The sequence below is a fragment of the Streptacidiphilus sp. BW17 genome (genome assembly GCF_041262485.1).
In the GTDB taxonomy this organism is placed as follows: Bacteria; Actinomycetota; Actinomycetes; order Streptomycetales; family Streptomycetaceae; genus Streptacidiphilus.
Genome location: NZ_JBGCCR010000005.1, coordinates 113,531 through 337,135 on the forward strand (window position 1 = coordinate 113,531; position 223,605 = coordinate 337,135).

The 223,605-nt window shown below is 71.2% G+C and carries 227 protein-coding genes, 3 pseudogenes and 4 riboswitches (2 of these 234 only partly in view); of the genes and pseudogenes, 105 read left to right on the plus strand and 125 right to left on the minus strand.

Features of this window, described 5'->3' with window-relative positions; all coding sequences use genetic code 11:
• From ABH940_RS08110 to ABH940_RS08120, 3 genes are all read right to left on the minus strand, one after another.
• Positions 1–825, minus strand: partial view of an ATP-binding protein gene (locus tag ABH940_RS08110; protein WP_370064066.1) — the beginning only. It extends 1,278 nt beyond the left edge of the window; only the first 825 of its 2,103 coding nucleotides appear in the window; its start codon is at positions 823–825; its stop codon lies off the left edge, out of view.
• On the minus strand, positions 822–1,553 hold the full coding sequence (locus tag ABH940_RS08115; protein ID WP_370064068.1) for a DUF4255 domain-containing protein: 732 nt from the start codon (positions 1,551–1,553) through the stop codon (positions 822–824). The genes ABH940_RS08110 and ABH940_RS08115 overlap by 4 nt, the downstream gene beginning before the upstream one ends.
• A 208-nt stretch (positions 1,554–1,761) precedes the next feature.
• Positions 1,762–2,409 (minus strand): DNA-binding response regulator, encoded by a 648-nt coding sequence (locus tag ABH940_RS08120; RefSeq protein WP_370064069.1) that lies wholly within the window; start codon positions 2,407–2,409, stop codon positions 1,762–1,764.
• A 267-nt stretch (positions 2,410–2,676) separates the two neighbouring features.
• On the opposite strand from ABH940_RS08120, the gene ABH940_RS08125 reads away from it, so the two are divergent.
• Both ABH940_RS08125 and ABH940_RS08130 read left to right on the plus strand, forming a co-directional pair.
• Positions 2,677–5,679 carry an AAA family ATPase gene (locus tag ABH940_RS08125; RefSeq protein ID WP_370064423.1) on the plus strand — a complete coding sequence of 1,001 codons (3,003 nt, stop codon included), beginning with the start codon at positions 2,677–2,679 and terminating at the stop codon, positions 5,677–5,679.
• Positions 5,680–5,763: 84 nt separating this feature from the next.
• Positions 5,764–6,294, plus strand: a complete 531-nt coding sequence (locus ABH940_RS08130) for a hypothetical protein (RefSeq protein WP_370064071.1) — start codon at positions 5,764–5,766, stop codon at positions 6,292–6,294.
• 20 nt (positions 6,295–6,314) lie between these two features.
• Here ABH940_RS08130 and ABH940_RS08135 read toward each other — a convergent pair whose 3' ends face one another.
• The 4 genes from ABH940_RS08135 to ABH940_RS08150 all read right to left on the minus strand — a co-directional run bounded on the left by ABH940_RS08135 (position 6,315) and on the right by ABH940_RS08150 (position 8,435).
• Entirely contained in the window at positions 6,315–6,569 is a 255-nt protein-coding gene (locus ABH940_RS08135; RefSeq protein WP_370064073.1) for a hypothetical protein, read from the minus strand.
• Positions 6,566–6,754 carry a hypothetical protein gene (locus ABH940_RS08140; protein ID WP_370064075.1) on the minus strand — a complete coding sequence of 63 codons (189 nt, stop codon included), beginning with the start codon at positions 6,752–6,754 and terminating at the stop codon, positions 6,566–6,568. The genes ABH940_RS08135 and ABH940_RS08140 overlap by 4 nt, the downstream gene beginning before the upstream one ends.
• A 299-nt stretch (positions 6,755–7,053) precedes the next feature.
• Positions 7,054–7,899: a helix-turn-helix domain-containing protein gene (locus ABH940_RS08145; protein WP_370064425.1), complete on the minus strand. Its 846-nt coding sequence runs from the start codon at positions 7,897–7,899 to the stop codon at positions 7,054–7,056.
• Between the two features lie 2 nt (positions 7,900–7,901).
• The gene (locus ABH940_RS08150) at positions 7,902–8,435 is read right to left on the minus strand and encodes a DUF6879 family protein (RefSeq protein WP_370064077.1); all 534 of its coding nucleotides are present in this window, start codon (positions 8,433–8,435) and stop codon (positions 7,902–7,904) included.
• A 403-nt stretch (positions 8,436–8,838) separates the two neighbouring features.
• Between ABH940_RS08150 and ABH940_RS08155 the strand changes: the two genes are divergently transcribed.
• Entirely contained in the window at positions 8,839–9,627 is a 789-nt protein-coding gene (locus tag ABH940_RS08155) for a class I SAM-dependent methyltransferase (RefSeq protein ID WP_370064079.1), read from the plus strand.
• Positions 9,628–9,636: 9 nt separating this feature from the next.
• Here the strand turns inward: ABH940_RS08155 and hrpB are convergent, their stop codons facing one another.
• The 3 genes from hrpB to ABH940_RS08170 form a co-directional block, all read right to left on the minus strand.
• Positions 9,637–12,300: an ATP-dependent helicase HrpB gene (gene hrpB / locus ABH940_RS08160; RefSeq protein WP_370104933.1), complete on the minus strand. Its 2,664-nt coding sequence runs from the start codon at positions 12,298–12,300 to the stop codon at positions 9,637–9,639.
• A 108-nt stretch (positions 12,301–12,408) separates the two neighbouring features.
• Positions 12,409–13,584 carry a hypothetical protein gene (locus ABH940_RS08165; protein ID WP_370064083.1) on the minus strand — a complete coding sequence of 392 codons (1,176 nt, stop codon included), beginning with the start codon at positions 13,582–13,584 and terminating at the stop codon, positions 12,409–12,411.
• A 17-nt stretch (positions 13,585–13,601) separates the two neighbouring features.
• A complete protein-coding gene (locus ABH940_RS08170; RefSeq protein WP_370064085.1) occupies positions 13,602–13,778 on the minus strand; it encodes a hypothetical protein in 177 nt (58 codons plus the stop codon).
• Between the two features lie 126 nt (positions 13,779–13,904).
• Between ABH940_RS08170 and ABH940_RS08175 the strand changes: the two genes are divergently transcribed.
• Both ABH940_RS08175 and ABH940_RS08180 read left to right on the plus strand, forming a co-directional pair.
• Positions 13,905–14,477 carry a TetR/AcrR family transcriptional regulator gene (locus tag ABH940_RS08175; RefSeq protein ID WP_370064087.1) on the plus strand — a complete coding sequence of 191 codons (573 nt, stop codon included), beginning with the start codon at positions 13,905–13,907 and terminating at the stop codon, positions 14,475–14,477.
• Positions 14,474–15,085 carry a dihydrofolate reductase family protein gene (locus tag ABH940_RS08180; protein WP_370064089.1) on the plus strand — a complete coding sequence of 204 codons (612 nt, stop codon included), beginning with the start codon at positions 14,474–14,476 and terminating at the stop codon, positions 15,083–15,085. The genes ABH940_RS08175 and ABH940_RS08180 overlap by 4 nt, the downstream gene beginning before the upstream one ends.
• A gap of 52 nt (positions 15,086–15,137) precedes the next feature.
• Here ABH940_RS08180 and ABH940_RS08185 read toward each other — a convergent pair whose 3' ends face one another.
• On the minus strand, positions 15,138–17,372 hold the full coding sequence (locus ABH940_RS08185) for an MMPL family transporter (RefSeq protein WP_370064091.1): 2,235 nt from the start codon (positions 17,370–17,372) through the stop codon (positions 15,138–15,140).
• A 352-nt stretch (positions 17,373–17,724) separates the two neighbouring features.
• Here ABH940_RS08185 and icmF point away from each other — a divergent pair, with 352 nt between their 5' ends.
• Both icmF and ABH940_RS08195 read left to right on the plus strand, forming a co-directional pair.
• Positions 17,725–20,955, plus strand: a complete 3,231-nt coding sequence (gene icmF / locus ABH940_RS08190; protein WP_370064093.1) for a fused isobutyryl-CoA mutase/GTPase IcmF — start codon at positions 17,725–17,727, stop codon at positions 20,953–20,955.
• Between the two features lie 176 nt (positions 20,956–21,131).
• Entirely contained in the window at positions 21,132–21,287 is a 156-nt protein-coding gene (locus ABH940_RS08195; RefSeq protein ID WP_370064095.1) for a hypothetical protein, read from the plus strand.
• Positions 21,288–21,393: 106 nt separating this feature from the next.
• Here the strand turns inward: ABH940_RS08195 and ABH940_RS08200 are convergent, their stop codons facing one another.
• Positions 21,394–23,037: an MFS transporter gene (locus tag ABH940_RS08200; RefSeq protein ID WP_370104934.1), complete on the minus strand. Its 1,644-nt coding sequence runs from the start codon at positions 23,035–23,037 to the stop codon at positions 21,394–21,396.
• Positions 23,038–23,171: 134 nt separating this feature from the next.
• Positions 23,172–23,320: riboswitch (cobalamin riboswitch) on the plus strand.
• A 106-nt stretch (positions 23,321–23,426) separates the two neighbouring features.
• Entirely contained in the window at positions 23,427–23,615 is a 189-nt protein-coding gene (locus ABH940_RS08205; protein WP_370064099.1) for a hypothetical protein, read from the minus strand.
• 1 nt (position 23,616) lies between these two features.
• On the opposite strand from ABH940_RS08205, the gene ABH940_RS08210 reads away from it, so the two are divergent.
• From ABH940_RS08210 to ABH940_RS08235, 6 genes are all read left to right on the plus strand, one after another.
• Positions 23,617–24,438, plus strand: a complete 822-nt coding sequence (locus tag ABH940_RS08210) for an ABC transporter substrate-binding protein (protein WP_370064101.1) — start codon at positions 23,617–23,619, stop codon at positions 24,436–24,438.
• 27 nt (positions 24,439–24,465) lie between these two features.
• A complete protein-coding gene (locus ABH940_RS08215; protein WP_370064103.1) occupies positions 24,466–25,497 on the plus strand; it encodes a FecCD family ABC transporter permease in 1,032 nt (343 codons plus the stop codon).
• Positions 25,494–26,315 carry an ABC transporter ATP-binding protein gene (locus ABH940_RS08220; protein ID WP_370104935.1) on the plus strand — a complete coding sequence of 274 codons (822 nt, stop codon included), beginning with the start codon at positions 25,494–25,496 and terminating at the stop codon, positions 26,313–26,315. Before ABH940_RS08215 ends, ABH940_RS08220 begins: the two co-directional genes overlap by 4 nt.
• A gap of 163 nt (positions 26,316–26,478) precedes the next feature.
• The gene (modA, locus tag ABH940_RS08225) at positions 26,479–27,318 is read left to right on the plus strand and encodes a molybdate ABC transporter substrate-binding protein (RefSeq protein WP_370104936.1); all 840 of its coding nucleotides are present in this window, start codon (positions 26,479–26,481) and stop codon (positions 27,316–27,318) included.
• A gap of 195 nt (positions 27,319–27,513) precedes the next feature.
• On the plus strand, positions 27,514–28,338 hold the full coding sequence (locus tag ABH940_RS08230; RefSeq protein ID WP_370104937.1) for a xanthine dehydrogenase family protein subunit M: 825 nt from the start codon (positions 27,514–27,516) through the stop codon (positions 28,336–28,338).
• Positions 28,335–31,154 carry a molybdopterin-dependent oxidoreductase gene (locus tag ABH940_RS08235; protein WP_370104938.1) on the plus strand — a complete coding sequence of 940 codons (2,820 nt, stop codon included), beginning with the start codon at positions 28,335–28,337 and terminating at the stop codon, positions 31,152–31,154. Before ABH940_RS08230 ends, ABH940_RS08235 begins: the two co-directional genes overlap by 4 nt.
• Before the next feature lie 5 nt (positions 31,155–31,159).
• Here ABH940_RS08235 and ABH940_RS08240 read toward each other — a convergent pair whose 3' ends face one another.
• Both ABH940_RS08240 and ABH940_RS08245 read right to left on the minus strand, forming a co-directional pair.
• Positions 31,160–31,402, minus strand: coding sequence for a hypothetical protein (locus tag ABH940_RS08240; RefSeq protein ID WP_370104939.1), 243 nt, complete (start codon positions 31,400–31,402; stop codon positions 31,160–31,162).
• Between the two features lie 64 nt (positions 31,403–31,466).
• A complete protein-coding gene (locus tag ABH940_RS08245) occupies positions 31,467–31,856 on the minus strand; it encodes a winged helix-turn-helix transcriptional regulator (protein WP_370104941.1) in 390 nt (129 codons plus the stop codon).
• Positions 31,857–31,952: 96 nt separating this feature from the next.
• On the opposite strand from ABH940_RS08245, the gene ABH940_RS08250 reads away from it, so the two are divergent.
• Complete coding sequence (locus ABH940_RS08250; RefSeq protein ID WP_370064114.1) at positions 31,953–32,825, plus strand: SDR family oxidoreductase; 873 nt, start codon at positions 31,953–31,955, stop codon at positions 32,823–32,825.
• 117 nt (positions 32,826–32,942) lie between these two features.
• On the opposite strand, the gene ABH940_RS08255 is transcribed toward ABH940_RS08250, so the two are convergent.
• The gene (locus ABH940_RS08255; protein WP_370064116.1) at positions 32,943–33,932 is read right to left on the minus strand and encodes a helix-turn-helix domain-containing protein; all 990 of its coding nucleotides are present in this window, start codon (positions 33,930–33,932) and stop codon (positions 32,943–32,945) included.
• A gap of 546 nt (positions 33,933–34,478) precedes the next feature.
• Between ABH940_RS08255 and ABH940_RS08260 the strand changes: the two genes are divergently transcribed.
• From ABH940_RS08260 to ABH940_RS08280, 5 genes are all read left to right on the plus strand, one after another.
• Entirely contained in the window at positions 34,479–34,937 is a 459-nt protein-coding gene (locus ABH940_RS08260; RefSeq protein WP_370064118.1) for a cupin domain-containing protein, read from the plus strand.
• 82 nt (positions 34,938–35,019) lie between these two features.
• A complete protein-coding gene (locus ABH940_RS08265; RefSeq protein ID WP_370064120.1) occupies positions 35,020–35,826 on the plus strand; it encodes an alpha/beta fold hydrolase in 807 nt (268 codons plus the stop codon).
• Between the two features lie 42 nt (positions 35,827–35,868).
• Entirely contained in the window at positions 35,869–36,615 is a 747-nt protein-coding gene (locus tag ABH940_RS08270; protein ID WP_370104942.1) for an MBL fold metallo-hydrolase, read from the plus strand.
• A gap of 111 nt (positions 36,616–36,726) precedes the next feature.
• Entirely contained in the window at positions 36,727–37,548 is an 822-nt protein-coding gene (locus ABH940_RS08275; RefSeq protein WP_370104943.1) for an alpha/beta fold hydrolase, read from the plus strand.
• A 145-nt stretch (positions 37,549–37,693) separates the two neighbouring features.
• The gene (locus ABH940_RS08280; RefSeq protein WP_370104945.1) at positions 37,694–39,181 is read left to right on the plus strand and encodes an MFS transporter; all 1,488 of its coding nucleotides are present in this window, start codon (positions 37,694–37,696) and stop codon (positions 39,179–39,181) included.
• A 7-nt stretch (positions 39,182–39,188) separates the two neighbouring features.
• Here the strand turns inward: ABH940_RS08280 and ABH940_RS08285 are convergent, their stop codons facing one another.
• The gene (locus ABH940_RS08285; protein WP_370064128.1) at positions 39,189–39,842 is read right to left on the minus strand and encodes a TetR/AcrR family transcriptional regulator; all 654 of its coding nucleotides are present in this window, start codon (positions 39,840–39,842) and stop codon (positions 39,189–39,191) included.
• Positions 39,843–40,070: 228 nt separating this feature from the next.
• On the opposite strand from ABH940_RS08285, the gene ABH940_RS08290 reads away from it, so the two are divergent.
• The gene (locus tag ABH940_RS08290) at positions 40,071–40,712 is read left to right on the plus strand and encodes an NADPH-dependent F420 reductase (RefSeq protein ID WP_370104946.1); all 642 of its coding nucleotides are present in this window, start codon (positions 40,071–40,073) and stop codon (positions 40,710–40,712) included.
• Between the two features lie 42 nt (positions 40,713–40,754).
• Here the strand turns inward: ABH940_RS08290 and ABH940_RS08295 are convergent, their stop codons facing one another.
• Both ABH940_RS08295 and ABH940_RS08300 read right to left on the minus strand, forming a co-directional pair.
• A complete protein-coding gene (locus ABH940_RS08295; protein ID WP_370064132.1) occupies positions 40,755–41,378 on the minus strand; it encodes an HAD-IA family hydrolase in 624 nt (207 codons plus the stop codon).
• Positions 41,379–41,464: 86 nt separating this feature from the next.
• Entirely contained in the window at positions 41,465–42,745 is a 1,281-nt protein-coding gene (locus ABH940_RS08300) for an MFS transporter (RefSeq protein ID WP_370104947.1), read from the minus strand.
• A gap of 30 nt (positions 42,746–42,775) precedes the next feature.
• On the opposite strand from ABH940_RS08300, the gene ABH940_RS08305 reads away from it, so the two are divergent.
• A complete protein-coding gene (locus tag ABH940_RS08305; RefSeq protein ID WP_370064136.1) occupies positions 42,776–43,537 on the plus strand; it encodes a DeoR/GlpR family DNA-binding transcription regulator in 762 nt (253 codons plus the stop codon).
• A gap of 47 nt (positions 43,538–43,584) precedes the next feature.
• Here ABH940_RS08305 and ABH940_RS08310 read toward each other — a convergent pair whose 3' ends face one another.
• Positions 43,585–43,743: a hypothetical protein gene (locus ABH940_RS08310; protein ID WP_370104948.1), complete on the minus strand. Its 159-nt coding sequence runs from the start codon at positions 43,741–43,743 to the stop codon at positions 43,585–43,587.
• Between ABH940_RS08310 and ABH940_RS08315 the strand changes: the two genes are divergently transcribed.
• Positions 43,744–43,896 (plus strand): hypothetical protein, encoded by a 153-nt coding sequence (locus ABH940_RS08315; RefSeq protein ID WP_370104949.1) that lies wholly within the window; start codon positions 43,744–43,746, stop codon positions 43,894–43,896.
• Positions 43,897–44,027: 131 nt separating this feature from the next.
• On the opposite strand, the gene ABH940_RS08320 is transcribed toward ABH940_RS08315, so the two are convergent.
• Entirely contained in the window at positions 44,028–44,624 is a 597-nt protein-coding gene (locus tag ABH940_RS08320) for a TetR/AcrR family transcriptional regulator (RefSeq protein WP_370104950.1), read from the minus strand.
• A gap of 191 nt (positions 44,625–44,815) precedes the next feature.
• Here ABH940_RS08320 and ABH940_RS08325 point away from each other — a divergent pair, with 191 nt between their 5' ends.
• Complete coding sequence (locus ABH940_RS08325) at positions 44,816–45,781, plus strand: SDR family NAD(P)-dependent oxidoreductase (protein WP_370104951.1); 966 nt, start codon at positions 44,816–44,818, stop codon at positions 45,779–45,781.
• A gap of 161 nt (positions 45,782–45,942) precedes the next feature.
• A complete protein-coding gene (locus ABH940_RS08330) occupies positions 45,943–47,508 on the plus strand; it encodes an oleate hydratase (protein WP_370104952.1) in 1,566 nt (521 codons plus the stop codon).
• A 245-nt stretch (positions 47,509–47,753) separates the two neighbouring features.
• Here ABH940_RS08330 and ABH940_RS08335 read toward each other — a convergent pair whose 3' ends face one another.
• The 3 genes from ABH940_RS08335 to ABH940_RS08345 form a co-directional block, all read right to left on the minus strand.
• Positions 47,754–47,963 (minus strand): hypothetical protein, encoded by a 210-nt coding sequence (locus ABH940_RS08335; protein ID WP_370104953.1) that lies wholly within the window; start codon positions 47,961–47,963, stop codon positions 47,754–47,756.
• Between the two features lie 124 nt (positions 47,964–48,087).
• Positions 48,088–48,864, minus strand: coding sequence for an SDR family NAD(P)-dependent oxidoreductase (locus ABH940_RS08340; RefSeq protein ID WP_370104954.1), 777 nt, complete (start codon positions 48,862–48,864; stop codon positions 48,088–48,090).
• 109 nt (positions 48,865–48,973) lie between these two features.
• Positions 48,974–49,390 carry an ester cyclase gene (locus ABH940_RS08345; protein ID WP_370104955.1) on the minus strand — a complete coding sequence of 139 codons (417 nt, stop codon included), beginning with the start codon at positions 49,388–49,390 and terminating at the stop codon, positions 48,974–48,976.
• 398 nt (positions 49,391–49,788) lie between these two features.
• Here ABH940_RS08345 and ABH940_RS08350 point away from each other — a divergent pair, with 398 nt between their 5' ends.
• The 4 genes from ABH940_RS08350 to ABH940_RS08365 are packed head-to-tail and all read left to right on the plus strand — an operon-like array spanning position 49,789 to position 53,142.
• Entirely contained in the window at positions 49,789–50,637 is an 849-nt protein-coding gene (locus tag ABH940_RS08350; protein WP_370104956.1) for a hypothetical protein, read from the plus strand.
• On the plus strand, positions 50,634–51,386 hold the full coding sequence (locus ABH940_RS08355; protein WP_370064154.1) for an HpcH/HpaI aldolase/citrate lyase family protein: 753 nt from the start codon (positions 50,634–50,636) through the stop codon (positions 51,384–51,386). The genes ABH940_RS08350 and ABH940_RS08355 overlap by 4 nt, the downstream gene beginning before the upstream one ends.
• Positions 51,383–51,868, plus strand: a complete 486-nt coding sequence (locus ABH940_RS08360; protein ID WP_370104957.1) for a nuclear transport factor 2 family protein — start codon at positions 51,383–51,385, stop codon at positions 51,866–51,868. Before ABH940_RS08355 ends, ABH940_RS08360 begins: the two co-directional genes overlap by 4 nt.
• Before the next feature lie 8 nt (positions 51,869–51,876).
• Positions 51,877–53,142 (plus strand): DUF3500 domain-containing protein, encoded by a 1,266-nt coding sequence (locus ABH940_RS08365; protein WP_370104958.1) that lies wholly within the window; start codon positions 51,877–51,879, stop codon positions 53,140–53,142.
• 124 nt (positions 53,143–53,266) lie between these two features.
• On the opposite strand, the gene ABH940_RS08370 is transcribed toward ABH940_RS08365, so the two are convergent.
• Positions 53,267–53,740, minus strand: a complete 474-nt coding sequence (locus ABH940_RS08370; protein WP_370064160.1) for a MarR family winged helix-turn-helix transcriptional regulator — start codon at positions 53,738–53,740, stop codon at positions 53,267–53,269.
• Positions 53,741–53,956: 216 nt separating this feature from the next.
• On the opposite strand from ABH940_RS08370, the gene ABH940_RS08375 reads away from it, so the two are divergent.
• Together ABH940_RS08375 and ABH940_RS08380 are read left to right on the plus strand one after the other, a co-directional pair.
• Positions 53,957–54,706, plus strand: coding sequence for a dioxygenase (locus tag ABH940_RS08375; protein ID WP_370105030.1), 750 nt, complete (start codon positions 53,957–53,959; stop codon positions 54,704–54,706).
• A gap of 80 nt (positions 54,707–54,786) precedes the next feature.
• The gene (locus ABH940_RS08380; RefSeq protein ID WP_370064164.1) at positions 54,787–55,722 is read left to right on the plus strand and encodes an NADP-dependent oxidoreductase; all 936 of its coding nucleotides are present in this window, start codon (positions 54,787–54,789) and stop codon (positions 55,720–55,722) included.
• A 100-nt stretch (positions 55,723–55,822) separates the two neighbouring features.
• Here the strand turns inward: ABH940_RS08380 and ABH940_RS08385 are convergent.
• From ABH940_RS08385 to ABH940_RS08400, 4 genes and pseudogenes are all read right to left on the minus strand, one after another.
• A pseudogene (locus ABH940_RS08385) lies at positions 55,823–56,413 on the minus strand (VOC family protein); the annotation flags it as partial.
• A complete protein-coding gene (locus ABH940_RS08390; RefSeq protein WP_370104959.1) occupies positions 56,410–57,492 on the minus strand; it encodes an acyl-CoA dehydrogenase family protein in 1,083 nt (360 codons plus the stop codon). The gene ABH940_RS08390 and the pseudogene ABH940_RS08385, both read right to left, overlap by 4 nt.
• A gap of 194 nt (positions 57,493–57,686) precedes the next feature.
• On the minus strand, positions 57,687–58,181 hold the full coding sequence (locus tag ABH940_RS08395; RefSeq protein WP_370064168.1) for a flavin reductase family protein: 495 nt from the start codon (positions 58,179–58,181) through the stop codon (positions 57,687–57,689).
• A 240-nt stretch (positions 58,182–58,421) separates the two neighbouring features.
• Entirely contained in the window at positions 58,422–59,765 is a 1,344-nt protein-coding gene (locus tag ABH940_RS08400; protein ID WP_370064170.1) for a PucR family transcriptional regulator, read from the minus strand.
• 151 nt (positions 59,766–59,916) lie between these two features.
• Here ABH940_RS08400 and ABH940_RS08405 point away from each other — a divergent pair, with 151 nt between their 5' ends.
• Positions 59,917–60,846, plus strand: a complete 930-nt coding sequence (locus tag ABH940_RS08405) for a LysR family transcriptional regulator (RefSeq protein ID WP_370064172.1) — start codon at positions 59,917–59,919, stop codon at positions 60,844–60,846.
• 60 nt (positions 60,847–60,906) lie between these two features.
• On the opposite strand, the gene ABH940_RS08410 is transcribed toward ABH940_RS08405, so the two are convergent.
• Entirely contained in the window at positions 60,907–61,770 is an 864-nt protein-coding gene (locus tag ABH940_RS08410; protein ID WP_370104960.1) for a helix-turn-helix transcriptional regulator, read from the minus strand.
• Between the two features lie 379 nt (positions 61,771–62,149).
• Here ABH940_RS08410 and ABH940_RS08415 point away from each other — a divergent pair, with 379 nt between their 5' ends.
• Complete coding sequence (locus ABH940_RS08415; RefSeq protein WP_370104961.1) at positions 62,150–63,058, plus strand: oxidoreductase; 909 nt, start codon at positions 62,150–62,152, stop codon at positions 63,056–63,058.
• A gap of 390 nt (positions 63,059–63,448) precedes the next feature.
• Here ABH940_RS08415 and ABH940_RS08420 read toward each other — a convergent pair whose 3' ends face one another.
• Positions 63,449–64,594, minus strand: a complete 1,146-nt coding sequence (locus tag ABH940_RS08420) for an FAD-dependent oxidoreductase (protein WP_370104962.1) — start codon at positions 64,592–64,594, stop codon at positions 63,449–63,451.
• A 145-nt stretch (positions 64,595–64,739) separates the two neighbouring features.
• On the opposite strand from ABH940_RS08420, the gene ABH940_RS08425 reads away from it, so the two are divergent.
• From ABH940_RS08425 to ABH940_RS08435, 3 genes are all read left to right on the plus strand, one after another.
• Positions 64,740–65,393 carry a TetR/AcrR family transcriptional regulator gene (locus tag ABH940_RS08425; protein ID WP_370064180.1) on the plus strand — a complete coding sequence of 218 codons (654 nt, stop codon included), beginning with the start codon at positions 64,740–64,742 and terminating at the stop codon, positions 65,391–65,393.
• Between the two features lie 86 nt (positions 65,394–65,479).
• Positions 65,480–66,397, plus strand: a complete 918-nt coding sequence (locus ABH940_RS08430; RefSeq protein WP_370104964.1) for a helix-turn-helix transcriptional regulator — start codon at positions 65,480–65,482, stop codon at positions 66,395–66,397.
• A gap of 25 nt (positions 66,398–66,422) precedes the next feature.
• Positions 66,423–66,845, plus strand: a complete 423-nt coding sequence (locus tag ABH940_RS08435; RefSeq protein ID WP_370064184.1) for an organic hydroperoxide resistance protein — start codon at positions 66,423–66,425, stop codon at positions 66,843–66,845.
• 164 nt (positions 66,846–67,009) lie between these two features.
• Here the strand turns inward: ABH940_RS08435 and ABH940_RS08440 are convergent, their stop codons facing one another.
• Positions 67,010–67,477 (minus strand): MarR family winged helix-turn-helix transcriptional regulator, encoded by a 468-nt coding sequence (locus ABH940_RS08440; protein ID WP_370104965.1) that lies wholly within the window; start codon positions 67,475–67,477, stop codon positions 67,010–67,012.
• A gap of 56 nt (positions 67,478–67,533) precedes the next feature.
• Here ABH940_RS08440 and ABH940_RS08445 point away from each other — a divergent pair, with 56 nt between their 5' ends.
• The gene (locus ABH940_RS08445) at positions 67,534–68,559 is read left to right on the plus strand and encodes an NAD-dependent epimerase/dehydratase family protein (RefSeq protein WP_370064188.1); all 1,026 of its coding nucleotides are present in this window, start codon (positions 67,534–67,536) and stop codon (positions 68,557–68,559) included.
• A 128-nt stretch (positions 68,560–68,687) separates the two neighbouring features.
• Here ABH940_RS08445 and ABH940_RS08450 read toward each other — a convergent pair whose 3' ends face one another.
• From ABH940_RS08450 to ABH940_RS08475, 6 genes are all read right to left on the minus strand, one after another.
• A complete protein-coding gene (locus ABH940_RS08450; protein WP_370104966.1) occupies positions 68,688–69,149 on the minus strand; it encodes a cupin domain-containing protein in 462 nt (153 codons plus the stop codon).
• 264 nt (positions 69,150–69,413) lie between these two features.
• Positions 69,414–70,346: an alpha/beta fold hydrolase gene (locus ABH940_RS08455; RefSeq protein ID WP_370104967.1), complete on the minus strand. Its 933-nt coding sequence runs from the start codon at positions 70,344–70,346 to the stop codon at positions 69,414–69,416.
• A gap of 224 nt (positions 70,347–70,570) precedes the next feature.
• The gene (locus ABH940_RS08460; RefSeq protein WP_370104968.1) at positions 70,571–71,509 is read right to left on the minus strand and encodes an NADP-dependent oxidoreductase; all 939 of its coding nucleotides are present in this window, start codon (positions 71,507–71,509) and stop codon (positions 70,571–70,573) included.
• Positions 71,510–71,587: 78 nt separating this feature from the next.
• Complete coding sequence (locus ABH940_RS08465) at positions 71,588–72,043, minus strand: MarR family winged helix-turn-helix transcriptional regulator (RefSeq protein ID WP_370104969.1); 456 nt, start codon at positions 72,041–72,043, stop codon at positions 71,588–71,590.
• Between the two features lie 583 nt (positions 72,044–72,626).
• Positions 72,627–72,854: a hypothetical protein gene (locus ABH940_RS08470; protein WP_370064198.1), complete on the minus strand. Its 228-nt coding sequence runs from the start codon at positions 72,852–72,854 to the stop codon at positions 72,627–72,629.
• A complete protein-coding gene (locus ABH940_RS08475; RefSeq protein ID WP_370104970.1) occupies positions 72,851–73,063 on the minus strand; it encodes a hypothetical protein in 213 nt (70 codons plus the stop codon). Before ABH940_RS08475 ends, ABH940_RS08470 begins: the two co-directional genes overlap by 4 nt.
• 111 nt (positions 73,064–73,174) lie before the next feature.
• On the opposite strand from ABH940_RS08475, the gene ABH940_RS08480 reads away from it, so the two are divergent.
• Positions 73,175–74,425: a helix-turn-helix domain-containing protein gene (locus ABH940_RS08480; protein WP_370104971.1), complete on the plus strand. Its 1,251-nt coding sequence runs from the start codon at positions 73,175–73,177 to the stop codon at positions 74,423–74,425.
• Between the two features lie 14 nt (positions 74,426–74,439).
• On the plus strand, positions 74,440–75,006 hold the full coding sequence (locus ABH940_RS08485) for an NUDIX hydrolase (RefSeq protein ID WP_370104972.1): 567 nt from the start codon (positions 74,440–74,442) through the stop codon (positions 75,004–75,006).
• A gap of 248 nt (positions 75,007–75,254) precedes the next feature.
• On the opposite strand, the gene ABH940_RS08490 is transcribed toward ABH940_RS08485, so the two are convergent.
• Positions 75,255–75,875, minus strand: a complete 621-nt coding sequence (locus ABH940_RS08490; protein WP_370104973.1) for a MerR family transcriptional regulator — start codon at positions 75,873–75,875, stop codon at positions 75,255–75,257.
• A 232-nt stretch (positions 75,876–76,107) separates the two neighbouring features.
• On the opposite strand from ABH940_RS08490, the gene ABH940_RS08495 reads away from it, so the two are divergent.
• Together ABH940_RS08495 and ABH940_RS08500 are read left to right on the plus strand one after the other, a co-directional pair.
• The gene (locus ABH940_RS08495) at positions 76,108–76,530 is read left to right on the plus strand and encodes a DUF3291 domain-containing protein (RefSeq protein WP_370064206.1); all 423 of its coding nucleotides are present in this window, start codon (positions 76,108–76,110) and stop codon (positions 76,528–76,530) included.
• A gap of 117 nt (positions 76,531–76,647) precedes the next feature.
• Complete coding sequence (locus ABH940_RS08500; RefSeq protein ID WP_370104974.1) at positions 76,648–76,923, plus strand: hypothetical protein; 276 nt, start codon at positions 76,648–76,650, stop codon at positions 76,921–76,923.
• On the opposite strand, the gene ABH940_RS08505 is transcribed toward ABH940_RS08500, so the two are convergent.
• Positions 76,904–77,344, minus strand: coding sequence for a nitroreductase family deazaflavin-dependent oxidoreductase (locus tag ABH940_RS08505; RefSeq protein WP_370064210.1), 441 nt, complete (start codon positions 77,342–77,344; stop codon positions 76,904–76,906). The genes ABH940_RS08500 and ABH940_RS08505 overlap by 20 nt on opposite strands.
• A gap of 136 nt (positions 77,345–77,480) precedes the next feature.
• Entirely contained in the window at positions 77,481–78,095 is a 615-nt protein-coding gene (locus tag ABH940_RS08510; protein ID WP_370064212.1) for a TetR/AcrR family transcriptional regulator, read from the minus strand.
• Between the two features lie 142 nt (positions 78,096–78,237).
• Here ABH940_RS08510 and ABH940_RS08515 point away from each other — a divergent pair, with 142 nt between their 5' ends.
• Entirely contained in the window at positions 78,238–78,801 is a 564-nt protein-coding gene (locus ABH940_RS08515; protein WP_370064214.1) for an NADPH-dependent FMN reductase, read from the plus strand.
• A gap of 87 nt (positions 78,802–78,888) precedes the next feature.
• Here the strand turns inward: ABH940_RS08515 and ABH940_RS08520 are convergent, their stop codons facing one another.
• Both ABH940_RS08520 and ABH940_RS08525 read right to left on the minus strand, forming a co-directional pair.
• Complete coding sequence (locus ABH940_RS08520) at positions 78,889–79,992, minus strand: winged helix DNA-binding domain-containing protein (protein WP_370064216.1); 1,104 nt, start codon at positions 79,990–79,992, stop codon at positions 78,889–78,891.
• Positions 79,993–80,200: 208 nt separating this feature from the next.
• The gene (locus ABH940_RS08525; protein WP_370104975.1) at positions 80,201–80,626 is read right to left on the minus strand and encodes a VOC family protein; all 426 of its coding nucleotides are present in this window, start codon (positions 80,624–80,626) and stop codon (positions 80,201–80,203) included.
• Between the two features lie 117 nt (positions 80,627–80,743).
• Here ABH940_RS08525 and ABH940_RS08530 point away from each other — a divergent pair, with 117 nt between their 5' ends.
• Entirely contained in the window at positions 80,744–81,772 is a 1,029-nt protein-coding gene (locus ABH940_RS08530; protein WP_370104976.1) for a helix-turn-helix transcriptional regulator, read from the plus strand.
• 113 nt (positions 81,773–81,885) lie between these two features.
• On the opposite strand, the gene ABH940_RS08535 is transcribed toward ABH940_RS08530, so the two are convergent.
• A complete protein-coding gene (locus ABH940_RS08535) occupies positions 81,886–82,794 on the minus strand; it encodes a helix-turn-helix transcriptional regulator (RefSeq protein WP_370104977.1) in 909 nt (302 codons plus the stop codon).
• 204 nt (positions 82,795–82,998) lie between these two features.
• Here ABH940_RS08535 and ABH940_RS08540 point away from each other — a divergent pair, with 204 nt between their 5' ends.
• On the plus strand, positions 82,999–83,733 hold the full coding sequence (locus ABH940_RS08540; RefSeq protein ID WP_370064224.1) for an SDR family oxidoreductase: 735 nt from the start codon (positions 82,999–83,001) through the stop codon (positions 83,731–83,733).
• A 63-nt stretch (positions 83,734–83,796) separates the two neighbouring features.
• Positions 83,797–84,771 (plus strand): aldo/keto reductase, encoded by a 975-nt coding sequence (locus tag ABH940_RS08545; protein WP_370104978.1) that lies wholly within the window; start codon positions 83,797–83,799, stop codon positions 84,769–84,771.
• Positions 84,772–84,925: 154 nt separating this feature from the next.
• On the opposite strand, the gene ABH940_RS08550 is transcribed toward ABH940_RS08545, so the two are convergent.
• Both ABH940_RS08550 and ABH940_RS08555 read right to left on the minus strand, forming a co-directional pair.
• A complete protein-coding gene (locus tag ABH940_RS08550; protein WP_370064228.1) occupies positions 84,926–85,141 on the minus strand; it encodes a hypothetical protein in 216 nt (71 codons plus the stop codon).
• Positions 85,142–85,626: 485 nt separating this feature from the next.
• Complete coding sequence (locus ABH940_RS08555; RefSeq protein ID WP_370072261.1) at positions 85,627–86,778, minus strand: acyl-CoA dehydrogenase family protein; 1,152 nt, start codon at positions 86,776–86,778, stop codon at positions 85,627–85,629.
• A 101-nt stretch (positions 86,779–86,879) separates the two neighbouring features.
• Between ABH940_RS08555 and ABH940_RS08560 the strand changes: the two genes are divergently transcribed.
• From ABH940_RS08560 to ABH940_RS08570, 3 genes are all read left to right on the plus strand, one after another.
• Complete coding sequence (locus ABH940_RS08560) at positions 86,880–87,623, plus strand: TetR family transcriptional regulator (protein WP_370104979.1); 744 nt, start codon at positions 86,880–86,882, stop codon at positions 87,621–87,623.
• Positions 87,624–87,802: 179 nt separating this feature from the next.
• Complete coding sequence (locus ABH940_RS08565; protein ID WP_370072259.1) at positions 87,803–88,195, plus strand: Zn-ribbon domain-containing OB-fold protein; 393 nt, start codon at positions 87,803–87,805, stop codon at positions 88,193–88,195.
• Positions 88,196–88,296: 101 nt separating this feature from the next.
• Entirely contained in the window at positions 88,297–89,487 is a 1,191-nt protein-coding gene (locus ABH940_RS08570; protein ID WP_370104980.1) for a cation:proton antiporter, read from the plus strand.
• A gap of 34 nt (positions 89,488–89,521) precedes the next feature.
• Here ABH940_RS08570 and ABH940_RS08575 read toward each other — a convergent pair whose 3' ends face one another.
• Positions 89,522–90,931, minus strand: coding sequence for a PLP-dependent aminotransferase family protein (locus ABH940_RS08575; protein ID WP_370072257.1), 1,410 nt, complete (start codon positions 90,929–90,931; stop codon positions 89,522–89,524).
• Between the two features lie 116 nt (positions 90,932–91,047).
• Here ABH940_RS08575 and ABH940_RS08580 point away from each other — a divergent pair, with 116 nt between their 5' ends.
• The 6 genes from ABH940_RS08580 to ABH940_RS08605 all read left to right on the plus strand — a co-directional run bounded on the left by ABH940_RS08580 (position 91,048) and on the right by ABH940_RS08605 (position 95,242).
• Complete coding sequence (locus ABH940_RS08580; RefSeq protein WP_370104981.1) at positions 91,048–91,701, plus strand: LysE family translocator; 654 nt, start codon at positions 91,048–91,050, stop codon at positions 91,699–91,701.
• A gap of 108 nt (positions 91,702–91,809) precedes the next feature.
• Positions 91,810–92,262, plus strand: coding sequence for a MarR family winged helix-turn-helix transcriptional regulator (locus tag ABH940_RS08585; protein WP_370072255.1), 453 nt, complete (start codon positions 91,810–91,812; stop codon positions 92,260–92,262).
• Complete coding sequence (locus tag ABH940_RS08590; RefSeq protein ID WP_370104982.1) at positions 92,259–93,164, plus strand: ABC transporter ATP-binding protein; 906 nt, start codon at positions 92,259–92,261, stop codon at positions 93,162–93,164. The genes ABH940_RS08585 and ABH940_RS08590 overlap by 4 nt, the downstream gene beginning before the upstream one ends.
• Positions 93,124–93,966 carry an ABC transporter permease gene (locus ABH940_RS08595; protein WP_370072253.1) on the plus strand — a complete coding sequence of 281 codons (843 nt, stop codon included), beginning with the start codon at positions 93,124–93,126 and terminating at the stop codon, positions 93,964–93,966. The genes ABH940_RS08590 and ABH940_RS08595 overlap by 41 nt, the downstream gene beginning before the upstream one ends.
• Before the next feature lie 17 nt (positions 93,967–93,983).
• A complete protein-coding gene (locus ABH940_RS08600) occupies positions 93,984–94,736 on the plus strand; it encodes an alpha/beta hydrolase (RefSeq protein WP_370104983.1) in 753 nt (250 codons plus the stop codon).
• Complete coding sequence (locus tag ABH940_RS08605) at positions 94,733–95,242, plus strand: DUF5990 family protein (RefSeq protein ID WP_370104984.1); 510 nt, start codon at positions 94,733–94,735, stop codon at positions 95,240–95,242. The genes ABH940_RS08600 and ABH940_RS08605 overlap by 4 nt, the downstream gene beginning before the upstream one ends.
• Here ABH940_RS08605 and ABH940_RS08610 read toward each other — a convergent pair.
• From ABH940_RS08610 to ABH940_RS08625, 4 genes are all read right to left on the minus strand, one after another.
• The gene (locus tag ABH940_RS08610; protein ID WP_370104985.1) at positions 95,228–95,779 is read right to left on the minus strand and encodes a Uma2 family endonuclease; all 552 of its coding nucleotides are present in this window, start codon (positions 95,777–95,779) and stop codon (positions 95,228–95,230) included. The genes ABH940_RS08605 and ABH940_RS08610 overlap by 15 nt on opposite strands.
• A 49-nt stretch (positions 95,780–95,828) precedes the next feature.
• On the minus strand, positions 95,829–97,361 hold the full coding sequence (locus tag ABH940_RS08615; protein ID WP_370072249.1) for a helix-turn-helix domain-containing protein: 1,533 nt from the start codon (positions 97,359–97,361) through the stop codon (positions 95,829–95,831).
• A gap of 190 nt (positions 97,362–97,551) precedes the next feature.
• Complete coding sequence (locus tag ABH940_RS08620; protein ID WP_370072248.1) at positions 97,552–98,097, minus strand: GNAT family N-acetyltransferase; 546 nt, start codon at positions 98,095–98,097, stop codon at positions 97,552–97,554.
• Positions 98,098–98,219: 122 nt separating this feature from the next.
• Positions 98,220–99,557, minus strand: a complete 1,338-nt coding sequence (locus ABH940_RS08625; protein ID WP_370104986.1) for a nucleobase:cation symporter-2 family protein — start codon at positions 99,555–99,557, stop codon at positions 98,220–98,222.
• 469 nt (positions 99,558–100,026) lie between these two features.
• On the opposite strand from ABH940_RS08625, the gene ABH940_RS08630 reads away from it, so the two are divergent.
• Complete coding sequence (locus ABH940_RS08630; protein ID WP_370072247.1) at positions 100,027–100,887, plus strand: class I SAM-dependent methyltransferase; 861 nt, start codon at positions 100,027–100,029, stop codon at positions 100,885–100,887.
• A gap of 201 nt (positions 100,888–101,088) precedes the next feature.
• Here the strand turns inward: ABH940_RS08630 and ABH940_RS08635 are convergent, their stop codons facing one another.
• Both ABH940_RS08635 and ABH940_RS08640 read right to left on the minus strand, forming a co-directional pair.
• A complete protein-coding gene (locus tag ABH940_RS08635) occupies positions 101,089–101,508 on the minus strand; it encodes a VOC family protein (RefSeq protein WP_370072245.1) in 420 nt (139 codons plus the stop codon).
• A 197-nt stretch (positions 101,509–101,705) separates the two neighbouring features.
• Complete coding sequence (locus tag ABH940_RS08640) at positions 101,706–102,149, minus strand: hypothetical protein (protein ID WP_370072244.1); 444 nt, start codon at positions 102,147–102,149, stop codon at positions 101,706–101,708.
• Positions 102,150–102,266: 117 nt separating this feature from the next.
• On the opposite strand from ABH940_RS08640, the gene ABH940_RS08645 reads away from it, so the two are divergent.
• Positions 102,267–103,058: a hypothetical protein gene (locus ABH940_RS08645; protein WP_370104987.1), complete on the plus strand. Its 792-nt coding sequence runs from the start codon at positions 102,267–102,269 to the stop codon at positions 103,056–103,058.
• A gap of 16 nt (positions 103,059–103,074) precedes the next feature.
• Here the strand turns inward: ABH940_RS08645 and ABH940_RS08650 are convergent, their stop codons facing one another.
• From ABH940_RS08650 to ABH940_RS08665, 4 genes are all read right to left on the minus strand, one after another.
• Positions 103,075–103,557 carry an N-acetyltransferase family protein gene (locus tag ABH940_RS08650; protein ID WP_370104988.1) on the minus strand — a complete coding sequence of 161 codons (483 nt, stop codon included), beginning with the start codon at positions 103,555–103,557 and terminating at the stop codon, positions 103,075–103,077.
• The gene (locus ABH940_RS08655; RefSeq protein WP_370104989.1) at positions 103,557–104,165 is read right to left on the minus strand and encodes a maleylpyruvate isomerase N-terminal domain-containing protein; all 609 of its coding nucleotides are present in this window, start codon (positions 104,163–104,165) and stop codon (positions 103,557–103,559) included. Before ABH940_RS08655 ends, ABH940_RS08650 begins: the two co-directional genes overlap by 1 nt.
• Before the next feature lie 31 nt (positions 104,166–104,196).
• The gene (locus ABH940_RS08660; protein WP_370072241.1) at positions 104,197–104,634 is read right to left on the minus strand and encodes a hypothetical protein; all 438 of its coding nucleotides are present in this window, start codon (positions 104,632–104,634) and stop codon (positions 104,197–104,199) included.
• Between the two features lie 95 nt (positions 104,635–104,729).
• Complete coding sequence (locus ABH940_RS08665; RefSeq protein ID WP_370072290.1) at positions 104,730–105,434, minus strand: helix-turn-helix domain-containing protein; 705 nt, start codon at positions 105,432–105,434, stop codon at positions 104,730–104,732.
• A gap of 163 nt (positions 105,435–105,597) precedes the next feature.
• On the opposite strand from ABH940_RS08665, the gene ABH940_RS08670 reads away from it, so the two are divergent.
• Both ABH940_RS08670 and ABH940_RS08675 read left to right on the plus strand, forming a co-directional pair.
• The gene (locus tag ABH940_RS08670) at positions 105,598–107,898 is read left to right on the plus strand and encodes an MMPL family transporter (RefSeq protein ID WP_370072240.1); all 2,301 of its coding nucleotides are present in this window, start codon (positions 105,598–105,600) and stop codon (positions 107,896–107,898) included.
• A gap of 267 nt (positions 107,899–108,165) precedes the next feature.
• On the plus strand, positions 108,166–109,506 hold the full coding sequence (locus ABH940_RS08675; RefSeq protein WP_370072239.1) for a streptophobe family protein: 1,341 nt from the start codon (positions 108,166–108,168) through the stop codon (positions 109,504–109,506).
• A gap of 57 nt (positions 109,507–109,563) precedes the next feature.
• Here the strand turns inward: ABH940_RS08675 and ABH940_RS08680 are convergent, their stop codons facing one another.
• From ABH940_RS08680 to ABH940_RS08700, 5 genes are all read right to left on the minus strand, one after another.
• Positions 109,564–111,018, minus strand: a complete 1,455-nt coding sequence (locus ABH940_RS08680; protein ID WP_370072238.1) for a hypothetical protein — start codon at positions 111,016–111,018, stop codon at positions 109,564–109,566.
• Positions 111,019–111,317: 299 nt separating this feature from the next.
• Positions 111,318–111,770 carry a DUF4442 domain-containing protein gene (locus ABH940_RS08685; protein ID WP_370072237.1) on the minus strand — a complete coding sequence of 151 codons (453 nt, stop codon included), beginning with the start codon at positions 111,768–111,770 and terminating at the stop codon, positions 111,318–111,320.
• A 95-nt stretch (positions 111,771–111,865) separates the two neighbouring features.
• Positions 111,866–112,468, minus strand: coding sequence for a DoxX family membrane protein (locus tag ABH940_RS08690; protein WP_370072236.1), 603 nt, complete (start codon positions 112,466–112,468; stop codon positions 111,866–111,868).
• Positions 112,469–112,600: 132 nt separating this feature from the next.
• Entirely contained in the window at positions 112,601–113,080 is a 480-nt protein-coding gene (locus tag ABH940_RS08695; RefSeq protein WP_370072235.1) for a GNAT family N-acetyltransferase, read from the minus strand.
• Between the two features lie 172 nt (positions 113,081–113,252).
• On the minus strand, positions 113,253–113,660 hold the full coding sequence (locus ABH940_RS08700; RefSeq protein WP_370072234.1) for an ankyrin repeat domain-containing protein: 408 nt from the start codon (positions 113,658–113,660) through the stop codon (positions 113,253–113,255).
• A 416-nt stretch (positions 113,661–114,076) separates the two neighbouring features.
• Here ABH940_RS08700 and ABH940_RS08705 point away from each other — a divergent pair, with 416 nt between their 5' ends.
• From ABH940_RS08705 to ABH940_RS08735, 7 genes are all read left to right on the plus strand, one after another.
• Entirely contained in the window at positions 114,077–114,271 is a 195-nt protein-coding gene (locus ABH940_RS08705) for a hypothetical protein (RefSeq protein WP_037606139.1), read from the plus strand.
• 29 nt (positions 114,272–114,300) lie between these two features.
• Positions 114,301–115,953, plus strand: coding sequence for a hypothetical protein (locus ABH940_RS08710; protein WP_370072233.1), 1,653 nt, complete (start codon positions 114,301–114,303; stop codon positions 115,951–115,953).
• A gap of 192 nt (positions 115,954–116,145) precedes the next feature.
• Entirely contained in the window at positions 116,146–117,699 is a 1,554-nt protein-coding gene (locus tag ABH940_RS08715; protein ID WP_370104990.1) for an amino acid permease, read from the plus strand.
• 121 nt (positions 117,700–117,820) lie between these two features.
• Positions 117,821–118,021 carry a DNA-binding protein gene (locus tag ABH940_RS08720; RefSeq protein ID WP_370072231.1) on the plus strand — a complete coding sequence of 67 codons (201 nt, stop codon included), beginning with the start codon at positions 117,821–117,823 and terminating at the stop codon, positions 118,019–118,021.
• Between the two features lie 272 nt (positions 118,022–118,293).
• Complete coding sequence (locus ABH940_RS08725) at positions 118,294–119,097, plus strand: glycerophosphodiester phosphodiesterase (RefSeq protein WP_370072230.1); 804 nt, start codon at positions 118,294–118,296, stop codon at positions 119,095–119,097.
• Between the two features lie 77 nt (positions 119,098–119,174).
• On the plus strand, positions 119,175–120,464 hold the full coding sequence (locus tag ABH940_RS08730) for an MFS transporter (RefSeq protein ID WP_370072289.1): 1,290 nt from the start codon (positions 119,175–119,177) through the stop codon (positions 120,462–120,464).
• A 285-nt stretch (positions 120,465–120,749) separates the two neighbouring features.
• Positions 120,750–121,124 carry an RNA polymerase-binding protein RbpA gene (locus tag ABH940_RS08735; RefSeq protein WP_196194063.1) on the plus strand — a complete coding sequence of 125 codons (375 nt, stop codon included), beginning with the start codon at positions 120,750–120,752 and terminating at the stop codon, positions 121,122–121,124.
• A gap of 99 nt (positions 121,125–121,223) precedes the next feature.
• Here the strand turns inward: ABH940_RS08735 and ABH940_RS08740 are convergent, their stop codons facing one another.
• From ABH940_RS08740 to ABH940_RS08755, 4 genes are all read right to left on the minus strand, one after another.
• Positions 121,224–121,742, minus strand: a complete 519-nt coding sequence (locus ABH940_RS08740; RefSeq protein WP_370104991.1) for an FxsA family protein — start codon at positions 121,740–121,742, stop codon at positions 121,224–121,226.
• Positions 121,743–121,913: 171 nt separating this feature from the next.
• Positions 121,914–123,497, minus strand: a complete 1,584-nt coding sequence (gene lnt / locus ABH940_RS08745) for an apolipoprotein N-acyltransferase (protein ID WP_370104992.1) — start codon at positions 123,495–123,497, stop codon at positions 121,914–121,916.
• A 584-nt stretch (positions 123,498–124,081) separates the two neighbouring features.
• On the minus strand, positions 124,082–125,737 hold the full coding sequence (locus ABH940_RS08750) for an amidohydrolase (protein WP_370072227.1): 1,656 nt from the start codon (positions 125,735–125,737) through the stop codon (positions 124,082–124,084).
• A gap of 77 nt (positions 125,738–125,814) precedes the next feature.
• On the minus strand, positions 125,815–126,258 hold the full coding sequence (locus tag ABH940_RS08755) for an Lrp/AsnC family transcriptional regulator (RefSeq protein WP_370072226.1): 444 nt from the start codon (positions 126,256–126,258) through the stop codon (positions 125,815–125,817).
• Between the two features lie 152 nt (positions 126,259–126,410).
• On the opposite strand from ABH940_RS08755, the gene ABH940_RS08760 reads away from it, so the two are divergent.
• Positions 126,411–126,824, plus strand: a complete 414-nt coding sequence (locus tag ABH940_RS08760) for a hypothetical protein (RefSeq protein ID WP_370072225.1) — start codon at positions 126,411–126,413, stop codon at positions 126,822–126,824.
• On the opposite strand, the gene ABH940_RS08765 is transcribed toward ABH940_RS08760, so the two are convergent.
• Both ABH940_RS08765 and ABH940_RS08770 read right to left on the minus strand, forming a co-directional pair.
• A complete protein-coding gene (locus tag ABH940_RS08765; RefSeq protein ID WP_370104993.1) occupies positions 126,812–127,939 on the minus strand; it encodes a phosphotransferase family protein in 1,128 nt (375 codons plus the stop codon). The genes ABH940_RS08760 and ABH940_RS08765 overlap by 13 nt on opposite strands.
• Before the next feature lie 31 nt (positions 127,940–127,970).
• Complete coding sequence (locus tag ABH940_RS08770) at positions 127,971–129,110, minus strand: hypothetical protein (RefSeq protein WP_370104994.1); 1,140 nt, start codon at positions 129,108–129,110, stop codon at positions 127,971–127,973.
• Between the two features lie 182 nt (positions 129,111–129,292).
• Between ABH940_RS08770 and ABH940_RS08775 the strand changes: the two genes are divergently transcribed.
• Complete coding sequence (locus ABH940_RS08775; protein ID WP_370072288.1) at positions 129,293–129,694, plus strand: nuclear transport factor 2 family protein; 402 nt, start codon at positions 129,293–129,295, stop codon at positions 129,692–129,694.
• Here the strand turns inward: ABH940_RS08775 and ABH940_RS08780 are convergent.
• Positions 129,660–130,262, minus strand: coding sequence for a PadR family transcriptional regulator (locus ABH940_RS08780; RefSeq protein WP_370072222.1), 603 nt, complete (start codon positions 130,260–130,262; stop codon positions 129,660–129,662). The two genes, ABH940_RS08775 and ABH940_RS08780, sit on opposite strands and share 35 nt — an antisense overlap.
• Before the next feature lie 38 nt (positions 130,263–130,300).
• Here ABH940_RS08780 and ABH940_RS08785 point away from each other — a divergent pair, with 38 nt between their 5' ends.
• On the plus strand, positions 130,301–130,525 hold the full coding sequence (locus tag ABH940_RS08785; RefSeq protein ID WP_370072221.1) for a hypothetical protein: 225 nt from the start codon (positions 130,301–130,303) through the stop codon (positions 130,523–130,525).
• Positions 130,526–130,663: 138 nt separating this feature from the next.
• On the opposite strand, the gene ABH940_RS08790 is transcribed toward ABH940_RS08785, so the two are convergent.
• On the minus strand, positions 130,664–131,824 hold the full coding sequence (locus ABH940_RS08790; protein WP_370072220.1) for an acyl-CoA dehydrogenase family protein: 1,161 nt from the start codon (positions 131,822–131,824) through the stop codon (positions 130,664–130,666).
• Between the two features lie 276 nt (positions 131,825–132,100).
• Here ABH940_RS08790 and ABH940_RS08795 point away from each other — a divergent pair, with 276 nt between their 5' ends.
• Positions 132,101–132,682 (plus strand): uridine kinase, encoded by a 582-nt coding sequence (locus tag ABH940_RS08795; RefSeq protein WP_370072219.1) that lies wholly within the window; start codon positions 132,101–132,103, stop codon positions 132,680–132,682.
• A 557-nt stretch (positions 132,683–133,239) separates the two neighbouring features.
• Entirely contained in the window at positions 133,240–135,261 is a 2,022-nt protein-coding gene (locus ABH940_RS08800; protein WP_370105031.1) for an AAA family ATPase, read from the plus strand.
• A 90-nt stretch (positions 135,262–135,351) separates the two neighbouring features.
• On the opposite strand, the gene ABH940_RS08805 is transcribed toward ABH940_RS08800, so the two are convergent.
• The 13 genes from ABH940_RS08805 to ABH940_RS08865 form a co-directional block, all read right to left on the minus strand.
• Complete coding sequence (locus tag ABH940_RS08805; protein WP_370072361.1) at positions 135,352–136,557, minus strand: ABC transporter permease; 1,206 nt, start codon at positions 136,555–136,557, stop codon at positions 135,352–135,354.
• A complete protein-coding gene (locus ABH940_RS08810) occupies positions 136,554–137,561 on the minus strand; it encodes an ABC transporter ATP-binding protein (RefSeq protein ID WP_370072360.1) in 1,008 nt (335 codons plus the stop codon). Before ABH940_RS08810 ends, ABH940_RS08805 begins: the two co-directional genes overlap by 4 nt.
• A 68-nt stretch (positions 137,562–137,629) precedes the next feature.
• Complete coding sequence (locus ABH940_RS08815) at positions 137,630–138,673, minus strand: hemolysin family protein (RefSeq protein WP_370072359.1); 1,044 nt, start codon at positions 138,671–138,673, stop codon at positions 137,630–137,632.
• Positions 138,670–140,154: a hemolysin family protein gene (locus ABH940_RS08820; protein ID WP_370105032.1), complete on the minus strand. Its 1,485-nt coding sequence runs from the start codon at positions 140,152–140,154 to the stop codon at positions 138,670–138,672. The genes ABH940_RS08815 and ABH940_RS08820 overlap by 4 nt, the downstream gene beginning before the upstream one ends.
• A 105-nt stretch (positions 140,155–140,259) precedes the next feature.
• Positions 140,260–140,724, minus strand: a complete 465-nt coding sequence (locus ABH940_RS08825) for a PH domain-containing protein (protein WP_370072358.1) — start codon at positions 140,722–140,724, stop codon at positions 140,260–140,262.
• Between the two features lie 95 nt (positions 140,725–140,819).
• Positions 140,820–141,665, minus strand: coding sequence for an ATP phosphoribosyltransferase (hisG, locus tag ABH940_RS08830; RefSeq protein WP_370072357.1), 846 nt, complete (start codon positions 141,663–141,665; stop codon positions 140,820–140,822).
• A gap of 193 nt (positions 141,666–141,858) precedes the next feature.
• Complete coding sequence (locus ABH940_RS08835) at positions 141,859–142,128, minus strand: phosphoribosyl-ATP diphosphatase (RefSeq protein ID WP_370072356.1); 270 nt, start codon at positions 142,126–142,128, stop codon at positions 141,859–141,861.
• A 139-nt stretch (positions 142,129–142,267) separates the two neighbouring features.
• Positions 142,268–142,744 (minus strand): 6,7-dimethyl-8-ribityllumazine synthase, encoded by a 477-nt coding sequence (ribH, locus tag ABH940_RS08840; RefSeq protein ID WP_370072355.1) that lies wholly within the window; start codon positions 142,742–142,744, stop codon positions 142,268–142,270.
• A gap of 64 nt (positions 142,745–142,808) precedes the next feature.
• A complete protein-coding gene (locus ABH940_RS08845) occupies positions 142,809–144,110 on the minus strand; it encodes a bifunctional 3,4-dihydroxy-2-butanone-4-phosphate synthase/GTP cyclohydrolase II (protein WP_370104995.1) in 1,302 nt (433 codons plus the stop codon).
• Positions 144,107–144,784 (minus strand): nicotinamide riboside transporter PnuC, encoded by a 678-nt coding sequence (locus tag ABH940_RS08850; protein WP_370104997.1) that lies wholly within the window; start codon positions 144,782–144,784, stop codon positions 144,107–144,109. Before ABH940_RS08850 ends, ABH940_RS08845 begins: the two co-directional genes overlap by 4 nt.
• Before the next feature lie 6 nt (positions 144,785–144,790).
• Complete coding sequence (locus ABH940_RS08855) at positions 144,791–145,456, minus strand: riboflavin synthase (protein ID WP_370072352.1); 666 nt, start codon at positions 145,454–145,456, stop codon at positions 144,791–144,793.
• A 181-nt stretch (positions 145,457–145,637) separates the two neighbouring features.
• Positions 145,638–145,768: riboswitch (FMN riboswitch) on the minus strand.
• A 206-nt stretch (positions 145,769–145,974) separates the two neighbouring features.
• Positions 145,975–146,664, minus strand: coding sequence for a response regulator (locus tag ABH940_RS08860; protein ID WP_370072351.1), 690 nt, complete (start codon positions 146,662–146,664; stop codon positions 145,975–145,977).
• Positions 146,661–148,019 carry a sensor histidine kinase gene (locus tag ABH940_RS08865; protein ID WP_370072350.1) on the minus strand — a complete coding sequence of 453 codons (1,359 nt, stop codon included), beginning with the start codon at positions 148,017–148,019 and terminating at the stop codon, positions 146,661–146,663. Before ABH940_RS08865 ends, ABH940_RS08860 begins: the two co-directional genes overlap by 4 nt.
• Positions 148,020–148,321: 302 nt before the next feature.
• On the opposite strand from ABH940_RS08865, the pseudogene ABH940_RS08870 reads away from it, so the two are divergent.
• Positions 148,322–149,760: pseudogene (locus ABH940_RS08870) on the plus strand (uracil-xanthine permease family protein).
• A gap of 145 nt (positions 149,761–149,905) precedes the next feature.
• Here the strand turns inward: ABH940_RS08870 and ABH940_RS08875 are convergent.
• Positions 149,906–150,631 (minus strand): MgtC/SapB family protein, encoded by a 726-nt coding sequence (locus tag ABH940_RS08875; RefSeq protein WP_370104998.1) that lies wholly within the window; start codon positions 150,629–150,631, stop codon positions 149,906–149,908.
• A gap of 381 nt (positions 150,632–151,012) precedes the next feature.
• A riboswitch (M-box (ykoK) riboswitch) is annotated at positions 151,013–151,192 on the minus strand.
• Between the two features lie 213 nt (positions 151,193–151,405).
• A riboswitch (M-box (ykoK) riboswitch) is annotated at positions 151,406–151,584 on the plus strand.
• A 402-nt stretch (positions 151,585–151,986) separates the two neighbouring features.
• On the opposite strand from ABH940_RS08875, the gene ABH940_RS08880 reads away from it, so the two are divergent.
• The 3 genes from ABH940_RS08880 to ABH940_RS08890 all read left to right on the plus strand — a co-directional run bounded on the left by ABH940_RS08880 (position 151,987) and on the right by ABH940_RS08890 (position 153,629).
• Positions 151,987–152,322, plus strand: coding sequence for a hypothetical protein (locus ABH940_RS08880; protein ID WP_370072347.1), 336 nt, complete (start codon positions 151,987–151,989; stop codon positions 152,320–152,322).
• 28 nt (positions 152,323–152,350) lie between these two features.
• The gene (locus ABH940_RS08885; protein ID WP_370104999.1) at positions 152,351–152,746 is read left to right on the plus strand and encodes a helix-turn-helix domain-containing protein; all 396 of its coding nucleotides are present in this window, start codon (positions 152,351–152,353) and stop codon (positions 152,744–152,746) included.
• A 97-nt stretch (positions 152,747–152,843) separates the two neighbouring features.
• On the plus strand, positions 152,844–153,629 hold the full coding sequence (locus ABH940_RS08890) for a hypothetical protein (protein ID WP_370105000.1): 786 nt from the start codon (positions 152,844–152,846) through the stop codon (positions 153,627–153,629).
• Between the two features lie 12 nt (positions 153,630–153,641).
• Here ABH940_RS08890 and ABH940_RS08895 read toward each other — a convergent pair whose 3' ends face one another.
• From ABH940_RS08895 to ABH940_RS08910, 4 genes are read right to left on the minus strand one after another with little or no spacing between them, the layout of a single operon-like run.
• A complete protein-coding gene (locus tag ABH940_RS08895; RefSeq protein ID WP_370105001.1) occupies positions 153,642–154,514 on the minus strand; it encodes a metal ABC transporter permease in 873 nt (290 codons plus the stop codon).
• Entirely contained in the window at positions 154,511–155,416 is a 906-nt protein-coding gene (locus ABH940_RS08900; RefSeq protein WP_370072343.1) for a metal ABC transporter permease, read from the minus strand. The genes ABH940_RS08895 and ABH940_RS08900 overlap by 4 nt, the downstream gene beginning before the upstream one ends.
• Position 155,417: 1 nt before the next feature.
• Positions 155,418–156,347 (minus strand): metal ABC transporter ATP-binding protein, encoded by a 930-nt coding sequence (locus ABH940_RS08905; RefSeq protein WP_370072342.1) that lies wholly within the window; start codon positions 156,345–156,347, stop codon positions 155,418–155,420.
• 19 nt (positions 156,348–156,366) lie between these two features.
• Positions 156,367–157,329 carry a metal ABC transporter solute-binding protein, Zn/Mn family gene (locus ABH940_RS08910; protein WP_370072341.1) on the minus strand — a complete coding sequence of 321 codons (963 nt, stop codon included), beginning with the start codon at positions 157,327–157,329 and terminating at the stop codon, positions 156,367–156,369.
• A 251-nt stretch (positions 157,330–157,580) separates the two neighbouring features.
• Here ABH940_RS08910 and ABH940_RS08915 point away from each other — a divergent pair, with 251 nt between their 5' ends.
• Positions 157,581–157,838, plus strand: a complete 258-nt coding sequence (locus ABH940_RS08915) for a hypothetical protein (protein WP_370072340.1) — start codon at positions 157,581–157,583, stop codon at positions 157,836–157,838.
• Between the two features lie 12 nt (positions 157,839–157,850).
• Here ABH940_RS08915 and ABH940_RS08920 read toward each other — a convergent pair whose 3' ends face one another.
• Complete coding sequence (locus tag ABH940_RS08920) at positions 157,851–158,981, minus strand: site-2 protease family protein (RefSeq protein ID WP_370105002.1); 1,131 nt, start codon at positions 158,979–158,981, stop codon at positions 157,851–157,853.
• Positions 158,982–159,199: 218 nt separating this feature from the next.
• Here ABH940_RS08920 and ABH940_RS08925 point away from each other — a divergent pair, with 218 nt between their 5' ends.
• Positions 159,200–159,985 carry an SDR family oxidoreductase gene (locus tag ABH940_RS08925; protein ID WP_370072338.1) on the plus strand — a complete coding sequence of 262 codons (786 nt, stop codon included), beginning with the start codon at positions 159,200–159,202 and terminating at the stop codon, positions 159,983–159,985.
• Between the two features lie 96 nt (positions 159,986–160,081).
• The gene (locus tag ABH940_RS08930) at positions 160,082–161,209 is read left to right on the plus strand and encodes a DUF2637 domain-containing protein (protein WP_370105003.1); all 1,128 of its coding nucleotides are present in this window, start codon (positions 160,082–160,084) and stop codon (positions 161,207–161,209) included.
• On the opposite strand, the gene ABH940_RS08935 is transcribed toward ABH940_RS08930, so the two are convergent.
• The 6 genes from ABH940_RS08935 to ABH940_RS08960 all read right to left on the minus strand — a co-directional run bounded on the left by ABH940_RS08935 (position 161,169) and on the right by ABH940_RS08960 (position 166,900).
• Complete coding sequence (locus ABH940_RS08935; RefSeq protein ID WP_370072336.1) at positions 161,169–161,774, minus strand: hemerythrin domain-containing protein; 606 nt, start codon at positions 161,772–161,774, stop codon at positions 161,169–161,171. The two genes, ABH940_RS08930 and ABH940_RS08935, sit on opposite strands and share 41 nt — an antisense overlap.
• A gap of 73 nt (positions 161,775–161,847) precedes the next feature.
• A complete protein-coding gene (locus ABH940_RS08940) occupies positions 161,848–162,870 on the minus strand; it encodes a magnesium transporter CorA family protein (RefSeq protein ID WP_370072335.1) in 1,023 nt (340 codons plus the stop codon).
• Positions 162,871–162,955: 85 nt separating this feature from the next.
• On the minus strand, positions 162,956–163,465 hold the full coding sequence (gene msrA / locus ABH940_RS08945; RefSeq protein ID WP_370072334.1) for a peptide-methionine (S)-S-oxide reductase MsrA: 510 nt from the start codon (positions 163,463–163,465) through the stop codon (positions 162,956–162,958).
• 115 nt (positions 163,466–163,580) lie between these two features.
• Positions 163,581–165,683, minus strand: a complete 2,103-nt coding sequence (locus tag ABH940_RS08950) for a transglycosylase domain-containing protein (protein ID WP_370105004.1) — start codon at positions 165,681–165,683, stop codon at positions 163,581–163,583.
• Between the two features lie 168 nt (positions 165,684–165,851).
• Positions 165,852–166,484, minus strand: a complete 633-nt coding sequence (locus tag ABH940_RS08955; protein ID WP_370072332.1) for a phosphoribosyltransferase — start codon at positions 166,482–166,484, stop codon at positions 165,852–165,854.
• A 14-nt stretch (positions 166,485–166,498) separates the two neighbouring features.
• Positions 166,499–166,900, minus strand: coding sequence for a hypothetical protein (locus ABH940_RS08960; protein ID WP_370072331.1), 402 nt, complete (start codon positions 166,898–166,900; stop codon positions 166,499–166,501).
• 208 nt (positions 166,901–167,108) lie between these two features.
• Between ABH940_RS08960 and ABH940_RS08965 the strand changes: the two genes are divergently transcribed.
• Complete coding sequence (locus tag ABH940_RS08965) at positions 167,109–168,812, plus strand: MDR family MFS transporter (RefSeq protein WP_370105005.1); 1,704 nt, start codon at positions 167,109–167,111, stop codon at positions 168,810–168,812.
• Here the strand turns inward: ABH940_RS08965 and ABH940_RS08970 are convergent.
• From ABH940_RS08970 to ABH940_RS08980, 3 genes are all read right to left on the minus strand, one after another.
• The gene (locus tag ABH940_RS08970; RefSeq protein WP_370105006.1) at positions 168,713–170,074 is read right to left on the minus strand and encodes an RNA polymerase sigma factor; all 1,362 of its coding nucleotides are present in this window, start codon (positions 170,072–170,074) and stop codon (positions 168,713–168,715) included. The two genes, ABH940_RS08965 and ABH940_RS08970, sit on opposite strands and share 100 nt — an antisense overlap.
• Positions 170,074–170,436 carry a YciI family protein gene (locus tag ABH940_RS08975; RefSeq protein ID WP_370072328.1) on the minus strand — a complete coding sequence of 121 codons (363 nt, stop codon included), beginning with the start codon at positions 170,434–170,436 and terminating at the stop codon, positions 170,074–170,076. Before ABH940_RS08975 ends, ABH940_RS08970 begins: the two co-directional genes overlap by 1 nt.
• Positions 170,437–170,539: 103 nt before the next feature.
• Positions 170,540–170,755, minus strand: coding sequence for a hypothetical protein (locus tag ABH940_RS08980; RefSeq protein ID WP_370072327.1), 216 nt, complete (start codon positions 170,753–170,755; stop codon positions 170,540–170,542).
• Between the two features lie 196 nt (positions 170,756–170,951).
• Here ABH940_RS08980 and ABH940_RS08985 point away from each other — a divergent pair, with 196 nt between their 5' ends.
• The 3 genes from ABH940_RS08985 to ABH940_RS08995 all read left to right on the plus strand — a co-directional run bounded on the left by ABH940_RS08985 (position 170,952) and on the right by ABH940_RS08995 (position 172,402).
• Positions 170,952–171,251, plus strand: coding sequence for a hypothetical protein (locus ABH940_RS08985; RefSeq protein ID WP_370105007.1), 300 nt, complete (start codon positions 170,952–170,954; stop codon positions 171,249–171,251).
• On the plus strand, positions 171,248–171,763 hold the full coding sequence (locus ABH940_RS08990) for a histidine kinase (RefSeq protein WP_370072325.1): 516 nt from the start codon (positions 171,248–171,250) through the stop codon (positions 171,761–171,763). Before ABH940_RS08985 ends, ABH940_RS08990 begins: the two co-directional genes overlap by 4 nt.
• A 72-nt stretch (positions 171,764–171,835) precedes the next feature.
• Positions 171,836–172,402, plus strand: coding sequence for a DUF421 domain-containing protein (locus ABH940_RS08995; protein ID WP_370072324.1), 567 nt, complete (start codon positions 171,836–171,838; stop codon positions 172,400–172,402).
• A gap of 87 nt (positions 172,403–172,489) precedes the next feature.
• Here ABH940_RS08995 and ABH940_RS09000 read toward each other — a convergent pair whose 3' ends face one another.
• Both ABH940_RS09000 and ABH940_RS09005 read right to left on the minus strand, forming a co-directional pair.
• Complete coding sequence (locus ABH940_RS09000) at positions 172,490–173,977, minus strand: hypothetical protein (protein WP_370105008.1); 1,488 nt, start codon at positions 173,975–173,977, stop codon at positions 172,490–172,492.
• 208 nt (positions 173,978–174,185) lie between these two features.
• Positions 174,186–176,096 (minus strand): alkaline phosphatase family protein, encoded by a 1,911-nt coding sequence (locus ABH940_RS09005; RefSeq protein WP_370105009.1) that lies wholly within the window; start codon positions 176,094–176,096, stop codon positions 174,186–174,188.
• A gap of 384 nt (positions 176,097–176,480) precedes the next feature.
• Between ABH940_RS09005 and ABH940_RS09010 the strand changes: the two genes are divergently transcribed.
• Both ABH940_RS09010 and ABH940_RS09015 read left to right on the plus strand, forming a co-directional pair.
• Positions 176,481–177,527, plus strand: a complete 1,047-nt coding sequence (locus tag ABH940_RS09010; RefSeq protein WP_370072321.1) for a sphingomyelin phosphodiesterase — start codon at positions 176,481–176,483, stop codon at positions 177,525–177,527.
• Positions 177,528–177,625: 98 nt separating this feature from the next.
• Positions 177,626–178,726 carry a TIGR03617 family F420-dependent LLM class oxidoreductase gene (locus ABH940_RS09015; protein ID WP_370105010.1) on the plus strand — a complete coding sequence of 367 codons (1,101 nt, stop codon included), beginning with the start codon at positions 177,626–177,628 and terminating at the stop codon, positions 178,724–178,726.
• Positions 178,727–178,737: 11 nt separating this feature from the next.
• On the opposite strand, the gene ABH940_RS09020 is transcribed toward ABH940_RS09015, so the two are convergent.
• The 3 genes from ABH940_RS09020 to ABH940_RS09030 form a co-directional block, all read right to left on the minus strand.
• Positions 178,738–179,559 carry an N-acetylmuramoyl-L-alanine amidase gene (locus ABH940_RS09020; RefSeq protein ID WP_370072319.1) on the minus strand — a complete coding sequence of 274 codons (822 nt, stop codon included), beginning with the start codon at positions 179,557–179,559 and terminating at the stop codon, positions 178,738–178,740.
• A 148-nt stretch (positions 179,560–179,707) separates the two neighbouring features.
• Entirely contained in the window at positions 179,708–180,499 is a 792-nt protein-coding gene (locus tag ABH940_RS09025; RefSeq protein ID WP_370072318.1) for a ferritin-like domain-containing protein, read from the minus strand.
• 154 nt (positions 180,500–180,653) lie between these two features.
• Complete coding sequence (locus tag ABH940_RS09030) at positions 180,654–181,571, minus strand: S1C family serine protease (RefSeq protein WP_370105011.1); 918 nt, start codon at positions 181,569–181,571, stop codon at positions 180,654–180,656.
• Between the two features lie 617 nt (positions 181,572–182,188).
• On the opposite strand from ABH940_RS09030, the gene ABH940_RS09035 reads away from it, so the two are divergent.
• A complete protein-coding gene (locus ABH940_RS09035) occupies positions 182,189–182,710 on the plus strand; it encodes a hypothetical protein (protein ID WP_370072316.1) in 522 nt (173 codons plus the stop codon).
• Between the two features lie 46 nt (positions 182,711–182,756).
• Here ABH940_RS09035 and hypB read toward each other — a convergent pair whose 3' ends face one another.
• Complete coding sequence (hypB, locus tag ABH940_RS09040; RefSeq protein ID WP_370072315.1) at positions 182,757–183,578, minus strand: hydrogenase nickel incorporation protein HypB; 822 nt, start codon at positions 183,576–183,578, stop codon at positions 182,757–182,759.
• 4 nt (positions 183,579–183,582) lie between these two features.
• The gene (locus tag ABH940_RS09045) at positions 183,583–183,780 is read right to left on the minus strand and encodes a hypothetical protein (protein WP_370105012.1); all 198 of its coding nucleotides are present in this window, start codon (positions 183,778–183,780) and stop codon (positions 183,583–183,585) included.
• A gap of 267 nt (positions 183,781–184,047) precedes the next feature.
• On the opposite strand from ABH940_RS09045, the gene ABH940_RS09050 reads away from it, so the two are divergent.
• From ABH940_RS09050 to ABH940_RS09060, 3 genes and pseudogenes are all read left to right on the plus strand, one after another.
• The gene (locus tag ABH940_RS09050) at positions 184,048–184,512 is read left to right on the plus strand and encodes an SHOCT domain-containing protein (RefSeq protein ID WP_370072312.1); all 465 of its coding nucleotides are present in this window, start codon (positions 184,048–184,050) and stop codon (positions 184,510–184,512) included.
• An 83-nt stretch (positions 184,513–184,595) separates the two neighbouring features.
• Positions 184,596–185,114: pseudogene (locus ABH940_RS09055) on the plus strand (glycoside hydrolase family 15 protein); the annotation flags it as partial.
• A gap of 17 nt (positions 185,115–185,131) precedes the next feature.
• A complete protein-coding gene (locus ABH940_RS09060) occupies positions 185,132–185,854 on the plus strand; it encodes a rhomboid-like protein (protein ID WP_370105013.1) in 723 nt (240 codons plus the stop codon).
• Between the two features lie 24 nt (positions 185,855–185,878).
• On the opposite strand, the gene ABH940_RS09065 is transcribed toward ABH940_RS09060, so the two are convergent.
• The 4 genes from ABH940_RS09065 to ABH940_RS09080 all read right to left on the minus strand — a co-directional run bounded on the left by ABH940_RS09065 (position 185,879) and on the right by ABH940_RS09080 (position 188,516).
• Positions 185,879–186,166, minus strand: a complete 288-nt coding sequence (locus ABH940_RS09065) for an SHOCT domain-containing protein (protein ID WP_370072310.1) — start codon at positions 186,164–186,166, stop codon at positions 185,879–185,881.
• A 95-nt stretch (positions 186,167–186,261) separates the two neighbouring features.
• A complete protein-coding gene (locus tag ABH940_RS09070) occupies positions 186,262–186,708 on the minus strand; it encodes a DUF6325 family protein (RefSeq protein ID WP_370105014.1) in 447 nt (148 codons plus the stop codon).
• 128 nt (positions 186,709–186,836) lie between these two features.
• On the minus strand, positions 186,837–187,814 hold the full coding sequence (locus ABH940_RS09075; RefSeq protein ID WP_370072308.1) for a hypothetical protein: 978 nt from the start codon (positions 187,812–187,814) through the stop codon (positions 186,837–186,839).
• Between the two features lie 168 nt (positions 187,815–187,982).
• The gene (locus ABH940_RS09080) at positions 187,983–188,516 is read right to left on the minus strand and encodes a hypothetical protein (RefSeq protein ID WP_370072307.1); all 534 of its coding nucleotides are present in this window, start codon (positions 188,514–188,516) and stop codon (positions 187,983–187,985) included.
• A gap of 410 nt (positions 188,517–188,926) precedes the next feature.
• On the opposite strand from ABH940_RS09080, the gene ABH940_RS09085 reads away from it, so the two are divergent.
• The 3 genes from ABH940_RS09085 (at position 188,927) to ABH940_RS09095 (ending at position 192,271) form a co-directional block, all read left to right on the plus strand.
• Positions 188,927–189,115 carry a hypothetical protein gene (locus ABH940_RS09085; protein ID WP_370072306.1) on the plus strand — a complete coding sequence of 63 codons (189 nt, stop codon included), beginning with the start codon at positions 188,927–188,929 and terminating at the stop codon, positions 189,113–189,115.
• A complete protein-coding gene (locus ABH940_RS09090; RefSeq protein ID WP_370072305.1) occupies positions 189,112–190,524 on the plus strand; it encodes an MFS transporter in 1,413 nt (470 codons plus the stop codon). Before ABH940_RS09085 ends, ABH940_RS09090 begins: the two co-directional genes overlap by 4 nt.
• A gap of 349 nt (positions 190,525–190,873) precedes the next feature.
• Positions 190,874–192,271 carry a hypothetical protein gene (locus ABH940_RS09095; protein WP_370072304.1) on the plus strand — a complete coding sequence of 466 codons (1,398 nt, stop codon included), beginning with the start codon at positions 190,874–190,876 and terminating at the stop codon, positions 192,269–192,271.
• A gap of 175 nt (positions 192,272–192,446) precedes the next feature.
• Here the strand turns inward: ABH940_RS09095 and ABH940_RS09100 are convergent, their stop codons facing one another.
• The 4 genes from ABH940_RS09100 to ABH940_RS09115 all read right to left on the minus strand — a co-directional run bounded on the left by ABH940_RS09100 (position 192,447) and on the right by ABH940_RS09115 (position 194,796).
• On the minus strand, positions 192,447–192,722 hold the full coding sequence (locus ABH940_RS09100) for an amphi-Trp domain-containing protein (protein ID WP_370072303.1): 276 nt from the start codon (positions 192,720–192,722) through the stop codon (positions 192,447–192,449).
• 119 nt (positions 192,723–192,841) lie between these two features.
• Positions 192,842–193,264: an SHOCT domain-containing protein gene (locus ABH940_RS09105; protein WP_370072302.1), complete on the minus strand. Its 423-nt coding sequence runs from the start codon at positions 193,262–193,264 to the stop codon at positions 192,842–192,844.
• Positions 193,265–193,394: 130 nt separating this feature from the next.
• Positions 193,395–194,084, minus strand: coding sequence for a hypothetical protein (locus tag ABH940_RS09110; RefSeq protein ID WP_370072301.1), 690 nt, complete (start codon positions 194,082–194,084; stop codon positions 193,395–193,397).
• A 163-nt stretch (positions 194,085–194,247) separates the two neighbouring features.
• On the minus strand, positions 194,248–194,796 hold the full coding sequence (locus ABH940_RS09115; protein ID WP_370072300.1) for a gluconokinase: 549 nt from the start codon (positions 194,794–194,796) through the stop codon (positions 194,248–194,250).
• A 341-nt stretch (positions 194,797–195,137) separates the two neighbouring features.
• Between ABH940_RS09115 and ABH940_RS09120 the strand changes: the two genes are divergently transcribed.
• The 6 genes from ABH940_RS09120 to ABH940_RS09145 all read left to right on the plus strand — a co-directional run bounded on the left by ABH940_RS09120 (position 195,138) and on the right by ABH940_RS09145 (position 201,382).
• Entirely contained in the window at positions 195,138–196,142 is a 1,005-nt protein-coding gene (locus ABH940_RS09120) for an AraC family transcriptional regulator (protein WP_370105015.1), read from the plus strand.
• Between the two features lie 118 nt (positions 196,143–196,260).
• On the plus strand, positions 196,261–197,340 hold the full coding sequence (locus ABH940_RS09125; RefSeq protein WP_370072298.1) for a 3-keto-5-aminohexanoate cleavage protein: 1,080 nt from the start codon (positions 196,261–196,263) through the stop codon (positions 197,338–197,340).
• A gap of 132 nt (positions 197,341–197,472) precedes the next feature.
• A complete protein-coding gene (locus ABH940_RS09130) occupies positions 197,473–198,444 on the plus strand; it encodes a quinone oxidoreductase (protein WP_370072296.1) in 972 nt (323 codons plus the stop codon).
• Positions 198,445–198,468: 24 nt separating this feature from the next.
• The gene (locus tag ABH940_RS09135) at positions 198,469–199,368 is read left to right on the plus strand and encodes a TauD/TfdA dioxygenase family protein (RefSeq protein WP_370072295.1); all 900 of its coding nucleotides are present in this window, start codon (positions 198,469–198,471) and stop codon (positions 199,366–199,368) included.
• A gap of 101 nt (positions 199,369–199,469) precedes the next feature.
• A complete protein-coding gene (locus ABH940_RS09140) occupies positions 199,470–200,738 on the plus strand; it encodes an MFS transporter (RefSeq protein ID WP_370072294.1) in 1,269 nt (422 codons plus the stop codon).
• Complete coding sequence (locus tag ABH940_RS09145; RefSeq protein WP_370072293.1) at positions 200,735–201,382, plus strand: RBBP9/YdeN family alpha/beta hydrolase; 648 nt, start codon at positions 200,735–200,737, stop codon at positions 201,380–201,382. The genes ABH940_RS09140 and ABH940_RS09145 overlap by 4 nt, the downstream gene beginning before the upstream one ends.
• Here ABH940_RS09145 and ABH940_RS09150 read toward each other — a convergent pair.
• Positions 201,369–202,748: a DUF2252 domain-containing protein gene (locus tag ABH940_RS09150; protein WP_370105016.1), complete on the minus strand. Its 1,380-nt coding sequence runs from the start codon at positions 202,746–202,748 to the stop codon at positions 201,369–201,371. The two genes, ABH940_RS09145 and ABH940_RS09150, sit on opposite strands and share 14 nt — an antisense overlap.
• 381 nt (positions 202,749–203,129) lie before the next feature.
• Between ABH940_RS09150 and ABH940_RS09155 the strand changes: the two genes are divergently transcribed.
• Entirely contained in the window at positions 203,130–203,558 is a 429-nt protein-coding gene (locus tag ABH940_RS09155) for a hypothetical protein (protein WP_370072845.1), read from the plus strand.
• A 108-nt stretch (positions 203,559–203,666) separates the two neighbouring features.
• Here ABH940_RS09155 and ABH940_RS09160 read toward each other — a convergent pair whose 3' ends face one another.
• The 3 genes from ABH940_RS09160 to ABH940_RS09170 are packed head-to-tail and all read right to left on the minus strand — an operon-like array spanning position 203,667 to position 207,049.
• Complete coding sequence (locus tag ABH940_RS09160) at positions 203,667–204,254, minus strand: phosphatase PAP2 family protein (RefSeq protein WP_370072844.1); 588 nt, start codon at positions 204,252–204,254, stop codon at positions 203,667–203,669.
• Positions 204,247–205,674, minus strand: coding sequence for a diacylglycerol kinase family protein (locus tag ABH940_RS09165; RefSeq protein ID WP_370072843.1), 1,428 nt, complete (start codon positions 205,672–205,674; stop codon positions 204,247–204,249). Before ABH940_RS09165 ends, ABH940_RS09160 begins: the two co-directional genes overlap by 8 nt.
• Positions 205,667–207,049, minus strand: coding sequence for a DUF2252 domain-containing protein (locus tag ABH940_RS09170; RefSeq protein ID WP_370072842.1), 1,383 nt, complete (start codon positions 207,047–207,049; stop codon positions 205,667–205,669). The genes ABH940_RS09165 and ABH940_RS09170 overlap by 8 nt, the downstream gene beginning before the upstream one ends.
• Positions 207,050–207,207: 158 nt before the next feature.
• Here ABH940_RS09170 and ABH940_RS09175 point away from each other — a divergent pair, with 158 nt between their 5' ends.
• From ABH940_RS09175 to ABH940_RS09185, 3 genes are all read left to right on the plus strand, one after another.
• Positions 207,208–207,348: a hypothetical protein gene (locus ABH940_RS09175; RefSeq protein WP_370072841.1), complete on the plus strand. Its 141-nt coding sequence runs from the start codon at positions 207,208–207,210 to the stop codon at positions 207,346–207,348.
• Positions 207,349–207,505: 157 nt separating this feature from the next.
• Complete coding sequence (locus ABH940_RS09180; protein ID WP_370072840.1) at positions 207,506–207,700, plus strand: hypothetical protein; 195 nt, start codon at positions 207,506–207,508, stop codon at positions 207,698–207,700.
• A gap of 57 nt (positions 207,701–207,757) precedes the next feature.
• Entirely contained in the window at positions 207,758–208,666 is a 909-nt protein-coding gene (locus ABH940_RS09185) for an oxidoreductase (protein WP_370105017.1), read from the plus strand.
• 12 nt (positions 208,667–208,678) lie between these two features.
• Here the strand turns inward: ABH940_RS09185 and ABH940_RS09190 are convergent, their stop codons facing one another.
• Both ABH940_RS09190 and ABH940_RS09195 read right to left on the minus strand, forming a co-directional pair.
• A complete protein-coding gene (locus ABH940_RS09190) occupies positions 208,679–210,235 on the minus strand; it encodes a glycerol-3-phosphate dehydrogenase/oxidase (RefSeq protein WP_370072838.1) in 1,557 nt (518 codons plus the stop codon).
• A gap of 50 nt (positions 210,236–210,285) precedes the next feature.
• Complete coding sequence (locus ABH940_RS09195; RefSeq protein WP_370105018.1) at positions 210,286–210,957, minus strand: TetR/AcrR family transcriptional regulator; 672 nt, start codon at positions 210,955–210,957, stop codon at positions 210,286–210,288.
• Between the two features lie 54 nt (positions 210,958–211,011).
• Here ABH940_RS09195 and ABH940_RS09200 point away from each other — a divergent pair, with 54 nt between their 5' ends.
• Both ABH940_RS09200 and ABH940_RS09205 read left to right on the plus strand, forming a co-directional pair.
• Positions 211,012–212,634 carry an FAD-binding oxidoreductase gene (locus ABH940_RS09200; RefSeq protein WP_370105019.1) on the plus strand — a complete coding sequence of 541 codons (1,623 nt, stop codon included), beginning with the start codon at positions 211,012–211,014 and terminating at the stop codon, positions 212,632–212,634.
• 2 nt (positions 212,635–212,636) lie between these two features.
• Positions 212,637–213,506, plus strand: a complete 870-nt coding sequence (locus tag ABH940_RS09205; protein WP_370072835.1) for a diacylglycerol kinase family protein — start codon at positions 212,637–212,639, stop codon at positions 213,504–213,506.
• Positions 213,507–213,557: 51 nt separating this feature from the next.
• Here the strand turns inward: ABH940_RS09205 and ABH940_RS09210 are convergent, their stop codons facing one another.
• A complete protein-coding gene (locus tag ABH940_RS09210; RefSeq protein WP_370072834.1) occupies positions 213,558–214,517 on the minus strand; it encodes a YhjD/YihY/BrkB family envelope integrity protein in 960 nt (319 codons plus the stop codon).
• A 115-nt stretch (positions 214,518–214,632) separates the two neighbouring features.
• Positions 214,633–215,550 carry a zinc metalloprotease HtpX gene (gene htpX / locus ABH940_RS09215; RefSeq protein WP_370072833.1) on the minus strand — a complete coding sequence of 306 codons (918 nt, stop codon included), beginning with the start codon at positions 215,548–215,550 and terminating at the stop codon, positions 214,633–214,635.
• Positions 215,551–215,822: 272 nt separating this feature from the next.
• Here htpX and ABH940_RS09220 point away from each other — a divergent pair, with 272 nt between their 5' ends.
• Complete coding sequence (locus ABH940_RS09220) at positions 215,823–217,046, plus strand: hypothetical protein (RefSeq protein ID WP_370105020.1); 1,224 nt, start codon at positions 215,823–215,825, stop codon at positions 217,044–217,046.
• A 57-nt stretch (positions 217,047–217,103) separates the two neighbouring features.
• Here the strand turns inward: ABH940_RS09220 and ABH940_RS09225 are convergent, their stop codons facing one another.
• On the minus strand, positions 217,104–218,333 hold the full coding sequence (locus ABH940_RS09225) for a cytochrome P450 (RefSeq protein WP_370105021.1): 1,230 nt from the start codon (positions 218,331–218,333) through the stop codon (positions 217,104–217,106).
• On the minus strand, positions 218,330–219,085 hold the full coding sequence (locus ABH940_RS09230) for a tRNA-dependent cyclodipeptide synthase (RefSeq protein ID WP_370105022.1): 756 nt from the start codon (positions 219,083–219,085) through the stop codon (positions 218,330–218,332). The genes ABH940_RS09225 and ABH940_RS09230 overlap by 4 nt, the downstream gene beginning before the upstream one ends.
• A 339-nt stretch (positions 219,086–219,424) precedes the next feature.
• Between ABH940_RS09230 and ABH940_RS09235 the strand changes: the two genes are divergently transcribed.
• From ABH940_RS09235 to ABH940_RS09245, 3 genes are all read left to right on the plus strand, one after another.
• The gene (locus ABH940_RS09235; RefSeq protein ID WP_370105023.1) at positions 219,425–219,844 is read left to right on the plus strand and encodes a winged helix-turn-helix domain-containing protein; all 420 of its coding nucleotides are present in this window, start codon (positions 219,425–219,427) and stop codon (positions 219,842–219,844) included.
• 244 nt (positions 219,845–220,088) lie between these two features.
• Positions 220,089–220,571, plus strand: a complete 483-nt coding sequence (locus tag ABH940_RS09240) for a universal stress protein (RefSeq protein WP_370072828.1) — start codon at positions 220,089–220,091, stop codon at positions 220,569–220,571.
• 124 nt (positions 220,572–220,695) lie between these two features.
• The gene (locus ABH940_RS09245) at positions 220,696–221,388 is read left to right on the plus strand and encodes a hypothetical protein (RefSeq protein WP_370105024.1); all 693 of its coding nucleotides are present in this window, start codon (positions 220,696–220,698) and stop codon (positions 221,386–221,388) included.
• A gap of 54 nt (positions 221,389–221,442) precedes the next feature.
• On the opposite strand, the gene ABH940_RS09250 is transcribed toward ABH940_RS09245, so the two are convergent.
• Together ABH940_RS09250 and ABH940_RS09255 are read right to left on the minus strand one after the other, a co-directional pair.
• Positions 221,443–222,798, minus strand: coding sequence for a DUF2254 domain-containing protein (locus tag ABH940_RS09250; protein WP_370072826.1), 1,356 nt, complete (start codon positions 222,796–222,798; stop codon positions 221,443–221,445).
• A 171-nt stretch (positions 222,799–222,969) separates the two neighbouring features.
• Positions 222,970–223,605, minus strand: partial view of an APC family permease gene (locus ABH940_RS09255; RefSeq protein WP_370105025.1) — the final stretch only. It continues 1,236 nt past the right edge of the window; 636 of the gene's 1,872 nt are visible here — the last part of the coding sequence; the start codon falls outside the window, past its right edge — the gene reads right to left on this strand; it ends in the stop codon at positions 222,970–222,972.

Below are 223,605 nucleotides of genomic sequence, written 5' to 3' on the forward strand. Positions count from 1 at the left end.
GACCGGAGCGGAGACGCGGGGGACGTAGTGCAGCGCCTCCACGCCGGCGGCAGCCAACGCGGCGGCGGCGCAGGCGAGCCCGTCCCCCTCGCGCCGCTCGCGCAGGTGGACCGTCAGCGGTCCGGCGGCCAGGCGCTTGCCGAGACGCTGGGTCAGCGCATCGTGCTGCAACCGGACGAGCGGCGCGGTCAGCCGCCGGACCCGGCCGTCGAGTGCGGGGTCCTGGGTGTCGTCCCCGAGCAGATGTGCGACGACCCGGTCCGGGACGCACAACGAGCGGCTGAGGAAAGGCCGTTCGGGCTCCTCCACGCGCAGCAGGCCAAGGGCGGACAGCGGCGCCGCGGGGTGGAAGCGGGCGCGCCCCTCGGCGGAGTGCGCGGGCAGACCACAGAGTTCCAGCGCGAGGCCGACGCTGGCGCGGCGGCGGCTGACGTCGTCGTTGAGGTAGCCGTAGAGCGGCTCGAAGGTGCGCTGCAGGTCGGGCGCGAGTGCGACCAGCAGCAGCTGGACATCGAGCACGGTCAGGCCGAGCCGGACGGCCAGGAGGTGCAACCGGTCGTCACCGTCCGCCGGTGGCGCGACCTGCTCGGGCTCGGCGGGCTCGTCGTGCCCCTCGGGTTGCTCGGACGGATCCGGGAGCGCCACGGGCCCGGCTGACGCCGCGTCGGCGCGCAGCAGCAAGTGGCGGACCGCGTCCGGGGAGAGGTAGAGCCCGCGCAGCGGGTCGTCGGCGGTGGGGTCGTCGGCGCTGCGGAGCGCGACCAGCCGCGCCACCCGCTCCCACAGCCAGTCCAGCCGGGCGAGCAGCGGAGCGGAAGGGTTCACTCCGACACCGCGCCCGACGGCCTGCCCGAGCCGGGCTTCCGGGTACGCGGCCCCGGCACCGCCGCCGGGCCGCTGCCGCCCTGGTCGCCGCCCTCGTGGCCGGCCCCCGCCAGATGACGCGCCGGGAAGTGGCGGTCGGGCGAGTCCTCCAGGTCGCCCTCGATGCCACGCACCCGCACGCCCAGCTCGGTGACCGGCGGCCCGGCGTCGTACTCCGGGTAGGAGAGCATCGGGACGGTGACCACGACGTCGATGGAGGGCTTGAGTTCGCCGCCGAGCGCGGACCAGATCTCGGCGGTGGAACGGGCCTCCATGTGCAGCGCGGCGACCGAGAGCGGCACGGTCAGCCCGAGCGCCGCGAGCGAACCGGCCAGCCTCTCGGGCGGCAGCAGTTCGTGCGGCAGCAGGGTGGCCAGCACCGCGGAGAGCATCCGGTGCTCGTCCTGCGGTTGCTTGGTCCAGGCGGTGACCAGGTAGGACAGCCGGAACCAGCGCGGCGGCTGCCGCCGACGGACGGTGACGCCCTGTTCGTTCCTGACCGAGACGTGGCCACGCTCGCGCCGGTGGGTGTCCTCGCGGATGTCGTAGAGGTAACAGTCGACCGTGGGGGCGTTGCGCCGGGCCGCCCAGTCGCGGGTCGGCGCCTCGAAGGCGATCTCGACGCCGCTGCCCGCCAGGGCACCTCCGGTCAGCAGTCGCTTGAGGACCTCGTCCACCTCGTGGATCACTGCCGCGCCCTCACTTGCCGTTCGTCGCCTGGTTGGTCCCGCGCACCGGTCTGACGTGCCGGTCTCGCCCGTCCCGGTCGCCACGCCCTGACGCGGGCGCACCCGACGGCCATCCTGCCGTTCCCGGGGCGTGCCCTGATAGGCGTTTCCGGAACTTTGTGGGGGCATTGTGTGATGCCCTGGAGGCCATCGGCGCGTGCCCGAACCGTCAGATGTAGCCTTCCCTCAGGGCATAGGCCACGGCATGAGCACGGTTGCGGAGTTGGAGCCGGGTCGTGAGTCCGTGCATCACGTTCTTGACGGTTCGTTCGGAGTACGAGAGCTTGCTGGCGATTTCCGCGGTGTCCAATCCCTCGGCGACCAACCGGACGACATCGACCTCGCGCGGTGCCAGACCGTGCACGGGTGTGTCGGAGGATCCGGAGGTCCCGCGCTGCATGGTGCCCACCTTGGCGATCAGGCGCCCCAGCAGATCCGCCGGAAGGTCCCCCTCACCCCGGGACGCGGCCGTCACCGCCTGGTGGAGCCGGTGCCCGGTGGCCTCCCGCCGCCACACTATGGCGCCGACCCCGCACTCGATCACCTGGAGCAGCTCGGCCTCGCGGACCGTGGTGGCCACCAGGACGGCACGGGTGCCGTCGGCACGCGTCAGCCGCCGCAGCGAGGAGAGCGTCGGTTCATCCGGCGTCTCCGCGACCAGCACCGCCACCGCGCCCGCCCGGCCGGCGACCGTCTCGACCATCTCGACGCCCGGCTGTTGGCGCAGCTGGCTGCGCACGCCCGCGAGCGAGACCGGATCATCCGCATACACCGCAACCGGGATCGTGCCGACGACGTCAGTCGATCCGGAACCCATTCGCACCACCATGACCCACCATCCTCACGATCCGGGCCTGCTGACCGAAATGACGAAGTTGCCCCAGATGACTGCAAGCGTCCGGTGAACCGGCCCACCTGCGCAATCGTGGGCGACCACGAGATGAACCACGAACACGCCGGGGACGACCACCCCGGGACGTACCACGGCAGAGGCCACGACGCGGGCCACGAGAGGCACCACGAGCAACCCCACGAGAGGCACCACCACGTCCAGGACGGCTCCCCGGCGCTCCAGGAGGATCCGATGACCCCGACCGGCAGGCAGCACCCCGGTGACGGACCCCTGAGCGAACGGGGCGACGCCCTGCGGCTGACGGCCGCGGAGGCACGGCGTGCCCGCTCCGGGTCCGGTCGGCTGGTGCTGCTGCGCGGCGCCACCGGCACCGGCCGCAGCGCGCTGCTGGAGGCGGTCGCGGCGGAAGGTGCCGCGGAGGGGATGCGGGTGCTGCGCGCCCGCTGCTCCGCCGAGCGCTCCGGCACCGAGTTCGGTGCACTACGTCACCTCCTGGCCCCGGAGTCCCACCCTGACGCAACGTTGAACTCATTCAATGACACAGCAGTTGGCGATCGCCTCTGGCAACTGCTGCGCAGCCGGGCGGCCGAGGCGCCGCTACTGCTGGCCGTCGACGACGTCCACCTCGCCGACGCCGCCTCACGGCGGTTCCTCGCCGAGGCAGCCCGGCAGTTGGACACGCTGCCGGTGCTGATCGTGGTCACCGAGCGCGGCCAGTACGACATCGCCGCGCCCGTGCCGGGGCTGGCCCACGCCCTCTCGCCGACGCTGGTCCGCGGCCACGTCCTCGGCCCGCTCGGCCGCACGGCCGCCGAGGCGATGGTCCGCACCCGTCTCGGCGGGCGCGCCACCGACGCCTGGGTGGACGACTGCCTGCGCGCGAGCGCGGGCAACCCGCTGCTGCTGCGCGCACTTCTGGACGACCTCGGCGTCGCGTTCGCGCCGGTCGCCGCCGCCTTGGACCACTCGGCTCCGGCGGGCTTCCCGCAGAGCTGCGCCGACCTCTATCCGGGGGCCTTCGCGGCAGCGGTCACCTGGTGGCTGGAGAGCGCGGGCCCGGAGACCGCCTCCGTCGCCCGTGCGCTGGCCGACGTCGTCGTCCCGGCGGCGGAAGCCGCCGGTCCGGGAGGTCCCGGCCCGCAGACTCCCGGCCCGGACCGCGCGTCGGACGACGTCGAGCTGGTCGCCGCCGTCGCCGGGGCCGACCCGTCCCGGGTGGCGGGCTGGATGACGGCCATGCTCCGGCTCGGCCTGCTGCGCGAGGAGCGGGGCCAGGTCCGGTTCGCCCATCCGCTGCTGCGCGACGCCGTGCTGGACGGCTGGCGACGCGCCGACCGGCAGGCCTCCCACCGCGACGCCGCCGCCCACCGGCAGCGCCGGGGCGACCCCGCCGAGGCCGTGGCCGCGCATCTGCTGCGCACCCCGGCCACGGGCGACGGCTGGGCCGTCGACGTCCTGCGGGACGCTGCGGCCACAGCCGCCCGCGCGGGCCGGACCACCGACGCGGTGGCGCTGCTGCGCCGGGCACTGGAGGAGCCGGTCCCCCGCGCGCGCCGCGCAGAAGTGTTGACCGAGCTGGGCTCGCTGGAGCTCGCCTCGTTGCGCGGCACCGGCATACCCCGGCTCACCGAGGCGCTGCGGCTGCGCGAGGAACCCCGGGAGCGGGTCCAGGCCACGGTCGCGCTGGGCCTCGCGATGGCCCGGCGCGGCGAGGCCCAGGCCGCCGTCGCGCTGCTCCACGAGCTGGACGCGGGCGGCTCGCTGACCGACCAGCCGGCGCTGGCCCGCACCGTCCGGCTGGCCTCGGCGCTCCTGTCGGACCACGACCGGGAGGTCCGCCGCGAGTTCTACGACGAGCTGCAGCAGTCCGCCGACCGGGACCCGGCGCTGTTCGGCCCGGCCGAGCGCGCGTTGCTGGTCCGCCACGAGACGACCGCTGGGCTGCTCTCGGCCGACGAGGCGATGCGGCGCGTCCGCGCCCTGCTCTCCACCGACGAGGACCCGCTGCTGATGCCGTATCTGCTGGGCACGGCCGCGGCCGTGGCGCAGTGGGCCGACGCGCTCGACGACGCCGACCGGCTGGTCCGGAACGGCCTGTCGGCGCACCGGCTGCCCCAGCTCCACCCGATGCACCACGCGCTGCTCAACACCCGCTGGGACACCATGGCCGCGCGCGGCGACCATGCCCGGATACTGGCCGAGTTCGAGCGCCGCTTCGAGCACCGTGAGGGCGCGTCGGCTCGGCCGAGCAACCTGCTGGCCCATGCCCTGGTCGCGCTCGTCGAGACCGGCCGGGTGACCGAGGCCGCCCGGCTGGCCGCCCGCATCGACGTCGAGAGCTCCCACGTCGCGGACGACACCTGGGAGTTCAACCGCTTCCTCTACGCCAGGGGCGTCGTGCACGCGGCGTCGGGCGAGTTGCAGGAGGCGGTGGACGACTTCCTGGAGTGCGGCCGACGGCAGACCTCCCGGGACGTGCTCAGCCCGGTGGTGACGCCGTGGCGCTCGGCAGCGGCCGAGTGCCTGCTGGCGCTCGGCTCGCCGCAGTCCGCGCTGCCGCTCGCCGAGGAGGAGTACCAACTGGCGGTGGTCTGGGGCACCCCGCGCGTCCTCGGGCGCGCCCTGCGTGTGCTGGGCGCGGTCAGCAACGGCCGCCGCGGCCTGGAGTTGACCGCCCGCGCGGTGGAGACGCTGCGCGGCGGCGACGCGGACGCCGAACTGGCGGCGGCGCTGGTCACCCAGGGCCGCCGGCTCACCGCCGCAGGCCAGCGGCTCCAGGCCCGCGAACTGCTCCGCGAGGCCGCCACCGTGGCCGAACGCCTGGGCTCCGCACGGCTCCTGGGCCAGGCCGAACAGGCGCTGCGCACCGGCAGTCCCCGCCTCCGGGTCACCCAGCACACCGGCGTGGACGCGCTCACCGAGAGCGAACTGCGCATCGCCCGCCTCGCCGCCGACGGCCGCACCAACGCGGAGATCTCCGCACTGCTCCACCTGGCCCGCCGCACCGTGGAGACCCACCTCACCAGCACCTACCGGAAACTGGCAATCCGCGGCCGCAACGAACTCCCGTCCGCCCTCGACTCCGCCCCACCCTCCCGCCTGGCACTCCGCGCGGTCCACCCCTCGGGCCCGGGGACGGGCGAGGAACAGGGCTCAAGACCAGCCGCCGGCGCCCAGATCCCCTACCAACGCCGCCGCGAGGCCCCGCAGGAGGTCCGGGGCGAGGCGCAGTGAAGCGCTCCGACGGCGCGAACGGCAATCCGATTCCTGCAGTTGACGCGCCGACGTACGATGCCGGTACTGCCATGAGGGGGAGCTATGGGGTGTGTGCTGGCCGCCGCCCGGGCGGCGATTGTGGTCGTCGCCACCTGGCTGGCGCTGACCGTGCTGCTGGTGCTGCTGGAATCGCTGCTGCCGGGCCCCAGCCCCCACGGCACCCCCTCGTCCACGGCCGTCATGCTGTGGCTGCTCGCGCTGCTCCTCGTGCCGCCGGTTACCTGCGTCGCGCTGCGCCGCTGGATCTCCGCCGGCCGTGCCGGGAGTGCGGATCAACCGCTCCCTCCTGCGCCGTACGCGGGAGCCGAGCAGGACGCGCCGCAGTCCGGCGGCCCCGCCTGGCACGCGACCGCGTCGCCCGCTCCGCCGTCCGACGCGCAGCGGACCATCCAGCCCCCGCGTGCCCCCGAGGACCCGGACGTCTGGGCCCTGCGACAGGCCCGTGCGGAAGCCGAACGGGCGCGTGCAGAAGCCGAGTCGAAGCGTGCGGAAGCCGAGAAGGCGCGTAAGGAGGAAGCCCGACGACGATCGGCGCGCAACCGCCGTTTCCGCCAAACGGGTCGGCGGTACTGACAAGCCGCACACGACCTCGTCTACACCCGGCACTCATCGTGACAGCGGCAGTCGCAGCCGTAGGTCCGGCCGTTGACCCACCGCACGCCGACCCGGCAGATGTGCTGGTCCTCGGGCATTCCCCCGGCCGTGCACTCGTCGAAGTAGCTCCGCTCCGGTGCCTGCCACGTCCTGACGCCCTCGGTGGGCCAGGTGAACGGCTGTCGGGTCTCCGGGTACGCCGGACGCGGCACGACGGCAGTCGGCTCGGCGGGGACCCGTCGGCTCGGGCTCATCGGATGGCTCCGAGCTTCCTGGGAGGGATCGAGAACAGCGTGGCCCGGCGTTCCAACATGTCCTCGGCCTCACTGCGGACTTCGAACGCCAACTGGTTCCCGTCCCCGTCAGCGAAGACCCGCCCGCCCTCATCCCGGGCCCGGAAGACGTCGCACCGCTCGTCGTAGAAGACCGAGGCTTTCACCGCGCACCGTCCTCGGCCCGCCGATGGCACTCGCACCCGCAGGGCACGCTGACCCAGCCAAGGGTGGAGTTCCGGTACCCCGGTGCGCGGCACTGCCGATGCAGCTCGGGCCAGCGGTCCGCGCCGACTCTGCAGGGTGGCGTCACGTAGCCGCGCGGAAGAGGGCCTGGTGGCGGAGCGCTGGTCTCCAGGGCAGGGGTGTGAGTCATCGGAAGGTCCTCGCTCTGTCTCGCGACTGCCGACGCCAAACAGAGTGCTCCCGACGGGCTCTGACAGCCCAAGAGATTTCTCAGAATTTCTCAGTGCTCGGTCTGCCAGGCGTTGATACCCCTCTCGATCAGCCTGCGGGCGTCCTCGTCGTACCGGGCCACCGGGGCCAGCAGGTCGAAGACGCGGCGGTACAGGGCTATCTCCTCGGGCAGGGCCAGGCGCAGCTCAGCGTCGAAGGTTTCGACGAGGACAAGCTGGTTGTCGCGGAGCCAGAAGCCGTGGGACGGCGTGAGCGGAAGACGGGTGTTCTGAGGGATGATCCCGATCCGCGCCGAAGGCAGGTGCAGGAGGTTGATCAGTCGTTGAAGCTGGTCGACCATCACGCTGGCAGTTGCCGCGCCGACGTGGAGCACCGGCTCCCACAGCAGGAAGTGGAACCGCTTGCCGGGCTCGTAGAGCACCTGCTGACGTTGCATCCGCAAGGCCACCGCCTCGTCGGCCGTGTCAGGGATCCCGCGCAACAGCACGGCTTCACGGAACGTGGCCGCCGCGTACTCGGGCGTCTGGAGCAGGCCCGGGACCACGCAGGTCTCCAGGATGCGCCAGACCCGCGTCTCGCGGTCGAGGTCGATCAGAGGGCGTTGCCGCAGGTGTACACCGCGGCCGAGTTGGCGTCGCCACTCGCTGTAGCGGCTGTCCATCTCCTGGCGCAGGACCAACAGCGCATCGGCGGCGTCGTCGCGCGAGCAGGCCGCGCACCAGGCGAGGATGTCCCCGACGGTCGCGGCCTGTTGGCCGAGCTCCAGCTTGCTGATCTTGCTGTGTGGCCAGCCCAGCGAGGCCGCCAGGTCCTTGCCGGTGAGACCGGCGCCCACGCGGAGCTCGCGCAGGCGGCGGCCGAGCTCCTCGCGGGCCTCACGGACGGCGCGTGGCACATTCAACTGCCCGAGTGCCCCTTCACCAGCTCGCGATAGGGCATGGCGTGCTCCCTCGCGAGAGCGACCCACTCGCGGGCCTGCGCTACGGCCGCCGAGTCGGCGTCGACGAGCTCCTTGTCGAGCGGCCGACCGCTCTTGTCGAAGTCCATCCGGAGGAGCACCTGTTCGTCGAAGAGCCAGAAGTCACCCAGGGGCAGGCCCAGTTCCTCGGCTCGGCGATAGGTGAGGTAGCGGATGTCCTCACCGTCCTCGTCGTTGAACCGGTTACAGGCGATGAGGAAGCGCTGGTAGTCGCCTGGCGGCTCACTGATGAGTCGAACCCGGGCAACCAGGCGACCCGTGTCGCGAGCCGTGCGCATCTGTCGGCGCCAGCGGCGGTCCGGCCCCTCGTCCTCGACGCGGCCAGTGGCCAGGAACTGGGCGGACTCCTCCCGCCCGGCGTCGACGAGGTACGACGGTTGGGTTTCCAACCGCATCGCCGTCCCTTCGAAGGTGTCGAAGAGGTCGAGCCAAGAGGCGTCCGTGATGCGCACCGGCGGCTACTCCTTCGGAATGTGCTTCCACAGCTCACGGGGGATCTCGACCAGCGTCTCATCAGGGTCGAGGAACCGGACGTCATACCAAGCCCGATCACCGTCCACGACCTTCTTGCCCTGGAAGGCCTCGGTCCCCCGGTCCGTCTCGTAGACGCTGGGGCAGTTGCCGTCCTTGCTGTCACTCCCGACGAACTTAGCCCCGCAACAGCCTCCAGCAGTTGGGGATTTCTCGAAGTTTCCTGCTTGGCGGGTCCCATGAGGCAGGCGGAAACCAGCCAAACCAGCAGCGCTCTGGTGAGCTCAGCGGATCTGCAGCCGTAGGGACCCAAGGAAGGCAGGGCGAGCAGGGCGCGCGTGGCGAGACAGGAACCGATCGGGTACGACACACGTCTCCCGCACCATGACTTCTGACGCGCTGCAGGGCCGTTCGGCCCCCACCGGGCCCACCTCGCCGTCCGCCGTGACCGTGCATCCGCCGAAGGTCAACGACTACGACACCTTCGCCGAGGCGTACACGGCCGAGAACGAGACCAACCTCGTCAACGCCCACTACGAGCGACCCGCGATGCTGGACCTCGCTGGAGACGTCGGCGGGCGGCGGATCCTCGACGCAGGCTGCGGATCCGGGCCGCTGTTCGCGGCGCTGCGTGATCGTGGCGCCGTCGTGAGCGGCTTCGACGCGAGTAGCGGGATGGTGGAGCTGGCCCGGCGTCGGCTCGGCGACGGTGCGGACCTGCTGGTGGCCGACCTGGGCAGCCCTCTGCCGTACCCCGACGACACGTTCGACGATGTCGTCGCGTCCCTGGTGCTGCACTACCTGAAGGACTGGGGGCCCGCGCTGGCCGAGCTGCGGCGCGTGCTCAAGCCCGGTGGTCGGCTGATCGTGTCCGTCGAGCATCCCTTCGCGATCCATCTCATGCACCGCGAGGCCGGCCGCGCGGCCGAGTACACGTACTTCGACACCACCTACTGGACCGACGAGTGGACCATGGACGGAAGGACGGCCCCGATGAGCCGCTGGCACCGACCGCTGCACGCGATGGCCGACGCCTTCACCTCAGCAGGCTTCCGGATCACGGCCATCAGCGAACCGGAGCCCGACGCAGCAGCCCGGGAGCTGTTCCCCGAGGTCATCGCGGCCAAGCCGCGCTTCCTGTGCTTCCTGTTCTTCGTGCTCCAGGCCGACTGACCGACCGAACTACCGACGCGGGTTCGCCCGACGCGTCGGCTCGGCCGTGGTGGGGTCCTCCGGCCAAGGGTGGCGAGGGTAGCGGCCGCGAAGGTCGGCGCGGACGGCGCGGTAGCCGTCGCGCCAGAAGGAGGCCAGGTCGGCCGTGACGGCGGCCGGGCGGCCCGCCGGGGAGAGCAGATGGATCGTCAGCGGGACGCGCCCGTCGGCGAGACGGGGGGCATCCTGCCAGCCGAACAGCTCCTGCAGCTTGACCGCGAGCACGGGCTGGTCGGCGGAGTAGTCGACGCGGATCCGGGAGCCGGTGGGGACGGTGATCCGCTCGGGAGCCAGCTCGTCGAGGCGGCCGGCTTCGCCGGAGGCCCACGGCAGCAGCCGTGTCAACGCCGTTGCCGTGGGGATGCGTTCCAGGTCGGCGCGGCGGCGGGCCCGGGAGAGTTCGGGCTCCAGCCAGTCCTCGGCCCGTTCCAGCAGGGCGCGGCCGTCGACCTCCGGCCAGGGGTCGCCGATCACGCGGCGCAGGAAGGCGATGCGCTGCCGCAGGCCGACGCCCTCCGCCGACCAGGTCAGCAGTTCGTCGACACCCTCGACGGCGAGTCCCTCCAGCAGGGCGGCCCGCAACAGCGCCCGGTCCGGTGCGGCCAGCGGCTCGGTGGCGAGCTCGACCGCGCCGAGGGCCTCGACGCGGCGGGCGGCGACGTCTCCGCGCCTCGATCCCGGCGGCACCGCCCAGCGGACTTCCTCACGGTCCGTCAGCAGCGGTGCCGCGCAACGTCGGGCCGTGGCCTCGTCCGTGACGGCCGCCAACTGCACCCGGGCCGACGGCGACCCGGCCGGACGATCGGCGACGGCCACCGCGATCCACTCCGCACCGGACAGTGCGGAGCCGGCGCCCGTCGAGGCGGCAGTGCCCGAGGCCATCAGATAGGTTGCCGCGGACCCCGGTTCGGGCTTCTGCCGGGACCCCAGGGCGCGCGCCCGGGCGATGCGCTCGGGGAAGGCCAGCCCGGCGATCAACCCGGCCGCCTCGGCGTCGCCGACCCGCGGCGCCGCATCCCTGCGGTCCGCAGCGTCGGCGTCCGGGTGCCGGCGCAGCCGTCGGACCTCCTCACGCCAGCGCGCCGCGTAGGGGTCCTTCGCCGTGCGCACCGTGCGGCGGACCGCGGCGAGGTCGTCGCCCAGCGCCCGCGGCGGCTCCTCGGAGAGCAGCGCCACCAACTCGGCCGCCTGGCGCTCACCGACCAGCGGCGCGCCGTCCAGCAACGCCCGGCCGAGCCGGGGGTGGAGCCCGGTGCGGGCGATGCGGACACCTCGCCCGGTGGCGCGGCCGTCGGCGTCGACCGCGCCCAGCGCGGTGAGCGTGGCACGCGCGGCCGCCATCGCACCGGCGGGCGGCGCGTCGGGCAGGGCGAGGCCGCGGGCGCCGGGCGCTCCCCAGCAACTGGCCTGCAAGGCAAAGGAGGTGAGGTCGGCCTGCATGATCTCGGGCGTGGGCAGCGCCCTGGCCAGCGCGTCCTCCGCCTCCGCCCAGCAGCGGTAGACGGCGCCGGGCGCTTCCCGGCCCGCGCGACCGGCGCGCTGCCGTCCGGTCGCCAGCGAGGACCGCACGGTCACCAGTCCGGCCAGCCCCCGGGCGTGATCGGTACGCGGCTCGCGGGCCAGCCCGCAGTCCACGACGCTGCGCACCCCCGGCACGGTCAACGAGGACTCGGCGACGGACGTGGAGAGCACGACCCTGCGGCGGGAGCCCGGGGCGAGAGCGGCGTCCTGCACGGCGCGGTCGGCCCGACCGTGCAGTTGCAGGACGTCCACAGTGTCACGCAGACCGCCGCTCAGCAGGCCGCTCAGGAGACCGGCCACCCTGGCGATCTCGCCCGCGCCAGGCAGGAAGCAGAGCACGTCGCCGTCCCGCTCACGCAGCGCGCGCAGCACGGTCGCCGCGACGTGCTCCAGCAGGGCGGGGTCCGTGCGCAAGCCCTGCGGCGGCCGGACCGGACGGGGCGGCGGCGCCCAGACCACGTCCACCGGATGCGGGGTCCCGTGCGCCTCGACGACGGGCGCGGGCCCGTCCGCGTCACTGTCCCCGTCGCCTTCACTGCCCCCGCCGCCTTCACTACCCCCGTCGCCGAGCAGCCGGGCCCACGCGGCGGTGTCGGAGGTCGCCGAGGCGCAGACCACCTGCAGTTCGGGACGCAGCGCGGCCCGCACGTCCAGCAGGAAGGCCAAGGCGGTGTCCGCGTCGAGGTGCCGCTCATGGCACTCGTCCAGCATGACGAGGTCCACTCCGGCGAGTTCCTGGTCGCGCTGGAGTCGTTGCAGCAGCACCCCGGTGGTGACCACCTCGACCACGGTGTCGGGGCCGACCCGCCGCTCGCCGCGTACCGTGAAGCCGACCCGCTCCCCGACGGGTTCACCCAGCATCCACGCCATCCGGCGTGCGGCGGCCCGCACCGCCAGTCGCCGCGGCTCGGCGACCAGCACGCGCCGCGGCGGCGCGTCGTCCCGCGCTTCGTCCCGCGCCTCGTCCAGCAGCCCGGCCAGCGCCAGCGGCACGAGCGTCGTCTTCCCCGTTCCGGGCGGCGCCTCGAGGACCGCTGCCCCGCGCGACTCCAGGGCGCGCCGGAGCGCGGGGACGGCACTGCGTACGGGGAGGTCAAGGTCGGCGAGGTTCACCCCCGCAGTCTCCCCGATCCGGGGGCGCGCAGGAGCACGCCGTCCCCCAGAAGCAGCGCCCTCGAAGCGGCGTCCCTCAGAAGCGGCGTCCCTCAGAAGCGGCATCCCTCAGAAGCGCAGGACCGCCGCGACACCGTCCGTGTCGGCCAGCGTGCCGTCGGGCACGAACAGGACGTCGCCGTCGGCGCGGATCGTGTTCTCGACCAGCTGCTCGACGATGTCGGTAGCCACGCCCAGCGAGTGCGGGGCCGGTCCGATGTCCCGTTTCGGGTTCGGCAGGGTGACCGGTTCCGGCACGGGCTCGAGCTCCAGCTCGCGACGGTCGTTCGAGATGCGCCCGGCGATCACTCGGCCCTCGTCCACGACGAGCAGCCTCACCCGCTTGTCCGCGACGGCCGTCCACACCTCCACCGGGCCGCCCGCAAACCTGCCCTGTGAGCGTGCCGTGTCCAGGGCTGCCAGCGCCCCGGTGACCTGCTGGGCGTCGAACTCGTCGAGGACCGGTGTCAACCGCTTCACCAGTTCCCGCGCCGGAACGGTCTCCATACCGGTCAGCGGGAGAGTCCCGGCGATGAGGTCTGCCAGGTCCGTCTCCTGCCGGAACATCGTGAGCATCTTGGGGCTGCCGACCAGGAAGAGCGGCGGCCTGCCCTCCTCCTTCACGGCGTCTCCCAGACGGGAGTTGACGGCCCGGAGGTACTGCTTGAGGTACGCCTCGTGATCCTCGTACGGCGCCGAGTGCGGGATCGGGCCGGGGATCGCGTCCTCGGGCGAGGGGATCTGCGGGCTGTCCGGGAAGCCGTGCTCGGTGACCTCCGTCAGTTCCCGCCACGCCCCGCGGAACAGCCGGCACAGCTTCTGGTCGAGGACCAGCACCAGGTACGGGCGCGCGCCCTGCTCCGCCGCCACGAGATACCGGGTGAGGAACGTCGTGCCGAACTCCACGCGCGGAACCACCGCCCACGGTGAGGTGAAGTGCCACACCTGAACGGGTTCGCCCGCGGCGACATAGGCCACCATGGCGTCGCCGGACCGGTCGGAGTCACGCGCGACCTCGATCACGTCGGGATCCAGCTTGTGACGGGTCAGCTCCAGCCGGTCGTCACGATCCACGTCCGGGTCGTCGGCAAGCCTGCGCTTCGCCTCGGTGAGCACGTCGCGCAGCAGAATCCGGGTGTGGTCGTCCGACGGGGCCTTCGGGTCGCTGGGCAGGACCAGCGTGATCGCCGGGTAGGGCCGCGGGCTGCGCAATGCGGCCAGCGCTTCGGGAGTCACCTCGGGCATGTGCACCACATCGCTCGTCAAGGGGCCCAGTGGCCGTCGGACTGGCGGAACTCGTGCGGTCGCTGCCGCTTCCGGTCGAGCTGTTCCTTGGACTGGCGGATCGCGTGGGCCAACTGCGTGTGGAAATACAGCAGCTTGCCCTGCCCGCGCGCGCCGAGGCCGTGGTGTCCCTTCACCGCCGTGTTCTTGCTCATGACTCTCCTCCCCTCCAGGGATACCGAATCATGCTGAGTCGATCCCTTTACGCTACGACGCCCTCCCCGCCGCTGCGACCGGGCAGGACGCTTGGCAGCGTTAGGCAACTGCGATTTACTAATGCCATGGCGCGCCCCCGTGAGCACTCGGACGACGACCTGCTGGACCGCATCGGCGCGAGCCTGGCCGACGCCTCCGGCTCCTGGACGATGGCCGAGGCCGCCCGCGCGGCCGGGGTGCACCCGGCCACCCTGGTCAAGCGGTTCGGCTCCTGGCACGGCGTGCTGGTCGCGCTCAGCAGGAGGTGGAGCGCAGCCGTCCCGGAGGCGCCGCACACCCCCCAGGACCGCCTCGGCGAGCTCCGATCCTGGGTCGACGAGGTGGCCCGGCCGCCGCAGGACCGGTCGCACCGCGTCGCCGGCGTGGCGATGCTGCTCGAAGACCTCAAGGACGACGAGCTCAGCCAACTGCTCAGCGAGGGTTGGGACCGTCAGATCGCTTATCTGACCGCGCTGGTGAGCGGCGCGCACGACGACGGCCACCTCACCCGGTCCCCTGACCCCCGAACGGCCGCCGCACTCCTGCTGGACCTGGTCAACGGCTTCTACCTCCGCGCCGCCGCCTCGGCACGCTCGTCCGCGACGCCGGACGCAGCCCCGCAGAAACTGCTCAACTCACTTCTGGAGAGCTGGACATGAGCCTGGACGCCACCGTGGACACGAGCCCGGACACGAGGCAGGACATGAGCGTGGGACGCAACTGGCGAGGACACGTGTTCATCGCCGCCAGTCTCGACGGCTTCATCGCACGCGCCGACGGCGACATCGCCTGGCTCACCGACCCTCCACAGAACCCCGACCACGCACCCGGCCACGACGGACCGAACCCGCCCCCGGACTACGAACAGCTCATGGCCACTGTCGACCACCTCGTGATGGGCCGCGGCACCTACGAGAAGATCCTGACCTTCGACAGCTGGCCCTACGCGAAACCGGTCATCGTCCTCAGCACCACCCTCCCAGCCGGGGCGGACGAGCGAATCACCGTGACGCGCGACATCGACGCGACGCTGCGACTGCTCGCCGAGCGCGACTCGCGCGGCGTCTACATCGACGGCGGCAAGGTCATCCAGAGCTTCCTCGAACGCGACCTCGTCGACGAGATCACCCTCGCCCACGCCCCCGTCCTGCTGGGCGGCGGCCTCCCGCTCTTCGGCGCCCTCACCCACGACATCCGGCTCACCCACACCGGGACCCTCACCACGGACTCCGGCATGACCAGCAGCCACTACACCGTCCGGCGCTGACGCCCCGACAGTCGTGGCGGCGCGCGAGACGGCGCCAGGAGCGGCGCGGGAGTCAGCCGTTGGGGGCGACGGCCGCCGTCTCGGGCACGTGGGCGGGCTGCTCCTCCGCGGGCGGCTCGATGATCAGGTGTGGCAGGCGGCGGTCCAGCCGGCGGGGCAGCCACCAGTTGGCCTTGCCGCACAGGTACATCACCGCCGGTACGAGCACCGTCCGCAGGACGAAGGCGTCCAGCGCCACGGCGGCGGCCAGTCCGATGCCGAACTCGGCGATGTCGCGCTGGCCCAGGAACACGAACGCGGTGAACACGGCGATCATGATCGCTGCAGCTGCGGTGATCACCCGTGCGGTGTCGGTCAGGCCGGTGAGCACCGACCGGGTGTTGTCGCGGGTGCGCGACCACTCCTCGGCCATTCTGCTGACCAGGAACACCTGGTAGTCCATGGACAACCCGAAGAGGACCGCCAGCACCAGCTCGGGCAGATAGCCCTCGATCGGGCTGGGCGCACCGAGGCCGAACGCGCTGGTTCCCCAGCCCCACTGGAAGAACGCGGTGAGCACGCCGAACGCCGCCGCCGCAGCCAGCAGGTTCAGCACCGCCGTGATCGCGGGGATGAGCAGGCTGCGGAAGGCGAACACGAGCAGCAGGAAGCTGAAGCCCACGATGGTGGCGAGAAGCCAGGGCAGCTTGGCGCTCGTCGTCGCCGCGAAGTCGTCCATGGTGGTCGTCAGGCCGCCCACGTGCACCTGCAGCGTGGTGCCCTCGGTATAGCGCGGCACCACAGTGTCGCGCAGTCGGCTGATCAGGCCGGCGGTCGCCGGGCTTTCGGGCGACGTGGCGGGGAGGACCTGGGTCACCACGATCGTCGGCGCGGCACCCGACAGGGCCTGCGCGGGCGCGGTCTCCGTCGCGGCCACCCCGGGCACCGCGGTGAGCGCCCGGTCGAGCCGGTCGAGTGCGGCGCGGTCGGCTGCGGACTGCGTCTGGGCGACCAGCAGCAACGGGCCGTTGAAGCCCGGCCCGAACCCCTCGGCGAGCATCTCGTAGGACTGGTACGTGTGGCTGGACGTCGGGTCGTTGGACGCATCGGCGAAGCCCAGCCGAAGGTGCAGCACGGGTACGGACACCACGACCATGACCGCGAGCCCCAACGCGGCGAGCACGGCCGCGAATCGCGGCACGGTGCGTGACCACCGTGCCCACATGCCACCGTCACCGCCGCTGCCACCGTCACCGCCGCTGCCGCTGCCACTGCCACCGCCTGCCTCCAGTCGGCGGCGTTGCCTGCGGCTCAGCACGCGGGGGCCGAGCACCCCGAACAGCGCGGGCAGCAGCGTGACGGCCGCAACCACCGTGCACACCACGGTGATCGCCGCGGGGACGGCCAGCCCGTCGATGAACGGCAGCCCGATGGCGAGGAGTCCGAGCAGGGCGATGCACACCGTGCCGCCGGCGAAAAGGACCGCGCGGCCCGAGGAGTTGAGCGCCTGCACGGCCGACCGCTGCGGGTCCAGGCCGGACTGCAGACCGCGGCGGTGCCTGGTCACGATGAACAGGGCGTAGTCGACCCCGACACCGAGACCGATCAGCGCGCCGAGGATCGGCGCGACGCCGTTCACGGACATCAGATGGCTGAGCGGGGCCAGGAGCAACAGGCCGCTGCCCACTCCGGCCACCGCGGTCACCAGGGGCAGCGCCATCGCCAGCAGCGATCCGAACGCGAGGAGCAGGATGACGGCAGCCGCGACGAGGCCGATCAGCGACGCGTTCGACGCCGGGGGCTGCTCGGCGCTGGAGATCGCCTTGCCGCCGAGCTCGACCGCCATGCCCGGCTCGCGGGCGGACGTCGCCGTCGCGATCACCTGGTTGACGTCGGCGGTGTCCAGGTTGTCCGCCACCTTGGTGAAGTTCACGACGGCGTACGCGGTGCGCCCGTCCGAGCTCACCTGGACTCTGCTGCCCGGCAGGTAGGGGCTGGTGACCGAGGCCACCTCGGGCAGGTGCGACACCTGTGTCAGCATCGCCGACATCCGCTGCTCGACGGCCGGCTCGGTGACGCTGCCGTGGGTCACCTGCCAGACGATCTGGTCGGAGTCGCCCGCCTGGGCCGGCGCCGACCGCAGCAGCAGCGCCTGGGCGCCGGCCGAGTCGGTTCCCGGCAGCGTGAGCGAGTTGTCGTACGTCGTCTTCACCGCCTGCGACATCACCGCCAGGCCGATGAGCAGCCCCACCCAGGCAGTGATCACGACGAAGCGGTGCTGATAGCACCAGCGTGCGAGAGCTGACATGAGTCTCCTCCCCCTTCGGTTCGATTCCTCGTGCTCCGGGGCACGACCGCCCAGGTCTCCGGCCGGTCGAAGCGCCTGCCAACCCCGTGCCTACCGGACGTCGCAGGAACACGCCCACAAGGTCACAGGTGCGGCCGCCCGGCGTCTTGGAGAAATGTTCCGGGCCCCGGGTGCGACACCAGCACGGCAAGCCCGTCCGCATGCGCGCAGCGGATCAAGGGCTTCCCCCAGCCCTGCAAGGGTTCCTGACCTGCACGAACGCGGAGGTCGGCACCCGCACGTCCCACCATTTACTAGGACGTCCTAGTATCTGTATCGTCGGCGCTGCTTCGACCTGTCCTGGAAGGCCACCATGAGTGATCTGCACGTACCCCAGAGCCCCGTCCGCCTGGTCACCGCTTCGGCGCTGTTCGACGGCCACGACGCGTCGATCAACGTCATGCGACGGATCTTCCAGTCGCAGGGCGCCGAGGTGATCCACCTCGGGCACAACCGGTCGGTGCAGGAGGTCGTGAACGCGGCGATCGAGGAGGACGTCCAGGGCGTGGCGGTCTCGTCGTACCAGGGCGGGCACGTCGAGTACTTCGAGTACCTGGTCCAGTCGCTGCGCGAGCGCGGCGGGGAGCACATCCGCGTGGTGGGCGGTGGGGGCGGCGTGATCGTCCCCGAGGAGATCACCCGACTGCGCAGCAGCGGTGTGACCATCTTCTCCCCCGAGGACGGCCAGCGAATGGGCCTCGTCGGGATGATCAACTCGGTGATCAAGGACTGCGACTTCGACCTCTGGGAGAACCGGAGCGCCGAGGTGGCCGCCGTGCTGACCGGCGACCGGTCCGCGGTCGCACGCGCCATCACCGGAGCGGAACTCGGCAGGCTGTCACCGGAGTTCCTGGAGCAGGTGCGAGCCGCCGCCGCGGCGCGAGCGGTGCCCGTCCTGGGCATCACCGGCACCGGTGGCTCCGGCAAGTCCTCGCTCACCGACGAACTGGTGCGCAGGTTCCGGGTGGACCAGCAGGACAAGCTGCGCATTGCGGTGATCGCGGTCGACCCGACCCGTCGGCGCGGCGGCGGAGCCCTGCTCGGCGACCGCATCCGGATGAACTCCCTCGACGGCAACCGGGTGTTCTTCCGAAGCCTGGCCACCCGCGGCAGCCACGAGGTGCCCGAGCACCTCACCGACGTGATCGACGTGGTCAAGGCCGCCGGGTTCGACCTGGTGATCGTGGAGACGCCGGGCATCGGCCAGGGCGACGCGGCCATCGTGCCGTTCGTCGACGCCTCCCTGTACGTGATGACGCCGGAGTTCGGCGCCGCCTCGCAGCTGGAGAAGATCGACATGCTCGACTTCGCCGACGTGGTGACGATCAACAAGTTCGAGCGACGCGGGGCCAAGGACGCGCTGCGCGACGTGAGCCGCCAACTGGTGCGCAACCGCCAGGCGTTCGACAAGAGGCCGGACGACATGCCGGTGTTCGGCACCTCGGCGGCGACGTTCAACGACGACGGGGTCACCGCGCTGCACCAGCACCTTTCGGCCCTGCTGACCGACAAGGGCCTCCAGCTCTCCGAGGGCACGCTGCCGTCGGTCGACGTACGCCACTCCTCCGGCATCCGGCAGGTCGTGCCCGCCGACCGGGTGCGCTACCTCGCCGAGATCGTCGAGACGGTCCGCGGCTACCACGCCGAGACCGAGCAACTCGCCACCGCCGCACGGCGGGTGCAGTACCTGGACGCCGTCAGGGCCGAGCTGGTCGCGGCGGGGCTCGACGCCGCGAGCGTGACCGAGCTGCTCACCGAGGCCTGCCGGCAGCTCCCCTACGACCTGGCCGAGCAGATCAAGGGCTGGCCCGCGGTGGTGGAGTCTTATTCCGGCACCGAGCAGGTCGTGAAGGTCCGCGACAAGGAGATCCGCACCGCGCTGACCCGCGAGTCCCTGTCGGGCAACCGGATCCCCCGCGTGGCGCTGCCCCGGTTCACCGACCACCAGGAGCTGGTGCGGTTCTGGCGCCGGGAGAACCTGCCGGGCTACTTCCCGTTCACCGCAGGGGTCTTCCCCTTCAAGCGGGACGGCGAGGACCCCGCCCGCATGTTCGCGGGCGAGGGCGACCCGCAGCGCACCAACCGACGGTTCAAGCTGCTCTCGGAGGGCCAGCCGGCCACCCGGCTCTCCACCGCGTTCGACTCCGTGACGCTGTACGGCCGCGACCCCGACGAGCGCCCCGACGTCTACGGCAAGGTCGGCACCTCCGGCGTCTCGGTCGCCACCCTCGACGACATGAAGGTGCTCTACGACGGCCTCGACCTGATCGCGCCCACGACCTCGGTCTCGATGACGATCAACGGCCCCGCGCCCACCGTGCTGGCGTTCTTCCTCAACACCGCCATCGACCAGCAGATCGAGCGGTTCCGCGCCGACGAGGGTCGCGATCCCTCCCCCGCGGAGACGGACGAGCTGCGCGCCCACGCGCTGGCCAACGTCCGCGGCACCGTGCAGGCCGACATCCTCAAGGAGGACCAGGGGCAGAACACCTGCCTGTTCTCCACCGAGTTCTCGCTGCGGATGATGGCCGACATCCAGGAGTGGTTCATCGCCCAGAAGGTGCGGAACTTCTACTCGGTCTCCATCTCCGGCTACCACATCGCCGAAGCGGGCGCGAACCCGATCAGCCAGCTCGCCTTCACCCTCGCCAACGGCTTCACCTACGTCGAGGCGTACCTGGCGCGCGGCATGCAGATCGACGACTTCGCCCCCAACCTGTCGTTCTTCTTCTCCAACGGCATGGACCCCGAGTACTCGGTGCTCGGCAGGGTCGCCCGCCGCGTCTGGGCCGTCACGATGAAGAAGAAGTACGGCGCCAACGAGCGCTCCCAGAAGCTGAAGTACCACGTGCAGACCTCCGGGCGCTCGCTGCACGCGCAGGAGATGGACTTCAACGACATCCGCACCACGCTGCAGGCGCTGATCGCCATCTACGACAACTGCAACAGCCTGCACACCAACGCCTACGACGAGGCGGTCACCACCCCCACCGAGGAGTCCGTGCGCCGGGCCCTCGCCATCCAGCTGATCATCAACCGGGAGTGGGGCCTGGCGATGAACGAGAACCCGCTCCAGGGCTCGTTCGTCATCGACGAACTCACCGACCTGGTCGAGGAGGCGGTGCTCCAGGAGTTCGAGCGGATCAGCGAGCGCGGCGGTGTCCTCGGCGCCATGGAGACGGGCTACCAGCGCGGCCGCATCCAGGACGAGTCGATGCTGTACGAGCAGCGCAAGCACGACGGCACCCTGCCGATCATCGGCGTCAACACCTTCCGCAACCCGCACGCCGACACGGCGACGCCCGGCCCGATCGAGCTGGCCCGGGCCACCGAGGACGAGAAGCGCTCGCAACTCCAGCGCGTGCGCGACTTCCAGGCCGGCCACCACGACGAGGCCCACGCCGCCCTGGCCGCCCTGCGGGACGCGGCGGTGAACGGCGACAACGTCTTCGCCGTGCTGATGGACGCCGCCCGCGTCTGCTCCCTGCAGCAGATCACCGAGGCGTTCTTCGAGGTCGGCGGCCAGTACCGCCGCAACGTCTGACGGGATGACGGGTCGGACGAGCCGAGAGTCTTCGATCGACAGGGAGATGCTTCCTACAGGCATTCAAAATAAAGGCATGGTCCCCGATTTGGTGCTACAATCGTAGCCATACGGGGCCGTCGGGCTGGCATCAACCGGATGCCGGCGGATCGCCCCTCCGCAAGGGGGAGAACACCATGACCTTCCAGCTCGAAGCCGCGACACGGGCGACCATCGACGAGCGTCTGCGTACGGCGAAGGCCTACCGCCTGACCCGCGCCGCCCGGCTCAACAACCGTGCCGAGCGCGCCGCCCGGCGTGCACATCAGGCCCTGACCAGCCTGCAGGCATGACCGTCCGTCCGAAAATGGGCCGCCACCGCTCCACGGTGACGGCCCATTTCCGTACCCCGTCCGGCTACGCGCGCTGACGGTCACCCACCTCTCACTGATCAGCGCCTCACTGATCAGTGCCGCCTTCACTCTCGACCGCGCCCTCGGTTGCGGGACGGCTGGCGGAGGGCAGCAGGTGACGGACCGTCGGCGGGCCCTGGGCGAGGGAGCGCACGTCCTGCAGGAGACGCTCGTCGTATCCGGTGGTCCGGCCGTCGTGCTGCAGCAGGTGCTCGGACCAGGAGGCGACCTGGAAGGCCTCGGTGAAGCGCTCGGGTGCTGCGCTGTCGCGGTACAGGTCCCAACTCACCGCGCCGGTACGCCTGCGGGACTGCTCCACCGGGCGCATCCCGGCGACGAAGGCGTCGGCGTCCTCGGGGGCGACGGTGTAGTCCAGCAGAACGAGCACCGGCGTGTCCTCCGGCACGGCGTCGAGAAGCAGTGCCGGCTCCGGCCAGGTGGACACGACCGAGCGGTCGAGCGGGACCGCGGTGTGGATGACCGGCCACCACAGCAGCGTGACGGTGGTCGCCACCAGCAACCCGGCGGCGGCGAGCAGCGCCTGGGTGAGTCCGGCGGCGCCGGCCACCGCGCCCCAGACCAGCGAGCCGATGCCCTGTCCTCCCATGAAGACGATGAGGTAGACGGCGAGCCCGCGGGCCCGGACCCATCCGGGCAGCCGGAGCTGCAGTTCGGTGTTGAAGGTCGACAGGTTGACCAGCCAGGCCGCACCCGTGGGCAGCAGAACGAGGGCCAGGGCGGGCAGGCTGTGCAGGGTGGCGGCGGCGACGGTGCCACCGGCGAACACGACGCCGCCCAGCGCGAGCAGGACGTTGTCCGACACGGCCGCCCGCAGCCGCTTGATCGTCAGGGCGCCGACGATCGCCCCGACACCCAGCGCCCCGAGCAGCAGCCCGTACCCTCCTGACCCCAGGTGCAGGCTCCGACCCGCCGTCACCGGCAGCAGCGCCCACAGCGCCGAGGCGGGAAGCACGAACAACGCGGAACGCACCAGGATCCGCCGCACGCCCGGCGCGTGCCGCACATAGCGAACGCCCGCGTGGAGAGCGGGAACCGGCGCCTCACTGCCGCGCAGACCCTGTGCCGGACGGTGCCAGGCATAGACCGCCAGCGCGACGACGACAAAACTGACGGCGTTCACCGTGAACACCACGGCCGGGCCGGAGACCGCGACGAGCAGGCCCGCCAGCGCCGGGCCGACGGCTCGGGCGACGTTGACGTTGAGGCTGTTGAGGGACGCGGCCTGCGGGATCAAGTCGCGCGGGACCAGCTCCGGCTGGATCGCCTGCCAGGCGGGGTTCGTCATCGCCTGACCGCAGCCCATGAGGAACGTGAGCAGCAACAGGACCGTGGGCGTGGCCAGCCCCGCCCCGGTCAGCCCGGCGAGCACCCCGGCGAGCACCGCCATGGCCGTCGACAGCCCCAGCAGAATGTGCCGGCGGTCCAGCAGGTCCGCGAGCACGCCCGCCGGCAAGGAGACGAACAGCACGGGCAGCAGGCTGGCCGCCTGCACCGCCGAGGTGAGCAGCGCCGCGTTGTGCTGGTGCACCAGCATCCACTGGGCCCCCACGGTCTGCATCCAGGTGCCGATGTTCGACACCATCTGGGCCAGCCACAGCAGGCGGAACGCCGGCACCGCCATCGGCGCCCAGGACGACTGCCCGTAGCCCTGCTCCGCCTGCTTCCCCATGGGTTCCCTCTCGGACTGGTCCGGCACCGGTCCGGCACCGGTCGATTCTCCCGCCGATCGGGGTCCGGCGCCGCCCCGCCACGGGGGTGCCCGGCCGGGGATCGCGGCGCAGTGCTAACCTGCCTGAGCCAAAAAATCTGCGCAGCCATGCAGGTTTCCGGCAGCGTGCCAGGCAGCGAAGCCGGTGAAGCCCGCACTGCGGGTCATTCCGGCGCTGTCCCGCAACTGTGAGGGCCCTCTCCACGCGGCCCGAAGCCAGGTCGCCTCCTGCCGCGCTACGACATCGGCCCTCGTGGGAAGGGGCGGTCCGTTTCTGTCGGCGCGCGTCCTGCGCCGCTCGTCGACGGATTGGCTTCTTCCCGTCCCTCGGGAGGAAGCACCACCATGGCTCACTCGTCTGTCCGGCCCCGACCTGCTCGGCGCACCCGGATCGTCCGCGCTGTCTCGACGGCGACCGCCGCGCTCGCAGCCGTGGCCGTCGTCGCCGGCTGCAGCTCCACGAGCTCCGGCAGCGCCGACTCCTCCGCCTCCTCGTCCTCGACGAGCGCGTCGTCGGCCGCCGCGACGTACCCGGTCACGGTGAGCGGCTCCAACGGCAAGGTCACCCTCAAGACCCAGCCGAAGCACATCGTGTCGCTGTCGCCGACCGCGACCGAGGACCTGTACGCGGTGGGCGCCGGCAAGCAGGTCGTCGCGGTGGACTCGGACTCCAACTACCCGTCCGGCGTGCCGACCACGAGCCTGAGCGGGCTGACCCCGAACATCGAGGCCATCGCCAAGTACAACCCGGACCTGGTCATCGCCTCCCAGGACTCCGGTGGCCTGGTCGCCGGGCTGACCAAGCTCGGCGTGCCGGTCCTGATCGAGCCCGCCGCGGCGACGATCAACGACGTCTACACGCAGATCGACGCGATCGGGCAGGCCACCGGTCACACCGCCCAGGCCACGCAGACCGTCACCGGCATGAAGGCGTCGATCACCGCCTCCGTCAAGCAGGCCGGCGCCGATCACGGGAACCTCAGCTACTACTGGGAGGTCAGCGCCAACCCGTACTACTCGGCGACCTCCACCACCTTCGCCGGGCAGATCGCCTCGCTGTTCGGCCTGAAGAACATCGCCGACAAGGCCGACAAGGCCTCCGACGGCGGCTACCCGCAGCTGTCCGCCGAGTACATCGTCTCGGCCCAGCCGCAGCTGATCTTCCTCACCGACAACCAGTCCGCCGACGGCGGGCAGAGCCCGGCGGTCGTCGCGGCCCGACCCGGCTGGTCCGGTATCCCGGCCGTGAAGAAGGATCAGATCGTCGGCCTCAACGACGACATCGCCTCGCGCTGGGGCCCGCGCCTGCCGCAGCTGGTCGCCCAGATCGCGCAGGCGATCGAGAAGGCCCCCACCAAGTGACGCACGGCGGACGGTAACGAGGTAACGGTGACAAGAGGCGGAGTCCGCCCGCGCACCCTGCGCGCCTACGGCATCGCGGTGGTGTTCCTGGCCGCCGCGGTGCTGGTGGGCGCCATGGCCGGAGCGGCGGACCTCAACCCGCTGGCGACGGCCGACGCGCTGCTGGACCGGCTGCCGCTGGTGCACCTGCCGCAGCAGCTCAGCCAGTTGGACCGCGCGGTGCTGTTCCAGATCCGGCTGCCGCGCGTGGTGCTGGGCGCCCTGGTCGGCGGGGCGCTCGCCCTCGCCGGTGCGGGCTACCAGGGCGTGTTCCGCAACCCCCTGGTCGACTCGTCCCTGCTGGGCGCGTCGGCCGGGGCGGGCCTCGGCGCGACCGTCGCCATCGTCTCGCTGGGCGGCGCGAACGCGGCCACCGTGCCCGTGGCCGCGTTCGTCGGCTCACTGGCCGGGGTCGCCCTCGCCTACCTGGCGGGCGTCACGGCCAGACCGGGGACCGCCACCCTGCTGCTCGCGGGCCTGGCGGTCTCCATGTTCCTGACGGCCGTGCAGACCTACCTGCTGCAGCGCTCCAGCCAGGACATCCAGCAGGTCTACTCGTGGCTGCTCGGCTCCCTGTCCGCCGCCACCTGGGGTCAGGTGACGCAGATCCTGCCCTACCTGGCGGTCTCCACCGCCGCCGTGCTGCTGCACGGCCGCCACCTCGACGTGCTGTCCGTCGGCGACGAGGAGGCCCGCTCGCTCGGCCTGCGCCCCGGGCGGATCCGGCTGGTCGTCGTGGCCGGCTGCGCGCTCGCCGCGGCGAGCGCGGTCGCGGTCAGCGGGCTGATCGGCTTCGTCGGGATCGTCGTGCCGCACGCGGTGCGCCGGCTCGCGGGCACCTCGTACCGGCTGGTCCTGCCGCTGTCGATGCTCTTCGGGGCCGGATTCCTGGTCCTCGCCGACACCGTGGCCCGCACCGTCGTCTCACCGGCCGAACTGCCCATCGGCGTCGTCACGGCGCTGATCGGCTCACCCGCGTTCGTCTGGATCCTGCGCTCCACCCGGTCGGTGCGCACATGACCGGCCGTGCCCCCGCGCCCGACCACGCCACCGCCCCGCACGGGCTGGAGGTGAGCGGCGTCGACGTGGACCTGGACCGGACCCCGATCGTGCGCGAGGTGTCCTGTGCTGTCGCGCAGGGCGGCTGGCTCGCCCTGATCGGGCCCAACGGCGCGGGCAAGTCGACCCTGCTGCGCGCCGTCGCCGGGCTGCTCCCCCATCGCGGCACCGTCGCCGTCGACGGCTCCCCCGTCGGGCACCTGCGCGCCCGGGAGCGGGCGCGGTTGATCGGCTACGTGGCGCAGAACCCGCTGCTGCCGCCGGACATGACGGTCCAGGAGTACGTGCTGCTCGGCCGCACCCCGCACCTCGGCTACCTCGCGAGCCCCGGCGAGCGCGACCGCGAGTCCGTGCAGCGCACGCTGGAGGGACTCGACCTGAGCCACTACGCCGAACGCCGCCTCGCCCAGCTCTCCGGAGGCGAGCGCCAACGCGCGGCGCTGGCCAGGGCGCTGGCCCAGGAACCTCGACTGCTCCTGCTCGACGAACCGACCTCCGCACTCGACCTCGGCCACCAGCAGCACGTCCTCGACCTCGTGGACGACCTGCGCCGCACCCAGGACCTGACCGTGGTCACCACCCTGCACGACCTGACCACGGCGGCCCAGTACGCGGACCGGCTGGTCCTGCTCCACCAGGGCCGCGTCGAGGCATCCGGCCCACCCGCCGAGGTCGTCACCCAGGACGCCATCGCGCGGGTGTACGCCGCGCGTGTCTCGGTGACGACGGACTCCGACGGCCGCCCGGTGGTCACCCCACTGCGCGGTGCCCGGAACTGACGTTCGATGCGGGTCTGCGGTCGCCGCGGCCCCCGTGTCCGGTTCTCGCAGATGCGAGGCGATGTCGTGGTTCAGCTGGGCTAATACGAGCGATACCTCCCGGATGTCCTGGCATGTCAGGTTCTATGCTCGGCGGCGACCGTCCCACACGACAGGGAGACCCATGGTGCGCCGCTCCGCCGCAGCTGCCGTTGCCGCCGTTCTTCTGGCCCTCAGCGCCTGCTCCTCCCGTGGTTCGACCACTGCTTCGTCAAGTCAGTCCGCGTCCGCCTCGCCGTCCGTCACCGGAACCGTGACCGTCTTCGCCGCCGCCTCACTGCAGAACACCTTCACCGAGCTCGGCAAGATGTTCGAGGCGGTCCATCCCGGTACCCACGTGGTCTTCAACTTCGGCGGCAGCGACACGCTTGCGGCCGGCATCGTCAACGGAGCACCAGCCGACGTCTTCGCCGCAGCCAGCCCGGCGACCATGAAGACGGTGACCGACAAGGGCGACGCGGCCGGAACCCCCGTCACCTTCGTCAGCAACGAGCTGGAGAGCGCCGTCGAGCCCGGCAACCCGCAGCACGTGGCCTCACTGCAGAACCTCTCCAACCACGCGCTCAAGGTCGTGCTCTGCGCCAAGACCGTGCCGTGCGGCGCTGCCGCCCAGACCGCCCAGACCGCCCTGGCCGACGGCCACGTCACGGTCACGCCCGTCAGCTACGAACAGGACGTCACCTCGGTCCTCACGAAGGTGGAACTGAAGGAGGCCGACGCCGGGCTCGTCTACCAGACGGACGTCAAGAGCGCGGGCAGCAAGGTCACCGGCGTCAACTTCCCCGAGGCCGCCTCCGCTATCAACAACTACCCGATCGCGACGCTCGCCCACGCCCCGAACGCCACCGGGGCCCAGCAGTTCGTCGCCCTGGTCGAGTCGCCCGAGGGGCAGAAGGTCCTCACCGACGCGGGCTTCAAGAAGCCCACGACGTCCTCCACCTCACCGTCCCCCTCCGCCTCGTAGCGTCTTCGGGCCGGGTGCGCCGGAGCCCGGCTCGCCCGGGCGCTCGACCAGGCAGACCAGGGCAGACCGGGCATGTACATGCGCTGGTTGATCACCCAGTTCGGGCAGGCCTGGTTGGTAGACCCGCCCACTCGTTCTGCCTGGTCAGAGGTTGCTTCAATCGCCGTGTCGAACAGTCGAGGACGGTGATGAGGCGTGGACCTGAACACGGTGGTGGAGATGCGCGACGCACGGAGTCGTGACATCTGGCGCCCGGGTGACGCCTGGCTCGGGGGCGGCACGTACCTGTTCTCCGAGCCGCAGCCGCACATCCGCCGACTCGTGGATCTGAGCCGCATGGGCTGGGAGCCGATCCGGCTGACGTCGGCCGGAGACCTGGAGATCGCTGCGACGTGCACGATCGCCGAGCTGTCCCGCTTCGCCCAGGGCGCCGACTGGGCGGCGGCGCCGCTGGTCGAGCAGTGCTGCCGGGCGTTTCTGGCCTCCTGGAAGATCTGGAACATGGCCACCGTGGGCGGGAACCTGTGCAACGGGCTGCCCGCCGGGCCGATGATCTCCCTGACCGCCGCCCTCGACGGTGTCTGCGAGCTGCAGTCCCAGTCCGGCTCCAAGCGCGAGGTGCCGGTCGCGGACTTCGTCGTCGGCGCCGGGGTCAAGGTCCTGGAGCCCGGTGAGCTGCTGCGCTCGATCACCGTGCCGGCGCGCGCGCTGGCCCGCCGGACCGCGTTCCGGCAGGCGTCGCTGTACGGGCTCGGCCGCTCCGGCGCGCTGCTCGTCGGCACCCGTGATCCGATCGACGGCGAACTGGCCCTGACGGTCACCGCCTCGACGATCCGACCGATCCAGCTCCGCTTCGCGCTGCCCCCCAACGCCGCCGCGGTACACGAAGCCCTCGACTACGGCATCCGGCCGGACGAGTACTACGACGACATCCACGGCCTGCCCGAGTGGCGGCGGCACATGACCTTCCGTTTCGCGGAGGAGATCCGCCGCGAACTGCTTCAGGAGGACGGGAGATGAGCTTCTCCATCCGCGTCAACGGCGAGGACTTCGACGCCGAGCCCAGGGCGGGCCAGTGCCTGCGCACCTATCTGCGCGACCGCGGCTGGTTCGGGGTGAAGAAGGGCTGCGACGGAGGCGACTGCGGGGCGTGCACCGTCCAGGTGGACGGGGATCCGGTGCACAGCTGCCTCTACCCGGCGCTGCGCGCCGAGGGGCGGTCGGTGGCCACGGTCGAGGGGCTCGCCAAGGACGGCGAACTCCACCCGATGCAGCAGCAGTTCCTCGACGCCCAGGGCTTCCAGTGCGGGTTCTGCACGGCCGGCTTCCTGATGACCACCTCCGCGAAGGGCTTCGACGAGGACAAGCGCGCGGACCTGCCGCGGGCGCTCAAGGGCAACCTGTGCCGCTGCACCGGGTACCGCGCCATCCAGGACGCGATCTGCGGCGTCAAGCACACCGAACGGCCGGACGCGGGCCAGGCCGTGGGCCGCAGCCTCGGTGCGCCCGCCGGGCCGCAGGTGGTGACCGGGACCGCGCGCTACACCTTCGACATGGAGATCGAAGGGCTGCTGCACATGAAGCTGCTGCGCTCCCCGCACCCCCACGCCCGGATCGTGTCCATCGACACCTCCGCCGCACTGCTCGTCCCCGGCGTCCACGCGGTCCTCACCCACCACGACGCGCCCGACAAGCTGTACTCCTCGGCCCGGCACGAGCACCCCACCGAGGACCCCGACGACACCCGCGTGCTGGACGACGTGGTCCGCTTCGTCGGACAGCGGGTGGCCGCCGTGGTCGCCGACAGCGAGGGAGCCGCCGAGGAGGGCTGTCGGCGGATCGTCGTGGAGTACGAGCAACTCCCGTACGTCATCGACCCGGAGCTCGCCATGCTGCCGGGCGCGCCGGTGATCCACCCGAAGGGACCGGAGTCGCGCATCTTCCGCGCCCAGGACAACGTCTGCGGTGAGGTGCACGGCGAGATGGGCGACGTCGAGCAGGGCTTCGCCGAGGCCGCCGTCGTCTACGAGGAGACCTTCCAGACCCAGCGGGTCCAGCACGCCAGCCTGGAGACGCACGGCTGCGTCGCCTACTTCGAAGAGGTCGACGACGCCGGCGAGGACGGTGGCAGGGACGGTGGCCGGGAGCGCCTCGTGGTGCGCTCCAGCACACAGGTGCCGTTCCTGACCCGGCGCGCGCTGTGCGACCTCTACGACCTGCCGATGGAGAAGGTGCGGGTGGTCGCCGGGCGGGTCGGCGGCGGCTTCGGCGGCAAGCAGGAGATGCTCACCGAGGACATCGCCGTCCTGGCCGCGCTGAAGCTGCACCGGCCGGTCAAGCTGGAGTTCACCCGTCCCGAGCAGTTCTACGGCGCCACCACCAGGCACCCGTTCAAGGTCACGGTGAAGGTCGGCGCCAAGAGCGACGGGACCCTGACGGCGCTTCAGTTCCGGGTGGTCGCCAACACCGGCGCGTACGGCAACCACGGCCCCGCCGTGATGTTCCACAGCGTCGGCGAGTCGATGGGCGTCTACAAGGCCCCGAACAAGAAGGTGAACGCCTACTCGGTCTACACCAACGGCGTTCCCGCCGGGGCGTTCCGCGGCTACGGCCTGGGCCAGGTCACCTTCGCGCTGGAGTCGGCGATGGACGAACTGGCCCGGCGCCTGGACATCGATCCGCTCGTGCTGCGCGAGAGGAACGTGATCGGCCCCGGCGAGCACATGGAGGGACCCTGCGGCGAGGAGGAGGACCTGCACATCGCCTCCTACGGCCTCGACCAGTGCCTCGGGGTGGTGCGCAACGCCCTTGCCGACGACCGCAGCGCCGAGCTGGCCCCCGAAGGCTGGCTGGTCGGGCAGGGCTTCGCGATGTCCGCCATCGCCACCGGCCCGCCCGGCGGCCACTTCGCCGACGCCACCGTGAAGCTGCTGGAGGACGGCACCTACGACATCGCCGTGGGCACCGCCGAGTTCGGCAACGGCACCACCACCGTCCACAAGCAGATCACCGCCGGCGCACTCGGGACCACCGTGGACCGCATCGCCATCCGCCAGTCCGACACCGACGTGGTCAAGCACGACACCGGCGCCTTCGGCTCAGCAGGCACGGTCGTCGCGGGCAAGGCCGTGATGAAGGCCGCCAACGCGCTCGCCGAGCAGATCCTCTCCTTTACGGCCGAGTACGCCCGTACTCCCCGCAGCCTGCTGCGGCTGACCGCCGACGCGGTGGAGTGCGACGGCAGGATCGTGACGCTCAAGGAGCTCTTCGAGGCTGCGCGCGGCAAGGACGTCGAGCTCAAGGCCGACGGGCACTGGGGCGGTTCCCCCCGCTCGGTGGCCTTCAACTCGCAGTGGTTCCGCGTCGCCGTCGACCCGGACACCGGCGAGATCAAGATCCTGCGCAGTGTCCACGGCGCCGACGCCGGCAAGGTCATGAACCCGCTTCAGTGCCGTGGCCAGGTCGAGGGCGGCGTCGCCCAGGCCCTCGGCGCGACGCTCTTCGAGCGCGTCCTGCTGGACGAGCGCGGCGAGGTCACCACCGCGGCCTTCCGCCGCTACCGCCTCCCCGCCTACGCGGACGTGCCGCGCACCGAGGTCCACTTCACCGAGACCTCCGACGCCATCGGCCCGCTCGGCGCCAAGTCCATGAGCGAGAGCCCGTTCAACCCCGTCCCGCCCGCCTTCGCCAACGCCCTGCGCGACGCCACCGGAATCCGCTTCACCGAGGCCCCGTTCCTGCGCGACCACGTCTGGAAGGCGCTCGACGCACACCGCCGGGCTGCCCGGTCGGCCGGCACGCTCGCGCCGTTCGGGAACGGGCCGGAGGGGCGGTAGTCGACTCAGCGCTCGTGCGGCCACTTGCCGGGGTGATCGACCCAGTAGATCTGGGAGGGGTCGTCGAGGTCGGTGCCAGGCCGCTCATGCTCGACGAACCGGTGCATGTCGCGTTGGGCACGGCAGGGTTGGGGCTCCGTGAGGCTGTCGTCGAGGCGGCAGACGACGACGCTGCGGTGGCTGCTGTTCGTGTCGTAGGCGCTGACGAAGACGGGCGTGTCCTGGTTCGGCGGCTGCAGGTTACTCATGGGTCCAGCCTCAGCCCGGTCGGTCGCTCCCGCATCCGGGCAGTGCGGGGGCCCGCCCGTGCCGTCAGCCGGCAACCTCGGGGGGTTCGGCGTCCGCCGCCGCGGTGGCGGTGGCCCACTCCACGAGCGGGAGCAGCAGCGCGACGAGCTCCCGCCCGCGCTCGGTGAGGCTGTAGTCCACCCGCGGCGGTACGACCGGGTGGACCTCGCGCAGCACGAGGCCGTCCGCCTCCAACGTGCGCAGGGTGCTGGCCAGCATCTTCTCGGTGATGCCCTTCACCCACCGGCGCAGCTCGCCCCAGCGCCTCGTCCCGTTCGAGAGGGCCACCAGGACCAGCACCCCCCAGCGGCTCGTGATGTGGTCCAGGAGTACCCGGCTGGGGCAGTTCGGCTCGAAGACATTCCCGGACAGGTTCCCCGCTGCCGCGCCGCTGACCTCGATACTTTCCTTCATGCCAGTACCGTACACAAACGTGCGTACCGTCGCTTGGGAAGGGTTCGGACGGAGTGCGGAGTTGATCGAGGAGACCGATCGACAAGGAGCACCCACATGACACTGGTCGTCACCGGCGCCACCGGCCACCTCGGCCGCCTGGTCGTCGAGAACCTCCTCGACCGAGGCGTACCCGCCGCCGACATCGTCGCCACCGGCCGCGACCTGGACCGCCTGAAGGCCCTGGCCGACCGGGGTGTCCAGCTGCGGGCCGCCGACTACGCCGACCCCGCGTCCCTGCGCGCCGCGTTCACCGGCGCACGCCGTGTCCTGCTGGTATCCGGCAGCGAGCCCGGTGTCCGGGTCCAGCAGCACCGCAACGCCGTCGAGGCGGCACGCGAGGCAGGAGTCGAGCTTCTGGCCTACACCAGCATCGTCAACGCCGACACCAGCACCCTGCGGATGGCCGAGGACCACCAGGCCACCGAGGCCCTGCTGCGGGCCGGCGGGGTTCCGTTCACGCTGCTGCGCAACAGCTGGTACCTGGAGAACTACACGGACCACCTCGGGACGGCGCTCCAGCACGGCGCGCTGTTCGGCAGTGCGGGTGAAGGCCGGGTCAGCGCCGCCCCTCGGGCGGACTACGCCGCCGCGGCGGCGGCGGTGCTGACCACGGACGGGCACGCCGGAAAGGCGTACGAGCTCGGCGGGGACGAGGCCTTCACGCTCGCCGAGCTCGCCGCCGAGATCAGCACGGGCTCCGGCGCGCCGGTCCGCTACACCGACCTGCCGGAAGCCGACTACGTCCAGGCCCTGGCCGGCAACGGCGTGCCACAGGCCTTCGCCGAGATCCTCGCGGACGCCGACCAGGGTCTGCGGCGCGGCGAACTGGCGACCACAAGCGGCGACTTGGCCCGCCTGCTGGGTCGGCCCACGCTGCCGCTCAAGGAAGCGGTCAACGCGGCCCTGAACGCCGAACGCCCCGCGTAGTCATCCCATCCGACGGGCGCGGCCGCCCCAGCGACCGGCCGCGCCCGCACCCGAACAGGACCACTCCGGCCCGGTTGAGCCCCGGGCCGGTGGCGACCCCGGCTCGAAGCAGGCAGTTCAGCCATCCGCCGCCCTGGACGCGCGGGCGTACTCGGTGGGCGTCCGCCCGTAGTGCTTCTTGAAGGTCCGGATGAAGTGGCTGCTGTCCGCGAACTGCCAGTGGGCGGCGAGTTCGGAGACGCTCAGCCGCCCGGAGGGTGCGGCGAGCGCCAGCCGGGCCTCCTCCAGCCGCCGTTGTCGGATGTACGCGGTCACCGACACTCCGGACGCGGCGAACGCCCGCTGCAGGTTGCGGAGCGAGACGTTGAGTTCGCGGGCGAGCATCGCTCCGCAGAGCTCGGGGTCGGCGAGGTGACGGTCCACCAGGTCCTTCGCGGCCTGGGTGAGCACGGGGGCCAACTCGGGTTCCACGTCGTCGACGCGGCCCCTGGCCACGGCCTTCGCGAGCTCGATGAGCGTGTTGTGAGCGGCCTGCACTCCAGCCCGTCCGAGGTCGGCGACCGTCGCGTAGATCATGTCCGCGTGGGCCACCAGCAGGCGCACCTCGGCGGAGTCGGCGCGACCGCTGACGCTCTGACGTTCTCCCAGCAGCGGTGTGAGCATGGCCGCGGGCAGGACCAGGACCTTCGCCGTCGTGTCGGGAGCCGTCTCGAAGTGCAGCGGCCGTCCGATGTGGCGGATGAGGACTTGCCCGGCGGGCACGCTCTGTTCCTCGCGGGACAGCGGCGCGCCAAGGCTCCAGGAGCCGCGTTTGACGACGTAGAGACGTACCTGGTCCTCGACGCCGTCCAGGGGGCCTTCGGTCCGGATGGCTGACGCGCCGTGGAGATCGGTGATGGCCACGTCGCCGACCTTGGTGGCCCGGCTTCTGACTCGGAAGTCGCGCATCGTCGCCGGGCTGAAGCTCGGCAGCGGGAAGCCTTCGCCGATCTCCTTCTCCCAGCCGCTGCGGAAGGCTTCGAATCCCCGCGACACGCCGCCTGCGCCGACGGACGCACCGGGACGGGTCCTGCCCGACCCGTCGGTATGCGCTTCAGCCTTGTTCATCGACGATTCCCCCGCCTTCGCCTCCGGTGCCACCAGGCGCCGACTGGCGCGGATGTTCTGCCGGGATGGCGCTGTGGTTCAAGCCCCCGCCGGGCTGATTTTCCTAGGGTTCAAAGCCAGGGACAAGCCCCTCCCCCAGGCCCGCTCACCCGGCGACAGGAGACTCATCTGATGAACCATCATCCTTCCACCCCCGTGCGGGTCATCACGGGGGCGCCGGTACCGGCATCGGAGATGGCGCTGCGGGATCACCGAGACGGGTTTCCATGGCGGTCAGTTTTGCAGTCTCCGCATCTTCGTGGACCGCGGTTCGCACCGCGCCGGACCATCGCCAGGAGCCGGACAGCGGCCCACCTGAGCGGCCTTGCGCCCGGCTCCGGCCGTCCGGCAGGCAGGCAGGCGGACACGCCGTTGCTGCACGGCGGCCCGACAAGACAGTTCAATTCCATCATGAGAGTTCACTTGCATAAAGCGAGCAGGGCGGCGCATACTCTCATGAGAGCGCACTATCACAACAAAGGCAGTCTCTCTTCCTTGGAGGTTCAGATGGCAGACGTCTCGGTGGTCGGTCCGGACGCCGGTGAGTCGATCCAGCTCGGCCCGACCCGGATGCGGATCCTGGAGGACGGCACCACGACCGGGCACCGCCTGGGCATCGGGGAGATCACGCTCGCCCCCCACACCGACGGACCGCCGCAGCACCGCCACGCCCGCCACGACGAGGGCTTCTACGTCGTCTCCGGCGCGGCCCGGTTCACCGTCGGCGAGACCGTGTACGACGCGCCCGCAGGAACGCTGGTCATGATCCCGCCCGGCGCTCCCCACACCTTCGCCAACCCGACCGACGGCACCACGGTGCTGCTCAACACCTTCACCCCGGACCTGTACGTCAACTACTTCCGGGATCTGCGCGACATGATCGCCGGCGGCCAACCGCTCACACCCGAGGCGACGATCGAGGCGATGAGCCACTACGACACCGAACCGGCCACCGACTTCGCCTGAGCACCCGCACCGTCGACTCGCCGCACCCCATCCCCAACTGCCGTCCGGTCTCCGGGCCCAGCAATCGATCAAGGAGAAAGCCGTGGGCACGACCACGCAGCACACCATCGCCCTCGACGGCATCGGCCCGGTCCAGGTGTCCGTCACCGATCACGGGTCCGGGCAACCGTTCCTGCTCCTGCACGGCGGGGCCGGTCTCCAGTCGGTGACCGGGTTCGCCGAGAAGTTCGCCGCCGCTCACGACGTGCGGGTGCTCACTCCGACCCACCCGGGCTTCGGCGGCACCGACCGGCCCGAGGCGTTGACCACGGTGTCCGACCTGGCCGCGCTCTACGGCGCGCTGCTGGACCAGCTGGACCTGGCCGACGTGACCGTCATCGGCAACTCGATGGGCGGGTGGATCACCGCCGAGATCGCACTGTTGAAGTCGCCACGGGTCAGCGGCATCGTCCTGATCGACGCCGTCGGCATCGAGGTCCCCGGCCACCCCGTCGCCGACTTCTTCTCCCTGACCATGGATCAGGTCTTCGAGCTCACCTTCCACGACCCCGCCCCCTTCCGCTTCGACCCCACCACCCTGCCCCCGGCGGCACAGGCCGTCGCTGCCGGAAACCGCGCCGCGCTCGCCGTCTACGCCGGCACCGCGATGAGCGACCCGACCCTGGCCGCGCGCCTGGGGACGCTGGAGATCCCGACCCTGGTGCTCTGGGGCGAGAGCGACCGGATCGCCGACACCGACTACGGACGCGCCTACGCCGCCGCGATCCCCATGGCCCGGTTCCAGGTACTGCCCGACACCGGCCACTCCCCGCAGTTGGAGACCCCCGACCAGGTCTCGCACGCGATCTGGGACAGCGCGGACACCGACTTCGCGCCCTTCTCGCGCTGAGCCGCGACCACCTGCCGCCCGCGCCACCAAGGAGTCCAGCCCATGCCCAAGACCGCGGTCACCCGCGTCACCCACAGCTGCCACCTGATCGAGATCGGCGGCCGCACCTTCCTGACCGACCCCTGGTTCAGCACCAGACCCGGCTACTACCAGGGCGAGCCGATCGCCCTGGGGATCCCCGACCTGCCCCGGCTCGACGGCGTGCTGATCAGCCACGAGCACTACGACCACTGCGACCTGGACGCCTTCGCTGCGTACCGGGACCGGTCGGTCCCGCTCTTCGTCGCCGAGACCGTCGTCGAGACGGCGCGCCGGCACGGCTTCACCAACGTCACCGCCCTCAGGCCGTGGGAGGAGGCCGAGGTCGGCGGCGTCACCATCACCGCGACGCCAGCCAAGCACGGCGTCTACGAGGTCACCTTCGTCCTGCGCGCCGGCTCCGACGCGGTGTACTTCGCCGGGGACACCATGCTCATCCCCGAACTCGCCGAGATCCCCAAGCGGTTGGGACACATCTCGCTCGCCCTGCTGCCCACCAACGGCCTGCACATCCGGCCCGCGAACAACATGCAGGTCGTCATGAACGCCGACGAGGCAGCCGAGTTGACCGCGATCCTCAGACCCGAGCTGGCCGTCCCCCACCACTACGCCTTCACCAAGGGCTTCCTGGGCGACCGGCTGATCACCCGCAGCGACAAGAACCCGCTGCGCTACCAGGACGCATCGCGCGACCTGGCCCCCGACACCAGCGTCCGCATCGTCGAACCCGGCACCCGAGTGGAGCTGTAACCCGGGGCCGAGCGGCGAGGCCTTCCGCGCCGCAACCCCGATGACCGACGCGAGATCCAGAGTCACGCCACTTTCCGTCTCCATAGCCGCGTACCGAAGGAATCCATCACCATGTCTGTCTCCGCTTCCACCAGCACGACCCGCACCATCGACCTTCCGGGCGGACTTGCCGTCACGGTCCAGGAGTTCGGCGAGAACACCGAGGGCACCGGCGTGCTTGTGCTGCACGGCGGCGCGGGACCGCGCTCGATGGCCGGCTTCGCCGCAGGCCTGTCGCAGCACGCCTACGTGGTCGTGCCGACCCACCCCGGGTTCGACGGCACGCCGCGCCCGGCGTCCACCGACACCGTCGCCGACCTGGCCGGCGCCTACCTCGACCTGCTCGACGCGCTCGACCTGCGCGGCGTCATGGTGGCGGGCAGCTCGGTCGGCGGGTGGATCGCCGCCGAGATGGCGCTGCGCGACAACGCCACCCGGATCAGCTGCCTGACCCTGCTCGCCTCCACCGGCATCGCCCCCGAGCCCCCGGTGCAGATCGCCGACCCCGCCGAGCTCGGCCCGGTCAAGACCGGCGAACTCGCCTTCCACAACCCGCAGTTGCGCCCGGACCCGACCACGCTCGCCCCGGAGCAGCTGGCCGCGATGGCCGCCAACCAGCAGACCCTGGCCGTGTACGCGGGCGACCCGTTCTGCTACGACCCGAAGCTCCAGGGCCGCCTGCACCGGGTCGCCGTCCCGGTGCTCGTGCTCGCCGGCGAGCAGGACGGCATCGCGCCGCTGGAGTACGAGCGGGCCCTGGCCGCGTCCTTCCCCCGTGCCTCCTACCGGCCCATCGCCGAGGCGGGCCACTTCCCGCACATCGAGCAGCCCGCAGCCGTCTTCGAGGCGATCGGCGACTTCGTCGACACCCAGGTCGAGCCCCACCGCGCGTAGGGCCTGTCCGGCGGATCGTTCCGAGCCCGGGCCGCCACGCATCCGCGCCCGCCGTGCCGCGCCGTTCGCGGAGCGGCGGGCGCCGTGCCTTCGAGGACCGCACCACCGACCGCACCACCAACGAGAGAAAAGGAGGAGGACGGACATGACGACGCATACGCTCCCGGCCGACAGCAGCCGTCGGCGGGCAGGGCTGGTTCTGGCGGTCTGCTGCCTGAGCCTGCTGATCACCGCCCTGGACACCACCGCCGTGAACGTGGCCCTGCCCGCCGTCGGCCGTGACCTGCACGCGCAGGTGAGCGGCCTGCAGTGGACCGTGGACGGCTACACCCTGGCGGTCGCCGCCTTCATGATGCTCGCCGGATCCACCGCCGACCGGATCGGCCGGCGCCGGGTGTTCCAGGCCGGACTGGCGCTGTTCACCGCCGGCTCGTTGGCCTGCTCGCTCGCCTCGTCGCTGGGGTGGCTGATCACGTTCCGCGTCGTCCAGGGCCTGGGCGCCAGCATGCTCAACCCGGTCGCCCTGTCGATCATCACGCACGCCTTCCCCGATCCGCGCGAGCGGGCCCGCGCGATCGGGCTCTGGGGCACCACGGTCGGACTGTCCCTGGCGGCGGGCCCGGTGGTCGGCGGTTTCCTGGTCGCCTCGGCCGGCTGGCGTTCGATCTTCTGGATCAACATCCCCGTCGGTGTGGCCGCCCTGGTGTTCACGGCGGTGTTCGTGCCCGAGTCCCGGGCCGCCACGCCCCGGCGCCCGGACCCGGTCGGGCAGGTGCTCGTCGTCACGACCCTCACCGCTCTGATCTGCGCGATCATCGAGGGCTCACGCCGGGGCTACACGAGCGCCCCCATCATCGGCCTCTTCGTCCTGTCCGCGGCGGCTGCCGCCGTACTGCCCCGCTACGAGCGACGCCGCGAGCAGCCGGTGGTCGATCCGGCGTTCTTCCGGTCGGTCCCGTTCACCGGCTCCTTCGTCGCCGCCGTCGCCGCCTTCGTGGTCCTGTCCGGGTTCCTGTTCCTCAACACCCTGTACCTGCAGGACGTGCGCGGCTACAGCGCACTGCACGCCGGTCTGCTGACCGCGCCCATGGCCGTCGGCATCGCGCTCGCCTCACCGCTCTCCGGACGGCTGACCGCCACCCACGGCCCGCGCCCACCCCTGGTCGCCGCCGGCCTGCTGATCACCACTGCCACGCTGGCCCTGACCACGCTCACCCCGACCACGCCGTGGGCGCTTCTGCTCACCGCCTATGTGCTGCTGGGCATCGGGTTCGGCCTCGTCAACGCGCCGATCACCAGCACCGCGGTGGCAGGCATGCCGCGCGCCCAGGCCGGGGTGTCCTCCGCGATCACCACCACCGCCCGGCAGGTCGGCAACAACCTCGGCGTCGCCGTCCTCGGCGCGATCGTCGCCGCGCGCACCCGGGCACCGGTCCACGCAGGGTTCGCCGCCGCCAGCCACGCGGGGTGGTGGACCCTGGCCGTATGCGGCCTGGTCATCGCGGTGACGGGCCTGGCCGCCACCACACGCCGCGCCACCGCGACCGCCGCGCGGGTCGCCGCGCGGTTCCCGGCCGAGTCCGTCCCGAGCGTGAGCAGCACGCCCAGGGTGCGCCGAGGCGCGCAGGCTTGACGCGTCGTCAGCGCCGCGCGGCGGGACGGCCGCCCACGGCTGCGGCGGCGTCCAGCGCGGCCCGGGTGAGCGTGGTCGCGGTGTGGACGACGCTGGCGACGGCATCCTCGGGGTCCAGTCGCGACAGGTCGGTCAGGGCGAACAAGGCCTCGGCACTGACGACGACCGCCAGGTCCCGCTTCAACTGCGCCACGGCTGCCGGGTCCGTGGCCCCGACGGTCTCGTCCAGCGGGGCGAGCGCGTGGTCGATCAGGCCGAAGCGCATGGCCGGCCGAGCGCCCGCGGCCTCGGGACGGGTGATCGTGGCCGCGATCATCGCGCGGGTCGCACCCTGGTACGTCAGCACCGTGCGCAGCAGATGCTCGGTCGCGGCGGCGATGCGCTCCACCGGGTCGCGGGAGTCCGCGACCGAGGCGAGCGCCTCGGCCGGGGTGGGCATCTGGCCGGCCATGGCCTCCTGAAGCAGGCTGGCCAGGTCGGGGAAGTACCGGTACGCCGTGGCCTCGGACACCAGAGCGGACTTGGCGACCTCAAGCATCGTCACATCGCGACCGGTGCGCATCAGCTCGACGGCGGCCTCCACGATCGCCCGGCGCGTGCGCAGCTTCTGGTTCACACGGCCCGTTGCGGCCCTCGGTGTCGTCGGTTCGCCACTGTCCATGAGCCAAGCATAGCAAGTTGACTCTAATGATGAGACTTGACTCGCATGATCACCCTTACCCCCTCGGCCTGCGCCTGGGCGGACGGCGCCGACGGCTGCCGAGCGGGTGACAGGCAGGGCGTGGCTGAGGACAGTCGGCGCCCCTGGGTCCCTAACGTGGCCGGGGTCCGCCACGACTGCTTCATCTTCGTTCCTCAGCGATCGCTGGGCACAACTCAGGAGGTCATCATGGCTGTCGCCGTCATCGGCACCGGGAACATCGGCGCTCGGGTCGCCCACCGGCTCGCGCAGGGAGGCGTCGACGTCACGGTCGCAGCGAGCAACCTCGGCAGCGCCCAGGCGGCGGCCGAGAAGATCGGCAACGGCGTGACCGCCTCCGGTGTCCAGGACGCCATCGCAGGCGCGGACACCGTGGTTCTGGCGACCTGGTTCGACACCGCCAAGCAGCTGCTCGCCGACAACGCCCAAGCCCTCAAAGGCAAGATCGTCGTTGACCCGTCCAACAACATCGCTCCTGACGGCGACGGCTTCAAGAGCCTGAACCCGGAGGGCGTCTCAGCGGGTCAACAACTGGCCAAGCTGATGCCCGCCGGGGCGCGCTTCGTGAAGGCCTTCGGCACGCTCGGCGCCGACGGACTCGACGCCACGCAGACCGCCGAGGGCGACAAGGTCGCGCTGTACTACGCGACGGACGACGACGCAGCCGGTGCGGCCGTCGCGGATCTGATCACCAAGGGCGGCTGGGCACCCGTCCGGGCCGGCGGTGTCGACGACACGGCCCGGATCGAAGTCTTCGGCGACCTCCACCAGTTCGGCGGGCTGAACGGCCGCCTCCTCAGCGAGAGCGAGGCTCGGGCGAGCCTCGCGTAGCGCGGAGCGTGGCTGCCTTGCGCGCGGCGGAAGGGGCGTCGATCACGCCGCGCGGGTGGACAGCCAGGAGTCGACGGCCGCTGCCAGGTCGTCAAGTCGGGTGAAGACGTGGCCGTTCATGCCGAGCGTCTCGGCTGCGCGCACGTTCTCCTCGCGGTCGTCGACGAACAGGAAGTCGGCCGGGGCTGCCCGCATGGCAGCCACGCAGGAGTGGAACGCCGCCGGGTCCGGCTTCGCCGCCTTGATCTTCCCGGAGAGGGCGACGTGGTCCAGGCTCCGCAGCCAGGGCTGCGCGCCGAGGAAGACGTCCGCGTGGTCGGCGGGGATGTTGGACAGCAGGGCGACCTCGGCGCGGTTCCGCAGGCTCTGCACGTAGGCGACCATGCGGTCGTCGACCCGGGACCAACTGTCGATGTCCGCGAGCCGCAGCCACTCGACCGTGCTGGCGTCGACGGAGAGCGACAGCCGTCGCAGGACACCTGTCCAGTACGCATGAGCGGACTGCTGCCCGGCGTCGTAGGGCGGCCGGCCGGCCCAGTAGGCGCCGGCGAAGGCCTCGGCGGGTGCGCCGCACCGGGCGGCCATCCGCTCCAGGGCGCCGGGGCGTTGGTGGCAGGCGATGACCCCGAAGAGGTCGAACAGCACGATGCGTCGGTCGGTGGACATGGCGGCGTTGCTTCCTGTTCCGGGCGGGCTTCGAGGGTGGACGGGAGCCTGCCCGGCACGGAGTCAGGATCCTGCCGCGCAGGCGGTCAGTGGTTTCTGCACGCGGGCTCGGGCGCCGGCTCGGGGTCGGGGTCCGGCGTGGCGCCGGGGCCGGTGCGTAGGACGCCGGCCGCCACGGCGGTGGTCACACAGAGCAGGGTCAGCAGCAGGAAGGTGTGGTTCAGCGCGGTGAGGTGGGTCAGCCAGCCGATAACGGCGGGCCCGGCGAGCATGCCGAGGTAGCCGAGCCCGGCGACGCGGGAGACGTTCGCACCGGCGGCGGAGGAGTCGGCGTGGCCGGCTGCGCTGAAGAGCTGGGGGACGCAGCCCGACAGTCCCAGGCCGAACAGTGCCCAGCCCGCGAACGCGGTCCATATCGACCCGGAGAAGGCTGCGATCGTGATGCCGACGGCGGCCGTGGCCGAGCCGTAGCGCAGGACGGCCATCGACCCGAACCGGGCGGCGACGCGGTCGGCAAGGAGACGGCCGGTGGTCATCGCCGCGGCGAAGGTGCCGTAGCCGAAGGCGGCGGTGCTCGCCGGAGCTCCGAGGATGTCCTTCAGGTGCAGGGTGCTCCAGTCGTTGGCGGCTCCCTCGCACAGCATGGTCGTCAGCGCCAGGGCGGCGAGGATCCAGATGCGGCGGGGCGCGCTGCGCCGCTTCGCGGCCGGTGCCTGCTCGGCCTGTGCGGTGGTGGTCGCGGACGCGGGCGTGCCAGGCAGCAGGCCGCGGGCCGCGGTCAGCGCGACCACGGTGCCGAGGACGGCCGAGACGCCGAGGGTGGTGGCCGGGCCCATGCCGGCGTCGGCGGCACCGGCTGCGGCGAGTGCGGCGATGACGCCGCCGACGGAGAAGGTCGCGTGGAAGGCCGACATGATGGGTCGGCCGTAGGCCTTCTCCACGTGGACGGCGTGGGTGTTCATGCTCACGTCGAGGCAGCCGTTGGCGAAGCCGAAGGCCAGCAGGGCGCCCGCCAGCGTCCACGGGCTTCGGGCCAGGCCGGGCAGTACCAGGGCCGCGCTGGACAGCACACCGGTGGCGGGGACGACGAGGCGCGGTGCGAGGCGGTCGGTCAGGCGGCCGGTCACCTGCATGCCGGCGAAGGCCCCGAGCCCCAGCAACACCAGGAGGCCCCCGAGGGTCGCGTGGCTGATGCCCACGCGCTCCTCGATGGCGGGGATGTGCACCACCCAGGTGCCCATCAGGGCGCCGCACAGGACGAAGTAGACGAAGGTCGCCGCACGGGCGGCTCGATGCGAAGGGTGCACACCAGCCACCGTAACGAACAGATTCGTTGTTTGGAAGCTCGCATTCTGAACACATTGCATGTTCGTTTCGAGGTGGTGTTCAATCGCGGTATGAGCAACGCAGACCGTCACTCCGTGATCGCGCAGGCCGTCAGGGAGTCGGGCCAGGTCACCGTCCAGGAACTCGCCGGGTTGACCGGCACCTCGGAGATGACCATCCGGCGTGACCTCGACGTGCTCGCCGCACAGGGCGTGCTCGAACGCGTCCGTGGCGGAGCACGGACCCTGTTGCTCAGGGGCGAGGAGCCGCCCTTCGCGCTGCGCGCCCGCGAGGCCGTCGACGCCAAGCGGCGGATCGCCACCGAGGTGTCCTCGCTCATCACCGACGGCGAGACCGTCCTGCTGGACAGCGGCACCACCTGCCTGGAGGTCGCCCGCCTCCTGCGCGAGCGGCCGGTGACCGTGATGGCCTTGTCACTGCAGGCCATTCACACACTCAGCGACCCTCCCGGCCCGGCCACGCTGCTGGTGCCCGGCGGACGGCCCCGCGCCGCCGAAGGAGCCCTGACCGGCCCCCTCACGCTCGCCTCCGTGGCCGCGCTGCGCTTCGACACCGCCGTAATCGGCTGCTGCGGCCTGAGCGCCACCGAAGGCCTGACCGCCTACGACCTCGACGACGCGGCCGTGAAGAAGGCCGGCATCGCCTCAGCCCGCCGCGTCATCGTCGCCGCCGACGGCGGCAAACTCGGCCGCACCGCCCACGCCCACGTCGGCCCGGCCACGCTCCTGCACACCCTCGTCACCGACACCACAGCGCCCACCGACGAGGTCGCCGCGCTCGAAGGCGCGGGCACAGTCGTCAAAGCCGTCTGACGAAACGTCGATTGGGGCCGGGGTCGCGTCGTAGCAGGTGACGGGCGTCAATTCGAGTCGGGCCGGGCCGAGCGGGCGGCGTAGCCGACAAGGAGGGCGCCGAGGGTGTCGGTCAGCCGCGGCTCGACGTCCACGACGGCGTGTGCGAGTCCGGGTTCGGATTCGTAGAAGTCGCGCAGCTTCGTGCCGGGGCCGCCATCTGCCACATGGCTCCGGCCATCGCGGTCGCGGTGGCGACGACGCTGTGCGCCTGGTCGGACCGCAACGGCGTGACCGCACAGAGAGTGGAGCCGACCTCGGCGGTCACGGCGAGGGCGCGAGTCGCCGCCTACCCGGTCGAGCTGCCCACCACGGGCTAGACCCCACCACTGACACGGAGCCCGGCGCCGCGGCGAGGGAATGACCCAGATCCGCCGCCTGTGGCGCGCGCCCAGTTCTGCCGCGCCCTGCCACACGTGACCGCGTGACCGCCTTCAGCGGCCCGACAGCGTCACTTAGGCGCGGCGGTGTCGGCTGCGGAGTGGTAACGAAGGCCATCCATCAGGAGGTCGAGGAGGCGTGCCATCCGGGCCTGGTGTTCCGGGGTTGCGGCGGCCAGGGAGAGGCCGCTCAGACTGAACAGCACGTCGGTCGGGTCGACGTCGGTACGGACCAGGCCCGCCGCCGTCCCGGCACGCAGCAGTTCGGCGATCGTCGCGGTCAACATCGCGCGGCTGTGCGCGAACGGGTCGCCACCGGAGGCGATGAGAGCGCGTAGCGCGTCGGACATCCCGCGCTTGGTCGTCATGTAGTGGACGAAACCGTCCATCCAGGCACGCAACGCGGCGTCAGGTTCCCTGGCCTCCAGGAGTTCCGCTGCGGAGTCGCAGAGCTGGGCGAGTTCGCTGCGGTAGGCCGCCTCCACGAGTTCCTCACGGGTGGCGAAATGGCGGTAGAGGGTGCCGATACCCACACCGGCCTCCTTGGCGATCGCGTCCAGGGTCGCCTCTGTCCCGCCCTGAGCGAAGGCCCGGGCGGCCACCTCGATCAGTCGGTCACGGTTGCGGCGCGCATCGGCACGCAGCGGCCGGGGGTCGGCGGCGGTCACAGCGATTCCTCCTTCTGGCCCCGCAGGCAGGTCTCTCCGACTCCCGCTCGGCGAGAAGGCGCGGCCATGCTTGCAAACGGAGGATCCTCCGCTTAGGCTCGAGATATGCGGAGGGCCCTCCGGTTACTACTCTACCGGCCGCGCTCCCGCACGCACCCCAGCTCCGGGCATCCAGCCAGACGGGAACGACCATGAACGCCACTCCTCCCCCTGTTCGCCTCACCACCCCCTTCGGCGCCGAGTCCACGGCTTCCGAGGTCATCTCGGGCGTCGACCTGACCGGCCGCCGCGCGGTCGTCACCGGCGGGGCCTCCGGCATCGGTGTCGAGACCGCGCGCGCCCTCGCCTCGGCCGGCGCGCAGGTCACCCTCGCCGTCAGGGACGTCGCCGCAGGCGCCCGCACGGCCGAGGACATCACCGCGACGACCGGCAACAAGGACATCCACGTCGCGCCACTGGACCTCGCGGACCAGTCCTCCGTTGCCGCGTTCGTCGCCGCCTGGAACGGCCCGTTGAACATCCTGGTCAACAACGCCGGGGTGATGGCCTCGCCCGAGCTCCGCACGCCGGAAGGCTGGGAGCTCCAGTTCGCCACCAACCACCTCGGGCACTTCGCGCTGGCCACCGGCCTGCACGCAGCCCTCGCCCGGGACGGCGGCGCGCGCGTCGTGGCCGTCAGCTCCAGCGCCCACCACCGCTCCCCGGTCGTCTTCGAGGACATCCACTTCCGCGAGCGTGCCTACGAGCCCTGGTCCGCCTACGGCCAGTCCAAGACCGCCAACGTCCTGTTCGCCGTCGAGGCCGCGAAGCGCTGGGCCGCGGACGGCATCACCGTCAACGCGCTGATGCCCGGGGGGATCCGCACCAACCTCCAGCGTCACGTCTCCGAGGAGGAACTCGCCCGCCTGCGCGCCCGGGCCGCGGGCGGCACGGAGCTCACGTGGAAGACCACCGAACAGGGCGCGGCGACCTCCGTGCTGCTCGCCGCCTCCCCTCTCCTGGAGGGCGTCAGCGGCCGCTACTTCGAGGACTGCAACGAAGCCGTCCGCGGCGAGCTCGGCGCACGCACCGGCGTCGCCGCCTACGCCCTCGACCTCGAGGCCGCCGCCCTGCTCTGGCAGGTCTCGCACGACACCCTGGCCGGCGCACGCGGCTGACCGGCCACGACGCCGACCGTCGGCCGACCGGGTGGCGAGGTGGCCGGCGCAGAGTCGCGGCTGCTGGTCCTGGGTACTCCTGTGCGTCGCACAACTCCCGGAGCCAGTCGGCCGGTCCGGCTCGCCTGGGCAGTCACGGTCGGACAGGGATGAGGATGGTTGTGGCGAAGGCATATCTGGTGGGCAGTGGGATCGCGTCGCTGTCGGCGGCGGCGTTCCTGATCCGGGAGGGCGGGTTCTCGGGGTCGGACATCGTGATCCTGGAGGAGCAGAACCGCGAGGGCGGCAGCCTGGATGCGGCCGGATCCCCGGAGACCGGCTACACGATGCGCGGCGGGCGGATGTTCGAGGTGCACTTCGACTGCACGTACGACCTCCTGTCCTCGATCCCGTCGCTGGACGACCCGACCAAATCGGTGACCGAGGACACCTTCGCGTTCCACGAGGACTTCGCCTGGGACGACCACGCCCGACTGATCGACGCCGCAGGGAAGGTCATCGACGCGCACTCGATGACCTTCTCCGAACGTGACCGGCTGGAGCTGGTCACGTGTGTGGCGACCCCGGAGGAGCTGCTGGACGGCAATCGCATCGCCGACCTGTTCCACGAGGAGTTCTTCTCCACCAACTTCTGGGCGATGTGGTGCACCACCTTCGCCTTCGAGCCCTGGCACAGCGCCATCGAGTTCCGCCGCTACCTCAACCGCTTCGTGCACCTGTTCAAGACCTTCGACACCATGTCAGGGATCTACCGCACCAAGTTCAACCAGTTCGACTCCATCGTCCGCCCGCTGCTGAAGTGGCTCACCGAGCAGGGAGTCACCCTCCAACTGGGCACCCGCGTTACCGACTTGAGCCTCGCGCCGGGCGACGCGTTGACCGCGGAGTCCATCACCTGGGAACGTGGCGGGAAGACCGAGGTCACCACTCTGGCCGCCGGTGATCTGGTGCTGGTCACCAACGGGTCGATGACGGCGAACTCCACCCTGGGTGACACCGACACCGTCCCGCCCCTGGACACCACCTCCTCCAGCGGCTCCTGGGCCCTGTGGGAGACTCTCGCGGCCAAGCGGCCGGGACTGGGCGACCCGAGTGTGTTCAACACCTCCGTGCAGGACTCCACCTGGGAGTCGTTCACGGTCACCACCAAGGACCCGGTCTTCTTCAAGCTCATGCAGGAGTTCAGCGGCAGCGAGGCCGGCAAGGGCGGACTGATCACGTTCAAGGAGTCCGGCTGGCTGCTGACCATCGTCCTGAACCACCAGCCGCACTTCCGTGAGCAGCCCGAGGACACGTTCGTGTGGTGGGGCTACGCCCTGTTCCCCGACCGCGAAGGTGACTTCGTCAAGAAGCCCATGAGGGAGTGCACCGGCCGGGAGATCCTCGACGAGGTCCTGCAGCACCTGCGCTTCGCCGAGCGCCCCCGGATCCTGGACGGCTCCATCGTGCTCCCGGCGATGATGCCATACATCACCAGCCAGTTCCTGGTCCGCAAGGCCGGCGACCGCCCCCAGGTCGTCCCCGCGGGGTCCACCAACCTGGCGTTCATCGGCCAGTACGCCGAGGTCCCCGACGACGTGGTCTTCACCGTCGAGTACTCCGTGCGAACCGCCTGGACCGCCGTCGCGGGGCTCCTCCACCTCGACAGGCAGCCCCCTCCGGTCTACAAGGGCCGGCACGACCCCAAGGTCCTCGTCGAAGCCCTCCAGACCCTGCACCGTCGCTGACACCGCGACCTCAGTCAGCAACCCTCGTCCACTCGTCGCCGCTGCCGTCCGGCTGAACAGACAGCCGGAAGGTGAACTGGGCCCCAGTGCCATGGGCCGGGTCGAGTGGATCCGGGATCGACGGGCCGACGGTGATGGTGCCTCCGTGCTCCGCAGGGTGGGCGCGGCCTTGGCGATCGCGCTGTCGACGGCCTTGAGTTCCGCTGCGACGCCCGGCGAGTTCACCGTCTGACCGGACGGCAGGTTCAGCACCAGCACGCCGGGGTCCGAGTGACTCCGGCGTGCTGCTTGGCGATCTGCACGTCCGCGGTGTAGGCGGCGCCGCTGAGGTGGTTGCCGGGCTTGAGGCGACCCGACACCGACGGCGCCAGGACGAGACCGACCACCGTGATCACTACCCAGAGCAATCCGACAAGCAGTCGATGTCGGGTCACCCACCTGCTGAGCGCGTCCATACGGTCCTCCACTGGGTCGAGGTCGGAGATCTTCCTGACTTCGCCGTGGAAGGTACGTGGGGCCACCTTGCGGAACGCTTTCGCCGGAACTCTTTCGCCGGGTCTGCGGCAATCTCTGGGCGCGCTACGCGATGTGCGGATTGCCGTTCGAGGCGCCGAGGCCACCGTCGACGCGGATGTGGGCCCCGTTCACGTAACTCGCCGCCGGACCGGCCAGAAACGTGATGACGGAAGCTGCCTCGGCAGGCTCTCCGAAGCGTTGCAGCGGTACCCGGTTGAGCGCTGCGGCGACGATCGCGTCGCTCTGCAGGAATCCCGCCGTCATGTCGGTGGAGATCATGCTGGGATGGACGGCGTTGATCCGCACGCCTTCCGCACCGTGGTCGAGCGCCATCGCATTGGTCAGGTTGGTCACCGCGCCCTTGGCGGCGTCGTAGGCGGCCAGGCCCCAGTCACCGCCGAGCCCGGATGCCGAGCCGACGTTCACGATGCTGCCGCCCACGGCACGCAGATGCGGAAGCGCGGCCCTGGAGGCGAAGAAGACCCCGTCCACATCGGTGGACATGACGCGCCGCCAGCCCGCCGCATCGATGTCGCTGACGGAGCCCAACGGCTCGCACGTACCGGCGTTGTTGACCAGGACGTCCAACCGGCCGTGGTCGCGGGCCACGCCGTCCACCAGCCGGGTGATCTCCTCCTCGTCCGAGACGTCGCCGAGCCGTGCGATCACCGTCGAGCCCGCCGCCGCTTCGGACACCACCTTGTCCAGCTTCGCCTGCGTCCGGCCGATGATCACCACCGTGGCGCCCCCGGCGGCGAAGCGGTGAGCGGTGGCCGCGCCGATGCCCGATCCGCCGCCGGTGACGATGACGACCTTGCCCGTGAACGTTTCCTGAGCCATCGGAATGCTTCAACTCCTCATGTGTCACGTGATGTTGTCGCCCGCGCGGCTGTGCGGGCGGAATGTCCGGGCGCGCGGTCCTGATGTGCCGCGGGCCAGGTGGCCGGGGTTACGGCAGTGCGCCGGTCTGGCGGAGCAGGGTCACCGCGTCGGCGACGGCCCAGTGCTCGAAGATCTGCCCGTCCCGGTAGCGGACCAGGTCCATCGCCCTGAACTCGACCCGGTTGCCCGACGGCGGGACGCCGAACCATGCGCCGGTGTGGCTGCCGCGGAACACCTTGTGGGTAGCCACGAGTTCTCCGGCGCCGACGCAGTGCAGGACCTCGACCCGCAGGTCGGAGAAGGCCTCGTGCAGTGCCGCCATGGTCTCGCGCACCCCCTCCCGGTCACTGCGCTGCCCCGGCTCGGCGGTGTGGTTCCGGAAGTCGGGATGGACGAGCGCGTCGATCAGGTCCAGGCACCCCTTCTGCTGCACCTGCTCGACGAAGTACCGCATGCGGTCCGCGTGGGATTCCTGCTCCCCCATTGCCGCCACCACCTCTCAGATCAAGGACGTTCCGACGAGCCGTGATCGGGCTCGTGGTGATGGTCCGCGGCGGTGCGCGTCGCGGTCCACGAAGATGCGGAAACTGCAAAATCCGGCTGGAACGGGGGTTGTTCCCGCCCTGCAAGCCTAGGAAGAGCGGCACTTGGCAGGATTGAACCTCAGCGCCACCCCGGCAGAACATCGGCGCCAGGCGGTGCGGACCGCATACGCCGTGAGTCGCAGGGTCCGCCGCCCGCCGGACCGGCGGCGAGGTCAGGCGCCGTCGTTGCCTGGATGGTTCGGTTCAGTCGATCGGTGCGCTCGGAAACTCGCGATTGTTCCTCGGCCGCGTCGGCAGCAAGCTCGTGTCGTCCGCGCAGTGCCAAAGGAGAGGTCCGATGACCATCGCCGCAATCGCAGGAACCTCAGTCGTCGACGAGACCTCAGAGCGTGATCCCGACCTGGTCTCCGAGGGCGGCAGCCGGACGTGGTCGGTGTGCGGCCGGAACTTCGTGGTGGCGATCACCGAACTCGCAGCGGGTGACCGGCTCACCGAGCACGACCTGCCCGACGAGTACGTGCTGCTCGTCCAGGACGACGCGTGGGTGGGTGTGGAGCACGACGGTCAGGCAGGGGTGTCGGTGTCCGAGCCTGCGCTCGTCGTCGTACCGGCCGGCACGAGCACCGTGCGCGCGGCGTCGTCGACCACGGTGGCGCGGGTGTTCCCCGCCCGCTGCGACGAGCAGATGAGGCGGGCCGTCAACCATGGCGCCGGGGCCGACCTGCGGGCCGTGGCACCACTGAAGCCCATCGAGGCCGGCGGTGACGGAATCCGGATACACCGCCTGCGTGACATACCTGACGAGGAGGGACGCCTGGGCCGGATCTTCCGGACGGCGTCGCTGATGGTGAACTGGTTTCCGGTGCACGAGGGGCCGCGCGACACCGAACGGCTGTCGCCGCATTCCCACGAGGACTTCGAGCAGATGTCGGTGACGCTCGTGGGCGACTACGCCCATCACCTCAGGGTCCCGTGGACCCCCCGGATGAGTGAGTGGCGCGACGACGAGCACGTCCAGGTCAGCAGTCCCTCGATGACGCTGATCCCGCCGACCGTCGTGCACACCACCCGCGCCGTGGGCGCGGGCCCGCACACGCTGATCGACGTCTTCGCCCCGCCGCGCGAGGACTTCCTCGCGCATGGTTGGGTGCTCAACTCCGGCGAATACCAGGGGATCCGGCGGTGACGGGCGATGCGTTCCCCCGGCTCGGAGCCTGGGTCAAGCTCCCCGCACCGGAGAGCGTCGAGTTGCTCGCACTCGCCGGGTTCGACTTCGTCGTGATCGACGCCGAGCACGGCGCGATCGACACCCGCACGATGTCGACCATGATCGGGCTGGCCCGTGGCTGCGGCGTCGCGCCCTTCGTCCGGGTCGCCGGCACCGCGCCACGCGACGTCCAGGTCCCGCTGGACGCGGGTGCGGCCGGTCTGTTCGTCCCGCAGGTGGACGACGCCGCCGGCGCGCGGGACGCCGTGCGAGCGACCCGGTTCCCTCCGCTCGGGCGACGCGGGGCCAGCAACTCCGGACGGGCCGGCCGGTGGGGACTCGAAGCCCTCGGTGACTACCTGCGCTCCGGCAATGACGAGGTCCGTCTTGTGGTCCAGGCCGAGAGCGTCGGAGCTCTGGAGGCGATCGTCGAGATCGGCGAGGTCGCCGGCGTCGACGCGGTCTTCATCGGCCCGACCGATCTCGCGGTCTCCGGCCGGTTCCGCGAGGGTGACGGCAGGCTGGCAGAACTCGTCGCGGCGGCCGAACGGCGCTGTGCCGACCACCGCGTCACCCTCGGCACCACGGCCTCGGGCAACGCGTCGGAACTGCTGGACCACCGCGGGTACGAGTTCCTCGTCCTGGGGGCCGACACCGCGATGCTGCGCCAGGGCGCACACGCGTTGGTGAGCGGTGTTCGCACCCACACGAAGGCGGTCGGCTGGTGACCGCGGACGCTGAGGCCATGGGAGGCCGGACCCGCGCCCTCCTGCACACCGAACTGTCGATGCTGGTGACCGCGCTGTGGTTCGAGATCGACCACAGTGACGGCTCGGCGGCCTCCAGCTTCTTCACCGCCGACGCGGAGTTGACGTTCTCGCGCCGGACCTTCCGCGGCACCGACCAGATCAACGGCGTGTACCGCGACCGCACCGCGCGGGGGCCGCGGGTCTCACGTCACCTGATGTCCAACTTCCACATCCTCCGTCACGAGACCGATCGCATTGACGCCGTGTCCGCCCTGGTCCTCTACGCGCAGGACGGAGAGCCTCCGCTGCCGACGACCGTTCCGGTACTGGTCGCCGACGTGTTCGACCGCTTCGTCCGGGTCAGCGAGCCGGACGGGGAGGCCTGGTGGCTCATCGCCTCCCGGCGGATCGAGAACCGCTTCCTCGTACCGGGCGACGTCCTCGCTGTCCCCACCGAGTAAGGAGACCCATGTCCCGCCGACTGTCCCGCCAACGACGCCGGGAAGACTTCCCCCTGCCGACCACGCGAGGCGACCTGCCGATCGTCGACTCCCATCTGTTCGACGACCTGCTCCCCCCGGAGGCGGCCTTCGAGCTGACCGCCGGCCTACGCGGTCACCGCGAGCCCTACGTCGGCATCACCGAGAACGGCACCCCGCGCCCGGGCCTCTATCGCCTCGACGACGCGGGGGCGTCCTCGAAGACCGCCGTCACGGCGGCCCGGACCTACCTCGACGGTCTGGCGCCCCATCAGCGGGTGGTCGCCGCCCTGCCGATGGACGCCCCGGAATGGCGGTTGTGGACGAACGCGATCCCGACCTGGCACCCGAAGGGCATGCGCCTGGAGCGGCTCACCGACCGTGACCGCGACCGCGCACTCGCCGTCGTCGAGGCGAGCCTCAGCCCGGCCGGCTACGCCCAGGTGCGAGCGGCGATGGCGCTCAACGAGAACCTGGGCGAGCTCATCGACGACTACCGGGACACGCTCACGGAGTTCGCCTACTGGTTCACCGTCTTCGGGACCCCTTCGGGCGACTCCCCGTGGGGATGGCAGCTGATGGGTCATCACGTGGACCTGCACTGCGTCTTCGTCGGCGGGCAGGTCGTCCTCGCCCCCGTGTTCCTCGGTGCCGAGCCGACGACCGGGACGGGACGGTTCGAGGGCATCACCGCCTTCGGCGACGAGACCGAGGTCGCCCTGACGTTCCGCCGCACTCTGGACCCCGACCGGGAGGGCGAGTTCCTGATGGGGTCCTCGCTGCGCGCGCAGGACCTGCCGCCCGAACTCGCCGGCCCGTGGAACGGTCGGCATCTCGCCGGCGCGGGCAGTGACAACCTCGTCCTGCCACCCGAGGGGATCGTCGCGGCTAGCCTGCCGACCGAGCAGCGTGACGGTCTGGTGGAACTGATCCGGGTCTATCTCGACCGCCTCCCGCTGCCACAGGCCGAGCACACCCTGGCGCTCGTCCGCGAGCACTTCGACGAGACGCGGTTCGCCTGGCGCGGCGGCCACGACGACGAGTGCGCCTTCTACTACCGGATCCACTCCCCCGTGCTTCTGGTCGAGTACGACAACCATCCCGGTGTCTTCCTCACCAATCCCGAGCCCGCCCGCTTCCACGTCCACACCATCGTGCGCGCCCCCAACGGCAACGACTACGGACGCGATCTCCTCGCCCAGCACTACCGACTCCACCACGGCGGCCATGGAGCCCCGGTCCGGGCTGCGGGGTGAAGTCTTCGAGTGCCTTGTCGGCACTCGAAGACCGTCGAGAACACCTGAGACCCCGTTACCACCGTCGCAAGCCAAGCGGATGCCCGAACATCCCGCGAGCGGAAGACCCCCGCCGCGGCCGCGCTCAGCCCCCTTCGAGCTCCCGGCGCACGGTGGCGGCGATGCGGGTGAGTGCGGCCTCGAGGTGGCGGCGCTGGGCGGCGCTGAGCGGATCGAAGACGAGCCGCTTCACCTGCGCGACGTGTTCCGGTGCGCTCTCGACGAGCTTCTGCCGGCCGGCGTCGGTCAGGGCGGCGAGGGTGTAGCGACCGTCGCCTGGGTCGGGTCGGCGGGCGACCCAGTCGCGGGCCTCGAAGCGATCCATCACCTTCGACAGGCGGGGCTGGGTGCTGTCGCAGACCCGGGCCAGGTCGCTGAGCCGCATCGTGGCCTCGTCGGCCATGGACAGCTGGGCCAGCACCCCGTACTCGAAGTTGGAGATGCCTGCGTCTCGCTGCAGTTGGCGGTCGAGGGCCGCCGGGAGGGCAATGACGACCGTGAGGAGCGCCTGCCACAGGTCCTGCTGGTCGTCGTCGAGCCAGGGCGACTGAGTTTCCATGAGCTCCATCATACTTGCCCGGGCAACTCGCATCACTTGCCTAGGCAACTCATCATGAGCTACTTTTGACTTGCCTGGGCAAGTGATAACACTTGCTCAGGCAAGTGAAGGAGCTGATTTTCGATGACAGCACCAGCCGCGGCATACGACGACCTGCTGGCCCGGGTCCTGCCACAGGCGCGCGAGCAGCGGGTGTGGAACCCCTCCGACGGGCCCCTGCCCAGCCTCTTCGTCAGCCACGGGGCCCCGTTCACCCTCGACGATCCGCAGTGGATCGGCGACCTCTTCGACTGGGCCCGGTCGATGCCCAAACCCCGGGCCATCGTGGTCATTTCGGCCCACTGGGAACGCGCGCCGGTCGCGATGTCCGGAGCCGCGGCCGGCACCCCGCTCCACTACGACTTCAGCGGCTTCCACCCCCGCTACAAGACCCTTCCCTACGCGACCCCGGACGCCACCGACCTGGCTCGGCGACTCACGGGCCTGCTGGGCCGGACGCCGGTGCACGAGTTCGCCGACCGTGGCCTCGACCACGGCGCCTTCATCCCGCTGATGGCCATGTACCCCGCGGCCGACGTCCCGGTCGTGCAGCTGTCGATGCCCAGCCTCGACCCCCGCGCGCTGCTCGAGCTCGGGGCACGCCTGCGGCCCCTGCGCGACGAAGGCATCCTCGTTCTCGGCTCGGGCTTCATGACGCACAGCTTCGCCGTGTTCCATCGGCCGGAGCTCGCCGCCTACACAACGGCCTTCGACGAATGGGCCGTTGACGCCCTCGCCCGGGGCGACGCCGACGCCCTGGCCGACTACCGCAACAAGGCACCCGGCGCCGCGGTCGCCCACCCGACCGCCGACCACTTCGTCCCGCTGCTGCTCACCGTCGGCGCCGCCGACGACCCCGGCAGCGCGGTGAGCGCCATCGACCGCATGGTGCTGGGCAACTCCACCCGCTCGGTGCAGCTGACCTGAGCGCCTCGACGTGCTCCACCTTCCCGCCTGATCGCCTCATCCCTTGGCGACGACGTCAACACACCCTGGAGGAAAGCTCCATGAAGGCAATGCGTTTCCACGAGTTCGGCAGCAGCGAGGTCCTGCGCTACGAGGAGGTCGAGCGTCCGGTCCCCGGCACCGGGCAGGTGCTGGTGCGGGTGGCGGCCACGTCGTTCAACCCGGTCGACGACCACATCCGCGCCGGTGCCCTGGCCGAGATGCTCCCGATCACTCTCCCGTACGTGCCGGGGATCGACCTGGCGGGCACCGTCGCCGAACTCGGCGCGGACGTGACCGGCCTGGAGATCGGCGACCGGGTCCTGGCGATGCTGCCCCTCGACACCGCCGGCGGCGCCGCCGAGTACGTGCTCGTCCCGGCCGAGTCCCTGGCCCCGGCGCCCCGGACGACCGAGCTGGTCGACGCCGCGGCGCTGCCGCTGACCGGTCTGGCGGCCTGGCAGACGGCGTTCGAGCTCGCCGAGCTGAAGCCCGGTCAGACCGTCCTGGTCAACGGGGCGGGGGGCGCGGTGGGCAGCCTCGTGGTGCAGCTCGCCGTCGACGCGGGAGCGCACGTCACGGCGGTGGACTCGCCGCAGCACGCCGACCGCCTGCGGGGCTACGGCGCGGACCGGGTGGTCGGCCCGCTCGCCCTCGCCGAAGGCCCGGCCGCCGTGGGCGGTCCGTTCCAGGTCGTGGTGAACCACGTGCGCGTCTCCCCGGAGGAGCTCTCGCAGCTGACGAACTACGTCGCCGACGGCGGGGTCGCCGCCAGCACGGCCGGCCCGATTCCCGAGGACCCCGCTCGGGGGGTGCGCAGCGCGAGCCTGTGGGTCCGCAGCGATGGAGCCCAACTGGCGGAGCTGGTCGCCAAGGTGGATGCCGGCAGGCTCCAGGTCCACGTCGCCGCCCACCGCCCGGTGGCCGAGCTGGCCGCCGTGCACGAGGACGCCGGCGCCGGACGGCTGCCCGGCAAGACGGTCGTGCTCGCTCCCTGATCACACCCTGACCGCACCCCTGACCGCACGCGACCGGGCCGCCCACCGTTGACACTCCCTCCGGTGGGCGGCCCGGTCCCGCAGCCTCTGCTCCTTCGCGCTACCTCGACTCACCGTGGGACCCGGTCATCAGGGCAGCGAGATCCTCCGGGGCGAGGAACGAGGGCGGGGGTGGTGGACCCCAGTTGAACAGGCCCTTCGCGCCCTCCAGGACCTCCGGCGTCCACAGCTGGTCGTCGACGATGCAGTCCAGGTCGGAGTAGTACTCGCTGAAGTTGCCGGCCGGGTCCTTGAGGTACCAGAAGAAGTTGGAACCGGCGTGGTGTCGTCCCAGGCCCCAGACGTGCCGCTCGGGATTGCCCGCCAGCATGGCGGCGGCGCCGCGGCCGACCTCGTCGATGTCGTCGACCTGCCAGGAGGAGTGGTGCAGGAAGGCGACCGGGGCGGCCAGGACCAGGATGTTGTGGTGGTCGGTCGAGCAGCGCAGGAACGCCCCGTGGTCCTTGATGTAGTCGGACGCCTTGAAGCCGAGCCCCTCGCGGAAGAACGCGGTCGTGGCGTCGAGGTCGGTGGTGCCGACGACGGCGTGGCCCAGCTTGCGGGGCCGCACCCGGCTGCTGCGCAGCACACCGGGCGCGCGGGCACCGGTCCGCTGGGCGCGTCCGGGGCCGTTGTAGGCGGTGGCCGCTACACCATCACGGTCACGGTGCCCCGGATGCCGAACAGCGACTTCCCGTAGATCTCAGCCGCCACTTCGGGGTTGAGGACGGCGTGACGGCTCCCGGTCTCGATGTCGCGCCAGATGCGCTGCAGCGGATTGGACTCGCCGAAGCTCGAAGCCCCCTGGGCCGAGCAGACGATGCGGACCGCCTCGCGCGCGTGGACCGCCGCCACTCCTGCGTCCATCCGCATGCGGGCTCGGGCGTGGTAGTCGGGGAACACCCCGGCCCGCGCGGCCTCGTCGATGTCGGTGGCCGCGCGATAGGCGTGCAGCTGGGCGGAGTCGGCGAGCGACGCAGCGTTCGCGGCGGCGAGTTGGATGACGGGCGCGTCGGCCTGGGAGGTGTAGCTCGTCAGGGTCAACCCCCGCTGCGGGGCCCTCTCGATCAGGAGATCGACGGCGGCCACCGCCAGCCCCAGCTGGGGCCCGGTCAACACAAGGGCCGCAGCCGGCACGAACGGTGACCGGTAGAGCGCCTCGTCGGTGAAGGGCGTGGCGTAGCGGCCCTCGACCGCGTCCGGGACGGAGTGGAAGCGGTGTGCGGGCACGAAGAGGTCCTCACCGACGAGCGTGTTCGACGCGGTCCCGCGCATGCCCGCCACGAACCAGGTGTTCTCGACGGTCAGTTCCGACATCGGCGCGAGCACCATGCCGACGGCGTCCGTCGTGCCCTCCGCATCCGGCCGGGTGACCCCGAGGACCGCCCAGTCCGCGTGGGCGCACCCGGAGGCGGGGGCCCAGCGCCCGCTCACCCGGTACCCGCCCTCAACCACACGCGCGGTACCCGAGGGGGTGATCACGCCGGCGACGCGGGCGTGAGGGGTGTGGGCCCAGACGTCGTCCTGGGCCTGGGCGGGGAAAAGCCCGACGAACCACGCGTTGGCGTTGAGCAGTGAGGTCAACCAGCCGGTGGAGCCGCAGGCGCGGCCGACCTCGCGGCCGACCTCCAGCAGGGTGCGGTAGTCGGTCTGCAGGCCGCCGTAACGGGCGGGCTGCATCAGCGACAGCAGGCCGGCCTCGGCCAGGGCGTCGATGTTCTGCGCGGGCACCCCGCGCTCACGGTCGGTCAGATCGGCGTTGTCGGCGAGCAGCGGTCGCAGTGCGGCGGCGCGCTCGACGAGGTCGGGCCCTCAACTCGCGTGCGGCGTCGGTGGTGCGGGGGCCATCCATGATGATGTTCATCGTCGTCACTCCCGTGTCGGGGTGGTCGGGATTTCGGGGTTGCCGAGGTACGGGGGCAGGGTCAGCTCGCGACGGCGAGTGGGGCGTGGGTGCCGAAGACCCGGCGCGCGTAGGTCAGCAGGGCCATGGGGGTGGACTCGGCCTCCTCCACGGTCACGACCAGCAGGACGTGGTCGCCACCGTCCACGTGGCGCTCCACGCGACCCGCCGTCCAACCGGCCGACTCGGGCAGGTGGGGAAGCCCGGAGCGGACGGTCCAGCTGACACCCTCGAACTTCAGGCCCGGCCCCCGGCTTGGTCGGGCGAACCTCGACGCCAACTCCCGCTGGTCGGCGCCGAGGATGTTCACTCCGACCGCGTCACCCGGCTGCAGATGAGCCAGCAGCCCGGAAGCCCGGTCCAGGGCGAAGCTCACCAGCGGCGGGTCGAGGGAGAGCGAGGCGAAACTCGACACGGTGCTGCCGTGCGGACGCCCGTCGGCACTCATCGTCGTCACCACGGTGACCGGGGCGCACACCCCGCTCATCAGCTCGACGAAGCTCTCTCGGTCGATCATCGTGCGCCTCCTGGAGTGGTTGAGTCCGTGTGTCGGGATGCGTGACCTGGTGCGTCACCGGTCCGCCATCACGAAGTAAACTCAAGCTCCTTGGGCAGCCGCTTGGTCTGCCGGCTCAGGGTTCCGGCCCCGGTTTGGTCTGCCACGCCGGTCCGGGCTGCGCTGGTCCGGGCTGCGCTGGTCCGGGCCGGTCTGGGCTGGTCCGGGCCGGGCGCGACCGGCACACCGGGTTCAGCGGGCTCAGCGCTCGATGTCGTGCGGCAGGAGGACCGCGTCCCCCAGTTCCTCGGTGAGTGCCAGGGCGGTGTGGAGGGCGAAGCGGTGGTCGTCGAGGTCGTGGCCCAGCACCTCCTGGGCCCGGTTCACGCGGTAGGTCACGGTTCCCCTGGCCACGTGCAGGCGTCGGGCGACATCCACGAGGCTGCGCTCAGCTTCGATGTAGTGGTACAGCGTGGTCCGCAGTGCCTCCATCGGCGCGCTGCGGGCGGCCAGCCCGCCGAGTTCGCGTCGGACGAAGTCACCGGCCGCGTCGAGATCGGTCGCCAGCAGCGCGATGGCGGCGACATCGGCGTAGGCGGTCGCATGCCTCGGACCCCGTCCGGCTTCGCGCCGCAGTCGCTCGATGCTCTCCCCGCGCTCGGCCTCACGGTGCGAGCGGCGGAAGCCCGCGACACCGTCGCCCGGGGTCCCGAAGGCCGCCTGGACCTGCTGCCGGGACAGTGCCTCCGCGATGGTCTCCCACGAACCGGTCCGGCGCGTGCCGTCCGCGGGCACGGTGCCCCACGCCCACAACCGCCCTGTGGCCACGGGGACGACGAGCGTCATGGTGGCGTCCCGGGCCCGGAGCGCCTCGATCGCCGCCGCCTGCAGGGTGGAGCTCTTGTTCGGCGAGTCCGACCACACCACCACCGCCTCGTGGGTACGCCGCAGGTCGTAGCCGAGGGCACGCGACGCCTCGCCGACATCCGTCGTCGTGGCATCACTCAGCAGGGAACGGACGATGTCGGCTCGTGCCGCGGCTGCGCTGGTGCTCCACACCTCGTGCTCCACGAGGTAGGTGCGGATCATGGCGTCGGAAAGCTCATCGACGTAGGAGAACAGCTCACGGGAGACCGCCGTGACCTCATCGACCGCCGCTTCCGGGTCGACCAGCTCGGCACAGGCCCGCAGGAACGCCTCGGTCGTTGCCGCGTGCCCGATCCTGACGCCGTGCAACACCCGTTCCAGCGGTACGGCCCGGTGCACGAACTCGCGGATGCCCTCCAGGGTCGCCTCACCGATGGGTGGGGCGACGGCCGGGCCCTCCACCAGAGTGAACAGCGCCCGCAGGGTGGTCGCTTCATTGCCTCGGCGCAGCAGCTCGACCCCGATCGGGCTCCCGCCGAGGGCCGGCACCTCGCCGACGATCCGCTGCACGACCAGGGCGCTCAGTTCGATCGCCCAGCGCACGGGGTCCGCACCGACGCGCGCCACCGCGTCCTCGACGATCGCGCGCGGAGAGGCCGCTCGGTCGGTGTCGACCTCACCTCGCGGGCCCAACTGCGCGATCCAGGCCCGCCGCAGCCGCCGGACGGTCTCGGTCATGGTGCCCTCCCTGGGGCTACGATGCCGCGACGCCGAGGGCCTGATCAACTGCCGGCCACCGAAGCCATCGTTCGGCAAATCCGAACGACGTGGCAGAATAGTGCAGTTGCTCGTCGTGGTGCGAGCACCACGAAGCGACGGGAGCGCGGAAATGAACCTGCGTCAGATGGAGTGCTTCCTCGCCGTCGCGGACGAACTGCACTTCCGGCGGGCTGCCGACCGTCTGCGGCTGGCTCCTCCCAGCGTCAGCGAGGCCATCGCCGGCCTGGAACGCAGCCTCGGTGGTCGGCTGGTCGAGCGTACGAGCCGGCGGGTCCGACTGACACCCCTCGGCGCCGAGTTCGCCGCCGCGATACGGCCGCCCATCGAGGCGTTGCAGCAGGCCCATCGGACCGCCCGCCTGCGCTCGGTGGGCCATCGTGACCTGGTCGTCGCCCACACCCCGGAGCTGGGACAGCTGATCCTGCCAAGACTGGTCGACGCCTGGCCCGGCGCCGCCGACGACGATGTCCGGGGCCGGTGGCGTCCGGTCCCCATGCACACACCCGAGCAACTCGCCGCCGTGGCGGACGGCGAGGTGGACGTGGGCCTGTGCTGGTCGGTCCCCGATCAACCCGGGATCGCCAGTGCCGTGCTCGGCGAGTTCCCGCTGGTCGCCGTGGTGCAGGCGTCGGACCCGCTGGCGAGCCGCCGGGAGGTGGCACTCACCGAGCTCCGCACCCGGCAGATCCTGATCACCCCGCGCGCCGACAACCCCTACCTCGACAGCCGGTTGGAAGCCGACCTGATCCGGGCAGGCATCCCCCGCACCCACATCGAGGAGGTGGGTCGCTACGACGAGTTGGCCCTGAACGTGGCCATGCGCGGACACGTGGGCATCCACCCCGGGCCGATTGCGTTCTCCAACTCCCTTCCCACTGTGGTGTTCCGTCCGATCGCCGACGCCTCCGACCGTGTCCGGATCTGCGCGATCACCCGCGCCGATGCCCGCGCCGATGCCCGCACCGGCTCCAGCACGGACCTCGTCGCGAGCCTGCGGTCGATCGTCGGCGCACTCGACATCGACGACAAGCTCACTTGACGCACGCGCGGCGTGCACGGCCAGGCGGACGGTCCAGACCGCCCACCACTGCCATGACCGTCAGTCAGCGGCCTGCGGCAGGCCGGCCTGGAAGCGCTGCGCTCCTATCACGCCCAGCAGTTGCAGCTTCTGATGGCTCTCGGTACCGGGTGGGGCCGTGTAGACCAGCAGGGACTGCGACTGGGCCGGGTCCAGCAGGACCTGGCAGTAGAGCTCCATCAGGCCCAGCTCCGGGTGGACCAGCCGCTTGCGCTGCGCGGTCAGCCGCAGGCCGACCTCGTGCGCGTTCCAGCAGGCCGCGAACTCGGCGCTGCGCTCCAACAGCGCGTCGGCGAGATCGGCCGCCCGCGAGCCCACGCCCTCGCGGGTGACCGACTCCCGCAGCTGCGAGGTGAAGGTGCGGCCGAGCAACTCGTGGTCCTCCGACGGGTAGAGCAGCCGCGCGGCCGGGTCGGTGTACCACCGGTAGACGATGCTGCGCGCCGGGCCCGTGAAGTGCGTCTCGTCGCCGACCAGCGCGACGGAGAGACGGGTCTGCACCACGGTCTCCCCGAGCCCGGAGACGACCTGGGCCGGGGTGTCGTCCAGCCGGTCCAGGATCCGCATCATGCCCGGACTGACATGGTCGCTGCGCATGGCCCGGAGCGGGGCGCTGTGGCCTGCCAGCAGGAACAGGTGGTCCCGCTCGTCGCTGGTCAGGTGCAGGCCGCGGGCGAGCCGGGCCAGCATCTGCTCGGACGGCTGGGGACCGCGCTGCCGTTCGACCCGGCTGTAGTAGTCGGTGGACATGTCCGCGAGCGCCGCGACCTCCTCGCGGCGCAGCCCGGCGGTGCGCCGGCGCGACCCTCGCGGCAGGCCGACGTCCTCGGGCTGCAGCATCTCGCGGCGCTTCCGCAGGAAGTCCGCAAGTCCGGCCCTGTCCATCAGCGTCTCCTCATCCCAGGGCCGAGAACCACTCGACGACCGTGCGTGCGTACGGCTCCGGTTGGTACCGGTGGATCACGTGCGGCATGTCCGGGAAGGCCCGGTAGGTGAGCTCCTGACTCCGGATCGTATTCCCTGAGGTTCCGCGGCAGGCCGTCGGAGAGGGAGCCGTCCGACCGGGCCAGGTTCACATGCGGCGAAACACCCAGCAAGGAACCGGCCGGCCACGGATCGCCCAGCCACGGATCGGCGATCCGTGGCTGGGCGGTTCCTTGTTACCCCCAAGGATCCGGGGTGCAGTGGTGGCGACGGCCGGAAATGCGGACGATTCGACAGTCGCGCGAACTTCGGGCGCGCGCCCGTACCGACAGGAAACGCCATGACGAAATGGACCGCGACGGACCTCCCCGATCTGGCCGGGCGCACGGCAGTGGTCACCGGTGCGTCGGGAGGCATCGGCCTGATCACCGCCCACGAACTGGCCGGGGCGGGCGCGCGCATGGTGCTCGCGGTGCGCGACACCGACAAGGGCGCGAAGGTCGCCCGCGCCATGGCCGGCGACACGGAGGTGCGGCAACTGGACGTGTCGAGCCTGGACTCAGTGCGGGCGTTCGCCGACGCGTGGACCGGTGACATCGACATCCTCATCAACAACGCCGGAATCATGCAGGTCCCCTTGGCCTTCACCGCCGACGGCTTCGAGTCGCAGGCGGCGACCAACTACTTCGGCCCGTTCGCCCTCACGAACCTGCTGCTGCCGCACATCACCGACCGCGTCGTCACCGTCTCCTCGCAGCTGCACCGCCGCGGGCACCTGCGCACCGATGACCTGAACTGGAAGACGCGCACGTACAACGCGACCGCCGCGTACTGCGACTCCAAGCTCGACGTGACCCTGTTCGCGATCGAGCTGGACCGCCGGCTGACCGCTTCGGGCAGCCGGGTCCGGTCGCTGCTGGCGCATCCCGGGATCGCGGCCACGAACCTGACCGCCCATGTCGGCGGGTTCCCCGGGTTTATGAACCGGGCCATGCGGTTCATGACCAACGACGCCGAGGTCGGCGCGCTGTCGACCCTGTACGCGGCCGTCGAGGACATCCCCGGCGGCTCCTACGTCGGACCGAGCGGCGTCGGCGGCATCAAGGGGTATCCGGCGGTGCGCAAGCCCTCCCGCGCGGCTCTGGCCCCGGAGGCCGCCCGCGCACTGTGGGCCGCCACCGCCGCGCTCACCGGCAGCGGCGCCGGCACCGGCACCGGTACCGGCACCCAACGGGCCGTCACCAACTGAGCGGCTCGGTGTGTCATCGGCACAGGCAGAGGGAAGCCGTGCTCCCGGCGCAGCCGCGCCACCTGATCGCGCGATGCCGCGTCCGGTGCTCCGGCCAAGGTCTGAACGACGAACGTGCGGCTCCTGAGCGTGGTGTGCAGAATCAGGTCCGGCCTGGCCGCCATTGCCTCCGCTGCTCCGGGTCCGCGCGGGTCGAAGAGGCTGCGGTGCCCGGCTCGCATCGACGCCGGAGCACTGTCACCTAAAGTCCCCCGAGAATCTGTCACAGCCTGTGTGAACGGCCCGGCCCACGAAAGATCACGTGCTCCTTGGCGCATTCCCCCGAACGGGGTAGCAGCTCGGAAGAGAGCTCCCTCTGGTTGACACCCGCAGGTCTGCTCACCACGCCCCTCAGGGCTGGGCGTTGTCGTCATCACCGAAGTCGGTGACGTCGGCACAGAGCAGGTGCTCGGCGCCGCCTTCGAGGATCTTGGCCGTCTCGGCGGAGCGAGGGAGCATGGTCGTCTCGTACACGCGGATGGCGTCGTCGACGGTGGCAGAGTTGGCGAGGGCGAGGGCGAGTTCGCTTGCGTCGAGCATGGCGAGGTTGACGCCGACGCCGAGCGGCGGCATGAGGTGGGCGGCGTCGCCGAGCAGGGTCACGGTCGGGCTGTGCTCCCAGGCGTGCGGGACTGGGAGGGCGAAGATCGGGCGGTCGACGTAGGGACCGTCGTTGTCGGTGATCATCTGGCGCATGCGCGGTGACCAGTGGGCGTACTGGTCGAGGAGCAGGGCGCGGATGCCGCCGGTGTCGTCGGCGGTGAGGCCGCTGTGCTTGATCCAGTCGACGGGGACTCGCTGGATGATGTAGACGCGGATGTGGTCTCCGCTGTTGCGCTGGGCGAACAGACCGCGGTCGCCGTCGGCTGCGTGGGCGCCGCCCTCGCCGACCAGGGCGGCGATGTCGGGGTGGCGGTTCTCGACGTCGGAGAACCGCGCCTCCAGGAAGCTCACCCCGGTGTACTCGGGGACGGCCGCGGACACGGCCGGGCGTACCCGCGAGGAGGCCCCGTCGGCGCCGATGACCAGATCGGTCTCCAGGGTGGTGCCGTCGGCGAAGTGCAGCTGCCGCGGCCCGTCGGCGGGCCCGCTGATCGCGTCGAGGGCTTGTCCCCAGTGCACGGTTCCGGGCTGCAGGGAGTTCAGCAGCAGGTCGCGCAGCTGGCCGCGGTCGATCTCCGGCTTGAAAAGCTCGTCGGCTTCCGGGACCTGACGGGACGTCATCGTGCCGGTCGGATCCAGCCGGCGCATTTCCTGCCCTTCGGGGCGGGCCAGCCCGAAGAACTCGTCGAGCAGACCTGCTTCGCGCAGGGCGATCTGGCCGTTGTCGGCGTGCAGATCGAGGGTGCCGCCCTGGTTGCGGGCGTCGGGACCGGGGTCGCGGTCGTGGACGGTGACCGCGATGCCGTGCCGCTGGAGGATGCGGGCGCAGGTCAGCCCGCCGGGTCCGGCGCCGATGATGCTGATCCTGGCCTGGGCGAGTGCTACGGAGTTCATGTGGGTTCCCTTCGTCGACGCCGGATCAAGGCACGGCCCTGTGCCGCGACCTCCTCAGGCACCATCCACGATATTTGGAACAGCTACAAATATGCAACTGTTCCAAGTGTGGCTCCGTACCAATATGCCGGGTAGGGTTGGAGGCATGACAGAGACGATCAACCGCGCGGGAACGGGCGGGCGGCGCGAACGCAAGAAGGCCGCCACCCGCCAGGCGATCGCCGACACGGCGCTGCGGCTGTTCCTGGAGCGCGGCTACGAGCAGGTGGGCGTCCGCGAGATCGCCGAGGTCGCCGACGTCTCGGTGTCGACCCTGTTCAACTACTTCCCCGCTGGCAAAGAGGCTCTGGTCTTCGACGACGACGCGCGTAACGAGGCCGCACTGGTCCGCGCGGTCACCGACCGACCGCCGGGCCGGACCATCCCCGACGCGCTGCGCGCCCACCTCACCGGCTTCGTCGACTCGCCCCAGACCCGGGACCCCCGCTTCGCCGACTTCCAACGGCTCGTCCAGGAGACCCCGGCCCTGCGCGAGTACTCCCGCACGATGTGGCTGCGCCACGAACACGCCCTGGCCCGCGCCCTCGCCGACCAGACCGGCCGGCCGCACGACGACCTCAGCTGCGCCGCCTACGCCCGGTTCACCCTCGAGATCCTCGCGTTCGCGCGCACCCGCCCCGACCCCGTCGCCGCTGTCGACCAGGCCTGCCTCCTGCTCGACCAGGGCTGGACGAACACGGTCGCACGACACGACCCCGAACCCGGCGGACCCGCCACTGCCCCCCGCCCCACTGGATAGGGCTGCCGCAACCACCACGCCGCCCCAGTTGCCTGCCACTGACAGGGGCAGGCGCGCGCTGTCTCCCCTTGCTCATACTCAGGGCCATGAAGAGCAGATCTCAGCTGGGAAGGTTCCTGCGGACACGTCGGGCTCAACTGCAGCCGTCGGACGTCGGGTTACCGGAGTTCGACGAGCGCAGGCGGGTGCCGGGCCTTCGCCGGGACGAGCTTGCCCAGTTGGCGGGAGTGAGCGAGTCCTACTACACGCGGCTGGAGCAGGGGCTGTCCCGGGGCGCGTCGACGGAGGTGCTGGGCGCGCTCGCCAGGGCACTTCGCCTGGACGAGACCGAACACCGTCACCTGTACGACCTGGCCGGCGTCGGACGCACAAGCAGCGACGCACGAACCCGCAAGCCGCCGCCGCCCGAACACATCACCGAGACGACCAGGCAGCTGATCGACGCCTTCGGGGACAACCCGGTCATCGTTCTCGGCCGTCGCAGCGACGTACTGGCCTGGAACCGCACCGGGCACGCGCTCTTCGCCGGGCACCTCGACCCCGGCAGCCCGCAGGACCCGGATCGACGACCCAACACCGCGCGGCTGGTCTTCCTCGACGCCCACACCCGGGACCTGTACGAGGACTGGCCGAAGAAGGCCCGAGATGCCGTGGGGAGACTACGACTGGCCGTCGGCCAGTACCCCAGCGATCCGCTGCTGGCCGCACTGATCGGCGAACTTGCGATGCACAGCGCGGAGTTCACTGACCTGTGGGCACAGCACCCGGTCCGCGCCTGGGACACTGCGGCCTACCGCATGCGGCACCCGCTCGTCGGACCGGTGGATGTCACCCAACAGGCCGTCCCGGTCCCGAGCGGGCCAGGACAGCGGCTCGTCGCGGTGACCGCCCGGGCGAACTCCGCCTCGCAGGCCGCACTGACCCTCCTCGCCCAAACCACCGTCCCGGACGCGCGCACCGGTCCGGCCGTCGACAACCCGACCGCTGTTTCAACACACCCGTGAATACAAGCCCGTGAACGGAGACACCATGTCCACGCTCTACACCACCGAAGCGCTCTCGACCGGCGACGGCCGCAACGGCGAGGTCCGCACCTCGGACGGGGTGCTCGACGAACTCCTGGCGGTCCCGAAGGAGATGGGCGGCCCCGGCGGGGACCGGACCAACCCCGAGCAACTCTTCGCCGCCGGCTACGCCGCCTGCTTCCACAACGGCATGCGTGTGATAGCAGGTCAGCAGAAGCTGAAGCTCAGCGAGTCGACCGTCAGGTCCACCGTGAGCCTGATCACCCTGGACGACGGAGCCTTCTCGCTGAAGGTCACCCTGTCCGCACATCTGCCCGGCCTGGACCAGGCCACAGCCGACCAGCTCGTGGCAGCCACCCACCGAGTCTGCCCGTACTCCAACGCCACCCGGGGCAACATCTCGGTCGACCTCGAAGCGACCGTCTGAGGCCCCACTCTCTCGCCAGTGAGATCGCAACTTGCTGTGCACGGCTTCTGTTACGAGACCTGACCCCTTGGGGCGCCGAGCCGAACGTCCTGGCCATCGGAGTCCGGCGGCCACAGAATCCAGTAGCCGCTTGGCAGCACCGCTGGCTGTCGGTCAGGGATCGGCTACGGGCGTTGCGGGCTTCGCATTTTCGTCAGCAGCGCGAGCAGGGCGTCCTGTTCCTGCGCGTCGAGACCGGCGAAGAGCCCGGAGGCGTGCAGCCGCGTTCTGAGGGCCTCCCACAGTTCATGGCCGTGTTCGGTGAGGACCAGGGTGCGCTTGCGGCCGTCGGCGGGATGGGGCTGACGGGCGACCAGTCCCATGCTCTGGAGCTTGTCGGCCGCCAGACTCACCGTGGAGGGGTCGCAGTGCAGGCGGGCTGCCACGTCCCGCATCGTCGGCGGCTCGGTCCCGGGGGCGAGCGCCCACAGCGTGCCGGCGACGGAGGTCGGGACCCCGAACTCGCCGAGCACCTGGGCCACGACCCCGTCCGCGGCGTTTCCCACCTCCATGAGAACGCGGACGATCTCGGCTTTCCGCTCCACGTCCGCGGGGCGAGTCGTCGGTGCATTCGCGTCACGGTCCACGGTCATGGGCCTATGGTACCGTCGAAATATCAATGAGAAACTCAATGATATTGGGGGAGCAAATGACCGACAGCAACGCCCCTGGAACGGTGCTCGTCACCGGCGGAACCGGCTACCTGGCCGGCTGGGTGATCACGGGCCTGCTCCAGCGCGGCTACCGAGTGCGCACCACCGTGCGCAGCCTCGACAAGGCGCAGCAGGTGCGCGACGCCGTGAGTGAACAGGCAGGCGAGCAGGAAGCCGCGACCGTCGAGTTCGCGGCTGCCGACCTCCTCGGCGACGACGGCTGGGACCAGGCGACCGCGGGTGCCGACTACGTGCTGCACACCGCCTCGCCGATGCCCTTCGGCCCGGGCGTGGACCTCATCACCACCGCCCGTGAGGGCACCCGCCGCGTCCTGGGCGCCGCCGTCCGCGCCGGGGTCAAGCGCGCCGTGCTCACCTCGTCCGCCGTCACGGCCGACACCGGCGACCCGGACACCCCCGCGACCGAGACGACCTGGACCGCCCCGTCCGGCACCCCGCTTCGCGCGTACCCCGACTCCAAGATCCTCGCCGAACGCGACGCATGGGACCTCGCCGCCGCGACCGGGCTCGAACTGACCGCCGTCCTCCCGACGTTCATGCAGGGCCCCGTACTGGGCACGCCGAACCGGCCGGGAACGGTCGAGGTCATCCGCCGCCTGCTCGCCCGCGAGATCCCCGCCGTGCCGAACATCGGCTGGAACGTGGTCGACGTGCGCGACGTCGCCGAACTCCACATCCTCGCCATGACCAGCCCTGCCGCCGCAGGCCAGCGCTTCCTCGGCTCGGGCACCTTCCTGTGGTACCGACAGATCGCCCGCATCCTGCGCGAGAAGCTCCCGGACGAAGCCGCGAAGGTACCCGTGCGCACCATGCCCGACATCGTCGTCAAGCTGCTCGCGCGGCGGAACCCGCAGCTGGCGCTGCTGCTCCCCGAGCTCGGCCGGACCCGGCTCGTCGACAACGGCAAGGCCCACACCGAGCTCGGCTGGCAGCCGCGCCCCGCCGAACAGACGATCACCGACACCGCCGCCGCGCTCATCGCCACATCACGACAGAGCTAGCCGCATGCGCTCCCACCGGTGCAGCGCACGTCCGTTCCAGTCCACTCACTTCTTCACAGCCCTCGCGACCGCCCGGCTTGTGCCGCTGATCCGCGGCCCCGAGCCGAAGAGGATTCGAGGCGACCCGGTCAGCGCGGCGGGCCCATGATGATGTTGCCGTACTTGTCGGCGATCTCCGGGTTGGGCGTCACCTGGAAGCCGGGCGGGCGTGGGGTGGACTTGTCGCGGCCGGTCTCCCGGAACATCCCCTCGATGCCGGCCGGGGTATTGATCATGAGCAGGTCGGCCTTCTTGGAGGTGATGCGGTACCCGTGCGGGATCTGCTTGGGCAGGTACACCACGCCGCCCTCGGAAAGCTCGTACTCCTGGTCGTCGCACCACACCAGGGCGGTGCCCTTGAGCAGCAGGAAGACCTCGTCCTCGCGGGTGTGCGTGTGGTACGGCGGTGCCTCGCCCTCGGCGACGTCGAAGCGGCCGATCATCAACTGGCCGCCCGTGGCCTTGCCGTCGAGCAGCATCGCCAGCGTGCCGCCGTCGAGCCATTCGAGTTGCTGCTGCTGTTCGGGTTGCGCGAGATACACCATGCTCATGGGGGCTCCGTTCAGGTGCGGGCACGTTCGTGCAGGCGCGGTGTCGAGGGATGCCGACGGTCGTGGTGGCAGGTGGTCTCAAGCCTGGACGGAACGCACTCGGTTTGCCTCACATTTCAACCATTTTCATGGTCTGACGGTACGCGCGCCCGCCCCGCCGGAGCCGTCACCATAGTGATCGCTTGGCCGTCGCAGAGCCGACTGCGCGCAGTCGCCGACCTGATCCGCGTGGCAACGGCTCCGTGACCGGCTGTACTCCCGGCGTCAGGACAGCTGACGCGCCATTTCTTCCACGGCGTTGATGACCACGTCCGGCCGGTCGATCGGGATGTCGTGCGAGCTGCCCTGGGCGACGACGAGGCGTCGGTTGCGTGCCCCGGCGACGAACTCCTGCTGCGCCAGGCGCCACAGCTGCGCGTCGACGGGTGTCGTGAACGGGGTCTGGGCGGAGACGATCGCGATCGCGGGGACGCCCTGTGGCCAGCTGAGCTTGTGGTAGGCGAGGTGCACGGGTCCGTAGTCGTCGGCTTCGGCCAGGAGTTGACGGGTCGCCCTCGTTTGCGGTTGCTGCTTGAGGGCCGCGATCTGCTGTTGGTTCTCGGCGACCAACTTGGCCGTCTCGGTGGGGGTGTAGAACTCGGGCAGGCTGGCGTCCACCAGGACCGCCCCGGAGTTCCAGTGGGGGTGCTGCCTAACGAAGTAGGTCGCGATCTCTCCGGCCAGTGAGTGGGAGACCAGGATCACGTCCTTGGTGGCGCCCAGTTGCGTCAGCCCGGCGGCGAGGTCCGAGGCGGCGTTCGGGGCCCTCCACGGTCCGGGCACGTCACTGCTTCTGCCTTCCCCGGAGCGGTCGTAGGTGATGATCTCTGATCCGGTCTGCCGCGCGAGGACGGGCACGATGTTCTTCCAGTACGACGCGTCAAGCCCTCCCCCGGCGTCCAGAACGATGGCCGGCAGATGGCCAGGAGTGACGTAGAACGCCAGCTGGTGCCCCTTGTTGGCGATCATGTGCAGGGAGGTCGTGGCAACGCTTGCCGCCTTCGATGAGGTCGGACCGGCCTGCGACGCGGTGGCGGCCGACGTCCCGGTCGAGCCGCAGCCGGCGAGCCCGCCGACCGCTAAAACGGCAGCGGCAGCGGCAGCGGCCAGTGCGGGAGCACGCCGTCCACGTCGGCGCCGTGTGGTGGGGTTGGCCACGGGAGATTCCTTCCGCAGGGGCGAATGATCGGAGCAGCCCCAGGGACGGTTGCTGCGATCCGCCGAAGTGTTTCGACGCCCTTCAGCCTGCCGCCGCGCGTGCACCACGGCGACGGTGCTCACCCCCGGGAATCGCCGGGGGACAACCCCACCACGACGGCCGGGCCGGCGCGTCCCGACAGATCAGAGCGCGTCAGGGCAACAGCCCGGCTACGGCGGCGGTTTCACGGGATCAGGGCGATCTTGCCGTGGGTGTGGCGCTGCTCCAGCGCGGCGTACGCGTCGCGGACGCGGTCCAGCGGGTAGGTGGCGGCGATCGGGATCTCGATGCTGCCGGTGGCGACGAGGTCGGACATCTCGGTGAGCACCTCGCTGCTCGATGCCTCTTCGCTGCCGGCGTGCTTCGTGCCGAGCTCGGCGGCCTTGGCGAAGGAGATGACCGTTTCGATGCGATCGGCGGGGATGCCGAGGTCAACGGCGAGTTGGACGTACTCGGGGCCGAAGAGGTCGATGAACGCGTCGATCCCGTCCGGGGCCGCGGAGTTGAGGTCGGCGGCCAGCTGGTCGCCGTAGGGCACCACGATGGCTCCCTGGGCGGTGAGCCACGGCTCGTTGGCGGGTGAGGCGATGCCCAGCACGCGAACACCGCGCCGGGTGAGGAGTTGGACGACGACGCTGCCGACACCTCCGGCGGCCGCGGAGACGGCGACGGTCTCACCGGGCTTGGGGTCGACGGCGTGGACGGCGGACCAGGCGGTGCAGGCGACGACGTAGAGCGAGCCGGCGACGGACCAGTCCAGCGCGGTGGGCTTGCGGATCAGCTGGCCGGCCGGGACGGCGGTGTGTGTGGCGTGGCTGGAGCGCCGCCAGGAGTAGCCGAGGACTTCGTCCCCGATCGCGAAGTCGGTGACTCCTTCTCCGAGTCCGACGACCACTCCGGCGAGGTCGCTGCCCTGCCCGGAGGGGAACTCGGCGGGGAAACGGTCGCGCATAGCCCCCGTGCGGAGCGTGATCTCGCCGGGGTTGATCCCCGCCGCCCGAACTTCGACCAGCACCTCCCCTGACGCCGGGCGGGGCATCGGGATCTCGGCCAGGTACAGCACGTCGCGGTCGCCGTAACGGTCGAAGCGGACGGCCCGTGCGTGCGTGGGAACGGTGGACATGGCGGCTCCTTGTCTCGGTGGGGCGTTTGGCGGTACGGGAGGGTCAAGGCCTCTGCAGGGTCGGTGCGGTGCGGGAGGTCAAGGCCTCGCTGCAGGGTCGGTCCGGTGCGGCGTGGCAGCGCGGAGGGCGGTCAGCGCGGTGGCCAGTTGGCCCAACTGCTCGGCGGCGAGCGGGCCGGAGAGCCGGGCGGCGAGCTCCTGGTCGAAGATCTCCCCCGCGAACGCGCTGACCTCCCGGCCCTGCTCGGTGAGCGCGACGATCGAGGACCGCCGGTCGCCAGGGTTGGGCCTCCGCTCGCACAGCCCCGCCTTCACCAGGCGGTCGACGGCCTGACTGGCTCCGCCGATGGTGATGGACAGGGCGGCGGCGATGTCGTTGACGCGGCAGTTCTCGGTGCCTTCGACCACGAGTATCACGTTCAGATTGCCCAGCGGGACCTCCGCGTCGCGGCGCAGCCGGGCGTCGATCTCGTTCCACAGGTCGGTCTCGAACCGGATCAGGTCGTCGAAGACCTGCCGCAGGTCCCACTCCACGATTCCGCTCCTCCTCTTCGCAGATGCATTAGCCCTAATTAGATTAGCAGCAATGCATCTGCCGCACCACAGTCCCTGCGATGCGTTCCCTCATCCCACCTTCGTCCCACCGCTCTCCCTCGGCGCGTCACCGCCCTCGCAATCGAAGTCAGTGGGACGGCGGAACGGACCGTCCTGTACTTGCACGGAGGGTCGGGGAGGCGACTCCGCATGGGATGCAGCACCTGTTGCGCCGGGCGTCCTAGGACGTCGACGCAGTGCCTCCCTGCCCGGCGCGGACAGCCGAGCTCGCTCGGGGCGCTATGCGCGAGGCCCCCCGGACGGGAGACCTATCTCTTCCTCTTTTTCACCTGCGGTCCGCTCATGAGCCGTACCCGGCGCTCGTCGTGGCAGCCACAGTCGCAGCCCGTGACGTACCCGCGGATCCGGTACACGCCGACGGGGCACGCGTGGGTCTGACCGACATCCCCACTCGCCGAGCACTCGCCACCAAAGAAGGACAGCGCAGGCGGCTGCCACGTCCTGACGCCCAGCGTCGGCCACACGAACGGCTTCCGCGTCTCCGGATAGGGTCTGCGCTGGCTCACGTCCTGGCCGCCAACGGCAGCACCAGCGTGCGACCGCCGAGAACCTCCAACCACGCGGCATAGGCTGTCGTGAAGTCGAGGAACGCGAGGCCGCGCCGGGTCTCTGCATGCCGCAGCACCTCGCCTCGCTCCACCGGCTCAACGACGCGCCATTCGCTGCTGTCGTGATGGAAGACCAGCTCAGCGGGCGTTCCGGTGGGTGCGGGGGTCGGGTGGGTCATCATGCCGCCGCCTCGCTCTCGGCTGGCTGGTGGCAGGTGCACGCGCAGTTGACTGGGGTCCAGCCGAGCGAACGGTGCTGGTAGCCGGGGGCTCGGCACTGCTGGTGCAGGTCGGGCCAGCGGTCGGCACCGACCTTGCACGCTGGTGTCAGGTACGGGCGCGGCAGCGGGCCGGGTGCTTCGCGCTCCCGCAATGGCATGGTCGTGTGCATAGCCACAGCATCGACATCCTGGCGAAATCGCAGCAGAGCCACAGTGGGTACCCACGATGGGTAGACTCACAGCCAGTGACGATCCGTCACCCCTTGGGGAATGGGAGCGGCATGGCCGACCAACCAACGGGGCTACCCGATCGCCTCCTGAGCGACCCCGACTTCATCGACGCATGCGCGGGACGAGACATCGGCACGGTCTTCCGCATGGCACGCGGCCGCGCCGGCTTCTACCCCTCCCGAATCGCCCGCCAGACCGGACTCACTGTCTCTCGTGCGACCGAGATCATGGACGGCAAGCGATCCCCCAACAGCATCGTCGTGTTGGAGCGCATCGCTGACGGACTCGGCATCCCCGGCCACCTTCTGGGTCTCGCGCCTCGCCCGTGGGAGCCGGAGGAGGCCGTTGCTCCCCTGCCGACCGGGCCGGAGACCTGGGAAGTCCTCGACACCCTGACCAGGTCCACGGCCAGCGACAGCACCCTGCTTCACCTCGAAGCAGCAGTGCTCCGTGGGGCCGCGCTCTACCCCTCCACTCCGCCAGCGCAGTTGATGCCCGACATGGCGAGGCAACTCGCCAAAGTTCACGAGCTCCTCGACCGACCGCAGTCCTTATCGGGTCGTCGCCGCTGCGTTGAGGCCCTGGCCATCCTCGGCGGGCTCTTCGGCCTGGCCCATACCGACCTCGGCGACATTCCCCGCTCCGCCGCCATGTTCCACATGGCCCAGGTCGCCGCCGGCGAAGCCGAGAACCGCCCCCTGTCCGCGTGGTTGCTGACCATGCAGGGCATCAGCCTGATCGCCACACGGCAGGCCACGCGCGGGGCCGAGCTTCTTGACCACGCTGATCAGCTGGCGGCCGACGCATCCCACCGGCGCCGAGCCTGGATCGCCGCCAACCAGGCACGCGCCCATTCTGAGATTGACCAGCGCGGCCCCGCCCTCGATGCTCTCAACCGCGCCAGACACCAGCTTGACCTAGCTGGCCCTGTCGGCGGCCTCGACTTCTTCACCCCCGCACGACTCGACGGTATCCACGGCACTGCCATGCTCAACCTCGGCGACGCCCAGGCTGCGGAGTCCCTCCTCGAAGCCGCGCTCACGAACCGAGACCGCAGCGACGCGAAGGGGCGAGCGATGCTGACCTTCGACCTCGCGGAGTGTCGCATCCTGCAGGGCGAGATCGACGCCGCCTGCCTCCTCGCCCAGAACGCCCTGAACTTGGCAGGGCCAGCCGCTGTCGAGCCCGCGGTCATCCGGGCCAAGGCGGTGCACCGGGCCATGGAGCCGTGGAAGGAGACGCGGCCGGTTCGGGCACTCGCCGAGCGCGTGAGAGAGTCGCGGGTAGCCGTCCGCGACTGAAAGGACCCCGGGCAGTGGAGTGGAAGAGCTACGGCCGTCGACGCGTCTACACCAGTGACTACGTCGAGGTCTGGCTGGACGACGTCGAGATCCCCGGGGTGGGCCGCGTTGACCACCACGTCCTGACGATGCCCCGGCCGTCCACCACCGCCGTCGTTATCGATGGGCAGGGCCGCTTCCTGATGTTGTGGCGGCACCGCTTCATCACCGACCGGTGGGGCTGGGAGGTGCCGGCAGGTTGGGCCGACCCCGGCGAGGACCCGGCCGCGGCGATTCGGCGAGAGATCGAGGAGGAGACCGGCTGGCGCCCGGGCCGGGTCGAGCCGCTCACGCAGTACCACGCGCTGTCGGGCATCAGCACCATGCAGTTCTCCAGTTTCCTCGCGACCGACTGCACACGGGTCGGAGCGCCGCACGACGAGAGCGAAGCGGAGAGGGTGGAATGGCTGACGGAGGAGGAGTTGGTCCGTTGCGTGGGCGAGGGCCTGATCGACGACGGCCCGTCGCTGATGGCGATCTCCTACTACCTTGGGCCCTACCGACTGCTGGGCGCTCCAGCACCGCAGACCGACCCGTCTTGACCATCAGCTACGACGCAGCGTCCCCGTCGCTCGACGCGCGTTGCGCTCTCGTCAGCGCAGAGAATTGATCTACCAAATTTCTACCGCTACGGCGTCTGCGCACGCCGAGGGCCCGGCCGAAAGATTGGCCGGCCCCTCCTGCACATGGCTTCTGACGTGCAGTCATGGCAGGTTGCGCGCCATGGCGATGCGCCTCGTTCAGGCGCCAAAGGCCAGGGCTGCACCATGATCATTGGATGCGGCGGCGGTCAGCCGCCGTGCCGGACAGCGGACTCGTGCTCCTGGGCCATCCTGCGCAGCGCCAGCAGGGCCGGCTCCAGCAGGACCGTCAGCAGGACGGCTCGCTCGGCCCGCGTGACCGAGTCGTCCGCGTCGTTGAGTTGGTCGAGATCGAGTACGGCGGTCTGCTGGGCGAGCTCCGCGTACGGGATCAGGGTGCGCCAGGTGCAGTCCGTACCGAGCGAGCGCAGCGACTCCAGGGTCTCGGCGATGACGCGCCGGGCGGGGGCGTACTCGGAGATCTGCCATCCCATCTGTGCCACCAGCGCGTTCACGTCCGGCGTGCCGGGTCCGTCGTCGGGCTCCTCGTGCTTGTCCACCGGCCTGGCGCCGAGCACGAGACCGAGCACCTGGTGCATGTCGGTTTCGTACTCGGAGACCGCGTTCAGCACCTCCCTGGTGGCGTTGACCGTCAGCCCCCGTACGGCTATCAGGGCCCGGATCAGCCGGAGCCGCCGCAGGTGCGCCTCGCCGTACTCGGCCTGGGTCGCGGCGGTGGCCTGCCCCGGGGGCAGCAGCCCCTCACGGAGGTAGAACTTGATGGTCGCGCTCGGTACCCCGCTGAGCCGGCTCAACTCGGAGATTCGCAATTCGTCCTGCCCTTAACTGGCCACTGGCCACTGGCGGTGTCTCGCTTCCGATGCTGTCACTCCCCCGCTCTGTAGACAGTGCTACTCGCCGACTTCGAGAGCGAGCATTGCCAGCCGAGCCCGGGGCCCCGGAGCCGGAGCCGGAGCCGGATGGCACTCGCGACTAGCAATTGGATACTGGCACTGTCTAATATAGATAGTACTACTCGCCAATGATGAAGCGGGGCATACGGTGCCAACTCTTCCCTGGACGATTCCGAACCCGGCCACGCCGAACACTCAGGCGTTCGCCATGGCGTCGCGCTTCGAGGTGCGGTCCGCCAAGGACGTGCCGCGCTTCTTCCTGAAGTCGCTCTCGGCGTGGCGTCAGGTGCGTTCCGCGCCAGGCGCATTGGGCGCATCCCTGATCGCCCAGCCGCTGAAGCGGACCTTCTTCACGCTCTCCGCCTGGGAGAGTCGTGACGCCCTCTACGCCTTCGCCAGGACGGAGCCGCACCGCGGCATCATGAGCGGCCTGAGTTCCACCATGCGGGACTCGACCTTCACCTTCTGGGAACTGCCGGTGGAGGAGCTCCCGCTCACCTGGGAGAACGCCAAGCGGCGCCTCGCCGAGCAGGCGCGAGTGGATGCCACCAAGGGCGACTCCAGCCACTGACCCACGGTCCGACTGCGGGTCGCGGGAACGGCCGCCCGAACAGGGCGGCCACCTTGCCGTGGGTCGCAAGGGCGGAGTACGCCCATCGGCGGCCGTCCGAGCCCGTACAGCCCACGCGTGCAGAGCCTGCCGGCCGCGACCGCGGCCGTGCGCGGCTGGATTCGCGACCCGGGGTCCGAGCACGGGCTGCTGCTGAAGGCTGACACGGAGTCGGTTCGGACGGCCCAGCTTCTCGACGGGTTCTACGTGCCCATCGGCGGCGCGTTCCCACCGTACCCGGCGTCGGAATCCCCGGAGCTGTTCATCACCTACACGGGTGCCCTTTCGCCTACCGTGGCCGCAACGGCGACCGCGACGGCAGCGGCGACGCCTTTTACGCGTCGAAAGGCGTGAGAACAAAAACCGGCATCGTCCTGGTGGTCTTCTTCTGGTACTCGGCGTAGTCCGGCCAGGCCGCGACAGCTCGCTCGAACCACACCGCGTACTCCTCGCCGTGGACCTCCCTGGCCCGGTAGTCCTTCTTGACCGGGCCGTCCTGGAGCTCGACATGCGGGTTCGCGACGAGGTTGTGGTACCAGACGGGGTGCTTGGGCGCACCGCCCAGCGATGCGACGACGGCGTACTCGCCGTCGTGCTCGACGCGCATCAGCGGCGTCTTGCGCAGCTTCCCGCTCTTGGCGCCCACGGACGTCAGCACGATCACCGGCTTGCCCTGGTTGTCGGTGCCTTCGGTGCCGCCGGAGCGCTCGTAGAGGTCGACCTGATCGCGACTGAAGTCGAACGCGCTCGGCTCGTACTCCCCGGTGAGAGGCATGTGTCCACCTTCCGATCCATCGGTTCGCCCGGCGGCCGCAGCACATCGCCGCGCCGCCGTCCTAAACGGACCCTACCCCGCTTCACCCCCGGGCGAACTGCGACAGGCCGGGCCGCCGCCATGGTTCGCAGGCCGGTCAACTGGCGCAGACGCGCCGGATGAGGTCCTTCCAGGCTCTGACCATCCGCATCTGGATATCGGCGGGTTCGGCGAGATCGGACGTCGAGAGGTAGAGCAGCAGGGGACCGTCGAGGGCGGCGGTGAGCTGGAGGGCCAGCATGTGCAAGTCGGCGCCGTCGAACCGAAGTTGTCCGAGCAACATGCGGATGTGGGCGCGGGAGAGCGGCGTCTCCGCACCGGCCGGCACGGGCAGGCTGCCGTCGAGTGCGGCGCGGGCCATCTCGCGATGGTCGAGCAGGAAAGCGATCCTGGCCTGGCCGTAGGCGATCAGGCGGTCCAGCGGGGCGGCGCCGGGGCCGAGCGGCGGCGGCCCTGCCATCACCTGCTGCTGGAAGGCTTGCTCGTCGTCGTCCAGCAGCGCCTGGAAGATTCCGGCGCGGGTGCCGAACCGGCGGAAGACCGTCCCTTTGCCGAGCCCGGCCCGCTCGGCCAGCGCGTCCATGGTCAGGCCGTCCGCGCCGCCCTGCTCGGCCAACATCGTGCGGGCCGTGGCGAGCAGATGTCTGCGGTTGCGCACGGCGTCGGCGCGCTCGGCACGGGGCGCTCCCAGAGGAAGGACGGGTTTCTCCACAGGGCCAACCCTACCGGCCGGAATACTAACCGGGGTAAAGTCCGTTTATGCTCGTGCGTGGCGACACCGCCTGCGCACCGCCGCCCGGCGATCGGCTTCAACTGCCCGACCGCGTAAGTACGTTCACAGAACGGGAGCACTCATGAGCGACCTGAAGATCGCGATCATCCTCGGCAGCACCCGCCCCGGCCGGAACGGAAAGGCCGTCGCCGACTGGGTCCTGGAGAAGGCGTCGGCCCGCACCGGCGCGAAGTACGAGCTGGTGGACCTGGCCGACTACCCGCTGCCCCACCTGGACGAGGCCATGCCGCCGGCCATGGGCCAGTACGCGGGAGAGCACACCAAGGCCTGGGCCGCGACGATCAACGGGTTCGACGGGTTCGTCTTCGTCAGCCCGGAGTACAACCACTCCACCTCGGGCGTGCTCAAGAACGCCATCGACTACCTCTACGCCGAGTGGAACAACAAGGCCGCGGGCTTCGTCTCCTACGGCTCGCTCGGCGGCGCTCGGGCCATCGAGCACCTGCGCGCGATCGCGAGCGAGCTGCAGATAGCCACCGTCCGCCAGCAGCTGTCCTTCTCGATGTTCACCGACTTCGAGAACTTCTCCGTCTTCAAGCCCGGACCCCAGCACGAGGACGCCGCCACCCTCCTCTTCGACCAGGTCGAGTCGTGGGCGGGGGCTCTCAAGCCCCTCCGTGGCTGAACCTCCCGGCCATGGGCGCACCGGTCCCGGCGGCGGGCAGCCCCTACCCGTCCGTCGGGCCCGTACACCGTCGGCCGGACGTGTCGCTCAGCAGGAAGACGCGGCAATCCGGGCGCGGTGGCTCGCGCCGTCGGAGAGGAATCCCGCCAGCTCACACCCTTGTTCAGCCACGTCGGCGCGGTCGGCCCGGGACAGGCGGCGCAGCGGCGTGACGATCACGGTGTCCGCTTCGACGTTCCAGGTCGCGGCGACCCGGCCGTCGACCAGCACCATGCGCTCCGCGGCGACGGACAGGCCGCGGTGGGCGTCGTCGATGATCCGGTTGCGGTCGTGGTAGCCGAGGATCGCGTTGTCGAACGCGGGAAGGAAGCGCACCGGGGCGGGTGTGTCGGGGTCGGGGCGCGGGGCGTCGGGCAGGTCGAGCAGTTCTCTGCCCCGCTCGTCGCGGAAGGCGACCAGTTCCTCGCGCAACGCGGAGACCGCGGTGGGCAGTCCGGCCAGACCGCACCAGGCGCGCAGGTCGGCCGAGGCGGCGGGGCCGAACGCGGCCAGGTAGCGGCGAACCAGCACTTGGCCCACGGGATCGGCGCCGCCCGCAGCCGTCGGCGGGTCGATCTCGCGATCGAGCCAGGAGGAGAGCAGGACGTTGCGCACTCCCGCCCGCGTGCGCCAGAGCCCGCGCGGCGGCAACTGCGCCATCGGGACGAGGGCGGCGACCAGCATCTCCCCCAGTGCCCGCGGTCCGGGCGCGGGCCAGCGCACGGCGAGCGCCCGCGCGAGCTCGGGCATCGAACGGGGCTCGCCGTCGGCCATCAACGCCCGCCCTGCCGCGGCCAGTTCGTCCAGGTCCACCCCGTACAGTTCGCGGCGGTAGGTGCCGAGGACCCGTAGACGCAGCATGGTGTCGTGACGGGCCCGCCAGGCCAGGGCGTCCGCGGCGGTGACGAGGTGGACGGTGCGGCGCATGAGGTGCGTCCGCACCACGTGCCTGCCGGTCAGCAGGTCCGAGAGGACCGCCTGGTCGAAGGCGCGCAGCCGCGACCAGAGCCCGACGAACGGCTCCTGCGGTTCCTGTGCCTGCAGACCGCACAGGTGCGCGACGGCGTCGTGGGCTGGCAGGTCGGCCCGGTCGAGCAGCAACTGCCGGGCCAGCGTCGCGCGGTTGAGCGCCCGGGTGTCCAGAACGGTCATCGAGGACCTGCTGCGGCGAACTCCCCGGCCCGGGACCGGAGTAGTCGGTCGTCCACCCGGCCGGACACCGGGGAACCCGGGCAGCGGGTCGGCCTGGACTCCGTTCCGCTCCGGCTCGCTCATCCGCACTGGTACCTCCTGGTCGTTGTCGAATCGCCTGCGCCGGGCGGGGTCCGGGGCGGGTGGCCGCCGCCCCGGACCCCGTAGGTCAGGACGCGTGGTACTCGCCGACGACGTCCACGACCCAGGTGACGCCGAAACGATCCGTCAGCATTCCGTAGAGGAGCGCCCACTGCGCCGGCTCCAGCGGTTGCAGGACGGTCGCGCCGTCGCGGAGCTTCTCCCAGTACGCGGTGACCTCGTCGGCCGCCGCGCCGCGGAGCGAGACGAAGAACGCGTTCTCGCCCCGGTTCCACGGCAGGCGCGAGGGCACGTCGTAGGCCATCACCCGAAAGCCGCTCCCCGCGACCACCTGACCCCACATCACCTGGTCCGCCTCGCCAGGGTCCTGGACGGCTCCGGCCTCCTTGTAGGTGACCACGGCCAGGTCCCCTCCGAACACGGACTGGTAGAACGCGAGTGCCGCGCGGGCGTCACCCCGGAAGTTCAGGTGGGTCACAGCATCGACGGACATGATCGACTCCTTGTCGCTCGATTCCTCGTACGGGCGGTCCTGCGTCCCGCGCCACTGACCACACTCACAGGTGAAGCGGACAGGCTGTGGCCGCTTCTCGCGGCAGTATGGGGGACCATGCAGAAGACCTCCGCGCGCCTGCTGTCGCTGCTCTCGCTGCTCCAGGCACGCCGGGACTGGCCCGGGGCGCTCCTGGCCGAGCGGCTGGACATCAGCCCGCGCACCGTGCGCCGTGACGTCGACCGCCTGCGCGAACTCGGCTATCCCATCGTGGCCAGCAAAGGCCCCGACGGCGGCTACCGGCTCGGCGCCGGCACGGAACTGCCCCCGCTGCTGTTCGACGACGACCAGGCCGTCGCCCTCGCCGTCGCGCTCCAAACCGCCACCACCACCGGCGCCGGCATCGAGGAAGCCGCGGCGCGCGCCCTGACCACCGTCCGCCAGGTCATGCCCGCCCGGCTGCGCCACCGCATCGAGACCCTCCAGGTCACCGCCGTCGAGCGGCCCGCGAACCGGCCGAACCCCCAGGTCGACGGCAGCGTGCTCATGACGCTCAGCGCCGCCGTCCACGCTCGCGACGTACTGCGCTTCGACTACACCCCAACTCCCCCGCAGGGAACCGGCGACGACGCACCCGCCGCACCCCCGCCGCGCCGGGTCCAGCCCCACCACCTCGTCACCTGGGGCGGGCGCTGGTACCTGGTCGCCTGGGACCTCGACCGTGAGGACTGGCGCACCTTCCGCGCCGACCGGATCACCCCGCGCACCCCCACCGGCCCCCGCTTCACCCCCAGGGACCTGCCCGGAGGTGACGTGGCCACCTTCGTCACCAGCAGGTTCCACGGCTCCGACGGCTCCGGCGACTGGCCCTGTCGCGGCGAGGTGATCCTCCACCTCCCCGCCACCGCCGTTTCCCCTTACATCCGCGACGGAGTCGTCGAGGAACTCGGCCCGGACCGCTGCAGACTCGTGCTGGGTTCGTGGTCATGGCCCGGCCTGGCCGCCACCGTCGGCAAGTTCGACGCCGACTTCGAAGTCATCGGGCCGACCGAACTCAAGGACGCCTTCGCGCAGTTGGCCCGCCGCTGCACCAGTGCCGCAACCGGCAGCCCCACTCCGCTCACCACGCCCGCTCCAGACGCGTGAACGTGGTGAGAATCGCGGGGAATCGCCCCCGCTGACACTCGACTTTCAGCAGTGGATCGCCGCGCACGCCGAGCAGTTCCAGCGGCGCTGACATTCCCGACGCTGGCGGTACTTCACCCCTCGGTGAGGGTGTCCTGGTCGCCCGGCTGAAGGGCGAGGGTGGTGGCCCGCACGTCGGCATGTGTGGCGGCGAGGCTGCCGAGGAGCTTGACCCGTTCCTCGGTCGGGGATCCCGCCGCACTCGTGTAGGCGTACATCATCCATCCGGGGTGATCGGGCAGTTCCACACCCTCGTAGACGAATTCGAGGTCGCCGACGTCGGGATGGTGGATGTGTTTGGTCCCGCTGCGGTGCAGGCGGACGTCGTGGGCGGTCCAGCGGGAGCTGAAGGCGTCGCTGCGGGCCGCGAGTTCCCCGATGAGGTCGGTCAGGGCCTTGTCGCGCGGGTTTCGTCCTGCGGCTGTGCGCAGGTTCGCGGCGGAGGCGTCCGCGGCGCGCTCCCATTGCGGGTAGAAGGTGCGCGCGGCGGGGCTGAGGAAGATGAAGCGCGCGCTGTTGTTCCGGGCGTCCGGGTCCTCGAGCAGCGGGGCGAGCAGGGCCCGGGCGAGCGGGTTGGTGGCCAGGATGTCGGCCCGCTGGTCGACGATCCACGCGGGTGCCCCGGTGATCGCGTCGAGGAAGCGCTGGAGCGAGGGACGGATCGTCGATTGTGCGGGGCGGGAGCGGCGGCGGCTCGGTGAGGGGTTCGCGGCCCGGGCGAGGTCGTGCAGGTGCTCCGTCTCCGCGTCATCCAGACGAAGCGCCCGGGCAAGGGCGTCGAGCACTTCGGGCGAGACGCCGGAGAGGTTTCCGCGTTCCATCTTCGCGTAGTAGTCGCTGCTCATCCCCGCGAGCATGGCAACTTCCTCGCGGCGCAGGCCGGGCAGGCGGCGACGGCCGCCCGCGATGATCCCCGCCTGCTCGGGGGTGATCCGGTCGCGTCGTGTGCGCAGGAAGTCCCGCACCTCGGCCTGGTTGTCCATGTCGTCCACGGTACGGCTGGTCCAGGATCTGTAGGAGTGACTGCCAGTACACGTATAAGCCGTCCCTCGCGCCCTCTCCGGGCCGGTGCTGCAATGGCTGCATCAGGGCGATCCGGACCCTTCGGACCGCCGAGCGCCGGCCACCACGCCAGTCACCACACGGCGTCCGGCCACGTAACGTCACCATGAAGGACAGGGAACACGATGAGCCAGGACCAGAAGCAGGGACGCGTCGCCGTCATCACGGGAGCCTCCTCCGGGATCGGCGCCGCGACCGCCCGGTCCCTGCACGCAGCGGGCTACCGGGTCGCGCTTCTCGCCCGCCGCACGGACCGCATCAAGGCCCTCGCCGACGAGCTCGGCGACGGTGCGATCGCCATCTCCGCCGACGTCACCGACCGCGAGGCTCTTGTCGCCGCGGCCGACCGGGTGAAGCAGGAGTTCGGCGGCACGGACGTGCTGGTGAACAACGCCGGGGTCATGCTGCTCGGGCCGTTCTCCGCCGAGCAGCGCGACGACTACCGCAAGATGATCGAGGTCAACCTGCTCGGGGCGATCACGGCCACCGAGGTGTTCCTCGACCAGCTCAAGGACGGCGGCGGCGACCTGATCAACATCTCCTCCGTCGCCGGCCGGGTCGCGAACGTCGGCAGCGGCGTGTACGCGGCGACCAAGTTCGGCATCAACGGCTGGTCGGAGTCGCTGCGCAAGGAGCTGCTGCCCGACGTCCGCGTCACCGTGATCGAGCCCGGCGTCGTCGCCACCGAGCTGCCCACCCACATCACCCACGAAGCGACCCGGCAGGGCGCCAAGCAGCTCTACGACGTCGCCGAGGTCACCGCCGAGGACGTGGCCGAGGTCATCACCTTCGCCCTCCAGCGCCCCCGGCACCTGGCCATCCACGAGATCCTGCTCCGCCCCGCCGGCCAGGCACTCTGACCTGATCACCACCCCCTCGCGCCGAGCGAAGTACGCACCCGCAGCGAACGAACAGGATTTCCCGTGAAGCACATCGACCTGCGCGACCTGGACGTATCCCGCATCGGCCTGGGAGCCATGGGCATGTCCCACGGCTACACCGGCGCCGGTACCGACGACGACCAGTCCGTCCGCACCATCCACCGCGCCCTGGACCTGGGCGTCACCCTCATCGACACCGCTGAGGTCTACGGCCCCTACACCAACGAGGAACTCGTCGGCCGCGCCCTCAAGGGCCGCCGCGACCAGGCGGTACTCGCCACCAAGTTCGGCCTCGTCTCCCACAGCGGCCGCCCCGGTGCCACCGACAGCAGCCCGGCCAACATCCGCGCCGCCGTCGAAGGCTCCCTCGCCCGCCTGGGCACCGACCGCATCGACCTGTACTACCAGCACCGCGTCGACCCGGGCACGCCCATCGAGGAGACTGTCGGGGCCCTGGCCGAGCTGGTCGCCGAGGGCAAGATCCAGCACATCGGCCTCTCGGAAGCCGGTCCCGAGACCATCCGCCGCGCCCACGCCGTCCACCCGATCACCGCAGTACAGTCCGAGTACTCGCTGTTCACCCGCGACCCCGAGGCCCACGTCCTGCCCGTGCTGCGGGAGTTGAACATCGGCTTCGTGCCCTTCTCGCCGCTCGGGCGCGGCTTCCTGACCGGCACGATCCGCTCCACCGGGCAGTTCGACCCCAACGACTTCCGCGCCGACAACCCGCGGTTCACCGGCGAGAACTTCCAGCACAACCTGCGCCTGGCCGACCAGGTCGCCGCCGTCGCAGCCGAGATCGGCGCCACCCCGGCACAGGTCGCCCTCGCCTGGCTACTCGCCCAGGGCGACGACATCGCGCCCATCCCCGGCACCCGCCGCGTCGCCCGGGTCGAGGAGAACGCCGGCGCCGACGCCGTCCGCCTCACCGACGACCAGCTCACCGCGCTGAGCAGCCTGCCCCCGGCCGCCGGCGACACCCACAACGAGGCCGGCATGCGGATGATGGAGCGCTGATAAGAGCGACCTCTTCACCCACCCCCGGCAACTCACACGGTGGTCACCCCGTGTGGGTATGAGCCGCCGGACTCAGGGGTGGCGTGCGACGAAACGACGAGCAGCCAGATTCAACGCCAACGATCGGACGTCGAGACCCGATCGGTCGCACCTGTCAGGCGTCCGCGACTGTGTCGAGGCGGCCGGCCTTCGCGTCCCCGATCAGGGAGGCGAACTGGTCGGCGCTCATCTGGATCCTCTGGCCGAAGTCGTCGGTCAGAACGATCCGTCGCTCCGCAGAGGCAGCGGCATCCACGAACAGCTGCGGGCAGCCGCAGTCGCAGTTGCCGCAGAACGTGGCGACCGGCTCCAGCTCGTTCATTCCGCTCATCTCGACTCCCTACGCACAATGCTCCGGCAGCCGCCCGGCCGGCGACCCACAGCCCTGGGCGTACCCGGCCTTTCACCCCGGAACCAATCCGCGCCCTCAACCCTGAAGCACGCATCGCTCAGGGATCTGCAACCGCGCGCCCCCTGTGCATTCCCGCCCGGGGTATCCGCCGTCCTCTTCTCGGACGGGATCCCGTGCTTCGGGAGGGGCGTGCCCGTCGCCCTCGTTCGGAGACGGCGGCTCAGGGGCCGTCGGGCTCCACAGCACGACCCAGCGACCCGTCCAGCGCGCTGCGACGCATATTCGCGGCGGGGATGCCGCACAGGCACCTGGAGCCGGCATTCTGTCGGTCCTGCCCACCGTCTTGAGGCCAGGATTTGGCCAGGATGGCATCGACAAACGAGGGTCTCCAGCGGCAAAGAACAGCAACGCCGAGGGGCACCCTCGATGAGTGCCCCTCGACCGCTCTGACCTGCAAAAACGCCTTACGGCAGGTTGCGCGCCATGACGATGCGCTGGACCTGGTTGGTGCCCTCGTAGATCTGGGTGATCTTCGCGTCGCGCATCATGCGCTCCAGCGGGTAGTCGCGGGTGTAGCCGTAGCCGCCGAGGAGCTGGACCGCGTCGGTGGTGATCTCCATCGCGGCGTCGGAGGCGAAGCACTTGGCCGCCGCGCCGAAGAAGGTCAGGTCGGCGTCGACGCGCTGGGACTTGGCCGCCGCCGCGTAGGTGAGCTGACGGGCCGCCTCCAGCTTCATCGCCATGTCGGCGAGCATGAACTGGACGCCCTGGAACTCGGCGATCGCCTTGCCGAACTGCTTGCGCTCATGCACGTAGCCCTTGGCGTAGTCCAGCGCGCCCTGGGCGATGCCGAGGGCCTGGGCGGCGATGGTGATGCGGGTGTGGTCGAGGGTCTTCATCGCGGTGGCGAAGCCGGTGCCCTCGGCGCCGATCATGCGGTCGGCCGGGATGCGGACGTTGTCGAAGTAGACCTCGCGGGTCGGCGAACCCTTGATGCCGAGCTTCTTCTCCGGCGCGCCGAAGGAGACGCCCTTGTCGCTCTTCTCGACCACGAACGCGGAGATGCCCTTGGAGCGCTTCTCGGGGTCGGTCACCGCCATGACCGTGTAGAACTCCGACACGCCCGCGTTGGTGATCCAGCGCTTGACGCCGTTGAGCACCCAGAAGTCACCGTCGCGCACCGCGCGGGTCTTCATGCCCGCGGCGTCCGAGCCCGCGTCCGGCTCGGAGAGGCAGTAGGAGAACATGCCCTCGCCCGCGGCCAGCGGCGAGAGGTACTTGCGCTTGAGCTCCTCGGAGCCCGACAGGACGACCGGCAGCGAGCCGAGCTTGTTGACGGCCGGGATCAGCGAGGAGGACGCGCAGACGCGGGCCACCTCCTCGATCACGATGACGGTGGCCAGCGCGTCGGCACCGACGCCGCCGAACTCCTCCGGGACGTGCACCGCGTGCAGCTCGGCCGCGGTGAGCGCGTCGAGCGCCTCCTGCGGGAAGCGGCCCTCCTCGTCGACGTCCGCCGCGAACGGGGCGATCTTGGCCTCGGCCAGGGACCGGACCGTCTCCCGGAGCATCTGGTGCTCTTCGGAGATCTGGTACAGGTCGAACTCTGCGCTCACGGTGGCTCCCGAGAAGTGATGGCACTCAGTACCCTCGATTATGCACACTCAGTACCCCCCATGGGGAGCTGAGTGCCGGGTTCCAGTGTTACGTTCTGCACATGGGTGCAGCAGCAGCGGGAGCAGACGCGACCAAACCGGCCCCGACCATGCGGGAGTCGCTGATCAAGGCCGCCTTCCAGCTCTTTCTCGACCGGGGCTTCGAGCAGACCACCATCGACGACATCGTCGCCCTCGCGGGCGTCGGCCGACGCTCGTTCTTCCGCTACTTCCCCAGCAAGGAGGACGTGGTCTTCCCCGACCACGAGGGCTGCCTGGTCGAGATGACCGAGTACCTGCGCGACGCGCCCGCCGACGGCGACCCGGTGCAGCAGGTCTGCGAGGCGGCCCGGCTGGTGCTGCAGATGTACGCGGCCGACCCGCTCTTCTCGGTGCAGCGCTACCGGCTGACCCGCGAGGTTCCCGGGCTGCGCGCGCACGAACTCTCCGTCGTGTGGCGCTACGAGCTCGCGCTCGCCGAGCACCTGCGCGAGCGCGGCGCGGGCCGTGCCGACGGCGCGCTGCGCGCGGACGTCGTGGCGGCGGCCGTGGTCGCCGCGCACAACCACGCCCTGCGCACCTGGCTGCGCGCGGGTGGCGAGGGCGACGTGCAGGCGGCGATGGACGAGGCGCTCGGCTACGTCGTGCGCGCCTTCTCCGACTCCGCGGGGCCGCACGGCGGCGGTGGCACGGACGGCGTCGACGGCGAGCGGCCGGACGAGGAGGTCGTGGTGCTGCTGGCCCGCAAGGGCACGCCGCTGTGGCGGGTGGTCCGCGACGTGGAGGGCGCGCTCGGCGGCAGCTGACAGCGGCGGGGGTCCGGAGTTCCGGGGACCGGGGAACCGGGGGAATCGGGGAACCGGGTTCCGGAGACCCCGCGAACAGGCGAGGGCACTGAGTGCCTTTACGGGAGGCACTCAGTGCCATACAGTCAGCGTGGCATCAGCCGCTGAACGTCCTCCCCTCACCGTTCGCTGGAGCCCCCATGCCCTCGACCCTGACCCTGCCGTCCGTTCCTGCCATCGGCAGCACCGCCGTCGCCGACCTGCCGTGCGACGAGCCGGAGCTGCGCTACCACCGCTGCCCGTGGTGCGGCTCGGCCACCGGTCGGGCCGCGCTGCTCTGCCCGATCTGCGGCTGCTCGGAGCTGATGGAGCGCGCCAGCGCCGGAACCGGCACCGTGCACCGGGTACTGACGCCGCGTCACCGCCAGTTCGGCGACTACGAGACGCACTGCCTGGTCGTCCTCGACGAGGGCTTCACCGTCCAGGCCTCCCTGGACGACGCATTGCCCGGCACCGTGCCCGAGGGCACCAGGGTCCGCCTCGCCGGTCCCGCCGACGGCGGACAGCTGCCGGTCTTCCGCGCCTGCGCCTGACGAGCGTCTGCGTCCGCCCCGGTTAAGCTCCTCACTCATCGAGCGCTCCAAGGCGCTCCAAGGCGCTTGTCGACGCGCTCACCGGCGGAGGCTGACACGACGTGAGTTTCACGACCCTGGCGGTGATCTCGGCGGTCGCGCTGCTCGGCCCGCTGCTGGCGCTGCCGACGCAGTGGCGGCTCCCGGCGGTGCTGGGCGAGTTGGTCGCCGGGGTGCTGCTCGGGCCCACCTTCGTCGGCTACCTGGACGCGAACAACCAGACCTTCACCTTCCTCGCCGACATCGGCTTCGCGCTGATCATGTTCGTGGCCGGGGCGCACGTCCCGGTCCGGGACAGGGCGCTGCGCAGCGGTCTGGGCAAGGGCTTCCTGCGGGCCGCTGCCATCGGGGCGATCGCGGTCGGCCCGGCCTTCGCGCTCTCGCGCGGCTTCCACACCGGGCACACCGCGATGTACGCGGTGCTGATCGCGTCGTCGTCGGCGGCGCTGATCCTGCCGATCATCGACTCGCTACGGCTCGGCGGCCCACCCGTGCTGGAGCTGCTGCCGCAGGTCGCGATCGCGGACACGCTCTGCATCGTCGCGCTGCCGCTGGCCGTCGACCCCGCGCACGCGGCACGTGCGGCGGTCGGCGCGGCGGCGGTGCTGGCCTGCGCGGTGGTGGTGTTCCTGGTACTGCGTCAGAGCGAGCGCTCGGGCCTGCGGCGGCGGATCCACCGGCTGTCCCAGCACCGCAAGTTCGCCCTGGAGCTGCGGATCAGCCTGGCAATCCTGTTCGCACTGGCGGCACTCGCCACCGGGACGCATGTGTCGATCATGCTGGCCGGGTTCTCCTTCGGCCTCGCCGTCGCAGGGGTCGGCGAACCCCGGCGGCTGGCCAAGCAGTTGTTCGCGCTCTCGGAGGGTTTCCTCGGGCCGCTGTTCTTCGTCTGGCTCGGGGCCTCCCTGGACCTGAGCCAGCTGGTCGACCATCCGTCGGCGATCCTGCTCGGCGTGCTGCTGGGCGTCTCCGCCGTGGTCGCCCACGGGCTGATGCGCGTCAGCGGACAGCCGGTCTCCTACGGCGTTCTGGCCGCAGCCCAGCTGGGAGTTCCGGTCGCGGCGGCGACGCTCGGCACCCAACTCCACCTGTTGGCGCCCGGCGAGGCCGCCGCCCTGCTGCTCGGCGCGGTGGTCTGCATCGGCGCAGCGACCGCCGCCGGCGCCCTCGCCGCACGCAACGCGGGCGGCTCGGGCGGCGAGGATGGCAAGGGCGGCTCGGGCGGCAAGCCGAGCGCGCCCGCCCAGGCCTGACGGTTGGTCAGCCTCTGCGTAGTCCGTCAGTCCGTCAGTCCGCGTACTCCTCCGGCGTGCTGTGGGCGATGCGGAGCAGCGTGTCCAGCGCCTGTGTCAGCACCGGAGGCGGGGGCGACGCGAGGCCGATCCGGACTGCCGCCGGAGCCGCGCGGTTGCCCGCGACGTAGGCCGCCGCGGGCGTGATGCCGATGCCCTCGCGGGCCGCCGCCGCGACAAAGGTCTCGGCCCGCCACGGCGCCGGCAGCTCCCACCAGCAGAAGTACGAGCACGGATGCGCGCGCAGCGTCTGCCCGACGAGGCGTTCACGCGCCAGCAGTTGACGTGCCGTCGCGTCCGCCCGCTTGAGTTCGGCGATGCGGGCGAGAGTGCCGTCGCCGATCCAGCGGACCGCCGCGTCCAGGGCGAAGCCGCTCGGCATCCAGCCGCCGGAGCGGAGCGCGGTCGCCACCGACGGGCGCAACGCGTCCGGCACGACGGCGAAGCCGGTGCTCAGGCCCGGGGCCAGGCGCTTGGAGAGGCTGTCGACGAGCACCACCCGCTCGGGTGCGAGTGCGGCCAGCGGCGGGACGTCGGGCTGGAGGAAGGACCAGATCCCGTCCTCCACGGCATACAGGTCGAGCCGGTCCAACTCCCCTGCCAGGCACGCCCGTCGCTCGTCCGGCATGGTGACGCCGAGCGGGTTCTGCACGCGCGGCTGGAGGTAGACCGCGCGCAGCGGCGACGAGCGGTGGGCAGCGGCCAGCGCCTCCGGCAGGACGCCGTGCTCGTCCATCGCCAGCGGCACCAGCACGATGCCGAGGCGCTGCGCGATGGCTTTGACCAGCGGATACGTCTGCGCCTCGACGCCGAGCCGCTGGCCCGGCGCCACCAGCGCGGAGAGCACCGCCGAGATCGCCTGCCGCCCGCCGCCCGCAAAGAGCAGCGACTCCGGATCCGGCCGCCAACCCGCGCCCGTGCTCCGACCGTCGCTCCCGCCCGTGCCCAAACCCGCGCCCGCGCCCGCGCCCAGCAGCGCGGCGAAGGACTCCCGCGCGGCGGCCGTACCGGCGGCGCGGGTCGGACGCAGCGCCGCGTCCAGCGCGTCGGCGCGGAGCAACGGGGTCAGCCCCTCCGCCAGCAGCGCGGACTGCTCCGGCACGACGGGGTAGTTGAGCTCCAGGTCGACCCGGGCCCGGGACGGCTCGCCGAGCGGCAGGCCCGCGCCCGGCACCGCAGGAGCCGCACGCACGTAGGTGCCGCGTCCGACCTCGCCGACCACCAGGCCGCGCCGGACCAGCTCCGCGTAGACGCGCCCGGCCGTCGAGGCGGCGATGCCGCGCCGCCGGGCGAAGGTCCGCTGCGGCGGCAGCCGGTCCCCGGCGCGCAGGCGTCCGTCCGCGATGGCGGCGGCGAACTCGTCGGCGATCAGCCGGTAGTCGTCGCCCGGTCCCGCGTCCGTCATGCGGCTCTCCCTCCCCCCTTTGCCGGTCACTCGGGCTCACGCGTCAATCAGCGACGATTGCACCGAGGGCAGGATAATTATTGCACCGAGCCTCCGCCCCAGCCTAGCCTCGGGCCATGGACGCAGTCGTCAGCTTGCACGCCGAACTCGGCATCGCCGCAGTAACCCTGGGCCTGGTGCTCACGCCCGGGCCGAACATGATCTACCTGGTCTCCCGCTCGATCACCCAGGGCCGCCGTGCCGCGCTGATCTCACTGGCAGGGGTCGGCACCGCGTTCTTCGTCTACCTCGCCGCCGTCACCGCCGGGATCGCCACGGTCTTCGCCGTCGTCCCTTTCCTCTACACCGCCATCAAGTTGGCGGGCGCGGCCTACCTGCTCTGGCTGGCCTGGAACGCGGTCCGCCCGGGCGGCACCGCCGTCTTCGCACCCCAGGAGCTGCCCGCCGACCCGCCGCGCCGCCTCTACGCCATGGGCTTCCTGACCTGCCTGCTCAACCCCAAGCTGGCAATCCTCTACATCTCGCTGCTCCCGCAGTTCGTCGACCCCTCCCGTGGCCACGTGCCTGAGCAGAGTCTGCTGCTCGGCCTCACCCAGATCGCCATCGCGATCACCGTCAACGGCCTGATCGCGCTTGGCGCGGGGGCAATCGCGGCGTTCTTCGTCGGGCGTCCGGCCTGGCTGCGCGTCCAGCGCTATGTGATGGGAACAGCGCTGGCCGGACTGGCCCTGCACATCGCCGCCGACCGCGCGGGTGCAGCGGTCGCGTAGACGCCCAACCGCCGCTCCGCCCTTACGATCCGCCCTTACGATCCGCTCGTGCGATCTTCGGCTCCCCAGCCTCTGGACATTTGCCTCTCACTGAGAGGTAATTGAAGGGTGACCACCGAAGATCCCATCGCCGAACTGGCAGAGCTGCTGCCCGCGATCCAGCGGCAGGTACGGCGCAGGCTCCAGGCCGAGACGCCGCACCCCCGGCTGCGCGGAGCGCAGATCGAGCTGCTGCGCCTGGTCGTCGCGCGTCCTGGCCTGCGGGTCAGCGAGGCCGCCCAGGAGCTGTTCCTCGCGGGCAACTCGGTGTCCACACTCGTCAACCAGCTGGTCAGGACCGGCATGCTGCGCCGCGAGCCCGACCCCCAGGACGGGCGCGCGGCGCTGCTGCACCCGGAGCCGCAGGCGGTCGCCCGCCTGACCGACTGGGACGCGCGGCGCGGCGCGGTGCTGACCGAACAGCTGGGCCGCCTGGACGACTCGGACCATCAGGCGCTCACGGCGGCGCTGCCCGCGCTGCGCCGCCTGGCCGAGGGACTGCGTGAGGAGAGCGCGCCATGACCGAGACCGCGACCACCGTTCCCGAGCAGGGGCCGATACCCCCGCCCGACCCGGCGGCAGCCGACCTGCCACCGGCCCTGCGCTGCACCGGCCTCGACTACGCCTTCGGCCCGACAAAGGCCGTCGACCACATCGACCTGCAGGTCGGCCGAGGCGAGGCGTTCGGCCTGCTCGGCCCGAACGGTGCGGGCAAGACGACCGCCATCCGCGCCATCACCACGCTGCTGCCGGTTCCGGCCGGGAAGATCGAGGTCTTCGGCCTCGACTGCGCCACCCAGAAGATGCGCGTCCGCCGGATGCTCGGCTACGTCCCGCAACAGCTCTCCGCCGACGGCGGTCTGACGGGCCGGGAGAACGTCGAGCTGTTCGCCCGGGTCTTCGACGTCCCGCGCGCCGAGCGACGCGCGCGCGTCGCCGAGGCACTGTCCGCCGTCGACCTGCTGGACGTCGCCGACCGGCTGGCCGCCACCTACTCCGGCGGCATGGTCCGCCGCCTCGAACTCGCCCAAGCCCTGGTCAGCGCGCCGAAGTTGCTGATCCTGGACGAGCCGACGATCGGCCTGGACCCGCTGGCCCGCGCCAGCGTCTGGGAGTGCATCGCCCAGGTCCGTGCCGCGACCGGCATGACCGTGCTGGTCACCACGCACTACATGGACGAGGCCAACGAGCACTGCGACCGGATCGCCCTGATGCACAAGGGCACGATCCGCGCCGAGGGCACGCCCGAGCGGCTCCGCGCCGACCTGGCCGCCGAAACCGGCGTGGATCCGGACCGGGTGAGCCTGGAAGACGTGTTCCGCCACTATGCCGGCGCCGGCCTGGTCGGCGGCGAACGTACCGACGAGGGAGGGAACTTCAAGGATGTCCGTCGCACCCGCGCCGCCGCGAACCGCGTCCGCTGAGCTCAGCCTGCTGCTCACCCCGCCGCCCGCGCGGCGGGCCTGGCGGCTGGTGCTCGCCCGGGTGCTGGCCATGTGCGCGGTCGAGCTGCAGAAGCTGCGGCACGACCGGTCCGAGCTCTACACCCGCGCCGTGCAGCCGGCCCTCTGGCTGCTGATCTACGGCGAGACCTTCACCCACATCCGGGCCATCCCGACCGGCGGCATCCCGTACCTGGACTATCTGGCTCCGGGGATCATCGCCCAGTCGGCGATGTTCATCGCCATCTTCTACGGCATCATGATCATCTGGGAGCGCGACTCCGGCGTGCTCACCAAGCTGCTGGTGACGCCGACCCCACGGGCCGCGCTGGTCACCGGCAAGGCCTTCGCGGCCGGGGTCAAGGCCGTCGTCCAGGCGGTCGTGGTGATCCTGATCGCCGCGGTCCTCGGCGTGGCGCTGACCTGGAACCCGCTGAAGCTGATCGGCGTCGCGGCCGTGGTCATCCTGGGGTCGGCCTTCTTCTCCTGCCTCTCCATGACCATCGCCGGGATCGTCCGCACCCGCGATCGGCTGATGGGCATCGGGCAGGCGATCACCATGCCGCTCTTCTTCAGCTCCAACGCGCTCTACCCGGTCTCGGTGATGCCGGGCTGGCTGCAGCCGATCAGCCGGGCCAACCCCCTCAGCTACGAGGTCGACGCGCTGCGCGGCCTGCTGCTGGGCACGCCGTCCCACCTCGCCACGGACTTCGGGGTGCTGGCCCTGGCCACCGCACTGGGGGTGACCGCCGCCTCGATGCTGATGGGCCGCCTGGCGAAGTAGGCTCACGGCAGCTATCCATGCCCCTGCAACAGGTTGCGGAGTCCTCGGTGACCCTCGTCTGGCGTGAACGACCGGCTCGACCAGGCGCCGTGCTGCTGGCCATGCACGGCGGCGAGGAGCACGACGAGCGTCCGCCGTCGTGGCTGAACCCGCCCATCCAGCGGCTGCGCCCGTTCGAACGCGCGGTGCGGCGTGCGCCGTTCGGCGAGACGATCGGCGTCGCCGAGGTCCGCTACCGGCACCGAGGCTGGAACGGCACGCGTGCGGACGCCGCCGTCGACGCGGAGGCGGCGCTGGGCGAGCTGACGCGGCAGATCGGCCCGGACGTGCCGGTCGTGCTGCTCGGCCACTCCATGGGCGGACGCGCGGCGCTGCGCGGCGGCGGACACCCGTCGGTCGCCGGTATCGTCGCGCTGGCGCCCTGGTGCCCGCACGGCGAGCCGGTCGAGCAGCTGGCGGACCGACGGATCGTCATCATCCACTCCGACGTGGACCGCACCACGCCGCCGGGCGAGTCGCTCGACCTCGCCCGGCGGGCCCGTGCGGCGGGCGCGTCGGTGGCGCGCTGCGTCATTCCCGGCAGCGACCACGCCATGCTGCGACGCGCCAACGCCTGGCACCGGCTGACCGCGCTCACGGTCGGCGGACTGCTCGGCCACTGGCCGCTGCCCGACCCGGTCGTCAAGGCGCTGGCCCGGTCGGGCGACGAACCCGAGGGCCTCGACCTCGCCCTCCCGCTCTGGTCCCCGAACCCCGGAAGCACGCGATGAGCACCACCCCCGCATCCCACGTGCCGCTCCAGCTCCGGATCGAGGGCCACACCCTGCCCGGCCGCTCGTGCCCAGCCCGCTCGAACGGCGCCGGCCCGGTCTTCCCCGGCGCGCACGACGTCCATGTCGCCGTCCAGCGCCGGGACCGCCCGGCCGAGCTGCTCGACCTGCAGCCGGGTGACGCACCGTCAGCCTCCTGGACCCTGCCGTGCAGGGTCGTGCCGACGGGCGAGATCTCCGGCCCCTACATCCAGAACCGGCTCGGCGGACGGTTTGTCTACCTCTCCTGGGTCGAACGGCTGCCGGACCCGCAGCCGCCGAAGCTGTTCCGGCGCGCCAAGCTGATGCTGAGCGCCGTCCCGGACGACGTCCTGTCCGAGGCGCTGCGCCGGGGCGCGCTGGTCGGCCGCCTCCCCCTCACCGACCCCAAGGGCAACCCGACCTGTGCCCGGATCGTGCCACCGCTGATCACGTGGACGGCGGCCGACCCGTCAGTAGGCGACTAGCCGCGACAGGTCCAACTCGAAGCCGAATGGCTCCGGGATACGGATCTTCTCGCCGAACGCGTGGTCGACGCGAGCGTGGTACTTCAACTGGTTGGGCTCAGAGAACAGCGTCACCGTCTTCTGCTTGGCGTCGACCAGCAGATAGAGCGGGATGCCCATCACGGCGTAGTCGTGGAGCTTGTCCATCCAGTCGTTGCCGGAGTTGGAGGGGGAGGCGATTTCGATGGCGATCAGCGCCATGTAGGCGGGGAATGAGTTGGCCTCACTCTCCTCGGTCTCCTCCGGCAGGTAGGTCAAGTCAGGAACTCGGCCCTTGCCGACGTTCGGGGAAACCAGCTCGGCCCCTTCGTTGGGGACGCTGTCACCCGGGCGGTTGGCGTCGAACTGCTCGCGGATCTTCCGAAGGTTGCCCTGGTGAATGCCCTTCGGCAGGGCCTGCATGATCAGGGTGTCTCCGGACCACTCGACCTTCATGCCGGGCGGTGCGAGGCGCTGGATTTCCTCGATCAAGTCGCGGTGCTGCTCGTAGAAGCTCACGGTGTCTCCTTCGGGGTGCCCTGGCCAGCGTAGCCAGCCAGGGCGCGCCTCAGATGTCGCGGAAGGTCTCGATCCGCGCGCCGATCGAGTTGAGCCGGTCCGCCAGGTCCTCGTAACCGCGGTTGATCACATAGACGTTGCGCAGCACCGAGGTCCCCTCCGCCGCCAGCATCGCCAGCAGCACGACCACCGCGGGCCGCAGCGCGGGCGGGCACATCATCTCGGCCGCGCGCCACCGCGTGGTCGGGCCCTGGACCAGCACCCGGTGCGGGTCCAGCAGCTTGACGTCCGCGCCGAGCCTGCCCAGCTCGGTCAGGTAGATGGCACGGTTGTCGTAGACCCAGTCGTGGATCAGCGTGTCCCCGTGCGCGACCGCCGCGATCGCGGCGAAGAACGGCACGTTGTCGATGTTGATGCCGGGGAACGGCATCGGGTGGATCTTGTCCGCCGGAGCGGTCAGCTTGGACGGACGGACCGTCAGGTCGGTCAGCCGGGTGCGGCCGTTGCGCGCCAGGTACTCGTCGCCGCGGTCGTAGTCGAGGCCCATCTCCTCCAGGACGGTGAGCTCGATCTCCAGGAACTCGATCGGCACCCGCCGGATCGTCAGCTCGGAGGAGGTCACCACGGCCGCCGCCAGCAGGCTCATCGCCTCGACCGGGTCCTCGGCGGGCGCGTAGTCGACGTCGCAGTCGATCTGCTCGACGCCGTGCACGGTCAGCGTCGTGGTGCCGACGCCCTCGACCTTGACGCCGAGGCGCTCCAGGTAGAAGCAGAGGTCCTGGACCATGTAGTTGGGGCTCGCGTTGCGGATCACCGTGACGCCGGGGTGCCGGGCCGCCGCCAGCAGCACGTTCTCGGTGACGGTGTCCCCGCGCTCGGTCAGCACGATGGCACGGGTCGGCACCACGCCCGACTCGACGTCGGCGTGGTAGTGACCGTCGGTGGCGTTGACCCGCAGGCCGAACTGGCGCAGCGCGGCCAGGTGCGGCCCAACGGTCCTGGTGCCCAGGTCGCAGCCGCCCGCGTAGGGGAGCTTGAAGTGCGACTCCAGGTGCATCAGCGGGCCGAGCAGCATCAGCGCGCTGCGGGTACGGCGGGCCGCGTCCGCGTCCATGGCGTCCAGGTCAAGCCGGGACGGCGGGGTCAGCTCCAGGTCGGTGCCGTCGTTGATCCAGCGGGCCTTGACGCCGATGCTGGTGAGCACCTCCAGGATCCGGAAGATCTCCTCGATCCGGGCCACCCGGCGCAGCGTCGTCTTGCCGGTGGTGAGCAGTGACGCGCAGAGCAGTGCGACTCCGGCGTTCTTGCTGGTGCGCACGTCGATGGACCCGGTCAGCCGACGGCCGCCGGTCACCCGCAGGTGCATCGGCCCGGCGTAGCCGAGCGAGACGATCTCACTGTCCAGGGCGTCGCCGATCCGGGCAATCATCTCAAGACTGAGATTCTGCTGGCCGCGCTCCATGCGCACGACCGCGCTCTGACTGGTGGTCAGCGCTTCTGCCAGCTGCGCCTGGGTCAACCCCTTGTGCTGGCGCGCGGTACGGATGAGCTTGCCGATACGGACGAGGTAGTCATCAGTCACGCGGGTCACACTATCTCAGATCTGAGATAGCAACCACGCGCGCCTCACACTGGGGTCGTCGGGTACCGCGTCAGCTGTCGCCACCAGTGTGACCCATGACGGTTGGTGCACGACCAGCTGAGGGTCGTACGCGATCGGCCAGGCGGGTGACGCGGTCGGTGAAGCGCTAGGGGAACCGCCCGGTGAACCGCTAGGCGAACCGTTCGGTGAACTCGTCGGCGAGCAGGCCCAGCACCACGAGGTCGCCGTGCCGTCCGCCCTGGAACACCCGGTCCCGCAGGTGCCCCTCCTCGACGAAGCCGAGCCGGCGATGCAGCGCCAAGGAGGCCTCGTTGTGGGCGAACACCCGTGCCTCGCACCGGTGGTAGCGCCGCTCGCCGAACATGAAGCGCAGCAGCAGCACGACGGCCTCCGCTGCGTAGCCCTTCCGTCGGTGCGCCGCGCCGACGCTGATGCCGTATTCGAACCATCCGGCTCTCGGGTCGGCCTGGTGCACGCCGACGACACCGACCAGCTCTCCGGTGCCGACCGCCTGGATCGCGAGCGGGAAGCGCTCGGCCTCCGGGGCGGTCGACGCCTCCTCCTTCGCCCGTCCGCGGAAATGTTCGGCGGAGCCCGGTGGGCGGATCAGGTCCCCCAACCCCTCCTCGTCCTGGGCGACGCGCATCAGGCCGTCCCAGTCCTCGGGCTCGATCCCGCGCAGCCGCACCCGCTCACCGATCCAGATCGAAGTCATCCTGTATTCGATCAAGAACGGGCACTCGGCGTCCATCCTCTTGCACAAGGGCGCCGCCCGGCCTGGGGAGGGGAGTCAGGCCGGGCGGCGGGGATGCCCTGCAGGTGCGAGCGTGGCTCGAGCTACTGCAGCAGGGCGGCCTGTTCCGGGCTGCGCCGACGGCGCGCGCCCACGTGGTGGAAGAGCAGGTTGAGCGCGACGGCGGTCAGTGCGCCCGCGCTGATGCCGCTGCCGAGGATGGTCTGCGCCCAGGACGGGAAGTCGTGGTAGATCCCCGGGGTGACCAGGTGCCCATGCGCGTCGTAGACGTCCGGCGCGGCCAGCGGGATGACCCCGATGGCCAGGGAGACCGCGATGATGACGATGTTGGGCGCGTCATCCAGGTTGATCTTGACCAGCGAGCGGATGCCGCTGACCGCGATGGTCCCGAAGAGCACGATCCCCGCGCCGCCCAGCACGGGCATCGGCACCAGCGAGACCGCAGCGCCCAGCTTGGGGAACACACCCAGCGCGACCAGCACCGCCCCGGCCGTGGCGACCACGTAACGGCTGCGCACACGCGTCAGTGAGACCACGCCGACGTTCTGCGCGAACGCGCTGGTCGCGCAGGAGCCGAACATCGAGCCGAGGAAGGTGGCCACACCGTCGGTGCGCAGCCCGCGGGTGATGGTGGCGCGGTCGACCGGGCGGTCGCAGATCTCCCCGATGGCGAGCATGCCGGCCGAGCTCTCGGTCATCAGGACCAGCATCACGATGATCATGGAGACGATCGCCGCGGGCTGGAACTCCGGCGTCCCGAAGCGGAACGGCGTCGGCACCGCGAAGGTGGCGGCGGTGGCGAACGAGTGGGTGTCCACCTTGCCCAGCGGAATCGCGGCGAGCGTGCCGATCACCATGCCGAGCAGCAGCGCGATCTGCTTGAGGAAGCCGGTGAAGAACCGCTGCATGGTGACGATGACGATCAGCGTGAACGCCGCCAGCCCCAGATTGCTCAGCGAGTTGAAGCCGGGCACGGTGGCACTGCCGCCGCGCGCCCACTCCACCGGAACCGGCATCAGCGTGACACCGATCAGCGTGATCACCACGCCGATGACCTGGTGCGGGAAGAACCGCATCAGCCGTCCGAAGAACGGTCCGACCAGCAGGCAGAAGGCGCCGGCGATCATGACCGCGCCCAGGATGCTGGGCAGCCGATGGTCGCCGTGGTTCTGCTCGGCGATCGCCAGCATCGGCCCGATCCCGGCCGAGGACGCGGCGTTGACGAACGGGAGGCGGTTGCCGACCAGGTTCTTCACGCCGAGCGTCTGCAGCAGCGTGGCCGCTCCCGCGACCAGCAGGCTTGCCGCGATCAGGAAGGTCTCGTCCCGCGCGTTCAGGCCGCAGGCCGGGCCGACGATCAGCGGCGGGGCGACGACTCCGGCGTACATGGCCGCGATGTGCTGCAACGCGGCCGGCACCATCCGCCGGAAGGAAAGCTTCTCGTCGACGGGGTGGACGGCGTCGTGAGAATTGTTTTCCTGAGTCCGTCCGTCTTCTTTACTCTGTCCGTTTTCCGGACAGTGCTCGATTTCCGGACTTCTCCCTGCCTGTGGGTCGTGCGACCGGGGTTGTGCGGGCATGCGGAATTCACCCTCCAGGCTCGGCGTGCCTTCCGGCACACAGGAGCGGAAGGGCGGCGCGGTGCGATGATGGTGGTGCGAAACGGACTCGGCAGCAGGGGCCGGGCCGAAATGCGGCTGACGGTGAGTCAGTGCCCGCACAGCAAAAACCGTGGTGTGGGTGGCACGATCGGCTTCGCTGCTTTTGCTTGTCGCCTAGCTAAGCCTCCAAAGAACCTTGCGTCAACACTTTGTTTAATATTGCTTCCTCCAACGGCGCACGCCACCGCCTACACCACGCTGAGCAGCGCCCGGCGTACAGTCGGTGTTCATGACAGACGCAGCGGACGCAGCCACCGACGCACAGCAGGACGCTCCCTCCATGCGTCCGGCGGTAAGCGAGACCTACGGCCCGGTCGACCTGGGCCGCCTTCCGATCTTCGCGGGAGGGTTCATCAACTTCGGCTTCTGGCACGGCATCGACCTCGACCCCGACCGCCCGCTCACCGAGGCCGACCGGATCCGCAGCCAGCAGGACCTCTACCGGCTCGTCCTCGACGCCGCCGCCCTTCCGAAGGAGCCGACGCTCCTGGAGGTGGGCTGCGGGCTCGGGACGGGCTGCGCGCTGACCCTGCGCGAGCACGACGGCGCGTCGGTCACCGGCATGGACATCCACCCCGACCAACTGACGCGCGCCCGCGCCGCGCAGGCCGAGCTGCTCCGGGACGAACCGGGGCGGCTGCGGTTCGTCCAGGGAGCGGCGGAGCGCATGCCGCTGGAGGACGACGGTTTCGACGCCGTCCTCAGCGTCGAGGCCGCCCAGCACTTCCCGGACCTCGCCGCGTTCGCAAGGGAGAGCGCACGGGTGCTGCGGCCGGGCGGCCGCATGGCCGTGGCCAGCTTCTTCACCACGGACGACGCCCCGGGCCGCCCTGAGGAACTCGCCGGACTGCTGGACACCTTCGCCAACGGCCTGGACATCGCGCGCCCGATCACGGCCCTCACCGACGCCGCCACCGCTGCCGGACTCACCGCCGTGCGCGCCACCTCGATCGGTCGTGACGTCTGGCCGGGCTGGGACCGCTGGCTCTCGCGCTGGTGGGACCCGGGCACCTGGCCGCGCAACTTCCTGGCCGCCTACGAGCGGGGCATCCTCGACTACTACCTGGTCACCGCCGAGAAGCGCGGCTAGGCCCTCTGCACGGGCCCGGTGCACAACGCCTCGACCACCGTGGGCAGTTCAACCCTCCACGAGCTGGACCTTGACGCCTTCCCTGGCCGACTCCCGTACGGCGGGCGGCAGCAAGGAGCACGCCGCCGCCACGCCGGGTGGCCATGTCCGTGGCGCCGATGACCCGGCGTGCGGCGGCTGCGAGTCGTCGCCCCGCCTGACTCAGCGGGTGTAGGGGCGGGTCAGGATCTCCATGTTGTGGCCGTCGGGGTCCTCGAAGTAGGCCCCGCGGCCGCCGAAGTAGGCGCTGAGCTTGCCCGGTTGGGTGTGGGAGGGATCGGCGTAGTAGGTCACCCGGGCCGCCTCCAGCCGGGCGATCATGCCGTCGAACTCCTCGTCCGGCACCAGGAACGCGTAGTGCTGGCTCTGGACGGGCTGGTCGCGCAGCTCGTAGTAGTCGAGCGTGACGCCGTTGCCGAGCTCGATCGGCAGGAACGGGCCGAACGGCGCGCCAACGGTCAGGCCGAGGATCTCCGCCAGGAACTCGGCGGACACCCGCCGGTCCTTCGCGAGGACGGCGGTGTGGTTGAGCTGTACTGCGGTGGTGGCGTTTGCGGCGGTGTTTGCGAGTTGATCGGTCATCAGAATGTATTCTCCGGATCGAAGTTCGGGGACAGGATCACGAAGAGGACATGGCGGGCCACGGGCCCGCCCCGCGCTCACGCAGAGGCCGGGCGCCGATCTCGTGCATGGCCCAAGGCCGACCCGGCAGTCACGATGCCGACGTTAGTACACGCCCCACCGTCCCGGCAACGGCTTACCAGCCGGGTCCGAGCCCGCTACCCGACGACGTCCTCGTCCGGCCCGGACAGGACGCGGACCGCGTACGGCCGGAGGCTGTCCTGCCCGTGCTCGCTGCGGTACCCGAGGGCTGCGAGTGTGCGGACCAGGGCCTCGGCCATGACGATCCGGACCGATCCGCCCTCCGGCGTCTCCGCGTCCACGTCCGGGTGCACCCGCCAGTGCAGCCACACGCCGCCCACCGCGTCGTCGAACGCGTCGACCTCGACTTCGGCCCCCGCCCTGGACGAGGGCGTCACCTCGTAGGGCTTGGCCTCCAGACCGGCGCCCAGCAGGTCGCGTTCAACCCGCGCCGCCAGACGCAGCAACGCGGCGGCTGCGGGCGGGTCGAGACGCTTCGGCCCGATACCGGGGTCTGCGGTGCTGGCCGGCGTGCCGTGCGGGCGCCCGTGCTCATGTCCATGCTCGACGTCGCGGTCCATGCACCACAGCCTAGAGTTGCGGCCCGTGTCGGCGGGCCGTGACACGTGAGGAGAGGGCATGATCGGGGAGCAGAGCCAGCAAAGATCGTGAAGAGACCGCGAAGGAGCGCCAGCGCCGTGCAGATCAGCTACGCCTGCGAGCCGAGTCCGGACACCGCCGCCAACGAGGACTTCGTCATCGCCGGCCCACAGTTCGCGCTCGTGCTGGACGGAGCCACCGCCAGCGGCCTGCCGACCGGCTGCGTCCACTCCGTGGCGTGGTTCGTGCAGCGACTGGGCGCGGAGCTGGCCGCGTTCCTGCTGTCACATCCGGACGAGCCGCTGCCGGAGGTGCTGCGCCAGGCGATCCTGCGTACCCGGGACCTGCATCCCCAGTGCGATCTCGAAAATCCTGACAGCCCGTCAGCAACCGTGGCACTGCTGCGGATCGCTGCGGACGCGGACCGCCTGGACTGCCTGGTGCTGGCCGACTCCCCGATCGTGGTCCGCACGGTGGACGGCCACGTCGAGGTCCACGCCGACGACCGGATCGACCATCTGCCCGCCTACGACCGGGAGTCGGTGAGCCGACTGCGCAACGCACCCGGCGGCTTCTGGGTCGCCTCGGCCCGCCCCGAGGCGGCGGAGCAGGCGCTCACCGCCTCCCACTCCCTCTCCCGCGTCCGCGACGTGGCCGCGCTCTCCGACGGCATCGGCCGCCTGGTCGACCGCTTCGGCTGGTCCTGGCCCGGGCTCCTCGACGCCCTCGGCACGGACGGCCCGTCCCACCTCGTCGACGCGGTCCGCAAGCACGAACTCGACCTGGCAGAAGGCTCGTTCCGCGGCAAGCGGCACGACGACGCGACCGTGCTGTACGCCCAGTTCCACCCGTCGAGCGGCGGCGGAACGGCCGACACCATGGCGCACTGAGACCCCGCAGCCGTCGCTACCAACGCAGTTCCAGCGTCAGCTCGTCATGCAGCGGGATGCCGTACTCGCCGGTCTCCGGGATGGACGGCTTGACCAGCCGCGCCGCGTCCACCGCACCCGGCGCGACGCTGACGATCCGCAGGCCACGGCGCTGGTAGAACCGCAGCGCGTCGAGGTTGTCGTTCGTGGTGACCAGCCAGAGCCGGGCGGCACCCGCCCGCCGCGCCACCACGACGCCCGCGTCCAGCAGGGCGCTGCCGACCCCGCCGCGCGGCGGCACCGCGTCGAGCGTGACCACTTCCAGGCCGCCAGGCGAGAGCGTGTAGGTCAGCAGGCCGACCACGCGGCCGTCCCGTTCGGCGAGGAGCGCGGGCAGGTGCAGCGCGTCGTACACGGTGCCGTGAGCCACGACGGCCGCGCCGCCCCACGACATGCCGAGCAGTTCGGAGATCCGTTCGCGGTCGTCCGGCCCGGCGGCGCGGACGCGGAAGTCACCCATCAGCCCTCAGCCCCCTCGACGGCAGCTCGCCACGTCCAGGAGGTCCGGCGCGGCAAGCCCGGTAGGGCCGTGCGCCCGGTGCACCAGAGCAGCAACTGCCCAGGGCCGGCGGAGCGCTCGGCGGTGCTCGGCGCGTCCGGGAAGAGCCTGGACAGGGCCGCCGCGGCGGCGTCGGCGGGCGGCTCCCAGGCGAGCCCGAGGCCGGAGGTGATGTCGTGGGTGTGGACCAGGGTCTCGGCCACACCCATCGCCGCGAACCCCGTCGGGTCCGTCGGGCCCCAGTGCCAGGCCCGCGCCTGCGGCTCGGCCGTGGCCAGCGCGGCGGACAGCAGCCCGCCGCAGGCCACCACCGTCTGCAACACCTGAGCCAGGGACGCGGACGGACGGACCGTCAGGTCCAGTGGGAGATACGCGTCGTCGGGCCGCGCCGTCAACTGGCAGGCGTAGGCGAGCAGATCATGCGCCACATGGGAGGCGGTCTCCCGGCAGCTCCAGGTGAGCGTGCCCGCAGGAACGGTCCAGTCCGCCGTGGTGTGCGGTCCGAGGACCCGCAACATCTCCGCGACGGAGGCATCGAGATCCCGGTGATCCATAGGGCGCTGATCCATGCGCCGATGCTACGGACCCGTCAGTGGAGCGTCAGCTCTGGAAGCGCTTGGCCAGCTTCGGATCGGCCTGCCACCAGAGGCCGTTGTGGGCCTGCTCCCCCGACACGACGGCCTCGGCCGCCTGCGCCGGAACCTGGGCGGGGGCGACGCCGCGGGCGGTGACCTGGTGCAGCAGACCAGGGATGAAGCCGAGCGGGTAGAAGAACGGGAGGATCCCGACCAGCAGCGACATGCCGGTACTGGTGACGTCGACCCGGTAGGCGCCCTCCTCGGGCATCTCGAAGGCGACGTCCTTGGACCGGCTGCCCTTGACCGCGACCCGCACGGTGTGCGGCCCGGGGTCGAGCGGGAAGCGGGCCACCCCACCCTGCTTGACCTCGCCGACGCGCTCGCCGTCCACAAGCACCGCGAGCGTGCCCGCGGTCCGCAACGGCGGCGCCTCCGCCCGGATCACCATCTCCCCGGCCATCGGCACATCCTCCTGTTGTACGCCGTTTCCCGAGCGAGCATACGCGCGCTTCCTCAGCGCACGGCACGCGGGTCGGGGGCGGTCCGCCGGGGCGCTCAGCGCTCCAGCGCGGCGAACCCGGCACGGACGAGCTCGGCCGCGTCAACCGCCTCCCGCTCCGTCTCGGAGAGCCGTCCGTACGTCAGCCGCACAGCGCGCAGCACGCCCACGCCGACGCGGCTCAGCACGGATGCCCGGAACCGGGCGTCCCCCGCCACCTCGGCCCCGTCCATCCGCGACCGGAACGCCTCAGCCACGGCCTCCTCCAGGTCGTAGAGCAGGAAGCGGTCGCCGCGCCCCGGGACCTCCGGCCGCCCGTCCGCCGAGCGCCCGTCCGCCGGCCGACCGTCCGCCGGGCGACCGGCGGCCTCCAGGCGCAGCGGGCCGGGGATGGCCAGCAGGATCACGGGGTTGGTCTCGTGCCGGAAGGCCAGGGCCAGCAGCGCCTCGCGCAGCGCGACCAGCGGGGGCTCGTCGGCGGGGCGCTCGCAGATCCCCGCCGCCAGCAGCGGGATCAGGTCCCGGACCTGCTGCAGGACCAGGCTCTCCTTGCTCGGGAAGTAGCGGAAGAAGGTCCGCTCCCCCACTCCGGCCTCCGCCGCGATGTCCCGGACCGTCGTGGCCTCGAAGCCGCGCTCCTGGAACAGCCGGGCGGCGGCCTCGACCAGCGCCTGGTGGGTGCGCCGCTTGTTCTCCTCGCGGCGACCCCTGGGCTCCGTCGCCGCTGCGTCCGCAGCCACTGCCTCCATGTCCACACGCATGTCCACACCGCGAGTATCTCAGCCTCAGGGATGACTCTGGCAGTTCTGCCACTTTGCTATTTTGGCAGGACTGCCACTTTTTCGGCAGGCTCAGGCGCAGGCCCTCAGTCGTCCCCTCACGGCCTGCACACACACGCACGCACACGCACCACGGAGCACCCTCATGCCCACCTACCTGCACCGCCTCGGCAGGTTCGCCTTCCGGCACCGACGAAGCGTGCTGGCCCTCTGGCTGGCGGCGGTCGCCGCAGTCGTCGCCTGCACCGTGGCCTTCGGCGGGTCCGGGAAGTTCGACAACACCTTCACCATCCCGGGCTCCGAGTCGCAGCAGGCGCTGGACCGGATGAAGACCGACTTCCCGACCTCCTCGGGCACCAGCTCCCAACTGGTCTTCACCGCGCCGAACGGGCAGAAGGTCACCGATCCCACCGACGCCGCCGCCATCGACGCCGCGGTGACCGCCGCGCAGTCCGCGCCGCAGGTCGCCAGGGTGATCAGCCCGTTCGCCGCGCACACCGTCTCGCCGGACGGCAGCACCGCAGTGGCTCAGGTCCAGTACGAGGTGCCGCAGAGCGCGCTCCAGTCGGACGCCCTCTCCGCCCTCCAGTCCTCCGTCGACTCCGCGGTCGCCCACGGTTCGCAGAGCGGCGTGGGCGTCGTCGTGGGCGGTTCGGCGTTCGGTAACGCGCCGTCGAAGTCGAGCTCGGACGTGATCGGCGTCGGCGTGGCGCTGGTCATCCTCACGCTCACCTTCGGCTCCCTGCTGACGGCCGGAGTACCGATGGTGACCGCGATCTTCGGGGTGGCGACCGCCATCTTCGGGCTGCTCTCGCTGACCGGCGTCGTCTCGATCTCGTCGACCGCGCAGAGCCTGGCCCTGATGATCGGGCTGGCCGTCGGCATCGACTACGCACTCTTCATCGTCAGTCGACATCGCGCCCAACTCGCCCACGGCATGGACCCGGAGGAGTCGGCGGCGCTGGCCGTCGGCACGGCGGGCAGCGCGGTGGTCTTCGCCGGACTGACCGTGGTCATCGCCATGGCCGGGCTGACCGTGATCGGCATACCCTTCCTGACCGCGATGGGCCTGGCCGCCGCGGGCGCGGTGCTCACCGCCGTGCTGGTGGCGACCACCCTGCTGCCCGCTGTCCTCGGCTTCGCCGGCCGCCGCCTCACCCCGAAGCCGGGCTCGCGCGCGGTACGCCGCGACCACGCCATCGCCGCAGCCGAAAGCGGCGCCGCGGGGACGGACGCCGGCGGCACCAAGCACGCCAAGGGATCCAAGGACGCCAAGGGCCCCAAGCCGGCCAACGCGGCCGAGCGCTGGTTCCGACTGGCCACGCGCAGGCCGCTGCTGACGCTGATCGCCGTCGTCGCGGCGCTCGGCGCGCTGGCCTGGCCCGCGCACAGCATGCAGTTGGCGCTGCCCGACAACTCCACCGCCCCGGCCGGCTCCTCACAGCGTGTCGCCTACGACGAGATCAGCTCCGCCTTCGGGCCCGGCTTCAACGGCCCGCTCCTCGTCCTGGCCGACACCGGGGCCAGCAGCGACCCGACCGCCGCGACCCAGCAGATTGCCTCGACGCTGCGCACGCTCCCCGACGTCTCCGCCGTCGGCAAGCCGGTCGCGAACCCGACGACCCACACCGCCCTGATCCAGGTGATTCCCAAGAGCGCGCCGAGCGATGAGGCGACGAAGACGCTGGTCAACACCATCCGCGCGGACAAGGGCACGATCCAGCAGCAGACCGGCGCGACCATCCAGGTCACCGGCAGCACCGCCGTCAGCATCGACGTCGCCGCCAAGCTCAACGCGGCGCTGGTGCCGTTCACGGCCGTCGTGGTCGGACTGTCGCTGCTCCTGCTGCTGCTCGTGTTCCGCTCGTTCGTGGTGCCGCTCAAGGCCGCGGTGGGCTTCCTCCTGTCGATCGGGGCGACCCTCGGCGCGGTCGTCGGCGTCTTCCAACTCGGCCATCTGGGCAGCCTCTTCGGCCTGGACACGACGGGTCCGGTGAGCAGCTTCCTGCCGATCCTGCTGCTGGCGGTGCTGTTCGGGCTCGCGATGGACTACGAGGTCTTCCTGGTGTCCCGAATGCGTGAGGCCTACGCCCACTCCCGCGAGCCGCTGGCCGCCGTGCACAGCGGCGCCCGGCACAGCGGACGGGTCGTCACCGCGGCTGCGCTGATCATGATTTCGGTCTTCGCATCCTTCCTCGGCACCGACAGCATGATCCTCAAGCAGATCGCCTTCGCCCTGGCGGTCGGGGTCCTGATCGACGCCTTCGTGATCCGGATGACCTTCGTCCCGGCGGTCCTGGCCCTCACCGGCCGCGCGGCGTGGTGGCTGCCGAAGTGGCTCGCCCGAGCTCTCCCCGACCTCGACATCGAGGGCGAGCGCCTCCAACAGCACACCCGCCCGTCGAAGCCGGCGGACGAAAACCGCGTGACCGAACCCATCGGCTGACGATCCGTCGCTTTTTCGCCCGCTCTCCCGTCCAGCACTCCGGGCCGGGAGGGCGGGCGCGGCGCGTCCGGACCGGGCTCGGCGACGGACGGGGTCGATGGCCTGCAACGTCGGCGGAATCACCGAGCGGGTCGTGGAGGTCGTCGTGGACCTGGACGCGGAGCTGGACGAACCCTCGAACTCCGTCGCCGTGGCGCGGTAGCGCCCAGGACCGGGGAGGCGGACGCTGGTCGGAGGGATCGGCTTCACTACGTCCCGGGAGGCGCGATGCATCCGGGTTCGGGCGACGGTTCCGCCGACGGGACGCCCGGCATGGGAACGGTGCTGCTGCGCAGCTGGAACGCCGCCGTGGGCGTCGTGGTCGGCGCGCTGCTGGTGATGGCGGCGCTCGGGGCGATCGGGCTCTGGCTGGCGCGGGCGAACACGCTGCCCGGGGACTCCTTCGGGTCGGTGCTGGCGGCCACGATGCTGATGGCGCTCGGCGCGCCCGCTCGCGTGCAGGGGTCCGCCGGGTTCATCGCGAGCGGCAGCGCGGGCGTGGCGGCGATGCCGCTGACGCTCAGCCTGGCCGGGGCGCTGATCGCGGGGTACGCGTTCCTCCGGCCGCTGCGGCGCCGGGCCGCACTGCACGGACGGGAACTGCTCGGCCGGGTGCTGCTGACCGCCGCGCTCTGGGCCGGTGCCGTGGCGCTGCTGGCGTGGGCTGCCCGGCACAGCTTCGTGGTCTCGACCGGCAACTCGATCACCGACCAGATCACCGGCGCGCTCGGGGCGTCGCCCACGGTCGGGTTCCGGGTCGACGTCGGAGCGGCCGTCGGATACGGCCTGCTCTGGCTGGCCGTGGTCCTGCTACTCGCCTTCGCGGTCTCTCGGGCCGCAGCGCTGCCGGACCGGCTGCTGCGGCTCCGGACCGCAGTGCGTCCGGCCGCGTCGGCGATGGTGGTGCTGCTGCTCGGCTACGTCCTGGTCGCGCTGGTCGCGGGAGTGGTGACGGCGGTGGTCCACGGACCGGCCAGGGACACCTTCGCGGTCATCCTGCTGGCCCTGCCCAACCTCGCCTGGCTGGCCCTCGGCCTGGGGCTCGGCGCGACCTGGCACGGGCACCTGGCCACCTCGATCGGACTGCCGATGCCGAAGGTGCTGTCGGAGGTGCTCCGGTCGGCGGGCACCGGCGACCGCACGGTCAGCCTCGGCACGCTCGCCCAACAGGACGGCCGCGTCTGGTGGCTGCCGGTCCTCGCGGGGCTGGCGCTGCTCTGCTGCGGCATCGCGATGGGCCGGACGGGCGGCAGGACGACGGCGTGGCGGCACGCGGTCAGCCTGGGGCTGACGACGGCGCTGGCGATGCTGCTGATCGGCCTGCTCACCCGGGTCTCGGCCGCCTACGGCCTCTCCCTGCTCGGCGTCGGCGGCACCGGCGGCATCTCCGGCCTGCTCGGCAACCTGATCGGCGGGGCCGGCGTCCCCAAGGCTCTGACCGGCAGCGTCACCCTGATCCCCGACCTGCTGCGCGCCGTCCTGCTCGGTGCGCTCTGGGGCGCGCTCGCAGGCGTGGTCGGCGGCTGGATCGGCGCGCGCCTGCGCCGAACGCCGCGCGACCACCCGTGAACCAGCGACCACCCGTGCACCGGCGGGCACCCGCGAACCGGCGGGCGTCCGCCCGGCTCACCAGCTCCAGCCGTGCCCGCCGGTGTTGTGGAACAGGGCCAGCCCCAGGGTGAACCAGGTCAGCAGCAGGTCCGCGCGGCGCCGCGACGGCAGGACCGCGGCCAGCGGCCAGACCAGCGCCGCGTACCAGGGCATGCACCAGGGCGCGGCCAGCAGCCAGCCCAGCGCCAGCGCGTAGGCGCCACGCGTCTGCTCCAGGCCCAGCTCGGCCGGGTGACCGACCGTACGCCGGTAGAAGATCCAGCCCAGCACCAGCATCACCACCGGCCAGGCCAAGGTGATGACGGCCTCGGTGACGTTCTGGCCCACCGTCACGTGGCCGAGCAGCTCGACCAGCGCCCAGACGGACGGGGACGAGACGAGCTGCGACGCCTGGGAGAGCGGATCCAGCCCGTGGATGCCGATCGGTACGTACATCACCGCCAGCGGCACCAGACAGCTGACCGTGCGTACGACCAGCCGCTTCCACTCGCGGTCGCGCAGCAGCGGCCAGGAGAGGCCGACCGCGACCAGCGCGGCGCTGATCTTGACGCCGCAGGCCATGCCGAGCAGCGCGCCGACCACCACCTCGTGGCTGGGCGGCGACTCGCGCACCCGCAGCGCGGCATAGGCGGCGCAGGCGCTGAACAGGGCGATGTAGGTGTCCAGGTGTCCGCCGCCGACGAGCAGGCAGAGGAGCAGCGGGTTGGCCGCCCAGAGCAGCGCCGCCCGGCCGCGGTCCCGTGCCATCCGCACCAGGACCAGCCCGGTCAGCACATAGGCCGCCGCGTTGGCGAGCATCAGCACGGTGATGGTGAGCGTGAGGCGACTGCCGCCGATGTCGGCGGCCAGCTGTTGGATGAACGTGGCGAGCGGTCCGTAGACGGACGGTGTGAAGAGCCAGTTGTTGCCGACCAGGTGCGCGTACGAGCCGCCGAGCTCACCCGGCAGCGTGCGGTAGGGGTCCAGACCGAGGGACGCTATCCGCCCGTACGCCGCGTAGCTGGCGGTGTCGGCGGAACCGACCGGCGTCCCGACGGCGAGCAGCAGCGCGCCGAACGCGCCCAGCCCCACCAGCCGCTTCGGTGACGGCGACCAGCCGCGCCGGGAGGCCCCCAGCATCCGTATCAGCCCGGCGCCCTGTGCGGCTATCGCCGCGCAGGTCAGATAGGTCGAGGCGGGTCCCGGCAGCTTGGGCAGCCGCAGGGAGCTGATGGCGATGTCGAGTGTGTGGTCGTTGGGGGCCGCGAAGGCCACGAAGGCCATCAGCAGGACACCCGCGACGGAGAGGCATATCGCTCCCCAGGGTGTCCCGGTGGCCTCGGCGACCCCGGTACTGCCGGAGCCGCCCGGCCCGTCGGATTCGTTGCGCCCGTCGGCGACGCCGTCCCGCGTCGTCGACTGCTCTGCTGCTCTTGGTGCCACCACGCGCGCGTCAGGCGGCGCGACGGCATCGACTATGGGTGCTGACACGCCCGCTCGCCCTCCCGCGATGGTCTGCGTCGGTGAAGGCCCCCGAGAGGACCTTGTCTCGGCACGCCAAGGCGACGAGCTGTTGGTGGACCGTCCCCGCCCCGGATAGTGCGCTGGCAGATCATATCCACGCGAGCTCGACCCGTGCTCGGCGGGTCACAGGATCTGCACGTGGTTGGGGCCGAAAGGGCCCGATCCGGACGGTGACGGATGGTCACCGTCCACCAGCAGGGCGTGTTCGACCATAGTCGATCACCAGACGCTGCCGGGCCCCTGACTGCCGGTCAGCAGTCCGGACGTCAGCGGTTGGGACGCAAGGTCCACGTGATCGTCATCTCACCGGTGACCTCGCCGTCGGCGCGTCGGATGGTCACCTCGACCGGGAACTCGGGCCGCTGCCCGGCGTCCAGCTCGGCGACGACGTCGGCGGCGGCACGTCCGAGCTCGGCGGTCGCGGTGACCTCGCCCATGGCCAGCTTCCGGTAGGCGATCTTCGCATCCACCGCCAGCGGCACGGCACGCGTCAGCTGGTCACCGAAGGCGGACAGCACGATCGCACCGCTCGCCGACTCGGCGAGGGTGAACATGGCTCCGGCGTGCGGGCCGCCGACGTGGTTGTGGAAGTCGGCCTGGTCGGGCAGGCGCAGCACCGCGCGGGTCGCGGTGCACTCGTCGAAGACGAGGTTGAGGGTCCGGACCATGGGAACGGTCTGGGGCAGCAGTTCGGCGATCGACGGCATGGCGTTGGTCATGGACCGCATATTACTGGCCAGTAGCCTCGCTGCCAACGACCGGCGGACACCGACGGACCACCCTCGCAGCGACCGGCTGCCACCGACGGCCGGTCTCAGGCGGAACCGGCCGTGCCCTCCGGCTCCTGTCGGCCCGCGCCCCGCTCCTCGGTCCGCTCCTCGTTCCGCTCCTCGTCCTTGGCCACCTGCGCCGCCTCGACCGCCGCCTCGCGCTTGCTCACCACGGCCGCGGCGGCAGCAGCCGCAGCGCCGAAGGCCAGCACGACCATGCCGGGGCGGTTCAGGCAGTTGCCGCTGATGTGGTCGAACGAGAAGCGTCCCGGCCCCGCCAGGCCGAGGCCCGCCGCCATGTACCCGAGGTACGCCGGGTACTCGTAGCCGCCCGCCTGGGCGAAGAACCCGGCGGGACGGTGGACCGCGACCGCGCCCGCCATGGCGCCCGCCGCAGCCGCACCGGCGGCCGGCGTGGCCACGCCGAGGGCCAGCAGCACCCCGCCGCCCGCCTCACCGAGACCGGCCGCGAGGGCGCTCTGACGGCCGGGACGGAAGCCCATCGCCTCCATCGCCTGCGCGGTCCGGTCCAGACCACCGCCGCCGAACCAGCCGAACAGCTTCTGGGCGCCGTGCGCGAAGAGCACGCCCCCGGTCCCGACGCGCAGCACCAGCAATCCCAGGTCCTTGCGAGGCAGGCACGACATGAGGAGGTCCTTCCGGCGAGGGAACGTGTCGCTCCAGTCTTCGCCGAAATCCCCGCCCCGGCCCCTCCCGGTTAGCCCACCCGTGGGAGCCGCGCCTGGGCCCTGTCTGACACAACAAGGCTCCGGGCGGCCTCAGGCGAGGCTCTTGCCCAGGCAGATCGCGGAGTCGTACTCCCGGTAGAAGCCGAACTTCAGGATCGGCTCGTAGCCCTCGGACTTGTACAGCGCCAGCGCCTCCGGCTGCTGGTCACCGGTCTCCAGGATCATCCGGCGGCGTCCCGCCCGGCGGGCGTCCTCCTCCAGGAACCGGAGCATCCGGCGAGCCAGTCCACGTCCGCGTGCGGCGGCACGGGTGTACATCCGCTTGATCTCGGCATCCCCGTCGGCCAGGCCGATCTCGCCCGATTCCTGCGCCCGCCACGCGCCGGTCCCGACGGGCGCCCCGTCCACGTCGTAGAGCACGGCGAAGGTCCCCAGGGGCGGCGCGAAGTGGGCCTCGTCCAGGTCCGTCTCGTCCGGGCCGCCGTAGCGGAGCACGTACTCCTGCTGGACCTCCGCCATCAACAGCTGTGCATCCGGGTGCCCGTACCCGACGACTCGTATCCGCTCCACGCGCGCTCTGCCTCCGCTCTGCACCGACCTGTACCCCGAAATCCCTCCGCCACCGGCCTGACCTGCGGCGGCAGCCTTCGAGTCTACGCAGCGCGCGTGCGCTTCCGGACACGCTTCCGCCGCCGGGCCGGAGGCCCGGCGGCGGAAGCGGCGGACGGAAGTGGAAGCCTGGCTACTGCCCGAGCAGTTCCGTGCGGCCGAACATCTCGGCCGTCTGACGGGCCGAGGGCTGGCCCGCGTCGGGATCGGCGCCGGCGGCGATGAGGGCGGTGATCACGTCGGCCGAGCCCTTGAAGACCGCGCCCGCCAGCGGGGTCTGGCCGCGGTCGTTGGGGCGGTCCGCGTCCGCGCCGCGTTCGACGAGGGTGCGGACGGCCTCGGCGTGGCCGTGGTAGGCGGCCAGCATGAGAAGGGTGTCGCCCTTCTCGTTGGTCAGGTTCGCCGGTACGCCCGCGTCGATGTAGGCGGCGAGCCCGGCGGCGTCGCCCGCACGAGCGAGGTCGAAGACCTTGCCCGCGAGCGCGGCGACCTCGGGGTCGACGGCGTCGGCGCCGCCCGTGGCGTCGTTCTGATCAGTCATATGTGTGTTCGTTCGCTTTCTCGACGGCCGCGCCGACCCGGCCGGGGCCCGGACTGCCCCGGCGCCGGAAAGGGTCGGCGAGCGTGAGCGTACGCCGTCGGGCCGTCCGAGCGGAGTACGACGGGGCGGCGTTCCACTCCCCGGACGGTCACTCAGGTCAGCCGACGGGTGCGACACCCGTCCCCGACCGGGTGTCAGCCATCCGGGCGAACCGCCCGCGCGCCGCCGCGTGGTGGCGGGCCATCGGAGACACGATCACGTGCGAGGCGGGTGCACACCCGGCAAAACCACCCATTTGCTGCTATTCATTGGTTATTACTTTTTGTCACCATGGTTCACCATTGCGTGACGAGTAAGTAAGGAAGGCCTGTCCCACCAGGCCCACCGGCCCGCTGTCCTACTACGAGGAGACCCTCGTGATCCTCTCCGTCTCCGGAGTCGTCCTGCTGGGAATCATCGTGTTCCTGTTCTTCCGCAAGGACGGCCTCAAGCTCTCCCACGCTCTGGTCTGCGCACTGTTCGGCTTCTACCTCGCCGGAACCGCGATCGCCCCCAGCATCAAGGCCGGCGGCGCGAGCCTCGCCAGCCTGCTCGGCGGCATCAAGTTCTGACGCCCCCGAACCTGCCCCGGAGCACATCGATGACCTTCACCGAGCACCTGACCCGAGGGCGCGACCTGGCACGTACCGCGAGTGACCACGCGGCCGACATGTTCGGCCCGCTGATCACCATCGGCCGTGGCCTGCGCGCCCACGCACAGTGGACGAAGAACTGGTGGGCGAATACACCCAAGGACAAGCGCGGACCCGCGCTCTTCCTGGTGGTGGCCGTCGTCGCCGCCGTGGCCCTGCTGCCCTACGGCCCGTTGCTGGCCCTGCTCGCCCTGATGGGCAGCGCGGCCTGGGCGGGACGTTCGCGCACCGAGCCCGCACCGCCCGCGCCCGACACCAGCCAGCTCAAACTCGCCGCCGTCTACACCGCGCTGACGCCGTATCTGGTCCACGAGTCGGACCCGAGCCCGCTCTACGCGCACGGCGGCGACTTCAAGGACGCGTTCACCGGCTGGGAGTTCGACGAGGAGGGGCGACTGACCTCGCTGGACCTGCGCTACCCCGCCTACTTCACCGACACCGAGCCCCACTCGCGGGCCCGGATCGAGCAGGTGATCCACGGCAAGGTCGGCCGCAGCCGCGAGTACCGCTTCACCTGGGACCAGGAGGTCAACCGCCTCCAGGTCAGCGCGCTGCCGCCGCTGCCGGGCGACATCGCCGCACAGACCTTCGTCACCGCCGCGGGCGAACTGGTGCTCGGCTTCACCGACACCACCAGCACCAACCGCATGATCCCGGTCCGCCAGGCCGGCGGTCAGGCGCACCAGCCGCCGGTGCTGTGGCGCACCGGTCCGCGCTCGGCCGAGCCGCATCTGCTGGCCCTGGGCGCGCACGGCTACGGCACCTCGACCCTGCTGCGCTCGCTCGCACTCCAGGCGCTGCAGTACGGCGACATCGCCGTCATCGACGGCGCGGGCACCGGCGAACACGCCTGCCTTGTGGGCCGTCCGGGCGTGCACACGGTGGAGACCAGCCTGCACGGCGCGTTGGCCGCGCTGGAGTGGGCGGCCAACGAGACGCAGCGCCGTCTCGACGCCCACAACCTGGCCAAGCGCTCCGGCGGCGTCCCGCCCGCGGACACCCTGCGTCCGCTCTGGCTACTGCTGGACCACCCCTCGGAGCTGACCGAGCTGGCCCACGCGGAGGGTCGCACCGACCCGCAGGAGCTGCTGGAGGTGCCGCTGCGTCACGGCCGCACCGCGCACGTGACGGTGGTGGTCGTCGACCGGCTGGAGGCGCTGGAACGCATCCGCGCCGGCGTCAGGACCGCGTGCCGGGCCCGGGTCGTGCTCGGACCGGTCGGCCCGGAGACGGCGCTGGAGGCGCTGGGTGCGCCGCTGGACATCACCCCGTCCAGCCACACCCCGCCCGGACGCGGCTACGCCCGCCTCGGCAACGCCGCACCGGTCCGGCTCCAGGTCCCGGCCACGCCGGACCCGTTGGACGAGGACGCGCCGACCGACCAGCGTGACGCGGTCATCGCCCTGCTCCCGCACGCGGACACCCGCACCGAGACGACGACGGAGCTGAACCTCGGTGCGGACCTGCTGAGCAAGGACCTCTCCAAGGACCTGACCAAGGGTGTCTCCCCCGCCGACCTGCCCCCGGTCGGGCTGCCTCCGGACCTCCCGCCGATGCCGACCCTGCCCCCGCTCCCGACCGAGGCGCCGCGCTTCTTCTGACGCTTCGCCGCTGATGCTTGGAGCGTCAGCCTCTCCCGACGCCACGCCCCCCGCGCCCACGAGCAGGGGGCGTCGTCGCGTCCGCATTCTTGTCACCCCCTTGACGGCGCCACCGGAACCGGTGCTCAATGGTGCGCCAATGGACTGCCTTCATACCATTGAGCGGTCCGCACCCACACACCAGAGGTGCGCATGTCGTCCCCAGAGCCCTCAGCCCTCGCCCCGGACGCAACCGCTCCGGGATCGACCAGTGACGAGCAACGCCTCCACGAGCTCGGCTACGCACAGGAGTTGGCCCGCACAATGTCGGGCTTCTCCAATTTCGCGGTCTCCTTCACCATCATCTCCATTCTGTCCGGCTGCCTCACGCTCTACGGGACGGGCATGGGCACCGGCGGTCCAGCCGTCATCGTCTGGGGCTGGCCCGTCGTCGGCCTGATGACGCTTCTGGTCGGCCTGGCCATGGCCGAGGTCTGTTCCAGCTATCCGACGGCGGGCGGCCTCTACTACTGGGCGGCCAAGCTCTCGCCGCACAGCGGACCGGTGTTCTCCTGGTTCACCGGCTGGTTCAACTTCCTCGGCCAGGTGGCGGTGACCGCCGGGATCGACTTCGGCGCGGCGCAGTTCATCAACGCCCTGCTGGACCTGCAGGGTTGGTTCTCGGCCACGCAGGGCCACACCGTGCTCATCTTCGGCCTGGTGCTGCTGCTCCACGGCGCGCTCAACACCTTCGGCGTCCGGCTGGTCGCGCTGCTCAACAACGTCAGCGTCTGGTGGCACGTGCTGGGCGTGGTGGTGATCGTCGCGGTCCTCGGCATCGTGCCGTCCAAGCACGAGCCGGCGAGCTTCGTCTTCGGACACTTCGTCAACACCACCGGCTGGGGCAGCTCGCTCTACGTCGCCGCGCTGGGTCTGCTGCTGGCCCAGTACACCTTCACCGGGTACGACGCCTCCGCGCACATGACCGAGGAGACCCGCGACGCCGCCCGCACCGGGCCGCGCGGGATCATCATCTCGATCCTGGTGTCGCTGGTGGCGGGCTGGGTGCTGCTGATCGGCATCACCTTCGCCATCCAGGACTACAACGGGGAGATGAACACCGCCACGCACGTCGCGCCGGCGCAGATCTTCATCGACGCGGTCGGCTCGACCGGCGGAAAGCTGCTGCTGCTCATCGCCATCGGCGCGCAGCTCTTCTGCGGGATGAGCTCGGTCACCGCCAACTCCCGTATGATCTACGCCTTCTCGCGCGACGGCGCGCTGCCGGGCTCGGCCCTGTGGCACCGGATCAACCCGCGCACCAGGACGCCCACCAACGGCGTCTGGCTGGCCGCGGGCGGCGCGTTCGTGCTGGGCCTGCCGGCGTTGTGGAACACCACCGCGTACACGGCGGTGACGTCGATCTCCGTCATCGGGCTCTACATCGCCTACGTCATCCCCACTTTCCTGCGACTGCGGCTGGGCTCGGCGTTCCGGCCGGGTCCGTGGCAACTCGGGCGCTGGAGCCGCCCGGTGGGGACGGTCGCGGTGGTCTGGGTCGTGATCATCACGGTGCTGTTCATGCTGCCGACCGCCAGCCCGGTCACCAGGAACAGCTTCAACTACGCGCCGATCGCGGTGCTGGTCGTGCTGGGCTTCGCGGGCGGCTGGTGGCTGCTGTCGGCACGGAAGTGGTTCGTCGGGCCCAAGGTCCAGGGCACGGCGGAGGAACTCGCGGCCGTCGAGCGCGAACTCGGCAGCACGTGACCTGACCGCAGGTGATCTGACTGACATTTACCTGATGGCACGTCATCTGACCGGCGGGAGCGGGTACCCACCGCACCGGGGCACATCCCCGTGACGCCCCGCTCCCGCCGGAAGGATCCGCATGACCCCGCTCCCCACCGGCCTCGCCGCCCCGGCCCGCGAGGCGCTCAACCAAGCCGGCTACCGCTGCCTCGAGGATCTGGACGGCGTTCCCGAGGCGTCCCTGCACCACCTGCCGGGCGTCGGGCCAAAGGCCCTGCGCCTGCTCCGCCTTGCCCTGGCCGGGAAGGGCCTGGCGCTGCGGGCCGACACCGGGCGATGACGGTCCGGAGCATGCAGAAATAGCTCCTGCCGGTGACAACGGGCCCTTCGACGCTCTGCCGCTCGCCCGATTCTGCGAATTCCTCCCCCACGCCCGCGCCGAGCACGACCACCGCTTTTCCGCAGACCTGCGGAAATTGCGAGGCCGGCGCCGGTCGGACGGTCGAACCGAGCACGCGACCACTGACCACGTCGCCGAATTCCACCGCACCGCACCGGAAATCCGCATCGCACTCTCCAGCGCCCCGGGCGCCACAGGGCATACTTCTCCGCGTGACCCGCAGCCTGACCAGCCGAATCGTCCGCCATCCCTACCTCGACCACCCCGGTCCGCTGGCCTTCGCCCACCGGGGCGGGAGCCTGGGCGGGCCGGAGAACTCGCTGGCCGCGTTCGAACGGGCGGTCAGACTCGGGTACCGCTATCTGGAGACCGACGTCCACGTCACGTCCGACAACGTCCTGATCGCCTTTCACGACGAGCGGCTGGAGCGGGTCACCGACGGCACCGGAGCGGTCGCCCAACTGCCGTGGCGCACCGTCTCCGCCGCCCGGATCGGCGGGCGGGAGCCCATCCCGACGCTGGCCGAGCTGCTCGACGCCTTCCCGGGCGTCCGCTTCAACATCGACGTCAAGGCCGCGGGCGCGATCCGCCCGCTGGTCGACGTCATACGCCGCACCAACGCCTGGGACCGGGTCTGCGTCGGCTCCTTCTCCGACGCACGGCTGCGCGCACTGCGGGAGGCCGCCGGGCCGCGCCTGGCCACCTCCGCCGGTCCCCGCGGCGTCGCGGCGCTGCGGCTGCGCTCGCTCACCGGCGGGCACGCGCCGATCGCCCGTGCCGTCCGGCGGCAGGCGGTCTGCGTCCAGGTGCCGGAGACGGTGCCGGGCACCCGACTCCGCCTGGTGGACCGGGCGTTCGTGACGACCGCGCACCGGCTCGGCCTCCAGGTGCACGTCTGGACGGTGGACGAACCGTCACGCATTCGTGATCTTCTCGAACTGGGCGTGGATGGCATCATGGCGGATCACATCGATGTCCTTCGCGATGTCCTGATCGAGCGCGGAGCCTGGTTTTGATCTCTTCTCCCACTGCCGCCACATCGCCGGCGACAGCCGACCCCGCCGCCCTGAAACGCACCCAGTTCGGCTGGTACATGAACGACTGGGCCAACGCGGCCTTCTCGGCCACCGTACTGACCGTCTTCCTCGGGCCGTACCTCACCGACATTGCGAAGAAGGCCGCCGACTCCCACGGCGACGTGCACCCCTTCGACATCCCCGTGAAGGCGGGGTCGTTCTTTCCCTACACCGTCTCGTTCTCGGTGCTGATCTCCGTCGCCGTGATGCTGCTGGCCGGCGCCGCGGCCGACCGGACCGGGCGGCACAAGTCGCTGCTCGGCACCTTCGCCTATGTGGGCGCCGCCGCGACGCTCGGGATGTTCTTCCTCGGCGGCTCGCACTACCTCCTCGGCGGCGGCCTGCTGGTCGTGGCCAACATCTGCTACGCCGTCTCGGCCGCGCTGGCCAACTCCTTCCTGCCCGGCCTGGCCGCGCCCGACGACCGCGACGCGGTCTCGTCCAAGGGGTGGGCGTTCGGCTACGGGGGCGGCGGGCTGCTGCTGATCGTCAACCTCGGCCTCTTCCTCGGCCACGGCGCGCTCGGCCTCTCCTCCGGCACGGCGGTCCGGCTCTGCCTGGCCTCGGCAGGCGCGTGGTGGGCGACCTTCACCCTGTTCCCGATGCTGCGCCTGCCGCAGCGTCCGGCCACGGCCCCCGTGGCGCGCCCGGCCGACGAGCACGGCGGGGGCACCCTGCGCGAGCTGGTCGGGACCCTGCGCTCGATGCGGCGGTACCCACTGACGCTGCTCTTCCTGATCGCCTTCCTCTGCTACAACGACGGCATCCAGACGGTCATCTCCCAGGCCTCCCTCTACGGCAGCCAGGAGCTGGGCATGAGCCAGACCACACTGATCGCGGGCGTGCTTCTGGTCCAGATCGTGGCCATCGGCGGCGCACTGCTGCTCGGGCGGATCGCGCAGCGGTACGGGGCGAAGAAGACCATCCTCGGCTCACTGGTCGCCTGGGTGGTGACGCTGGCCTTCGGCTACGTGATGCCAGCGCACAAGGCGGTCTGGTTCTACGCCCTGGCGGCGGCCATCGGGCTGGTCCTGGGCGGCAGCCAGGCGCTGTCGCGCTCGCTCTTCTCGCACCTGATCCCCGCCGGGCACGAGGCGGAGTACTTCAGCCTCTACAAGATCAGCGACCGCGGCACCAGCTGGATGGGCCCGCTGGTCTTCGGTCTCGCCTACCAGCTGACCGGAAGCTATCGGATCGCCATCATCTCACTGCTGGTCTTCTTCGCGATCGGTTTCCTGCTGTTGCTGCGCGTTCCGGTACGTCGGGCGATCGAGGCCGTCGGCAATCCGGTGCCGTCAATTTCGTGAGGATGTGTGACGACTGCCACCCGGATCCCACCCGAACTCGGCGCGGATGTCCTTGCGGATTCGTGACGGATGGGAACTGCGGGCCAACAGAGGGTGATATCCGCCCGCAGATGTGACAAATCGGACGCCGATGGGTACAAACAGGTGCGGTGCGGGGTGTGCGACGAAGGGTCGCGCGTTTTGCGCGCTTACCGCGGGAATCTTCGACGATTGCCGCGCGTTGTACGGACCGACGAAGACAGCGACATCCAGTCCTGTGGGCCAGGAGCCCGGGAGGCACGATTCATGAGTGAGCGAGCTCTCCGCGGCACGCGACTCGGGGCGACCAGCTACGAGACCGACCGCGGTATCGATCTGGCACCCCGCCAGACCGTCGAGTACGCATGCCAGAACGGACACCGCTTCGAGGTGCCGTTCTCGGTGGAAGCCGAGATCCCCCACGTGTGGGAATGCCGGTTCTGCGGCAGCGAGGCGCTGCTGATCGACGGCGAGGAGCCGGAGGAGAAGAAGACGAAGCCGGCCCGTACGCATTGGGACATGCTGATGGAACGGCGTACGCGTGAGGAGCTGGAGGAGGTACTCGCCGAGCGGCTGGCGGTTCTTCGCTCCGGCGGCATGAACCTCGCGGTGCACCCGCGCGACGCGCGCAAGTCGGCTTAGCCGCAACGGCAGCACGGACCTGACGACGAGGCCCGGCTCCCCTTCGGGGGTGCCGGGCCTCGTCGTTTTCTTCGCCCTGTGACATGTGACCTGTGCCGGTCAGCGGCGGATCTGGCCTTGCGGGCCGTCGTCGTCGCGGCGGCCGTAGTCGTACGAGCCCTCCTGGGGCGCGTCGTCGTGGATCACCTCGCCCTGGACGACCTTGCCGTCCGGCTGGTGGATCCGCATCTGCTCCTGGACCCGGACGGCGTCCCCCAGCGGTCCGCGCCGCAGCAGCGCCATCGGGATCCGCTGCAGCGCCTTGGCCACCGGCGGTACCTGGCAGAGCAGGCCGATCACGTCGGAGAGGAAGCCCGGCACCATCAGCAGGACGCCTCCGGCGATGGTCACCGCGGTCCGGGCCTCGCCCTCGGGCATCCGGCCGCTGGTGGTCGCGCGCAGGGCGCGCAACCCGGCCCGCTTGATCACCCACCCGCCCAGCACGAACCCGCCGATCAGCAGCGCGAGCACGGCGAGCCAGCCGATCAGTCCGGCGAGCTCCACGATGATCCACAGCTCCACCAGCGCGTAGGCCGCGACGAGCAGAGGGAGGAACCGCTTGATGCGTGAGCCGCGCACAGTGCCCGGGACCTTTCGTCGAACGAGGGGTTCCTAGCGAAAACGCACGAGGTCAATCCAGTGTTCCGGACGTTGGGCAAGGGGGACGTTGCAGCACCTCGTCTGCCCTGAGTGGCTTGTCGCGCAGTTCCTCGCGCCCCCAGGTAGTGCGACGTCCCCGCTGCCCGATCCTCAGGTCTTCTGCCGCTTGCGCTGCCACACCGCGAAGCCGCAGGCTGCGAGCCCCAGCAGGGCCAGCGCCCACTCCGGCGTCGCGCCCACCCGGTCCGCGAGGGTGAGCCCGTCCCGGAGAGGGACGTTCGCTTCGAGCTCGGCCTGGGTCGCCAGCTGCGAGCGTTCGATCACCGAGCCGTTCGGGGCGATGACCGCGCTGATCCCGCTGGTCGCCGCGATGACGACGCTGCGGCCGTGCTCGACCGCGCGCAGGCGCGACATCGCGAACTGCTGGGCCGGCTGGTCCGTGTGCTCGTACGTCGCGTTGTTGGTCTGGACGACGATGACGCGTCCGCCCTTGGTGACCGCGTCGCGGACGATGCCGTCGTAGGCGACCTCGAAGCAGATCACGTCGCCGACCTTGGCCGGGCCGACCTGGAGGACGCCCGTCGTGTCGCCCGGGGAGAAGTCGACGGCGATCCGCTGCAGTTCGGTGATGTACTTGCTCAGGAACGACCGGAACGGCACGTACTCGCCGAACGGCACCAGGTGCTGCTTGGTGTAGTGCGCGCCGGGGCCCGTCTTCGGGTCCCAGACGATGCCCTCGTTCATCACGTGCTGCGCGTCGGGGCCGTCCACCAGCGCGCCGACCAGGACGGGGACGCCGGCCTGCTTCACCACACCGTCGATCAGCTGGTACGCCTCCGGCGTGGTGTACGGGTCGACGTCGGAGGAGTTCTCCGGCCAGATCACCAGCTGCGGCTGCGGCATCTTGCCCGCGCCGACCTTGGCCATCAGCGCCTGGGTGGCGGCGACGTGGTCGCCGAGCACCTGCATCGGGCGGCCGAGGAAGTCCATGCCCGCGTGCGGGACGTTGCCCTGGATGAGCGCGATCTCCGCCGAGGCCGGTCCGCCGGCGGTGTCGCCGCCCGTCGGCAGCGGGACCGCGTACCCGACGACACCGAGCGCGACCGCCCCCGCAGCGCAGGCCACGCCCGCGCGGCGTCCGCGTGCCCGCAGCGCCAGAATCGCGGCGGCCAGCAGCGCGCCGCTCAGCGCGACGGCGAAGGTGACCAGCGGCGCACCGCCGAGCGCGGCCAGCGGGGTGAAGGGTGACGAGGTGTTCGCGAAGGCGAGACGGCCCCACGGGAGCCCGCCCAGCGGGACCCGGTCGCGGGCCCACTCCTGGGTGACCCACAGGCAGGCCGTCCACAACGGCCAGGCGGGCAACCGGGAGACGGCCGCCTGACCCATCGCCATCAGCATCACGAAGACGGCCTCGGCGAGCGCCAGCAGCACCCACGCGTCGTAGCCGATGACGTCGATCCAGATCAGCAGCCAGAACATGAAGACGGCGCCGAAGACGATGCCGGTCCACGCGGCCTGCTTGAGCGTGCGCCGATAGGTCAGCAGCGCCAGCCCGGTGACGGCGACGATCGAGAGCGGCCAGATCCCGACCGAGGGGAAGGAGAGGGCGAGCAGCGCACCGCAGAGCGCGGCGAGCCCCGTGCGCGGCAACCCGGCGCGGATGCGCGCGAGGCGCGACGGACGCGCGGGGGGCTGGGCCTCCACGCGGTCGTCGGTTTCCAGAGTCAAGGGCACGCTCGCCGCCTATCCGCAGCCGATCGGGTGATCACAAGGATCCAGGGCAGATCCAGGGCAGTGGGAAGACGGTACATCCTCACGGTAAGCGCAGGTGAGGACAGGAGCGGACAGGACCGCCGCAGCGCCCCGGATCGGCCCGGGAGCGAGGGGCGGGGAGCACCCGGACACGGGCTCGGCCCGGACGCTCTTCGGGCCGACTCGGGATCCGCTGGCTGCGGGTCGACCAAAAGCCGTTGTCTACTGAGCGTCCGGGCCGAGCCCGTGTCGCACCCGTCGGCGTTGGGCCCGCGGACCCTGTGCCGCCCACGCTCCCCGGTCCGGCAACGCTGGACCTGGCTGCCTGCCAGCGGCGATCCCGGGTTTGGCGTGGGTGGTGAGGTGGGGTGGACGACGACGAACCTACTCGCCCGCCGGGGCGGCCTGTCAACCGCCGTCCTACCTGCACCGACGGCGCGTCGCCGCAGGTCAGCCGCGTGTGTCCGCGCTGTGAGCGACCCGTGGGCAACCCATCGTTCGGCGGTATCCGAGCGCGGAGGGCCACTCGCGAGGATGATGGGCTGCGCCGGACGGGTGCTTGAGCGCTACCCCGCCAGGTGGACGGCGCGTCCGCCGACGAGCGTGGCCAGGCAGCGCGGGAGCTCCCGGCCCGGCGTCAGGTCGGGCAGGCCGGGGACGCCGCTGCGCGGGTCGGTGGACCAGTTGGCGACCCGCTGGTCCGGCGCCTGGACGACCAGCTCGCCCGGCTCCCAGACCGCCAGCGACGCCGGCGCGCCCGGGATCAGCACCCCGGCGTCGTCGCGTCCGAGGGCACGCCAGCCGCCTCGGGTGTGCGCGGTGAACGCGCCTCGCACGGAGATCCGGTGCTCGGGCGTCCGGTGGAACGCGGCGGCTCGGACCGTGCCCCAGGGGTCCAGCGGGGTGACCGGGGCGTCCGAACCGAAGGCCAGCGGGATTCCGGCGCGCAGCATCGCCGCGAACGGGTTCATCGTCCGCGCCCGCTCCGCGCCGAGCCGCTCGACGTACATGCCCTCCTCGCCGCCCCACGCGGCGTCGAAGGCAGGCTGGACGGACGCGGTCAGCCCCAGCTCGGCGAAGGCGGCGAGCTGGGCGGGCGTCAACAGCTCGGCGTGCTCGACACGGTGGCGCATCGAGCGGACCCGGTCCAGCCCGAGCTTCTCGGCCACGGTGCGGACGCCCTCGACCAGCGCGCTCAGCGCGGCGTCGCCGATGGCGTGGAAGCCCGCCTGGAGGCCCGCCTCGGTGCAGGCGGCCACGTGGTCGGCGATCTGCGCGGCCGAGAGGTAGGACGCGCCGGTGTGGGCGGCGTCGGTGTAGTGGTCGTGCAGGCAGGCGGTGTGCGAGCCGAGCGCGCCGTCGACGAACAGGTCCCCGCCCGCCCCGACCGCGCCGAGCCGTCGGGCCGTGTCGACCGCGCCGAGCTCGCCCCAGTAGCCGAAGACCTCAGGGCCGGACGCCTGACCTTCGGGCGACCCCATGGCAAGCGCCAGCAGCGCGGCGAGGTCAGCCTCGGAGGAGATGTCCGGGCCCGCGCACTCGTGCAGGGAGCCGATGCCGAGCGTGACCGCGTGCGCGAGGGTCGCCCGCTGGGCCGCGTCCCGCTGAGCGGGCGTCAGATGCGCGAGCGCGGCGCGGCGCACGGCGTGGTGCGCGTCGCGGCTCAGCGGCGCGTCGGGCGCATGTCCGGGCAGCGCGGCCAACTCCGGCCCGACGAGCGCACGGAGGGCGGTCGAGGCGAGGGCGGAGTGGACGTCGGTGCGGGAGAGGTAGATCGCGGCGCCACCGGCGGCCTCGTCCAGCTCGGCGAGGGACGGCGCGCGACGCTCGGGCCACCGCGTCTCGTCCCAGCCGTGGCCGAGCAGCACGCCGCCGCGCGCGTCCCGCGACGCGACGAAGGTACGGATCCGGCCCAGCGCTTCGGCGAGGGTCGGGCAGTCGGTCAGGTCCAGCCCGGTCAGCGCGAGGCCGGTGGACGTCGCGTGCACGTGCGCGTCGACGAACGCCGGGGTGACGAGCGCGCCCTGGAGGTCGACGACCAACTCCGCGTCCCGGGCGTAGCTCTCGGCCGCGCCCTCCTCGCCGACCCACGCCACGGTGCCGTCCTGCAGGAGTACGGCGGTGGCGAAGGGGTCGGCCGGGCTGTAGACGTCCCCACCGCGCAGCAGGACGCTGCGCGGGGCGGTCTCGGCAAGGGCGGTGAGGGGTGCGGCGGCGGTCATGCGGTCAAGGTTATGCAAGCGGCAGGCATGCACCTACCGAGGGGCACGGGACCATGCCCCCACATCGTGCGACTACCTCATCTGAGCCGCGGTGGCCTCGCCTCGTAGGGCGTGCTCAGCACGACCGTCGTGCGGGTCGAGACGCCCGCCGCGGAGCGGATGCGCGCGAGGAGGTCCTCCAGATCCCCCGGCGCGGTCACCCGGACCTTGAGGATGTAGTTCTCGTCGCCCGCCACGCTGTGGCACGCCTCGATCTCGTCGATGCCCGCCAGCCGCTCCGGGGTGTCGTCGGGTGCGCTCGGGTCGAACGGCTTCACCGAGATGAACGCGGTGAGCGGCAGGTTGACGGCGTCAGGGTCGACGATCGCTGCGTAGCCGCGGATCACGCCGCGTTGTTCGAGACGGCGCACCCGCTGGTGCACCGCCGAGGTGGACAGGCCCGTGGCCTTGCCCAGGTCTGTGTAGCTCATGCGCCCGTCGGCGACCAGCAGCTGCACGATTTGTCGGTCGAGTTCCTCCACCCGGACAACTTATCCGACGCGGGATGTGAGCAAGGCCACAGTCGCACGACAACCACGCTGGCACGCCCAGGATTATCGGATGCCGCGCGCGGGAATTGCTCGCTATGGTCGCGACCACCGAGGTACGCGTGCCTGCTCCAGGGGGAGTTCAGATGACTGTTGCCGAACAGCTTCCTGCTGCCGTCGAGCCTGTCGAGCTCGGCGAGCGCGTCGACTCCGAAAGAATGCCCGGCATGGACCCGGGCGAGGCGGAGACCTGGGAGATCACCCGGTTCCTCTGCCCTGACTGCCACCGCCCGATCGCCGTGCTGGACAACGAGGAGCGCTTCCCGCAGCACGCCGTCGTGAGCAACCCGTGGCACCCCTTCTCCGCCGCGCTCTGCCAGGGCTCGGGCCGCGGACTCCAGGACGCCGCGGACTACGACGCCGACGAGGACCCGGAGTTCGACCCCGAGCCCTCGCTCGCCGAGTTCCTCACCCTGCCCGCGGAGCTCGACTGGCGTCGGCAGCCGTTCTCGCACGTGGGCGGCCAGGGGTCGACCCCGATACGGCGTCAGGACCAGTAGCGGCCCTCGATCATGGCCGCGAGCGTGTCGCGGTGCAGGATCAGGCGGTCCGGGTCTTCGGGCGGCTGAGCTTCCAGTGACTGGGCTTCGCCGAAGTGGATCTGCCGGTGGCCGATCCTGAGCATCACCACCGCGTGGCGCAGCGCCGCGTAGAGCGTGTAGAACTCCAGGTCGGTCGGCATGTGGCCGCTGGCCTCGGCATACTGGGCCGTGACCCGGTCGCGGTCCAGGAAGTCGGGCAGCCCCGGCTGGCCGAAAGCGACGGTCAGGTCCTGGAAGAAGCGGTGCAGGAAGACGAACCACCCGAGGTCCAGTTCGCGCGGACCCAGGTCGGCCATCTCCCAGTCCAGCGCCGCGGCCGGGGTGAAGCCCTGGTAGATCACGTTGCCGATGCGCGCGTCGCCCCAGCTCAGCACCGTTTCACCCTCGTCGGCCGGCCAGAGCTCCTCCAGCCGGGCGAAGGCGCGCTCGATCAGCGGCGAGGCCGGGCGTCCGTCCACCACCCAGGCGTAGTAGGCGCGTTGGGCGTCGACATGCCTACGGAGAGCGCTGCGTCCGTCCTCCCGATCCGGCTGCAGGAAGGCCGCGTCCGCCACAGGCACCGTGTGCAGTTCGGCGAGGAGGGCCACACTGGACCGCTCCAGCTCTCCGCGTTCGGTGTCGGTCGCCTCGTGCAGCCAGTTGCCGCTGTAGGTGTAGGGCATGACGTCGGGTGGGACACGGCCGTCCACACGCTCCATCAGAATCGCTGCGGCGCCCAGTGGTTCAGGGTCTGTCTCCAGCCGCAGCAGCCGTGGCACGGGCACCTTGGTGTGCGCGGCGACCAGTGCCATGCAGCGGTACTGCCGCTCCATGTCATAGCTGGGGAATACGGTGAAACCGGCGGGATCGGCGGGATCGGGGGCGAGTCGCAGCACGCAGGGCTGGACGCTGCCGTCGGCGTGCCGCAGGTCGAAGAGAACGGTCTCGCTGGACATGCCGTTGGACTGAGGGACCGTCAGGTCGGTGACGGCGGCTCCGGGCAGCCGGCCGTCGATCCAGGCGGCGAGCCGGACACGGAGCTGCTCGGGGTCGCGGGTGCTGGTGCGCGGACGCGGGGTGCTGGGGGTGGCCATGGCGCGGCTGCTCCTCTCGTGGACAGACGAATCAGGGCGCGACGGCGGAGAAGTCGGCGAATCCACTGGGGTCGTGGCGGCCGAAGCTGCCGTGTTCGAAGATGCCGTGGCCGGTCTCCCCGTTGAGGGTGAACCGGGCCGCATGGTCGGTGACGCCGTACGACGCGAGGGCGAGGTCGTTCGGGTCGGTGAGGTCGTAGCTGCGCCGGTCCACCCAGCCGCGTCCCTGCCAGGTGCCGTGCTGCCAGTCGGCTGCGGGCGGGTATCCGGCGCCGACGGCGAGCGGGGAACCGCCCAGGAGTTCGGCGTGGATCTCGACCGGTTTGCGCGCCGAGTCGGTGAGGTGCAGCACCGCGCCCTCGGGCACCCGGGTGCCGGACCGGTAGCGGATGTCGACGTGCGGCCAGCCGAGTTGCTCGTCCTTCCGCGTCCCGTCGCGCGCGCCCCCGTCGGCGTGGACGAGCAACGCCTCGTTGAGGGTGCGGTAGCCGTCGGCGTCCTCCTGGAGGATCACCATGACGAAGCGGTCGCGGAAGCGGATCGGGCACCAGACCCAGTGGAAGCCCTCGGGCCGGTGCTCCTCGGCGGCGCGGCCGGGCTGTTCGCCGGGAATCGGCCGCACGCCCCAACTGCGGTCCCGGGTGCCGGTCCACTGCTCGGGCGTGACCCGGTACTCCACTCCCCCGGCGCGGATCACGCCGGTCGCGCCGCCCGCCTGGACGAAGCGCCGCCCTTCGAGGGTGAGCCGGTCGCCGGTGCGGCCCACATGGTGCGGCTCCCACACGGCGGGGAACTCGGCCTGCCAGGTGAGGTCGAGGGCCAGACCGTCGGGCGTGCCGTCCCCCTCGCAGACCAGGCGCAGCGTGCGGAGCGGTTCCACCACCTCGATCCGCACCGGGCCGACCTGGAGCTTCATCCGGTCCTCGCCGAGCGCGTCCGACGCGCGGACGGCGTGCAGCGTGTCGCCGACCTTGAGCGTCGCGTACGCGTCGATCACGCCGGTGTTGGGGTAGACCCCGAGCCCGGCGATGAGGAGGGCACGGCCGTTGTGGTCGAAGACGTGGAAGATGCAGCGGTCGTAGGCGTTGCGGTCGCCGGTGGTGACGTGCCGCATGGACAGCGGCACCTGGTGCACGGGGTACTCGTCCAGAGGGACAGGACGGAACGTCACGCTGGCCTCCTCGACAGGAAAGTTGTCTGACGGTACGTCAGGTCAGGTCGAGGAGGCCATACCCGGATCGACGCAGCCATCGGCACGTCCGCAGTCGGCCCTCGACAGCACCCACCGGCGTCACTAGTCTCGGTGTTGATACTCAACTAATTGACTAGGGAGTGGTGACCATGGAGCACCCCGTGCACCCTTTCCGCGCTGCGGTCGAGGCCGGTGACCACAAGGCCCTTGAGGCGCTGCTGGCCGAGGACGTCGTCTTCACCAGTCCGGTCGTGTTCAAGCCCTACCCGGGCAAGGCCATCACGGCGGCGATCCTGCGCGGGGCGGGCCGGGTCTTCGAGGACTTCCGCTATGTCCGCGAGATCGGCGGCGCCGACGACCGGGACCGCGCCTTCGTCTTCAAGGCCACCGTCGACGGCCGCGAGGTGCACGGCTGCGACTTCCTGCACTTCGACGAGGACGGCCTGATCGACGAGTTCACGGTGATGGTGCGCCCGCTCTCCGGAGCACAGGCGCTCGCGGCGGCGATGGGGGCCCAGTTCGAGCGGATCACGGCCGAGGCTCTGGGCTCGCCGGCGGAGTGAACGCCACGTCCGCCGGGGCGGCGCGCCGCTCCAGGACGGCGAGCGCCTGCTCGCACCACCGCAGGTTCTCCCGCTCGAACATCAGGCCGCGCATCAGCGTGAGGTAGGGACCGACGGGGTCGGCGGCGGCCAGGTACTCCTCCTCGAACCGGCCGTCCAGCAGCCGCGCCTGCAGGCGCTCGTAGCGGGCGATCTTGGCCTCGGCCCAGGCCGCACGCTCGCGCAGCGCCGCACGGACCGCGTCCGCGTCACCCGCGTCGACGGCGTGCACCTTGACCAGCAGCTCGTCCCGGATCGCGGACGGCCTCGGGGCTTCGGCCGTGAAGGCGCGCAGCGCGGCACGACCGTCGCCGGTGAGCGAGAAGAGCCGCTTGTTCGGCCGCCCCCGCTGCTCGACGACCCGCGCCTGGACCAGCCCCTCGGCCTCCATCCGGTCCAGCTCGCGGTAGAGCTGCTGCGGCGTGGCCATCCAGAAGTTCGCCACCGAGGCATCGAAGGCCTTGGCCAGGTCGTAGCCCGAGGCCTCGCCGTCGAGCAGCGCGGACATGATCGCGTTGCGCAGAGCCATAACCCGAGCGTATCGGGGGGCCGTAGTCACTCGGACAGATGGACGATGCGGGCGCCGCCACCCGTCGGGTTGTGGGCTGGACGGCCTACCGGCAGTTGCCGACCGGTCCGGCCGCCGCTCGACTGATCGCAGGACCCTCTCCCGCCGACAAGGAGCCCGTCGTGCCGATCGGAACCCCCCTGGCCCTCCTCTTCGTATCCGCGGCGCTGATCTTCCTGCCGACGGTCATCGCCATCACTGGCGGCACGCTCTTCGGCGGCTGACGCACGACGGCCCCGCCACCCACGACTGGCGGCGGGGCCACGGGTCCGGCCAAGTCGGGCGGAGACGCCGGGCGGAGTCCCCTCCGTTCCGACGTCCCTGTGCCGCGTCCCGGTGCCGCATGCCGGCAGGCGACCGCGTCAGCGGGTCAAGGCGCGGCCGATGACCAGGCGCTGGATCTGGTTGGTGCCCTCGACGATCTGGAGCACCTTGGCCTCGCGCATGTAGCGCTCGACCGGGTGGTCCTGGGTGTAGCCGTAGCCGCCGAGGACCTGGACCGCGTCCGTCGTGACGCGCATCGCCGCGTCCGTGCAGAAGAGCTTCGCCATCGCGGCCTCGCGGCCGAAGCTGAGGCCGGCGTCGCGGCGGCGGGCGGCGGCGAGGTAGAGGGCGCGACCGGCCTCGACCGCGGTGGCCATGTCGGCGAGCATGAACGAGAGCCCCTGGAAGTCCGCGATGGCGCGGCCGAACTGCTCGCGCTCCTTCGCGTATCCGACGGCGTAGTCGAGCGCGGCCTGGGCCACGCCGATCGCGGCGGCGGCGATGCCGAGGCGGCCGGAGTCCAGCGCGGAGAGCGCGATGCCGAAGCCCTGGCCCTCGCTCCCTATCAGCCGGTCGGCGGAGACGCGGGCGTCGTCGAAGAGGACCTGGGCGGTGGGCGAGCCCTTCATGCCCATCTTCCGCTCCGGCGCCGCACCCGAGACGCCGGGGGTGTCGCCGGGGACCAGCAGGACGCTGATGCCGTGCGAGCCGTCGTCGCTGGTGCGCACCATCGTGCTGTAGAAGTCGGCGATGCCGCCGTGGGTGATCCAGGCCTTGGTGCCGTTGACGACGTAGTCGTCGCCGTCGCGGACCGCGCGAGTGCGCAGCGCCGCCGCGTCGGAGCCGGACTGCGGCTCGGACAGGCAGTATGCGCCGAGCAGTTCGCCGCCGATCATGTCGGGCAGCCACTGGTCACGCTGGGCGTCGCTGCCGAAGGTGGCGAGCGCGTGGCAAGAGAGGGTGTGCACGCTGAGCCCGAGACCGACGGTGAGCCGGGCGGCGGCCAGCTCCTCGATCACCTGGAGGTAGACCTCGTAGGGCTGGGCGCCGCCGCCGTACTGCTCGTCGTAGGGCAGGCCGAGCAGGCCGGACCGGCCGAGGGTGCGGAAGGTCTCGCGTGGGAAGATCCCGGCCGCCTCCTCCTCCGCAGCCGTCGGGGCGACCTCGTTCAGGGCGAGGTCCCGGGTGAGGGCCAGCAGCTCGCGCGCCTCCTCCGTGGGGAGCTGGCGGTCGACGGGCTTGGTCGCAGGCGTGGTCATGGCGGCGCGGCCTCCTGGTCTCTGGGCGGGGCACCCCTGGGTGGGGGCGTCCGACACGGACACGAGCCGTCCTCCGGATCGCAGTGAACGCTCGCTAACATACGGCGGTGGAAGTATGCCCCATCCGGAGCCCCTCGCACCATGCGGAGCCGATCCGGCACCAGGGAGCCGGATCGGCCCTGACCTGCCCTCCCCTGTCTTCCGCTACGCTTCCCGGCCCAAGAGTGGCCGCACGGGCCCGGACGGATGGCGCAGCCTGGATACGCTCGCAGCATCATGCTCACCTTGGACTCACTCGCCTCACGGCTGGCGGCGCTCCCCCCTTCCTGCGGGCCGACCCGCCTGATCGCCGTCGACGGCTTCGCCGGTTCGGGGAAGACGACCTTCGCCGCACGCCTCTCCGCCGCACTCTCCCCTCGTCCCGAGGGCGCGCCGGTCGTACATCTGGACGACCTTGCGACGCACGAGCAGTTCTTCGGCTGGACCGACCGTCTGCGCAGCGAGGTGCTGGAGCCGCTCGCCGCCGGACGACCAGTGCGGCACCGCGTCTACGACTGGACGCTGCACCGCTTCGCCACCACCCGCGAACTGGCCGCCGCTCCTCCGTTTCTGCTGCTGGAGGGGGTCGGCGCCGGGCGACGCGCGGTGCGGCCGCAGCTGGCCGCGCTGGTCTGGATGGAGCTCGACGCGACGACCGCTCGTGCGCGCGGCGAAGACCGGGACGGACCGGATCAGGCCGACTTCTGGTCGCACTGGTTCGTGGGGCAGTCGACACACTTTCGGCACGATCCCACCAGACCTTTCGCCAATTTTCTCGTGGACGGGGCGACCGGGGAGCCGCTCGGCAACGCACGGTAATCACGACTGCGTGCGCCCGGTACACTGTCTCACAGCCAATGAATTGCCACCCCGCAAAGGGAGTTGCACAAGGACCCTGCGACGGGGTCGGCCTTGACCTGCGGGCCTGGCAGCAACTACGTTCTCATCAGCGCGACAGAGCGTGATCGCGCTCCAGAGACACGAGCTGCCGGCCGTTCCCCCGTGGCCGGCAGCTCGTTCTTTTCCTACGGATCCGCCCTTTTGGCCCGATCCGTTCTTCGTCAGCCGAGTGACCGTCGGTGACCACCGGAATCTCGGGTGCCGCTTGTGTCCGCCTATTGTCCGTGTTCCCACCAGCCGATACGGCCGCAAGGCACTCTTCCGGATCAGCACCGGGCCGGTACGATGCCCCCATGAGCGCGGTGCCTCGGCCCCGCGCGCTCACGGACCGTCAAAGTGTGGCGTCTGCAGGCCTCCCGGGTCAGCCCAGTTGCTGGGCGGCGGGTCGCGGCACAGCAGGGGGCAGAGCGGTGGGGACAGAGGACAACGGCGACAGGCGTTCCCGGAGCCTGGCCGACCGCGCCTGGCTGCGGGCGATGGACGCCTACGCCGCCGGCGCGTACACCCGCGCCGAGGAGGAGTTCCGCGCCGCCGTCCGCCTTGACCCGGGCATGGCCGACGCCTGGCTGGGCCTGCACGCCCTGCGTTCGGACACCTCAGCCGCGTTGCTCGCCATGTACCGGAACCGGCACCGCTTCGGCGAGCAGCGGGGCAGACACCGACGCCCACTCAGTTCCTGGTACTGGCTGGGCTGGTGGGTGCAGCCGCTGCTGGAGGACGAGCGCGACCTGGCCCTCGCACACGCGTCGCACTGGCTGGACGGCCGTCATCTGCCCGAGCTGGACCAGGCCTTGGCCGACTGCCCACCCCCAGGGCTGGACCACGCGGTCCGCTTCCTGCACGCCTGCCGCTCCTACCTGACCAAGGACTGGGAGCAGTTGATCCGCGACACCGACGGCCTGCTGGACGATCCGCTGCTCGGCATCGAGGCGGGCCTCTTCGCCGGGATGGCCCGGGTGCGGCTGGACATGTCCGGCCAGGCCGAACTGCCGCTGGCCACCTCCCTGGCCCGCTGCCGCTCCGAGCAGCCGCAGCGCAAGGAGCTGCGCTACTGGCTCGCCCGCGCCTACGAGGGCGTCGGCCGCAGCGCGGCGGCGCTCTCGCTCTACCGTGCGGTGCACCGCGTCGACCCGGGCTTCATGGACACCACCGCCCGCCTTGCCGCGATCACCGCGGAGGACGGTGTCGACCCGTCGTTGCTGGAGTCCCCGCCCGAGCCCGGCCTCCACCGCCCGCGCCGCGCCAGCGGCGGCGCCGGCTTCGCAGGCACACCGCCCGAGACGCCGTCGGCGTCGCCGTTCGACCCGCTGGACGCCTCGCTGGACGTCCCGCTGGACTCCTCGCTCGACGGCGGCTTCGACCCGGCCTACTACGACCCGCTGCCCGGCTTCCCGCTCGCGGACGAGGACGAGGACGTGGTGGGCGGGGAGGCGGAGGACGGCGCGAACGCCTCCGCCGGCTCCGCGTACTTCGACGCGGAGGGTGCGGAAGGTGCCGGTGTTGCGGGCACCGACGAGGACGACGAACCCGAGGAGGGCGACGACACCGGACCCCGGACACCGGGGGCCACAGCGCTGGGCGCACGCCACCGCGCCGACGCCGCCGCGGTGCCGCCGCTCCCTCCGGGCACGACCGTCCAGCCGAACCAGGAGCGACTGGACGCCGCGCTCGCCGAGCTGGACCGGATGGTCGGCATGGAACCGGTCAAGCGCCAAGTGCTGGCGCTCTCGGCGCAGTTGCGGATGGCCCGGCTCCGCGCCGGCCAGGGCCTTCCGGTGCAGCCGCCGAAGCGGCACTTCGTCTTCTCCGGTCCGTCAGGCACGGGCAAGACCACGGTGGCCCGGATCCTCGGCCGGGTCTTCTACGCCCTCGGCCTGCTCAGCGGCGACCACCTGGTCGAGGCCCAACGGGCCGACCTGGTCGGCGAGTTCCTGGGCCAGACGGCCGTCAAGGCGAACGAGCTGATCGACTCGGCGCTGGACGGCGTGCTCTTCATCGACGAGGCCTACAGCCTGGCCAACTCCGGCTACTCCAAGGGCGATGCGTACGGGGACGAGGCGCTCCAGGTCCTGCTGAAGCGCGCCGAGGACAACCGCGACCGGTTGGTGGTGATCCTCGCGGGCTACCCGGAGGGTATGAACCGCCTGCTGGCGGCGAATCCCGGGCTCAGCTCGCGGTTCACCTCCCGGGTCGACTTCCCGAGTTACCGCCCGGGCGAGCTCTCCGCGATCGGCGAGTCGCTGGCGGCGGGCGACGGCGACTTCTGGGACGACGAGGCGCTGGAGGAACTCCGTTCCATCTGCGGCCACGTCGTCCGCGAAGGCTGGATCGACGACCTCGGCAACGGACGCTTCATGCGCACGCTCTACGAGAAGTCCTGCGCGTACCGGGACTTGCGCCTCTCCGTCCTCGCAGACCCACCCACCCGCCAGGACTTGGCCGCGTTGCGGCTGCCGGACGTACTCCAGGCCTACGGCGAACTGATAGACGGACGCTGACGGTCCGCTCCCGCAGGTCGTCGCAACCACCAGGGGCGCGCGGCCTGCTTGTTGATCAAGCAGGCCCCGCGCCTCTAGGTAGTGCAACTGCTACGCCGCCTTCAACGCTTCCCTCAGCGGGACCCTGGCGCCGCTGCGCAGGACTGAATTGCGGTAGATCCGGCCTGCGAAGCGCAGCATCACCGCGCCGCAGGCGAGGGTGAGGGCCAGGGAGACGAGGACCTGCCAGAGCGGCGCCACGCCCAGCGCCCAGCGCATGGGCATGATCTCCGGGGCCGTGAGCGGCACGAAGGAGAGGATCTCGGCGAGCTGGTTCTGCGGGTTGGTCGGCAGGACCGAGATCGCGACGACCCAGCCGGCGATCAGCGGCATGATGATCGGCGCCATCACGCCGCCGAGGTCTTCCTGGCGGGAGACCATCGCGCCGGCCGAGGCGAAGATCATGGCGAAGAGCCAGAAACCCGCCACGAACCAGGCCAGCGTCCAGGCGAAGCTGCCGACCGACGCGCTGAGCGGGAGGTTCAGCTGTCCGTCGGCCATGCCGATGGCCAGGCCGATGGCGCTCGGCACGACCAGCTGCAACGCGCCGATCACCGCGATGCCCGCGACCTTGCCCGCCAACAGCTGCCACGGCTTGATCGTGGCGAGCAGCAGTTCGACGACGCGGCTGCTCTTCTCCTCGACCACACCCTGGGCCACCATCTGACCGACCGTCATCAGGATCAGGTACATCAGCAGCCCGGCCGCGATCGCGATGGTGATCTTCTGGCCCTGCTGCGGGTCGTTCTTCTCCAGCGCCGTGACCTGGACCTGCTGGGACGCCAGCGTGGGTTGCTGGCCGACCAGGGAGAGGACGGTCTTGAGCGAGTCCGGCAAGGTCTTCTTGACCGTCACCACCGTTCCGCTGCCGGGAGTGTGGACCGCGAAGGCGTCGACCTTGCCGTCGCGGACCAGGGCCGTGCCGGAAGCCGCGTCCGGGACGACCGTGACCGAGAGGTTCTGGTGGAGCGCGTTCGCGATCTGCTCCAGGGAGTTGCCGTAGACCGACTCCTGCTGGGTGACGGCGACCTTGGCGGTGCTCGGGCTGGAGTGGGCGAACTTGGTGATGATCGGCAGGGCGACGAACGCGAGGGCGGAGATCGCCATCACGATCAGGAACGCCTTGGACCGCAGTCGGACCCGCAGTTCGCGGCCGGCGACCAGTCGGATCGCCTCCGCGCCGCCGATCTCCAGGCGCCGCGGCGCACCCTGCGCCCGGTCGTTCCGAGCGCCGTTGTTCTGCTCGCTGCTGCTCACTGCGCCCTCTCCCCCGTCGTGCCGACTGCCGTGCCGACTGCCGTGCCAACTGCCGTGCTCGCAGGCGTTCCCGCCGGCGCGTCCAACCCCGGGCCCAACGCCGGGTCCGCGCTCACCACATGCCGGAAGAGCTCCGTCAGCGTCGAGCGGCGGCGGGCGAACTCACGGACCGGGCCGGTGGCCAACGCCGCGGCCAGGACCGCCTGGTCGTCGGCGCCGTCGGCGAGGGCGAGGACCGTGCGTCCGGCGTCCTGGCCACGGACGGTGACGCCGGGCAGGGCGTCCGCCCATCCGTCGGGCGCGTCCGGCGCGTGGACCAGGAGCTCCTCGCCGCCGGAGGCGCGCAGCGCCTCGACGGTGTCGCAGGCGACCATGCTGCCCGCGCGGACGATGCCGACGCGGTCGCAGAGCCGCTCGACCAGGTCCAGTTGGTGGCTGGAGAAGATGACCGGGATGCCCTCGGCGACCTTCTCGCGGAGCACCTCGCTCATCACGTCCACGGCCACCGGGTCCAGACCGGAGAAGGGCTCGTCGAGGACGAGTATCTCCGGGTGGTGGACCAGCGCGGCGGCCAGCTGGACGCGCTGCTGGTTGCCGAGGCTCAGCTTCTGCACCTCGTCGCCGAACCGGGCGTCGACGCCCAGCCGCTCGGACCAGGTAAGGGCGGCCTGGACCGCGTCGGCACGGGTCAGGCCGTGCAGACGGGCCAGGTACTCCAGCTGCTCGCCGACCTTCATCCGCGGGTAGAGGCCGCGCTCCTCCGGCATGTAGCCGATGCGGCTGCGGGTCTCCAGCGTCACCGGTGCGCCGTCCCAGCGGACCTCGCCGGAGTCGGCGGCCAGCACGCCCAGGATGATCCGCATGGTGGTGGTCTTACCGGCGCCGTTGCTTCCGACGAAGCCGAAGATCTCTCCGGCCCGGACGTCGAAAGCCATGCCGTCCAACGCGACGGTGTCGCCGTAGCGCTTGGAGACGCGGTCGACTTCGAGTCGTCGATCGCTCACGTGCTCATCACTCCCCCGTGAGGCTCGTTCGATCGGTCAATCGTGCTTTCGATTGACCAGGTGTCACCCTAGCGGGTGGCACGGTGATCCGGATCGTGTACCTCGCCGACGAGTTCCTCAAGTACGTCCTCCAGCGCCACCAGGCCCAGACTGCGTCCCTCGGCGTCGACGACGCCCGCCAGGTGCGCCGCGGAGTGGCGCATCGCGCCGAGCGCGTCGTCCAGCGGAAGGTCGCCGCGGAGGGTGAGGATCGGTCGCCACAGGCGCTGCGGCACCGTCACGTCCCGCTCCTCCAGGTCCAGCACGTCCTTGACGTGCAGGTACCCGAGGAACCCCGGGCAGGAGTCGTCGCCGACCACGGGGAAGCGGGAGTAGCCGGTGCGGACGGCCAGTTCCTCCACCCCCTCGGCGGTCACCGTGCGGTCGACCGTGACCAGGCGGTCCATCGGCATGACGACCTCACGCACCGGGCGCAGCCCGAGCTCCAGGGCGTCCTCCAGCCGCTCCTGCGCGTGTCCGGCCAACAGGCCGGCCGCGTAGGAGTCCTGGATCAGGTGGGCGAGCTGCTCGCTGGTGTAGGCCGCGTCGATCTCGTCCTTGGACTCCACGCGGAGCAGCCGCAGCAGCAGCTCGGCGCAGGCGTTGAGGAAGCCGATGAACGGGCGCAGCGGCCGGGCGAGCGCCGCCAGCGGCGGGCCCAGCACGAGCGCGGCGCGCTCGGGGGTGGCCAGCGCGATGTTCTTCGGGACCATCTCGCCGATCACCATGTGCAGCGCGACGACGACCGCCAGGGCCAGCACGTACGCGATCGGGTGCACCAGCTGCGCGGGGACGCCGAGCGCGTGGAACGGGCCTTCCAGCAGTCCGGCCAGGGCCGGTTCGGCCAGCGCGCCGAGAAGCAACGAACAGACTGTGATCCCGAGTTGGGCGGCGGCCATCATCGCCGTGACGTCTTCGAGAGCGCGCACGACCGTGGCCGCGCGCCGGTCGCCTGCCTCCGCGAGCGGCTCGACCTGGCTGCGGCGCACCGCGACCAGCGCGAACTCCGCGCCGACGAAGAAGGCGTTGCCGAGCACGAGCAGGATCGCAAACGCGAGCTCAAGAACGTTCACCGCTCACCTGCCGGACCCTGCGTGGCACGATCAGTGCGATCGGTGCGATCAGAACGATCAAAGCGGTCCGATCGATCCGATCGACTCCGCTGGTTTCGATCACGATGCTCGCGGTGATCGCGGTGATTGTGGTGATCGCGGTGATTGTGGTGATCGCGGTGATTGTGGTGATCCGGTTCCACCAGGCGCTCCAGGCGGACCAGTTCGGTGCGGTGCCGCTGCACCTCCAACGCGGTGAGCCGCCAGCCGGGCAGCTCCGCGCTGTCGCCCTCAGCGGGCAGGCGGCCGAGCAGGTCGGTGAGCAGGCCGGCGACCGTCTCGTACGGGCCGTCCGGTGCCCGGAGGCCGACGGACTCCAGCACGTCGACGCGGCAGCGGCCCTCCGCCTCCCACGCCTGCCGACCCTCGACGGCCGCCACCGGCCGCAGCTCGGGCAGGTCGGCCGGGTCGTGCTCGTCCTGGACCTCGCCGACCATCTCCTCGACGATGTCCTCCAGCGTCGCCACCCCGGCCGTCCCGCCGTACTCGTCGACCACGACGGCCAGTTGCTGACGGCTGCGCAGCAGGTCGAGCAGCCGGTCGGCGGGCAGCGTCTCCGGCACCAGCAGCGGCGGCGAGGCGAGCGCGCCGACCCGCACCGCTGCGCGGTTCCCGGCCCGCACGGCGAGCGCGTCCTTCAGCGTCACCACGCCGACCACGTCGTCGATCGACTGCCGGTAGACGGGGAAGCGGGAAAGCCCGGTCGCCCGGGTCAGGTTGAGCACGTCGGCGGCGGTGGCGTGGTCCTCCAGCGCGGCGACGTCGATGCGCGGGGTCATCACGCTCTCCGCCGTCAGCTCGGCCAGGCCGAGCGTGCGGACGAACAGGTCTGCGGTGTCGCGTTCCAGTGCGCCCTCACTCGCCGAGTGCCGGGCCAGCGCGACCAGTTCCTCGGCGCTGCGCGCGGAGGCGAGCTCCTCGGCGGGCTCCAGGCCGAACCCGCGGACGATGCGGTTGGCGATCCCGTTGAGCAGGAGGATCAGCGGGCGGCAGAGCGTGGAGAAGATCCGCTGCGGCGCGGCGACCGCCCGGGCCACCTGGAGCGGACGCGAGATCGCCCAGTTCTTCGGGACCAGCTCACCGACGACCATCTGCAGCACGGTCGCCAGCAGCATCCCCACCACCGCGGCCACCCCGGTCACCAGCGATCCCGGCAGCCCCACCGACGTGAGCGGCGGCGAGAGCAGCCGGGCCAGTGCGGGGTTGGCCAGCATGCCGACGAGCAGCGAGGTGACGGTGATGCCGAGCTGCGCGCCGGAGAGCTCGAAGGAGAGGGTGCGCAGTGCCCGCGCGACCCCGGCCGCACGCCGGTCCCCCGTGGCCGCGGCCCGGTCCACCTCCCCCCGGTCGACGGTGACGAAGGCGAACTCGGCGGCCACGAAGACGCCGTTGGCCAGGATCAGCAGGACGGCGATGCCGAACAGCAGCCAGGCCGCGGCGATACTGTGAGGGTCCATGGACGGGGCAACTTCTCCAAGTCATCCAAAGTTTTGGCAAAGACGCCTACCGTACCAGGATGCCTGAAAACTCGGGATGAACGACGCAGGTCAGCGCTGTGCCGTCCCGTAGACGTCCACGCACGCCTGCAACTCCTTGGCCTTCCGGGCCGCCTGACGCCGTCCCGCGCCCGGCTGGATGGCGACGACCGCGAGGGTGCCACCGTCGGCGAGGTCGAGCAGCACCCACGGGTCGCCCTGACGCAGGTTGACGCCGATGATCTGCGGCCACTCCAGGCGGCGGGTGCGGACGAAGTTGACCACCGTCAGCCCCTGCCGGTCGGCCTTGGCCTTGGGGCGGGCCAGCACCACCAGGACGATCGCGAAGACCACACCGGAGCTGCCGATCCCGATCCGGTCGTGGCGCTGCCAGTCGGGCGCGGACAGGATCGCGAGCGTCGCGAAGAACGCCACGGAGACCGCCGCCAGCCCGAGCAGCACGACGCGGGTCAGCACCGGCCGCCACGTGTGCGGCAGCGTCGGCGGACCGGTCACCCGGCTCGGGCGGGCGGTCATGTCAGCGCCTCCACAGCGTCTCCCTCGCGGGTTCTCCCTGGCGGGCCCCCACTGATCCTCCCCCGGTGACCCGCCAAGGATTCACCGCCAGCCTCTCAGAGGCGGCAGGCGTGGATGTTGGTCACCAGGATGGCGCGCGCCCCGATGCCCCACAGGTCGTCCATGATCCGCTGAGCCTCCTTCCGCAACACCATCGAACGGACCGCCACCCAACCCTCGCTGTGCAGCGGGGAGACGGTCGGCGACTCCAGGCCGGGCGTCAGCGCAACCGCCTCGGCGACGCGCTCCGCCCGGATGTCGTAGTCCATCATCACGTACCGACGGGCCACCAGAACACCCTGCAGACGTCGCATGAACTGGTCCACGGCGGGCTCCTCGGTCGCGCCGACGGAACGGATCACCACCGCGTCGGAGACCAGGATCGGCTCGCCGAAGACCTCCATGCCAGCGTTGCGCAGGCTGGTGCCGGTCTCCACCACGTCGGCGATCACGTCGGCGACGCCGAGCTGCACGGCCGTCTCGACGGCGCCGTCCAGCTTGGTCACGGTGGCGGAGACGCCCGCCTCGGCCAGGTGCTTCTCGACCAGGCCGGTGTAGGAGGTCGCGATCCGGCGGCCCTCCAGGTCCTTGACGCTGGTGGCGACACCGGGCGGGCCGGCGAAGCGGAAGGTCGAGGCGGCGAAGCCGAGCGAGAGGATCTCCTCGGCGTTGGCTCCGGAGTCCAGCAGCAGGTCGCGGCCGGTGAAGCCGACGTCGAGACGGCCGGAGCCGACGTAGATCGCGATGTCGCGCGGGCGCAGGTAGAAGAACTCGACGTTGTTCTCCGGGTCGACCAGGACCAGCTCCTTGCTGTCCTTACGCTGACGGTACCCGGCCTCATGGAGCATGCCGGCCGCCGGTTCGGCGAGGGAGCCCTTGTTGGGGACGGCGATGCGGAGCATGGGTCTTGGCCTTTCGTCCGGTGCTGCGTGGGTGAACTGCTGAGCTGGTGAACTGCTGGACTGGACTGCTGAACTACGGGGTGGGAAGAGCTGGTTGGTGAACGTGGTGCGGACGTCTGCGGATCGGCCCCGGACATGAAGAAGCGGGGCACCGAAACGGCTCGGTGCCCCGCTGCGTCATGACACGCGGGGTCTACAGATGGGCGTAGACGTCTTCCAGGCTGAGGCCGCGCGCGACCATCATCACCTGCAGGTGGTACAGCAGCTGGGAGATCTCCTCGGCGGTCCGCTCGTCGGACTCGTGCTCGGCGGCCATCCACACCTCGGCGGCCTCTTCGACGACCTTCTTGCCGATGGCGTGGACGCCCAGGCCGACCAGCTCGGCGGTGCGCGAACCGGGCGCGCCGGAGGTGGCCTTCTGCTGCAGCTCGGTGAAGAGCTCTTCGAATGTCTTCTGCGCCATGATGGGCTCCACCCTACGTGGTTCCCTGGGAACAGGTCGTGTCGTCCCACCGTACGGACGGTGTCGTGGACGCCAATCCCTGCGGATTCCCTGCGGATCCTCTGCGGCATCCCTCCGGCGAACCCGGCCGGCGGCGTGCTCAGCCCGCCAGGCCCCGGAGCAGCACGGCCGTGCTGAGCGCCGCCGTGGTCGCCTCGTGGCCCTTGTCCTCCTTGGAGTCGGGCAGTCCCGCGCGGTCCAGCGCCTGCTGCTCGTTGTCACAGGTCAGCAGCCCGAAACCGACCGGGATGCCGGAGTCGACGGAGACCTGGGTCAGCCCCATGGTCGCGGCCTCGCACACAAAGTCGAAGTGTGGCGTCCCGCCTCGGATGACGACGCCGAGCGCGACGATCGCGTCGTACTCACAGGCTGCGAGCACCTTCGCGGCCACCGGCAGCTCGAAGCTGCCGGGCACGCGCAGCAGCGTGCGGTCGGTGACGCCGTACTCGTCCAGCGCCCGCTCGGCGCCGGCGATCAGACCGTCCATGACCACGGTGTGCCACTGCGCCGCGACGATCGCGACCTTCAGGTCCTTCGCGCCCTGCACGTCGAGCTTGGGGGCTCCCTCGCCGCTCACTTGCTTCGTCCTCTCGGTGGTGATTCGGGTTCTGGTGGTGTTCTCTGAGCGCCGTCGGGCGCTGTCAGGCGCTGTGCGCCGGGACGGGCTCTTCCAGCCACGGCAGGTCGTGGCCCATCCGGTCGCGCTTGGTCAGCAGGTAGCGCAGGTTGTGCTCGCCGACGCCGACGCGTACCGCCTCACGGTCCGTCACCTGGACGCCGTGACCGCTCAGCGCCTCGTGCTTGTCGGGGTTGTTGCTCAGCAGCCGCACGGAGCGGACTCCGAGGTCGGTCAGGATCATCGCGGCGGCACGGTAGTCGCGGGCGTCGGCCGGCAGGCCCAACTCCAGGTTGGCGTCGACCGTGTCCCGGCCGTCCTCCTGCAGTTCGTAGGCGCGCAGCTTGTGCAGCAGTCCGATGCCACGGCCCTCGTGACCGCGCAGGTAGAGGACCACGCCGCGACCCTCCTGCGCTATCCGCGTCAGCGACGCGGCCAGCTGCGGCCCGCAGTCGCAGCGCAGCGAGCCGAAGACGTCACCGGTCAGGCACTCGGAGTGGACCCGGACCAGCACGTCCTCGCCGTCCGGCAACCGTCCGTCCGGGCCCAGGCCGCCCGCGACCAGGGCGATGTGCTCGATGCCGTCCGGCTCGCTGCGGTAGCCGAGCGCGGTGAACGAGCCGTGCTCGGTCGGCAGCGAGGTGGTCGCCGCGCGGGTGACGCTCGCCTCGGTGCGGCGTCGGTAGGCGATCAGGTCCTCGATGGAGACGATGGCCATGCCGTGGCGGCGCGCGAACGGGACCAGCTCCGGCAGCCGGGCCATGGTGCCGTCGTCGTTGGCGATCTCGCAGATCGCGGCGGCCGGACGCAGCCCGGCCAGGCGGCACAGGTCCGGCCCGGCCTCGGTGTGGCCGTCGCGCTCCAGCACGCCGCCCGCGCGGGCGCGCAGCGGGAAGACGTGGCCGGGGCGGACGAAGTCGCCGGGGACGGTGGCCGGGTCGGCCAGCATACGGATCGTCAGCGCCCGGTCGGCGGCGGAGATCCCGGTGGTGGTGCCCTCCCTGGCGTCCACCGAGACGGTGAAGGCGGTGCGCATCGACTCGGTGTTCTGCTGGACCATCTGGTCCAGCTCCAACCGGTCCAGGTCCTCGCCGGTCATCGGCACGCAGAGCAGGCCGCGGCACTCGCGCATCGCGAAGGCGACCAGCTCGGGCGTAGCGAGCTCGGCTGCGAAGACCAGGTCGCCCTCGTTCTCGCGGTTCTCGTCGTCGACGACCACGATGCCGCGCCCGGCGGCGAGTTCGGCGACGGCGAACTCGATGCTGTCGAGGGTGAGGTCCTCGTAGACCTCACCGTGCTGCTGGGCCAGTTCCTGAACGGCGGTCATGCGACGGCTCCTTCCGCGTGCGCGGAGCGGTCCTGCTGGGTGGGGAGTTCGAGCTGCGGGGTGCGGGTACGCAGCCACCAGGAGCGCAGACCCAGGATCACCAGGACGAAGTAGATGATGTAGACGTAACCGGAGAAGGCGTAGCCGCTGGTGAAGTTGAGCGGCACCCCGACGAGGTCGACGGCGAGCCAGGCGAACCAGAACTCGACCCAGCCACGGGCCTGCGCGTACATGGCCGCAAGCGTGCCGGTGAAGATGTAGGCGTCGGGCCAGGGGCTCCAGGACAGGCTCGGGTAGGCATTGAACAGCTCGGCCAGTGCGACCGTGCCGACGACCGTGCCCGCGACCAGTACGCCACGCTCGGCCCAGGTCGCGAAGCGCACGGTGACGTCACCGGCCTTGGCCCGACCGCGTTGCCACCGGTACCAGCCCCAGACCGAGACGACGACCACGATCAGCTGCTTGCCCGCGCTGCCGCTCAGGTGCCCGGCCGCGAAGGCCGCGAAGAGCACGACGCCGGAAAGCAGCTGCACGGGCCAGGTGAGCATCGAGCGTCGCCAGCCCAGCGCGAGGGCGCCGAGGCCGAGCAGGTTGCCCACCATGTCCGACCACTTGATGTGCTGCCCGAACAGGCTGAACGCCGTGCTGTTGAGGTCGTTGACCAAGCCGCTCATGGTCCGTCAGACCTCCGACGTCGCGATGTCGCCGAGCTGGAACGCGCGGTCGGTGAGCATCCGCTCGACGTACTTGGCGATGACGTCGACCTCGAGGTTGACCGGCTCGCCGATCCCCTTGCGGCCCAGCGTGGTGTGGGCGAGCGTGGCCGGGATCAGGCTGACCGTGAACGAGTCGCGGGCCGCCTCCACCACCGTCAGGCTGATGCCGTCGACGGTGATCGAGCCCTTCTCGACCAGGTACCGGGAGAGGTGGGCCGGGAGGCTGAAGCGCAGCACCTCCCACTGCGGGCTGCCGTCCGCGCCGGCGTCGCCGGGAGCGCGGGAGAGCAGCTCGGCGGTGCCGTCGACATGACCCTGCACCAGATGTCCGCCCAGGCGTGCGCCGAGGGCCATCGCCCGCTCCAGGTTGACCCGGGAGCCGACGGCGAGGGCCGCCAGGCTGGACCGCTCCAGCGTCTCGCGCATCACGTCGGCACTGAACTCGCCCGGCTGGGCGGCCAGTTCGGCGTCGGTGTCGAGGACGGTCAGGCAGACGCCGTTCACCGCGATGGACTGGCCCTCGTGGGCGTCAGCGGTGGTGAGGGGGCCGCGCAGGCGGATACGGGCGGAGTCGCCCAGGTCCTCGATCGAGAGGACCTCGCCAAGCTCTTCGATGATTCCCGTGAACATTCAGCTCTCCGTGACCTCGCGCCTACTGCGCGGTCTCCGGGGCTGTATCGGGAGCTGACAACGGACGACAATCCACGGGTCACGGGACGACGCGGAGCCCTGCCGGTAGCCCGGAACGGGCCGAACCGGACGCATCCGGGGAGGATGCGCGCGTTGCGACGACGCCGCAGCCCGACGTCCGCCGCGCACTGCCTCCCATCCGGACTTTCACCGTCGGTCCAGGAATTTCACCTGGTCAACCGACCGCTGGAGGCGGCCGGGTCGCGGACTGTAACCGCCGGTTCGGAATTACACCGACCCCGGAGTGCGCAAACGTCGTACTGCTGCAGTCAGTCTGCCACGAACCCGTGTCAAGGGCGCAAGACCCGTCACCCGCCCGCGCCTGTGGGATGGATCACCGCCGGGAGCAGGAATGAATCCGCGCCGAGCCGCTGACCTGCTGAGCTGTGCCGACTCCGTGCTGTGCCGACTCGGTCCTGCGCCGGCTCGGTGCTGCGCCGGCTCGGTGCTGCGCCTCGTCACTCCTCCGCGGGCTGGCCGGTGTTCGGCCGGACCAGACCGCTCTCGTAAGCGAGGACCACCAGCTGCGCGCGGTCGCGCGCGCCGAGCTTGAGGAGAGCGCGGCTGACATGGGTCTTGACGGTGAGCGGGCTGACCGCGAGCTGCTCGCCGATCTCGTCGTTGGACAGGCCGGTGGCCACCAGGGAGACGATCTCGCGTTCGCGGTCGGTCAGCGCCGAGAGACTGGTCGGCGCGGGCGTCGGGTTGGTGCGGTCGGGCTGGGAGAGGAACCGGGAGATCAGCTCCTTGGTCGCGGCGGGCGTCAGCAGCGCCTCGCCCCGGGCGACCACCCGGATCGCGTCGAGCAGCGCGTCCGGCTCCGCACCCTTGCCCAGGAAGCCGCTGGCCCCGGCACGCAGCGCCTGGAAGACGTAGTCGTCTATCTCGAAGGTGGTCAGCACCAGCACCCGGACACCCGCCAGGTCCTCGTCGGCGATGATCCGGGCGGTGGCCTCCAGGCCGTCCATCTCCGGCATCCGGATGTCCATCAGCACGACGTCGGCGCGGGCCTTCTTGGCCAGCGCGACCGCCTCGTGCCCGGTGGCGGCCTCGCCGACGACCGTGAGGTCGGGCGCGGAGTCCACAAGCACCTTGAGGCCCGCCCTGACCAGGACCTGGTCGTCAGCGAGCAGCACACGGATGGTCATGCGGTTCCCGTCATTCCGGCGACGGCAGGGGCGTCTGCCGCTGGGGTGGTCAGCGAGGTCGTCTGCGACGTTGTCTGCGCGGGCGTGGCGGAGCCTGCGCCCGGCTCGTAGGGCAGCTCCACCACGACGCGGAACCCCCCGTCCGGGCGCGGCCCGGCCCGGAAGCTGCCGCCCACGGTGGCCGCGCGCTCGCGCATGCCGATGATCCCGTATCCGCCGGACGTGCGGGGCTCCCCGCGCGCGGCGCGGTCACCACGCTCGCCCCGCTCGGGACGCTCACTGCGGTCGGAGCGCTCGGACGGGCCGCCCGTGGGCCCCTCGTCCTCGACCTCGATGCGCAGCGTGCGCGACCGGTAGTCGAGCCGCACCACGGCCGAGGAGCTCCCGGCGTGCTTGCCGACATTGGTCAGCGACTCCTGGACGACCCGGTAGGCGGTCAGGTCGACGGTGGCCGGAAGCGGCTGCGGCACGCCCTCGACATGCCGTTCGACCCGCAGGCCCGCCTTCTCGAACTTGGCCAGCAACGCCGGAAGCTGGTCCAGTCCCGGCGCGGGCTCGCGCGGGCTGACGGAGTTCTCGTCGTTCTCGCCGGTCTGCCGCAGCACGGCCACGGTCGCGCCGAGCTCGGTAAGCGCGGCGCGCCCGGCCTCGCGGACCTGGGCGAGCGCCTCGCGCGCGGTGTCGGGCTGGGTGGCCAGCACGGTCGAGGCGACCCCGGCCTGGATGTTGATCAGCGCTATGTGGTGACCGACGATGTCGTGCAGTTCGCGGGCGATCCGCAGCCGTTCTTCGGCGACACGGCGGCGGGCCTCCTCCTCGCGGGTGTGCTCGGCGCGGCGGGCCCGCTCCTCTATCGCCGCGACGAAGGCGCGACGGCTGCGCACCGCCTCGCCTATCGCGACGGTCATCGCGGTCCAGGCGAAGGCGTAGCCGTTGACGGCCTGGTCCCACTTCTCCGGAGAGAGCGCCATGCTCGCGATGCCGACGGAGAGCACCGCGATGCCGCCGATGGCGAGGGCGAGCCGACGCTCGACGACGGAGCAGACGGTGTAGATCCCGAGACCGGCACCGGCCAGGATCGGGCCACGCACGGGCCCGACGAACATGTACCCAACGGTCGCGGCCACGGTGAGCGCCAGCACCGACACCGGATAGCGGCGACGCAGCGCCAGCGGGGCGTAGACCAGGAACCCGGCGACGACCAGCACCTCGGAGGGGTCGATCTCGGACCAGCTCTTGGTCGGGCCGCCGTCGCGCCAGACGAGGGTGAGCCCGTAGAGCCCGAACGCCAGCAGCGTGTCCATCCAGTAGGGATGGGCACGCGCGAAGAGGCGGATGCGGCGGAGCAGGTCCATGGCTTCAACGGTAGAGGCAAAGCGGTCATGGACCGTCATGCCGTGGTACCGATCACCTGGGCCGAACCTACGTGCCACCTCGTATAACCTGGTCCGGTTTGGACGGCTTACGGGGATTTCCACCCCAACACCCTCGAACACGACTGCTGTCACGCGAACAGAACCGCGACGATGTGGAGAGCCGATGAGCGGCGAGCTGAGTCGCAGCGGAGCGGAGCCGAAGCGAAGCGCGAAGGAACAGCCATGAGCGGCGAGCTGAGTCGCAGCGGAGCGGAGCCGAAGCGAAGCGCGAAGGAACAGGCGTGAGTGGCCGGGGCCTCGGCGGCTGGGAACTGCACGGCGACGGCCGGCACATCGAGACCGGCGAGGTCGTCAAGCCGTGGGAGCGGCTGAGCTGGGGCCGGACCATCGGCCTGGGCGCGCAGCACGTCGCGTCGATGATCGGCGCCTGCTACGTCGCGCCGCTGCTGATGGGCCTGGACCCGAACCTCACCGTGATGATGTCGGGCGTCGCGACCATCCTCTTCCTGCTGCTGACCCGCGGCCGGATCCCGAGCTACCTCGGCAGCAGCCTCTCCTTCGTAGGCGCGGCGACGACGATCAGGCTGCAGGGCGGCTCGACGTCGGCGATCACCGGCGCGCTGCTGGTGACCGGTCTGGTGCTGGCCGTGTTCGGGCTGGTGGTGAAGGCGGGCGGGGCCCGGATCATCCACGTGGTACTGCCGCCCGCGGTGACCGGCGCGGTGGTCATGCTGATCGGCTTCAACCTCGCGCCGGTGACCGCCGGCACGTACTGGCCGCAGGACCAGTGGGTGGCGCTGGCCACGATGGCGGCGACCGGCTTCGCGCTGGTGGCGCTGCGCGGCTTCTGGTCCCGTATCGCGATCTTCCTGGGGCTGGTCTTCGGCTACGCGTTCTCCTGGGTGTTGGACCGCACGCTCGGCAAGATCTACTCGCCGGACGGCAGCGGCAAGGTCACCGACCACTGGCGGCTCAACCTCTCCGGCGTCGGCCACGCCCGCTGGGTCGGCCTGCCGCACTTCCACGGACCGACGTTCAGCGGGTCGGCGATCGTGGTCGCGCTGCCGGTCGTCATCGCGCTGATCGCGGAGAACACCGGTCACGTCAAGGCGGTCAGCGAGATGACCGGCGCGGACCTGGACGACAGGATGGGCGACGCGATCGCCGCTGACGGCATCGCGACGGTCCTCTCCACGGCGGTCGGCGGCGGGGCCACCACCACCTACGCCGAGAACATCGGCGTGATGGCGGCCACCCGCGTCTACTCCACGGCCGCCTACTGGTGCGCGGCGGTCTTCGCCTTGCTGTTCGGCCTCTGCCCGAAGTTCGGCGCGATCATCACGGCGATCCCCGGCGGGGTGCTGGGCGGCATCACGGTCGTCCTCTACGGCATGATCGGCTGCTCGGCGCGCAGATCTGGATCCGCAACAAGGTGGACCTGACCAACCCAATCAACCTGATCCCCTGCGCGGCCGGGATCATCATCGGCGCGGGCGGCGTCACTATGAAGATCAGCAGCAGCTTCTCGCTCGGTGGCATCGCCCTGGGCACGATCGTGGTCCTCTTCGGCTACCACGCGCTGCGCCCGCTGGCTCCGGCCGCCATGCGGCAGGCCGCGACGGCGGGACAGGCCGGACAGGCCGGACAGGCCGGACAGGCCGAGGCCGACGGGACGCAGCCGACGGAGGGTCAGACCGGTTCGGGCTCGGCCACGGACTGACCTGAAGGCTTTCGCTCACCCACCTCGTGTCAGCAACCGGGCTGCGGCGGCGACTTCGCCGTTGATCCGGCGTCGTGGGATCGGCACGGTGGCACCGCCTCTCGGTGGCCGGGGTGTGGGCAGGGGCGTGCGGGCTGAGCGGTCGTCAGGCGAGGGCGGACTCGCCGTTGGCCTCCTCCTCCAGATGCCAGTGCAGGTCCAGCACGCCCGGTTCCAGGGAAAGCCGGGTGACGGCCGGCTCCAGCGCCTTGCCCGCATCCCCCTCGACGGTGACGGTCGCGCGGAGGCTGGCCACGTCCTCGCCCTCCCGGGTGGCACGCAGCCCGGCGGGAGTGAGACCGGCGCCGGTGAGTGCCTGCAACAGCAGGGCGCGGATGTGCGACTCGTTGCGACGGCTGCAGCGCAGGTGCACGGTCACCCGGCTGCTGGTGTCCGGGTCGGACCCGGCCGAAGGCGCCCGGTCCAGCAGCCGCCCGGCCGGGCGGAGCACCAGGTGGACGGCGAGTACGGCGAACGTCCCGACCAGCGCCAACTGGAGCCGCCCGGACGCCGCCAGCACTCCGACGGCCGCCGAGCACCACAGCGTGGCAGCGGTGTTGAGCCCGCGCACGCCGCCGCTGTCGCGCAGGATCACGCCACCGCCGAGGAAGCCGATGCCGGACACGACGTAGGACGCGACGCGGGTGGGGCTGCTGGTGTCCCCGGCCGCGACGCTGTAGAGGACGAACAGCGTCGCGCCGGTGGCGACCAGCGCGTTGGTGCGCAGCCCGGCCATCCGGGCGCGCCACTGTCGTTCGACGCCGATCAGTGCGCCGCAGCCGACGCCGGTGCCGAGACGGATCAGGAATTCGGCGGTGGTCAGGGACTGCACAGCCCGGACTCCTTCGGTGGTTCGTGTTCGGTGGCTCGTGTTAGGTGGTTCGTTTGCGTGGTCGGGCCGAGTATGCGTGGTCGGAGCCGTCCTGCTGGGGAACTCCAGACGTCGGCACGTCGGCGGGACGTCTCCCCCCCCGTCACGTGGGCAGACGAAAAGCGGACCTGGCGGAAGGATCGGGAAATTCCTCGGACCGAATGCGGGCAGCACAAATTCACACCCGTGGCCGGAACGGCGAAATCACCGGATCAGGCCATGCGTGTGCGTACCCGTGTGTCAGGAACCGCCTGCTGCGGGACCGGTCGAGCGCGGATGCGGACTACTGCCAGGTTTCATCAGGCCCCACCTCCCCAGGTCAGCGCACTCCCGTGCGGAACACCGACACCTCCCACGTAAGAGCTTCGGCACTGCACGGCGTGTCCCGCCCATCGGTCGGGCGGGAAGCCACTTGGCCTCAACCCTTAAGCCGGGAAGAGGTGTCCTGACCCTGGGCGTCTCTCGACGTCGTCGGGTCAGTGGCCTGTATCCGTGCAGACGCCTCACCGAACGAGGTGTCGCAGGAGAAGTGAACCGACCCACGCGGGGGAAAGTCAACCCGGCACGTAACAATCAGCCGCTCCGGCAGTTGCACATCGGTCGCAGGTGGACGGAGGAATGAATTCCCGTCAGCCACAGAAGTCACCGGACAACGGCGACAACAACACGTCAAAGAATCCGGGAACTTGCTTCACCACCGAATCACTGATCTATGCTGAGGGCGTTGAAACGAAGAGGGCACCTCGTTCGGTGAGGCGTCTTCACGGACACAGGCCACTGATCCCACCCGTCGAGAGACGCTCCGGATCAGGACACCTCCTCCCGACCTAAGGGTTGAGGCCAAGTGGCTTCCCAGTCAGCGCACTTGGGATCACGCCGTGGAGTGCCAAAGCTCTGACGAGTTGGGGTGTTCCGGCTACCGCGTCCTGTCGCGGTCTCTCACAGCCGGTCCGCTCCTTGCCGCGTCGCATCGGTGCCACGCGCACCACGGCCGGAAGGAGGCGAAGTCATGGACGACAGTCCGAGTCCATGTCCGGGCCGACCCCTGCCCGGCCATCCCGCCGAGCCTGGTCCGGCCCGCGTTCACCGCTGACCGCACGCCCGCGCCGTCCGCCACGCCGTCGACGGCGTCGTGGCGCGGGCACGCCTGCCCAGAAGGAGCCTCTTCGTCATGACCGTGATGTCCTTTCGCCCGCACACCCCGCACACCAGCCCGCACACCACCCCGCAGACGTCCGGCCGTCGCCCGCACGACGTACTGCACGACGTAGTGCGCGGCGCGCTCGGCCGACTCCGGCACATCAGGGCCTCCCGCCGTGTCCGCCGAGGCGTCGCTCGCCCAGGCCACCGTCACCGCGCTGCATACCACCGCCGCCGAGCCTTCGACCGCGTACGGGACACTGCGCCTCGCCCTCCACGACGGCGTCGAGCGCGTCTACCTGCTCGACCCGCACGACTTCGCCGCGACCACCTCCGCCGAGGTGGCCTACGACGCGCGGGTCCACGCCGCGTACATCCTGGCCGCCCAGGGCCACCGCCCGGAGTGGCTCGCGCCCCACCTCGACCTGCCGCTCTCCGCCGCCCGCGCGATCTGCGCCCGAGCGGAGCGCCACGGCCCACGCGGCCCGCGCAACGCCGTCGCACGCCGCTGAGCCCATCACCTACCCGGAAGGACCCCCCGTGACGGTCACCTATCAGCGCGCACACCAGCACCGCGAGCTGTCCGCTGCCATCCCGCCGACCCGCCTGCCTTCGGCCGGCCGCAGGCCACCGGTCCCGGTGGCGGTCCCGCCACGCATCGAGGTCGACGGGCGGCGCCGCCGGGCCGCCGCCGGCGGGCGGCCCCTGGACCTGACCCGGCGTGAGTTCGACCTGCTGGCCCATCTGGTCGTCAACGCGGAGCTGGTCTTCTCGCGCACCCAGCTGCTGGAACTCGTCTGGGAGCAGCCGGACGTCGGCGACGGCCGGACCGTCGACGTCCATGTCGCCCGGCTGCGCCGGAAACTGGGCGATCCGTACCGGTGGATGCTGGCCACCGTGCGCGGCGTGGGGTACAAGTACGACCCCGCGCCGTAGCCGCGGCGGCGCAACTGCGACGTTGTTGCAGGTAGAAGGCTCGGGCATCTGTCTTCTCATCTTCACGGATGCGAAGATGAGTGTGTACCGTGGTCCTGTGAACACGCTTCCTGCCCTGCTGCTCGCGGCCGGTGGCGTCGGCTTCGGCCACGCCGTCATGCCGGACCACTGGCTGCCGCTCGCCGTCCTCTCCCGCACGAGGCGCTACCGCACCGGGCGAGTCGTCCGGCTGTCGCTCGCCGCCGCGCTGACGCACGTCCTCGTCTCGCTGCTGCTCGGCGCGGTGCTGGTGGTCGTCGGGCTCCAGTTCCGCACGACGGTCGCCCGCCACACCGACCTCGTCGTCGGGGGCGTGCTGCTGGTGACGGGCGCGGTCTTCCTCGTCCTGGACCTGCTGGGCAAGGGCCACGGCCACAGCCACGACGGCGACGGCGGGCACAGCCAGGGTCACGGACGCGGACACGGACACACGCACGACCACGGGCACGCCCCCGACCACGAACACGACCACGACGGCCGCCACACCCACGCCGTCGGCACCACGGCGGTTCTGGACCGACCGAAAGCGGAACACGAGCACAGCCACCCACAGCGCAGCCCGCGCGGGCTGGCCGGGCTGCTGATCCCCTTCGGGGCTGCCGCCTCGCCGGATCTGACGATCCTTCCGGTCTTCCTGGCCGCAGGAGCGCTGGGGGCGACGGCGGCGATCGGCTCGCTGCTGGTCTTCACTCTGGTGACCGTCGGCACCATCGTCGGCCTGACCGTCGCCGCCGCGCTCGGGGCGCGGCTGCTGACGGCACCGTGGATCGACAAGCGCGCCAACATGCTGACGGCGGTCACGCTGCTGGTGATCGGCGCGCTGGTCGCTCTCGGCTGGATCTGACCTGCGCGTTCGCTACGCGGCTGCCTCAGCCGTCCGCGCGCCCCGACCGGCCGGGCGGGGCAGGTAGGTCGCGGCGTAGACGAGGGTCGCCGCCGCCATGATGCCGAAGCTGGGCGGGCACTGCGGGATCCACGCGGCGGCGGCCAGACCGGCCCACATCTCCGCGACCGCCAGACCGCCCGCCAGCGCAAGGCCGACGAAGGGCCGCTGCGTCATCCGCAGCGCCGCGCCCGCGGGGGCGGCCAGCAGGCCGAGCAGCAGCAGCGAACCGACGGCCTGGGTCGCCTCGCCGGCCGTCAGGCCGACCAGGGCCAGGAAGCCCAACCCCAGCGCCTTGACCGGGACTCCACGCGCGGCGGCGACGTTCTCATCCAGCGTCGCGAAGAGCAGCGGCCGGGCGATCAGCAGTACCAGCGCCGTCACCACGAGCGCGATCACGACCGCGACCGTCGTCTGGCCGCCGTCCAGGCCGAAGATCGAGCCGAAGAGCACCGAGGTGCCCGCGCCGCCGTTCCCCATGCCGCTGGCCGAGGTGGTGTAGAGGGTGAGGAAGAACGAGCCGAGGCCCAGGATCCAGGCGAAGGCGCTGCCGATCACCACGTCGTCCGCCTTGCCGCGGCGGCCGATACCGCCGAGCAGCAGACCGACCAGGACGCAGGCGACGAAGAGGCCGAGCCGCAGGTCGTATCCGGCGGCGAGTGCGGCCATCGCGCCGGTGAAGGCGACATGGCTCAGCGCGTCCCCGGTGAAGACCTGAGCGCGCAGCACCAGGAAGAAGCCGACCAGCCCCGCCGCCAGTGCGATGAACGTGCCCGCCAGCAGCGCGTGCTGGAAGAACGGCTGGGTCCACGCGGAGACCGCGAGGGACATGGTCGGGGCCGTCATGCCGCACCTGCCAGGGTCGGGACCGCGCGTCGCCGCTCGGCGGCCGCGGCCAACGCCCGCACGCCGTGGGCGAGCAGGAAGAGCGCGAACGCGAACGTGGTGACGAAGAAGCCGAGCGGGTAGTTCCAGTACCAGCCCGCGAACAGACCCAGCCAGGTCACGCCGAAGCCGATGACGACGGTGAGCAGCAGGCTCAACCCCGGCCGGGCGGTGAGCACCTGGGCCGTCGCGGCGGGCAACACCATCAGCGCGAAGACCAGCAACGCGCCGGTGATCTGCGCGGCCTCGGCGGTCGCGGCACCGAGCAGCACCAGGAACGCCACCGACAGCGCCCGCACCGGCACCCCGCGCGCGGCGGCGACCTGCGGGTCGACGGAGGCGAAGAGCAGCGGGCGGCCGATCACCGCGAGCACGCCCAGCACCACGACGCCGGCGACGGCCAGCGTCGTCACCTGACCGGTGGTGATGCCGGTGAAGTTGCCGAAGAGCAACGCCTGCGGGCCCTCCAACAGGCCCTTGTAGAGCGCCATGAAGAGGTATCCGCAGGCCAGCAGGAAGGCTTGGACGGTGCCGGTCGCCGCCGACTCCTCCGAGTCGCCGGGCTGACCCCCGCGGTTGCGTCGGAGCATGGCCAGCACCAGCGCGGCGGCGATGCAGAAGCCGAAGTAGCCGAGGCTGAGCGCGAATCCGGCCAGCGTCGCGAACGCCGCGCCGGGAAAGGCGACGACGGACAGGGTGTGCGCGGCGAAGGTCTGCCGCCGCAGCACGACGTACCAGCCGACGACGCCCGCGACGACGGCGACGATCGCACCCGCGCGGAAGGCGTTGAGCATGAACGGGTACGACCACATGACCTGGAAGTCGTAGAGCAGGTTCCAGGAGAACGGAGGAGCGGATCCCATCTCAGCCACCCGCTCCGGCGGGTGCTCCGGCGCTCGCGTCTGCCCGTGCTCCGTGCACTCCGGCGTGTGCGCCGGTGCCCTCGGGCTGTCCGACGACGACGAGGCGGCCGTCCTGGGTGGAGAGGACCTCGACCGGGGTGCGGTAGAGGCGGGTCAGCGTCTCGGAGGTGATCACCTCGGTGGGCCGGCCGCTGACGGCGCCGCCCTCGGCGATGTACACGACCCGGTCCAGGTGGTGCAGGATCGGGTTGACGTCGTGCGCGACCATGACCACGGCGACCTGCTCCTGGTGGCAGATCCGGCCGATCAGCGCGGCGACGGCGCTCTGGTTGGGAAGGTCCAGGCTGTCCAACGGCTCGTCCAGCAGCAGCACTTCGGGCTTGCGGACGAGGGCCTGCGCGATCAGCAGCCGCTGCTGCTCACCGCCGGAGCACTGCCCGATCGGGCGGTGCGCGTACGCGCTCGCGCCGACCAGCTCGATCACCTCACGGACCCGCTCGCGCGCGGCATGCCGGTTGCGCGCCCAGGGCAGGGGTATGCCCCAGCGGTCGCCGTCCAGGCCCATCCGGACGATGTCGACGCCACGGATCCGCAGGCTCGGGTCGAAGCTGCGGCGCTGCGGCAGGTAGCCGACGCGGCTGCCCGCCTCGCCGGGCCGACGGCCGAGCACGCGTATCTCGCCCTCGGCGGCGGGCACGACGCCGAGCAGCACCTTGACCAGCGTGGACTTGCCGACGCCGTTGGGCCCGAGGACGGCGACGAACTCGCCCGCCTGCACCTCGAGGTCGACGCCGGACCACAGCGTCCGCCCGCCCACGCGCACGGCGGCGCCCCTGAGGCCGACGACGGGCGCCGCGGCTTCGGTGGGCGTCGGGGTGGCCTTCTCGACGGCCGGTGCTTCGGCCGGTGCTGCGTCAGCGGGTGCGCTCACGGGGGGAGGATTCATGGCGTCACTTCCCGGTGGCCTGGTGGAGAGCCTGCTCCAGGCCCTGGAGCTCGGCGACCTGCCACTGCTGGAACGTGTCGTTCGCAGGGGCCAGGGTCTCGGTCACCTGGGCGACCGGAATGCCCTCGGACTTGGCCAGGTTGACCTGCGCGACCACATCCGGGGTCGAGTTCTGGCTGTTGTAGACGTAGACCTTGATCTGCTTGTTCTTGATCTGCTGGTCGATCAGCGCCTTGTCCGCGGCGGTCGGGTCGGTGCCCTCGCTCATCGCGTCCAGGAAGGTCTCCGGCGTCATCATCTTCAGCCCGAGGCCCTCGGCGAGCGGCGTGACGATCGACTCGGACGCCCCGATCGGCGTGCCCGCGTACTTCTGCTTGATCTGCGCGATCAGCTGGTTGTACTGGGCGAGGGTCTGCGTCTCGAAGGTCTGCTGCTGCGCGTCGAAGTAGGCGGCGTCGGCCGGGTCGAGCTTCTTGTACTCGTCGGTGATCGCGGCGATGACCTGCTTGACGTTGTCCGGCGAGTACCAGCGGTGCGGGTTGCCGCCCGGCTTGATCCCGACGAGGTCGCCGACGTTGAGCTCCGCGCGGCCCGTGCCCGGGTTGGTGGCCAGCAGCTTGTCCGCCCACGCGTCGTAGCCGATGCCGTTGACGATGGCCAGCTGCGCCGTGGTGACGGTGCGGGCGTCGGAGGCGGTGGGCTCGTAGGAGTGCGGGTCCGTGTTCGGGTTGGTGATGATGCTGGTCACATGCACGTGCGAGCCGCCGAGCTGGGTGGCGATGCTGCCCCAGAAGTTCTCGGCCGCGGCGACCTGGATCACCTTGCCGCCGGAGGCGCCCGAGGACCCCGCGTTGGTCCCGGCGGGTGCGGTGGTCGCGCAGGCGCTGACCGAGGCCACCAGCGCGACCGCTCCTGCACCCAGCGCCAGCTTGGTGGTACGACGGCGGAAGGTGGCGGGCGCGGGCATGATGAGGGACCCCCTGGGCTGGGACGGCGGTGCGGCGACGTCTTCAGGTTAACTTGGAAACGGTTTTCATCGTAGCCCGAATGGGTGTGAGATGAAAACCGTTCCCGCCGTCACCCGTCCGAGTGGCACACGCCGGGCTCGCCGCTTGGCCCGCCGGGCCGCGCCAAGGCCGCATCAGGGTCTGCCGCCGTAGCGCTCGGAACGCGTCAAGGACCGCCCCACGCGGGCCCGGACGGGGGTGAACTGGTGCCATGACTCATCCAGTGATGGTCCTCGACGACACCCGCGACAGCCTGTCGGCCCTCGGCAACCTGGCGACCCCGGCGTACCCAGCATTCCCCGCCGCCGACGCGCGGGCCGGGACCTCCTTCGTGCAGACCGCCTCACAGACCGCCACGCAGCCCGTCGTCGGCCCGGTGAGCGGCACGGTGAGCGGCACAGATGACGAAGAGGACGAGGTGTTCGCCCTCACCGGCCACTGCCGGATGTCCATGCACTTCCAGCTGTAACCAGCAGGCCGCTCAGGTCTGCGTCCCGGGGACGAACCGTCCGCCCCGGACCAGCCGGGCCAGGTCGAGCGTGGTGACGGTGCCGACCAGGAGGCCGCCGTCCAGGACGAGCAGCGGAAGCCGTCCGCGGCTGTCGTCGAGCGCGTCCAGCAGATCGTCCTGGGTCGCCGCCGTCGCCCAGGTCGAGACCGGGACCGCGACGTCCCGCAGCCGCACGTCACCGCGCCGACCCGGCGGGATGCCGAGCAGCGTGCGCCAGCGGACCACACCGCTCGGATAACCGTTCAGGTCCACGACTGGGACCGCACCGAGGCTGCGCCAGGTGGTGCTCTCCTCGAAGACGCGGTCGACCGTGGACCAGTCGGGGCGGGTGAACGCGGGCGTGGTCATCGCCTCGCCGACCCGGACGCCACGCGCGGACGCCGCCAGCGCCGCGTGCCGGACCTCGGCCGAGGCGGCCACCATGAGAAACGCCCCTACCAGCAGCAGCCACACGCCCGCCGAGCCGGTCGCGGTGCGCAGCAGCACGATCCAGCCGCCCAGCACCAGTGCCGCGCCCAGCACTTGACCACACCGACCGGCCTGCCGCTCGGCCCGGTCCCGGTCACCGCCGCGCCACCAGAGTGCCGCCTGCAGCACCCGGCCGCCGTCCAGCGGGGCACCGGGCAGCAGGTTGAAGACGGCGACCAGCAGGTTGACGACACCGGTCCAGATCAGCACCGCCGCCGGGACGTCCCAGTCCAGGACGTTCAGGGCCAGCAGCCCCGCGCCCCAGGTGGCCGCCGCGAGGAGCAGGCTGACCACCGGGCCGGCGAGCGCGACCAGCAGCTCCCGGCCGGGGCCGTGCAACCGTCCGATCCGGGTCACGCCGCCGAGGCCCCAGACGGTCATGTCGTCGACCCGCGTCCCGGCCCGTCGGGCGACCACGCCGTGGGCGACCTCGTGCAGCACCAGGCTGGCGATCAGCAGCAGCGCCCCGACCAGGCCGCCGAGCAGGTAGACGCCGGAGGAGCGTCCCGGCACCCAGGCGGGGAGGACGTTCCCGGCCAGGCCGAAGGTCAGCAGGACGACGAGCAGCGGCGCGCTCCAGTGGACCCGCAGCGGGATCCCGAAGAGCCTGCCCAGGGGCACGGAACCGTTCATGGCCGCCGCCTCCCTTCCCTACACCCTCCCCTGGGATTCTGCGCCCGGGGGACGCGCTCAAACCGGGCTCGGGGGCGTGGTCCCGGGCGCACCTGGCACACCGCGCCGAGACCCTCTAGGTTGGGGCCGCGCAAGATCACCCCACGCCCACGCCCACCCGCACGCCCGCACCCACGCCGCAGCAGTCCCCGTTGCCCCAGAGACTTTCGGAGCCCGCCGTGAACGATCTCTTCTCCGTCGCCGGAAAGACCGCCCTGGTCACCGGAGGTACCCGGGGCATCGGCCTGATGATCGCGCGCGGACTGGTCCAGGCGGGCGCGAAGGTCTACGTCAGCTCGCGCAAGGCGGAGGCCTGCGAGGCCGCGGTCAAGGAACTCGCCCAGTACGGCGAGGCCGTGGCGCTCCCGGCCGACCTGGCGCAGGCGGACGAGTGCCGCCGCCTCGCCGAGGAGCTCGCCTCCCGCGAGGAGCGGCTGCACATCCTGGTCAACAACGCGGGCGCGACCTGGGGCGCGCCGCTGGACGAGTTCCCGGTCAGCGGCTGGGACAAGGTCATGGACCTGAACCTGCGCAGCCCGTTCCTGCTCACCCAGGCCCTGCTCCCGCTGCTGCGCGCCGCCGCCTCTCACGAGGACCCGGACCAGGGCGACCCCGCCCGCGTCATCAACGTCGGCTCCATCGACGGCCTGCACGTCAGCCCGCTCCCCGCCTACTCCTACGCGGCCAGCAAGGCCGGGCTGCACCACCTGACCCGCGTGCTTGCGAAGGAGCTCGGGCCGCAGGGCATCACCGTCAACGCGATCGCTCCGGGCCCGTTCGAGTCCAAGATGATGGCGGCGACGCTGGAGACCTTCGGCGAGGCGATCGCCCAGGCCGCGCCGCTGCGCCGGATCGGCCGCCCGGACGACATGGCCGGGGTCGCCGTCTACCTGTCCAGCCGGGCGGGTTCCTACGTCACCGGCGCGGTCATCCCGGTCGACGGCGGCATCGGCACCACGGTCTGAGCGACTGACCGACCAGCACTGCACGGCACGGTACGGCACTGCACGCCACGGCACAGCGGCACAATGGACAACCGAGCACTTCCAAGGGGACGGGACATGGAACGCCGCCAACTGCTGCGTGGGCAAAGGAGGCTGGCGCTCGTCGTGGTCACCGGCACGCTGGTGATCGCGACGATCGGCTTCGTCGGCTCGTACGACGCGGTGATGCGGCTGGCCCAGCGCAACGGCTTCGGCTGGTTCGCCTACGTGCTGCCGATCGGCATCGACGTCGGCATCACCGTCTTCCTGGCGCTGGACCTGCTGCTGACCTGGATGCGGATCCCGCTGGCGCTGCTGCGGCAGCTGGCGTGGCTGCTGACGGCGGCCACCATCGTCTTCAACGCCGCCTCGGCGTGGCCGAATCCGCTGGCGACGAGCATGCACGCGGTGGTCCCGCTGCTGTTCGTCGCGGCGATCGAGGCGGCGCGCCACATGGTCGGGCGGATGGCCCAGATCGAGGCCGACCAGTTCATGGAGGGGACGCGGCTGGGCCGTTGGTTCTTCGCCCCCGTCGCCACCTTCCGGCTCTGGCGCCGCCGCCAGCTGTGGGAGCTGCGCAACTACCAGGAGGCGCTGGAGATGGAGCGCCGCCGACTGGTCTTCCGGGCCCGGCTGCGCTCGCGCTACGGCCTGTTCTGGCGGCAGAAGGCCCCGGTCGACCAGATCCTGCTGCTCAGGCTGGCCAACCTGGGCGAGCCGCTCCCGGCGTTCGAGCTGGAGGTCGCCCGGATCGAGCCCGATCCCACGCCGGCTCCCCCGGTCCGCCCCGCGCTCCCGGCTGCGCCCGCGCCAGCCGAGGCCGCGGCCGTGGAGGCCGAGACCGCCGCAGAGCAGCCCGAATCGGCCCCCCTGACCGTCCCGTCCACGCCGACCGTGTTCGGCGCGGGCACGGCCATCGAGCAGTACCAGCAGGGCTTCGACGAGTACACCCAGCAGCACGGCGCCCACCCGAACGCCGAGCAGCTGTCCACCTGGCTCTTCGAGCAGCACGACATCAAGGGCCGTACCGGCGAACCGCTACGCGTCGGCTACCTGCTCCGCCTCCTGCCGTCGTTCCAGGCGCGCTGGACCGCTGCGCAGCAGGCTCAACCGGCCCCGCCCGCGCAGCAACTCGCCACCGCAGGGGTCAGTGCCGTCCGTGCGGTCAGTGCGGACGCATCCGGTCCCAGCCTCCCGCAGGAGTGAAGAGGTAGCGGAGCTTGCCGGTCGTGGTGCGCTCCGGCGGCCGGTAGTCGTCCGGCGGTGGCTCGACGCCGGGGTGCGGGGCCGGTTCCAGCAGCGGGTGGCGGCGCATCTCGCGGGCCCGGTCGCCGAGGTGGTCCAGTTCCTGCTGGTCGAGCGTGGCCCGCAGCAGCGGGAAGATCTGCGCCTCCTCCCAGTGCATGTGCCCGGTGACGTGCGTGCCCAGCACTCCCATCAGCCGGTCGAAGCCGGGCGCGTGCGCGTCGAGCAGCCGGATCCGGCGCAACAGCACGTCCGTCTGGGCGTGCGCGCCGAGGCACGGGACGGCCAGGGCGCTACCGCCCTCGGCCCGTTCGCGGATCATCGGGTAGACCAGGGCCTCCTCGATGGCGTCGTGCGCCACGATCTGCCGGGTGGCCTGGTCGGCGATCTCCTTGCGCTCCGGGTGGCCGAAGCCGACGCCCAGGAAAGCGCTGAAGGTCCGGGTGATTTCCTCGTGGTCGGCGATCAGTCCGTCGATCAGATCGCCTCGGGCGCGGTCGCGTCCGATGTCGGTCTCGATACCCATCAGAAGCACCTCCGGTCGAAAGAGGTCCCCCGCCTCTCCCTTACCCCGCCACGACCGGTTCGGATCCCCTGGATCAGATCCAGTCGCGGCGCTTGAAGCCGAAGTAGAGCGCGACCGAGATGCCGATGGTCACGCCTGTCGAGACCCAGAAACCCCACTGGGTGCCGAATCCCGGGTAGGGGACGTTCTGGCCGTAGAAGCCGGTGACCGCGGTCGGGACGGCGACGATCGACGCCCAGCTGGTCACCTTCTTCATGATCATGTTCATTCGGTTGCCCTGGACCGTCAGGTTGGTCTCCATGATCGAGCCGACCATGTCGCGCAGCGACTCGGTCCACTCGGTCACGCGCAGCACGTGGTCGTAGACGTCCTGGTAGTAGGGCATCATCGGGTCGGCCACCACGTGCAGGTCGCGGCGCATCAGGGTGTTCACCATCTCGCGCATGGGCAGCGCCATCCGCCGCAGCCGCACCAGGCTCTTGCGCAGCGCGAAGGACGCGCGCTGGATGTCGCGCGTCTCCTTGGCGTTGGCGTCGAAGAGGATCTCCTCGAGTTCCTCGATCCGGTCGTCCATGTCCTGCACAGCACGGAAGTGCCCGTCCACGACGTGGTCGAGCAGCCCGTGCAGCAGGAAGCCGACACCGTGCTGGCCCAGCTCGGGCTCGTCGTCCCAGCGGGAGACGACGTCGTCCATGTCGAAGCGGTCGTCGAGCCGGACGGTGATCAACGCGTTCGCGGTCACGAAGACCGACAGCTCGCGGATGACCAGGTCCTCGTGGTCCCGGGCGGCACAGACGGCGTACATGGAGAGGAAGCAGTGGTCCCGGTAGCGGTCCAGCTTGGGCCGCTGGTGCTCGTGCCGGGCGTCCTCGACGGCCAGCTCGTGGAGGCCGAACTCCTCCGTGAGCATCGCGAAGTCGTCCGGGGACGGCGCGCACAGGTCGAGCCAGACCACCGAACCGTCCTCGGCGACGTGGTCCGATATCTCGGCGACGGGGAAGTTCTCGAGGGCGAGCTTCCCGTCGCGGTAGAGACGTGTACGCACGGAGGAGGTCACGTTGGCGGTGGCGCTGGCAGGCGCGATGGTGTCGGGCATCGGGACACCATAGCGGCAGAACACACGCGACCCGGAGGCAGCCCTACTGCCTCCGGGTCGTCGTCAGAAGCAACTCAGCGGCTGCTCAGCTCTCGCGGCGCGGCAGCTTCCAGCCCGGGCGCGGGAAGTGGCAGGTGTAGCCGTTGGGGTAGCGCTCCAGGTAGTCCTGGTGCTCCGGCTCGGCCTCCCAGAACGGCCCGATCGGGGCCACCTCGGTGACGACCTTGCCCGGCCAGAGCCCGGAGGCGTCCACGTCGGCGATGGTGTCCTCGGCGATCCGCTTCTGCTCGTCGTCCAGATAGAAGATCGCCGAGCGGTAGCTGGCGCCGATGTCGTTGCCCTGGCGGTTCTTGGTCGTCGGGTCGTGGACCTGGAAGAAGAACTCCAGGATCGCCCGGTAGTCGGTCTCCGTCGGGTCGAAGACGATCTCGATCGACTCCGCGTGGGTGCCGTGGTTGCGGTAGGTGGCGTTGGGCACGTCACCTCCGCTGTAGCCGACCCTGGTCGTCAGCACGCCCGGCTGCCGCCGGATCAGCTGCTGCATGCCCCAGAAACAGCCGCCCGCCAGGACTGCCTTCTCCGTCTGCGCCACCACGAGTTCCTCCTTCGATCCGTTCCACCCAGCCCAACGCGGCGGACATGGTCATCATTCCGCCGCGCGGGGCTTCCGGCAGGTGCAGTTCGCGACGACGCCTCGACGACGCCTCGGGCTACTTGCCGGGCGCGAAGCCCAGCGGGGTGTTCGGCAGGCCCGTCATCGCCGAGATCATCGCGTCGTGCCAGATCGGGCCTGCGGTCTCGAAGCCGTAGGCCGGGTCGTAGCTGTGGCCGCCGATGTCCACGCCGTTGAGGGAGTTCAGCGGGTAGTTCGGGTTGGTGACCACGGTCGCGTCCGAGATCTGCGTGGTGTACCCGGAGAACCAGGCCTGAGCCTCGCTGTTGGTGGTACCGGTCTTGCCCGCGTCCGAGTACGGGATGGCGACCGACGCGCCGGTGCCCTGGTCGGAGACGACCGAGTGGAGCAGCGTGTTGACCTGCTGCGCCACTGCGGGCGTGAGCACCTGGTGGCAGTTGCCCGACGGCACCGTCAGGCTCTTGCCGGAGGAGTCGACCACCTGCGTGATCGCCGTCGGGCTGCAGTACGTCCCGTTGGCGGCGAAGGCCGCGTACGCGTTGGCGATCTGCAGCGGGGTGAGGTCGTTGACACCGAGGGTCAGCGACTGTGCCTGGGCGAGCGGCTCCAGGCCGGTCCCGGAGGCGTTCATCATGCCCTGGCTGCCGAGGCCGAGGCTCTGCGCCATGTGCACGACGTTGCAGAGACCCGCCTGGGCCTCCAGCGGCACGAAGTAGGTGTTCACGGAGTCGGCCATGGCCTTGACCATGTCGATGTTCCCGTACGGGACGGTGGTGTCGTTCTGGTCGCCGGGGACGGCCGGGTGGACGACTCCGTTGCAGTCCGTCATTGCCGGATAGTCCGCGGAGGCGGGCGAGTTGATCGGGTAACTGAGCGGGACGCCCTGCGACAGCGCGGTGGCCGCGGTGACGGCCTTGAAGACCGATCCGGTCTGGAAGCCCTCGCCGCCGCCGTGCAGGGCGTCGACGTTGTAGTTGATCTCGGTCTGGTTGGTGCCGGTGCCGAAGGGACGGCTCTGCGCCATCGCCAGGATCTGCCCGCTGCCGGGCTGCACCATGCTGGAGACCGAGACGGCCTTGTCGCTGGAGTAGATGTGGCTCTGCATGGCCTGCTCTTCGGCGGCCTGGTCCTGCGGGTTGAGCGTGGTGTGGATCTGCAGTCCGCCCTGGTCGAACAGCGCCTGCCGGGCGTCCGACGTCGCACCGAACGCGGGGTCGTCCAGCAGCACGTGCTCGACGTAGTTGCAGAAGAACTCGTCGCCCGCCTTGGCGGCGATGCAGCCGGTCCGCGGCGGGGTCACCTTCAGGCCCAGCGGCTGGGCCTTGGCCTGGACCGCCTGGGCCGTGGAGATGCTCCCGTAGGTGGCCATCGCGTCCAGCACCTCGTTGCGGCGGGTCACCGCGGCCGCCGGGTTCTGCACCGGGTCGTAGGCGGAGGGCGACTGCACCAGACCGGCGAGGAGGGCCGCCTCGGGCAGCGTCAGCTGGCTCGCGTGCTTGCTGAAGTACAGCTCCGACGCGGCCTCGACGCCGTAAGCGCCGCCACCGAAGTAGGTGATGTTCAGATAGTTGTTCAGGATCTGCGCCTTGCTGAGCTTCTGCTCCAGCTCGATGGCGTACTTCAGCTCCTGGATCTTGCGCCCGGCGGTCTGCCGCGTCGCCGCGGCGACTCCGGCCGCGCTGTCGCCGGCCTCCTCGATGAAGACGTTCTTCACGTACTGCTGGGTCAGCGTCGACCCGCCCTGGGAGACGCCGCCGCTGCTGCTGTCCTTGAGCAGCGCGCGCAGCGTGCCCTGGAGGTCGATCGCACCGTGCTGGTAGAAGCGGTGGTCCTCGATGTCGACCAGCGCGTTCTGCATCTCCGGGGCGATCTGGCCGAGCGGGACGACCGTCCGGTCGCGCGAGTAGACGGTGGCGATGACGCCGCCGTCGGCGTCGTAGATCGTCGACGCCTGCGAGAGCGTCGGGACGACGAGGCTGCCGGGCAGGTTGTTGAAGTCATTGGCAGCGGCCTTGGCCGACAGCCCCACCCCGCCGACGGCGGGCAACGCGATCCCCGCGACGACCGCGCCGGCGAGCGCGGAGGCGCCGACGAGCTGAACGCCGAGCAGAGCTTTGTGTCCCGGGCCGCGGGACTCGCGCGGGGACTTACCGGAGAGGGGGGATCGCTTCGCTGCCACGGGCCAACCCTAAGGCGCGAGGTCAGGGCCTTCGGGCCGAGTTGGGGGTCACGAGCGTCACAACTCTGCGACAGCCTGCTGAGCGTTCGCTGAGCGGGCGGAGGCAGAGGGATGACTTAGGAAATTCCTCTGTGCTGCCGCGCGCGGTTGCACCACCAGGTCGTGCGACTAACGCAGCGCTCTCAGGACGTCCTCGTCCGTCAGTTGGTGGAAATCCTGGTACCACTCCCCCACCGCGCCGAAGAAGCGCGGGACTTCGACGCAGATCACCTCGTCGCAGACGCGCCCCACCGCGCCCACCGCCTCCCGCGCCGCGACCGGGACGGCGACCAGCAACCGTGCCGGCTTCGCTCCGCGCAGATAGGTGCACGCCGCGCGAGCGGTGATCCCCGTCGCAAGCCCGTCGTCCACGACGACCACTGCCCGGTCGCGGATGACGGGCGTCGGCCGGTCACCCCGATAGCGAAGCGCCCTGCGCTGGAGTTCCGCGCGCTCGCGGGCCACGTCGGGGGCGAGCTCGTCCGGGGTGAGGCCGAGAGTGGTCAGCGAGGCGTGGTCGAAGAGGGGCGGGTCGTCGCCCGCCAGCGCGCCGATGCCGACCTCGGGCCAGCCCGGAGCGCCGATCTTGCGGACGACCAGCACGTCCCACGGCCAGTCCAGGGCGACGCCGACCCGCGCGGCGACCGGCACACCGCCGCGGGCGAGGCCGAGCAGCAGCGGATCGGGCAGGTCCGACACGCCGCGGTCCAGCAGGCGTTCGGCGAGCTGTCTGCCCGCGTCGATCCGGTCGCGGAAGCGCATGACCGAGGAGGCGTTCAGGTCAGCAGCAGTCTCAGCTCCAGCTCGTGCTCACCGGGGACCGTGCCGCGGTCCTGGACGTGGACGGCCTCCTCCAGCGCCTCTCGGACGCGGTGCACCGGTTCGGCCGCGCCGATCAGGTCTGCGGAGACCTCACCGTCGAGGTGGAGCGGGGCGAGGTGGACGCCGTGGCGTCCACCGGTGTCCAGCAGCAGGGACCAGACGTTCGGGCCGAGACGGCTCTCCTCGGGTGCGGCGGCGCCCCCGTGCTGGGCGTGGCCGGCGTGGGCCTCGGGCGGGAAGGCCGTTTCGAGCGCGGTCATCACCGCGTCGGCATCCTCGGGTCGGCATCCGGCGAACTGGACGCAGACCTCCTCCTCGGCGCTCTGCTCAGGGTGCTTGGCAGTCGTGGCAGTCATGGGAACGCTCCGTTGTCCGGAACCCACACGGGCACTACTGTCCGCGCTACCCGCCACCGGCTTACCGAAACTCATCCCTCCACTTCCACCGCATTCCGCGGCATTCCGCCGTACCCGTCACGATTCCCTGCGGTTTACCTGTTACACGCAACTAACTAGCCTGAAGGTGAGGCAACAGCGCTCGGGCCCCGCCACCAGGAGGTGCGGCATGACCGGGAACACAGCTGACCGGCCGGGCGGTGGTTCAGGCACATCCGCCGTCGCAAGCACCGGCACCGACTCGGGCGGAAGCGGCGGGCGCGACGGGCGGCGCCGCGAGCCCGATCCGCGCGCCGAGCACCGCAGGATCCTGATCATCATCTCGGCCCTGATGATGGGCATGTTCCTGGCCGCCCTCGACCAGACCATCGTCGCCACCGCGCTGCCCACCATCGCGGGCGACCTGCACGGACTGAACCACCTGGCCTGGGTGGTGACGGCGTATCTGCTGACGTCGACCATCTCCACGCCGCTCTGGGGCAAGCTGGGCGACCTCTTCGGGCGCAAGCAGCTTTTCCAGGCCGCGATCGTGATCTTCCTGATCGGCTCGGCACTGTCCGGGATCTCCCAGAACATGATCGAGCTGATCGCCTTCCGCGCGATCCAGGGTGCGGGCGCGGGCGGTCTGATCGTGGGTGCGCAGGCGATCATCGGCGAGGTGGTCAGCCCGCGTGAACGCGGCCGGTACATGGGCTACTTCGGCGCGGTCTTCGGCGCCTCCTCGGTGATCGGCCCGCTGGCGGGCGGATTCTTCACCGAGCACCTGAGCTGGCGCTGGGTCTTCTACATCAACATTCCGCTCGGCGCCGTCGCTGTCTTCGTCATCGCCGCCGTGCTGCACCTGCCGCGTACCCGCACCCGGCAGCGGATCGACTACGCGGGCGCGGCCCTGCTGGGCGCGGCGGCGACAGCCGTCATCCTGCTCACCACCTGGGGCGGCACCACCTACGGCTGGACCTCCGGGCCGATCCTGGGTCTGGGCGTGGCGACGATCGTGTCGCTCGCGCTCTTCGTGCTGGTGGAGCGGCACGCGGCGCAGCCCGTCCTGCCGCTGGCCCTCTTCCGGACGCCGGTCTTCGCGATCGCCAACGCGATCGGGTTCCTGATCGGCGCGACGATGTTCGGCGTCATCATCTACATCCCGCTCTACCTGCAGACCGTCCACTCGGCCAGCCCCACCAGTTCCGGCCTCCAACTGCTGCCGCTGATCCTGGGGATGCTGATCACCTTCATCACCAGCGGTCGGCTGGTCACCTCCCGGGGGCGCTACAAGGTCTTCCCGATCATCGGCACCGCGATCATGTCCTTCGGCGTCTGGCTGCTCTCGCTGATGACGCCGACGACGAGCCTGGCAGTGTCCTCGGCCTACATGTTCGTGGTCGGCTTCGGCATCGGCCTGGTGATGCAGGTGCTGGTCGTCGCGGTCCAGAACGCGGTCCCGCGCGAGCAGTTGGGCACGGCGACCTCGTCGACGACCTTCTTCCGCACCATCGGCGGCTCGTTCGGCGTCGCCGCGCTGGGTGAGGTGTTCAACCGGCAGTTGACCGCCAACCTGCCCAAGTACCTTCCGCCGCAGGCGGTCCAGCAGCTCCACGGCAGCACGGTGACGGCCAGCCCCGCCCAGCTGAACGCCCTGCCGGCGCCGATCCGGCACGGGTTCATCCAGGCCTTCGACGCCTCGCTGCACGTGGTCTTCCTGGTCGCCGTGCCGATCGGGCTGCTGGCCTTCGTGCTGAGCTGGTTCCTCAGGGAACTCCCGCTGCGCGAAAAGGCCTACGTCTCGGCGGCGGACTCGGTGGACCCGGTCGCGCCCGCAGACCCCGTCGAGCCCACGGACCCCGTCGAACCCGTCGAGCCCCCGGAGAGGTCCTGAAGCGCGTCGCGGCGTGACCGCAGGAAGGCGGAGGTCGCCGCGTTGTCCGCGCGGGCCAGCGCGGACTCGTAGGCGGCGAGCGCCTCCTCCCGCCGACCGAGGCGACGCAGCAGGTCCGCGCGGACCGCATGGAGCACGTAGAGGCGGTCCAACTCCCCTGCGACGGCGTCCACCAGCGGCAGCGCGACCGCCGCTCCCTCCCGCTCCCCCACCGCGACGGCCCGGTTGAGCGCGGTCACCGGGCTCGGCGCGAGGTCCAGCAGGCGGTCGTAGAGGGTGACAATCTGCGCCCAGTCGGTGTCCTGCGCGCCCGCCGCGTCGCCGTGGACGGCGGCGATGGCCGCCTGGACCTGATAGGGCCCGGGCGTGTTCCGGCGCAGGCAGCGACGGACGAGCTCCTGGCCCTCGGCCACCAGGGCGGCGTCCCAGCGGGAGCGGTCCTGGTCGGGCAGCAGCACCAGCGAGCCGTCCGGCGCGGTCCGGGCCGGACGACGGGCCTCGGTGAGCAGCATCAGCGCCAACAGGCCCTGCGCCTCCGGCTCGTCGGGCATCAGCGCGACCAGCAGCCGGGCCAGCCGGATCGCCTCCGCGCAGAGGTCCTGACGCACCAACACGTCCCCGCCGGTGGCGGCATAGCCCTCGTTGAAGACGAGGTAGAGCACCGCGAGCACCGAGCGGAGCCGGTCCGGCAGGTCCGCCTCGCGCGGCACGCGGTAGGGGATGCGGGCGTCGCGGATCTTGCCCTTGGCCCGGACCAGTCGCTGGGCCATGGTCGGCTCCGGCACCAGGAACGCCCGCGCGGTCTCGGCCGTGCTGAGTCCGCCCAACAGGCGCAGCGTCAAAGCGACTTGGGACGGGACGGCGAGGGCCGGGTGGCAGCAGGTGAAGATCAGGCGCAGTCGGTCGTCCGGCACGGCACTCTCCTCCTCCCGGTCCTGCGGTGCCGGGTCGGCGTCGCCGTGGAGGGCCAGCGCCTCGGCGTGCCGGGCGTCGCGTCCCGCCTCACGGCGTAGGCGGTCGACGGCGCGGTTGCGGGCGGTGGTCACGATCCAGCCCTCCGGGCTGGGCGGCGGCCCGGATACGGGCCACCGCTGAACGGCCGCGGCGAACGCCTCCTGGACCGCCTCCTCGGCGAGGTCGATGTCGCCGAAGGCGCGGACCAGGACGGCGACGGCCTTGCCGTAGTGGCTGCGGAAGACCCGCTCGATCCCGGCGACGTCGGGGGTCTCGTCGACCCCCGACACCTCACCCGGGTCGGCCATCAGCCGTCGACCTCGCCCGTGAACGGCCGCACCTCGATCGGCAGCGTCGTCGCGCGGGCGGCCTTACGGCCCCACTCCAACGCCGCGTCCAGGTCCGGTGCCTTCACGATGCAGATGCCGCCGAGGTACTCCTTGCCCTCGGCGTAGGGGCCGTCGGTGACCAGCACGTCACCGTTGGCCGGCTCGGGCCGCAGCAGGGTCGCGGTGCTCGGGTCGTGGAGGCCTCCCGCGAAGACCCACGCGCCCGCGGCGCGCAGTTCCGCGTGGAACACCTCCAGTTCCCGCATGATCCCGGCCAGCACCTCGGGCTCCGGCCGAGTGCCCTCGGTCGGTGTCACCACACTGAGCAGATACTGCTTCATGGTCTCCTCCTCCGGAGTCTCTTCACCCTCTGTACGAACGGGAACCCCGGGGATCGACAGCGGCAGCGACTCTTTTTTCAAGGATGAGCCGAAGAACGCGGCGCTACAGCTCCGGCGCGTCCCCCTTCACCGGCTTCACCGGCTTCTCCGGCGGGTCGTCGCTGAGGCGGTGCAGACCGAGCAGCACGCCGATCAGGCCTGCCTGGTCGGGGCTGAGGCGTCCGACCGCGTCCAGCATCGACAACGGCGCAGCAGGGGCGGAAGGCTGCTGCTGCGCGGCGTTGTCGGCTTCGGGCGTCTCGGGCCGGTCCGGCTCCATGAAGCTCTCCATTCGATGTCGTAAGGAACCAGGTCGAGGCAGCATTTCAGATCATCGGCCCGGTCCGCTGCACCGGTCCATCCCGCGGGGGTCCGTGTCCCGGTATGCCCCGTTCGGCGCACGCGGAGCGCGCCCGGCCCCCGTCCCGCGAAAGGATGGTGCGGACGAGTCTGTCGAGCCCCCGGAGGTGGGCCCCGTGGCGTGGGACGCAGGCGAGAATCTCAACAGGCAACTGGACGAGGAACAGCTCGGCACCCCCGAGCCCTGGTACTGGTGCCTCCGTCACAACCGCGTCGAACAGGGCCGCCAGTGCCCGGAGCGGTTCCTGCTCGGCCCGTTCCCGACCGCGGAGGCGGCCAGCCATGCGCTGGAGTCGGTCGACGAGCACAACAAGGCCTGGGACGCCCAGGACCAGCCCCGAAGGCCGGAGGGCCCGGACGACAGCGGCGACAGCGGCGACAGCGGCGACGCGACGGAAGGGGGTGACCGGTCGTGAACGAGATGTCCGACGACATGGCCCACGACGACAAGATGCTCTTCCTCGACGTCGCCGACACCGAGGCCGCCGCTGCCGTCTTCGACGAGATCACCCAACTGCCCACCGTCACCCGTGCGGTGCTGCTGGAGCGCGACGCGGACGGCCGGATCAGCGTGCCCAAGGACTACGACCCGCAGGCGGGCGGCGCGATGTTCGGCCTCGGCGCGGTCGGCGCGCTGGTCGGCCTGCTGGGCGGCCCGATGGGCGTCGCGATCGGCCTGACGCTGGGCAGCGGTGTGGGCGCCGTCGCCGACGGCCGCGAGGCCGAGGACGAGACCGACGCGCTGATCGGCCTGACCGCGTGGGTCGACCCCGGACACTGCCTGGTCACGGCGGAGATGGTCGAGTCCGACCCCCGCGCCGTCGACGCCATCGCGGCCCGCCACCAGGCCGCACTGCACCGCGTCCTGGCCTCCGACGCGGCCGCCGACCTGGAGAAGCTGCGGGCGGCCGCGCAGTCGCGCAGCTGAGAGCCCCGGGCCGGGCCCCCGGCTCCGCGTGGCGCACTCCCCGCAACCGGCTGACTCCCTACAGTAGCCGGGATGTGGAACGACATGTTCGTCGCGGGCGTCTCCTACGGCGAGAAGGCGCTGCGCACGATCATCGTCTACCTGGCCCTGCTGGTCATGCTGCGCCTGCTCGGCAAGCGCGGCCTCGCCCAGCTGAACACGTTCGACCTCGTGGTGATGCTGCTGCTGTCGAACGTGGTCCAGAACGCGGTCATCGGCAACGACAACTCGGTCAGCGGCGGTGTCTTCGGCGCGGCCGTGCTGCTGGTGACCGACGCGCTGCTGGTCCGGCAGGGCGCGCGCTGGCCGTGGTTCGCCCGGCTGCTGGAGGGCGAACCGACCGTGCTGGCCCGTAACGGCAGCTACAACCTGCATGCGATGCGGCGCCAGGGGCTCACCCGGGGCGACATCAAGCACGCCGTGCACACCCAGGGCGGCGACGGCATCGACGAGGCCGCGCTGGTGGTGCTGGAACCGGGCGGCTCGGTGCTGGTCCGCCTCCGCCCGGGGGACCAGGTCGCCGACAAGGACGACATCGCCGAGCTCGACGCCCTGCTCCGCCGGATCGAAGCCCGCCTGCCCGCCGCCCGCGAGGAGTGAGCGGAGGCCACCGCACCGCGTGCCACTCGCCGCATGGGCGCAGGGCACGCGGCACGCAGCAGACGGCACGCGGCCTGACCGTCAGCGTCAGCGTCGCGCTGCGGCCTCACTCACGCCGTTGAAGACGTCCGGGCCGAAGTCCGAGGCCGTGGCCGCGAAGCCGAGGTGGCCCCGACCGTCCGCGCCGCCGGTGCGCAGGCCGAGCAGGTCCTCGAAGGTGCGCAGCGCCGAGTAGTGGTTGTAGCTGCCGGTGGTGTCCGTGCTGCCGGCCTTGATCCAGAACGGGTTCAGCAGCACCGCGCCGACCTGTCCGCCACCGGGCATCGTTCCGGCGGACGGCTCCTGACCAGGCGTCAGGCCGGTGAATCCGAGCAGCTGGTAGTAGGTCTTGCCGCCGAGCGACGCGATCGGCGTGTTCAGCAGCGGCGAGTAGCCGGGGTTGGCGCTGCCGGGGCCCGGCTGCTCGTGGTCGCCCGCGGCGACGTCGGCCACCGAGCCCTCGTCGAACGTGATCATCACCAGCATCGAGCCGTCCTTGTACGCAGGCGAGTCGAGGATCAGCGGCATCCACGCCTTGAGGAACGCGTCCGCGCCCACCAGGCCGCCGGTCGTGGTGCCCGCCGTGTTGACGCCCGCACAGGTCGCGTCGTGGCCGTCGTCGCAGACGTTCGGGCTGACCATGGCGAACCGCGGCGTGGTGAACGGGCTCGCCAGGTCCTGGGCCAGGTGGCCCTGGTAGCGGTAGCCGCCGCCCGTCCGCGCCGTCGCGGCGCCGAGCGGGACGACGTGCTGACCGCAGGAGGACGCGTCGTCGGTGACCGAGTGGAAGAAGGCGAACGGGTTGTGCCGGTCCACGTACTGGTCGGTGGTGCTCGACTTCACCTGCGAGCCGGTCGCGTTGGGGCCTTCGGCGTTCTCGGTGTCGTCCGTCCCGACGCCGTTCGCCTGCGTCGGGTGGGCGCAGTCGGTGCCGCCGCTCGGGTCGGGGGTGCCGCCGTCGCGGGCGGGGTCGTTGCCCATGTCACCCGCGTACTCGCGCCAGTCGACGGCGGTCGGGATCCCGGGCAGGTCCCTGGCGGCCTGGAGCTGGCCGCCGATGGTCTGCACGTCCGCCGGGTAGACGCAGCCCTGCCCGTCCGCCTGGCCGGGGTAGCGCACCTGGTTGGCGTCGGGCGTGCCGGGCAGCACATCGTCGTAGGCCCCGCCGGTGGCGGTGGTGCAGTCGCTGCTGGTGACCTGGTTGGGCGCCTGGCCGGAGACCTGGGCGAGGTAGTTGTCCAGGCTGACGTGGCCCACCGCGTAGTAGTCGGGCAGCAGTTCGCCCTGCGGCACCAGCGTGCCGTTGAGGTAGGTCGCGGGCGAGCCCGGCCCGAAGGTCTGGCCGTAGCTCTCGTTCTCCAGGTCGATCACCAGCACGTGGTCGATCGCCCCGGCAGGCGGCGTGACCGGCACAGCCCGGTCCGCGGGTACGGCCGGGCGTGCCGAGGCGGCGGGCACGGCGGCGGTGAGCGACAGGACCAGCCCGGTCGCGGCTGCTGCGACCAGGGCGGCCTTGTGCGGCGTTCGTCGCGTCATGCGAGTGTCCTCGTTCCGTTGTCGGAAGTGTTCGGGTGTGCACGGGACTGTGCGAGGTGCTTCCGGGGAGGTCGAGCACGGATGGTGACAGGCGTGGCCAAACGCCATGGCATGGTCGGGCGACCGGTCGAAGAACGCAAGACATCCGCAGAACGCACCGGCCCCGAACCGTGAACGGGATCGGGGCCGGCGACAGGACACGTACGGGTCAGCCGCGTCGGGCGGGGTCCCAGATGCCGGTGATGGGCTGGGCGTAGAGGTCGTTCCTGGTCAGGCTCGGCAGGTGGAGCGCGGCCTCGACGGTGCGCAGCATGCTGTAGTGCGTGTAGCGCAGGTCGCTGGTCGAGCCCGGGCGGACGCCCTGCGAGCCGAGGACCAGGGTCGGGATGCGCTGGAGCTGCTGCTGGCCGTCGGCCGCGTCCTCGTCCCAGGTGAGGATGAGGAGCGAGCGCTGGGTCTTCCAGGCGGGCGAGTTGAAGATCGGCGTGAGGGTGTTCTTCAGCCAGGTGTCGCCGGCGGTGACGCCGCAGCCCTCCATGTCGTCGCAGTCGTCAGCGCTGAGCCAGGAGAAGGTCGGGGTGGTGCTGGTCTTCTGCAGGTCCGTCGACAGCTGCGTCAGCGGCAGCAGGTGGGACTTGCAGTTGGCCGGGTTGTCCTTGACGTCCTTGAAGAAGTAGAACGGCAGGTCGTCGATGGTGTACGCGCCGTGGGCCGTGGTGTCGCAGGGGCCGGCGGCGTTCTCCATGTAACCGCGCCAGCTGCCACCGGCCTTGGTGACCAGGTCGCCGATGTTCGGCGCGTTCACCGTGCTGGTGAACGGCGTGTTGTTGTTGACGTCGAAGAGGCTGCCGCCTGCCAGCGCCACGTAGTTGGGGTCGCTGGGGTGGGTCTCGGCGACGGCGTTCGTCAGGTTGGCGCCCTTGGGGACCAGGCTGTTGATGAACGGCGCGGCGGAGGTGTTGCCGATGATGCCGCTGTAGTCCTGGTTCTCCATCATGACCACGAAGACGTGGTCGTAGCCGGGAACGTGCGCGACCGGCGGGGTGGCCGGGTGCGGGGCCGGGACCGGGGCGGAGAGGTGCAGGGCGAGGTTGTCGACGTAGCCCTGGGCGTGGCCGAGACGGTCGTGCGGCTGCGGGCCGGTGACGGTCATCACCGTGCGGATCGCGCGGGTGCCGCGCGGCAGCTTGCCGACGGCCTGCTCGGGCAGCAGCTCGGTGGCGTAGCCGCGCATGCTCGCGGTGACCGGGCCGAGAGCGGCCTGGCCCAGGACCTTGCCGTGGGCGTCGAGGAAGTAGCTGGTGACCGTCGAGTCGTCGCTGACCGCGCCCGAACCGCCCAGGTAGCCGGTCAGGTTGTAGCTGACGTCGCCGCCGTCGATGCGGTGGGCCGCGGCCGAGACGTCGGCGGTCTGGGTGCCGGTACTGACACCGCCGCCACCGCCCGAGAAGACGTTGTGGCCGCGGTTCCTCGGCCCCGGCGTGGTCGCGGTGGGGAAGTCGGTGATGCCCTCGCCGCCCTCCGCGCCGTAGGCGACGGAGTTGAGCAGGCCGGTGACCTGCCAGCCAGGGACGGTGTTGGTGTCGACACCGACATCGGTTCCCGCGCCCTGCTCGGCGTCACCGTTGACGATCAGGTTCGGGCCGGTCCCGACGTTCGGCGCGGGCGGCTCCGGCGTGGGCTGCGGGGTGGGCGGGGCGCCGACGTTGAGCGCGAGCGGCCCGGCCAGCACGGTGTAGCCGTTGTTCGAGAAGAGGTAGACCTGATAGGCGCCCGCAGCGAGCCCGTAGGTGTCGAAGGTGACGCTGCCGCTGGCGGCCGGGGTGTACTGCCAGGTGGTCGAGCCCTGGGTGCCGGGCGTCGCGCCGGCCGGGTAGAGGCCGACCCAGTTGGTCGAGCTCAGGTCCGAGGCGGGCACCGAGTAGGAGAAGTTGACGGCCTGTCCCTTGTAGACCGGGCCGGTCGTGGTCTCGCTGAGCGTGGGAGCCGAGACGGTGGCGCCGGCGACGGCGGGGAGGGCGGAGGCCTGGTAGCCACCGGCGGCGACGAGCGCGAGGGAGAGCGCTGCGGCAGCAGCCAACGAGTGGCGCTTACCGAATCCGCGAAGTTGTTCAGACATGTTGCCGATCCTGAAGGTCTTCGGCGAGGTTTCCGGCTGCCTTCGGGTAACGGGCATCCGTCGTCACGCGAAACATTCGGATCATTGGCCCACACCAGAACTGACCGGCGAGTAGCGCGCACGTCGTCGGCCGATCCACAGCTCTGACACAGACTCACCGCACACCAGCGGCTTTGCCGGGAGCTCAGCAAAAGGCCGCTCGGCCGGATCAAAACCGCAGATACAAACGGACGTTGATTGTTCTCCAGCAGGCTACCCGCGAGTATTGCGCTTCGTTCTGCGCGCTCCTACGCTCAACACCGCTTTCGAGCTTGTCCGGACAAGTGCACCCGATGGCAATGCCGTGCCCCGCAGGCACGGACCGTCCGAACCCCAGGAGCCCTCGTGCGTCACCCCCTCTTCGCGCGCCGATCCGCGTACCCCCTCGTCGCCGCGCTTGCGCTCACCGGCGCCGTCGTCGCCCCGACCCAGGCGGCCACCGCGGCCACCGCCGCGCCCACCCAGCTCTCCGTCTTCGCCTGGAACGTCGACCTGGGCACCGCGGTCGTCGACTCGGTGGAGAACGAGAACGCCGCCGGCCGCACCCCGACCGTCGAGTCGATCATCCGCACGCACGACGCCGACGTGGTCATCCTCGACGAGGCGTTCAACAACACCTCCGACGGCGAGATCCCGTCCGCCCTCAAGGACCTCTACCCGTACGCGACCCCGGTCGTCGGCGAGACCTGCTCCGGCGGCGGCTGGACGGGCATCAGCGGGGACTGCTCGAACTCCCCGTTCGTCATCAACGGCGGGACGATGATCCTGTCCAAGTACCCGGTCGAGAAGCAGTACGCGCACATCTTCTCCAACTCGACCTCCGGCACCTGGGACTACGACGCCAACAAGGGCGCCGACCTGGTCGAGCTGAACGTCAACGGCTCCAACGAGTGGGTCGTCGGCACGCACCTGCAGGCCGACCAGTCCGGCACCTCGACCAACACCACCCAGTCGACCCGACTGGCGCAGCTCGGCGAGATCAAGAGCTGGGTCAACGGCATCGTCGGCACGTCCGCGCCGGTGCTGATCGGCGGTGACCTCAACGTCGAGTACTACGGCGGTGCGTCGCGCGGCGACTACACCAACGCGCAGAACGCCGTCGGCGGCGTCCTGGGCAGCCCGGCCCTGGACCCGAGCCAGTCCATGTACACCATGGACTGCCCGGTCTCGTCGTGGTGCCAGTACATGGGCGGGGTGGAGTCCTTCCCGACCAACTACCAGGACGACCTGGACTACATCGGCTACCTGAACGACGGCAGCCGCCCGGTGCCGACCTCGCTGCCGACCGTCGGCATCGCCTTCGACCCGCAGTCCGGCTGGACCAGCGGCCAGCTCGACACCAACGCGCCGAGCGACCACTACCCGGTGACCGCCACCTTCTCCCTGCCGTAGCCCTCCCAGCCCGGAGCCCCGTCCGATCGTGCCTGCCCGCGACCGGACGGGGCGTCCGTTTTGGCCGTCGACAACACGGAACCCTAGGATCCGGCCGTATGACAGACCGCGCCGCCCATCCCACTGACGCCGCCGCACCGCTGCTGCTGGACGCGACCGCCTCCGGGCGGCCGGGCAGCATCCTGGCCGACGCCGAGCGCGCGGAGGCGGCGGGCGTCGACCGGCTCGTGGTCGCGGAGACCGCGCACAACCCCTTCGTCCAACTCGCCCGCGCCGCCGACCGGACCCGGTCCATCGAGCTGGCCACCGGCGTCGCCATCGCCTTCGCCCGCACCCCGATGACGCTCGCCTACGAGGCCTGGGGCCTGCACGAGGCCTCCGGCGGACGGGCGGTGGTGGGACTCGGTTCGCAGATCAAGCCGCACATCGAGCGCCGCTTCGGGATGACGTGGAGTCAGCCTGCCGCGCGGATGCGGGAGTACGTCCACGCCGTGCGGGCGATCTGGAACAGCTGGCAGCACGGCACCCGGCTGGCCTTCCGCGGCGACTTCTACACCCACACGCTGATGACGCCGGTCTTCTCCCCCGAACCGGTCGCCGCCGGTCTGCCGCGGATCCTGCTGGCCGGCGTCGGTCCGTTGATGACGGCCACGGCGGGCGCGGTCGCGGACGGCTTCATCAGCCACCCGTTCACCACCGTCCCCTACCTCACCGAGCACGTCCTGCCCGGTGTCCTCGCCGCCCGCGCCCAGGCGGAGGCCGAGGGCGCCGCCTGGACGACGGCAGCGACGGCGACGGACCGACCGTTCGAGGTGGTCGGCAACGTGCTCGCCGCGATCGGCCGCACCGGGGAGGAGCTGGCCGCCAACCGCACCCGGGTGCGCGAGCGGATCGCGTTCTACGCCTCCACGCCCGCCTACCGCGCGGTCCTGGAGCGACACGGCTGGGGCGAACTCCAGGACCAGCTGCACCCGTTGTCGGTGCGCGGGCGCTGGCAGGAGATGGGCGCGCTGATCGGCGACGAGGTCTTCGACGCCTTCGCGGTCGCCGGAACCCCGGCCGAGGCGGCCGAGGAGATCCACCGCCGCTACGCGGGCACAGTCACCCGGCTCTCCGTCCACTCCCCCGACGAGGCCGACCCGTCCCTCTCCCTCGACACCCTCACGGCGTTGCGCCGGCTCGAGGGCAGGGGAAACTGACGCTCAGTCAGTCAACGCCACTGCGCCGTCTCCACGTTCGCCGTGGCATCGGTCAGAAACGCCGTCATGCCCGTGGCGATGCCCAGGGCCGCCGACTCCCGCCACGCCGGGGACGTGACGCGGGCGGCGTCGGCCGTGTTGCGCATGTTGGCGCACTCGATGAAGACCGCCGGGACGCGCGACAGGTTGAGCCCGCCGAGGTCGCTGCGGGTGACCAGCGCGGTGCCGTGGCCGAGGTAGCTGGAGTACGGCTCGCCGGTGGCCTGGGCGAAGGCCGCGCGCAGGGCGAGCCCCAGCTCCCGGGAGGGACCGACGATGGTGCTGGTGTCCGCCGCGCCCGCGACGACGAGGGCGGGCAGGATGATGTGGAAGCCGTAGCCGTCGGGCCGCGCGCCGTCGGCGTGGATGGCGACGACCGCGTCCGCCTGCTCGCGGTTGCCGATCGCGGCGCGCTCGTCGACACACGGCCCCCACGGCCGGTCGCCGTCCTGGGTGAGCACGACGCGGGCGCCCTCCGCGCTGAGCAGCGCGCGGACCCGCCGGGCGACGTCCAGGGTGAAGGCGGACTCGGGGTAACCGCCGTCGGTCGCGGTGCCGGTGGTGTTGCAGGCCTTGCGGCCGTTGCCCACGTCGACGAGTTGGTTGATCTCGGCCAGGTGGGCCGGGTTGCCCGGGTTGTGCCCGGGGTCGACGACGACGGTCCGACCCGCCAGCGGGAGTCCGACGTCAGCCGCCATACGCGCTCCCGACGTTCCCGCGCCGCCGGTCAGCAGCGCGCACAGGGCCAGCGCCGCCGCCGTCGGGTACTGCCACATCCAACGCCGTGCCCGCATGCCGTCGCCCTCCGCTCCGGGCGGGCCACCACCGCTCGCCGCGCCTCCAGCGGAGCACGGGGACGCGCGTTGCCACGGCACGACGCACCAGCGCGCCACCCCGGTCCACCCGAACCGAGCAGCGCGCCTCCCCGTGTCCGACGACGGGTCAGCCGAACTCGGCCGCCACCGCCGCGGCCGGGCCGTCCAGGGCGCCGCGCCGCTCGGGCATGTGCAGGCTGACCATCCGGTACCAGCCGCCGACCCGCTCGAAGGCGTAGACGCCCTGGATCCCGGCCGTGATCGCCGTCGTCTTGGCCCTGGGCCAGCGCAGGATCTCGGCCATCCGGGCCATCACCTCGCGGCTGACGTCGCGGTAGACGCGGATCTCCACCTCGGCGGCGCCGTCCAGCAGGTCCTTGATCTGGCGTCCACGGCCCGTCGCGGCGAGCCGCAGCAGTTCCTCGTGGCAGTAGGCGAGGTGGTTGTCCTCGTCCTGGCAGATCATCCGGACCGCGCGGCCGATGTCCGGGTCCTCGCCGAAGTACCGGACCAGCAGCTGCATCTGCTCGGAGGCCCGCTGCTCGGTCACCCGGCTGTGCGCGAGGTAGGCGACCACGTCCCGCTCGTCCAACGGCTGTTCGCCGGACAGCTTCTGGTGGGAGAGGCCGATGCCCGCCCGCTCCAACAGCATGGTGTAGTCGGTCTCCGGAGGGACCGGCACGGGCGTCAACCCCCGCTTGCGCATCAGGGCGTTGAAGATCCGGCCGTGCTTGTCCTCGTCGGCCCCGTGGCGGGCGACGCGCGGCGTCAGGTATCCCATGCCGTCCGGCAGCAGCGCGGCGATCCGGCCGTTCTCCCACCCGCCCTGCGCCTCGCCGCTCGCGGCGATCGAGCAGAAGAGCCGGAACGCTTCGTCGTCGTCCAGGATCTCCTGGAACACGCCCTTGGCGGACAGCACATCCCTCACCTCGTCCGGACGCTCGAGTCTTCGCCCCAGGCTCGCCCGCCCCCTCGGCCCCGGCAACCGGAGCGCCACCGCACGGGTGAGTCGGCGCGGCAGGATGACGCACCAGGTCATTGCCGCCATGACCTGCTGTGACCGGTCCTGTGGCTCAGCCCTCCGGGCCGCTGCCCAGCCGGAGCGGGGAGGACTGCGCGTGACCGTTGGCGTCGGTCCAGCCGAGGGTGACCGAGTCGCCCGGGTGGTGCAGGTCGAGCATCCGGGTGAGTGCGGTCGGGTCGGCGACCTGCTTCCCGTCGAGCGAGGTGATGATGTCGCCGGGCGCCAGGCCCAGCCCGTCGGCCGGTGATCCCGGGACCACCTGGAGGATCTCCGCGCCGCTGGTCCCGGCCACGGACGCGTTGGCCGCGCCCACACCGACGCCGAGCCAGGCCGTCGGGCCGATGTGGACGGTGCCGGACGACTGCCCGGCGGCGATCGCCGCGGCCGTCGTCTGCGCCTGCACCGCCGGGATGGCGAAGCCCTCGGCGGGCCCGGTCTGGAACTGGTAGCTGACGCTGGCGGCGGTGTCGATGCCGATCACCTGCCCGGACGCGTCGAGCAGCGGCCCGCCGGAGTCGCCGGCCTGGATCGGCGCGTCCACCTGGATCAGGCCGTTGAGCTGCTCGGAGCTGCCGCTGCCCTCGTCGCTGGCGATGATCTGTTGGTCGACCGCGGTCACCGAGCCGGTGGCGACGGCCGGAGTGCCGCCCTTACCGCCCGCGTTGCCGAGGGCGGTGACCGCGTCGCCGACGGCGACCTTGGCGGCCGGGTCGAGCTGGAGGGTCTGCAGGCCTGAGGCACCGTGGAGTTGGACGAGCGCGAGGTCGTGGGTGCGGTCGTAGCCGATCACCGAGGCCGTGTAGGTGCGGCCGTTGCCTATGTCGACCCCGCTCAGCGAGGTGGATCCGGTGATCACGTGGTTGTTGGTGAGCACCTCGCCGTTCGAGGTCAGCACAATGCCCGTCCCGGCAGCGGCCGTTCCGGCCAGGTCCTGCTGGCTGAGCAGGTCGACCATGCCGGCGTCCACCCGGGATATGGAGATCGCTGTCGACGACGGCGTGGATGCCGACCACGGCGGGACCGATGAGCCCGCGGACGCCGAGGACGAAGACGATGACGAAGACGAGGAGCTCGCCGGGGACATCGACAGCGAGCATCCCGTAACTCCCAGGACGACCGCGACCGCGCAGCTCACGACCCCTGCCGCATTCCACCGCATGGCGCCTCCTCCGTACTCGGCGCCCCCTTGTCCTGACCCGTGCCCCGTTGGCGGGCCCGGCACGCTCGTCAGGAAGGTAGGAGCCGGATTTTCATAAACGCGCGAGTCTCATGAACGCGCGAATCGCATGAACACAGAGTCAAGCTTTTGACAGTCCATGGACAAACACTGTCCGCGATGACATGATCCTTATGCGTTCACGGCTCCCCCCGGCTCGCGAACGCAGGCGACCCCCGACTGGGCGGGGGTCGCCCCCCGCACTTTCGCGCTCCTGAACCGACGGAGCATGATCCGACGGTACACGCCTCCACCCCGCTCCACCTGCCGCTCCACCTGCGGCACACGCCGGTCTCCACCCGAGGTCCACCCGGCGCTCCACCCCGGAGCCGATCACGGCGGGCGCGTCACTCGGCAGGCTGAAGGACATGAGCCTCACCGACTACCTCCTCAACGCCGTACTGGTCCTCCTTGTCGTCCGGCAGATCCGCGGATCCCGGCTCGACCTGGTCAATCTCGTGCTGCCGCTGGCCATCACGGTCGGTGTCGGCTTCAGCTACCTGCACTCCATCCCGACCGCCGGGAACGACCTGGTGCTGATCGGCGGCCTGGCCGGGCTCGGCGTGGCGCTGGGCATCGGCGCGGCGGCGACCACCCGGCTCAACCTCGGCAAGGACGGCGTGCCGTTCGCCCGGGCCGGAGTCGTCGCAGCCGCGCTCTGGGTCGTCGGCATCGGCCTGCGGATGGCCTTCGCCTTCGCCTCCACGCACGGCATGGGCCCGTCTATCGGCCGGTTCAGCGTCCAGCACTCGATCACCCCGCAGGCCTGGGTCGCGGCGCTGGTGCTCATGGCCCTCGGCGAGGTGGTCTCCCGGATGCTGGTCCTGCGGATCCGCGGCCACCGGCTCACCTCGACCTCCCGCCGCGCCCAGCTGGCCCAGGTGGCGTGACCGGGGCGCTCCGTCCACCAGTCCTCGACGCCGGATTGACGTCGCCTCAGTAACGAGGCGACGCCGACCCGGCGTCCTCGTCGTGACCGTGAGCATGGGCCGGTGAGCGCTCCAGCTCGTCGGCATACGCGTGCGCGTACGCGTGCGCGCAGTCGTCCGGGCGGAAGTAACTCACCCGGGGACCGGGGACGGTCAGCACCGGTCGGTGGGGCGGGGCGCCGTCGGCGACGGAGAGGGTCAGGTCGAGGAGGCCGTCGATGCCCTGGCCGGAGTGGGCGGAAGTGAAGACGACCGGCACGCCCGGGTTGACCCGGTGGATCGCGGCGAGGAAGGCACCGCGGTCGAAGTCGACCGCCTCGGCGAGGTCGTTCCGGGTCACCACCACCGCGTGGGCGAGGCCGAAGCCGAGCGGGGAGCGGAGCGGCCGGTGCTCCCCCTCGGTCACCGAGGTCAGCGCCACGCGCAGCGACTCGCCGAGCGCGTAGGGCGCGGGGCAGGTCGGTTCGCCCGCGTTCTCGACGAGCAGCAGCCGGTTGGGGCACGGCGGCCAGTCACGCAGGTGCGCGTCGAGCATGGCGGGTTCGAGGTGGCAGAGGCCGTCCGTCAGCAGCCGCTTGACCGGCGGCTCCGCCGCTGCCCGGTACTCCAGTTGGGTGGCCTGCCTCGCCGCAGCGAAGGCGGCGACCGGGAGGTCACGCTGCCGCGCGCGGGCGAGAAGCGCCCCCAGGAGGGCGGTGCTGCCGCTGCGCGGGCCGGAGAAGAGGTTGACCAGCGTCGTCCCCCGCGCCGCGAGGTCGCTGCGGAGCCGGTCCGCGCGGACGTCGTACTTGGCGAAGACGGGCTGCGCCGGCCGGGTGACCCGGCACACGGCGTCAGGCCTCCCCGAGCCCCGCGGCGAACCGCAGCTCGGTCCAGTGGACCTGAGCGATGTCCAGCTCCTGCTCGCACAGGGGTCCGCAGGTGTGCCCGTCGTCCTGGAGCGACGGCCACCCGGCGCCACCCATCAGGTCCCGCGCGGCGGGCATCTCCGGCGTCCTCTGCAACTCCTGCGGCTCCTGCAATTCCTGCAACTCGTGCACCTGCTGCAATCCGCCCAATCCCGGTCGCGGCCCCTGCGGTCGCCCTAGTACAGGACCGTCGCACCGCACTCCGCGCCCGCCACGCCGCACCGCTCGCCCGTATGTCCACCGTTCGGACGTACGCACGGAGGCACGACCACAGCGCCGGCGGTGCGGGTACACCCGTTCGGCCCTGTGCACATGCGGGAGCGGAGGAGTGGCGGTAGGTCTGTTGATCGTGCGTCACCCGCACGGGGAGGCCAGGAGTCAGGAGACGTCGTGTCCAACTATCCGCTGTTGAACGTGTTCTGGACCATGCTGGAGTTCTTCCTCTGGATCCTCTGGTTCTTCCTGCTGTTCAAGGTCCTGACCGACATCTTCCGCAGCCACGACATGAGCGGCTGGGGCAAGGCGGGCTGGATCATCTTCGTGATCGTGCTGCCCTTCCTCGGCATCCTGGTCTACGTGATCGCGCGCGGCAGGTCGATGGGCCAACGCGACGCGGAGCAGGCACAAAAGGCGGACGCGGCGTTCAAGCAGTACATCCGCGAGGCCGCCGCGCCCTCCGGCGCGGCGGGCGCGGGCGGCGCGGCAGGCGCGACGGGTACGGGCGGTGCCACGGCCGCGAGCGCCGGCGCGTCGTCCGGTCACGTCGACGACCTGGCCAAGCTCGTGGACCTCAAGAACAGCGGTGCGCTGACGGACGAGGAGTTCCAGCGGGCCAAGGAGAAGCTGCTGAACTAGGGCCTGTCCGGTCCACCGTCCAGCACGCCACGGAGGAACGCCCCATGCGCCGGTACCCCCCGATCGCCGACCACGGCCTCGTCGGCGACCTGCCGCGCTGGACCGCGACCCGTGACGCGATCCTGCGCCAGGTGACGGAGCACGGCTGGAACGAGGAGCGTCAGGCCTTCGTCCAGACCTACGGCAGCACCGTGCTGGACGCCTCGCTGCTGCTGATGCCGCTGAGCGGCTTCGTCTCCCCCCGCGACCCCCGGTGGCTGGCGAGGCTCGACGCGATGGGCGAGGAAGTCGTCTCCGACAGCCTCGTCTACCGCTACAACCCGGAGGCCTCCCCCGACGGCCTGCGGGGCAGCGAGGGAACCTTCTCGCTGTGCAGCTTCCTCTACGTCAACGCCCTCGCCCGCGCCGGTCGGCTCGAGGAAGCCCGGTACGCCTTCGAGAAGATGCTCACCTACGCCAACCACGTCGGTCTGTTCGCCGAGGAGATCGGCCCGACGGGTGAGCAACTCGGCAACTTCCCGCAGGCGTTCACGCACCTGGCGCTGATCGACGCGGCCATGTCGCTGGACGAGGAGCTGGACCACGACGAGCGGCCGCGGTAGCGGAAGGGGGCTCGTCCATGGAGACGCGTGGGAGTGCCGCCGGTAGGTCGATGGCCCGTGCCGCGCGTGCGGTCTGGGCCTACGTCCGCCGCGCGCCGGGGACGTTCGTCTGGCTGGCCATCCTCTTCGTGACGACGCTGATCATCCGCCACGTCGCTCCGGCGGCCGCAGACCGGATCCTGGAGCGGCGCTCCACCAACATCCACTACCTGGAGAAGTCCCCGGTCCGGGTGCTGATCACCAGCGCGCTGTGGATCTCGGGCAGCGGGTGGTTCTCCTACCTGGTCCTCTACAACATCTTCCACGTCCCGGCCGAACGCTGGCTGGGCACGCTGCGCTGGCTCTGCGTCGCCGCGATCGCACACGTCGGCGCGACGTACATCAGCGAGGGCGTCCTGTATTGGAGCATCCAGCACGGCTACGCCCCCGAGCAGGCCCGCTACACGCTCGACTACGGCGTCAGCTATGCCCTTGCGGGCGTGGAGGCGGTGTTGACGTACCGGATCGCCAAGCCGTGGCGGTACGTCTATGCGGCGGGCGTCGTCCTCTTCTACGGCCTGGACCTGATCCGGAGCCGCGACTTCACCAGCGTCGGCCACTTCAGCGCCGCGCTGATCGGCTTCGCCTGCTACCCGCTGACGCGCGGACGCGGCGAGCCGTGGGACCCGGCGGAGGCGCTCCGCGCCGGGCGGAGGACCTTTTCGAAGTGGCCTCACCGTCAGGCCGCAGGCAAACAGTAGGTGGCGCGACCCGCGACCCGGGGCTCAGTCGGCGAGGACGATCTGCTTCTGAGCGGCGAACTCCTCCTCAGTGAGCACCCCTTGCTCCCTGAGCTGCCCCAACCGCTGCAACTGGGAGATCTTTTGGTCCGTGGTCGAGGCCGCCGCCGGTGGGGGTGCGGCCGGCGGGGACGGAGGTGCGGCCGGTGCGGGTGCAGGGGCTTCCTGTTCAGCCCAACGGCCCGCCTGGCGGCGGGAGACGCGGTTGGACACGGCCGTGGCCGTGCCCGCGACGACGGCGGTGCGCGCGACCCCGCGCAGCAGTCCAGGCATGTCAGGTTCCTCTCGGAGAGAATCCGGTCTTGGAGAATCCAAGCGCGGAGGGAAGTCTCGGCACCAGCTGTGTCCCGCGCGTCCTGCGCTACGCGCTAGCCCAGCGCCTCCAGTTCGTCCAGCGAACGCAGCAGGTCCTGCACCGGCACCCGGCCACTGGCGACCACCTGGGCACCGCCCCTGCGCAGCGCCGCGGCGAACGGACCTGCCCAGGTGTTCTCGTAGATGAGGACACCGGCGGAGTTCCCGGGCTCCAACACCGCCGCCGCCTCGCTGAGGTCATCCGCGCGCAGCAGTCCGGAGGAGACCCCTTCGAAGACAGCCAGGTCCAGCGTTCCGTCCCCGTCGAAGTCGGCGAGCTCCATGGCCGTGACGGTCCCGTCGGCGTCCTTGCGCACGAACGCGAAGTCCAGGATCCGGATGATCCCGCGATCCACCAGGTCGATCAGCAACGGCAGTCCCTCCCCCGTCATCCGGTTGCCTGGGAACTCGACCACCAGGTAGTCGACGGGTCCGCTCTCAGTCAACTCATCCTGAGCCATGCCACGCTCCCTTCGCACAGCAGTTGTCGCGCGGCGCAACGGGGCCGAACGCAATTCAGACACTATGGACACCGTCGCGGGCGCGAATCACCTGCGCCGGGTGAGTGAACGCGCTGCGCAGGAAGCGGTCAGGGGTCGCTCCTCTCAGCTCGGCGGTCGCGCGCCCGGCGGCGCAGCTGCCACCCCGCGCCGACTGCGATGGAGGAGCCCGCCAGTACGAGCCCCAGCAGCGGCCACTGCTGATCGGCCAGTCGGGCCCCTGTCAGGAGAACCAGCAGCACCAGGGCCACGACGAGCAGAACCGAGGCCACGGCACGCACGACCGCCGCCAGCAAGCCGGGGTCCGTCCGGGCCGTGGCCTCCGCCTCGCTCCGCGGCGCCGCCTTCCCGCCGAAGTAGAACGCGCTCGCCCGCTCGGCCATCGCACGGCCCGCGCGCCGGTAGGAGATGGCCATGTACGGCAACCACACCAGCGGAGCGACGATCCCGACGACCACGACAGCGCCGAGAAGCAGCCACTGACCCGCACGCCGCAACCACGAGGTCGACGCTTGGGCCGCGCCGACTTGGCGCAGGCCCAGGATGCTCGCCATCCGCATGGTCACGTGCCACAGTCCCGCGGGCCGCCCGCTCCGGCCCGCGGCGGAAGCCCCGTTTGCGGCGGTGCCGGCCAGCGCCGCGGCGGCGGACCCTGCGTCGGGGTGGACCCCTTGCAGCACCAGCAGTTCGGCCGCACGCCCAGGCGCCCGGGGATCGCTCCCGGCCAGACAGGCCAGCCCGAGCAGCCACTGGGCCTGGGCGAGCAGGGCCCGACAGAACGCCACCGGGATCCAGGCAAGGAACGGCCCACCGACGAAGGCACCCTCGGCCACCGACGCCCGTACTCCGCGAGTGATCACCTGCTCGCGGAGGCGCTCCGCGTCGGCGTCCGGCAGACGACGCCGCAACTGCTCCACGCTCACGTGAGCCCGCGGGCCCATCTCCCGCACAGCGAACAGGGCCAGCTCCTCCGGGATGCGCGCCGGCTCTCGCCGGATCCGCGCCAGCAGCGATCGTGCCCTGTCCTCGGCGGGGTCGTCGGAACGGGCAGGTGGTGCCTCGGCCATCGCCCGCCTCCTTGGGCCCTACGCGCCCGCTGCTCGTCCTGCCCGCACGAGCAACGCCCGGCCCGTCGGGAACTGCGCCGTCGCTGCGTCCCGCACCGGCGCCCGACCCGCCCTCCACCTCACCGTCCACCGGATCCGGGCCCGGCCGCAGTACTCGGCCGGGGTGATTCAGTGGCCCACGACAACCTTGGCCCCCACGATGATCAGTCCCAGGGTCAGGCTGACCGCGGCCTCCGCGGCCGTCTGCTTCTTCGACGCCCCGGCCCGCTGTGCCCCGAGAGCCGTCCAGAAGACCAGCTGACCGACAGCGACCCCGATCGCCAGCCAGGCGTTGTCACTCGCCCCAGGCAAGGGACTGACCAGCACCGCCAGGGCCGGAAGGACCGCAGCCTCGACGATGGGCCACTCATGTCGTCCGACGTGGCGCACCTCGCGCCAGCCGACCGTCCGCCCGCCCTCCCGCTCCCCGGCCAGGTGGGCGTAGACATGCGCCATCCAGAAGACGACCCCGGTGACGATCAGCAGCACGATCAGCGAGAGCCGGGGGTGCTCCGCGTGCACGTCGGAGGCTGCGATGACCGACGCTGCCAGCAGCGAGCCGTAGACCGCGCCGGCGTAGTCCGTCCGGCCGGCGACGAGGCCACGCGGTGAGGCCCCCGACGGGCCGGGCGAGAGGTTCTGGGACGGTCCGGAGACGGTCACAAGTGCTCCTGTTCCAACGACTTCCGGCGCTCCACCGACGAGCCGATCACGCCTGGCCCGTCGCCGCCCATGCTGCCCCGTGTCCGCCGGCCGCCGACTCACCCGAACCAGGCGAACCGGTCAGTGGCTACGGCCTGCTCTCCTGGCCCCAGGGCGGTTTGTCGATTGCGTCCGCTCCGGCAGGTCACCCTCCCCGGGGGATACGTGGACCGACCGCAATCCCTACGTTGACGAGCAGACCGTTTCTCGCAGACGGTTTCCTTCGTCCTTCACGGGAGCATCGTGGTGACCCGGTTCCTGGACCCCAGCGGCGCGACCGAGGTCGGCGCAACGGCTGACTTCCCCTCGGCCGAGCGCCCGCCCCTCTCCGGAGGCGGCTCGGCCACCTGCCTGACGAAAGAGGCACCGCCATGGCATCGTCCGCCGTCCCCGGACAGGAACACCCGGAGCAGGAAGGCCGTCCGGTCCTGCTGGTCCTCGCCGCTGTGGCGCTGAACCTGTTCGCCCTGTTCAAGGGGCTCGACGAGCGGACGGAGCAGGCCCCCTTCTTCCGTATGCCGATCTCCCGTATGCCGAACGTCGAGGAAGCACGAGGATGACCAGCACCCTCAACCTCCCCTCGGCCGCCGGACGGCGCGTCCTGATCCCGCTGGCCCTGGCCCAGTTCATCTGCAGCTTCGCCGGATCCAGCATGAACGTGATGATCAACGACATCAGCAAGGACCTCGACACCAGCACTCAGGGCGTCCAGGTCGCCATCACCGTCTTCCTGCTGGTGATGGCGGCGTTGATGATCCCCGGCGGGAAGCTCACCAACCGCTACGGCCGCAAACGCTGCCTGACGGTCGGCCTGGCCGTCTACGGCGTCGGGGCCCTGATCAGCGCCGCGGCCCCCGGACTGGGCGTGCTCATCCTCGGCAACTCGATCCTGGAGGGCGTCGGGACCGCACTGCTGATCCCCCCGGTCTACATCCTGACCACCCTGCTGTTCTCCGGCACTGCCACCCGGGCACGTGCCTTCGGCGCCATCATGGCGCTCGGCGGAATCGGCGCGGCCGCCGGGCCGCTCATCGGCGGGCTGCTCACCTCGGCGATCAGCTGGCGGGCGAACTTCGGCTTCCAGGTCCTGGTCATCGCCGTGATCCTCGTGCTCACCCGAAGGCTTGAGGACCCTCTGCCGGCCGACCCCTCCCAGCCCTTCGACACCGTCGGCGCGGTCCTGTCCGCGGTCGGGCTGGTGCTGGTGGTGACCGGCATCCTGGCCGCGGACAACAACATCTGGCTGATGCTCGCACTCCTGCTCTCCGGAACTGCTGTCCTGGCCGGGTTCTTCCTCTGGCTCAGGAGCCGGGAGCGGTCCGGCCGCGAACCCCTGCTCCCCCTGGCGCTGTTCCGCAACCGCGTCTCCAACCTGGGCCTGGTCACCCAGAACGCCCAGTGGCTGGTGCTGATGGGCGCCTCCTTCACCGTGGGCGCCTACCTCCAGGTGGTGCGCGGCTACAGCGCGATCGCCACCGGCGGCGTCTTCACCGCAGCGACCGTCGGCCTGCTGGCCTCGTCACTCACGGCGGAACGCCTCGCCAGGCGCTACGCCCAGCGCACCCTGATCGTCACGGGATTCGCGGTCACCACGGCCGGCATCGTCCTCCTGCTCACGCTCGTCCGCGCATTCGGCGACGTCTGGGCGTTCACCCCCGGCCTGCTGCTGATCGGACTCGGCCTCGGCGCAATGCTGACGCCCTCGGTCAACGTCGTGCAGTCCTGCTTCCCGGACAACCTCCAAGGCGAGATCTCCGGGCTCTCCCGGTGCGTCTCCAACCTCGGTTCGTCCCTCGGGACGGCCGTCGCCGGCACGATCCTCGTCTCCGAGCTCACCAAAAACGGCTATGCCGCCGCCATGATCGCGCTGGGCGCGTTCAGCCTGGCCGGGCTCGCCTCCTCGCTGCTCCTGCCCAGAAGAACGACCTCACCCGGTGACGATCGGATGCAGGCCGTCCAAGACATCTGACAGGGTGCCGTCAAGATGGCACGGGGCGCATCCCCCTGCACCGCTACCAGGCGGTCGGCGGCGATGTGCAGCGACACAGCCGGCGTCGCCGCCGTGCGGCTGAAAGTCGGTCAGAGCACGATTGCCGAGCCCTGGCTCCGGGGACACACCAGCGGTCCGGGCGTCGCTGTGGGCGCGCCCGGACCGAATGGGCTCCAAGGGTTCCTCCCTCGGAGAACGTGATGCCTGGTCGACGTGCCCTTCGGAGAGCCCACCGCTCCACCCGGCCGGGTCAGCACCTGTCGCGGCCCCGAGGGCGGCGGGCTTTGCCGGCACGAGGACGGCCGACGCAGTCAGGACGGAGCAGGGCATGTCGCCAGCGGACAGCGGGGCGGACGGCGGGTCGAACCAGAGGCCCGAACCGAAGCCGCAGCCCGGGAACGCTCGTGAACTGGAGGAGTTGCGCGGCCGGATCGCCCAGCTCGAAGCCCGGGGCGGGCCGGCACGGGAGCACCACCGGATCCGGGCCAGCGGATCCGCGGCCCTGATCGTGGTGGCCGCGGTGCTGTCACTGCTGGCGGTGATCTCCGTGTGGGCGCACGACCAGGTGACTGACACGAACCGGTTCGTCGCGACGATGGCCCCGCTGGCGAGCGACCCTCAGGTGCAGGACGCGCTCACCGCGAGGGTGACCAATGTCGTGGCGCAGCAGATCGACGTGCCCTCGCTGGTGAGTCAACTCTCCCAGGCCGCCTCGCAGAAGGGCGTCCCGCCGAAGGCGGCGAACCTGATCGGCTCGCTCAGCGGCCCGATCGGCAGCGGCATCACCAGCCTGATCAGCACCGTCGTGAACAAGGTCGTCACCAGCCCCGCCTTCGCAACCCTGTGGACCAACGCGATCCGCACCGCGCACGCATCCATGGTCAAGGCGCTGACCGGTCAGGGCGGCGGAGCCGTCTCGCTGGCCAACAACCAGGTCACCATCGACCTCGCACCGATCATCGCGCAGGTCAAGACGCAACTGGCGGGTGCCGGACTCGGGCTGGTGGCCAAGATCCCGACCATCCACGCGACCTTCACCGTCTACTCCTCGAAGTCCATCGGAAAGATCAAGTCCTACCTGCGCCTGCTACAGATCCTGGGCAACTGGATGCCGGTGATCGCCGTGCTCGTCGCCGCGGCGGGCGTGTACCTGGCCCGGAACCGCAGACGGGCGCTGATCGGCGCAGCGGTCGGCGTGGCCGCGGCCATGCTGCTGCTGGGCGTCGCACTCGCTGTCTTCCGCGGCTACTTCCTCGACCAGCTCCCACCCGGCGTCAACTCCGGAGCGGCGGGCTCGGTCTACGACGCGCTGGTGCACTTCCTGCGGGTCACGGTGCGGTCGGTCGGGGCGCTCGCGGTGCTGGTGGCGCTCGGCGCCTACTTCATCGGGCCGTCCCGGGCAGCGACCTTCATCCGCGCGGCGTCCAGCACCGGGATCGGAGGGGTGCGACAAGCTGCCGAACAGGTGGGCTTCCGGGCCGGACCGGTCGAGCCTTTCGTGCGCCGCTGGAAGCGCTGGATCGGGATCGCGATCCTGCTGATCGCCTCGCTGATCTTCGTCTTCTGGGACCACCCCACCGGCCTGGTGGTGTTCTGGTTCGCCGTCGTGGTCCTGGTCGCCTTCGGGATCCGTGAATTCCTGGCGCCCGGCCCTGGCCTCGCCGAGCTGCGGCAGACCGGGCCGGAGGGCTCCGAACACCCCGGCCAGAGCGCGAGCAGCGCGTGACCGCGCGCCGCTGCACTGTGGCCATACCGGCTTCACGTCCGCCCGCGGAGCGGCATCCTGACGCCCGGCGTCGATCACCCTTCCGGCCTCCCCGTGCGGCGTCCTGACGGAGCCGGTGGCTACGGGCAGGCGGACACCGGACGCGGGGCGTGGCTCCTCCGGGCCTAATGGGGCGTCATTCCTCCGTGTCTTCCGGGTCAGACTTCGACGCGGCCTCCCTGGCCCCTGCAGTCGCCCAGGAAAGCTCGATCTCGAGCTCGACCTCTCCGCCCCCGACCTCGACCTCGACCTCGCTCTTGACGGTGTCGGGGACGTGCATGGTCAGCACGCCCGGTCCCAGCTCCAGTTCCACGTGTCCGCCCCGCTCCAGTGCCGAGGCCAGCTCAGTCAGCAGAGCCGCCGCCTCGGAGCGGGAGAGCGTGGATTTCTGCTCGAATTTCAGGTCTTCCATGGTCCTTCCGCCTTGGGTGTGGGGTCACATCGGTCCTTGTCGCGGATTCCCGGCTGCGAGGGCGGACAGGTCCGGACCGGACCACGTCGCACTGCCCGGCGTGGGCACGGCCGGATGGATCAGGCAGCCAGGACCTTCGACTTGGCCTGTCGGTACTCCTCCTCGGTCAGGTCTCCGTGGTTCTTGAGCTCCACCAGACGGGCGAGTTGCTCGCTCGTTTCGGGAGACTCGCTGGTTTTGGCAGACGGGGTCTCCTGCGCCGTGTCCCGCACGTAGGCGCGGAACTGGGCCTCGGTCGCTGCGGCCTCCTGGGCCTGGCGCTCCGCCATGCCCTTGCCGCGGGCGATCAGGTAGACGAGGACCCCGAGGAAGGGCAGGACGATCAGGAACACCGACCAACCGGCCTTCCACCAGCCGCTCATGTCCCTGTCCCGGAACAGGTCCATGAACACGCGCACCAGCAGGAAGATCCACAGGACCCAGAGGAAGAACCACATGGTGGTCAAGAAAATGTCGAGCACGGGGTAATTCACGGCGCTCACCCTCCGGTTCCTTCCGTGGGCCCGGCGCGGACTGCGTGCTCAGCAGCCGGGCCCGCATGCTCATCCCATTGGGCAGCTCCAGAAGTGCAGCCGCACCACCCTTCCGGGGTGATTCAGCGGCCCACCACCATCAACGCGGTCCGGGCGGTGCCGTGCCGGCGGGGTATTCCTGCTTCGGGACGTCCGCGGCGGTCCACGCGTTCACGACCGGGTCGATGATGCGCCAGGCCTCCTGTGCCTCGTCGCCACGGATGAACAGGGTTGCGTCGCCACGGAACATTTCGACGAAGAGGTTGGCATAGGGGGTCCGCCGTGACTCGGTCGAATAGAGCTCGAGCTCCGGGCTCCGGGCGATGCGTCCCCTTGCATTCAGAGTGGTGGCCAAGCGCACGTAAGGCTGTCTGAGGCCGAGGCGGAGGACGTTGGGTTCGATGCCTGGCCATCGGGCGAGCAGGTACGCGGGCGCTGACCGGAAGTGGACGGCGATCTCGGCCGAGTCCTCGGCCAGGCCCTTGCCGGACCGCAGTGTGAACGGTGTGCCCGTCCACCGTGCGTTGTCGATCTGGACTGTCAGAGAGGCGTAGGTCTCCGTGTCTCGGTGGACGTCGACACCGGGTTCGTCCGTGTAGGAGGCGATCCGGCGGCCTCCGATCATCCCGGCCGAGTACCGGGCGCGGACGGTGTCGGTGCGCATCCGGTCCCTCGCGGGCGGGGCGACGGCGCGAAGAGCCTCGACCCGGATACCCCGGAAGGAGTCGGCGTCGATCCGGGCCGACTCCTCCATGAGGACCAGGGCCATCACCTCCATCCAACTGAACACCTCACTCCGTGGTGCGCCATCGGACATCGCTGTCGGGCATCACCCGTCACGCGTGAACGGCGAACCGGCGGCGGGCCCTTGAGTGATCCCGTCGTCCGCACCCGGGAACCACGTCGCGTCGAGCCGAGTACGCAGGAGTTCCGAGTGCGCTGAGCCCACGTCATCAGCCGCCCGGCGAAGGTGGCTCGGCGAGCAACTGCAGTGCCCTGGCGACGGTCTGCTCCGGGGAATCCGCGAGCGGTACCACACAGGGGTGCTCGTCAGGGGTCGGTTCCTCGAGCTCGCCGAACTGGCTCTCCAGCAACCGGGCCGGGAAGAAGTGACCCTGTCGCGCGGCCAGCCGCGCGGCGACGAGCTCCTGACTCCCCTCCAGGTACATCAACCGAACTTCCGGTCGCCCTTGCCGCAGAAAGTCCCGATGCGAGCGCTTCAGTGCAGAGCAGGCCAGCACGGCCGACTCGCCACTTTCGAGCTGCTCGTCGATCCACCGCGCGATCGCGGCGAGCCAAGGCCGCCGGTCCTCGTCGGTGAGCGGACGCCCCGAGGTCATCCGCGCCCGGTTCTCCGGTGAATGGAAGTCATCCGCATCTTTGAAGGGAAGCCCGAGCCTTTCGGCCAGCATCACCCCGACCGTGCTCTTGCCGACCCCGGAAACGCCGAGAACCACGATGACGATCGGCCGGTGCGGCGCCTTCGCGCAATTCGTCACCATCAGAAATTCACCATTTCGAACCGCTCGCAGGCGGCCGGTCGGTGCGGATGCCGCAATGTCCGAACCCTCGCAACGCCCTCAGGATACGACGCCGCGGGGCCGGGCAGCACCCGGGACGGGCGGCTCAGCAGACCGGTGTAACCGCTACGGCGGAAACCGTCAGACGACGGCAACTGGGTCTCCTTCAGATGGCGATGGCGATGCCAAGGGTCTCCGTGATGTTGGTGGCGCCGACGGACAGGAGGCAGTTCTGCCTCGGAGTGCTTGTCTTCCCGGGACTCACGACTTACCTTCTCGAGACCAGGAGTGGGCGGATCCGACGATCAGAACGGCACCGACGCGTGAAACCCCTTGTCCGTACCGCGGCTCTCAACGGCTACGTCGAGCTCAGCCGCTCCCTCGGGATCGACCCGCAAGCGCTGCTCCGCCGCGTCGGTCTGGACGCGGCGGCGCTCACCGTGCAGGACCGCTGGGTCTCGGGCGCGGCCTGCGTCCAACTGCTGGAGCTTTCGGCTGCGGCGAGCCGGCGCGAGGACTTCGGGTTGCGGCTGGCCGAGTACCGGCGCCTGTCCACCCTCGGCCCGATCGGGCTGGTGGTGCGCGAGGAGCCGGACGTGCGCAGCGCGATCGGCCTGCTGCTGCGACACGAGGACACGTACAACGAGGCGCTGCACACCCGGCTGTCCGAGGCGCAGGGGCTGGCTACCCTCAAGGTCGGCCTGGACGTCGGTGAACGCCTGGAGCTACGCCAGGCGACCGAGCTCGCCGTGGCGGCGTTCCACCGCGTCCTGTGCGGTTTCCTCGGCAACCGCTGGCAGCCGCTGACCGTCTGCTTCTCCCATCGGGCCCCGTCGGACACGCACACCCATCGGCGGCTGTTCGGGCCGGTGGCGGAGTTCGAGCGCGAGTTCGACGGCATCGTCTTCTATGCGAGCGACCTCGACTCTCCCAACGCCCTCGCCGATCCCCAACTGCGTGCCTACGCCCGGCAGTTCTTCGATGTGATCGCCACACCCAAGGACACCTCGGCCAAGGACCGGGTCCGCGAACTGATCGAGGTGCTCCTGCCGGCCGGCAACTGCTCGGTGGACCAGGTCGCGCACAGCCTGGGCGTCGACCGGCGCACGGTGCACCGCTGGCTCGGCGAGACCGGGGACACCTTCTCGTCCCTGCTCAACACCACGCGCACCCAGCTTGCCGAGCGGTTCGTGGCGAACCGCCGCAGGTCGCTGACGGAGATCTCCGGCCTGCTCGGCTTCTCCTCGCCGAGCGCCTTCTCCCGCTGGTTCCGCGAACAGTTCGGCTGCAGCGCCCGTGACTGGCGCGCAGAGCACTGTCCCGAATAGGCAAGTCATTCGTCTCCTCCGGTAAAGCGAGCGCGCTTCGGCCCACCTACGGTGGCACCACCCCGCCGGCCCGACCACCCCGCCCGGCGGCGGTTCCATCCCACCGAAGGAGACGACCGTGCATTTCCACGACGACTCGCTGTTCCCGGAGACCCAGGAGAAACTCGTCATCCAGGCCGCTCCCTACGGGCCCGAGTGGCTCCCTGGTGACGCCGAGGACATCCCGCTCACCATGGACGAACATGTCCAGGCGGCCGTGGACTGCTACAACGCCGGTGCGACCGTGCTGCACATCCACGTCCGGGAACTCGACGGCCACGGCTCCAAGCGGATGTCGATGTTCAACGAGCTGATGGCGGGGCTGCGTGAGGCGGTGCCGGACATGGTGCTGCAGATCGGCGGGTCGATCTCCTTCGCTCCCGAGTCGGACGAAGAAGGCGCCGAAGCCAAGTGGCTCGACTACGACTCCCGCCACATGCTCGCCGAGGTCGACCCGAAGCCGGACCAGGTCACGATCGCGATCAACACCAACCAGATGAACATCGTCGAGATCATGACCGACGACGACCTCGACGGCACCTCGATCGGCAAGAACCCGGCGCTGTACAAGGCGTACCGGGACATGTACCTGGAGGCCGGTCCGGACTTCTACCTGGAGCACCTCAAGCGGCTTACGGCCAACGGCATCCAGCCGCACTTCCAGCTCGCCAACCTGGCCCAGCTGGAGAGCGTGGAGCGGCTGATCCGCAGGGGCGTCTACACCGGGCCGCTGGTCCTCAACTACGTCGCCATCGGCGGCGGCTTCGCCGGTCACCACCCCGCCGACCTGGTCGAGTTCATTCGCCGCGTCCCGGACGGCGCCGTGCTCACCATCGAGGCCTCCATGCGCGCGGTCGCGCCGATGTGCGCCGTCGGCATCGCGCTCGGCCAACACGTCCGCGTCGGCAACGAGGACAACCTGTGGGGCCGCAAGGGCGAGCGGATGACCACGGTCGAGCAGATCGAGCAGCTGGTGAAGATCTCCGAAACGCTCGGCCGTGACATCGCCAACGGCCAGGAGGCCAAGGAGATCTACCACATCGGCGAGTACTACTCCGATGCCGACGAGACCCTGGCCCGACTCGGGATGGTCCCGAACCGGCAGCCCGGTCGGCGCGGCTTCATGCTGCGCCCGGAGGGCGACCGCAGCCTGGTCTGACGACCCGGCACGTCCACCAGCGGCGGTCACGGGCGAGAGCCGCAACTCCCGCGTTCACCGCGCGGCCTGCCCGTGACCGCTCTCCACGCCCCCGGCGGCAGCCCAGTCGAACCTGCGAACAGGAGTACCCCTGTGGCGAACGCCATCCGTTTCCACGAGACCGGCGGCCCCGACGTGCTGCGCCTGGAGGAGGTCAGCGTCGGCGACCCCGGTCCGGGCGAGGTGCGGATCCGGCACGAGGCGGTCGGGCTCAACTTCGCCGACACCTACTTCCGCACCGGCCTCTACCCGGCCCCGCTGCCCGCGGGCATGGGCGTCGAAGCTGCCGGCGTGGTCGAGGCGGTCGGTGAGGGGGTGCCCCACGTCGCCGCGGGCGATCGGGTCACCTACACCGGCAGTCCCCTCGGCGCCTACAGCACCGAGCGGCTCATGCCCGCCGCCCCGCTGATCAGGCTGCCGGACGCGATCAGCTGCGAGACCGCCGCCGCGATGACCATGCGCGGGCTCACCTCCGCGTACCTGATGCGGCGGATCACCCCGCTCGCGGCGGGCGACACGATCCTGCTGCACGCGGCGGCCGGCGGCGTCGGCCTGATCGTCAGTCAGTGGGCCAAGCTGCTCGGGCTGACGGTCATCGGCACCGTCTCCACCGAGGAGAAGGCCGAACTCGCCCGCGCCCACGGCGTCGACCACGTCGTCCTCCGCCGCGAGAACGTCGCCGAGCGGGTACGCGAGCTGACCGACGGCGCCGGCGTACCGGTGGTCCTCGACAGCGTCGGCAAGGACACCTTCGCCGCCTCGCTGGCCTCACTGAAGCGCCGTGGCCTGCTGGTCTGCTTCGGCACGGCGTCGGGTCCGGTGCCGCCGATCGACGCGATGCAACTGGCCCTCGCCGGCTCGGTCTTCGTCACCAGGCCCGCACTCGCGGACTACATCGCCGACCCGGCCGAGCGCACGGAGCTCTCCGACGAACTCTTCCACCACGTCGCGAGCGGGCGCATCTCGATCGAGACGAACCAGCGCTACGACCTCGCGGACGCCGTCCGTGCGCACAAGGACCTGGAGTCCGGGCGCACCACCGGCTCCTCCGTCCTCATCCCCTGAACTGCCTCCTCAGAAGGGAACGCCATGACCGAGACCCTGGGTGCCGCCGCGGTGGCACCGACCGAGATCCGCGGCACCGTCGAGGCGGAACAGCTGACCGGCACCATCGGCGCCGAGCTCCACGGGGTGAACCTCGCCGACGCGATCGGCGACGACGAGCTGTTCGCCGAGATCCGCGCGCTGCTGCTCACGCACAAGGTGCTGTTCCTGCGCGACCAGCACTTCAGCCGTGCCGAGCACGTCGCCTTCGCCTCCCGCTTCGGCCCGCTGATGGACCACCCGGCGCTCGGCAGCGACCCGGACCACCCCGGCCTGGTCCGCATCAGCCGCGGCCCGGAGAAGAAGCCCGACTACGAGAACGCCCTGCACGCCGACGGCACCTGGCGCGAGTGCCCGGGTATGGGCGCGGTCCTGCGCTGCATCGAGTGCCCGCCCATGGGCGGCGACACCGTCTGGGTCAACATGGTCGAGGCCTACCGGCGGCTGCCGGAGCACGTCAAGGCCCAGATCGAGGGCCTGCGCGCCCGTCACAGCATCGAGGCGACCTTCGGCGCGGTGCTGCCGACCGAACAGCGCCACGCCCTTGCGGCCCGGTTCCCGGATGCCGAGCACCCGGTGGTGCGCACCCACCCGGAGACCGGCGAGAGGGTCCTCTTCGTCAACAGCTTCACCACCCACTTCGTCAACTACCACACGCCCGAGCGGGTCCGCTTCGGGCAGGACTACGCGCCGGGCGCCGGCCAGTTGCTCAACTACCTGACCGGTCAGGCCGCGGTCCCGGAGTACCAGGTGCGCTGGCGCTGGCAGCCCGGGTCCGTGGCCGTCTGGGACAACCGCGCAACCCAGCACTACGCCGTCAACGACTACTGGCCCGCGCCTCGCAAGATGGAGCGCGCGGAGATCGTCGGCGACAGACCCTTCTGAGGATCGCTTCCAACCGGGACAACCGGGAAAGGTGAGGTGCGACAATGGCGATTCCCTCCACTGCCGAGGCTGCGCCGGGGACTTCGTCCTCCGGACCGACCGTGTCCAGGCGCTATGCCTGGGTGGTCTTCGCGCTCTCGTTCGGCCTGCTGCTCTCCGACTACATGTCACGGCAGGTGCTCAACGCGGTCTTTCCGCTGCTCAAGGCCCAATGGCTGCTCTCCGACTCGAAGTTGGGCTCGCTCAGCGGTGTGGTGGCGCTGATGGTCGGCCTGCTCACCTTCCCCATGTCCCTGCTCGCCGACCGTTGGGGCCGGGTTCGCAGTCTGGTCCTGGCTGCCACCGTGTGGAGCGTGGCGACGCTCGGCTGCGCACTGGCGGCAAGCTACGGACAACTCTTCCTCGGCCGCTTCGTCGTCGGTATCGGCGAAGCCGCCTACGGCAGCGTCGGCATCGCGGTCGTCCTCAGCATCTTCCCGGTCACCCTGCGGGCCACGCTGTCCGGCGCGTTCATCGCCGGTGGTGCGTTCGGCTCGGTACTGGGCGTGGCACTGGGCGGCGCCATCGCCGGGCAGGCGGGCTGGCGCTGGGCCTTCGGCGCGATGGGCCTCTTCGGGTTGGTCATGGCCCTCGTCTACGCCGTCGTGGTGACCGAGAAGCGGCTTGCCCCCGCAGGCGCCTCCGAACCGGACACCGCCGCCCGCGCCCGGCTGCGCGGGCAGCTGCCGAAGTTGTTCTCCTCGGTCTCGGTGGTCTGCGCATACCTGGGCAGCGGGCTGCAGTTCGCGGTCTGCGCAGCCCTGATCGCCTGGCTGCCCAGCTACTTCAACCGCTGCTACCACATGGCCTCCGCGAAGGCGGGCACGACGGCGGGCATGTTCGCCCTGGTCATCGGCATCGGCATGATCGGCGCCGGCATGCTCTCCGACCGGCTCGACCGGATCACCGCGGCACGCAAGTGGACCGTCGCGATCGGGTGCTGCCTCGGATCGATGCTGCTGCTGGTCACCGCCTTCCAACTGCCGAACGGCTGGGCGCAGCTCGCGCTGCTCGCCCTGGGCTGCCTGCTGTCGGCCGGCACCTCGGGTCCCGCGGCCGCCATGGTGGCGAACCTGACCCCGGTCGCGATCTCGGCCACCGCCTTCGCCACCCTCACCCTGGCCAACAGTCTGCTCGGCCTGGCCCCCGGCCCCGCGGTGACCGGCCTGCTCGCCGACCACATGGGCCTGCGCGCCGCGCTGCAGACCCTCCCCCTGATCTCGATCCCCGCCACCGTCGCGTTCCTGATCGGCCGCAGGCACTTCAACCTCCGCCTCGTCGCCGCCCTGCAACGGGACGCCGCGAGCGCCCGACTGGAGATGACGGGATGATCCTCCCGGTTGATCCCCTCCGGTCCGCCGACGGCTCCCCCGCCGTGGTCATCGTCCCGGGCCTGCGCGACCACGTCGCGGAGCACTGGCAGACCCTGCTCGCCGCAAGGCTCGCCACCGCTGGTCGCGAGGTGCACACCGTCCCGCCGCTCACCGAGGAGAAGTTCAGCCGCACGGCCAGGGTCGCAGCCCTGGAGGAGGTGGTCACGAAGGTCTCCGGGCCGGTCGTCCTGATCGCCCACAGCGCCGGTGTGCTCACCGTCGCGCACTGGGCGAAGCATCACTCCACCGACCGGATCCGCGGCGCGCTGCTGGCCACCCCGCCCGACCTCGACAAGCCGATGCACGAGCCACACCCCAGCCCGGAGGTCCTGCAGCAGAACGGCTGGCTTCCGGTACCGCGACGCCCGCTCCCGTTCCCGAGCACGGTGGCCGCCAGCACGGACGACCCGCTGGCCGACCTCGACCGGGTCATCTCCCTGGCGGGGGACTGGGGTAGCCGCGTCGTCGGACTGGGCGCGGTGGGCCACCTCAACCCGGCGTCCGGATACGGCGAGTGGCCGCAGGCCGAGGAGTTCCTGCGCGAACTCGACGCGCTGCCCGGACGGGAACCACGAGATCAGGCGTCCATCAGATCCCGGTAGTGGCTTCGGCTCTGCCCTCTTTCACCGCGGTCTGGAAGGCGGCGAAGTCGGCTTCGTTCTGGTCGGCGTAGGTTTCGGCGAAGTCCGCGATGGCGTGGTCGAACCGGTTCGAGCCACCGAGGTAGGCGGCCAGCGCCACGCGGTCGCCGGAGCGTGCGTGTGCCCGTGCCAGGGTCCAACCGCACAGCCAGGCGTACACCGCCATGCCCGACGGGATCATCACCTCGATCGGTGCGGAGAACTTCCAGTCACGCAGCTGACGCACATAGAAGTCCCGGTCCACCCCATCCGGACCGGTGACGCGGGCCCAGCCGAGGAAGATGTCGCTCTGCGCCTGCATCAGATGCTGTCCGGCGACCACCCGCTCGCCCTGGTTGGCGTACGCGCTGCGCCCGGCGTACTCCGCCAGAACGGACGGCTGGGCCTCCTTGGCCTGCAGGAACAGCGGCTCGACCCCGTCCCCGGCCTCCATCAGCACGATCCAGGCCCGGGTGCCGACACTGCCGACCCCGACGACCTTGCGGGCCATCTGGACCAGGGTGAACTGATTGAGCAGGTGCCGTCGGTCGCTCTGCAGGGTGCGCCGGTACTTGCCCAGCACCGAACCGATCAGCTCGTAGATCGCGTCTGCCCGCACATCACTGAACACCTCTTCGACCGGGACGATCGTCGGCGGGTCGCTGATGATCCGCCGCCGACCCTCGACCACGGTCGTGAGCTTGCCCAACGCCTGCGTACTGTCGCGGGTATGGGCCTTGGCCAGCATCGCCTCCGCCGCCTTGAACCGCTTCGCCTTGACCTCGGACCTGAACTCCCCGATGGCGTCCTCGATAGCCAGGTGCGCGTACCAGACATCCAGGAGGGGCTGCTTCGCGAAGCCGCGCATCGCCTGGCGGTAGCCCTTGGCAGCCGCCAGGACGATCTTGCGGCAGGCCTTGCCCGAGAACCCGTTGTCGCGCCCGGCCACCACCAGGCTCGCGGCCAACCGCTTGACGTCCCACTCGAAAGGCCCGGGAAGGGTCTCGTCGAAGTCGTTGACGTCGAACACCAGCCGCCGCTCCGGTGAGGCGAACGCGCCGAAGTTCGACAGATGCGCGTCCCCGCACAGCTGGACCCGCAGCCCCGAGGCAGGCGTGGCAGCCAGATCCGCCGCCATCGGCAACGCAGCCCCACGGTAGTACGTGAACGGCGACACCAACATCCGCCCGTGCCGAATCGGCACCAGCTCCGGCACCCGCGACGCCGCCTGACCCAACAACAACCCGACCGGATCCCGCGATCCGCCCGGCTCGAACTCCGCATGCGCCTCCAACGGCACCCGCTCGCGAGCATCCTTCCCCAACGCCACCCGGTCAGCGCGACTCACAGGCTCCCCCGCCGCCCGAACCGGACCCCGGGAGGACCCCCGCGCACCAGACGTTCCACCTGCCACACCCATACTCCTCACCGTCCTGACCACTCCCGTCCGGCCACAGCCGCCTGGGCCACCGACCGGCAAAACACCACAGAGAGCTATAGATACACCTATTCCGGTCACCCGGTGTCGAGGCCGCGCGGAACGCACCACTCGCTCCGAGCACGGTGGTCGGGTGGACGGTCGCCCGGGGCTCGGCCGCCCCTGCACGTGCTTCGTCCGGCATGGCGCCGGTAGTGCGGCTCGGGTGCCTCCGTGTCAAGCTGAAATCGCAGGTCTGCGCGGCCAGGTCGCCGGTTTCGGCGACGAGGTAGTACTCGAAGGAGCACGATCATGGCCAGCAATGCCAGTGGAGCGCCAAGGGCCGCCCACCTTTCCCGGCGGCCCGTTGCAACCGGCTGGACCTTCTTCGCCGCAGTCATGATGATCATCGGCGGTGTCCTGGCGATATTCGAAGGGATCTCCGCCATCGCCAAGGACGACCTGGTCATCGTCACCCGCAACTACGCCTACAAGATGAACACCGCCGGCTGGGGCTGGATCCACCTCATCCTGGGTGTGCTCATCGTGGTAGCAGGTGTGGCCCTCTTCGGAGGCGCGATGTGGGCACGCGTCGTCGGTATCGGCCTCGCCGGTCTCGGCATGATCGCCAACTTCCTGTGGCTGCCCTACTACCCGTTCTGGGCCATCGTGCTGATCGCCGTCGACATCTTCGTCATCTGGGCGCTCTGCGTCGGAAGGACGAGAGAAGTCGAGGAGTAACGTCTCGCCGTTGCCGATCGGCGGTGTCTGCCCATCGTTGGGGTGAGTCGTCAATTCCCGGGCGCAGTGGATACTCGCGCCGTTCCCCGCGCCCCTGGACGTTTGCACCTACCTGCGGGAACGGGCGCGGGTCACCAGGGCCACCGCCGCCGCGCCGCAGGCCGCGCCGAGGACGGCCCCGGCGGCGACGTCGCCGGGGTAGTGGACACCCGTGTGGACACGGGAGTAGCCGACGGCGGTGGCGAGCAGGGCGAGGGGGAAGGCCGCCGCCGGGAGGGTCGCGCCGACGGCCACGGCGAAGGCGACCGCGGAGGCGGTGTGCCCGGAGGGGAATGACGCCGAGGCGGGCATCGGGACCTGACGGTCGGCGACGACCTCCGCGGCGGCGCGGTCGGGGCGGGGCCGCCGGACGAGTTCCTTGCCCACCAGGTTCGCGCCGGCCGAGGCAAGGCCGAGGGCCGCGACACCGGTCAGCGCCGCCTGACGGGTACGGCCGGGACGGAGGGCGAGCAGCGCGGCCACCGTCAGCGAGATCTTGGAGTTGTCGGCCGCGCGGGAGAGCCGACGCAGGCCGGTGTCGAGGGTCGGGGTGTCGGTCGCCGCGACGGCCGCGTAGACGGCGTGGTCGAGCTGCCGCAGGTCGTGCAGGAGCGACCAGACATGGGACGTGCGCGGGGCGACGGCCGTTTCAGCCACGGGTGTCCTCCTCCGGTGTGCTCGGCTCCTGCGTGCCCTCGGACTCCGGCACGCCCGCCGCCGGTGGGGCCGGGTGCGCCCGCGGCTGCGGCAGCGGACGGCCCAGCGCGAGAGCGACGATGCGCCGCCAGTCCAGCGGCGGGCTGGTCACCGGTGCGCCCGGGCGGTGGACCGGGACCCGGACCCGCAGCACGCCCGGACGCACCGTACAGGTGACCGGCGGCGTCATCCGCAGCGCCTCGCCGTCGACGGCCACCGCGATCACCGGTACGTCCGCGTGGACCACCACCTCACGTGCCGTCAGCGCCGAGAGCCCTGACGCGCGGACACCGAGCAGCGCGACCTCGGCCGCCTGCGCGGGACCGTCGACGCGGATGCCCAGGACTCCGAGCAGACCCCGGTCCAACCGAGGACGCCGCCCTCCGGTCAGGGGATCGCCGCCGGAGTACGGGTTGTTGCTGACCAACAGCGCCTGCTGGCCGTCCAGGCGGCGGCCGTCGGCGCGGGCCCGCAGCCGGCCCTCGGGGTCGCCGAGCAGCAGCTCCGGCAGGGCGTCCAGGACGGTGCCGGCCTTGGCCTCCCGGTAGGCGGGGCTCTGCACGATCTCCGCGTACGCGCCGAAGGAGACGGTGTTGACGAACGGGTGGCCGGCGACGGCGCCGAGGTCGACACAGAACTCCTCGCCGTCGCTCAGCGCGTCGAGACAGCGGGAGGGGTCGGCGCGGTCCAGGCCCAGGTCCATGGCGAAGTGGTTGCGGGTCCCGGCGGAGACGACCAGGAAGGGCAGGTCGTGCTCGGCGGCGACCGCCGCGACCAGCGCCTGGGTGCCGTCGCCGCCCGCGACCCCGAGCAGATCCGCGCCGTCGGCGACCGCCTGCCTGGCCAGCGCCGACACGTCCACCGGCCGCCCGTCCTCCGCCGACGGCTCCAGCAGCACCACCCGCGCGCCGAGCCGCTCCGCCTTCTCGGCCAGTCCGAAGCGCGCGACCTTGCCGCCGCCGGAACGCGGGTTCATGATCAGCACCGGCCGCTGCGGCCGGGCAGTCCGCTGCGCGTGCATCCGCCCGGGCCGGCGGACCTGACGCAGCGCCGAGCGGGCGGAGGTGAGCGCCGCGCCCCAGAGCAGCAGCGCGCCGAACCCTGCCAGCAGCAGACCGGTGACGGCATAGACGACCAGCACGGCGACCGGCGCGCCAAGTGCCACCAGCGCTCCGCCGAGCCGTCGCAAGCCCCGGTGCGCCAGTGCCCACCACGCGCCGCCCGCCGCAAGCGCGAGCCCCAGCAGCCCGACGAGCGGCACCAGCACGCCGTGGTGCCCGACCACCGCCAGCAGCACGGCCACTGCGCCCGCCGCGCAGAGCAGTGCGAGCCGCGCCAGCGCGCGGGCCCGCGTCAACCGGCGTCCGTCCGCGTCAGACATCGGCGCGCGCGGCGATCCGGCCGTCGGCAATGGCGGCGAGCAGCGCCGCGTGGTCTGCGGCGGTCTGGTCCGCGTAGCTGAGGGCCCATTCGGCGATCGCACGGTCGAAGGCGCCGCCGTGGCCGAGGTATCCGGCGATCGCCTCGCGGTCGCCGGAGCGGGCGTGGGCGCGAGCGAGGGTGCGACCGCAGATCTCGCCGTAGCGGGCGAGTTCGGGCGCGGTCAGCTTGCCGATCTCCACGGAGCCCTTCATGTCCCGTAGTTGGCGCCAGTAGAAGTGCCGGCCGTCCGGCCCCGTGGCCCAGCCGAGGAAGATGTCGCCGGTCGCCTGCATCAGTCGCTGCCCGTCGACGACGCGGCGGCCCTGGTGCCGGTGGCTGCTGGGCGCGAGGTGGGCCGCGAGCACGGACTGGTCCGCCTCCTTGACCTGGAGGAAGAGCGGGTCGCCGATCGTCGTCCCCTCCAGCAGGCCGATGAAACAGCGGGTGCCGACGCTGCCCACGCCGACGACCTTCATCGCCGCGTCGATCAGCCGGAACCGGCCCAGCAACGCCCGCTTCTCGTCGCTCAGACTGCGCTGGTAGTCCTCGTAGGTCTCCTGGACGAGGCCCAGGTCGCGCATGCTGATGGGCTGGAGCAGCGGAGGGTCGTGCTTGATGCGCGGCTCGCCGTCGGGGCCGGTCTCGGTGAGCTTCTCCAGTGCCTGGAGGTTGGTGCGGCGGCGGGCCTTGGCCAGTTCGGAGCGGGCCTCGGCACGGTTGGCCTCGCGGACGGTCTCCAGCAGGTCCTCGGTGTCCACCCGCTCGTACCAGACGTCGAGTTCACCGCGAGCGGACAGTTGACGCATGTGCTCCCGGTAGGACCGGGCGGCCGCGCGGGCCGCCTCGGTCGCCGCGTGGTCGGAGTCGCCGTTCTCGCGCGCGGCGACGGCAAGGCTGGCGGCGAGGCGTTTGACGTCCCACTCGAAGGGGCCGGGCAGCGTCTCGTCGAAGTCGTTGAGGTCGAAGAGCAGGGTGCGCTCGGGTGAGGCGAAGAAGCCGAAGTTGGAGAGGTGGGCGTCGCCGCAGAGCTGCACGGTCAGGCCGGTGTTGGGCGAGGACGCGAGGTCGGCGGCCATGACCGCGGGGGCGCCGCGCAGGAAGGCGAAGCAGGAGGAGGCCATCCGGCCGTACCGGATCGGAACCAACTCGGGGACACGGGTGGCGCACTGGCGCTCCAGGACGGCGAGGGGGCCCTCCCGGCCCGCCGGGGCGTGCCACGGGCCCTGCGCCGCGCGCGGGACGGTCTTCCGCGCCGCCCGCCCAGCCTCCCGGCCCGCCGTCCCGTCGTCGCGCTGCGGCTCCGCCTGCTGCTCTTCTCCGTCGGTCCTCGTCATGGAGCTCTCCTCCGCTGTTCCCTTACCTTGGGGGCTGCCGGGTCGACGCGCAGGTCGAAGCCGCCCGCTCGGGTGACGGACGTGACAAGGACCGGAAAACACGTATGCAACCCTCCGGCGCTCCCGGGCATTAGGCGGGCGTGAAAGGAGGTGCTGCCGTGTCACCACGAGACCACGACGCCGAGTTCAGCGAGTTCGCGGGCACCAGGGCTCCGTGGCTGCGCAGGGTGGCATATCTGCCGTCGAACGACTGGCACCACGCGGACGACCTGACCCAGACCACGATCACCAAGCTCTAGGTGCACTGGCCATGCATAAGCACCCTGGAGAACCCCGACGGATACGCCCGCACCACCCTGGTCAACACCTTCCTCGCGGAGCGGCGCTCGCCGTGGCGGCGGGTGCTGCTGCGCGACCACGACGACCACCCCGCAGCGAAGCGTCGACCTGGACGGCGTGAAACCGAACGTCCAGGGGTTCGTTCGGTCCTGCTCCACCGCCGACCACGTCAACTACTGCGTCGAGAGCTTCTTGGACATCCACCACATCCCGCCCGCCCTCACCGCACTCGGCGGCATGGCGGGGCTGCTCCGGCTGGTGCATCCGCTCGGCCTGAACCCCGCCGACTGGACCATCGACGTGGTCCGCTGAGCGCGTCCGGACGCGGCCGGGGTGCGGGTCGGCTCGCCGCGCAGTGAGATGGGTGGCATGTCCGAGAACTCCGTACCCGTCGCCCCGTCCGGCAAGGTGGTTCTGGTCACCGGGGCCTCGTCCGGGATCGGCGAGGCCACGGTGCGCAGGCTGCAGGCGCTCGGCTGCACCGTCTACGCCGCCGCGCGGCGGGTCGAGCGGATGAGCGGCATCGCCGAGCTCGACCGCGTGCACGTGGTCGCGATGGACGTGACCGACCCGGAGTCCAACCGGGCCGGGGTGGAGCGGATCCTGGCCGAGGCCGGGCGGATCGACGTGCTGGTCAACAACGCCGGGTACGGCTCGTACGGCGCGGTCGAGGACGTGCCGCTGTCCGAGGCGCGGGCGCAGTTCGAGGTGAACCTCTTCGGCGCGGCCGACCTGATCCGGCGGGTGCTGCCGCAGATGCGGGCCCGGCGCAGCGGACGGATCGTCAACGTCAGCTCGATGGGCGGGAGGATCCACTCCCCGCTGGGCGGCTGGTACCACGCCACCAAGTTCGCGGTCGAGGGGATCAGCGACTGTCTGCGGCTGGAACTGCAGCCGTTCGGCATCCAGGTGGTCCTGATCGAGCCGGGGGCGATCAGGACCGAGTGGGGCGGCATCGCCGCCGACAACCTGCTCGCGACCTCCGGCTCCGGCCCGTACGCGGGCCAGGCCAAGGCCATGGCCAAGACGCTCCGGGGCGATCGGATCACCAGCTTCGGCTCGGCTCCCACCGTCGTCGCCGAGGCGATCGCCCATGCCGTGCAGTCCGAGCGTCCCCGGACCCGCTACGCGATCGGCAGCGGTGCGAAGCCGCTGATCATGCTGCGGCGGCTGCTGCCCGACCGGGCCTTCGACACCCTGATGCGCCGCGCCAGCCGCCTGCCCGCCCCGCCCGCCGCCGTCTCCACCACCGTCCCCACCATCGACGGCGGCGCGTGACCTGACCGCCGATCAGGCGTGCTTCAGCGCCCGCTCCGCGGCCGGGAGCGCGGCGGCGCGCGTCTCCGGGGCGAGGCCTAGTCGGGAGCGGCGGTCGAGCAGGTCGGAGGCGTCGAGGGCGCCCTCGTGGCGGACCGCGAAGAGCAGCTCGGCCATGGTCGTGTCGGTGCCGGGCGCGATCGGCTCCAGCAGGGACGGGTCCCCGTCCGCCTCGGCGACGACCGCGGCCGCCTCGGTGCCGTAGCGCTGGACCAGGCGCAGCGGGGCGTCGACCCGGGCGAGGGTGGCCCGGTCGGCCGCGCCGACCAGCGGGAGCGAGCGGGTACGGCAGCCCGCCGCCGCCCGGCCCGAAGCCGCCAGCGCGGCGTCCACCGCGTCCTCGGCCATCCTCCGGTAGGTCGTCAGCTTGCCGCCGACGACGGTGACCAGCCCGTCGGGCGCGGTGAGCACGGCGTGCTTGCGCGAGACGTCGGCGGTGCGGCCGGATCCGGTGTCGAGCAGCGGGCGCAGGCCCGCGAAGGTGCCGATCAGGTCGTCGCGGGTGAGCGGGCGGCGCAGCGCGGTGTTGATGGTCCGCAGCAGGAAGTCGATCTCGTCGGGCGAGGGCTGCGGCTCGTCCGGGATCGGGCCCGGGGCCTCCTCGTCGGTCAGACCGACGTAGACACGGTCGTCGGGGGCCGGGAGGGCGAAGACAAAGCGGTTGGTCTCACCCGGGATCGGCACGGTCAGACCGGCCGTGAGGCCGCCGAAGGCCTCCTGACGGAAGACCAGGTGCGTGCCCCGGCTGGGCCGCAGGGTGATGTCGGGGGCCAGGTTCCCGGCCCAGACGCCCGCCGCGTTGACGACCATGCGGGCGCGCAACCGGAAGCTCTCCCCCGTCAGCTCGTCCGTCAGCACCGCGCCGTTGCCGCGTGCCTCGCTGACGGCGCAGCGGGTCAGCACCTGAGCGCCGTGGGCGGCCGCGGTCCGCGCGAGCGCGGTCACCAGGCGAGCGTCGTCGGTCAGTTGGCCGTCCCAGAAGACCAGGCCGCCGCGCAGGCCCGCGTCGGCGACGGTCGGGGCGTAGCGGAGCACTTCCGCGCGGGAGAGGCGGCGCGAGCGCGGCAGGCTGGAAGACGGCGTGCGGGCGGCGATCCGCAGCGCGTCCCCGGCCAGGAACCCGACGCGGACCAGCGCGCTCTCCGCCGCGCCGGTGCCGGGCAGCAGCGGGACGATCTGCGGCAGTGCGCGGACCAGGTGCGGGGCGGTCCGCTGCATCAGGATGCCGCGCTCGACCGCGCTCTCGTGGGCGATTCCGACGGCGCCGGAGGCGAGGTAGCGCAGCCCGCCGTGGACCAGCTTGGAGCTCCAGCGGCTGGTGCCGAAGCCGAGGTCGTGCTTCTCGGCGAGGACGACGGAGAGCCCGCGCGCGGCTGCGTCCAGGGCCACGCCCACCCCGGTGACGCCGCCGCCGACGACCAGCAGATCGACGGCGGGGCCGGTCTCCTCGCCTCCGCTCGCGGCGCGCAGGGCGGCGAGTTCGCGGGCGCGGCGGTCGGCGTTGAGCGAGGCGTTGGGGGCGATGTTCACGCGGTGGTCCTGCCTTCCGGGGCGGGGCGAGTCAGGTGATGCGGAGCGGATCAGGAGGGTGCGAGATAGCGGTCCAGCATCAGGCGCAGCTCCTCGTCGAGGCGGTCCACCTGCGCGCCCCTGCCGTCCGCCGCGCCGGCCAGGACCGGGCCGGTCAGCGTGAAGGACCAGGCGGCCAGCAGCACCGCGCGGGCCAGCAGCGCGGGCTCCTCGGCACGTACCGATCCGGCCGCGATGCCTGCGGCCAGGGCCAGTTCCAGCAGGGCGAGCTGGTGGTCGGTGTTGGTGCCGCGTCGCTTGAGCAGGTACGGCATCAGGAAGTCGGGGTCGAGCTCGATGATCGTGCGCAGCAGCGGATGGGTGCGGACCGCGCGCATCAGCGTGACGACGCCGTCGACCAGCCGCGCCCGGGACACGTCCTCGCGGCTGCCCTGGGGGAAGGCGGACTCGGCCAGCTCCACCCAGACCCGGGTGGTCAGCGCGGCCACGACGTCGCGGACCGAGCCCCAGCGCCGGTAGAGCGTGGCGCGCGAGACGCCGGCCTGGCGGGCCAGGTCGGCCATGGTCATCCGCTGCGGACCGATCGTCAACAGCAGCCGGTAGGCGGCCTCCAGGATCCGCTCCTCGGGGATCGCGTTGGCCGCCCTGAACTCCGGACCCTGGAACTCCGGACCACTCTGCAGGGGGTCGGTTCCGTCCGGCGTGTTGATTCGCTGCGACATCACATGTAGAAGTGTATCAGCACGTTACCGCCCAGTATCCGAGGACCGCTCCCGATGACCGAGTCAGACCTTCCCGTCGTGGACTTCCACCCCTACCGCTGGGGCGATCCGGCGCACGCCACCGAACTGCCCACGTCCGCCAAGGACACGCTGGCCCTCTTCGGCGTGAAGACCCCCGAGCACGACCCGGTCGAGCCCGCGGAGATCACCCTCCCGGCGGTGGCGCTGGAGGCCGAGGCGCTGGACGCCCTCACCGCCGTGGTCGGCACGGAGCACGTACGCACCGACCACGACACCCGCCTCGGCCACACCCGTGGCTGGTCCACCCCCGACCTGCTGCGCCTGCGCGCGGGCGACGCCACCGACGCGCCCGACGCCGTCGTGACGCCCGCCTCGCACGACGAGGTCGTCGCGCTGCTGGACGTGTGCAGCGTGCGCAACATCGCCGTGGTCCCCTACTCCGGCGGCACCTCGGTGGTCGGCGGTCTGGCCCCGCGTCGCGAGGGCTTCGCCGGGGTGGTGGCGATCGACCTCGGCCGACTGGACGCGCTGCTCGACCTCGACCCGGTCTCCCGCACCGCCACCCTCCAGGCGGGCATGCGCGGGCCGCGCGTCGAGGAACTGCTGCGCGAACAGGGCTTCACCCTGGGCCACTTCCCGCAGTCCTACGAGGGCGCGAGCATCGGCGGCTACGCGGCGGCCCGCTCCGCCGGGCAGTCCTCGGCGGGGTACGGACGGTTCGACGACATGGTCGTCGGCCTGGTGCTGGCCACGCCGCGCGGCACGGTGACCCTCGGCAGCGCGCCCAAGTCGGCGGCCGGGCCCGACCTGCGCCAGCTCGTGCTCGGCTCGGAGGGCACGCTCGGCGTGATCACCTCGGTCACCGTCCGGGTCCGGCCCGCCCCGGCCGAGCGGGTCTTCGAGTCCTGGCGGTTCGTCAGTTTCGAGGCGGGCGCGGACGCGCTGCGCCGCCTGGTCCAGGACGGCCCGGAGCCGACCGTGCTGCGACTGTCCGACGAGACGGAGACGGGCATCAACCTGGCCGATCCGTCGGCGATGTTCGGCGGCGGCCCCGGCGGCTGCCTGGCCGTCGTCGGCTACGAGGGCACGGCGGCCGACGTCGCCGCGCGCCGCGCCGGAGCGACCGCCGTGCTGACCGAGGCGGGCGGCGAACTGCTCGGCCCCGACGGCGGCGAGGCCTGGCGCAAGGGCCGCTACCGCGCCCCCTACCTGCGCGACCCGCTGCTCGACGCCGGAGTGCTGATCGAGACCCTGGAGACGGTCACCTTCTGGTCCAACCTGCACGCCCTGCGCGCGGCGGTGACCACCGCGCTGACCGAGTCACTCACCGCCCAGGGCACGGCGCCGATCGTGCTCTGCCACATCTCGCACCTCTACGAGACCGGCGCGTCGCTCTACTTCACCGTCGCCTGCGCGCAGACCGAGGACCCGCTCGCCCAGTGGCAGCAGGCCAAGTCGGCCGCCAACGCGGCGATCCGCGCTTCCGGCGCCGCAATCACCCACCACCACGGCGTCGGCACCGACCACCGCGACACCTACGCGCAGGAGATCGGCCCGCTGGCCGTCGACGCGCTGCGCGCCGTGAAGCGGGCGCTCGACCCGGCCGGGATCCTCAACCCCGGCGTGCTCATCGACCCGACGACAGGCGGCGACTGACAGTGCGTGAGTTCACCGCGATCATCAATCCGGTCTCCGGCGGCGGCCACGGCTTCCAGCGCTGGCAGCCGGTCGCAGACCGCCTCCTCGCCGCCGGCGCGACCGTGCGGACGATCCCGAGCCGCAGCCGCGAGCACGCCGTCGAGACCGCACGGCAGGCGGCCGAGCGCGGCGAGGTGGTCGTCGCGGTGGGCGGCGACGGGATGGCCCGCGACGCCGCCGACGGCGTGGTCCGGGGCGGCGGCACGCTCGGCCTGGTCCCGGCCGGGCGCGGCAACGACCTGGCCTGGCGGCTCGGCCTCCCGACCGACCCGGCGGGCCTGGCCGAGCTCCTGCTCGACGGGACGGCGCGTCGGATCGACGTGCTGGAGGTCAACGGCGTCATCGCGCCGGGCAACGTCTACATCGGGATCGACTCGCTGGCCACGCAGATCATCAACGCCGGACGGTGGCTGCCGGCGCTGCTGGTCTACCGGCTGGCCCCGGTCCGCGCCATCCTCGGCTGGCGCGCGGCGGAGTACACCCTCGACATCGACGGGGAGCAGTTGCGGACGCGTGGCCACACCGTCGTCGTCGCCAACAGCGGCGCCTACGGCCACGGCCTGCGGATCGTGCCGCCCGCCGAGCTGGACGACGGCGTGGCGCACGTGATGGTGGTCGGCGACGGCCCGCGCAGCAAGGTCGTCTCCTTCATGCGCGAGGCCAAACGCGGCACCCATATCGAACGGCCCGAGGTCACCCTCACCACCGCCCGCACGGTCACCGTCGACGCGGACCGCCCGATCCCGGTCTGCGCGGACGGCGACGAGATCGCCTCCCTCCCGGCCCGGATCGAGCTCCTCCCGGGAGCCCTCTCGCTGCTCGCGCCGTAGCACCGGCCCGTTCTGACGCCCTGTTCACCCTGACGTCGGCGGGCGTCGTGCTCAGCCCCCGGCGGGCTTCTGCCGGGACGGACCGGCAAGGTCCGCCGGGGTGTTGAGCGGCCTGTCGAGCGGGGCGTTCTGGGCCAGGACCGCGCCCGCCGCGATGCTGAAGGTGAGCGCCACGGAGAGGACGATCAGCCAGGACAGGCAGGTCAGTACCAGGCCCAGCGAGCCGTACTGGACGAGTGCGCGGTTCAGCGCGTTGGGCATGTAGATCCGGGCGGTCAGCGAGAGCCCGGTGGCGCTGATCGCGCACAGCACGGCCCCGGGCAGCAGTGGCAGCCACGGCACACGCTTGGCCAGCAGCAGGTGCTGGGTCCACCACCAGATCGCGACGCTGAGCACGAACGTCAGCGGGACGCCCAGCCACAGGCCCGCGCCGAAGCCGTTGCGCACCGGGCCCTGGCAGACCAGCAGCGTCACCATCGCCGCGATCCAGGCCAGCCAGCGCCAGGCGGCGATCCGGGTGGAGGCCTTGCGCAGCCGCCAGGAGTCGTTGCAGATGCGGGTCAGGGCCCGACTGCAACTGGTCGCCGCGATCACCGCCATGAGGATGCCGATGATGCCGGTGGTCTGCCGCAGCTCGCCCGCCGAACCGCTGGCGTGGACCACGCTCTGGACCTGTTGGGCGGCGGCGCCGTGGATGCCGAAGATCGAGCGCAACGAGTCCGTCATCGTGTTCCGCACCGACTCCGGGGCGAACGCCCCGAGCGCGAAGAGCAGCGGCACGGTGGTGATGAAGATCTGGGCGGCGAGCCGGGTCGCCGCGTCCATCAGACCGACCGTCAGCATCCGCGCGGTCAGCGCGGTGATCACGGGGAACTGCCGCTCCAGCATCACGTAGCGGACATGGGCGCGGCCCTTGAGCAGATCCGCCCGGGCCCGCGCCCGGTCCAGGCGCCCGGCGGGGTCAGTGCCGTCGGTGGGATCACTGCCGTCGGTGGCGTCCTCTTCGGACACGGGCCCGCCCCTTCTCGACCTGGTACCGGTCAGTCAAGATCGGCACGGCCGAGCACGCCACCGCAGCCACCCGTTCGGGTGATGCGGCGTCAGGAACAAACAGGGGCGGGCGGGATCACTCGCCGTCGGGGCGGTCGCCGAGCCGGGCGCTCAGCTCGGCCAGCGCGTCCAGCCGGCGCTGGAGCGGCGGGTGGGTGGAGAAGAACCGCGACACCGAGCCCTCCTCGCCGGTCAACGCCGGGGCGAAGAGGACGGCGTTGAACGCCTGCGCGGTGCGCAGGTCCTTGGACGGGATCCTGGCCCCGGCTCCGGTGACCTTGACCAGCGCGGAGGCCAGCGCGGAGGGCTGTCCGGTGAGGATCGCCGCGGAGCGGTCCGCGGCCAGCTCCCGGTACCGGGACAGCGCGCGGATCAGCATGAAACTGAGGGCGTAGACCGCCGCCGAGACGGCGACCACAGCCAGCACGATCATCGTGGTGTTCTGGTCCCGCCGGGCCCGGCCGCCGATCAGCCCGGTGTAGAAGCCGACCCGGACCCCGAGCCCGGCCAGCACGCCGAGGAACGAGGCGATGGTGATCACCGCGACGTCCCTGTGCGCGATGTGCGAGAGCTCGTGGGCGAGCACGCCGTCCAGTTCGTCGGGCTCCAGGCGGCGGAGCAGGCCGGTGGTCACGCAGAGCACGGCGTGGTCGGCGTTGCGGCCGGTGGCGAAGGCGTTGGGCAGGTCCATCTCGGCGACCGCGATCCGCGGCTTGGGCATGTCCGCGAGGGCGCAGAGGCGGTCGACCGTGCCGTGCAGCTGGGGAGCCTGCTCCGGCGAGACGTCCTGCGCCTTCATCGCGAAGAGGGCGACGCGGTCGGAGTACCAGTACTGCGCGAAGAGGAGGCCTCCGGCGATGACGACGACCAGCACGACCGACTTGAGCAGCGCGACGAGTACCGCCGCGAACACCACGTAGAGCAGCCCCAACAGGAACAGCACGGTCACCATCCTGGCCGTCAGCTGTCGGTCTGGAGCGAAACGGGACTTCACCATCATCGCCTCCGTCGGCACACGTGCCGTCGCGCGGTCGGCGTCCGAGCCACCGCGTCGGCGATTCCAGGGTAATCCCGGTGTGCAAGCGAAGACAGAGAGTGTCGGCGCCGTAAGCCTTCCGCAAGGGAGGTGACGGCACAGCCCGGTGCAGCGTCCCGGGGCGTCCGACAGATTGCCTACGAACGGCCTGGATGGCGCACCGTAACGAGAAGTCAACAGAGCGTCATGTTCGGATGATCACGTCCGCCCGAATCCTCATAGGAGGTCTCATGCCCCGCAGCAGTCGCGGGCTTTCCAAGGTCAGCCGCGTCCGACGGCTCGTCGCCGTCGCCGCCGTCGGCGCGCTGACCGCCGTGCTGCCGTCGTTGTTCTCGCCCGCCGACGCCGCCGTCGCGAACCACCGCGTCAAGGCCGGGACGGAGCACAACGTCGCATTCAGCACGCGCTGGTCTGCCGACATCCACGGCACGGTGACCAGCGTTGGCAACTCCGTCGTCACCTGTGACCCGCGCAAGCCGAAGCGGAACAAGGACGCGCCGGACTGCCTCGTCGCCCGCAACCAGGTGCCGCCCACGACGGGGCAGCGCGCCGGGCGCAACAACGACTACTGGATGCGGTACATCAACATCGACGGACCCGGCCACCGGGACCGGCAGGGCACGGCGATCTACTCCTCCAGCTCCGCCGACTTCAAGCTGCCGCCGGGCGCCCAGGTGAAGTTCGCCCGGCTGTACTGGGGCGGCACCTACGGGATCGTGATCCCTGGCCTGCACATCAACGTGCAGAAGTCGATCAACCAGGTCGGCTGGGTCGACTTCAAGACCCCCGGCAGCCACGGCTACGTCCGGATCAACCGCGACACCGCCATGGGCTTCGACGGCACCAACCCGGACCACAGCTACGCCACCTCCGCGGACATCACCAACCTGGTGCGGGCCGGCGGGTCCGGCACCTACGAGGTCGCCGACCTGGACGCCGCGCTGGCGGTGGACTCCTGGGGCGGCTGGTCGATGGTGGTCGGCTACCAGGACTGCAACAAGCCGCTGCGCCACCTGGAGGTCTGGGACGGCTACGAGCACCAGGCCATCAACTCCGGCAAGACCGTCGGGGTCTCCCTGCACGGGCTGCAGACGCCCGCGAGCGGCCCCGTCGGCCTGCGCCTCGGTGAGATCACCTACGACGGCGACCGCGGCTGGCCGGACCACGCCAACGTGGTTCCCAACGTCGGCACTCCGTTCCCGCTGGGCGACAACCTCAGCCCGGTGAACGACGTGCAGAACTCGGTGCTGGCCAACGACGACCCGAACGACAGCAACTACATGTGGCACCGGACGCCAGCGTACCCGAACACCCTGGGCTACGACAACCACCGGTTCCTGCTGGACGGCAGGCTCGCCAACGGCACCACCGACCTGACCGTCGACTACCCGTCGACGGGCGAGGGCATCAACATCGGCGCGATCTACGCCGCGGTGGACCTGCAGCAGCCCTGACGCAGCGTCAGCACCGGGGCGCGGCCGGCATTTCTGCCGGCCGCGCCCCGTCGCGTGCTACCACATGACCGGGAGCCGCTCCGGCAGGCGCTTCATGTAGCCGGTGCGCCAGACCAGTTGCTCGATCGGCACGGCCAGTCGCAGCTCCGGCATCCGCTCGACCAGCGTCTCGAGGGCGATCTCGGCGTGCTTCCTGCCGAGCGCCGTGGCCGGGCAGTAGTGCTGCCCGCCGCCGAAGGAGAGGTGGTCGCTGCTGTTGGGCCGGTCGGCGTCGGCCCGGTACGGGTCGGCGAAGTGCGCGGCGTCGAAGTTGGCACCCTCGACCAGGACCAGCACCAGCTCGCCCTTGCGCACCAGCACGTCGCCCAACTGCACGTCCTCCAGGGCGATCCGAGGCAGCCCGTCGCCGATGGAGAGGTTGATGCGCAGCAACTCCTCCACGGCCGCCGGGATCCGGGACGGGTCCTCGCGCAACTGCGCCCACAGTTCCGGCCGCTGGAGCAGCGAGACGCAGGCCATGCTGAGGAACCCGGCGGTGGAGACGACGCCCGCGCCGAACAGGGTCACGCCGACCGTGGCCAACATCTCGTCCGTCAGGTGCGCGTAGTCCGGGTCCTCGCGCAGGACGGCCAGCTCCGCCATCAACCCGGTGGTGGCCGGGTCGTCCAGACGCTCCGTCATGTACGCCATGTCACGGTCCCAGTTGAGCTTGGCACCGGTGACCGGGCAGGCCGAGTTCATGAAGGCGATGTCCAGGCTGGCCGACAGTCGCGGGCCGTCGGCGAGCGGAATGCCGAGGATGCGGCAGTGCATCGCCTCCGAGTACGGATTGGCGAAGGCGCCGCGCAGGTCGACCGGAGCGCCCTCGGCGATCATCCCGCCGACCAGCCAGGCGGCGTGCTCGCGCAGCCAGTCGACCAGTCCGTCGGCCTTGGGGTTGATCGCCTTGAGCACGGCCTTGCGCAGGCCGACACCGGTGATGTTGCCCATGTTGTTGACGACCTCGGGCGGGATCGTCAGCGCGTACTGTCGCGGCGCGCCCGGGGCGGAGGTGTCCTTGAGGCTGAACCGCCGGTCCTCCAGCACCTGGCGGCACAGCGCATAGGAGGAGACCAGCCAGGCCGGCGCCCCGGCTATGGTGCGGACCCGCTTGACCGGCTCGGCACGCAACTCCTCGACCTCGTCGGGCAGTTGGTCGCCGCGCCAGGAGAAGGGAAAGGCCGGCAGTGCGTCGACATCCAGGTCGTCGCCGCGGTCCCGGGCGCAGGCGAGGGTGTCCACGGTCATCGGTCGTCTCCTTGGTGAGCTGGCAGGGTGGATTCGGCTGCGGGCACGTCGACGGGGGTGACGATCGCGTGGCCCTGGTTGCGGGAGGCGCGCAGGCCGTGGCCGCGCGAGTAGAGCAACTCGGCCAGCGGAAGCAGCTGGTGGTAGCAGTTGAGCGAGGACGGGACGCCCAGGATCGCCGGGCTGTCCAGGAAGAGCGGGGCCTCCGCGCAGATGTAGCGCAGGCAGACCTCGCGCTGCTCCGGCGTGCCGGCCTGGCCGCCCAGCACCTTGGCCGCCAGGAAGCGGCCGACCAACTCGTCGATCACGCCGCGGAACTCGTCGTCCCGCTCCATGCGTCCCCAGAGCTGATCGTGGATCTGGCGGTAGGCCGGATTGGCGCTTAAGTCCGACATGCCATGGGCGCGGATTCGCTCCTCGCCGTCGTCCGCCAGTCCGGCGCGGACCGCCTCGACCGCGTTGTGCACCTTCGCCCGGACCCCGCGCAGGTTCTTGACGGCCTTTCGGCGGGCGTCGTCCGGGGTGTACCCGAGAGCCTCGTGCATCTCGGCGACATGGAGGTCGGTGTACACCAGGTCGACCCGGCGGAAGTGGTCCACACCCCACTGGGCCAGGTCGTTGACGCGTTGGGCGGAGAAGTAGCTGTTCCCCGGGGAGATCCCGATCACCGCGTGGTCGCCGTCCGCCTCGATCAGGGCGCAGTGGGACGTATACGGACTGACGTGGAACAAGGTTCTGGTCGCTGTCTGCAAGTGGAGAGCGTCCTTTGCGTCGCGAGTCCCGATGGAGCCTTGTGCTCCTGGTGTGGCGACAGCACGTGCAGTCAACAGTTGGACACGGAGGGTGTCAACGAGGCGTCTCACTACTTGAGATGAACATGGCGTGAACCGGGACGCGCGTGTCGGAACGCGACCCGGACAGGACCTGGGCGTCATGGCGGCATCAAGACCCCGGCCAGGCCCGTCAACATGACGTCAGCGCGAACACCGAGGTCGGTGCCGTGGTGTTGGATCGAGCGGGGGTCGTCGGGGCACCCCCTCGGCACTTCGGAACGTCAGAACCACCGCGCCCCATCCCGGAAGGACACTCGCGTGTCGGTCAGTTACCTGCGCGCACACCGCCTGCAGCTGCACCGGTCTGGCCTGGTGGCCACCACCACACCGCATTTCGTGCCACTGCCACCCGCACCGGCACCCGTCACGTCCGGGCCCGCTCCGAGGATCCAACCCGTCACGGTCGACCCGTTGCGTCGCACGGCAGTTGTGCACGGACAACCACTGGCGCTGACCAAGGTCGAGTTCGACCTGCTGGCCCATCTGGTCTCCCGACCCCACCAGGTCTTCACCCGCGACCAGCTCATCGAGGCTGTGTGGCACCAACCCGCCATAGGCGACGGCCGCACGGTCGACGTCCATGTGGTCCGGCTGCGTCGCAAGCTCGGGCAGCGCTTCCGCGCGATGCTGGTCACCGTGCGCGGGGTGGGCTACAAGTACGAGCCACAGGCCTGCTGACCGGCCCGGCCACCGCGAAAGCGCGGCCCGCTCTTGTCGCCGCCAAGGCCGCGACAAGAGCGGGCCGCGCGCCGTAAGGCGGATGTCAGGAATCGACGGTGGTCGTCCGAACCGTGCCTGCGGGAGGTTGAATCGGATCCGCCGCGCTCCGGATGTCCATCCCGCCTGGATTACCTCGGGAGCGCGGCCGCGTGGGCGGACCCGGGTCCGCCCACGCATCCACCCTTCCGTCTTGGAGGAACCCATGGCCGGACCGACCGGCTGCGTCGTCGTCGGTGTCGACGGCGGCGCAGGCGGCGTGCGGGCGCTGCGCCTGGGAGCGCGGCTGGCCCGGGAGTCGGGTCTCCCGCTGATCGGCGTGCTGGCCTGGACGCCGACCGCCGCCGCACGGAGCGCTTTCGGCGGCGAACGGCTGCGGGCCTGCGAACGCACGGCCATGGCCCGACTGGACCGGACCTGCCATCAGGTGCTCGACGAAGTGGCCTCCTGCGACGCGAAGTTGATCCCGTTCGTGGCACGCGGGCGGGCCGGCCGGGTGCTGCTGGACGTGGCGGACGCGGCCGACGACGTGCTGGTCCTCGGCTCCCACCGGCCCGAAGGCCGCACCGCGCGCTACTGCCTGGCCCACGCCCGCTGCTCGGTGGTGACCGTCCCGCGGATTCCCGAGCGGGCCGCCGATCGGGCTGCCCAGCAGATTGCCGTCAAGGGCGCGCCAGCGGAGCGTTAAGGCCGTACACGCCCGATATTGACCTGTCGTTCGGCGCTTCCTACGCTGGCGGTGCCCGGTCGGTTCCGGTGTGTCGCACCGGCTCCCGTGGTGCCGGGCGAGGCCTCTGGGAGGTGCTCCGACGATGGCTGTGCTGATCCCGATCCTGCTCTGGTGCTGTCTGATGACGATGTGGCTGGCGGTGCCGCGTCTCGACAACCGCCGTGACCACCACCGCTCCCGGGCGACCGCGACGGAGCTGGCCTCTCGGTCCGGCTTCGCCCCGGCCACCGCGCCGCGTCCGCCGTGGCGTGCGGCCCCGTTCCACTACGGTGACCGGCACGACTACGAGCAGGCCGCCCAGGGGCCACTCGCGGGCAGGCCCACGCTGGTCTGCGCGTACGGCTGCACCGACAACGGCGTCACGCTCTGGTCGAACACCCTGGTGCTGACACTGGACCGGCCCACCGCCGCGGTCGAGGTCCTGCACGAGCGCCCCTACACCTCCCCCGCCATCGCGATGCCGACCTCGATGGCCGTCCATCCGGCAGAGGACGAGTCTCTCGACCGGGCCGCCCAGGTCCGGTTCGACACCGACCTCCCGGAGACCCCCGACGCGCGCGCGATCGCCCGCGTCCTGGCCGCCGCCGTCACCGGTGCGCCCGAGCGGTACTCGCTGCGCGCCAACGGCCGGACCCTGGTGCTGTGGCGCGGCGGCGGCTTCCGGGACGCCGCGAGTGCCGAGGCCTGCGCGTCCGCTGCGCTCCAGGCGCTCGACTCGGCCGTGGCCCTGGGCCTGCGCCGGGCCGACGACTCGGCCCCGTCCGCCCTGGCGTGAGCCGGCCTGATGCGGCGTGCAGCTTGATCCGGTGTGATTCGGCGTGATCCGGCGCTACATGTCCCCTTCGTTCTTCGCCAGCTCCTGCAACGCCCGGTAACGCCGCATCACGTCCTCGCGGTCGGCGGCCTCCGGCACCGAGGCGTTGCAGGAGGCGATGATGAGATCCGCCTGCTCCAGCAGCAGGTCGTGGCGGTCCGGGGTGGTGGCGCGCTCCATCAGCTTGGTCAGCGCGTCGAGCTGACGGATCATCACCGCAGGCATGCCGACGCCGCCCTGCCGGATCTTCTCGAAGGCACGCTGCACCAACCGCTCGTAGGACGCCTGGTAGGCGATGAGCCGGACATAGCCCTCGGTGTCGCGGTGGACCCGCTGCTGGTGCCAGCCGGGCCCGATCCGGCACAGGCACTCCCCCAGCCAGTCGATGCAGGTCAACGCGGTGAACGTGTCGTTGACGGCGGCGGACAGCGCCCGGATGGCGATCTCGACCAGCTGGTCGACGCCGAACGAGATGTCCTGCGTCAGCGTCCGGTACGGCCCGGTGACCTGGCCCCGGTCCAGCCCCGCCTCGACCTTGGGAGCCGCCTCCGGCGGCCAGACCAGGGCCAGCGGGCTGCCCTGGACCAGGAAGTGGCCCGGACGGTTGAGCAGATGGACGACGGCGTGCGACTCGTGCGCGATGGCGATCAGCCGGTCGTGGCGCAGGTACTGGAGGTAGCCGGGTTCGGGGGTCAGCACGGGTGCGCCCTCGGTGGCCATCCGCTCCAGCAGCTCGCGGGGCGAGAGCCCGCGCTCCCGGCCGCCCACGCCGACGGCGTCCCCGGCGCCCTCCTGCTCGATCGCCCGGGCCAGCTCGCGGGCGATGTCGGCGATGACGTGCGGTAGTTGGATCACCCGGGCGATGTGGTTGATGAAGTAGATCAGCATGGCCAGGTCGGCCAGGGTGAGCGCCAGCGCCACGGTGACGGAGAGATGCGGGACGAAGTCCCCGTGCGGGCCCGGACTGATCGCGACCAGGACCAGCATCGTGTAGAGGAAGGTCGCGACGAAAGTGCCGAGCGTCAGCTGAGTGCCCCGGTCCCGGATGAAGTTGCGCAGCATTCGGGGGCCGAACTGGGTCGAGGCCAGTGTCAGCGCCACGATGGTGATGGAGAAGACCAGACCGGCCACCGTGATGACCGCGGCGGCGATGGTGCTCAGTACCTGCCGCGCGCCGTCGGCGCTGCCGCTCAACACCCAGGAGGGGAAGTGCAGGCCGCCGTTGTAGGCGACCCGGTCCAGCTTCAGCGTGCCCGCGAAGAGCACCGCGGCCACCGCCGCCTCCAGCGCGGGGACCAGCCAGAGGTTGGTGCGCAGCCGCTCTCTGCGCCAGTCGTGGACGCGGAAGCGATAGCGGAACTGCGCGGGCATGTCACTCACTCCAGGCCGAATCGTCGCGACGGCCTGTTCCCGCCTCGGGGACGGGACCGCGCGTTGCCGACCAGACTTCCCGGCTCACCTGGCGCGAGCTTAGCCCGTCCGGGTGAGCGGGGCATGTCGGCCAGGGATCACCCAGGCTGCTCCCAGGCACGGTGGGCCGGTTCACGTCTTGATGGGGATCCGCAGGCGGCAGATCACGGCGTCGGTGTGGCGGCGCAGGGCCAGGTCGAGGATCGGGCCGCGCTGGTTCTGGAGCAGGCGCTGCCACGGGTGCGTCAGTTGCATCTCCGGGATCAGCACCACCAGCCGGTCGTGCGCGTCCTCGTGCTCGACCTCGTGGATGTAGTCGACCACGGGCCGGGTCAGCGAGCGGGTCGGGCTGCGCAGGATGATCAGCGGCACGTCCGGCTGCCAGGCCAGCCAGCTCTCGCGCATCCGGGCCTCGGTGGCCTCGATGTCCGTGCCGGCGTCGGTGTCGGTGTCCGCGTCGGTGTGCGGGTCGTCCGGGTGGCTGTCGTCGACGTGCACGACGGTGATCGCGCGGACCTCGTCGCCGAGCGAGAGCGCGGCGCTGATCGCCTCCTCGGTCAGCAGGTTGACGGCTCCGACCGGGACCAGCACCAGCGACCGTCGCGCCTCCGGGTGCGCGGGCCGCTCGCCGAGGTGCAGCGCCGCCCCGATCCGCGCGTAGCTCCGGTGCACCGACTCGAAGACGACCACCAGCACCGCGACCGCCAGGAAGACCAGCCAGCCGCCCTCGCGGAACTTGGACAGCAGCTCGATCACCGTCGCCGCTGC

Coding starts and splice junctions, on each gene's coding strand:
- ABH940_RS08120 (WP_370064069.1), bottom strand. CDS start 2,409: ATGGGTTCCGGATCGACTGACGTCGTCGGCACGATCCCGGTTGCGGTG.
- ABH940_RS08125 (WP_370064423.1), top strand. CDS start 2,677: ATGACCCCGACCGGCAGGCAGCACCCCGGTGACGGACCCCTGAGCGAA.
- ABH940_RS08130 (WP_370064071.1), top strand. CDS start 5,764: ATGGGGTGTGTGCTGGCCGCCGCCCGGGCGGCGATTGTGGTCGTCGCC.
- ABH940_RS08135 (WP_370064073.1), bottom strand. CDS start 6,569: ATGAGCCCGAGCCGACGGGTCCCCGCCGAGCCGACTGCCGTCGTGCCG.
- ABH940_RS08155 (WP_370064079.1), top strand. CDS start 8,839: ATGACTTCTGACGCGCTGCAGGGCCGTTCGGCCCCCACCGGGCCCACC.
- ABH940_RS08165 (WP_370064083.1), bottom strand. CDS start 13,584: ATGCCCGAGGTGACTCCCGAAGCGCTGGCCGCATTGCGCAGCCCGCGG.
- ABH940_RS08170 (WP_370064085.1), bottom strand. CDS start 13,778: ATGAGCAAGAACACGGCGGTGAAGGGACACCACGGCCTCGGCGCGCGC.
- ABH940_RS08175 (WP_370064087.1), top strand. CDS start 13,905: ATGGCGCGCCCCCGTGAGCACTCGGACGACGACCTGCTGGACCGCATC.
- ABH940_RS08180 (WP_370064089.1), top strand. CDS start 14,474: ATGAGCCTGGACGCCACCGTGGACACGAGCCCGGACACGAGGCAGGAC.
- ABH940_RS08185 (WP_370064091.1), bottom strand. CDS start 17,372: ATGTCAGCTCTCGCACGCTGGTGCTATCAGCACCGCTTCGTCGTGATC.
- icmF (WP_370064093.1), top strand. CDS start 17,725: ATGAGTGATCTGCACGTACCCCAGAGCCCCGTCCGCCTGGTCACCGCT.
- ABH940_RS08195 (WP_370064095.1), top strand. CDS start 21,132: ATGACCTTCCAGCTCGAAGCCGCGACACGGGCGACCATCGACGAGCGT.
- ABH940_RS08200 (WP_370104934.1), bottom strand. CDS start 23,037: ATGGGGAAGCAGGCGGAGCAGGGCTACGGGCAGTCGTCCTGGGCGCCG.
- ABH940_RS08220 (WP_370104935.1), top strand. CDS start 25,494: ATGACCGGCCGTGCCCCCGCGCCCGACCACGCCACCGCCCCGCACGGG.
- modA (WP_370104936.1), top strand. CDS start 26,479: ATGGTGCGCCGCTCCGCCGCAGCTGCCGTTGCCGCCGTTCTTCTGGCC.
- ABH940_RS08235 (WP_370104938.1), top strand. CDS start 28,335: ATGAGCTTCTCCATCCGCGTCAACGGCGAGGACTTCGACGCCGAGCCC.
- ABH940_RS08240 (WP_370104939.1), bottom strand. CDS start 31,402: ATGAGTAACCTGCAGCCGCCGAACCAGGACACGCCCGTCTTCGTCAGC.
- ABH940_RS08245 (WP_370104941.1), bottom strand. CDS start 31,856: ATGAAGGAAAGTATCGAGGTCAGCGGCGCGGCAGCGGGGAACCTGTCC.
- ABH940_RS08250 (WP_370064114.1), top strand. CDS start 31,953: ATGACACTGGTCGTCACCGGCGCCACCGGCCACCTCGGCCGCCTGGTC.
- ABH940_RS08255 (WP_370064116.1), bottom strand. CDS start 33,932: ATGAACAAGGCTGAAGCGCATACCGACGGGTCGGGCAGGACCCGTCCC.
- ABH940_RS08260 (WP_370064118.1), top strand. CDS start 34,479: ATGGCAGACGTCTCGGTGGTCGGTCCGGACGCCGGTGAGTCGATCCAG.
- ABH940_RS08270 (WP_370104942.1), top strand. CDS start 35,869: ATGCCCAAGACCGCGGTCACCCGCGTCACCCACAGCTGCCACCTGATC.
- ABH940_RS08275 (WP_370104943.1), top strand. CDS start 36,727: ATGTCTGTCTCCGCTTCCACCAGCACGACCCGCACCATCGACCTTCCG.
- ABH940_RS08280 (WP_370104945.1), top strand. CDS start 37,694: ATGACGACGCATACGCTCCCGGCCGACAGCAGCCGTCGGCGGGCAGGG.
- ABH940_RS08285 (WP_370064128.1), bottom strand. CDS start 39,842: ATGGACAGTGGCGAACCGACGACACCGAGGGCCGCAACGGGCCGTGTG.
- ABH940_RS08290 (WP_370104946.1), top strand. CDS start 40,071: ATGGCTGTCGCCGTCATCGGCACCGGGAACATCGGCGCTCGGGTCGCC.
- ABH940_RS08295 (WP_370064132.1), bottom strand. CDS start 41,378: ATGTCCACCGACCGACGCATCGTGCTGTTCGACCTCTTCGGGGTCATC.
- ABH940_RS08300 (WP_370104947.1), bottom strand. CDS start 42,745: ATGCAATGTGTTCAGAATGCGAGCTTCCAAACAACGAATCTGTTCGTT.
- ABH940_RS08305 (WP_370064136.1), top strand. CDS start 42,776: ATGAGCAACGCAGACCGTCACTCCGTGATCGCGCAGGCCGTCAGGGAG.
- ABH940_RS08315 (WP_370104949.1), top strand. CDS start 43,744: ATGGCTCCGGCCATCGCGGTCGCGGTGGCGACGACGCTGTGCGCCTGG.
- ABH940_RS08325 (WP_370104951.1), top strand. CDS start 44,816: ATGAACGCCACTCCTCCCCCTGTTCGCCTCACCACCCCCTTCGGCGCC.
- ABH940_RS08335 (WP_370104953.1), bottom strand. CDS start 47,963: ATGGACGCGCTCAGCAGGTGGGTGACCCGACATCGACTGCTTGTCGGA.
- ABH940_RS08340 (WP_370104954.1), bottom strand. CDS start 48,864: ATGGCTCAGGAAACGTTCACGGGCAAGGTCGTCATCGTCACCGGCGGC.
- ABH940_RS08345 (WP_370104955.1), bottom strand. CDS start 49,390: ATGGGGGAGCAGGAATCCCACGCGGACCGCATGCGGTACTTCGTCGAG.
- ABH940_RS08350 (WP_370104956.1), top strand. CDS start 49,789: ATGACCATCGCCGCAATCGCAGGAACCTCAGTCGTCGACGAGACCTCA.
- ABH940_RS08365 (WP_370104958.1), top strand. CDS start 51,877: ATGTCCCGCCGACTGTCCCGCCAACGACGCCGGGAAGACTTCCCCCTG.
- ABH940_RS08370 (WP_370064160.1), bottom strand. CDS start 53,740: ATGGAAACTCAGTCGCCCTGGCTCGACGACGACCAGCAGGACCTGTGG.
- ABH940_RS08380 (WP_370064164.1), top strand. CDS start 54,787: ATGAAGGCAATGCGTTTCCACGAGTTCGGCAGCAGCGAGGTCCTGCGC.
- ABH940_RS08395 (WP_370064168.1), bottom strand. CDS start 58,181: ATGATCGACCGAGAGAGCTTCGTCGAGCTGATGAGCGGGGTGTGCGCC.
- ABH940_RS08400 (WP_370064170.1), bottom strand. CDS start 59,765: ATGACCGAGACCGTCCGGCGGCTGCGGCGGGCCTGGATCGCGCAGTTG.
- ABH940_RS08405 (WP_370064172.1), top strand. CDS start 59,917: ATGAACCTGCGTCAGATGGAGTGCTTCCTCGCCGTCGCGGACGAACTG.
- ABH940_RS08410 (WP_370104960.1), bottom strand. CDS start 61,770: ATGGACAGGGCCGGACTTGCGGACTTCCTGCGGAAGCGCCGCGAGATG.
- ABH940_RS08415 (WP_370104961.1), top strand. CDS start 62,150: ATGACGAAATGGACCGCGACGGACCTCCCCGATCTGGCCGGGCGCACG.
- ABH940_RS08420 (WP_370104962.1), bottom strand. CDS start 64,594: ATGAACTCCGTAGCACTCGCCCAGGCCAGGATCAGCATCATCGGCGCC.
- ABH940_RS08425 (WP_370064180.1), top strand. CDS start 64,740: ATGACAGAGACGATCAACCGCGCGGGAACGGGCGGGCGGCGCGAACGC.
- ABH940_RS08430 (WP_370104964.1), top strand. CDS start 65,480: ATGAAGAGCAGATCTCAGCTGGGAAGGTTCCTGCGGACACGTCGGGCT.
- ABH940_RS08435 (WP_370064184.1), top strand. CDS start 66,423: ATGTCCACGCTCTACACCACCGAAGCGCTCTCGACCGGCGACGGCCGC.
- ABH940_RS08440 (WP_370104965.1), bottom strand. CDS start 67,477: ATGACCGTGGACCGTGACGCGAATGCACCGACGACTCGCCCCGCGGAC.
- ABH940_RS08445 (WP_370064188.1), top strand. CDS start 67,534: ATGACCGACAGCAACGCCCCTGGAACGGTGCTCGTCACCGGCGGAACC.
- ABH940_RS08450 (WP_370104966.1), bottom strand. CDS start 69,149: ATGAGCATGGTGTATCTCGCGCAACCCGAACAGCAGCAGCAACTCGAA.
- ABH940_RS08460 (WP_370104968.1), bottom strand. CDS start 71,509: ATGTCCACCGTTCCCACGCACGCACGGGCCGTCCGCTTCGACCGTTAC.
- ABH940_RS08470 (WP_370064198.1), bottom strand. CDS start 72,854: ATGATGACCCACCCGACCCCCGCACCCACCGGAACGCCCGCTGAGCTG.
- ABH940_RS08475 (WP_370104970.1), bottom strand. CDS start 73,063: ATGCACACGACCATGCCATTGCGGGAGCGCGAAGCACCCGGCCCGCTG.
- ABH940_RS08480 (WP_370104971.1), top strand. CDS start 73,175: ATGGCCGACCAACCAACGGGGCTACCCGATCGCCTCCTGAGCGACCCC.
- ABH940_RS08505 (WP_370064210.1), bottom strand. CDS start 77,344: ATGCCTCTCACCGGGGAGTACGAGCCGAGCGCGTTCGACTTCAGTCGC.
- ABH940_RS08515 (WP_370064214.1), top strand. CDS start 78,238: ATGAGCGACCTGAAGATCGCGATCATCCTCGGCAGCACCCGCCCCGGC.
- ABH940_RS08520 (WP_370064216.1), bottom strand. CDS start 79,992: ATGACCGTTCTGGACACCCGGGCGCTCAACCGCGCGACGCTGGCCCGG.
- ABH940_RS08525 (WP_370104975.1), bottom strand. CDS start 80,626: ATGTCCGTCGATGCTGTGACCCACCTGAACTTCCGGGGTGACGCCCGC.
- ABH940_RS08530 (WP_370104976.1), top strand. CDS start 80,744: ATGCAGAAGACCTCCGCGCGCCTGCTGTCGCTGCTCTCGCTGCTCCAG.
- ABH940_RS08535 (WP_370104977.1), bottom strand. CDS start 82,794: ATGGACAACCAGGCCGAGGTGCGGGACTTCCTGCGCACACGACGCGAC.
- ABH940_RS08540 (WP_370064224.1), top strand. CDS start 82,999: ATGAGCCAGGACCAGAAGCAGGGACGCGTCGCCGTCATCACGGGAGCC.
- ABH940_RS08550 (WP_370064228.1), bottom strand. CDS start 85,141: ATGAGCGGAATGAACGAGCTGGAGCCGGTCGCCACGTTCTGCGGCAAC.
- ABH940_RS08560 (WP_370104979.1), top strand. CDS start 86,880: ATGGGTGCAGCAGCAGCGGGAGCAGACGCGACCAAACCGGCCCCGACC.
- ABH940_RS08565 (WP_370072259.1), top strand. CDS start 87,803: ATGCCCTCGACCCTGACCCTGCCGTCCGTTCCTGCCATCGGCAGCACC.
- ABH940_RS08575 (WP_370072257.1), bottom strand. CDS start 90,931: ATGACGGACGCGGGACCGGGCGACGACTACCGGCTGATCGCCGACGAG.
- ABH940_RS08580 (WP_370104981.1), top strand. CDS start 91,048: ATGGACGCAGTCGTCAGCTTGCACGCCGAACTCGGCATCGCCGCAGTA.
- ABH940_RS08590 (WP_370104982.1), top strand. CDS start 92,259: ATGACCGAGACCGCGACCACCGTTCCCGAGCAGGGGCCGATACCCCCG.
- ABH940_RS08595 (WP_370072253.1), top strand. CDS start 93,124: ATGTCCGTCGCACCCGCGCCGCCGCGAACCGCGTCCGCTGAGCTCAGC.
- ABH940_RS08600 (WP_370104983.1), top strand. CDS start 93,984: ATGCCCCTGCAACAGGTTGCGGAGTCCTCGGTGACCCTCGTCTGGCGT.
- ABH940_RS08605 (WP_370104984.1), top strand. CDS start 94,733: ATGAGCACCACCCCCGCATCCCACGTGCCGCTCCAGCTCCGGATCGAG.
- ABH940_RS08620 (WP_370072248.1), bottom strand. CDS start 98,097: ATGACTTCGATCTGGATCGGTGAGCGGGTGCGGCTGCGCGGGATCGAG.
- ABH940_RS08625 (WP_370104986.1), bottom strand. CDS start 99,557: ATGGTGCCGGCCGCGTTGCAGCACATCGCGGCCATGTACGCCGGAGTC.
- ABH940_RS08630 (WP_370072247.1), top strand. CDS start 100,027: ATGACAGACGCAGCGGACGCAGCCACCGACGCACAGCAGGACGCTCCC.
- ABH940_RS08635 (WP_370072245.1), bottom strand. CDS start 101,508: ATGACCGATCAACTCGCAAACACCGCCGCAAACGCCACCACCGCAGTA.
- ABH940_RS08640 (WP_370072244.1), bottom strand. CDS start 102,149: ATGGACCGCGACGTCGAGCATGGACATGAGCACGGGCGCCCGCACGGC.
- ABH940_RS08650 (WP_370104988.1), bottom strand. CDS start 103,557: ATGGGTGACTTCCGCGTCCGCGCCGCCGGGCCGGACGACCGCGAACGG.
- ABH940_RS08655 (WP_370104989.1), bottom strand. CDS start 104,165: ATGGATCAGCGCCCTATGGATCACCGGGATCTCGATGCCTCCGTCGCG.
- ABH940_RS08660 (WP_370072241.1), bottom strand. CDS start 104,634: ATGGCCGGGGAGATGGTGATCCGGGCGGAGGCGCCGCCGTTGCGGACC.
- ABH940_RS08665 (WP_370072290.1), bottom strand. CDS start 105,434: ATGCGTGTGGACATGGAGGCAGTGGCTGCGGACGCAGCGGCGACGGAG.
- ABH940_RS08670 (WP_370072240.1), top strand. CDS start 105,598: ATGCCCACCTACCTGCACCGCCTCGGCAGGTTCGCCTTCCGGCACCGA.
- ABH940_RS08675 (WP_370072239.1), top strand. CDS start 108,166: ATGCATCCGGGTTCGGGCGACGGTTCCGCCGACGGGACGCCCGGCATG.
- ABH940_RS08685 (WP_370072237.1), bottom strand. CDS start 111,770: ATGACCAACGCCATGCCGTCGATCGCCGAACTGCTGCCCCAGACCGTT.
- ABH940_RS08690 (WP_370072236.1), bottom strand. CDS start 112,468: ATGTCGTGCCTGCCTCGCAAGGACCTGGGATTGCTGGTGCTGCGCGTC.
- ABH940_RS08700 (WP_370072234.1), bottom strand. CDS start 113,660: ATGACTGATCAGAACGACGCCACGGGCGGCGCCGACGCCGTCGACCCC.
- ABH940_RS08710 (WP_370072233.1), top strand. CDS start 114,301: ATGACCTTCACCGAGCACCTGACCCGAGGGCGCGACCTGGCACGTACC.
- ABH940_RS08715 (WP_370104990.1), top strand. CDS start 116,146: ATGTCGTCCCCAGAGCCCTCAGCCCTCGCCCCGGACGCAACCGCTCCG.
- ABH940_RS08720 (WP_370072231.1), top strand. CDS start 117,821: ATGACCCCGCTCCCCACCGGCCTCGCCGCCCCGGCCCGCGAGGCGCTC.
- ABH940_RS08730 (WP_370072289.1), top strand. CDS start 119,175: ATGAACGACTGGGCCAACGCGGCCTTCTCGGCCACCGTACTGACCGTC.
- ABH940_RS08735 (WP_196194063.1), top strand. CDS start 120,750: ATGAGTGAGCGAGCTCTCCGCGGCACGCGACTCGGGGCGACCAGCTAC.
- ABH940_RS08750 (WP_370072227.1), bottom strand. CDS start 125,737: ATGACCGCCGCCGCACCCCTCACCGCCCTTGCCGAGACCGCCCCGCGC.
- ABH940_RS08760 (WP_370072225.1), top strand. CDS start 126,411: ATGACTGTTGCCGAACAGCTTCCTGCTGCCGTCGAGCCTGTCGAGCTC.
- ABH940_RS08765 (WP_370104993.1), bottom strand. CDS start 127,939: ATGGCCACCCCCAGCACCCCGCGTCCGCGCACCAGCACCCGCGACCCC.
- ABH940_RS08780 (WP_370072222.1), bottom strand. CDS start 130,262: ATGGCTCTGCGCAACGCGATCATGTCCGCGCTGCTCGACGGCGAGGCC.
- ABH940_RS08785 (WP_370072221.1), top strand. CDS start 130,301: ATGGACGATGCGGGCGCCGCCACCCGTCGGGTTGTGGGCTGGACGGCC.
- ABH940_RS08790 (WP_370072220.1), bottom strand. CDS start 131,824: ATGACCACGCCTGCGACCAAGCCCGTCGACCGCCAGCTCCCCACGGAG.
- ABH940_RS08795 (WP_370072219.1), top strand. CDS start 132,101: ATGCTCACCTTGGACTCACTCGCCTCACGGCTGGCGGCGCTCCCCCCT.
- ABH940_RS08800 (WP_370105031.1), top strand. CDS start 133,240: ATGGACGCCTACGCCGCCGGCGCGTACACCCGCGCCGAGGAGGAGTTC.
- ABH940_RS08825 (WP_370072358.1), bottom strand. CDS start 140,724: ATGACCGCCCGCCCGAGCCGGGTGACCGGTCCGCCGACGCTGCCGCAC.
- hisG (WP_370072357.1), bottom strand. CDS start 141,665: ATGCTCCGCATCGCCGTCCCCAACAAGGGCTCCCTCGCCGAACCGGCG.
- ABH940_RS08835 (WP_370072356.1), bottom strand. CDS start 142,128: ATGGCGCAGAAGACATTCGAAGAGCTCTTCACCGAGCTGCAGCAGAAG.
- ABH940_RS08845 (WP_370104995.1), bottom strand. CDS start 144,110: ATGACCGCCGTTCAGGAACTGGCCCAGCAGCACGGTGAGGTCTACGAG.
- ABH940_RS08850 (WP_370104997.1), bottom strand. CDS start 144,784: ATGAGCGGCTTGGTCAACGACCTCAACAGCACGGCGTTCAGCCTGTTC.
- ABH940_RS08855 (WP_370072352.1), bottom strand. CDS start 145,456: ATGTTCACGGGAATCATCGAAGAGCTTGGCGAGGTCCTCTCGATCGAG.
- ABH940_RS08860 (WP_370072351.1), bottom strand. CDS start 146,664: ATGACCATCCGTGTGCTGCTCGCTGACGACCAGGTCCTGGTCAGGGCG.
- ABH940_RS08865 (WP_370072350.1), bottom strand. CDS start 148,019: ATGGACCTGCTCCGCCGCATCCGCCTCTTCGCGCGTGCCCATCCCTAC.
- ABH940_RS08895 (WP_370105001.1), bottom strand. CDS start 154,514: ATGACGGCCCCGACCATGTCCCTCGCGGTCTCCGCGTGGACCCAGCCG.
- ABH940_RS08900 (WP_370072343.1), bottom strand. CDS start 155,416: ATGGGATCCGCTCCTCCGTTCTCCTGGAACCTGCTCTACGACTTCCAG.
- ABH940_RS08910 (WP_370072341.1), bottom strand. CDS start 157,329: ATGCCCGCGCCCGCCACCTTCCGCCGTCGTACCACCAAGCTGGCGCTG.
- ABH940_RS08915 (WP_370072340.1), top strand. CDS start 157,581: ATGACTCATCCAGTGATGGTCCTCGACGACACCCGCGACAGCCTGTCG.
- ABH940_RS08920 (WP_370105002.1), bottom strand. CDS start 158,981: ATGAACGGTTCCGTGCCCCTGGGCAGGCTCTTCGGGATCCCGCTGCGG.
- ABH940_RS08930 (WP_370105003.1), top strand. CDS start 160,082: ATGGAACGCCGCCAACTGCTGCGTGGGCAAAGGAGGCTGGCGCTCGTC.
- ABH940_RS08935 (WP_370072336.1), bottom strand. CDS start 161,774: ATGGGTATCGAGACCGACATCGGACGCGACCGCGCCCGAGGCGATCTG.
- ABH940_RS08940 (WP_370072335.1), bottom strand. CDS start 162,870: ATGCCCGACACCATCGCGCCTGCCAGCGCCACCGCCAACGTGACCTCC.
- ABH940_RS08955 (WP_370072332.1), bottom strand. CDS start 166,484: ATGCGCTTCCGCGACCGGATCGACGCGGGCAGACAGCTCGCCGAACGC.
- ABH940_RS08960 (WP_370072331.1), bottom strand. CDS start 166,900: ATGACTGCCACGACTGCCAAGCACCCTGAGCAGAGCGCCGAGGAGGAG.
- ABH940_RS08965 (WP_370105005.1), top strand. CDS start 167,109: ATGACCGGGAACACAGCTGACCGGCCGGGCGGTGGTTCAGGCACATCC.
- ABH940_RS08970 (WP_370105006.1), bottom strand. CDS start 170,074: ATGGCCGACCCGGGTGAGGTGTCGGGGGTCGACGAGACCCCCGACGTC.
- ABH940_RS08975 (WP_370072328.1), bottom strand. CDS start 170,436: ATGAAGCAGTATCTGCTCAGTGTGGTGACACCGACCGAGGGCACTCGG.
- ABH940_RS08980 (WP_370072327.1), bottom strand. CDS start 170,755: ATGGAGCCGGACCGGCCCGAGACGCCCGAAGCCGACAACGCCGCGCAG.
- ABH940_RS08995 (WP_370072324.1), top strand. CDS start 171,836: ATGTGGAACGACATGTTCGTCGCGGGCGTCTCCTACGGCGAGAAGGCG.
- ABH940_RS09000 (WP_370105008.1), bottom strand. CDS start 173,977: ATGACGCGACGAACGCCGCACAAGGCCGCCCTGGTCGCAGCAGCCGCG.
- ABH940_RS09005 (WP_370105009.1), bottom strand. CDS start 176,096: ATGTCTGAACAACTTCGCGGATTCGGTAAGCGCCACTCGTTGGCTGCT.
- ABH940_RS09015 (WP_370105010.1), top strand. CDS start 177,626: ATGACAGACCGCGCCGCCCATCCCACTGACGCCGCCGCACCGCTGCTG.
- ABH940_RS09020 (WP_370072319.1), bottom strand. CDS start 179,559: ATGCGGGCACGGCGTTGGATGTGGCAGTACCCGACGGCGGCGGCGCTG.
- ABH940_RS09035 (WP_370072316.1), top strand. CDS start 182,189: ATGAGCCTCACCGACTACCTCCTCAACGCCGTACTGGTCCTCCTTGTC.
- ABH940_RS09060 (WP_370105013.1), top strand. CDS start 185,132: ATGGAGACGCGTGGGAGTGCCGCCGGTAGGTCGATGGCCCGTGCCGCG.
- ABH940_RS09065 (WP_370072310.1), bottom strand. CDS start 186,166: ATGCCTGGACTGCTGCGCGGGGTCGCGCGCACCGCCGTCGTCGCGGGC.
- ABH940_RS09070 (WP_370105014.1), bottom strand. CDS start 186,708: ATGGCTCAGGATGAGTTGACTGAGAGCGGACCCGTCGACTACCTGGTG.
- ABH940_RS09075 (WP_370072308.1), bottom strand. CDS start 187,814: ATGGCCGAGGCACCACCTGCCCGTTCCGACGACCCCGCCGAGGACAGG.
- ABH940_RS09085 (WP_370072306.1), top strand. CDS start 188,927: ATGGCATCGTCCGCCGTCCCCGGACAGGAACACCCGGAGCAGGAAGGC.
- ABH940_RS09090 (WP_370072305.1), top strand. CDS start 189,112: ATGACCAGCACCCTCAACCTCCCCTCGGCCGCCGGACGGCGCGTCCTG.
- ABH940_RS09095 (WP_370072304.1), top strand. CDS start 190,874: ATGTCGCCAGCGGACAGCGGGGCGGACGGCGGGTCGAACCAGAGGCCC.
- ABH940_RS09100 (WP_370072303.1), bottom strand. CDS start 192,722: ATGGAAGACCTGAAATTCGAGCAGAAATCCACGCTCTCCCGCTCCGAG.
- ABH940_RS09115 (WP_370072300.1), bottom strand. CDS start 194,796: ATGGTGACGAATTGCGCGAAGGCGCCGCACCGGCCGATCGTCATCGTG.
- ABH940_RS09135 (WP_370072295.1), top strand. CDS start 198,469: ATGACCGAGACCCTGGGTGCCGCCGCGGTGGCACCGACCGAGATCCGC.
- ABH940_RS09145 (WP_370072293.1), top strand. CDS start 200,735: ATGATCCTCCCGGTTGATCCCCTCCGGTCCGCCGACGGCTCCCCCGCC.
- ABH940_RS09155 (WP_370072845.1), top strand. CDS start 203,130: ATGGCCAGCAATGCCAGTGGAGCGCCAAGGGCCGCCCACCTTTCCCGG.
- ABH940_RS09165 (WP_370072843.1), bottom strand. CDS start 205,674: ATGTCTGACGCGGACGGACGCCGGTTGACGCGGGCCCGCGCGCTGGCG.
- ABH940_RS09170 (WP_370072842.1), bottom strand. CDS start 207,049: ATGACGAGGACCGACGGAGAAGAGCAGCAGGCGGAGCCGCAGCGCGAC.
- ABH940_RS09185 (WP_370105017.1), top strand. CDS start 207,758: ATGTCCGAGAACTCCGTACCCGTCGCCCCGTCCGGCAAGGTGGTTCTG.
- ABH940_RS09195 (WP_370105018.1), bottom strand. CDS start 210,957: ATGTCGCAGCGAATCAACACGCCGGACGGAACCGACCCCCTGCAGAGT.
- ABH940_RS09200 (WP_370105019.1), top strand. CDS start 211,012: ATGACCGAGTCAGACCTTCCCGTCGTGGACTTCCACCCCTACCGCTGG.
- ABH940_RS09220 (WP_370105020.1), top strand. CDS start 215,823: ATGCCCCGCAGCAGTCGCGGGCTTTCCAAGGTCAGCCGCGTCCGACGG.
- ABH940_RS09225 (WP_370105021.1), bottom strand. CDS start 218,333: ATGACCGTGGACACCCTCGCCTGCGCCCGGGACCGCGGCGACGACCTG.
- ABH940_RS09240 (WP_370072828.1), top strand. CDS start 220,089: ATGGCCGGACCGACCGGCTGCGTCGTCGTCGGTGTCGACGGCGGCGCA.
- ABH940_RS09245 (WP_370105024.1), top strand. CDS start 220,696: ATGGCTGTGCTGATCCCGATCCTGCTCTGGTGCTGTCTGATGACGATG.
- ABH940_RS09250 (WP_370072826.1), bottom strand. CDS start 222,798: ATGCCCGCGCAGTTCCGCTATCGCTTCCGCGTCCACGACTGGCGCAGA.